This is a genomic window from Sphingomonas mali NBRC 15500, assembly GCF_001598415.1.
GTDB lineage: Bacteria > Pseudomonadota > Alphaproteobacteria > Sphingomonadales > Sphingomonadaceae > Sphingomonas > Sphingomonas mali.
Genome location: NZ_BCYX01000002.1, coordinates 115344 through 342654 on the forward strand (window position 1 = coordinate 115344; position 227311 = coordinate 342654).

At 64.1% G+C, this 227311-nt stretch carries 213 protein-coding genes, 6 tRNA genes and 1 riboswitch (2 of these 220 only partly in view); of the genes, 97 read left to right on the forward strand and 122 right to left on the reverse strand.

The features are described 5' to 3' along the window. Positions 1–21: the start of a thiamine pyrophosphate-binding protein gene (locus SMA01S_RS02640; RefSeq protein ID WP_066817012.1), read on the reverse strand. It extends 1602 nt beyond the left edge of the window; only the first 21 of its 1623 coding nucleotides appear in the window; it begins with the start codon at positions 19–21; its stop codon lies off the left edge, out of view. Between the two features lie 13 nt (positions 22–34). Further along, positions 35–1489, reverse strand: coding sequence for an NAD-dependent succinate-semialdehyde dehydrogenase (locus SMA01S_RS02645; RefSeq protein ID WP_218016822.1), 1455 nt, complete (start codon positions 1487–1489; stop codon positions 35–37). A 128-nt stretch (positions 1490–1617) separates the two neighbouring features. Between SMA01S_RS02645 and SMA01S_RS02650 the strand changes: the two genes are divergently transcribed. Then, a complete protein-coding gene (locus tag SMA01S_RS02650) occupies positions 1618–2469 on the forward strand; it encodes an aspartate dehydrogenase (RefSeq protein WP_245649125.1) in 852 nt (283 codons plus the stop codon). A gap of 304 nt (positions 2470–2773) precedes the next feature. Here the strand turns inward: SMA01S_RS02650 and SMA01S_RS02655 are convergent, their stop codons facing one another. After that, positions 2774–3160, reverse strand: coding sequence for a nuclear transport factor 2 family protein (locus SMA01S_RS02655; protein WP_066817015.1), 387 nt, complete (start codon positions 3158–3160; stop codon positions 2774–2776). 251 nt (positions 3161–3411) lie between these two features. Here SMA01S_RS02655 and SMA01S_RS02660 point away from each other — a divergent pair, with 251 nt between their 5' ends. Beyond that, positions 3412–4056, forward strand: a complete 645-nt coding sequence (locus SMA01S_RS02660; protein WP_066817016.1) for a TetR/AcrR family transcriptional regulator — start codon at positions 3412–3414, stop codon at positions 4054–4056. Positions 4057–4095: 39 nt separating this feature from the next. On the opposite strand, the gene SMA01S_RS02665 is transcribed toward SMA01S_RS02660, so the two are convergent. Next, positions 4096–4977, reverse strand: coding sequence for a LysR family transcriptional regulator (locus tag SMA01S_RS02665; protein WP_066817017.1), 882 nt, complete (start codon positions 4975–4977; stop codon positions 4096–4098). Between the two features lie 92 nt (positions 4978–5069). Between SMA01S_RS02665 and SMA01S_RS02670 the strand changes: the two genes are divergently transcribed. Continuing rightward, complete coding sequence (locus SMA01S_RS02670) at positions 5070–5492, forward strand: VOC family protein (RefSeq protein ID WP_066817018.1); 423 nt, start codon at positions 5070–5072, stop codon at positions 5490–5492. A 109-nt stretch (positions 5493–5601) separates the two neighbouring features. On the opposite strand, the gene SMA01S_RS02675 is transcribed toward SMA01S_RS02670, so the two are convergent. From SMA01S_RS02675 to SMA01S_RS02685, 3 genes are read right to left on the reverse strand one after another with little or no spacing between them, the layout of a single operon-like run. Continuing rightward, the gene (locus tag SMA01S_RS02675; RefSeq protein ID WP_084250002.1) at positions 5602–6288 is read right to left on the reverse strand and encodes a fumarylacetoacetate hydrolase family protein; all 687 of its coding nucleotides are present in this window, start codon (positions 6286–6288) and stop codon (positions 5602–5604) included. A 7-nt stretch (positions 6289–6295) separates the two neighbouring features. Continuing rightward, on the reverse strand, positions 6296–7081 hold the full coding sequence (locus SMA01S_RS02680; RefSeq protein WP_066817019.1) for an alpha/beta fold hydrolase: 786 nt from the start codon (positions 7079–7081) through the stop codon (positions 6296–6298). A 1-nt stretch (position 7082) separates the two neighbouring features. Then, a complete protein-coding gene (locus SMA01S_RS02685) occupies positions 7083–8069 on the reverse strand; it encodes a DODA-type extradiol aromatic ring-opening family dioxygenase (protein WP_066817021.1) in 987 nt (328 codons plus the stop codon). Positions 8070–8427: 358 nt separating this feature from the next. Between SMA01S_RS02685 and SMA01S_RS02695 the strand changes: the two genes are divergently transcribed. After that, complete coding sequence (locus tag SMA01S_RS02695) at positions 8428–9696, forward strand: Rieske 2Fe-2S domain-containing protein (protein ID WP_084250003.1); 1269 nt, start codon at positions 8428–8430, stop codon at positions 9694–9696. Positions 9697–9741: 45 nt separating this feature from the next. Here the strand turns inward: SMA01S_RS02695 and SMA01S_RS02700 are convergent, their stop codons facing one another. Next, complete coding sequence (locus SMA01S_RS02700; RefSeq protein WP_066817025.1) at positions 9742–10539, reverse strand: GntR family transcriptional regulator; 798 nt, start codon at positions 10537–10539, stop codon at positions 9742–9744. Positions 10540–10682: 143 nt separating this feature from the next. Here SMA01S_RS02700 and SMA01S_RS02705 point away from each other — a divergent pair, with 143 nt between their 5' ends. From SMA01S_RS02705 to SMA01S_RS02730, 6 genes are all read left to right on the forward strand, one after another. After that, the gene (locus SMA01S_RS02705) at positions 10683–11807 is read left to right on the forward strand and encodes a Rieske 2Fe-2S domain-containing protein (RefSeq protein ID WP_245649126.1); all 1125 of its coding nucleotides are present in this window, start codon (positions 10683–10685) and stop codon (positions 11805–11807) included. Next, complete coding sequence (locus SMA01S_RS02710; protein ID WP_066817029.1) at positions 11804–12646, forward strand: alpha/beta fold hydrolase; 843 nt, start codon at positions 11804–11806, stop codon at positions 12644–12646. Before SMA01S_RS02705 ends, SMA01S_RS02710 begins: the two co-directional genes overlap by 4 nt. Beyond that, positions 12643–12942, forward strand: a complete 300-nt coding sequence (locus SMA01S_RS02715) for a hypothetical protein (RefSeq protein WP_066817031.1) — start codon at positions 12643–12645, stop codon at positions 12940–12942. Before SMA01S_RS02710 ends, SMA01S_RS02715 begins: the two co-directional genes overlap by 4 nt. Then, positions 12942–13754 (forward strand): DODA-type extradiol aromatic ring-opening family dioxygenase, encoded by an 813-nt coding sequence (locus SMA01S_RS02720; protein ID WP_066817033.1) that lies wholly within the window; start codon positions 12942–12944, stop codon positions 13752–13754. The genes SMA01S_RS02715 and SMA01S_RS02720 overlap by 1 nt, the downstream gene beginning before the upstream one ends. Before the next feature lie 69 nt (positions 13755–13823). Continuing rightward, positions 13824–15068, forward strand: a complete 1245-nt coding sequence (locus SMA01S_RS02725) for an NAD(P)/FAD-dependent oxidoreductase (RefSeq protein ID WP_084250005.1) — start codon at positions 13824–13826, stop codon at positions 15066–15068. 10 nt (positions 15069–15078) lie between these two features. Further along, positions 15079–15873 (forward strand): 2-keto-4-pentenoate hydratase, encoded by a 795-nt coding sequence (locus SMA01S_RS02730; protein ID WP_066817037.1) that lies wholly within the window; start codon positions 15079–15081, stop codon positions 15871–15873. A gap of 242 nt (positions 15874–16115) precedes the next feature. On the opposite strand, the gene SMA01S_RS02735 is transcribed toward SMA01S_RS02730, so the two are convergent. From SMA01S_RS02735 to iolG, 7 genes are all read right to left on the reverse strand, one after another. Beyond that, complete coding sequence (locus tag SMA01S_RS02735; protein ID WP_066817039.1) at positions 16116–18215, reverse strand: glycoside hydrolase family 3 C-terminal domain-containing protein; 2100 nt, start codon at positions 18213–18215, stop codon at positions 16116–16118. 182 nt (positions 18216–18397) lie between these two features. Beyond that, on the reverse strand, positions 18398–19897 hold the full coding sequence (locus SMA01S_RS02740; protein WP_066817041.1) for an MFS transporter: 1500 nt from the start codon (positions 19895–19897) through the stop codon (positions 18398–18400). A gap of 93 nt (positions 19898–19990) precedes the next feature. Continuing rightward, positions 19991–21898, reverse strand: coding sequence for a CocE/NonD family hydrolase (locus SMA01S_RS02745; RefSeq protein WP_169804173.1), 1908 nt, complete (start codon positions 21896–21898; stop codon positions 19991–19993). 47 nt (positions 21899–21945) lie between these two features. After that, positions 21946–24330 carry a TonB-dependent receptor gene (locus SMA01S_RS02750; RefSeq protein ID WP_066817048.1) on the reverse strand — a complete coding sequence of 795 codons (2385 nt, stop codon included), beginning with the start codon at positions 24328–24330 and terminating at the stop codon, positions 21946–21948. Between the two features lie 893 nt (positions 24331–25223). Continuing rightward, positions 25224–26162 (reverse strand): alpha/beta hydrolase, encoded by a 939-nt coding sequence (locus SMA01S_RS02755; protein ID WP_218016807.1) that lies wholly within the window; start codon positions 26160–26162, stop codon positions 25224–25226. Further along, on the reverse strand, positions 26149–27345 hold the full coding sequence (locus SMA01S_RS02760) for a serine hydrolase domain-containing protein (protein WP_084250008.1): 1197 nt from the start codon (positions 27343–27345) through the stop codon (positions 26149–26151). The genes SMA01S_RS02755 and SMA01S_RS02760 overlap by 14 nt, the downstream gene beginning before the upstream one ends. 268 nt (positions 27346–27613) lie before the next feature. Continuing rightward, a complete protein-coding gene (iolG, locus tag SMA01S_RS02765; protein ID WP_066817059.1) occupies positions 27614–28597 on the reverse strand; it encodes an inositol 2-dehydrogenase in 984 nt (327 codons plus the stop codon). Between the two features lie 255 nt (positions 28598–28852). Here iolG and SMA01S_RS02770 point away from each other — a divergent pair, with 255 nt between their 5' ends. From SMA01S_RS02770 to SMA01S_RS24065, 8 genes are all read left to right on the forward strand, one after another. Continuing rightward, on the forward strand, positions 28853–30139 hold the full coding sequence (locus SMA01S_RS02770) for a serine hydrolase domain-containing protein (protein ID WP_066817061.1): 1287 nt from the start codon (positions 28853–28855) through the stop codon (positions 30137–30139). Between the two features lie 97 nt (positions 30140–30236). Next, a complete protein-coding gene (locus tag SMA01S_RS02775; RefSeq protein WP_066817063.1) occupies positions 30237–32168 on the forward strand; it encodes a bifunctional 5-dehydro-2-deoxygluconokinase/5-dehydro-2-deoxyphosphogluconate aldolase in 1932 nt (643 codons plus the stop codon). Further along, on the forward strand, positions 32135–34000 hold the full coding sequence (gene iolD, locus SMA01S_RS02780; protein ID WP_218016808.1) for a 3D-(3,5/4)-trihydroxycyclohexane-1,2-dione acylhydrolase (decyclizing): 1866 nt from the start codon (positions 32135–32137) through the stop codon (positions 33998–34000). The genes SMA01S_RS02775 and iolD overlap by 34 nt, the downstream gene beginning before the upstream one ends. After that, entirely contained in the window at positions 33997–34890 is an 894-nt protein-coding gene (gene iolE / locus SMA01S_RS02785) for a myo-inosose-2 dehydratase (RefSeq protein WP_066817065.1), read from the forward strand. The genes iolD and iolE overlap by 4 nt, the downstream gene beginning before the upstream one ends. Then, complete coding sequence (iolB, locus tag SMA01S_RS02790) at positions 34887–35714, forward strand: 5-deoxy-glucuronate isomerase (protein ID WP_066817067.1); 828 nt, start codon at positions 34887–34889, stop codon at positions 35712–35714. The genes iolE and iolB overlap by 4 nt, the downstream gene beginning before the upstream one ends. Then, a complete protein-coding gene (locus SMA01S_RS02795) occupies positions 35662–36666 on the forward strand; it encodes an alpha/beta hydrolase (RefSeq protein WP_084250009.1) in 1005 nt (334 codons plus the stop codon). The genes iolB and SMA01S_RS02795 overlap by 53 nt, the downstream gene beginning before the upstream one ends. Positions 36667–36685: 19 nt before the next feature. Continuing rightward, positions 36686–38341, forward strand: a complete 1656-nt coding sequence (locus SMA01S_RS02800) for an AMP-binding protein (RefSeq protein ID WP_066817070.1) — start codon at positions 36686–36688, stop codon at positions 38339–38341. A 262-nt stretch (positions 38342–38603) separates the two neighbouring features. After that, positions 38604–39509 (forward strand): MurR/RpiR family transcriptional regulator, encoded by a 906-nt coding sequence (locus SMA01S_RS24065; protein WP_084250010.1) that lies wholly within the window; start codon positions 38604–38606, stop codon positions 39507–39509. A gap of 70 nt (positions 39510–39579) precedes the next feature. Here SMA01S_RS24065 and SMA01S_RS02815 read toward each other — a convergent pair whose 3' ends face one another. Continuing rightward, positions 39580–40272 carry a nitroreductase family protein gene (locus tag SMA01S_RS02815; protein ID WP_066817078.1) on the reverse strand — a complete coding sequence of 231 codons (693 nt, stop codon included), beginning with the start codon at positions 40270–40272 and terminating at the stop codon, positions 39580–39582. After that, positions 40269–41942 (reverse strand): AMP-binding protein, encoded by a 1674-nt coding sequence (locus tag SMA01S_RS02820; protein WP_066817080.1) that lies wholly within the window; start codon positions 41940–41942, stop codon positions 40269–40271. Before SMA01S_RS02820 ends, SMA01S_RS02815 begins: the two co-directional genes overlap by 4 nt. A 464-nt stretch (positions 41943–42406) precedes the next feature. On the opposite strand from SMA01S_RS02820, the gene SMA01S_RS02825 reads away from it, so the two are divergent. After that, positions 42407–43090 (forward strand): TetR/AcrR family transcriptional regulator, encoded by a 684-nt coding sequence (locus SMA01S_RS02825; protein WP_084250011.1) that lies wholly within the window; start codon positions 42407–42409, stop codon positions 43088–43090. Positions 43091–43364: 274 nt separating this feature from the next. Here the strand turns inward: SMA01S_RS02825 and SMA01S_RS02830 are convergent, their stop codons facing one another. The 5 genes from SMA01S_RS02830 to SMA01S_RS02850 form a co-directional block, all read right to left on the reverse strand. Further along, a complete protein-coding gene (locus SMA01S_RS02830; protein WP_084250012.1) occupies positions 43365–44723 on the reverse strand; it encodes a tyrosine-type recombinase/integrase in 1359 nt (452 codons plus the stop codon). A 202-nt stretch (positions 44724–44925) separates the two neighbouring features. Then, a tRNA-Met gene (locus tag SMA01S_RS02835) sits at positions 44926–45002 on the reverse strand. 55 nt (positions 45003–45057) lie between these two features. Next, on the reverse strand, positions 45058–45531 hold the full coding sequence (locus SMA01S_RS02840) for a 2'-5' RNA ligase family protein (RefSeq protein ID WP_245649127.1): 474 nt from the start codon (positions 45529–45531) through the stop codon (positions 45058–45060). Positions 45532–45578: 47 nt separating this feature from the next. Further along, the gene (locus SMA01S_RS02845) at positions 45579–47516 is read right to left on the reverse strand and encodes a potassium transporter Kup (RefSeq protein ID WP_084250013.1); all 1938 of its coding nucleotides are present in this window, start codon (positions 47514–47516) and stop codon (positions 45579–45581) included. A gap of 139 nt (positions 47517–47655) precedes the next feature. Then, positions 47656–48099 carry an Lrp/AsnC family transcriptional regulator gene (locus tag SMA01S_RS02850; RefSeq protein ID WP_066803461.1) on the reverse strand — a complete coding sequence of 148 codons (444 nt, stop codon included), beginning with the start codon at positions 48097–48099 and terminating at the stop codon, positions 47656–47658. A 126-nt stretch (positions 48100–48225) separates the two neighbouring features. Here SMA01S_RS02850 and ald point away from each other — a divergent pair, with 126 nt between their 5' ends. Next, positions 48226–49332, forward strand: a complete 1107-nt coding sequence (gene ald / locus SMA01S_RS02855; protein ID WP_066817082.1) for an alanine dehydrogenase — start codon at positions 48226–48228, stop codon at positions 49330–49332. Between the two features lie 165 nt (positions 49333–49497). Here the strand turns inward: ald and SMA01S_RS02860 are convergent, their stop codons facing one another. The 6 genes from SMA01S_RS02860 to ccmC form a co-directional block, all read right to left on the reverse strand. Further along, positions 49498–50142 (reverse strand): tetratricopeptide repeat protein, encoded by a 645-nt coding sequence (locus SMA01S_RS02860; protein WP_066817085.1) that lies wholly within the window; start codon positions 50140–50142, stop codon positions 49498–49500. Then, positions 50142–50525, reverse strand: coding sequence for a cytochrome c-type biogenesis protein (locus SMA01S_RS02865; protein ID WP_066817087.1), 384 nt, complete (start codon positions 50523–50525; stop codon positions 50142–50144). The genes SMA01S_RS02860 and SMA01S_RS02865 overlap by 1 nt, the downstream gene beginning before the upstream one ends. A 113-nt stretch (positions 50526–50638) precedes the next feature. Further along, complete coding sequence (locus tag SMA01S_RS02870) at positions 50639–51166, reverse strand: redoxin family protein (RefSeq protein WP_066817089.1); 528 nt, start codon at positions 51164–51166, stop codon at positions 50639–50641. Beyond that, positions 51163–53097 carry a heme lyase CcmF/NrfE family subunit gene (locus SMA01S_RS02875; RefSeq protein WP_066817091.1) on the reverse strand — a complete coding sequence of 645 codons (1935 nt, stop codon included), beginning with the start codon at positions 53095–53097 and terminating at the stop codon, positions 51163–51165. Before SMA01S_RS02875 ends, SMA01S_RS02870 begins: the two co-directional genes overlap by 4 nt. After that, positions 53094–53528: a cytochrome c maturation protein CcmE gene (ccmE, locus tag SMA01S_RS02880; protein WP_066817093.1), complete on the reverse strand. Its 435-nt coding sequence runs from the start codon at positions 53526–53528 to the stop codon at positions 53094–53096. Before ccmE ends, SMA01S_RS02875 begins: the two co-directional genes overlap by 4 nt. A 106-nt stretch (positions 53529–53634) precedes the next feature. Next, positions 53635–54360 (reverse strand): heme ABC transporter permease CcmC, encoded by a 726-nt coding sequence (gene ccmC, locus SMA01S_RS02885; RefSeq protein WP_369405654.1) that lies wholly within the window; start codon positions 54358–54360, stop codon positions 53635–53637. A 232-nt stretch (positions 54361–54592) separates the two neighbouring features. Between ccmC and SMA01S_RS02890 the strand changes: the two genes are divergently transcribed. Further along, a complete protein-coding gene (locus SMA01S_RS02890) occupies positions 54593–55918 on the forward strand; it encodes a patatin-like phospholipase family protein (protein WP_066817096.1) in 1326 nt (441 codons plus the stop codon). 15 nt (positions 55919–55933) lie between these two features. Here SMA01S_RS02890 and SMA01S_RS02895 read toward each other — a convergent pair whose 3' ends face one another. Further along, complete coding sequence (locus tag SMA01S_RS02895; RefSeq protein ID WP_066817098.1) at positions 55934–56986, reverse strand: Leu/Phe/Val dehydrogenase; 1053 nt, start codon at positions 56984–56986, stop codon at positions 55934–55936. Between the two features lie 103 nt (positions 56987–57089). Continuing rightward, positions 57090–57166 (reverse strand) — tRNA-His (locus tag SMA01S_RS02900). 158 nt (positions 57167–57324) lie between these two features. On the opposite strand from SMA01S_RS02900, the gene SMA01S_RS02905 reads away from it, so the two are divergent. From SMA01S_RS02905 to SMA01S_RS02945, 9 genes are all read left to right on the forward strand, one after another. Beyond that, positions 57325–57930 (forward strand): prolyl hydroxylase family protein, encoded by a 606-nt coding sequence (locus SMA01S_RS02905; RefSeq protein WP_066817534.1) that lies wholly within the window; start codon positions 57325–57327, stop codon positions 57928–57930. 191 nt (positions 57931–58121) lie between these two features. Continuing rightward, positions 58122–60608: a TonB-dependent receptor gene (locus SMA01S_RS02910; RefSeq protein ID WP_066817101.1), complete on the forward strand. Its 2487-nt coding sequence runs from the start codon at positions 58122–58124 to the stop codon at positions 60606–60608. A gap of 214 nt (positions 60609–60822) precedes the next feature. Continuing rightward, complete coding sequence (locus SMA01S_RS02915) at positions 60823–61188, forward strand: hypothetical protein (protein WP_066817103.1); 366 nt, start codon at positions 60823–60825, stop codon at positions 61186–61188. Between the two features lie 63 nt (positions 61189–61251). Further along, positions 61252–61599 (forward strand): ArsR/SmtB family transcription factor, encoded by a 348-nt coding sequence (locus SMA01S_RS24415; protein WP_369405650.1) that lies wholly within the window; start codon positions 61252–61254, stop codon positions 61597–61599. A gap of 2 nt (positions 61600–61601) precedes the next feature. Then, entirely contained in the window at positions 61602–62135 is a 534-nt protein-coding gene (locus SMA01S_RS24420) for an arsenate reductase ArsC (RefSeq protein WP_066817107.1), read from the forward strand. Next, on the forward strand, positions 62132–62563 hold the full coding sequence (gene arsC, locus SMA01S_RS02930) for an arsenate reductase (glutaredoxin) (protein WP_066817109.1): 432 nt from the start codon (positions 62132–62134) through the stop codon (positions 62561–62563). Before SMA01S_RS24420 ends, arsC begins: the two co-directional genes overlap by 4 nt. Beyond that, the gene (locus SMA01S_RS02935; protein WP_066817111.1) at positions 62560–63228 is read left to right on the forward strand and encodes an aquaporin; all 669 of its coding nucleotides are present in this window, start codon (positions 62560–62562) and stop codon (positions 63226–63228) included. The genes arsC and SMA01S_RS02935 overlap by 4 nt, the downstream gene beginning before the upstream one ends. A 90-nt stretch (positions 63229–63318) precedes the next feature. Beyond that, positions 63319–64041, forward strand: a complete 723-nt coding sequence (gene arsH / locus SMA01S_RS02940; RefSeq protein WP_066817113.1) for an arsenical resistance protein ArsH — start codon at positions 63319–63321, stop codon at positions 64039–64041. A 156-nt stretch (positions 64042–64197) separates the two neighbouring features. Then, the gene (locus SMA01S_RS02945) at positions 64198–64911 is read left to right on the forward strand and encodes a cytochrome b/b6 domain-containing protein (RefSeq protein WP_245649128.1); all 714 of its coding nucleotides are present in this window, start codon (positions 64198–64200) and stop codon (positions 64909–64911) included. Positions 64912–65004: 93 nt separating this feature from the next. Here the strand turns inward: SMA01S_RS02945 and SMA01S_RS02950 are convergent, their stop codons facing one another. After that, the gene (locus SMA01S_RS02950) at positions 65005–65910 is read right to left on the reverse strand and encodes a LysR family transcriptional regulator (protein ID WP_066817115.1); all 906 of its coding nucleotides are present in this window, start codon (positions 65908–65910) and stop codon (positions 65005–65007) included. A gap of 112 nt (positions 65911–66022) precedes the next feature. Here SMA01S_RS02950 and SMA01S_RS02955 point away from each other — a divergent pair, with 112 nt between their 5' ends. Both SMA01S_RS02955 and SMA01S_RS02960 read left to right on the forward strand, forming a co-directional pair. Then, positions 66023–66775, forward strand: a complete 753-nt coding sequence (locus tag SMA01S_RS02955) for an SDR family NAD(P)-dependent oxidoreductase (RefSeq protein WP_066817117.1) — start codon at positions 66023–66025, stop codon at positions 66773–66775. 74 nt (positions 66776–66849) lie between these two features. Then, positions 66850–67266: a nuclear transport factor 2 family protein gene (locus tag SMA01S_RS02960; RefSeq protein WP_066817118.1), complete on the forward strand. Its 417-nt coding sequence runs from the start codon at positions 66850–66852 to the stop codon at positions 67264–67266. A 102-nt stretch (positions 67267–67368) separates the two neighbouring features. Here the strand turns inward: SMA01S_RS02960 and SMA01S_RS02965 are convergent. From SMA01S_RS02965 to lon, 3 genes are all read right to left on the reverse strand, one after another. Beyond that, positions 67369–67443 (reverse strand) — tRNA-Val (locus tag SMA01S_RS02965). A gap of 121 nt (positions 67444–67564) precedes the next feature. Then, a complete protein-coding gene (locus SMA01S_RS02970; RefSeq protein ID WP_066585106.1) occupies positions 67565–67837 on the reverse strand; it encodes an HU family DNA-binding protein in 273 nt (90 codons plus the stop codon). 243 nt (positions 67838–68080) lie between these two features. After that, positions 68081–70477, reverse strand: a complete 2397-nt coding sequence (gene lon / locus SMA01S_RS02975) for an endopeptidase La (protein WP_066817120.1) — start codon at positions 70475–70477, stop codon at positions 68081–68083. A 94-nt stretch (positions 70478–70571) separates the two neighbouring features. Here lon and SMA01S_RS02980 point away from each other — a divergent pair, with 94 nt between their 5' ends. Together SMA01S_RS02980 and SMA01S_RS02985 are read left to right on the forward strand one after the other, a co-directional pair. Further along, positions 70572–72269: a M1 family metallopeptidase gene (locus SMA01S_RS02980; protein ID WP_066817123.1), complete on the forward strand. Its 1698-nt coding sequence runs from the start codon at positions 70572–70574 to the stop codon at positions 72267–72269. Between the two features lie 41 nt (positions 72270–72310). Next, positions 72311–72916: a methyltransferase family protein gene (locus tag SMA01S_RS02985; protein WP_066817125.1), complete on the forward strand. Its 606-nt coding sequence runs from the start codon at positions 72311–72313 to the stop codon at positions 72914–72916. Positions 72917–73182: 266 nt separating this feature from the next. Here SMA01S_RS02985 and SMA01S_RS02990 read toward each other — a convergent pair whose 3' ends face one another. The 5 genes from SMA01S_RS02990 to clpP form a co-directional block, all read right to left on the reverse strand. Next, entirely contained in the window at positions 73183–73764 is a 582-nt protein-coding gene (locus tag SMA01S_RS02990) for a GNAT family N-acetyltransferase (RefSeq protein ID WP_066817127.1), read from the reverse strand. Then, positions 73761–74006, reverse strand: coding sequence for a DUF1272 domain-containing protein (locus tag SMA01S_RS02995; RefSeq protein WP_066817129.1), 246 nt, complete (start codon positions 74004–74006; stop codon positions 73761–73763). Before SMA01S_RS02995 ends, SMA01S_RS02990 begins: the two co-directional genes overlap by 4 nt. 74 nt (positions 74007–74080) lie before the next feature. Then, positions 74081–75352: an ATP-dependent Clp protease ATP-binding subunit ClpX gene (clpX, locus tag SMA01S_RS03000; protein WP_066585118.1), complete on the reverse strand. Its 1272-nt coding sequence runs from the start codon at positions 75350–75352 to the stop codon at positions 74081–74083. Between the two features lie 104 nt (positions 75353–75456). Beyond that, positions 75457–75777 (reverse strand): ribosomal protein L7/L12, encoded by a 321-nt coding sequence (locus SMA01S_RS03005; protein ID WP_066817131.1) that lies wholly within the window; start codon positions 75775–75777, stop codon positions 75457–75459. A gap of 21 nt (positions 75778–75798) precedes the next feature. Then, a complete protein-coding gene (gene clpP / locus SMA01S_RS03010) occupies positions 75799–76476 on the reverse strand; it encodes an ATP-dependent Clp endopeptidase proteolytic subunit ClpP (RefSeq protein ID WP_066817133.1) in 678 nt (225 codons plus the stop codon). Between the two features lie 180 nt (positions 76477–76656). On the opposite strand from clpP, the gene SMA01S_RS03015 reads away from it, so the two are divergent. From SMA01S_RS03015 to SMA01S_RS24425, 3 genes are all read left to right on the forward strand, one after another. After that, a complete protein-coding gene (locus SMA01S_RS03015; protein ID WP_066817135.1) occupies positions 76657–77682 on the forward strand; it encodes an SDR family oxidoreductase in 1026 nt (341 codons plus the stop codon). Then, entirely contained in the window at positions 77679–78068 is a 390-nt protein-coding gene (locus tag SMA01S_RS03020; RefSeq protein ID WP_066817137.1) for a DOPA 4,5-dioxygenase family protein, read from the forward strand. Before SMA01S_RS03015 ends, SMA01S_RS03020 begins: the two co-directional genes overlap by 4 nt. Positions 78069–78260: 192 nt before the next feature. Then, a complete protein-coding gene (locus tag SMA01S_RS24425) occupies positions 78261–78956 on the forward strand; it encodes a hypothetical protein (RefSeq protein ID WP_157093763.1) in 696 nt (231 codons plus the stop codon). 125 nt (positions 78957–79081) lie between these two features. On the opposite strand, the gene SMA01S_RS03030 is transcribed toward SMA01S_RS24425, so the two are convergent. The 3 genes from SMA01S_RS03030 to SMA01S_RS03040 form a co-directional block, all read right to left on the reverse strand. Then, positions 79082–80008 carry a glycosyltransferase family 2 protein gene (locus SMA01S_RS03030; RefSeq protein ID WP_066817145.1) on the reverse strand — a complete coding sequence of 309 codons (927 nt, stop codon included), beginning with the start codon at positions 80006–80008 and terminating at the stop codon, positions 79082–79084. 209 nt (positions 80009–80217) lie between these two features. Continuing rightward, complete coding sequence (tig, locus tag SMA01S_RS03035) at positions 80218–81867, reverse strand: trigger factor (protein WP_066817146.1); 1650 nt, start codon at positions 81865–81867, stop codon at positions 80218–80220. Between the two features lie 62 nt (positions 81868–81929). Further along, a tRNA-Leu gene (locus SMA01S_RS03040) sits at positions 81930–82014 on the reverse strand. Between the two features lie 107 nt (positions 82015–82121). Between SMA01S_RS03040 and SMA01S_RS24775 the strand changes: the two genes are divergently transcribed. Together SMA01S_RS24775 and SMA01S_RS03045 are read left to right on the forward strand one after the other, a co-directional pair. Further along, positions 82122–82289 carry a hypothetical protein gene (locus SMA01S_RS24775; RefSeq protein WP_169804174.1) on the forward strand — a complete coding sequence of 56 codons (168 nt, stop codon included), beginning with the start codon at positions 82122–82124 and terminating at the stop codon, positions 82287–82289. 5 nt (positions 82290–82294) lie between these two features. After that, positions 82295–82519, forward strand: a complete 225-nt coding sequence (locus SMA01S_RS03045; RefSeq protein WP_066817540.1) for a hypothetical protein — start codon at positions 82295–82297, stop codon at positions 82517–82519. Between the two features lie 22 nt (positions 82520–82541). Here SMA01S_RS03045 and SMA01S_RS03050 read toward each other — a convergent pair whose 3' ends face one another. The 5 genes from SMA01S_RS03050 to SMA01S_RS03070 form a co-directional block, all read right to left on the reverse strand. After that, positions 82542–83411 (reverse strand): hypothetical protein, encoded by an 870-nt coding sequence (locus SMA01S_RS03050; RefSeq protein ID WP_066817147.1) that lies wholly within the window; start codon positions 83409–83411, stop codon positions 82542–82544. Continuing rightward, positions 83408–84016, reverse strand: coding sequence for a hypothetical protein (locus SMA01S_RS03055; protein WP_245649129.1), 609 nt, complete (start codon positions 84014–84016; stop codon positions 83408–83410). Before SMA01S_RS03055 ends, SMA01S_RS03050 begins: the two co-directional genes overlap by 4 nt. 106 nt (positions 84017–84122) lie before the next feature. Next, on the reverse strand, positions 84123–84788 hold the full coding sequence (locus SMA01S_RS03060; protein WP_218016810.1) for a peptidylprolyl isomerase: 666 nt from the start codon (positions 84786–84788) through the stop codon (positions 84123–84125). Positions 84789–84879: 91 nt separating this feature from the next. Beyond that, positions 84880–86367: an Asp-tRNA(Asn)/Glu-tRNA(Gln) amidotransferase subunit GatB gene (gene gatB / locus SMA01S_RS03065; protein ID WP_066817151.1), complete on the reverse strand. Its 1488-nt coding sequence runs from the start codon at positions 86365–86367 to the stop codon at positions 84880–84882. A 45-nt stretch (positions 86368–86412) separates the two neighbouring features. Then, positions 86413–86853: a response regulator gene (locus SMA01S_RS03070; RefSeq protein ID WP_066817152.1), complete on the reverse strand. Its 441-nt coding sequence runs from the start codon at positions 86851–86853 to the stop codon at positions 86413–86415. 172 nt (positions 86854–87025) lie between these two features. On the opposite strand from SMA01S_RS03070, the gene SMA01S_RS03075 reads away from it, so the two are divergent. From SMA01S_RS03075 to SMA01S_RS03085, 3 genes are read left to right on the forward strand one after another with little or no spacing between them, the layout of a single operon-like run. Further along, positions 87026–88291, forward strand: coding sequence for a pseudouridine synthase (locus SMA01S_RS03075; protein WP_245649130.1), 1266 nt, complete (start codon positions 87026–87028; stop codon positions 88289–88291). Next, complete coding sequence (gene rsmD, locus SMA01S_RS03080; RefSeq protein ID WP_066817154.1) at positions 88292–88828, forward strand: 16S rRNA (guanine(966)-N(2))-methyltransferase RsmD; 537 nt, start codon at positions 88292–88294, stop codon at positions 88826–88828. 59 nt (positions 88829–88887) lie between these two features. After that, positions 88888–89157, forward strand: a complete 270-nt coding sequence (locus SMA01S_RS03085; RefSeq protein ID WP_157093764.1) for a hypothetical protein — start codon at positions 88888–88890, stop codon at positions 89155–89157. A gap of 9 nt (positions 89158–89166) precedes the next feature. Here the strand turns inward: SMA01S_RS03085 and SMA01S_RS03090 are convergent, their stop codons facing one another. From SMA01S_RS03090 to SMA01S_RS03105, 4 genes are all read right to left on the reverse strand, one after another. Then, positions 89167–90630, reverse strand: coding sequence for a flavin-containing monooxygenase (locus tag SMA01S_RS03090; protein ID WP_066817156.1), 1464 nt, complete (start codon positions 90628–90630; stop codon positions 89167–89169). A 214-nt stretch (positions 90631–90844) separates the two neighbouring features. Continuing rightward, positions 90845–95053, reverse strand: a complete 4209-nt coding sequence (locus SMA01S_RS03095) for a translocation/assembly module TamB domain-containing protein (protein ID WP_066817157.1) — start codon at positions 95051–95053, stop codon at positions 90845–90847. After that, complete coding sequence (locus SMA01S_RS03100) at positions 95053–97266, reverse strand: autotransporter assembly complex protein TamA (protein ID WP_245649131.1); 2214 nt, start codon at positions 97264–97266, stop codon at positions 95053–95055. The genes SMA01S_RS03095 and SMA01S_RS03100 overlap by 1 nt, the downstream gene beginning before the upstream one ends. A 74-nt stretch (positions 97267–97340) precedes the next feature. Beyond that, a complete protein-coding gene (locus tag SMA01S_RS03105) occupies positions 97341–97802 on the reverse strand; it encodes a MarR family winged helix-turn-helix transcriptional regulator (protein ID WP_066817158.1) in 462 nt (153 codons plus the stop codon). A gap of 130 nt (positions 97803–97932) precedes the next feature. Here SMA01S_RS03105 and hppD point away from each other — a divergent pair, with 130 nt between their 5' ends. After that, complete coding sequence (gene hppD, locus SMA01S_RS03110) at positions 97933–98997, forward strand: 4-hydroxyphenylpyruvate dioxygenase (RefSeq protein ID WP_066817160.1); 1065 nt, start codon at positions 97933–97935, stop codon at positions 98995–98997. A gap of 220 nt (positions 98998–99217) precedes the next feature. After that, on the forward strand, positions 99218–100501 hold the full coding sequence (gene hmgA, locus SMA01S_RS03115) for a homogentisate 1,2-dioxygenase (RefSeq protein WP_066817553.1): 1284 nt from the start codon (positions 99218–99220) through the stop codon (positions 100499–100501). A gap of 7 nt (positions 100502–100508) precedes the next feature. Here the strand turns inward: hmgA and SMA01S_RS03120 are convergent, their stop codons facing one another. The 6 genes from SMA01S_RS03120 to SMA01S_RS03145 form a co-directional block, all read right to left on the reverse strand. Next, positions 100509–100937: a hypothetical protein gene (locus SMA01S_RS03120; protein ID WP_157093765.1), complete on the reverse strand. Its 429-nt coding sequence runs from the start codon at positions 100935–100937 to the stop codon at positions 100509–100511. A gap of 71 nt (positions 100938–101008) precedes the next feature. Beyond that, on the reverse strand, positions 101009–101407 hold the full coding sequence (locus tag SMA01S_RS03125; protein WP_157093766.1) for a DUF1801 domain-containing protein: 399 nt from the start codon (positions 101405–101407) through the stop codon (positions 101009–101011). Between the two features lie 23 nt (positions 101408–101430). Further along, on the reverse strand, positions 101431–101658 hold the full coding sequence (locus SMA01S_RS03130) for a hypothetical protein (RefSeq protein WP_066817165.1): 228 nt from the start codon (positions 101656–101658) through the stop codon (positions 101431–101433). Between the two features lie 30 nt (positions 101659–101688). Beyond that, complete coding sequence (locus SMA01S_RS03135; RefSeq protein WP_066817167.1) at positions 101689–102099, reverse strand: SRPBCC family protein; 411 nt, start codon at positions 102097–102099, stop codon at positions 101689–101691. After that, positions 102096–102434, reverse strand: coding sequence for an ArsR/SmtB family transcription factor (locus tag SMA01S_RS03140; RefSeq protein ID WP_369405651.1), 339 nt, complete (start codon positions 102432–102434; stop codon positions 102096–102098). Before SMA01S_RS03140 ends, SMA01S_RS03135 begins: the two co-directional genes overlap by 4 nt. Positions 102435–102475: 41 nt before the next feature. Beyond that, positions 102476–103549: a winged helix-turn-helix domain-containing protein gene (locus SMA01S_RS03145; RefSeq protein ID WP_066817171.1), complete on the reverse strand. Its 1074-nt coding sequence runs from the start codon at positions 103547–103549 to the stop codon at positions 102476–102478. Between the two features lie 86 nt (positions 103550–103635). Here SMA01S_RS03145 and SMA01S_RS03150 point away from each other — a divergent pair, with 86 nt between their 5' ends. Together SMA01S_RS03150 and SMA01S_RS03160 are read left to right on the forward strand one after the other, a co-directional pair. After that, complete coding sequence (locus tag SMA01S_RS03150; RefSeq protein WP_066817173.1) at positions 103636–104193, forward strand: hypothetical protein; 558 nt, start codon at positions 103636–103638, stop codon at positions 104191–104193. A gap of 357 nt (positions 104194–104550) precedes the next feature. Then, complete coding sequence (locus SMA01S_RS03160; protein ID WP_066817177.1) at positions 104551–106008, forward strand: amidase; 1458 nt, start codon at positions 104551–104553, stop codon at positions 106006–106008. A 38-nt stretch (positions 106009–106046) separates the two neighbouring features. Here the strand turns inward: SMA01S_RS03160 and SMA01S_RS03165 are convergent, their stop codons facing one another. Both SMA01S_RS03165 and epsC read right to left on the reverse strand, forming a co-directional pair. Further along, a complete protein-coding gene (locus SMA01S_RS03165) occupies positions 106047–106391 on the reverse strand; it encodes a DUF2794 domain-containing protein (RefSeq protein ID WP_066817179.1) in 345 nt (114 codons plus the stop codon). Beyond that, positions 106391–107071, reverse strand: a complete 681-nt coding sequence (gene epsC / locus SMA01S_RS03170; protein ID WP_066817181.1) for a serine O-acetyltransferase EpsC — start codon at positions 107069–107071, stop codon at positions 106391–106393. The genes SMA01S_RS03165 and epsC overlap by 1 nt, the downstream gene beginning before the upstream one ends. A gap of 161 nt (positions 107072–107232) precedes the next feature. On the opposite strand from epsC, the gene SMA01S_RS03175 reads away from it, so the two are divergent. Beyond that, positions 107233–108003, forward strand: a complete 771-nt coding sequence (locus tag SMA01S_RS03175) for a sulfite exporter TauE/SafE family protein (protein ID WP_066817182.1) — start codon at positions 107233–107235, stop codon at positions 108001–108003. A 167-nt stretch (positions 108004–108170) separates the two neighbouring features. Here the strand turns inward: SMA01S_RS03175 and SMA01S_RS03180 are convergent, their stop codons facing one another. Further along, a complete protein-coding gene (locus SMA01S_RS03180; protein WP_066817184.1) occupies positions 108171–108683 on the reverse strand; it encodes a MarR family winged helix-turn-helix transcriptional regulator in 513 nt (170 codons plus the stop codon). A gap of 100 nt (positions 108684–108783) precedes the next feature. Here SMA01S_RS03180 and SMA01S_RS03185 point away from each other — a divergent pair, with 100 nt between their 5' ends. From SMA01S_RS03185 to SMA01S_RS03220, 8 genes are all read left to right on the forward strand, one after another. Beyond that, positions 108784–109266 (forward strand): DUF3237 family protein, encoded by a 483-nt coding sequence (locus SMA01S_RS03185; RefSeq protein ID WP_066817186.1) that lies wholly within the window; start codon positions 108784–108786, stop codon positions 109264–109266. A 9-nt stretch (positions 109267–109275) separates the two neighbouring features. Next, a complete protein-coding gene (locus SMA01S_RS03190) occupies positions 109276–110943 on the forward strand; it encodes a CocE/NonD family hydrolase (RefSeq protein WP_157093767.1) in 1668 nt (555 codons plus the stop codon). After that, positions 110940–111389, forward strand: coding sequence for a DUF3237 domain-containing protein (locus SMA01S_RS03195; RefSeq protein ID WP_066817188.1), 450 nt, complete (start codon positions 110940–110942; stop codon positions 111387–111389). The genes SMA01S_RS03190 and SMA01S_RS03195 overlap by 4 nt, the downstream gene beginning before the upstream one ends. Positions 111390–111431: 42 nt before the next feature. Continuing rightward, a complete protein-coding gene (locus SMA01S_RS03200) occupies positions 111432–112211 on the forward strand; it encodes an IclR family transcriptional regulator (protein ID WP_066817189.1) in 780 nt (259 codons plus the stop codon). 144 nt (positions 112212–112355) lie between these two features. Continuing rightward, positions 112356–114815 (forward strand): TonB-dependent receptor, encoded by a 2460-nt coding sequence (locus tag SMA01S_RS03205; protein ID WP_169804175.1) that lies wholly within the window; start codon positions 112356–112358, stop codon positions 114813–114815. A gap of 128 nt (positions 114816–114943) precedes the next feature. Beyond that, on the forward strand, positions 114944–115831 hold the full coding sequence (locus SMA01S_RS03210) for a TauD/TfdA dioxygenase family protein (RefSeq protein ID WP_066817196.1): 888 nt from the start codon (positions 114944–114946) through the stop codon (positions 115829–115831). Beyond that, entirely contained in the window at positions 115828–117456 is a 1629-nt protein-coding gene (locus tag SMA01S_RS03215) for a thiamine pyrophosphate-requiring protein (RefSeq protein WP_066817198.1), read from the forward strand. Before SMA01S_RS03210 ends, SMA01S_RS03215 begins: the two co-directional genes overlap by 4 nt. After that, on the forward strand, positions 117453–118748 hold the full coding sequence (locus SMA01S_RS03220; protein WP_066817200.1) for a spinster family MFS transporter: 1296 nt from the start codon (positions 117453–117455) through the stop codon (positions 118746–118748). Before SMA01S_RS03215 ends, SMA01S_RS03220 begins: the two co-directional genes overlap by 4 nt. A 4-nt stretch (positions 118749–118752) precedes the next feature. Here SMA01S_RS03220 and ahpD read toward each other — a convergent pair whose 3' ends face one another. Together ahpD and SMA01S_RS03230 are read right to left on the reverse strand one after the other, a co-directional pair. Beyond that, entirely contained in the window at positions 118753–119274 is a 522-nt protein-coding gene (gene ahpD, locus SMA01S_RS03225) for an alkylhydroperoxidase, AhpD family (protein WP_066817201.1), read from the reverse strand. Positions 119275–119434: 160 nt separating this feature from the next. Continuing rightward, entirely contained in the window at positions 119435–119980 is a 546-nt protein-coding gene (locus tag SMA01S_RS03230; RefSeq protein WP_066817203.1) for a peroxiredoxin, read from the reverse strand. Positions 119981–120135: 155 nt separating this feature from the next. Here SMA01S_RS03230 and SMA01S_RS03235 point away from each other — a divergent pair, with 155 nt between their 5' ends. Continuing rightward, positions 120136–121035 (forward strand): hydrogen peroxide-inducible genes activator, encoded by a 900-nt coding sequence (locus SMA01S_RS03235; RefSeq protein WP_066817205.1) that lies wholly within the window; start codon positions 120136–120138, stop codon positions 121033–121035. Between the two features lie 97 nt (positions 121036–121132). Continuing rightward, a complete protein-coding gene (locus SMA01S_RS03240; RefSeq protein WP_066817206.1) occupies positions 121133–121762 on the forward strand; it encodes a fasciclin domain-containing protein in 630 nt (209 codons plus the stop codon). Between the two features lie 21 nt (positions 121763–121783). Here the strand turns inward: SMA01S_RS03240 and SMA01S_RS03245 are convergent, their stop codons facing one another. The 3 genes from SMA01S_RS03245 to pgsA are packed head-to-tail and all read right to left on the reverse strand — an operon-like array spanning position 121784 to position 123032. Continuing rightward, positions 121784–122224 (reverse strand): molybdenum cofactor biosynthesis protein MoaE, encoded by a 441-nt coding sequence (locus SMA01S_RS03245; protein ID WP_066817208.1) that lies wholly within the window; start codon positions 122222–122224, stop codon positions 121784–121786. Beyond that, a complete protein-coding gene (moaD, locus tag SMA01S_RS03250) occupies positions 122221–122481 on the reverse strand; it encodes a molybdopterin converting factor subunit 1 (RefSeq protein WP_066817210.1) in 261 nt (86 codons plus the stop codon). Before moaD ends, SMA01S_RS03245 begins: the two co-directional genes overlap by 4 nt. After that, a complete protein-coding gene (gene pgsA / locus SMA01S_RS03255) occupies positions 122481–123032 on the reverse strand; it encodes a CDP-diacylglycerol--glycerol-3-phosphate 3-phosphatidyltransferase (protein WP_066812266.1) in 552 nt (183 codons plus the stop codon). The genes moaD and pgsA overlap by 1 nt, the downstream gene beginning before the upstream one ends. 152 nt (positions 123033–123184) lie before the next feature. Between pgsA and SMA01S_RS03260 the strand changes: the two genes are divergently transcribed. Further along, complete coding sequence (locus SMA01S_RS03260; RefSeq protein WP_066817213.1) at positions 123185–124471, forward strand: MFS transporter; 1287 nt, start codon at positions 123185–123187, stop codon at positions 124469–124471. Positions 124472–124493: 22 nt separating this feature from the next. Here the strand turns inward: SMA01S_RS03260 and SMA01S_RS24430 are convergent, their stop codons facing one another. Together SMA01S_RS24430 and ocd are read right to left on the reverse strand one after the other, a co-directional pair. Further along, positions 124494–124658 carry a hypothetical protein gene (locus SMA01S_RS24430; RefSeq protein WP_157093768.1) on the reverse strand — a complete coding sequence of 55 codons (165 nt, stop codon included), beginning with the start codon at positions 124656–124658 and terminating at the stop codon, positions 124494–124496. Positions 124659–124769: 111 nt separating this feature from the next. Next, positions 124770–125831: an ornithine cyclodeaminase gene (ocd, locus tag SMA01S_RS03265; protein ID WP_281179132.1), complete on the reverse strand. Its 1062-nt coding sequence runs from the start codon at positions 125829–125831 to the stop codon at positions 124770–124772. 119 nt (positions 125832–125950) lie between these two features. Here ocd and SMA01S_RS03270 point away from each other — a divergent pair, with 119 nt between their 5' ends. Further along, a complete protein-coding gene (locus SMA01S_RS03270) occupies positions 125951–126370 on the forward strand; it encodes an Lrp/AsnC family transcriptional regulator (protein WP_084250018.1) in 420 nt (139 codons plus the stop codon). Between the two features lie 163 nt (positions 126371–126533). Here SMA01S_RS03270 and SMA01S_RS03275 read toward each other — a convergent pair whose 3' ends face one another. Genes SMA01S_RS03275 through SMA01S_RS03290 form a run of 4 tightly spaced genes read right to left on the reverse strand, consistent with a single transcriptional unit; the run spans position 126534 to position 130454 of the window. Continuing rightward, complete coding sequence (locus SMA01S_RS03275) at positions 126534–126926, reverse strand: cupin domain-containing protein (RefSeq protein WP_066817216.1); 393 nt, start codon at positions 126924–126926, stop codon at positions 126534–126536. Beyond that, on the reverse strand, positions 126923–128284 hold the full coding sequence (locus SMA01S_RS03280; RefSeq protein WP_066817217.1) for an NAD-dependent succinate-semialdehyde dehydrogenase: 1362 nt from the start codon (positions 128282–128284) through the stop codon (positions 126923–126925). The genes SMA01S_RS03275 and SMA01S_RS03280 overlap by 4 nt, the downstream gene beginning before the upstream one ends. Further along, the gene (locus SMA01S_RS03285) at positions 128281–129321 is read right to left on the reverse strand and encodes an isocitrate/isopropylmalate dehydrogenase family protein (RefSeq protein ID WP_066817218.1); all 1041 of its coding nucleotides are present in this window, start codon (positions 129319–129321) and stop codon (positions 128281–128283) included. The genes SMA01S_RS03280 and SMA01S_RS03285 overlap by 4 nt, the downstream gene beginning before the upstream one ends. Beyond that, complete coding sequence (locus tag SMA01S_RS03290; protein ID WP_066817220.1) at positions 129318–130454, reverse strand: PepSY-associated TM helix domain-containing protein; 1137 nt, start codon at positions 130452–130454, stop codon at positions 129318–129320. Before SMA01S_RS03290 ends, SMA01S_RS03285 begins: the two co-directional genes overlap by 4 nt. Before the next feature lie 171 nt (positions 130455–130625). Between SMA01S_RS03290 and SMA01S_RS03295 the strand changes: the two genes are divergently transcribed. Continuing rightward, complete coding sequence (locus tag SMA01S_RS03295) at positions 130626–132077, forward strand: serine hydrolase domain-containing protein (protein WP_084250019.1); 1452 nt, start codon at positions 130626–130628, stop codon at positions 132075–132077. Between the two features lie 151 nt (positions 132078–132228). Then, on the forward strand, positions 132229–134160 hold the full coding sequence (locus SMA01S_RS03300; RefSeq protein WP_066817224.1) for a glycoside hydrolase family 127 protein: 1932 nt from the start codon (positions 132229–132231) through the stop codon (positions 134158–134160). 55 nt (positions 134161–134215) lie between these two features. Here the strand turns inward: SMA01S_RS03300 and SMA01S_RS03305 are convergent, their stop codons facing one another. From SMA01S_RS03305 to SMA01S_RS03340, 8 genes are all read right to left on the reverse strand, one after another. Then, the gene (locus SMA01S_RS03305; protein ID WP_066817226.1) at positions 134216–135007 is read right to left on the reverse strand and encodes a class I SAM-dependent methyltransferase; all 792 of its coding nucleotides are present in this window, start codon (positions 135005–135007) and stop codon (positions 134216–134218) included. Between the two features lie 176 nt (positions 135008–135183). Next, complete coding sequence (locus SMA01S_RS25345; protein ID WP_084250020.1) at positions 135184–135837, reverse strand: Ltp family lipoprotein; 654 nt, start codon at positions 135835–135837, stop codon at positions 135184–135186. Positions 135838–135929: 92 nt separating this feature from the next. Further along, on the reverse strand, positions 135930–136388 hold the full coding sequence (locus SMA01S_RS03315) for a DUF4429 domain-containing protein (RefSeq protein ID WP_066817228.1): 459 nt from the start codon (positions 136386–136388) through the stop codon (positions 135930–135932). 331 nt (positions 136389–136719) lie between these two features. After that, entirely contained in the window at positions 136720–137736 is a 1017-nt protein-coding gene (locus tag SMA01S_RS03320; RefSeq protein ID WP_066817230.1) for a hypothetical protein, read from the reverse strand. Positions 137737–137972: 236 nt separating this feature from the next. After that, entirely contained in the window at positions 137973–139664 is a 1692-nt protein-coding gene (locus SMA01S_RS03325) for an alpha/beta fold hydrolase (RefSeq protein WP_066817237.1), read from the reverse strand. A 24-nt stretch (positions 139665–139688) separates the two neighbouring features. Then, positions 139689–140732 (reverse strand): proline racemase family protein, encoded by a 1044-nt coding sequence (locus tag SMA01S_RS03330; protein ID WP_245649132.1) that lies wholly within the window; start codon positions 140730–140732, stop codon positions 139689–139691. Continuing rightward, on the reverse strand, positions 140725–141732 hold the full coding sequence (lhpI, locus tag SMA01S_RS03335) for a bifunctional Delta(1)-pyrroline-2-carboxylate/Delta(1)-piperideine-2-carboxylate reductase (protein WP_066817239.1): 1008 nt from the start codon (positions 141730–141732) through the stop codon (positions 140725–140727). Before lhpI ends, SMA01S_RS03330 begins: the two co-directional genes overlap by 8 nt. A gap of 236 nt (positions 141733–141968) precedes the next feature. Further along, a complete protein-coding gene (locus SMA01S_RS03340; protein WP_066817241.1) occupies positions 141969–142892 on the reverse strand; it encodes a GntR family transcriptional regulator in 924 nt (307 codons plus the stop codon). A 220-nt stretch (positions 142893–143112) separates the two neighbouring features. Between SMA01S_RS03340 and SMA01S_RS03345 the strand changes: the two genes are divergently transcribed. Next, complete coding sequence (locus tag SMA01S_RS03345; protein WP_066817243.1) at positions 143113–143577, forward strand: hypothetical protein; 465 nt, start codon at positions 143113–143115, stop codon at positions 143575–143577. A 99-nt stretch (positions 143578–143676) separates the two neighbouring features. Here SMA01S_RS03345 and SMA01S_RS03350 read toward each other — a convergent pair whose 3' ends face one another. From SMA01S_RS03350 to SMA01S_RS03380, 7 genes are all read right to left on the reverse strand, one after another. Next, positions 143677–145038 carry an amidohydrolase family protein gene (locus SMA01S_RS03350; RefSeq protein ID WP_066817245.1) on the reverse strand — a complete coding sequence of 454 codons (1362 nt, stop codon included), beginning with the start codon at positions 145036–145038 and terminating at the stop codon, positions 143677–143679. A gap of 94 nt (positions 145039–145132) precedes the next feature. Then, a complete protein-coding gene (locus SMA01S_RS03355; RefSeq protein WP_066817247.1) occupies positions 145133–147373 on the reverse strand; it encodes a TonB-dependent siderophore receptor in 2241 nt (746 codons plus the stop codon). Between the two features lie 124 nt (positions 147374–147497). Then, positions 147498–149111, reverse strand: a complete 1614-nt coding sequence (locus SMA01S_RS03360) for a dipeptide ABC transporter ATP-binding protein (protein ID WP_066817249.1) — start codon at positions 149109–149111, stop codon at positions 147498–147500. After that, positions 149111–149917: an ABC transporter permease gene (locus SMA01S_RS03365; protein WP_066817251.1), complete on the reverse strand. Its 807-nt coding sequence runs from the start codon at positions 149915–149917 to the stop codon at positions 149111–149113. Before SMA01S_RS03365 ends, SMA01S_RS03360 begins: the two co-directional genes overlap by 1 nt. Further along, positions 149914–150858 (reverse strand): ABC transporter permease, encoded by a 945-nt coding sequence (locus SMA01S_RS03370; protein ID WP_066817253.1) that lies wholly within the window; start codon positions 150856–150858, stop codon positions 149914–149916. Before SMA01S_RS03370 ends, SMA01S_RS03365 begins: the two co-directional genes overlap by 4 nt. Then, a complete protein-coding gene (locus SMA01S_RS03375; RefSeq protein WP_084250035.1) occupies positions 150855–152432 on the reverse strand; it encodes an ABC transporter substrate-binding protein in 1578 nt (525 codons plus the stop codon). Before SMA01S_RS03375 ends, SMA01S_RS03370 begins: the two co-directional genes overlap by 4 nt. After that, complete coding sequence (locus tag SMA01S_RS03380; RefSeq protein ID WP_066817255.1) at positions 152425–153576, reverse strand: C45 family autoproteolytic acyltransferase/hydrolase; 1152 nt, start codon at positions 153574–153576, stop codon at positions 152425–152427. The genes SMA01S_RS03375 and SMA01S_RS03380 overlap by 8 nt, the downstream gene beginning before the upstream one ends. A gap of 167 nt (positions 153577–153743) precedes the next feature. On the opposite strand from SMA01S_RS03380, the gene SMA01S_RS03385 reads away from it, so the two are divergent. The 3 genes from SMA01S_RS03385 to SMA01S_RS03395 all read left to right on the forward strand — a co-directional run bounded on the left by SMA01S_RS03385 (position 153744) and on the right by SMA01S_RS03395 (position 157579). After that, positions 153744–155030: an MFS transporter gene (locus SMA01S_RS03385; protein ID WP_084250021.1), complete on the forward strand. Its 1287-nt coding sequence runs from the start codon at positions 153744–153746 to the stop codon at positions 155028–155030. A 174-nt stretch (positions 155031–155204) separates the two neighbouring features. Then, on the forward strand, positions 155205–155912 hold the full coding sequence (locus SMA01S_RS03390; RefSeq protein ID WP_066817257.1) for a DUF3108 domain-containing protein: 708 nt from the start codon (positions 155205–155207) through the stop codon (positions 155910–155912). Positions 155913–156283: 371 nt separating this feature from the next. Then, on the forward strand, positions 156284–157579 hold the full coding sequence (locus SMA01S_RS03395) for a glycine zipper 2TM domain-containing protein (protein WP_066817259.1): 1296 nt from the start codon (positions 156284–156286) through the stop codon (positions 157577–157579). 130 nt (positions 157580–157709) lie between these two features. Here the strand turns inward: SMA01S_RS03395 and SMA01S_RS03400 are convergent, their stop codons facing one another. Continuing rightward, complete coding sequence (locus SMA01S_RS03400) at positions 157710–158630, reverse strand: Gfo/Idh/MocA family oxidoreductase (RefSeq protein WP_169804176.1); 921 nt, start codon at positions 158628–158630, stop codon at positions 157710–157712. 96 nt (positions 158631–158726) lie between these two features. On the opposite strand from SMA01S_RS03400, the gene SMA01S_RS03405 reads away from it, so the two are divergent. Then, positions 158727–160400, forward strand: a complete 1674-nt coding sequence (locus SMA01S_RS03405; protein WP_066817262.1) for a tannase/feruloyl esterase family alpha/beta hydrolase — start codon at positions 158727–158729, stop codon at positions 160398–160400. Positions 160401–160684: 284 nt separating this feature from the next. Here SMA01S_RS03405 and SMA01S_RS03410 read toward each other — a convergent pair whose 3' ends face one another. Further along, positions 160685–161866 (reverse strand): lactonase family protein, encoded by a 1182-nt coding sequence (locus SMA01S_RS03410; protein WP_218016814.1) that lies wholly within the window; start codon positions 161864–161866, stop codon positions 160685–160687. Positions 161867–161958: 92 nt separating this feature from the next. On the opposite strand from SMA01S_RS03410, the gene SMA01S_RS03415 reads away from it, so the two are divergent. Together SMA01S_RS03415 and acnA are read left to right on the forward strand one after the other, a co-directional pair. After that, a complete protein-coding gene (locus SMA01S_RS03415) occupies positions 161959–163242 on the forward strand; it encodes an MFS transporter (RefSeq protein WP_218016815.1) in 1284 nt (427 codons plus the stop codon). Then, positions 163239–165809: an aconitate hydratase AcnA gene (gene acnA / locus SMA01S_RS03420; RefSeq protein ID WP_066817272.1), complete on the forward strand. Its 2571-nt coding sequence runs from the start codon at positions 163239–163241 to the stop codon at positions 165807–165809. The genes SMA01S_RS03415 and acnA overlap by 4 nt, the downstream gene beginning before the upstream one ends. Here acnA and SMA01S_RS03425 read toward each other — a convergent pair whose 3' ends face one another. Beyond that, positions 165810–166826: an alpha/beta hydrolase gene (locus SMA01S_RS03425; RefSeq protein ID WP_157093771.1), complete on the reverse strand. Its 1017-nt coding sequence runs from the start codon at positions 166824–166826 to the stop codon at positions 165810–165812. A gap of 241 nt (positions 166827–167067) precedes the next feature. On the opposite strand from SMA01S_RS03425, the gene SMA01S_RS03430 reads away from it, so the two are divergent. Next, entirely contained in the window at positions 167068–167430 is a 363-nt protein-coding gene (locus SMA01S_RS03430) for a hypothetical protein (protein WP_157093772.1), read from the forward strand. A 40-nt stretch (positions 167431–167470) separates the two neighbouring features. Here the strand turns inward: SMA01S_RS03430 and SMA01S_RS03435 are convergent, their stop codons facing one another. From SMA01S_RS03435 to SMA01S_RS03450, 4 genes are all read right to left on the reverse strand, one after another. Next, positions 167471–168241, reverse strand: a complete 771-nt coding sequence (locus tag SMA01S_RS03435; RefSeq protein ID WP_157093773.1) for a hypothetical protein — start codon at positions 168239–168241, stop codon at positions 167471–167473. A gap of 65 nt (positions 168242–168306) precedes the next feature. Next, on the reverse strand, positions 168307–169041 hold the full coding sequence (locus SMA01S_RS03440) for a COG4705 family protein (RefSeq protein ID WP_066817279.1): 735 nt from the start codon (positions 169039–169041) through the stop codon (positions 168307–168309). Between the two features lie 33 nt (positions 169042–169074). Next, complete coding sequence (locus SMA01S_RS03445) at positions 169075–170442, reverse strand: sensor histidine kinase (protein WP_066817281.1); 1368 nt, start codon at positions 170440–170442, stop codon at positions 169075–169077. 2 nt (positions 170443–170444) lie between these two features. After that, positions 170445–171110 (reverse strand): response regulator transcription factor, encoded by a 666-nt coding sequence (locus SMA01S_RS03450; protein WP_066817283.1) that lies wholly within the window; start codon positions 171108–171110, stop codon positions 170445–170447. Between the two features lie 137 nt (positions 171111–171247). Between SMA01S_RS03450 and SMA01S_RS03455 the strand changes: the two genes are divergently transcribed. From SMA01S_RS03455 to SMA01S_RS03465, 3 genes are read left to right on the forward strand one after another with little or no spacing between them, the layout of a single operon-like run. Further along, positions 171248–172591 (forward strand): TolC family protein, encoded by a 1344-nt coding sequence (locus SMA01S_RS03455; protein ID WP_066817285.1) that lies wholly within the window; start codon positions 171248–171250, stop codon positions 172589–172591. Further along, positions 172588–173613: an efflux RND transporter periplasmic adaptor subunit gene (locus SMA01S_RS03460; RefSeq protein WP_066817287.1), complete on the forward strand. Its 1026-nt coding sequence runs from the start codon at positions 172588–172590 to the stop codon at positions 173611–173613. Before SMA01S_RS03455 ends, SMA01S_RS03460 begins: the two co-directional genes overlap by 4 nt. Next, a complete protein-coding gene (locus tag SMA01S_RS03465) occupies positions 173610–176660 on the forward strand; it encodes an efflux RND transporter permease subunit (RefSeq protein WP_066817289.1) in 3051 nt (1016 codons plus the stop codon). Before SMA01S_RS03460 ends, SMA01S_RS03465 begins: the two co-directional genes overlap by 4 nt. A 226-nt stretch (positions 176661–176886) precedes the next feature. On the opposite strand, the gene SMA01S_RS03470 is transcribed toward SMA01S_RS03465, so the two are convergent. Both SMA01S_RS03470 and SMA01S_RS03475 read right to left on the reverse strand, forming a co-directional pair. Next, positions 176887–177327 carry a VOC family protein gene (locus SMA01S_RS03470; RefSeq protein ID WP_066817291.1) on the reverse strand — a complete coding sequence of 147 codons (441 nt, stop codon included), beginning with the start codon at positions 177325–177327 and terminating at the stop codon, positions 176887–176889. 216 nt (positions 177328–177543) lie between these two features. Next, positions 177544–178299 carry a hypothetical protein gene (locus tag SMA01S_RS03475; RefSeq protein ID WP_066817293.1) on the reverse strand — a complete coding sequence of 252 codons (756 nt, stop codon included), beginning with the start codon at positions 178297–178299 and terminating at the stop codon, positions 177544–177546. Between the two features lie 140 nt (positions 178300–178439). On the opposite strand from SMA01S_RS03475, the gene SMA01S_RS03480 reads away from it, so the two are divergent. Then, entirely contained in the window at positions 178440–179237 is a 798-nt protein-coding gene (locus SMA01S_RS03480; RefSeq protein WP_066817295.1) for a HipA family kinase, read from the forward strand. Further along, positions 179231–180091, forward strand: a complete 861-nt coding sequence (locus tag SMA01S_RS03485) for a DUF3037 domain-containing protein (RefSeq protein ID WP_066817296.1) — start codon at positions 179231–179233, stop codon at positions 180089–180091. Before SMA01S_RS03480 ends, SMA01S_RS03485 begins: the two co-directional genes overlap by 7 nt. Before the next feature lie 335 nt (positions 180092–180426). On the opposite strand, the gene SMA01S_RS03490 is transcribed toward SMA01S_RS03485, so the two are convergent. The 5 genes from SMA01S_RS03490 to SMA01S_RS03510 all read right to left on the reverse strand — a co-directional run bounded on the left by SMA01S_RS03490 (position 180427) and on the right by SMA01S_RS03510 (position 184990). After that, entirely contained in the window at positions 180427–181389 is a 963-nt protein-coding gene (locus tag SMA01S_RS03490) for a threonine/serine dehydratase (protein ID WP_066817297.1), read from the reverse strand. A 21-nt stretch (positions 181390–181410) separates the two neighbouring features. Then, positions 181411–182511 carry a pyridoxal phosphate-dependent aminotransferase gene (locus SMA01S_RS03495; RefSeq protein ID WP_066817298.1) on the reverse strand — a complete coding sequence of 367 codons (1101 nt, stop codon included), beginning with the start codon at positions 182509–182511 and terminating at the stop codon, positions 181411–181413. A 331-nt stretch (positions 182512–182842) separates the two neighbouring features. Then, positions 182843–183568 (reverse strand): LuxR C-terminal-related transcriptional regulator, encoded by a 726-nt coding sequence (locus tag SMA01S_RS03500; protein WP_066817299.1) that lies wholly within the window; start codon positions 183566–183568, stop codon positions 182843–182845. Further along, positions 183568–184404, reverse strand: coding sequence for a pyrroline-5-carboxylate reductase (locus SMA01S_RS03505; RefSeq protein ID WP_218016816.1), 837 nt, complete (start codon positions 184402–184404; stop codon positions 183568–183570). Before SMA01S_RS03505 ends, SMA01S_RS03500 begins: the two co-directional genes overlap by 1 nt. Positions 184405–184489: 85 nt before the next feature. Beyond that, a complete protein-coding gene (locus tag SMA01S_RS03510; RefSeq protein ID WP_084250023.1) occupies positions 184490–184990 on the reverse strand; it encodes a proline racemase family protein in 501 nt (166 codons plus the stop codon). On the opposite strand from SMA01S_RS03510, the gene SMA01S_RS03515 reads away from it, so the two are divergent. Both SMA01S_RS03515 and SMA01S_RS03520 read left to right on the forward strand, forming a co-directional pair. Next, the gene (locus SMA01S_RS03515) at positions 184991–185152 is read left to right on the forward strand and encodes a hypothetical protein (protein WP_218016817.1); all 162 of its coding nucleotides are present in this window, start codon (positions 184991–184993) and stop codon (positions 185150–185152) included. Positions 185153–185178: 26 nt separating this feature from the next. Further along, positions 185179–185532, forward strand: coding sequence for a RidA family protein (locus tag SMA01S_RS03520; RefSeq protein WP_066817581.1), 354 nt, complete (start codon positions 185179–185181; stop codon positions 185530–185532). Positions 185533–185881: 349 nt separating this feature from the next. On the opposite strand, the gene SMA01S_RS03525 is transcribed toward SMA01S_RS03520, so the two are convergent. The 4 genes from SMA01S_RS03525 to SMA01S_RS03540 are packed head-to-tail and all read right to left on the reverse strand — an operon-like array spanning position 185882 to position 190168. Continuing rightward, positions 185882–186199 (reverse strand): DUF3325 family protein, encoded by a 318-nt coding sequence (locus SMA01S_RS03525; protein ID WP_066817302.1) that lies wholly within the window; start codon positions 186197–186199, stop codon positions 185882–185884. Beyond that, entirely contained in the window at positions 186196–187716 is a 1521-nt protein-coding gene (locus SMA01S_RS03530; RefSeq protein ID WP_066817304.1) for a PepSY-associated TM helix domain-containing protein, read from the reverse strand. The genes SMA01S_RS03525 and SMA01S_RS03530 overlap by 4 nt, the downstream gene beginning before the upstream one ends. Continuing rightward, the gene (locus tag SMA01S_RS03535) at positions 187713–188018 is read right to left on the reverse strand and encodes a DUF3649 domain-containing protein (RefSeq protein ID WP_066817306.1); all 306 of its coding nucleotides are present in this window, start codon (positions 188016–188018) and stop codon (positions 187713–187715) included. Before SMA01S_RS03535 ends, SMA01S_RS03530 begins: the two co-directional genes overlap by 4 nt. Next, entirely contained in the window at positions 188018–190168 is a 2151-nt protein-coding gene (locus tag SMA01S_RS03540) for a TonB-dependent siderophore receptor (protein WP_066817307.1), read from the reverse strand. The genes SMA01S_RS03535 and SMA01S_RS03540 overlap by 1 nt, the downstream gene beginning before the upstream one ends. A gap of 261 nt (positions 190169–190429) precedes the next feature. On the opposite strand from SMA01S_RS03540, the gene SMA01S_RS03545 reads away from it, so the two are divergent. Next, entirely contained in the window at positions 190430–191074 is a 645-nt protein-coding gene (locus tag SMA01S_RS03545; RefSeq protein WP_066817309.1) for a hypothetical protein, read from the forward strand. A 71-nt stretch (positions 191075–191145) separates the two neighbouring features. On the opposite strand, the gene SMA01S_RS03550 is transcribed toward SMA01S_RS03545, so the two are convergent. Further along, positions 191146–192273, reverse strand: coding sequence for a DUF3800 domain-containing protein (locus SMA01S_RS03550; protein WP_066817311.1), 1128 nt, complete (start codon positions 192271–192273; stop codon positions 191146–191148). A 265-nt stretch (positions 192274–192538) separates the two neighbouring features. Here SMA01S_RS03550 and SMA01S_RS24445 point away from each other — a divergent pair, with 265 nt between their 5' ends. Next, positions 192539–193417, forward strand: a complete 879-nt coding sequence (locus SMA01S_RS24445) for a hypothetical protein (protein ID WP_157093774.1) — start codon at positions 192539–192541, stop codon at positions 193415–193417. Positions 193418–193579: 162 nt separating this feature from the next. Here SMA01S_RS24445 and SMA01S_RS03555 read toward each other — a convergent pair whose 3' ends face one another. Next, positions 193580–194590: a hypothetical protein gene (locus SMA01S_RS03555; protein ID WP_066817313.1), complete on the reverse strand. Its 1011-nt coding sequence runs from the start codon at positions 194588–194590 to the stop codon at positions 193580–193582. A 153-nt stretch (positions 194591–194743) separates the two neighbouring features. Next, entirely contained in the window at positions 194744–195763 is a 1020-nt protein-coding gene (locus SMA01S_RS25350; protein ID WP_369405652.1) for a DUF6236 family protein, read from the reverse strand. 219 nt (positions 195764–195982) lie between these two features. Here SMA01S_RS25350 and SMA01S_RS03565 point away from each other — a divergent pair, with 219 nt between their 5' ends. Then, positions 195983–196858, forward strand: coding sequence for a S1C family serine protease (locus tag SMA01S_RS03565; protein WP_066817317.1), 876 nt, complete (start codon positions 195983–195985; stop codon positions 196856–196858). A gap of 2 nt (positions 196859–196860) precedes the next feature. Beyond that, positions 196861–197223, forward strand: a complete 363-nt coding sequence (locus tag SMA01S_RS03570) for a response regulator transcription factor (RefSeq protein WP_066817323.1) — start codon at positions 196861–196863, stop codon at positions 197221–197223. A gap of 98 nt (positions 197224–197321) precedes the next feature. Here SMA01S_RS03570 and SMA01S_RS03575 read toward each other — a convergent pair whose 3' ends face one another. Then, positions 197322–198002 carry a Crp/Fnr family transcriptional regulator gene (locus SMA01S_RS03575; RefSeq protein WP_218016818.1) on the reverse strand — a complete coding sequence of 227 codons (681 nt, stop codon included), beginning with the start codon at positions 198000–198002 and terminating at the stop codon, positions 197322–197324. 190 nt (positions 198003–198192) lie between these two features. Here SMA01S_RS03575 and SMA01S_RS03580 point away from each other — a divergent pair, with 190 nt between their 5' ends. Next, positions 198193–198438, forward strand: coding sequence for a DUF6894 family protein (locus SMA01S_RS03580; RefSeq protein ID WP_157093775.1), 246 nt, complete (start codon positions 198193–198195; stop codon positions 198436–198438). A gap of 283 nt (positions 198439–198721) precedes the next feature. On the opposite strand, the gene SMA01S_RS03585 is transcribed toward SMA01S_RS03580, so the two are convergent. The 3 genes from SMA01S_RS03585 to SMA01S_RS03595 form a co-directional block, all read right to left on the reverse strand. Continuing rightward, positions 198722–199606: a PAS domain-containing protein gene (locus SMA01S_RS03585; protein WP_066817325.1), complete on the reverse strand. Its 885-nt coding sequence runs from the start codon at positions 199604–199606 to the stop codon at positions 198722–198724. 330 nt (positions 199607–199936) lie between these two features. Then, a tRNA-Ala gene (locus tag SMA01S_RS03590) sits at positions 199937–200012 on the reverse strand. A 90-nt stretch (positions 200013–200102) separates the two neighbouring features. Continuing rightward, positions 200103–200423, reverse strand: coding sequence for a TIGR02300 family protein (locus tag SMA01S_RS03595; protein ID WP_066817326.1), 321 nt, complete (start codon positions 200421–200423; stop codon positions 200103–200105). Between the two features lie 100 nt (positions 200424–200523). On the opposite strand from SMA01S_RS03595, the gene aroA reads away from it, so the two are divergent. The 8 genes from aroA to SMA01S_RS03635 all read left to right on the forward strand — a co-directional run bounded on the left by aroA (position 200524) and on the right by SMA01S_RS03635 (position 209991). Next, positions 200524–201855: a 3-phosphoshikimate 1-carboxyvinyltransferase gene (aroA, locus tag SMA01S_RS03600; RefSeq protein WP_066817327.1), complete on the forward strand. Its 1332-nt coding sequence runs from the start codon at positions 200524–200526 to the stop codon at positions 201853–201855. Next, positions 201852–202844 carry a proline iminopeptidase-family hydrolase gene (locus tag SMA01S_RS03605; RefSeq protein ID WP_245649133.1) on the forward strand — a complete coding sequence of 331 codons (993 nt, stop codon included), beginning with the start codon at positions 201852–201854 and terminating at the stop codon, positions 202842–202844. Before aroA ends, SMA01S_RS03605 begins: the two co-directional genes overlap by 4 nt. A gap of 24 nt (positions 202845–202868) precedes the next feature. Then, entirely contained in the window at positions 202869–203507 is a 639-nt protein-coding gene (gene cmk / locus SMA01S_RS03610) for a (d)CMP kinase (protein ID WP_066817329.1), read from the forward strand. Between the two features lie 392 nt (positions 203508–203899). Beyond that, a riboswitch (cobalamin riboswitch) is annotated at positions 203900–204120 on the forward strand. A gap of 109 nt (positions 204121–204229) precedes the next feature. Further along, positions 204230–206533, forward strand: a complete 2304-nt coding sequence (gene metE, locus SMA01S_RS03615) for a 5-methyltetrahydropteroyltriglutamate--homocysteine S-methyltransferase (RefSeq protein WP_066817586.1) — start codon at positions 204230–204232, stop codon at positions 206531–206533. Beyond that, complete coding sequence (locus SMA01S_RS03620; RefSeq protein ID WP_066817331.1) at positions 206533–207285, forward strand: acyl-CoA thioesterase; 753 nt, start codon at positions 206533–206535, stop codon at positions 207283–207285. Before metE ends, SMA01S_RS03620 begins: the two co-directional genes overlap by 1 nt. A gap of 237 nt (positions 207286–207522) precedes the next feature. Continuing rightward, on the forward strand, positions 207523–209235 hold the full coding sequence (rpsA, locus tag SMA01S_RS03625; RefSeq protein WP_066817333.1) for a 30S ribosomal protein S1: 1713 nt from the start codon (positions 207523–207525) through the stop codon (positions 209233–209235). A 211-nt stretch (positions 209236–209446) separates the two neighbouring features. Next, positions 209447–209728 (forward strand): integration host factor subunit beta, encoded by a 282-nt coding sequence (ihfB, locus tag SMA01S_RS03630; RefSeq protein WP_066812710.1) that lies wholly within the window; start codon positions 209447–209449, stop codon positions 209726–209728. A 177-nt stretch (positions 209729–209905) separates the two neighbouring features. Then, positions 209906–209991, forward strand: a tRNA-Leu gene (locus SMA01S_RS03635). Between the two features lie 208 nt (positions 209992–210199). Here the strand turns inward: SMA01S_RS03635 and SMA01S_RS03640 are convergent. Beyond that, positions 210200–211417 (reverse strand): L,D-transpeptidase family protein, encoded by a 1218-nt coding sequence (locus SMA01S_RS03640; protein ID WP_369405653.1) that lies wholly within the window; start codon positions 211415–211417, stop codon positions 210200–210202. 61 nt (positions 211418–211478) lie between these two features. On the opposite strand from SMA01S_RS03640, the gene SMA01S_RS03645 reads away from it, so the two are divergent. Continuing rightward, positions 211479–212195: an alpha/beta hydrolase gene (locus SMA01S_RS03645; protein WP_066817340.1), complete on the forward strand. Its 717-nt coding sequence runs from the start codon at positions 211479–211481 to the stop codon at positions 212193–212195. A gap of 55 nt (positions 212196–212250) precedes the next feature. On the opposite strand, the gene SMA01S_RS03650 is transcribed toward SMA01S_RS03645, so the two are convergent. After that, positions 212251–213294: a rod shape-determining protein gene (locus tag SMA01S_RS03650; protein WP_084250038.1), complete on the reverse strand. Its 1044-nt coding sequence runs from the start codon at positions 213292–213294 to the stop codon at positions 212251–212253. Positions 213295–213715: 421 nt separating this feature from the next. Between SMA01S_RS03650 and SMA01S_RS03655 the strand changes: the two genes are divergently transcribed. Next, positions 213716–214105: a cupin domain-containing protein gene (locus tag SMA01S_RS03655; RefSeq protein WP_066817589.1), complete on the forward strand. Its 390-nt coding sequence runs from the start codon at positions 213716–213718 to the stop codon at positions 214103–214105. Positions 214106–214214: 109 nt separating this feature from the next. Here the strand turns inward: SMA01S_RS03655 and SMA01S_RS03660 are convergent, their stop codons facing one another. Next, positions 214215–215120 (reverse strand): OmpA family protein, encoded by a 906-nt coding sequence (locus SMA01S_RS03660; protein WP_066817347.1) that lies wholly within the window; start codon positions 215118–215120, stop codon positions 214215–214217. 594 nt (positions 215121–215714) lie between these two features. On the opposite strand from SMA01S_RS03660, the gene SMA01S_RS03665 reads away from it, so the two are divergent. Then, positions 215715–217178, forward strand: coding sequence for an ABC transporter substrate-binding protein (locus tag SMA01S_RS03665; protein WP_157093776.1), 1464 nt, complete (start codon positions 215715–215717; stop codon positions 217176–217178). An 8-nt stretch (positions 217179–217186) separates the two neighbouring features. Then, the gene (locus SMA01S_RS03670) at positions 217187–217609 is read left to right on the forward strand and encodes a DUF4112 domain-containing protein (protein WP_066817352.1); all 423 of its coding nucleotides are present in this window, start codon (positions 217187–217189) and stop codon (positions 217607–217609) included. Positions 217610–217756: 147 nt separating this feature from the next. Here the strand turns inward: SMA01S_RS03670 and SMA01S_RS03675 are convergent, their stop codons facing one another. The 4 genes from SMA01S_RS03675 to SMA01S_RS03690 are packed head-to-tail and all read right to left on the reverse strand — an operon-like array spanning position 217757 to position 220865. Next, positions 217757–218464: a ribonuclease T2 family protein gene (locus tag SMA01S_RS03675; protein ID WP_066817592.1), complete on the reverse strand. Its 708-nt coding sequence runs from the start codon at positions 218462–218464 to the stop codon at positions 217757–217759. Next, on the reverse strand, positions 218464–218874 hold the full coding sequence (locus tag SMA01S_RS03680; RefSeq protein ID WP_066817355.1) for a hypothetical protein: 411 nt from the start codon (positions 218872–218874) through the stop codon (positions 218464–218466). Before SMA01S_RS03680 ends, SMA01S_RS03675 begins: the two co-directional genes overlap by 1 nt. A 36-nt stretch (positions 218875–218910) precedes the next feature. Beyond that, on the reverse strand, positions 218911–219762 hold the full coding sequence (gene nadC / locus SMA01S_RS03685; RefSeq protein ID WP_066817358.1) for a carboxylating nicotinate-nucleotide diphosphorylase: 852 nt from the start codon (positions 219760–219762) through the stop codon (positions 218911–218913). Between the two features lie 41 nt (positions 219763–219803). Then, complete coding sequence (locus tag SMA01S_RS03690; RefSeq protein ID WP_066817361.1) at positions 219804–220865, reverse strand: acyltransferase family protein; 1062 nt, start codon at positions 220863–220865, stop codon at positions 219804–219806. A 221-nt stretch (positions 220866–221086) separates the two neighbouring features. On the opposite strand from SMA01S_RS03690, the gene SMA01S_RS03695 reads away from it, so the two are divergent. Then, entirely contained in the window at positions 221087–221602 is a 516-nt protein-coding gene (locus tag SMA01S_RS03695; RefSeq protein WP_066817365.1) for a DUF1697 domain-containing protein, read from the forward strand. A gap of 29 nt (positions 221603–221631) precedes the next feature. Further along, positions 221632–223416 (forward strand): DUF885 domain-containing protein, encoded by a 1785-nt coding sequence (locus tag SMA01S_RS03700; protein ID WP_066817368.1) that lies wholly within the window; start codon positions 221632–221634, stop codon positions 223414–223416. On the opposite strand, the gene SMA01S_RS03705 is transcribed toward SMA01S_RS03700, so the two are convergent. After that, the gene (locus tag SMA01S_RS03705; RefSeq protein WP_157093778.1) at positions 223397–223837 is read right to left on the reverse strand and encodes a hypothetical protein; all 441 of its coding nucleotides are present in this window, start codon (positions 223835–223837) and stop codon (positions 223397–223399) included. The two genes, SMA01S_RS03700 and SMA01S_RS03705, sit on opposite strands and share 20 nt — an antisense overlap. Before the next feature lie 86 nt (positions 223838–223923). Here SMA01S_RS03705 and ppk2 point away from each other — a divergent pair, with 86 nt between their 5' ends. Next, positions 223924–224676 (forward strand): polyphosphate kinase 2, encoded by a 753-nt coding sequence (gene ppk2 / locus SMA01S_RS03710; protein WP_066817377.1) that lies wholly within the window; start codon positions 223924–223926, stop codon positions 224674–224676. A gap of 178 nt (positions 224677–224854) precedes the next feature. Continuing rightward, complete coding sequence (locus tag SMA01S_RS03715; protein WP_157093779.1) at positions 224855–225109, forward strand: hypothetical protein; 255 nt, start codon at positions 224855–224857, stop codon at positions 225107–225109. 57 nt (positions 225110–225166) lie between these two features. Here SMA01S_RS03715 and SMA01S_RS03720 read toward each other — a convergent pair whose 3' ends face one another. The 3 genes in view from SMA01S_RS03720 to SMA01S_RS03730 are tightly spaced (at most 51 nt apart) and all read right to left on the reverse strand, a layout consistent with a single transcriptional unit that may run on beyond the window. After that, positions 225167–225655, reverse strand: a complete 489-nt coding sequence (locus tag SMA01S_RS03720) for a hypothetical protein (protein ID WP_245649134.1) — start codon at positions 225653–225655, stop codon at positions 225167–225169. 1 nt (position 225656) lies between these two features. Then, positions 225657–226655: a quinolinate synthase NadA gene (gene nadA, locus SMA01S_RS03725; protein ID WP_066817383.1), complete on the reverse strand. Its 999-nt coding sequence runs from the start codon at positions 226653–226655 to the stop codon at positions 225657–225659. A 51-nt stretch (positions 226656–226706) separates the two neighbouring features. After that, positions 226707–227311: the 3' portion of a hypothetical protein gene (locus SMA01S_RS03730; RefSeq protein WP_066817385.1), read on the reverse strand. It continues 115 nt past the right edge of the window; the window shows 605 of its 720 coding nt (coding positions 116–720); the start codon falls outside the window, past its right edge — the gene reads right to left on this strand; the stop codon is at positions 226707–226709.

Genomic DNA, 227311 nt, shown 5'->3' on the forward strand with positions numbered 1-227311 from the left:
CTTGGTTGCTACTTTAGCCATTTTCAGCCCTTCTTCATGATGTTGCGGGCGTGGCGGAACCAAGGTCCACGCACAGATATTTGAGTTCGGTGAATTCCTCGATGCCGTGGCGCGAACCCTCACGGCCCAGTCCGGACTGTTTGATGCCCCCGAAGGGAATCGGCGCGCCGGTCATGCTGACGGTGTTGATCCCGACCATTCCGTATTCGAGTGCATCGGCGACGCGGTGCGCGCGAGCCAGATCGCGCGTGAAGACATAGGCGGCGAGGCCATATTCGGTATCGTTTGCCGCCGCGACGACCTCGGCCTCGCCATCGAAGGGGATCAGCGCCGCTACCGGGCCAAACGTCTCTTCGCGGGTAATGAGCATGTCGAGGGTGACGTCGGCAAGAACGGTCGGCGCGAAGAACAAGCCGCCCAGTTCATGGCCGCCCCCTCCGGCCACAAGCCGCGCCCCTTTTCCGAGCGCATCGTTCACATGTGCCGCAGACTTGTCGAATGTCCGCTGGTTAATCAGCGGCCCGAGCTCGACGCCGCCATCAGTTCCCGCACCGACCCTAATACGCGCGGTGGCGACCGCGAATGCGTCGACGAACGGCGCATAAATATCGCGGTGGACGTAAATCCGATTGGCGGCGAGGCAATCCTGGCCGCTCGTCTGGAACTTGGCGGCGACCGCCGCTGCCGCGGTAGAGTGGATATCCGCATCGGGAAAGACGAGCAACGGCGCGTGCCCGCCCAGTTCCATCGATACCCTCTTGAGCGTCGGCGCGCATTGCGCCGCGAGAATTCGCCCGACCTCGGTTGATCCTGTGAAGGACAGCCCGCGCACGGCAGGATGCCGGCACAATTCTCCGACGAGGGTCGGCGCGTCGCCCGTCAATACGGAGAAGACCCCGGCCGGGATGCCGACATTTTGGGCGATCATCGCCAATGCCAACGCCGAGAACGGCGTTTCGCTCGATGGCACCGCAACGACCGTGCAGCCGGCAGCCAGCGCAGCAGCGGCCTTCCGGGTGAGCATCGCGGACGGAAAATTCCAGGGCGTCACTAAGCCGACGACCCCGAGCGCCTCACGCTGGGTCAGCAGCTTTCGATGCGGCAGATGGCTCGGGATGACCTCGCCATAGACGCGGCTCGCCTCTTCGGCGAACCAACGCACGAAGCTGGCGCCATACTCGACCTCGCTTAGCGCATCGGCCAGAGGTTTTCCCTGCTCGGCGGTCATGAGCGCGGCGAGTTCGCGCTTACCCTCCAGGATCGCGTCGGCCCATGCCAGCAAATGGTTGCCGCGCTCGCGCGGCAACAGGCTTTTCCAGGCACGCAAAGCTTGCACCGCGCCCGCGATCGCCTCCTTCATATCGTTCACGTCGAGATCCGGGACGGTGCCGACCAGCGCCCCGCTGGCCGGATCGAGAACCTCGATCTTGCGTTCGGCAAGAACCCATTTGCCGTTGATCAACGCGGCCTCCCGCAAGAAGCGCCGCATGGCGCGAGGACCGCGCTGCGACTGCAGATCGACGAGATTATCCACTGGCATCGCGTGCACCGTCCCCTTCATTCGCCGCTTCACGACAGCGCCAATTAATGTATACCGCATGCGCTATACGTCGTCCAGTGGTTGTTGGCGATGTTTCTTTTTTGAATCCAACCGACGAGGAAAATCGGATGAAGGTAGGCATTGCGGGCTTCGGGGTGATAGGAAAGGCGGTCGGCCGGGCGCTTGACCTGGGGATAGAAGGGGCGACGCTCGAGGCGGTAGTCAGCGGGAATGCGCAAAAGGCCCGAGACGCGATGCGCGACTATGGCAAGCCGGTGGATGTCGTATCGCCGGCGGAACTTGCTGCATGCTGCGACGTGATCATCGAGTGCGCTCCCACGGCAGCGTTTCTCGACATCGTTGAGCCGGCCCTCGCCGCAGGCCGCCAGGTCGTCACGGTGAGCGCGGCAGCCCTTATCGAGAACATGCATGTCGTCGATGCCGCGCGCCATGCGGGCGGCCGCATCATTCTCGCCACGGGCGCGCTGCTCGGCCTGGACGCCGTGCGGGCGGCAGCCGAAGGCGAGATTTACTCGGTGACGATGGTCACCCGCAAGCCGCCAAAATCCCTTATCGGCGCGCCCCATCTCGAACGGAACGGCATCGACGTGACAGACCTTACCGAACCCTTGCTGGTCTTCCGCGGCAGCGCGCGTGAAGGAGCCGCCGGATTTCCCGCGAACGTCAATGTCGCCGCATCGCTCGCTCTGGCCGGCATAGGGCCCGATCGCACCCAACTGGAAATCTGGGCCGATCCGACAAAGCAACGCAACACGCATACGATCAAGGTCGATGCAGACAGCGTGCGGTTCGAGATGACAATCGAAAATGTACCGACGCCGGAGAAGCCTGGCACGGGGAAGGTAACAGCGCTTTCGGTGATCGCCGCGCTCAAGAGTCTCACCTCGACGCTGCGCGTCGGGACTTGATAATCTCAAGCGATTGATGGCGGATGTCGGTCCGAAGGCGTTGTCCGCGTGGCGGACTATGCCGGGCCGGTTGCCTTTGGGATGCGACTGCCCGTCGCGAACGAGATGCCGAAGGAATTGGCGGCCTGGTTCGGTTTGCCTTGCTGAATCTGTTCTGGCGTTTCCCGTTCGGCCTCAAGGGGCACCGAGCATAACGCGGATGCGCGTGCCGCCGACGGAAATGGCGCGGTATTCTTTTGAACGGGTTCCGAGGGAAATGCCGGAGGCTGTCACAAGACGCCTCCGGCAATAACACGCCCGCGCCTTAGGCAACCGGCGCATCGTGGGTGTGATAGATCTTGCTGACCACGATCCACTTGCCGTCCGTCTTGAGAAGATTAAAATAGTCGGTGAAGCAGAAGCCAGACACGTCGTTCGTATCGATACGGGCGCTGGCTGCGGTCCCGCTGATGTCGATATAGGCGAACACCGCGCGGGCTTCCGGCGAGGGTCGGAAGGATGTGTCGATCCCCTTGAACAATGTATCGATTGCGCCGCCCGACAGTTTGCCATTCTCGATGCCGAAGATCGTTGCTTCTTCCGCGAACGCGGGCTTCATGATCGCGCTATCGGCCTGTTTACCGCCTTCAATGTACTTGTTCAGCACTTCGATGATAGCGGCGTAGTCGTCGACATAGGTCGGTTTCGTCATGATCAGTCCTTCCAGGTTGAAATTACCGGCCTGTCGCCGGATAGGGGGGGCGATCTTCAGACTGCATCTTCGAGCGCTATGGAGACCGAGACCCGCGAGGCGCTTGGCACGGTTACCGAGCCACCACCAGGAGAACCGCCCTCCCCCTGCGCTACTTAGAAAACTCGGCGCCTAAATTATTGTATCGTTCACTACGTAATGTAATTTGTAGTCTTCGTTACAGAACGTCAACCCTGTTATGGCTGAAAAAGATGCAACCGTTCGATCCCCCCGCGGCAGACCGCCTGGTGCCTCGCGCCAAGGGGCGCCCTCGCGCCTTCGATCGCGGCGCCGCGCTCGAAAAGGCGCTAGGCGTGTTCTGGCAAAAGGGTTTCGCGCCCGCTTCGATCGCGGAGCTGTGTGCCGCGATGGGGATCAATCCGCCGAGCCTGTACGGCGCGTTCGGCAACAAGGCGCAACTCTTCCTGGAGGCGGTCGACCATTATGAGCGTGTGTTCTGGGACGAGACCTGGGACGCGATGGACATCGAACCGGACGTGCACCTCGCGATTACCGCGTTTTTCGCCGAGGCCGCTGCGATTCTCACCACGCCCGAGGCTCCATGCGGTTGTGTCGTGGTGCTGGGAGCCATCAATGTGCCGGCCGAGTTCCAGAGCGTCGCCGATGCGCTGAAAGCGCTCCGTGAGGAAGGGCGCAGCCTGTTCATCGCACGACTCCGCCGGGGGGTCGCCGAGAGGCAGCTGCCTGCCGATACAAATCTCGAGGCGATTGCCAATACGCTGCACACGCTCCTGCAAGGCATGTCGATCGAGGCGAGCGACGGCGCGTCGCGCGCGCAGCTCGATCAGGTTGCCGAGTGCGCACGGGCGTTGATGCCCGCGCCCCAGAGCCGCTGAAAGCAGCCGCGGTGGGGATTTAGTGGGGCTGAAACGACGTCAGCCCTCCGCCGCGCTCCTTGACACTCTTAGCGCAGGTGTCAGCAGCGCGATTAGCTCCTGCCGCGGCGATAACCGGCGATAATAGAGACCGACACGCCGAACTGGTGCGTCCGGCAATCCGATCGTCATGACCGCGCTGCCGGTTGGGCGCGGACCGACCCAGTCCGGGATAACGGCGACGCCAAGCCCGGCCGATACCATTGCGACGATCCCGTCAAGCGCGTCGAGTTCGATGCGGTCGTGGACACGCAAGCCGTTCAGCTTCAGCCAATGATCGACGATCCGCCCACCCCAGTTACGACGATCGTAGCGGATGAACAGCTCACGAGCGACCAGCGCGAGGGGGTCCACGACCGTCGTGCCGGGCGGTACGATCAACACCAGTGGCTCCTCGATCCAGATCTCGAAGGTCTCGCCCTTGCGCGGCGCAAGCGGTGGCTCGACGACAATTGCCGCATCGATCGTGCCGGCGAGTACCATGTCGCACAGCTCCGCCGACGTGCCGGGCACGACGACGATGTCGAGGCCGGGGTTGCTCCGCAGCAAGCTGACGAGCAGCATCGGGAGCACGCCGGTGCTAGCCGTCGCGATCGTACCGATGCGCAATTCACCGGCCACGATGCTGTGCTCCGTCGCGAGATAGCGAAGGTCAGCGGTCCGGGCGACGATGTCACCGAGCGATTCAGCCAGACGCGACGCTGCGCCCGTGGGCACCACCATTCTGCCCGTGCGTTGAAGCAGGACGGTACCGATATCCGCCTCCAGCCTCTTGATCCTGAGCGCCACCGCACCTGGCGTGATCGCCATTCGACGCGCCGCACCGGCGATCGATCCCGTCTCGATGACCGCGAGCAACGTCTCGGCGAAAACGGTATCCATCGTCAGCTTTCCTCTTCTGTGAAGGCACAGAATATCAGCTTTCCTGACGATGCGCGACAGCGCATGGTCTGCTCTCGACAAGGAGTTTCGCCATGACGCTGCGTCCGTTTCACCTGGCCTTTCCCGTTCACGACATCGACGCCGCTCGCGCTTTTTGGGGCATGACGATGGGCTGCCCGGAGGGCCGCAGCTCGAACGGATGGATCGACTTCGACTTTTATGGCCACCAGATCGTGACGCATCTCGTCCCCGGCATGGAGGCTCCCGACGCGGGCGGCAACGCGGTCGACGGACACCACGTGCCGGTGCCGCATTTCGGCATCGTGCTGGAGATGAAGGACTGGCAGGCGCTCGCCGATCGCCTCGTCGCGGCGGGAACTAGGTTCGACATCGAACCCTATGTCCGCTTCAAGGGCGAGGCCGGCGAGCAAGCGACTATGTTCTTCCGCGACCCCAGTGGTAACGCGATCGAAATGAAGGCGTTCGAGGATCTTGCTCAGCTCTTTGCCAATTGAGGCAGGCGCGCGGCTGCTGACGCGCATCACGCCCGAGCTTGCATGTGGCACCCTCCTGCCCGGTCAGGACATCGTGCGATCAGCGCCGGCAAGGACCGGCACGGAGGTTTCAGACGATGACCGTCTCCAACGATCCAAGCCCGGCAATGCTGGCGGTTATCCTGTCGCCACGGACTACCGGGCCGACGCCCGCCGGCGTGCCCGTGTAGATCAGATCCCCCGGCTCCAGGCGCACGAGCGTCGACAGTTCGGCGATGATCTCGGAGACATTCCAGATCAACTCGCCGATATCCGCGCGTTGGCGCGCCTCACCGTTGACCTGAAGACTTATCTCGCCGGCATGCGGGTGACCGACCGACCCGACTGGGAAGAGCCGCCCGAGCGGGGCCGATGCGTCGAAACCCTTCGCCATGTCCCACGGGCGGCCGTGACTCTTGGCCTCGGCCTGGAGATCCCGTCGCGTCATATCGATTCCGACCGCATAGCCCCAGACATGGTCCAGCGCCGCTGCGACAGGAATCTCCGCACCGACAATGCCTATCGCCACAACCAGCTCGACCTCGTGGTGCAAGAGCCGCGTGCGGGCGGGATATGGCGTCGGCGCACCACCTACCACGACCGAGTCGGCAGGCTTGCAAAAGAAGAAGGGACTCTCGCGATCAGGGTCGGCGCCCATTTCGCGCGCATGCTCGGCATAATTGCGGCCGACGCAAAAGATGCGTCGCACAGGGAACCGGCGGTCATCGGCGGTCGGGACCAACACGGTCTTGGGCGCAGCGAATGTCAGGTCGGTCATCGAGTCTTCATCGCGAATTCGACGGCGCGTAGCCGATATCAAAAAGCCATGATTCCAGCACGGCATTGAACGCATCGGGGCGCTCGTAAAAAGCTGAATGGCCCGTTCGCGATAACTCGACATAGCGCGAGTCCGGAACACCGGCCTGGAACGCCCGCACGGCCCAGGGCGGAAACAGAATATCTTCGTCGCCGACGATGAAGAGTGAGGGAACGCCAGAGGCGGCCAACGCCTCCGCGCTATACGAAGGCATATTGCCGTGAAGGGTGCGCAGCGTAATGGCATTGAAGCCGGCAATTTGGGAATAGAGCGTTGCGGCCGTTGGATTTTCGCGTCGGATTGTCGCGCCCAACACTCTCTCGATCTGCGTCAGCCCTGCCGTAGCGGCGCCGTTCGCGGCGAACCTATCTGCCACTTCGGGAGGCAGGATCGCCTGCGCCAGGCTGTCCGCCATAACCAGACCACTGACTCGATCGGGATGGGTACAGGTCATCGCTAGGCACGTTCCGCCCCCCATCGATTGCCCCACAAGTACTGCCCGGTCGATCTCGGCAGCATCCAGCACGGCGATGAGGTCGTCGACGAAACCGGCGCGCCCCTGTCCCTCAACATCGCTCGACAGCCCGAACCCGCGGTGATCCCAGGTAACGATTCGAAAGCGTTCAGCCAAAGCGGCTACTTGCAGATACCAGCTGGCGTGATTGCCACCCACTCCGTGGCTCAGGACAAGCGGAGGGCCGTCGCCAGTCAGTTCATAATAGAAGCGGCTCTGGCCGCGGCGTGCAAAGGGCATGTCAGCGCCAAACTGCGAAGGTCATGCCGCAACCGGTCCCCGCAAGGCTCCGGTAACAGGGTATATAGTCGATGAGCTCCATCTCCATCCCGCTGACCGCGCCCGCGAGTGCGGACCAACAACGGAATTCGGAATTACCCGACTGCAGCTTCTCGAGCGGCAGGTTGGCATGGTCCTCCACGCTGCCGCTGCGCAGGATTTCGATGAACGCGCGATCGAATTCCTCGTCGACCACAAAGTGGCTGAGACCACCGGTTGCCAGGATCGCGACGCGAATATCCTCCGACCAGGTCTCGACCGCGCGTCGGATGGCTTCGCCGAGCCGATAGGCGCGCGCAGGTGGCATGTTGTTGGGCGGGTAATAGGTATTGATGCTGACCGGGATGGTCGGGACCGCAATGTCGGGCATCATCCGACGGAAGACATAGCCGAACGAGTGGCTCATCGCCTGCCCTTCCGGCATATATTTCTGGTGGGCCGGGTCGAAGCCGTCCGCGATCAGGTCGCCGATCAGCCGATGTGCTAGGTCGGACGCGACCGGGTAATCGATGTCTTCTTGTCCGTACCAAAGCTCCTGCTTCAAGGTCGGATCATATTTCCACTTCATGATTCCCTGAGGCTTGTAAGGCAGCGCCTCGCCCCAGAAGATAGATAAGGCCGGCATGTTGTCGTCCTTGAACACTTCCTTGTGGTCGTCCCCGATTATGATGACGACATCGGCCGCCGCTTCGGAAAGGAGGCGCTTCGTCTCGGCGATCGCACGTTGATTCGCCTCGTGCCGCTCCTGCATCTTCTCGTCGGTGATTTCGTCGGCGAGAGCGCGATCCGCGGCTGCCAGGAGATCGTCGAATTGGACGCGGGCGCCGCTGTGATCGTGTAGCGCAAACAGGGTGCGGTCGTCGGTCGCCGCGCGCGCGCGCCACGCGGGCGGCTCCATCAGCAACGCCGGACTGTGCGACGAGCCGATGCCGAGTACAATCTTCGCCATATTATTTCCTCGCCCGATTTAATGTATGCAGTATCCATAATTTCGCTTTGCGAGAGATGCAAGCGGCGGTATCGAAAAATGCATGGCGGCTTGCGCAAGCGATCGCCATTAACGTATGCTGTATCCATTATGGAGAACATGCCCTCCTCTAGAACGAGTATCGTCTCGCGTCTCGCGCGATGGGGCAACAGGCTCGGCAAACGCTGCTTGGCGGTGGGGCTTGTCATCGAGCGCGGCCGGCGAGGTAACGAACTGGCGAGCATGTCGGAGGCGCCGGACTTCGGTGCGGAGGGACCGTCGGCGGAGCGCAAGAACATCAACTCCATGAGCGACCGAGGATCTGCCGAAAGGGAATGATATGCTGAGCGTAGAAGAGAATGAACTGTTGACCCGTGTCGGCCCGGGAACCGCGATGGGAAATGCCTTTCGGCGGTTCTGGCTACCGTTCCTGCTTTCCGACGAGTTGCAAGTCGACGCCGCGCCGCGCCGCGTGAGGTTGCTGGGGGAAGATTTGATCGCCTTCCGCGACACGGAGGGGCGTCCCGGGCTGGTGGATCGCTATTGCCCGCATCGGCGCGCCGATCTCTACTTTGGTAGGGTCGAACAATGCGGCATCCGTTGCGCCTATCACGGCTGGAAATTCGACGTAAACGGCAACGCAATGGATATGCCAGCTGAGCCGGCGAACACCCCGCTGCTCAGCGAAGCAAAGATCAAGTCCTATCCGATGCGCGATTGGGGTGGCGTCTTGTGGGCCTATATGGGCGACCCCGCGACCATGCCGGCCGAGGTGCCGCAATTCGAATGGGGCACCGTTCCCGCGCATCGTCGCGTCGTCTCCAAGCGGCTCCAGCAGAACAATTATGCCCAGGCCGTGGAAGGCGGCATCGACTCATCGCATGTCGGCATCCTGCACAGCCTGCTCGAGCCCGAGCCCGAGGCGCCGTTCAAGCAGCGCCAGCTGCCGATCGTTCCCAACCTGCCGCTCATGGCGAAGGATACCGCGCCGCGACTGTTCGTGCGCGACACCGACTATGGTTTCATGATCGGAGCCCGGCGCAATGCGAGCGAAGCGGAATATTATTGGCGCGTCACGCAGTTTCTGCTGCCCTTCTACACCATGATCGCGCGCTGGGATGGCGAGCCGATCGTCGGCCATGCCTGGACGCCGATCGACGACTATAACACCTGGACGTTCACGATGACCTGGCATCCCGAGCGGGATTTCCGGGACGGAGAGCGGGATCCACACCAGATTCATGTCGCCGTCGAAGATGAGGTGGACTTTCTTCCGACCGCCAACATCAAGAATGACTATCTGATCGACCGCGAGCACCAGCGGCTGCACAGCATGACGGGGATCATGGGCATCGGCGCACAAGACGCCGCGATCCAGGAAAGCATGGGACCGATCGTCGATCGCTCACGTGAAACGCTCGGCTCTGCTGATGCTGCCATCGTCAATTTTCGCCGGCGGCTCCTGAAAATGGCGCGCGAAATGGAAGCAGGCGTCTCGCCGATCGCTCCGGCCCAACCCGATCTCTACCGCGTTCGCTCGGCAGGCATGGTGCTCGAGCGCGGCGTCGATTTTGCCGAGGGCCTTGCCGACAGAATGAAGGCGGGCTGATTTCATCGGGCGGCGGCGACACTCGACACCGAGCATCGCCGCCGATCAGGTGGCGGCGGCCTTGCGCGCCGTACGAGGTTTGCGCTGTTGTTTTGGAAGCTCGGCCTCGCCGGCCGCGGTCTGGTCAGTGGCGAGTTTTCCGACCGCGATCATATAGTCGCGGGTAGCATTCTCCGCCGCCTCTGCGTCGCCTCGCTCGATCGCCGCTAGTATGATGGCGTTATGATGGAGATCCATCTCCCGATACTTCTCGTTGCTGAACAACGCATTGCGCGCCGACAGAAACTGGTCCTCGATCAGCAATGAGCAGCGCCGCAGCGGCTCATTGTCGCACATCTGTCGAATATCGATCCGAAATTGGTGAACGGCATCCACATATGCGCCGAATCTGCCCGATGCATGTGCGCGTTGAGCGCGCTCGTATGATTTTCGAAGCGCCTTGACTCGTTCGGTGTCACCGCTGTTCGCCGCGTAAAAAGCAACGCGCGGATCGATCAGGATGTGAACCTCGATGCGGTCGGCAAATTTCTTCGGCGTATCCACCGGCAGGGTATAGCCACGCTCCTCGCTGACGATCAGTCCGTCGCGAAGCAACTGGAACAGCGCCTCCCGCACGGGCGTTCGCGACACGCCGTATTTTTCGGCGAGTTCGACTTCGTACAGGCGATGGCTAGCATTGAAACTGCCCGCCTTCAGGTCGTCCTTGATGAGGTCATAGACCTGGTCCCGGAGACGTTTTCCGTAAACCGCTTGCGCAGGTGCCTTGGCCAAATCCCACTCCATTTCGCCACCAAAAATTTGGTCGTTCGCCGCGCTATAGCCGGAAACCGGTGCGAGCGTCACCCCATAGCGTATACAAAGAACAGTTTTGACATGATAAGTCAGTTGTGTATACTGCATCCAGTAATATCGGCGGAACCGACGTTTAATAGGGCCAGAGGATGCTACGGAATCCGACTTTCGTTGAAGAATCGATTTTGAGGAAAGTGCCGCGGTGGCGCGATTATCTCGAAGCCAAGCTTGGGTTTCGCAATCATTGGTATCCGGCGAAACTCTCGCGCGAGCTCGACGAAGGGGCGGTCGCGAAGGTCACCATTTGCGGTGAAAACATCCTGCTTCGCCGAATCGACGGTCAGGTCCGCGCGATCCGCGATCGGTGCCTGCACCGTGGGGTGCCACTGTCCCACAAGATTGAGTGCTACACGAAGGATACCATCACCTGCTGGTATCACGGCTTCACGTACCGGTGGGACGACGGGGCGCTATGCGACATCCTGGCGTCCCCGGATAGTCGCGCGATCGGCCGGGCCTCGTTGCGGACCTATCCCGTCGAGGAGGCGAAAGGTCTCATCTTCCTGTTCATCGGTGACGATGGCATCGCACCGGCCCCGTTCAGCGAGGATGTTCCGCCGACCTTCCTCGACGACGACCTTGCGCTGGAGGGCGACTCGTACGTCGTTGCCTCCAACTGGCGCGTCGGTGCGGAAAACGGCTTCGACGGTCTTCACGTCTATATTCATCGCGATTCGCCGCTCGTGCCGGACACTGACCGCTCGCTGCCGATCGGACATACGGCCCAGTCGGGCGATGTCGAGGTCATCGAGGCCGAAGGCAGACCCAAGGGCATCTACGACAGCTTTGCCAATCACCACGTCCTGTGGGACGGGGCAATCGGCGGCGAGATAGTCGTCAAGGGCGTGCGCAGCTCCAGGACCGATGGATCGGCAACGCGAACGACAGCCGCGTCGCTATGGCTGCCTGGCGTGCTGCGTGTCGATGATTTTCCCGATCAGGATCGCTACCAGTTCGAATGGTACGTGCCGATCGACGAGGATCACCATTATTACGTCATCATGATCGGGCGCCGGGTTTCGTCCGAGGAGGAGGCCCGCGCGCACCGCGAAGAATTCTGGGCGCGTTGGAAGCCGGTCTCGCTCGATGGATTCAACAACCAGGACATCGAGGCGCGCCTCGCGCTCGAGACATTCTATCGGAATGACGATGCCTGGTTGTCCGAAATGCTGATCGAAGGCGATGCACCCATCGTCAAGTGGCGGGAACTGTGTCACGCGCATAATCGTGGTGTCCAGTCGCCGGAGAACCTGCGATGACGCTGCCACCGGTAGAGCATCACGGTTTCGCCTCGCGAACGATCGACGCGGATGGTCTGCGGACCCATTTCCTCGATGGAGGTACCGGTCCGACGCTGATCCTGATCCACGGCGGCGGCGCGGGTGCGGACGGATGGGGCAATTGGCGAAGCTGCCTGGACGCCTATGCCCGCGATTTCCGCGTACTCGTCCCCGATATGCCGGGCTTTGGACGCACCGCGAAGCCAGATCCGGCGGCCTATGAATACACCCAGCAGAATCGCACGCGCCACCTGCTGGCCTTCATGGACACGCTCGGTGTCGATCGCGCGCACCTGATCGGAAACTCCATGGGCGGCGCGACCGCACTCGGCGTTGCGATGGCGGAACCACACCGCGTGGACAAGCTGGTCCTGATGGGCAGCGCCGGGCTCGCGATCGCCAATCCCGATCCGTCGTACATGAAGAACCTCACCGGCTATGACTATACCGTCGAAGGCATGCGCCGGATCGTCAGCGCACTGACCGCGCCTGGGTTCGAGATCGACGAGAAGGCGGTGCACTATCGTCACGCACTGATGCAAGACACCGCCGCGCGCGTCGCGCTGAAAGCGATTGTCACTCAGAAACTGACGTACGACCGCGACGCCATCGCCGCCGTCAAGACGCCGACGCTGGTGGTCGGCGGCAAGGATGATCAGGTCGCGGTCCTCGCGCGAACCTATGGATATCTCGAACTGCTCGAGAACAGTTGGGGCTTCATACTGCCCCATGTCGGGCACTGGGCGATGATCGAAGCGCCCGGAGAGTTCCTGGCCGTTACCAGCGCGTTCCTCGACGCCGGACAGTTCCGCGCATGAGCGGTGGCGACTCCTATCGGATCAACCGCATGATCCAGGATCTGAACGGCGACCCCGTCGCTCGGGAGCACCATTGCGCGGACCCTGATTTCACCTATGCGGCGTACGCCATCGATGCCGAGGAAAAGGCCCTGCTCGCCGACGGGTCTGTCGAGGCCATGGCGCGGCTCAACGTGCACCCCAATCTTCAGATGAAGTGGGTCTTCATCAACGCCAAGGCTCCGCCGCGCGGTCCCGGACCGCTCGGCGCCTACCGCGATCGGCTGTTTGCCCATTCCGGGAAAGGCAAGGACTGATGGGCAGGATCGTCGGCGGCTTCGCGACCTCGCACGTGTTGTTCGATCCGGCTGGTGCCGAAGAACAAGCGGAGCGCGTCTTTGCGGGCATGATGGCCATACGCGACCAAATTCGACGGCTCGAACCCGATGTCCTGGTGGTCGCGTCGGGGGATCATCTCAACAACTTCACCCTCAAGCATCAGGTGACGCTGGCTGTCGGTATTGCCGACACCTTCATCCCGCTCGGCGACATGGGTATCCCCCAGGATTCGTTCCGAGGCCACCGCGCGTTCGCGGAAGCGTTCGCGCAGTCCGCGGTAACACAGGGGTTCGATCTGGTGCAGGTCGAGGAAGCGCGTCCCGATCATGGGCTGATGTTGACCAAGCTGATCGCCGACCCCGATGGGAATGTCCCGACCGTTCCCGTGTTCATCAACAGCGCCATGCCCATCCCGCCCAGTCCGGCTCGGGCGTTCGGACTTGGCGAAGCGCTGAAAACAATGGTCGAGCGCGACCGCCCCCGGGATGAGCGAGTCGTGGTCATCGGCGGCGGCGGGCTGTCGCACTGGCTGCGGGTGCCGAGCGAAATCAAAGTAGCTGAAACCTTCGATCGTCATATCCTGGCGGAATTGACGGAGGGCCGCGCCAGGCAGTTCGCGCGAATCGATAATCAAACTCTGCGTGCTGAAACCGGCAATGGCGGCCTCGAGGTCGCTTCCTGGCTCTTCATGACCGGAGCCTTGCCCGACCGCGCGACCGGCCAGATTGTCTATTACGAGCCGGTCGAAAAGTGGGAATCTGGCATGGGGGGCGTAGCCTTCCATGTTTGACTTCGGCGACCAGTATCCAGACCGCGCGATTATCGTCCAGCCGGCCGCCAAGACGGCGATCCATCGCGCATGCTACGGAGCGCTTGCGTGATCGGGGCCTCGCAACGGGCCGCGATCGTCGGCGCCGGGTTGGCAGGGGACCGGTGCGCCTTCGGTCTCCGCCAAGCAGGGTTCGAAGGAACAATCGCGTTGATAGGAGCAGAGGCTGTCCGGCCCTATGATCGGCCACCGCTATCGAAATCCGTGCTGAAAACGATCGGCGCCGAGGACGAGATTTTCTATCGGAGCGAATCGGACTACGCGGCAGCGGGCATCGACTTAATGCTTGGCCGCACGGTTGTAGACGCCTCCCTTCGCGAGCAAAGTCTGACCATATCGACAGGCGAGAACCTCGCTTATGACGTTCTGGTGCTCGCGACAGGCTCCCGGTTGCGAGAGGTCGACAGCTTGCCGCGTGGCACCGAAGGGGTCTTCTACCTTCGGGACCGCGCCGATGCGCTGGCGCTTCGGACCGCGCTTGACGCGGGTGGACGCGTTGCGGTCGTCGGCGGCGGGGTGATCGGCCTCGAAGCAGCCGCCGCAGCGGCGGCGCGTTCGTTGCCGGTCACGGTGATCGAGCCCGCTTCTCGCATCATGGGCCGCGCTTGCGGCCCGATCGTCGCCGCGTGGCTGACCGAGCGCCATCAAAACGCCGGCGTAATGATGCGCTGCGGAGTCGGGTTGGCAAGCGTGAGCCGCAAGGAAGCTGCATATCGCTTGGCATTGACGGACGGCTCGATCGTCGAGGCTGAAATTGTCATAGTCGGCGTGGGCGTCGTGCCCGAAACTAGCCTGGCCGAGAAGCTCGGTCTGCTAGTCGTCCCGGAAGGAATTGTCGTCGACGGGCACGGCCGAACGAGCGATTCATCGGTGTTCGCGGCCGGCGAGGTCGCGTTTCACTACAATTCCCGCATCGACAAACATGAGCGGCAGGAAAACTGGTTTCACGCCGCGGCCCATGGCGAGCATGTCGGTCGATCCATCGTCGAACGCGGGGCTAACTATTCGGAGCTATGCGGATTCTGGACCGACCAGTACGATGTCTCGCTGCAATCGACCGGCCGCGCGCTGGCTGAGCACGATGTCGTCCGCGGAAACATGCCGGACGGCCGCTTCGTCGTTTTTCATCTCGATGGTGACGTGATCGTTGGCGCCAGCGGCGTGAATGTCGCGAGCGAGCTTCGTCAGGCGAAGGCGCTGATCCGCAACGGCACGCGCATCGACGCGGCGAAACTCGCGGATCCGCTGGTCAAGATCGGCGCCGCAACCCTCTAGGAATTCGATCATGACGCCCCGGACAACATATGAGGATCTCGCCGAGCGGTTGCGGCGCGCTTATTCCGGCGGGCCCGTCGATCCGCTTCGCGATGGCCTCGACCCCACCGACGCAGCGGGCGCCTATGCGGTGCAGGCGATCAACGCGCGCATCTGGCAGGACGCCGGGCGGCGCATCGTCGGCCGAAAGGTCGGCCTGACCGCCAAGGCGGTGCAGGTCCAACTGGGCGTTACCCAGCCCGACTTCGGCGTGTTGATGGACGACATGGCGATCCCGGACGGCGGTACGCTTTTGACATCTCGCGTTATTCAACCGAAAGTAGAAGCCGAGGTCGCGCTGATCCTCGGTGCCGATATCCTCGGTCCGCATATTACTCGCGAAAGCGTAGAGGCGGCCGTCGAAGGGGTAGCCGCAGCAATCGAGATTGTCGATAGTCGGATTGCGGACTGGAGGATCACCTTTGCCGACACCGTGGCAGACAACGGTTCGTCAGCGTTTTTCGTCATTGGCGCGACCGTGAAGCCGCTGGCCGGGCTCGACCTCTGGACGTGCGGGATGGTCCTGGAAGTGAACGGCGCGGTCGCTTCGTTGGGAGCGGGCGCGGCGTGCCTTGGGCATCCGTTGGAAGCCGCCACCTGGCTCGCGAAAACACTCGCTTCACAGGGCGCTCCCTTGCGCAAAGGCGATATCATCCTGACAGGCGCGTTGGGCCCAATGGTGACGCTCGCCCGGGGAGATCAGGTTACCGCCGCGATCGGCGGACTTGGCACAGTAAGCTTCAGATTTGAAGAAGAGCGCCATTGATTGAAACGCGACGTCGGCGTTTATGGCACCCTGCCCCCGCACCAACCGATAGTGTCCGGAACCAACCCTGACACGTCAATGTACCGCTCCGACGGGATCATCGGCTTCCCTTTCTTCGACGGGGGCGGTCGCGTCTCCGTCCTTCACCGACGCCGGTCATCGAGCGCATCCTCGCCAATCTTGATCCTCTGACTTCTGGAGGCAAGCGATTGCCGCCCGCCGCACTCTCGCACGGGCCTCACCTATGGGTTCAGCCTGCTCTCCGTGAGCGTGACTACGGCTCTCGGTCCGAGCTCGCCCGCCGACTGGCCGAGTGCGAAGGCATATTCGCCCGAGGCAATTGTCCAGCCATCGCCGGTCCAATCTGCCAACAGTCGCCGATCCATGATGAGCCTCACCTCTCGCGTTTCGCCGGGCAGAAGGGTGATCTTCTGAAATCCGACAAGCCTCTGCACAGGCTTGCCTGCCGCGTTGACAAGATAGAGTTGCGCAACGTCGGCACCGGGACGCGCTCCGCTGTTGGTGACGACGAATTGCGCCACGACCATGTCGTCGCCGGTCAGCCGCAGCGAGCCATGATCGAAGCAAGTATAGGTGAGACCGTGGCCGAACGGAAACAGCGGCCTCTGGCCGTGCGCCGCGAACCAGCGGTAGCCGACATCGGACCCTTCGCTGTAATCGACGGTCACCATGGTTCCGTCCGGCTCGCCGAGGCCGGCGAGCAACGGCCGGGGATTCTGGCTCACATCGACCGGCCAGCTTAGCGGAAGGCGACCGCTCGGGTTGATCTTCCCGGTCAGCACGTCGGCGATCGCGTCGCCGCCCTTCTGGCCGGGATACCATGCCTCCATCACCGCCTTTACCCGGTCGAGCCAGGGCATGCTGACTGGATTTCCGGTTTCGAGTACGACCACGACGTTGGGATTTGCCCGGGACACCTCCTCGATCAAAATATCCTGTCCCTGAGGAAGCGCCATGCCGCCGTCATAGCCTTCGCATTGCCATTGCGTGGCGAAGACGATGGCAAGATCGGCCTTCGCCGCCCGAGCCGCGGCGGCCGGAATATTGTACCCGCTGTCGTAGGTGATATCGGCATGCGGTAGCTGTGCCCGAAGCGCCTCCAGCGGAGATGACGGCACGATCGACTGGCGGGCGTGCGTGTTCATGATGCCGGTCCCGCCGACCGGGATGATCGCCGCTGCCCCGCCGACAGGCGTCACCTGGCTCGATCCGGCGCCCGACATCACGCCGATATCAGCGTAGCCGCCAATGATAGCGATCGACCGAATCTTGTCGCCCAGCGGCAGGATACCGTCATTCTTGAGCAGGACGATCCCTTCGGCCGCGGTCTGCCGCGCCACCCGGGCGTTCGCGTCAAAGTCGATCGGTGCCTTTGTCAGCGGCCGGTCGGCCCCAACTGCATAGATCGATCGGAGGATACGGCATACCGCGTCGGACAGCCGCCTCCCGGATACTCGACCGGCCGCATATTCAGCCTTCAGCGGTTCATCGAACCAGATTTGCCGGTCGAGTTGCGCACCGGACTGTTGATCCAGCCCCGCGTTGAAATAGGTGACGTCGTGGACCGCCCCCCAATCGGACATCACCCAGCCAGGAAAGCCCCAATCGCGCTTGAGAACGGTATTGAGCAGATGGTCGTTGCCGCAAGCATAATGGCCGTTGACGAGATTGTACCCGCCCATGACCGAACCGGGCTGGCCGATCTCGATGGCAATCTCAAAGGCGAGTAGGTCGGATTCGCGATGCCCGGCCTCGTCGATCCGGGCGTCCAGGGTGTTGCGCAGCGTCTCCTGCGCATTCAGCGACAAGTGCTTTACGGTCGCAATGACGCCTTGCGACTGAATCCCGCGGATCGACTCCCCGCCCAGGATCCCGGCCAGCAGTGGATCCTCGCCAAGATACTCGAAGTTGCGGCCATTGCGGGGATCCCGGGCAAGGTTGATACCCCCGCTGAGCAGCACGTTATAACCGAACGCTCTCGTCTCCGAGCCGATCATCTTGCCGCCGGCGAACGCAAGTTCAGGATTGAAGGTGGAGGCGATTGCCAGGCCTGACGGAAGCGCCGTCGCCTGATCATGACGAAGTTGCGTCGGATTGGCCACGCCGAGGCTGGCATCAGTCTCCAGCAGGTCGGGAATGCCCAGCCGCGGGATTCCGCGGACATAGCCCGCGATCGCCGGTATGCCTCCGAACAGGGCCGGATCGATGTTCGACCCGGGCATTGGGATCGGCATGATTCCGTGCAGCAGCTGGAACCGCTCGTCGTCCGTCATTTTCGCTTCAGTCGCGCGCGCGCGCGCATCCGGATCGGTCGTGTTCATGTTGGCCCCTTGTTGATGCCTGAAGAGTGAGGTGCCCACGCAAAGAGGATGGGTTTGCCTCGCCGCTTTCTCGGGAAAGACGCCGCCTTCACGTGAAATCGATGGCGATCTCAGTCAGACGGTCGATTTCCGGCGTTCGGTGCTACGACTGGGGCCGAACGTCTCCGATGGGTCGGCGTTCATCACACCGCGCGTGCAATGGGTTTGCCAATCACTGGATCGGGTTCGCCCGAACCTGCTTTCCACGGCCTTTCCGCATGCGACTTTCTGCCAGCGAGGCTGGCGATGATCGCCGCGTGGTGTTGCCGATCGATCTTGTACCGCCACAAAAACGGTAGCGTTGCGAGAAGAAGCATTGCCGCCGCCGGCCCCCAAAGCAAGCCCACGCCCGCGACGGTAGCCGCCGAGGGAGCTGCCGCGTCCGTGGCCGAAAAACCCACGAGCTGAAGGCCCAGCCCGGCGAGAAAGGCGCCGAGTCCGGTCGCTGCCTTGGCCCCGAGCATCAAAGATGCGGCATAGAGTGCCTCGCAACGAACGCCGAACAGATAATCATGTTCGTCCACGGCATCGGCCATCATCGAGTAGAAGCAGACGAAGCAGACCGTACCACCAGCCCCCAGCACAAGGCCGTTCGCGATCAGCAGCGACAGGCAGATGAATGTGCCCGGTTGCAACAGCCCGGCCTCGACCAGGATCGGCAGCAGGATGGGACCGACGACAATGGTAATGATAGCAGCTGTGAGAACAGAGCGCTTTTCAAAGCGGGTCACAAGAAGAGCAGCGACCGCGGTGCCGACGATCATCCCGATGGGCATGACAAGTATAGGGAGTTGGAGCTGCTCTGGTGGCAGATGCCAGAAGAACCGATAGGCATGGAGGTTGAGCGAACTGGTCACACCCTGGCTTATGAGCACCAGTACGGCGACGATGAAGAGCGGGACGAACGACGGATTCTGAAAGAGACTGCCGATCTCCGCGATGAAGTGGCGGCCATCGTTGCGCGTCGTGGTCTGCGGGACAGGCAGGGCAAGGATTGCTCGTCCCGCGCCGAGCAAGCACCAAAGACCGAAGGCCAGGATCAGAATAGCCAACCATGCGCCGAACATTGGATAAGCGTCGCGAGACTGAAGGCCGCCCTTGCCGGCGAAGATCAGCAGGAAAGCCGGAACGAGGCAGGCCGCTGTTCCCACGACGGCAAACAAGCCCCTGAACCCACTGATGACCGACCGTTCGGCGTAATCGTCGGTCAGTTCCGCGGTCAACGCCGAGTGGGGCAGCGCGAACAACGACATTGACGCGCGGAGAACGATGCTGAAGCTAAGAGCATAGACGAAGAGCATTGTCCCGGAGAGGCCGCGGGGAATGCTGAATAGGGCTATTGCCGCTGCCATCATCGGCAGCAACGATACCATCATGAACGGCAAGCGCCGACCAAGGCGCGACCGCCAATTGTCCGACACCCGGCCGATCAGCGGGTCGAGCAGGCCATCGACGGCGAGTGATAGGAAGAACACCGTCCCGGCGGCCACTCCGGACAACCCGCAGACGGTGGTCAGATAGAAAAGAAGGAAGGTGTTCGACGTCGCGATCGCGTACTCGATGGCCTGGCCGCTTCCATAGCTCAGCTTCAATGAAAGGCCGAGCTTTCTGGCCGTGTCGCCTTTGAATCCAGCGGTGCTCATCCTCTGACCCTCCATGGCTGCAGCAAGCGGCGACCAGGGAACTTCGTCCGATCACACGCCGCCTTTTCATCGAATTGCGAATGGCCTGAGCGATCAATCATGGCCGGGCGGCGCCACTAGAGACCAAGTTCGCGTATAGATGGCCATGCCATCAATTGTGATGGCCGCATTGGCATGGCCCCCGAAGGCCGTGTGATGGGTCGTCACATGGACGTCGATGAGTTGGCCGCTATCGAGTGTGATCTTCGCCCGCGCTTCGGCGACAGCAGCCGCCGGCTGCGCCGGGTCCGGCGAAGATGTGGCGCGTGAGATCGACCTAAAGTCCACGCGGTGTTTCCCGTTCGTTGTCAGCGAGGTGACCTCTTGGCCGGCCTCCACCGTCACCATCCCTCGAATCAAGTCCCGCGAAATCGACCACTTAGGCTGACCGGAGATAAAGAAGGCCGGGCCTTGGGAAGGCTCGATCTGTGGCGACGGAAGGTCGACCACATTCCCCGATCCAGGATCGAGTTCATCGAGAGAGAGCTCGACGGCAACGAGCGCAGGTCGCGAGACCGAGTCCACCACTGGTTGGGGCCACAGCCGCGGGAAATCGGATTCGGACAGGATCAGCCTTAGGCTGTGGCCTTCACAGAGTCGGTAACACGTGGCGGTCAGGGCGAGTTCCTGTGCGTCGGCGCGCAGCATTCCTGAACTAATGAACGTAGATACCCCGTGCGGTGAAACGTCGCAGAGCCTTGCCACGACTCGCGCGGGCGGCGTGCCATCCCAGCGCAGCCTGACGGTCGGGCGGCCGATGATCGTCAAATCGGCCGGTAGCGGACCGGTCGTGAAATGAAGCGAGCGCATGTCGTCGTCATGCTGATCGAGCGGCAATCCAAAGCCGCTGGTCGGTATCAACGTCAGGCCGGACAACGCCCCAACGGTGCGATCCGACGACCACGCCACGCGCAGGTCCGGCGCAGCATCGTTCTGCCGATCGGCGACCGGGCGCAGAACCGAACCGTTCTCAGCGGAAAACTGGCGCAGCTGATGCGTGCCGTTCAAGTGATCCAATTGCCGCCATTCGGAATTCTTGCCCTGGACGAACATCGTTACGGGCGGCTCATTCATCATGCCCGTATCGACTCCCTTGAGCCAGTGATCCCACCAGCGAAGCGCAATGGGGTTGAAGTCGATCGCGCCGAACAGAGATCCGTGCGGCATGGTATGCATCCACGGCCCTGCCAACAGCTTTTTCGGCCCGTTCATCTGCTCGTACGCCCGAATGCTGGCGTCGCAGAAAAGATCGCGCCAGCCGGAGATGCAAAGCGCTGGAACGGTAATTCTAGATGCGTCGATGGCGCGGGTGCGCCAAATCGGATGCCCTGGCGGATGCTTCGCAAAATCGACCACCCAGGGTTCGGCCTGTTCACGCCGATCCTGCCACCGCCGCTGTTCGACGGTCGAAGCATATGTATGAAGCGGCGGAATAAGCTGGTTCAGCAGCGTCTGGCTGCCCCACATCGAGAGCGATCCCATGCACCCCATGTGTCCACCCGGATGCACGAAGTCACGTTCGGGATCGAGCATCCCTTCGAGCGCGATGATCGCGGTCAGATTGGCCGGCTGACGCGCAGCGGCCCGCATCGTCATGATCGATCCGTACGACATGCCCCACATGCCGACCTTGCCGGTACACCAAGGCTGGTGTTCCAACCAATTGATCACATCGATCGCGTCGTCGGCCTCACGAGCATCAAAAGGCCCGCGCTGCATTCCGTCGGACGAGCCGGTGCCGCGGAAATCGACGAGAATTAGCGCATATCCGCGGGATGCGAACCAGCGCATCTCCGCGTCGAGACCACCGCCGAACACGTCCTTGCGATAGGGAAGAATCATCAACAGCGCAGGAACACGATCAGGGGTTTCCGGCCGATACAGGTCCCCTGAAAGCGTCACGGCATCGTCGATCGTCGGAATACGGACATCCCGCTCAACGCGAACAGCATAGGTGGTCATCATCAACTCCAGAGGGTCCCCGCTCGATCGAGCGGGGACCCTGCCGATTACATCCGATAGCTTAGCGACAGCCCGATCGTACGGAACGAGTTCGGCCCGAAAGCCTGCCAGTAATTCCCGCCGAGGGCCGCATCGCTCTTCCCCGTCGGGCCGACGTAGACGCCGGCCGCCGGGTCGGCGAGGATGAAGCTCGGGATGCGCTTGTCCAAGAGGTTGCGCACGAACGCGGTGAGCGACACCTTGCCGTCAGCGGTGCGGACGCCCGCCGACAATCCCACGATCGCACTGGCGCCAACGCGGGTTTGCGGATCCAGCGTCTGGCTGAACTTGAATGAGCTGCGGTGATAGACGTCGCCTTGCATGAAGCCGACCAGAGTGCTCGAGACTGGATGCTCATAGCGAGCCGTGACAGCGGTCGTCCAACGCGGCGCGTTGGATAGCTGATTGCCGCTCACATCTGTCGTGCCGTCGGGAAGGCAGACGTTCGTCCCGCTGGTGCCGGTCGGTTGACCGTAATAGCAAGGAATACCGGGTAGGTTGACGTACTTGGTGTGATTGTAGGTCACGCCGCCACTGATGGTCAGCCCCTCGAACGGCAAGGCAGTGAACTCGACCTCGGCCCCGCGTGACTTCAGTTGGCCAGCGTTGAGCAGCATGAACCCGGAGGCGCTGCCCTGAATTTGCGCCTGCGTCTGGAAATTTTCGAACGTGGTGTCGAACAGCGCGACGTTGAGCCGCAGGCGGCGATCGAACAGCGTCGATTTCACGCCCAATTCGAAGCTTTTCGGGATTTCAGGCGCGACGCGCGTGCCACTGAACCCGTCAAAGGTAGGCGCCTTGTAGCCGCGCGTGTAGGTCGCATAGGCCAAAACGCCTGGCGCGATGTCATAGTCCAGACCGAACCGATATGAGATGTTGCCTTGGGTCGTCCTCTTTTCATAATCGAGCGCCGGGTACAGCGGCAGCGCGGCCGCCGGGTTCGTGAGCAGTGCCGCCACCCTGATAGCATCGTGCGTGTAGCGGGCTCCACCGGTCAGGCGGAACGAGTTGGTGATCTTGAACTGACCTTCGAAAAACCCTGCATAGCTCTTGGTGCCGAAGCCGCCTCCGAGGAAACCACCGATCAGCGACGTACCAGAGGGCATGGGAACACCGAGATTGGCGCCTTGCAACAGGCCGCTGGTGGAGCTCAAGTCCAGGTAGAAGAGCCCGAGCTGATAAGAAAATCGGCCCGTGGACGGCGAGGACAGTCGCAACTCCTCCGTCGTCTGCTTGAGACGACTGCCGCCGTGATTCACGTCGAAAAGGTCGGCGGTCGTCGTGTCGGTATCGAGCGAGGTATTGTTCTCGTAGACACGGTGGCCAACCACGTTCGTCAGGGTATATCCACCACCCAGATCGATTTCAGCCTTGAGCGACCCCCCGTACAGCTTCGAGCTGTTCGTATTCGGCACGTCGGTCGCAATCGTGGTGTTGGTAGGCGAGGCGAACACGCCGTTGCTGGCGTTAATGCTGGAAATCAGCCCGCCCGGCGCGGTGTAGCGGTGTACCAGAACGCTTTCGGCCGGACCGTTCGTGTCCTGGTAGTCTGCAGACGCCGTCAGGCGAACGGACGAGCTGGGCTCCCACAGATATTTGAGCCGACCACCGACCTTTACGATACCCAGGTCGTCAGAGAGCTTGAGATCGCGGACGAACCCATCCTGCCGGTTGACGAACAGCGCGACCCGCAGTGCCGAGTTCCCAGTGACCGGCGTATTGCCTGCGACCTGAAACATGACGCCATTACCCGAACCTGGTGCGGTCGAGTTGCCGTAGTCGACATTTGCCAGGAACTCCGAGCGACCCAGTTTCGGCTGCGCGGTCGTGATGTTGATAAGCCCGGCAGCAGCGTTCTTTCCGAACAACATGCCCTGAGGGCCACGCAGCACCTCGACACGGTCCAGATCAAAAAACTGGACGTTTCCGAATTGCGCCCGGCTCATCACCACGTCGTCAATGACAAGGCCGACGCTGGCCTCGGTTTGCGTCCCGAACACCGCGGTTCCGATTCCCCGGATCGTGAAGTTGACAGCACCCACCTCCTGAGCCGCCGACTGCACCTGCAGGCTCGGCGCGAGATTGACCAGTTGATACGCGTTCGTGACCTGGTGCTGCGCAAGGCTCTCTGCGCTGACCACGCTGACGGCGACGGGCACCGTTTGCGCGCTCTCGGCGCGCCGGCGCGCGGTGACAACAATATCTTCCAAGCGGCCGGTGCTGCTCTCGGTCGCCTGCGTGGGAACAGCCGGCACGGATCCAGTCGCGTCCGCATTTGGCGTGGCACTCGATCCCGCGGTCGGGACAGGCGTGGCCTGCGCCAGCGCCGGAGTAGCGATGACCGCCGCCGACAAGCCAGCCAGGGCAGCGCTGCTCAAGAGTAATGCCTTCATTTCAGTGCCTCCTAAAAATCATTTTTTTGTTTTATGTGGTCGGTGCGTTCTCCCCGAGCCGAGCAGGCCGCCCAGTCGAGACGAAAACCGCCGTCAGATCGAAGAGAAGGTTCCAGCGGCTGCCTGGAGGCTGGCGTTACGTGCCTGGCCACTACGGTGGCGCGGGTTCGATGCGCGCTCGATGCCACGTAACCTCTGACCTTGAAGCCTGTCGGCGGTCATCCTTCTCCCCATGCGTTCGCAACCTCGTCGCGGCGGCGTGAGGCAGGTTCGCCCCGATCGCCTGCCTCGTCGTTAATGTGAGTTGCCACTTCGTTCGGCGGCATTGGCGAGTTATGATGTTGCAATATGCATTCTGTCAAGACACTATTTAGAATGTAAGTTCGATTTGACATGGCATTAGCGATGGGTTCGGCCAATTCTGGCAAGATTCCGCGGCCGATCCGCGTTGTACCGGCCCGACACGCTGTCCCTGGGCGAGCCGGCAGCGAAATCGTTCCCGAGTCACGGGAAAGGCCGAATCGGCTTGAGGGGTTGACCCTCCGCACGTTCACTCTGACGCAGCAGCCCTGATCAAGGTTCGCGAGAAAACGCCCGGCAGCGCGATCTTCGTTGCTCCCTCGCAGGCATTATCATGGGGCCAACACAGCATCATGCCGAACCCGATGGCGAGAGTAGACATCAGCCGGGACGAATTCGAAGGCATTCCGGCGATCGCGGGCTATGTCCGCAGAATCTCACGGCTGGGTATTCCCGGCCTGCTGGAGACAAGCGATTGCCGCCCGCTGCACGTTCGAACGGACCTAGCCTATGGCTTCGGCGTGCTCTCGGTGAGTATGCCTTCAAGGCAGGTCGGCGGAGTCCAGCTGTCCGATGCTCTTGCGACCAAGCGGTCAGATCCCGATCATCGTGCGCAATCGCCCAAGAACCGCGGCCGTCGCTTCACCCGCCGCCGGTATCAGCCCGGCCAGATCGACGAAGCCGTGCGAGAGGTGGTCGAACTCGATGAGGCCAACGCTCACGCCGCTATCCTTCAGCCGCTCCGCGTAGACGACGGCTTCATCACGCAGCGGATCGATCGACAGTACCACGATGAGCGCTGGGGGCAGCGCACTCAGATCGGCCGCGGCGAGCGGCGAAACGTGTGGATTCGCCCGATCCTCCTTATCGCAATACGCGTCAATGAGCGCGTCGAGATCTTCGCCGCGAAATCCGGGATGAGCATCTCTGCGCCGTGACGGATACTGCGCCGCAATCGCGCGCAGATCGACAGCGGGATATAGCAGAAGCTGCGCGTCGTAGCTTTTGTCGCCCCGCACCATTCGATCGCGCAAGGTGAGGCAGATCGCGGCCGCGAGATTGCCGCCGGCGCTGTCACCTGAGATCACCAACGGTCCGGCGGCGAATTTGGGAGCCTCTGCCAAAAACCATTCCGCGGCGGCGAGACTGTCCTCGAAGGCGGCGGGAAAAGGATGCTCGGGCGCCAGCCGGTACGAACTGGTCACGACGACCATTCCAAGCGTCCGACAAATGCGGCGAGCAGTATGGTCAATCGTGCGAAGGCTACCAGCGTGCCAACCACCGCCATGGATATAGTGCAGAACACCCTTTGCCTGTTCGAGCGGACGGTAGATGCGGATCGGCACCGGGCCGATAGGGCCGTCGATCTCGCTTTCCTCGACACCGGCGACTTCGTCGAGCCCGCCTGGTCCCACCATCATAGAAATCATCGCCTCGCCTCGTTGCCGCTGTTTTGCGAAGTCGATGGGACCGGGCTCCGGCGGCGGGATTTGCGCGAGGAACTGTTCGGTCGCAGGATCAAGCGGCATCATGATTATCCATAAGCACCTTGGGTACCGGCAGCCCGGCGCATTCGGCGACGGCGCGGACAATGCGATAGACGCGAGGATCGACGATGCTGGTGTCCGCCATTCTATTGCGAACATAAGCAAAACCCAGTCCACTCGGCCGGTGCCCGGCCGCCATCGAGCCCCCTGCCCCATTGTGCCCGAACGAGCCGGGTCCGAGTAGCGGGTGGTTCCCGAACGGAAGCATCAGGCCCGCGCCGCAGGTCGCCCCGGGGATATCTCCGCCCCACATTGGCCCCTGCGAAGTGATCCGGCATGCGTCGTCCAATATGTCGGCCGGAATCAACTGCTCGCCGCCAGCGTCATTGCACACCGAGGCATAAAGCCGGGCAAGCGAGCGGGCGTCGGCGATTCCGTTCACGCCTGCCAGCTCGACGGCCTGGAGAGCTGGATCGTTCATCGCAGCGGCAAGGCCGCCGGCGGTCGGATGAATGAGGCCGCCCAACGAAATCGATCGGGCAGCGATGCTGTCCGGCTCGATGGTTGCCGCGTCAAGTTCGGGAGGGCACTCCACAAGCGCGACGGGCCCCGGGTGCTCCGGAGACCGGCCGATACATATGTTGAGTCCGAGTGGTTGCGCGATCTCGTCCCGTAGCCACTGCCCCAGGCTTCGTCCCGTCGTCTGCCGAACGAGTTCGGTCGTGATCCAGCCGACGGTGATAGCGTGATAGAAATATGCCGACCCTGGTTCAAACAACGGCGCCTCGGCCGCGAGCCGTGCCGCCATTCCGGGGAGATCCCGCAGTTGCCCGATCGTCATCGCGCCACTCAAAACCGGGACGCCAGCGCGGTGCGCCAACGCCTCGCGCACGGTCACCCGGTCCTTGCCGTGAGCTCCGAACTCCGGCCAATAGGCGGCGACCGGCTGATCCAGCTCGAGCCGCCCTTGTGCTACGAGCTGGAGGATACAAAGTGCCGCGATGCCCTTTGTCACGGAAAAGACCGGCACCATCGTATCCCGCTCCCACCGCCGGGCCGACCGCGGATCGGCGGTACCGCCCCACAGATCGACGACGGCTTGGCCGTTCCAGTAAACGGCGCAGGCGGCGCCAAGTTCTCCGCCTTCGGCGAGGACCGCCTGAAACGCGTCGAAGCAGGGTTCGAACCCGGGAGCCACGAGACCCTCAGCTATCGACCTGGGTTGCATGTAGTGTCTCCTTGATATTGAACGTCCGGGCGGGTCCGGAAGCAACGAAAGTCGCCCTTCCCGCGAACGCAGCGCTGCCAAACCGTGAGATTGACCTTCGCAATCTACAACATTCGTTCCACCCTATAATTCTATAGAATTTGCGTTGCAACAGGAGGGTTGCGGGGGATTTCGCGGTACGGCCGCTGAATGCGGAACGCGGGCGCACTGTCAGGCGATCAGAAGGTGCAGGCCGGTCTGACGGGGACACGGGGACGGGACGAACGGACTATAGCTTGACGACCGCGCCAGTCGCGAGCGATCGCTTCGCCGCGTCGGCGAGCGCCAGCGCCGCTACACCGTCGTTGAACGTTACCAGGGGAACGGCACGGCGCGCCAGAATATCCGCAAAGTGGTCGATCTCTGCGCGAAACGCCGCTGCGTAGCGATCAAGGAAGAAGTTCTCGAATGGGGCAGCAAGCGCGCCGCCCTCGCGCCAGACGGCTACCGTCGACTCGGTCTGGTTCCCCGCGGCGACGAGCCCGTCCGAACAGAATGCCTCCACGCGTTGATCGTAGCCGAAACCGCTACGCCGACTATTGGCGATGACTGCGAGCTTGCCGGAGGCCGTGCGCAGCAAAACCCGTGCGGTATCGACATCACCGGCCTGACCGATTCGAGGATCGACGAGGCAGCTTCCCCAGGCGAATATCTCTGCGGGTTCCTCGCCGAGCAGAAAGCGCGCCATATCAAAATCGTGGATCGCCATATCGACAAACAATCCGCCCGAGACCTTCACATAGTCGATCGGCGGAGGTGCCGGATCGTTGCTGGTGATCTGCAGCGACTCGAGGGACCCGACCTCCCCGGACACGAGCTTTGCTTTCAGGGCAGCGAAATTTGGATCAAATCTGCGGTTGAAGCCTATGAATACAGGAGTGGCGTCGAACGCCGCCGCAGCGTCGCGCGCCCGCGCAAGATCAAGATCGACCGGTTTTTCACAGAAGACCGTCTTGCCTGACCGGTGCGCGCGGAGCGTCAGGTCGAGATGCGTATTCGTGCTCGACGCGACCAGCACGCCATCGACCGCCGGGTCCGCAATCGCATCGTCGGCAGCGCCTGCTTTGGCACCAAAACGGGACGCAAGCACTTGGGCCGCGCCAACGTCCACATCCGCCACCCAGGCAAGCTTGAGCTCCGGGTGCGCCGCAATGTTTGCTGCATGGATCCTGCCGATCCTCCCCGCACCGATAAGCGCCACCGTGAGCGTCATACTCTCTCCTGCCAACTTGCAAGCTTCCCTACTCGGAAGCGTTTATAGAAATCACGTTCTATGCGCTTGGGCGGCGGAATTCCAGTGCCTGACTCGATTACACAGTTGCCGGTTGGACGGAACAACGCAGCCGAAACGGGGATGAGCCGTCTACAAAGCCTGTCGCAGCCGACCCAATACACCACTTGCATCCATAATTCTGTATGGATATATATTGGAAAATATATTCCATAACAGAAAGGCGGAGAGAGGGCGATGGCGAGCGAAAGCGCCGGTTTGACATCAGAACCAACTGCATCGCCCGAACGGGATTGGTCTGCGGTCGATGCGCTGGTCGGCGACGCGGTCGATCGCAAGCTGTTGAGCGGGGCAGTGACGATGGTGTGGCAAGGCGAAGCCGTTGCACATTCCTCCGCGATCGGTTGCCAGGACATCACCGTCGGCACGCCGATGACGGAAGACTGCATCTTCCGCCTCTTCTCAATGACCAAGCCGGTCACCGCCGCCGCCATGATGATCCTGTGGGATGAGGGCAAATGGTCGCCAGCAGATCCTATCGCCAAGCATCTTCCGGAACTTTCGGACCTGAAGGTGATGGCTTTGCGGGATAGCCGAGAAGTCGGCCCACTAAGCAATCCCGAAGCGCCGCCGACGATCGAGCATCTCATGACGCATCAGGTGGGCTTTTCGTACGGTTTTACTGACGAGCCGATCGATCACTCCTATCGCGCCGCTCGCATTCCGATCGTCCCGCATGACATCACCGCCGAAGAATATCTCGCACGGCTCGCCACGGTTCCGCTCGCGTTCGAGCCGGGCTCTGGCTGGCGATATAGTGTGGCGATGGACGTCCAGGGGATCATTATCGAGCGCCTGAGCGGCATGCCCCTGCGTGACTTCATGAAGAGGCGTATCTTCGACCCGCTAGGGATGAACGACACCGACTTCCTAGTGCCGGATTCCAAGCGCGAACGCTTCGCGACGCTTTACACACTGGCGGACGATTTGCTCGTCGAGATGACCGTCCAGGGTGAATTGTCATTCGACAATGAGAATACCATCGCACCGGCGGCCAGTGAACTCGTGCTGCCGTACAACGAAGCTCCCCTCCTCGCTTCCGGCGGCGCAGGCCTCGTGTCGACCGCGGCGGATTATCTTCGTTTCGGCCGCATGCTGCTGAGCCGCGGAGAACTCGAAGGAATGCGCATCCTCAGCGACGCCGCGGTCGACTTCATGACCCGCAGCCATACACCCGTCCAATTGCTGACGGGCACGTTTGGCACGCCACCGCACATGCTGCGCCGGGGTTATGAATACGCGTATAACGGCGTTGCCGTGACTGACCCGGCCGCTGCTGGCGTGAGACTCGGGCGCGGCACCTATCTTTGGGACGGTGCGGCCGGCTGCTGGTTCTGGGTCGACCCGGCGAACGATCTGGTGTTCGTCTGCATGGTTCAGTTGTTGACCGACGCGGACCGTCTCTCGCTTCAGTTCCGGAGCAGGGACATCGTCGCCGCCATCCTCGCCGGACGGCAGAAATGAGGCCGGGCGAGGCTCGCACCAGGAAGAACTCTGTTCGGGTTACGAGCCGGCCAGAGGAGGTCGTCGTGAGAACGCTCTGTGAGATGGGGGACATTCAGTGACTAGCGGCCAAGCCGGAAACCATGCGCTGGATCTCATCACGATCGGGCGATCGAGCGTCGACCTTTATGGCGAGCAAATTGGCGGGCGCCTGGAGGACATGCGCACCTTTGCAAAGTATATTGGTGGAAGCCCGACGAACACCGCGGTCGGCGCGTCACGCCTGGGGCTCAAGGTTGGAATCATCACGCGTGTGGGCGCTGATCACATGGGGCGCTTCATACGCGAGGAATTGATCAAGGAAGGTGTCGACGTCACGGGCGTGATCAGCGATCCCGAACGCCTTTCAGCGCTCGCCATGCTGGGTATCCGCAATCAGGACAGCTTTCCCCTCATCTTCTACCGCGAGAATTGTGCCGACATGGCGCTGTGCGAAGGGGATATCGATCCGGCATTCGTCGCGTCAGCCGGTGCATTGCTCATCAATGGCACGCACCTTTCGCGCCCCGACGTTTACGCGGCCAGCCTGAAGGCCGCGCAGACGATGAAGGCGGCGGGCGGCCGCGTCATTTTCGACATCGACTATCGACCGGTCTTGTGGGGACTTGCGTCAAGGGGGAACGGTGAGGATCGTTTCGTGGCAAGCGACCGCGTCACCGCAGAACTGCGGCGGGTCTTGCCGCTATGCGACCTAATCGTCGGCACCGAAGAGGAAATCCACATCCTCGGCGGCAACACCGACACGATCGCGGCGCTGCGTGCCATTCGAGGCGACAGCAGCGCGCTGCTGGTGTGCAAGCGTGGAGCCGAAGGCTGCGTGGCTTTTCCTGCGGATATACCCGACAACCTCGCCGACGGCATGGCCGCGCAAGGCTTTCCCATCGAGGTATTCAATGTCCTGGGGGCTGGCGACGCCTTCATGGCCGGGTTCCTGCGCGGCTGGCTCCGCGGCGAGGCGATCGATCGCTGCTGCACCTATGCCAATGCGTGTGGCGCGCTCGTCGTATCCCGGCACGGCTGCGCGCCGGCGGCGCCGAGTTGGGAGGAGCTTAGCCAGTTCCTCTCGCGCGACGATTGGCCCTGCCGGTTGCGCGAAAGCGCGGTTTTGGAGCACACCCATTGGGCAACCAACCGGCAGTCAACTTTTGAAGAATTGACGGTTCTGGCCATCGACCACCGCAGTCAGTTCGACGAACTCGTGGAGACGCTCGGCACGCGAAACCACGACCGGATCCCTCAGTTCAAGGAACTCGCTCTTCGGGCGCTCGCGCGTGTGGCGGCCAGCAATCCGGGCTTTGGTCTCCTCGCTGACGGGCGGTACGGAATGCGCGCGCTCGAAGCCGCCGCCGAAACATCCTATTGGGTCGGTCGCCCCATCGAGCTTCCCGGGTCCCGGCCTTTATTGTTCGAAGGCGGCCGGGAGGCTGCGACCGTCTTGGCTGACTGGCCGGTCGATCAGGTCGTGAAGTGCCTCATCTTCTATCACCCGAACGACCCCGTCGAGTTGCGCGATGCGCAGGACCGCCAGATCCTTCGACTGTTTGAGGCATGCCGCCATACGCGCCACGAACTGCTCCTCGAAATTATCGCATCTAAGTATGGACCAATCCTGGTGGACACGGTCGCTCGGATCGTGGAGCATGTCTACGACCTCGGAGTATATCCGGATTGGTGGAAGCTCGAGCCGACAGTCGAAGCGGCAGCGTGGACGGCGGTCGAGAACGTGATCCAGACACGTGACCCACATTGCCGCGGTATCGTCTTGCTCGGCCTGGCGGCGGCGCCCGACGAATTGCTGACGAGCTTCTCCGCGGCGGTAACGAGCCCGCTGGTCAAAGGTTTTGCGGTCGGGCGCACGATCTGGGCCGCGCCGGCCACACGATGGCTCAAGGATGAAATCGATGACGAGCAGGCCGTGACGGAAATGGCTACCAACTTCGCCGTCTTGGTCGACGGATGGCGAAGCTCGCGGCGGATGCAGGCGGCGTGATGGCGCAGACGACTCGACTGACCGCGGCGCAAGCGCTCGTCCGCTGGATGTCCGTTCAGAGAGTGGAACTCGACGGTGCGGACAAGCCGTTCTTCGCCGGAGTTTGGGCGATCTTCGGCCATGGCAACGTTGCCGGGATCGGTGAAGCCCTTGCCGATATCGGAGACGCCCTGCCGACGTACCGCGCGCATAACGAGCAGGCCATGGCACATGCCGCGATCGCGTTCGCGAAAGCCAATCGCCGCGAGCGGGCAATGGCATGCACGACATCGATCGGACCAGGCGCGACCAATTTGGTGACTGCCGCGGCGCTGGCACATGTCAACAGGCTTCCCGTACTGTTGCTGCCTGGCGACGTCTTTGCAAGTCGTCGGCCCGACCCCGTCCTTCAGCAGATCGAAGACTTTGGCGACGGCACGGTGAGCGCGAATGATTCCTTGCGCCCCGTGAGCCGGTATTTCGACCGCATAGCGCGACCCGAACAGATCCTCGACGCGGCGCCTCGCGCCATGGCAGTGCTGACCGACCCAGCGATGTGTGGCCCGGTAACGTTGGCATTCTGTCAGGATGTGCAAGCCGAAGCCTTCGACTATCCGGACGCGTTCTTTCAGCGGAGGGTCTGGCGGCAGCGTCGGACGCGGCCCGACGCGATGGAACTCGACGCGCTGGTCGAAGCGATACGTTGCGCGAAGCGGCCGCTGATCGTCGCCGGTGGCGGCGTCCTCTACTCGCGCGCCGAGGCCGCACTCGCATCGCTGGCCGCGGAGACGGGCATCCCGGTCGCGGAGACCCACGCCGGGAAAGGAGCGCTTGTTTGGGATCATGGCCAGGCGCTCGGTGCCATCGGCGTGACGGGAACGAGCGCCGCAAACCGCGCGGCCAAAGAGGCGGATCTCGTCATCGCGATCGGCACTCGGTTGCAGGATTTCACCACCGGCTCGCGGACGCTGTTCGCCGGAAAATTGGTTCAGGTGAACGTTGCGAGCGCTGACGCTATTAGGCACGGCGCGCTAGCGGTGGTCGGCGATGCCCGCGAGGTGATCGCCGCGCTCGCCGAGCAGCTTCGCGGCTGGCAAGCACCGGACAGATGGCAGGCGGCGAATGCTGCCGCCGTTGCTGATTGGAACCGGTCGTTCGACGCGGCCACGATGCCAACAGGCCGGCTTCCCTCCGATGCGGAGGTCATCGGCGCGGTATGGCGGCAGGCCGCGGACGACGCGATCGCGGTCTGCGCCGCCGGCGGATTGCCGGGAGAACTCCACAAGCTGTGGCGCACGAAGGCGCCGGGCGGTTATCACGGCGAATATGGCTTCTCGTGCATGGGCTATGAAATCGCTGGCGGTTTGGGTGTCAAGATGGCCGAGCCCGAGCGGGAGGTCTTCGTCATGGTTGGTGACGGAAGCTACCTGATGCTCAATTCCGAGCTCGCGACGTCGGTGATGCTCGGGCTCAAGATCACGGTCGTGCTACTCGATAACGGTGGCTTTGGCTGTATTAACCGGCTGCAGCAGTCGACCGGCGGACGTCCGTTCAACAATCTGCTCGCGGATACCCGGCACGTTACGCTGCCGCCGATTGACTTTGCCGCGCACGCGCGCAGCCTTGGCGCAGCGGCCGAAAAGGTGTCAGGCATCGCTGCGCTTGCCGAGGCGCTCACCCGGGCTGCCGCCGCGACGACGAGCTACGTCATCGTCATCGAAACCGATCCGGCCCTCACGACCGAGGCTGGTGGTCATTGGTGGGATGTTGCCGTGCCGGAGGTTTCCGCAAGCAGCGAGGTTGTCGCCGCACGCGCGCGGTACATGGCGTCCATAAAGGAACAGTCGCGATGACAATTCGCTGGGGTGTCAGCCCGATTGCCTGGGCCAATGACGATATGCCTGAACTAGGCAAAGATACGACGCTCGACATGCTCCTGAACGACGTCCGCGAAATCGGCTTCGAGGGCGTAGAATTGGGCCATAAGTTTCCGCGCGAAGCCTTTGCCCTGAAGCCGATCATGGCCAATTATGGCCTGGATATCGTCGGAGGCTGGTATTCCGCGAGCCTGCTCGTTCGCGATGCCGACGCCGAGATCGCCGCGCTAGCCGATCACCTCGCTCTGTTGGAAGCGATGGGATCGACCGTTTTCATCCTGGCCGAAACTTCGAACGCGGTGCATGGCGACCGTTCGAGCCAGCTCGACTCCCACCCACGGCTTTCTGAGGACGAGTGGCGGCGATTTGGCGCGCGCCTTGACGCAGTAGCGGCCCATGTCAATAAGCGCGGCCTGCGGTTCGCCTATCATCACCATCTTGGGACCGCGGTGGAAACCGACGCCGACCTGCGTCGCTTCTTCGATGTCACGGACAGCCAAGTCGGCCTGGTGCTCGATACCGGACACGCTTTCTATGGGGGCATCGATGCCGTCAAGATCGTCCAGGAGCGGCCGGAGCGCGTGAATCACGTCCACTGCAAGGATGTGCGCGTCGCCGAGCACGAACGTTTGCTTGCCGACGGTGCGAGCTTTCTGGATGGGGTCGTCGGCGGAATGTTTACAGTTCCTGGCGACGGCGACTACGATTACCGGCCGTTTCTGCATGCGCTGGCCTCGATCGACTATGCGGGCTGGATCGTCATCGAGGCGGAGCAGGATCCGGCCACTGCCGAGCCGCGCACCTATCAGCAGCTTGGACTCGACACGTTGAAGCGCTTGGCGCGAGAGGCGGGCATGACCGTATGAACCTCAAGGTCCGCAGCCAGGAACCCGACGCGCACGGCGTGGTGCTCGATATCACTCCCGAGAATGCTGGCTGGCGCTATGTCGGATTCAGAGTCATCCAGCTGGAGGCGTCCGCTGCCTACGAGGGGTTCGAGGCGCGCCGAGAGGCGTGTGTGGTGATCCTATCGGGCACGGTCGATATAGCGGTCGGCGGCGTCCAGTTCGACAATTTAGGTAATCGCGCGAACGTCTTCGCAGGCCCGCCTACGTCGGTCTATGTGCCCGCGGGCCTATCCTACCGGATCCGTGCTCAAAGCGCGGCCGAGATTGCCATCTGTACAGCACCCGGCAGCGGCAAGGGGCCGCCACGCGTGATTGCGCCAGGCGACGTCCGGCTCGAGACGAGGGGACAGGCGGCAAATACTCGTCACGTCCGCAACATCCTCGACGACGAGGCCGAGGCAGAAAGCCTGCTGGTGGTCGAAGTCATTACACCTGGCGGGCATTGGTCGAGCTACCCGCCGCACAAACATGATCGCGACGCCTATCCGGAAGAAACCTTCCTCGAGGAAACCTATTATCATCGACTGTCGCCGCCGCAGGGTTTCGCGTTTCAACGCGTTTATACCGACGACCGATCGATCGACGAAGCCGTGGCCGTTGAGGATGGAGACGTGGTCAAGGTGCCCCGCGGCTACCATCCGGTTGGGGCGCCATACGGCTACGATCTCTATTATCTGAACGTGATGGCAGGTCCACGGCGCCATTGGGTGTTCGTGAACGACCCGGATCATGACTGGATTGTCCGTTCGCCACCCCAAACCAATCAACCCTCAGGACAATAACGCCATGGCTCTCGACCCCGTACTTCAGCAGATGTTGGATCAGATTCCGCCGCCAGCCAGCGGCGAGCTCGATATCCCCGCACTGCGCACAATGACTGCCGGCATGGTCGCACTGGGATATGGGCCCGAAGGGCCGATACCCGTGGCAGCCGTCGAAAACGTCGAACTGACCGGCGCGGGTGGTGCCCTACCAGTTCGTATTTTCCGTCCGTCCGGCACGCCTCAAGGCACGCTTCATTATCTTTACGGCGGCGGGTGGTGCGTGGGCAATATCGACCTGATCGAACCCATAGCCCGACGCCTCACTCGCGACCTGTCGATGGTCGTGGTGACCAGTGGCTATCGCTTGGCACCGGAAGAGCCGTTTCCTGCCGGTTTCGACGACAGCATCGCAGCCTCGCATTGGGTGCTCGGTCATTTGGATGAACTCGGCGGGACCGATCGTCCGGCGGTGATAGGCGGCGAGAGTGCGGGAGCCAATTTGGCCGCCGCCATTGCCATGGCGTTGCGCGACGAGCATGCCGAGCGGACCTTTGACGCCCAGCTGCTTTTCTTCCCCGCCGTCGATCTGCGCGACGAAGCCGCCGACTATCCCTCACGGCATGCGAATGCCGACCCGACACTACGAAGCGAAGTACTTCCTGAACTTTACGGACTCTATGCGGGCGGGCACAATGTTGCCGACCCGCGCATCTCGCCGGCGGTCGCGCAAAGTCTCGACCGACTGCCGCCGGCGGTGATTGTCGTGTTGACAGTGGATCCGTTGCGCGATGAGGCGGTCGCCTATGCCCGCCGGATGCAGGACGACGGCGTTGCGGTAGACCTTATCGAGTTTGAGCATCTGGTCCACGGCTTCCCCGGATTTTCGGCGCTAGTGCCCGCTGCCGCAGAAGCGACCGCGACCGTTGTCGCCCATCTCAAGAGATTGCTCGAAAGCGTAACGACCAGGTGACGCCTTCGAAGGGATCAGTATGTCCGAGCAGCCTTCGACTAAGTTGAGCTACGTGAAGGGAACCACCGCCGTTCCCCTCATCGAGCACACGATCGGAAAAGCGCTGGACCGGGCGCGAGCCGAGTGGCCCGAAGAGCTAGCGATGGTATCACGACATCAGGGCATCCGATGGACTTGGCAAGAATTGGCTGATGAAGCTGACTCCGTGGCCTGTGGCCTGCTGTCACTTGGTGTCACCTGTGGGGACAGGGTCGCCATCTGGTCCCCAAACCGCGCCGAATGGGTGGTTTTGCAACTGGCGACGGCGCGCATCGGCGCCATCTTGGTGAATATCAATCCCGCCTACAGGGTCACGGAGCTTGAATATGCGCTCAACAAGGTGGGCTGCTCCGTCCTGGTTACTGCTCCCTCCTTCAAGACGACCGACTATGTTCGCACGATCCGCGAACTGCCCCCTGCCCGCCTTCCGCTGCTCCGGACCTGCATCTCCTTGGGTGACGAGGAGCACGATGGCTTCCTACCATGGTCGGCGCTCCGATCGCCCAAGGCCCCAGATCTTCTCGCGCAGACGGAGGCATGCCTCTGCCCCATCGATCCGATCAATATACAATTTACCAGTGGTACTACCGGGTCGCCCAAGGGCGCGACATTGTCGCATCGAAATATACTGAACAATGGCTACTTTGTCGGCCGGCAAATCGGGCTGCAGCCCCACGACCGTATCTGCATCCCCGTGCCATTGCACCATTGCTTCGGGATGGTCATGGGCAATCTTGCCTGCCTGACGCATGGCGCCGCCATGGTTTATCCCGACGAGAGCTTTGATCCGCTTTCGGTGCTGAGATCGGTAGAGGCTGAGCACTGCTCGGCTCTTTATGGTGTACCGACCATGTTCATCGCCATCCTCAACCACCCCGACTTCGACACGTTCGATCTCTCATCGTTGCGGACCGGCATCATGGCAGGCTCACCATGTCCCGAAAAAATCATGCGCCAAGTGATCGACAGCATGCATATGAGCGAAGTAACCATCGCTTACGGCATGACCGAGACGAGTCCGGTCAGTTCTCAGACCGACCGGGACGATCCGCTGCAGGAGCGGGTCACCACCGTCGGACGCATTCAGCCTCATCTCGAGATGAAGGTCGTCGACAGCCAGGGCGAAACGGTCCCGCGCGGGGTGCCCGGTGAATTGTGCACGCGCGGATATTCGGTCATGCGGGGCTATTGGGACGATCCCGAGCGGACGGCCGAGGCCATCGATCCGGAGGGCTGGATGCACACCGGGGACGTCGGCACGTTGGACTCCAACGGCTATTGCCGAGTTACGGGCCGGCTGAAGGATATGCTCATCCGCGGCGGAGAGAACATCTACCCACGCGAGATCGAAGAGTTTCTGATGCGCCATCCCGCCGTCATCGACGTCCAGGTGGTAGGGGTGCCCGACGAGAAATACGGTGAGGAAGTCTGCGCCTGCATCATCATGAAGGATGGATCGGAGGTTCTGCCAGAGGATATCCGAGCATTCTGCCGCGGTCAGATCGCGCACTACAAAGTGCCGAGACATGTCGTCTTCGTCGGGGAATTCCCGATGACGATCAGCGGGAAAGTACAGAAGTATGTGCTGCGCGAAGAGGCTGCGGCTCTGGTGACGGACGCGAACGCGGCGCGCTGAACTGATATCGATCTGACGATCGTTGCAAACCTCGTGACGGCGGGACAACCGATGAAACCTTCCACCGATCGTGCTCGCATCGCCCGCGTCGCGCCGCGTGAGACAAGTTGCGGCTGGGGTCGTTTTCAGCGTCGCTGAATCGGCGCCGGCCCGGTGCGGTGCGGCGCCAGGCCCGACTCTTGGAACGGCGGGCAGAACCAGTTACTCATATGGATATCCTTTGGAAAAATGTTTCCAGCCAAGCGCAAGGAATGGATGCCAGATGGAAGAAAAAGTTTCACCACCGCGAGACCTCGACGAATTTCTGAGTGCAATTCGCGATCGCTACGACGAGTTGAGCGATCGGCTGCAGCGGATCGCCCGCCACATCGTCGACGAACCCAATGATGTCGCTTTCGAGACGCTCGCGGTCATCGCGGAGCGGAGCAATGTTCAACCTTCGGCCATCGTCCGTTTTGCCCAAGCTTTTGGTTTTTCCGGCGCAAGTCCCATGCAGCGGCTGCTCCGGGAAGGCCTGTTGCGAGAAGACCGTTCCCTAGGTTACGCCGAGCGTGTCCGGCAACACCGTTATGCCGTTGCCGAAGAAGTTGAGGGTCCGCGGCAACTTCTCTCCGAGTTCGTCGAAGGCAACATCCTGGCGCTCGAAAACCTCAACCACGCACTTGGAATGCGCGAGCTTTCCGAAGCAGTCGATCTGCTGGAGAGCGCCGGCACGGTATTTATCGTCGGCTTTCGCCGGTCCTTCCCGGTCGCATCCTATCTTGCTTATCTGCTCGCCCAAACCGACAAACGCACGGTATTGGTAGACGGTCTCGCGGGTCTCCAGCTTCAGCAAACCCGCGGTCTCGATGCCAACGACGTCCTCGTCGCAATCAGTTTCGCGCCCTATAGTCCCGAAACCGTCAGTCTCGTTGAACATGCCAAGGGCCGCTGCCCGGTTATCGCGGTCACCGACAGTGTCATTGGTCCTGTCGCGAAGGAGGCGAGCCTTGTGCTGCAGGTCCGGGAGTCGGAAGTGCGAGGATTCCGGTCGTTGGCCGCATCTATGTGCCTTGCCCAATCGCTCGCCATCGGCCTCGCAGTGCGAAATGCGGAGCGCTTGCCCGCGGCCGACATGAAGACGGTCGACGCCGGTGGCGCTCAGCCGGCCCATATCGCTCATCCATAAGGCGAAAGAAGCATTCCAACGCGAAACATCGCGGGGCGCCAGTGGAGCGGCGCTTCGCAAGCGGTTGGCGTCACCCTGTGTGGAAAGTGGCGAATTCATCCACGGGCACGCGCTCGGTTACGAGTGAGTTTTCCGGTGCGTCGGGGTCGACGTAACCAAGCGCCATGCCGGACAGCAAAATGTGATTCTCCGGAATGCCGAGTTCTTTGTGCACCACCCCGCCAACGTCGCACCAGGCCTGCTGCGGGCAGGTTTCCAGCCCGACCGTGCGCGCGACAGTCATCACGTTCTGCATGAACATGCCCATGTCGAGCCATGACCCAAGCGTCATCTCGCGCTCCATCGTGAAGAAGAGGCCGACGGGCGCGCCGAAGAATTCGAAATTGCGCAGCATGGCGTTTTTTCGTGCGGCCCGGTCGTCACGTCCAATGCCGTATAGCGCATAGAGATCGTGCCCGAGTTTTCGCCGTCGCGACAAATAGGGCTCTTGCATGATTGCCGGTAGATATTGGTATTCGAGACCGATCTCACCCACTTGGGCGGCCTGCATGGCCGCGCAGGACAGCCGTTCGCTCGCGGCGCCCGTCACAACGTGCACCAGCCAGGGCTGGGCATTGACGCCCGACGGTGCGCGGGATGCAGCCGCGAGGACGGTGGTAATCTGTTCTTTGGCGACAGGTGTCGGCAGAAAGCGTCGAACCGACCGGCGCCCCACCACTGCGTCGAGGGCCGAAATGCGATTCTGGAGCATGTCGCCGCTCATATGGATGGCGCGACACGGCTCGATTCAAGTTCCGCACGTCGCTGTTGCTTCAACAGAAAACGCTGGATTTTCCCCGAAGGCGTCTTGGGCAGCGTTTCGACGAAATGCACCGCGCGCGGATAAGCGTGCGCTGCATAGTGCGTCTTGACCCATTGCTGGATCTCGAGCGCGAGTTCCGTCGAGGCGGCGTCCGGCTTGCGAAGCACGACATAAGCTTCGATGACCTCGCCGCGAATATCGTCGGGCACAGCAATTACGGCGGATTCGCTGACCGCCGGATGCGTGGCAATCACCGACTCTACTTCGAACGGACCGATGCGGTAGCCGGCCATGATGATCACGTCGTCATCGCGCGACGAGAAGTGAAAATATCCGTCCTCGTCCATCCGTCCGACGTCTCCGGTCAGATACCAGCGCCCGTTGCCCGCAAACCTTTCCGCGCTCTTGTCGGGCTCGTTGAGATAGCCATCGAACCATGCCAGCGGGCTTTGCGTGAGATCCATCGCGACACGCCCGATGTCCCCGCGAGGAGCGAGTGTATCGCTGTCGTCACGAAGGATGACCGCTGTCCAGCCCGGCATGGCCTGACCCATCGAACCTGGCTTCAGCGGCCGCCGCAGCACGGCGTTGTGGTGATTGTTGATCAACATGCCTGCTTCGGTCTGGCCGTAATGGTCGTAGACCGACACACCCAGGACGGACGCTGCCCAATCGTTTATTTCCGGCGTCAACGGTTCGCCCGCGCTCGATGCGCAGCGGAGGTGGATTGGAACGGCCGGGGCCGTGGACGATCGCAGCGCCCGGTAAACCGTCGGCGCCGCTGAGAAGTTGGTAACGCCCTGATCGGCCAACACCCTAAGCGTTACCTCAGGCGAGAAACCGCCCTCCTGCAGCAGGCTGGGCGTGCCGGTGGCGAGCGAGCCCAAAATTCCAAAATAGAGGCCGTAAGCCCAGCCTGGATCTGCCGCGCACCAGTAGAGGTCGGTGGGTTTGAGATCGAGCGCGAACTCCGCATACGCACGAAACGCGGCAAGGGCCCGCACAGGCACCACTACAGCTTTGGGCGTGCCGGTCGTGCCCGACGTGTAGATATGGATGAGCGGCGCATCACCACCAAGTGTCGCAGCTTCGAAGCCTGGCGGCGCCCTGTCGATCAAGGTGTGGAATTCGAGCGCCCGCGCATCCCCGTCGCCGGTGGTGATGACCCGCCACGGCGCATTATTCGGCATGGAATCGCCGGGCCGGAGCTTATTGCGCTGGGCGGCGTCGCAGACCACAATCCTGGCGCCACTCCCCACCAATCTCAGGGAAATTGCTGGTGGGGCAAGGGCTGTAAACAAAGGAACATGGACGGCACCCAGCCGCCAGATGCCCATAAGGGTGACGAGGTATTCGCGGCTTTTGCCCATTAAAGTTGCGACGCGGTCACCCCCTCGAACGCCCTGTGCGGCAAGGACCGCCGAGAATCGTTCGGACTCCATTCTAAGCGTGCCGTAGCTGATGTCGCGTGCGCCCAGATCGCGGCCGATGACACGATAGGCCAGCGACATCGGATCATGCCGATCGCACAGAAGCTCGGCAGCGGAGACCCGGGGATCGCCATAGAGCGCTATCAGCTGTTTAATTCGGTCGTCGAGCACAGAAGCTGGGGAACCAATATTCTCAGTCATGCCTAACCGCTCCCGGCGAGTGCCGTTACTTGACCATCGCACATATCGGGCCGGCTCCGCCGATGACCCGTCATTCGCGAACAATGCCGCCTCTTGCACGCACGGACGCTGCCATCGTGCGCCGAGGTTTTTTCCTATCCACAGGCTCAAAATGACGACGGCTTCGCTGAGCGGAGACCGCTTGCACGCTGATACCTAGAATCATGATTCACCCTAGTCAAGGAACGTATTTTGCACATAGCTAGTATTTAGAAGATGTATTCCGAATCACGCATGTCTCAAAATCGGCTGGCAGGGGTGAGCTAGCTCGCCGGCGGCCTCACTTCGTAACCGAGGCGGTGGCGCCATCGTAGGCGCACCGGCAATCCTGGATCTGCTCAGGCTGAATAAGAGTCGCTACCAAAGAGGAAGCTTGGTAGCAGGTATTCGCAGCAGCACGACGTGCAGGAGGATGCCGACGTACAATGGCTCGACCGACCCAACACAAGGCCAAAAAGCTCGACAGTCTGAACGTGAAGGATTCGACTGTCGCGACCGGCCGGCGACGGTCGGGCACCGATACCCGCCAGCTCCTGCTGTCGTCGGCGCGAGAGTTGGTCGCCGAGACAGGCTTTCGAGAAGCGCAAATGTCGGCAGTTGCAGCACGGGCAGGTATCGCGATCGGCACGGTCTATCGCTATTTTCCGGCAAAGACGGACCTCATGGCGGAGATCGTCGCGCTCGCCTCCCAACGGGAGGTCGATGTCGCCGCCGGAATCGCCATGGGGGAAGGAACGGGGTGTGAACGGCTGTCCTCTGCCATTTGGACCTTCGCGCTGCGGGCCTTGGCCGGCCGGCGCATGGCGCACGCACTGATCGCTGAGCCCGTGGAAGCCGAGATCGAAGCGGCACGATTGAAGTACCGGCGCAAGCTTGCGCGCGTGTTCGAGACGATCATCGAACAAGGCATCCGCGAGGGCAATTTTGTCAGTCAGAATGTCCAGGCAGCTGCAGCCTGCATCGTCGGCTCGATCTTCGAAGGGCTAATCGGGCCACTTGCCGCGGACGCAACAACCACCGACAGCGAACGCCGGGAAAATGCCGCTGCCATCACAGCCTTCTGTCTGAGGGGCGTTTCCGGAACACCAGCCACGTTCGCCGCGCCTTAATCGCCGCTCGCGGCGGTTTGTACGCCGACCTCCATCAGAGAACGGGTAAATCGCAATACTCAATCTGCAAAATACGATTCCAACGATCGCCGCGACGACAGTGAAATGAGTCCTCCCCAGCCCGTATGATGCCCTGGCTCACACCATTTGTTCCGTGGCTCCCCATATGACTCCCAGCAAAGCATCCACAACGCGGTCGACTAGGCCGGCAGGCCGGCATCGAACACGGGTTCGATTTCCATTCTCTCGCTCGCAACGGCTAATCCGATGCGATCTAAACCACGACCCCGTCCGATGCGGCCAACCTGAGCCCCGCCCGCGCCGGCGTCGCTGGGGCACTCGCGCTTCCTGAACCAGCCATGGGATGAAGCTCGGCAATTTCGCGATCCGAATCCGCCGGCGTGGGCACGGACGAAGCATCCTCGATCATGTCGGCCCAGTTCTGAAGCATGCGTCGCCGGGCGGAGAGATACTGGGCGCTGTTATAAGCCCCCCTCACCTCATCTTCATCAGCATGCGCCAAGGCCATTTCTATCCAGTCGGACTTGTAGCACTCGGCTTCGTTCGCCCAAGTCGACGCCAGCCCGCGAAAACCATGCACCGTCTGGCGGCTGCGATACCCCATCCGGTAGCACGCATAGATCATCGTGTTCTGGGAGATGGGCTCGCCGAACTTCGCGCCGGGAAAAACCAGGTCGCCGTTGGTCGACCGGAGACGCCTTCGCATAATAGCGGCAGCCGCAGCGGACAGCGGGACTAGATGCTCGCGCTCCATCTTCATCCGCTCGGGCGACAGGCGCCAGAGTGGCTCGGGACCGTCCAGATCCTCGAATTCGTTCCGAGTCGCAAAGCGCGTTTCGCTGGTGCGCGCCCAGGTGAGTAACGTGAACATGAGAGCGTCGCGGGTGACCGCACGGCGGTGGTCGTCCGCCTCGCCATCATAGGCGATAATGGCACGGACCAACGCCGGGACCTCTTTAAGCGGCACCTTGGGCATGTGCCTGACGCGCGGACGCGGCTTGAGCGCGCCTGCGAGATGGACTGTCGGATCGCTCGTCGCCCAGCCATTGGCGATGGCGAAGCGGAACACCTGTCCGATCGACTGTTTGAGGCGCCGGCTGACGTCGAGCGCCTGCCGCGCCTCGACCGTGCGGATCACCCCCAGGATCTGTGGCACGGTGATCTCGGTGATCGCTTTTTCGCCGAGATCGGGAAAGGCGTCGCGCTCCAGGCGCCTGAGCACGCGTCCGGCGTGGGCCGGGTCGAGTCCCGATTCGCGATTCTCGTGCCAAGCGCGGGCGATCTCCTCGAAACTCCCGGGTATCGGCGGCGGCTTGACTGGCACCGTCTCCCCTGCCCCTTCCGCCGCTTCGGCAACGACAACCGCACCGGGATCGATCCCGGCTGCAAGGAGCGCCTTGGCCGTGCGGCGCTTCTCGCGCGCGACGGCAAGGGAAATACCGGGATATTTGCCGAAGCTGAGCAGCTTTTCCTTGCCGTCGAATCGGTATTTGAGGCGCCAGAGCTTCGATCCATTGGGCTGGACGAGGAGGTGCAGGCCGCCGCCGTCGGACAGCTTGAAGGGCCGCTGCCGGCGCTGAGTATATTTTACCTCGAGTTCCTTCAAAGCCACTTGGGGGTATCGCCTGCTTGTCGAACAAGCGAAAAATACCCCCAACGATACCCCCAAATCAAATCGACGTGGCGGGATCGAGTGGGATTCACATGGACGGCGCCGATCGCGATCGGACGCCGAAAATAGTTGAATTCATTGCAGAAAAAAGCGCCGTTGGACACCGCGGGACAGAGTTGGACTCTGTCCCGCAAAACGGCGCTGGTAGCGGAGGAGGGACTTGAACCCCCGACCCCAGGATTATGATTCCCGTGCTCTAACCAGCTGAGCTACTCCGCCCCGAGAGGCCCGCGTTGCCGCGAGCGGCGGCCTATAAGTAGCGCTCCCGACGCGGTCAAGCGACCATGTGGCGGGAGAGCTTCTCCCAAGGGCCGCCACGATAATACCAGCTGGCAAAACCTGCGATATCGAGCGAGCGGGGCCGGAAGTCGAGCTTGAGCCGGTCGAGCAACGCCCTCGCCTCGCTCGGTTCGACCTTGTTCTGGATCGTGACGTGCGGGCGCCACGGCGCTCGGTCCTGCGGCGCCAGCACGTCGGCCCAGCAATCGGCGAGCCAGGCGCGGCGGTCCTCCAGCTCGGCGGAGTCGATGCGATAGGCCACGCCGCGGCCGAGCGATATCAGTCCGGCGATCCGCGCGGCCGGTGCCCCGTCCCGCGCCAGCTCGCCCAGCCGCTGCCGCACTTCGTCCGCCAGCGACGGCGGCAGATGGTGGAACATGGTCATATGCGCGGCGAGCAGATTGCGGCCGGGTGGAAAATGGGCGCGGCGCTGGGCGTCGAGCCACGCCTGGTTCTCGCGCCCAATCACCGCCGTGACGATGATCGGCGCGGGCGCCGGCGTGGTCGCCGCGTCGCTCAGATCTCGACCTGGCTCCCCACCTCGACCACGCGATTGGTCGGCAGGCGGAAGAATTCCATCGCGCTTTCGGCGTTGCGGAGCATCCAGGCGAATAGCTTTTCGCGCCAGATCGCCATGCCCGGCTTGCTCGACGGCAAGAGTGTCTGCCGCGCGAGGAAGAAGCTGGTGTCCATCATCTTGAACTTGTCGCCGCACCCGGTGACCAACGCCAAGGCCGCGGGTACGTCGGGCTCCTCCATGAAGCCATAACGCAGCACCAGGCGGTGGAAGCCATGCCCGAGATGCTCGAGCTTCACCCGCTCGGACTGTCGCACGAACGGCACATCGGCGATCTTGACCGTCAGCAGGATGATGCGCTCGTGCAGCACCTTGTTGTGCTTGAGGTTGTGGAGCAGCGCGTGCGGTACGCCGTCGGCCGTCGAGGTCATGAACACGGCGGTGCCGGGCACGCGCGTCGCCGAGGTGGCCGCCGACGAGATGAACACCTTGATCGGCATCGCCGCCTCGCGCAGCCGCGCCATCATCAGCTGCCGCCCCTTGGCCCAGGTCGTCAGGATGGTGAAGACGATCAGGCCGACCAGGAGCGGGAACCAGCCGCCGTCCGGTATCTTGGTGAGGTTGGCGGTCAGATAGGCGCCGTCGACCAGGAAGAAGAGCCCGAGCAGCGGGATCGCCGCCCATTTCGGCCAATGCCACAGCCGGAACAGCACCACCGCCAACAGACAGGTATCGATCGTCATCGCGCCGGTAACGGCGATGCCGTACGCGCTGGTCAAATTGGACGAGGTGCGGAAGAACAGCACCAGGATGATGACCATCGTCATCAGCATCCAGTTGATCAGCGGGATGTAGATCTGCCCGGCGGTCGCCGCGCTGGTATGCTCGATCCTGAGGCGGGGCACGAAGCCAAGCTGGATCGCCTGCTGCGTTACCGAAAAAGCGCCCGAGATCACCGCCTGCGACGCGATCACCGCAGCCGCGGTCGCCAGAATGACGAGGGGCAGCTGCAACCATACCGGCGCCAGCAGGTAGAATGGACTTTCCAGCGCGGGCGCTCCGTCGCGCGTCAGCAGCGCCGCCTGCCCCATATAATTGAGGATCAGCGCCGGGAGCACGAAGCACAGCCACGACATGCCGATCGGCTTGCGCCCGAAATGCCCCATATCGGCGTAGAGCGCCTCGGCGCCGGTCACCGCCAGCACTACCGATCCCAGCGCCAGGAACGCGCGGACGGGATCGAGCAGGAAGAATTCGACCGCATAAGTCGGCGAGAATGCCCACAACACTCCGGGCGTCTCGGCGATGCTGAGCGCGCCGAGCAGCGCGATCGTCAGGAAATAGAACAGCATGATCGGGCCGAAGAACAGGCCCACCTTGGCGGTGCCGCTCTGCTGGATCGCGAACAGGAAGATCAGGATCGCGATCGCGATCGGCAACACGAAATGCCCCATGCCGGGCTGCGCCACCGCGAGGCCCTCGACCGCAGACAGCACCGACACCGCCGGCGTGATCATCGAGTCGCCGTAGAAGAGCGACGTCGCGAACACGCCGAGCAGGACGATCCCCGCAGTCCATCTTTTGGTCTGCGCCTTGCTGGAGATGAGCGCGAGCAGCGCCAGGCTGCCACCCTCCCCCTTATTGTCGGCGCGCATGATGATCGCGACATACTTGATCGTCACCACCACCATCATCGACCAGAACATCAGGCTGGTGACGCCCATGATGTGCGCATGGTCGAGGCTGAGCTTGTGATGCCCGGCGAACGTCTCGCGAAAGGCGTAGAGCGGGCTGGTGCCGATATCGCCGAAGACGATGCCGATCGCACCAACGGCGAGCTTGATCAGCCCGTCATTGCCATGCGCATGCGCGTGGCCGGCGTGCGCGTCATCATCGTGCCCGTCGGTTACTGCGATCGAAGGAGTGGCTGCGCTCACGGCAGGCGCCGCGCGTTCGCACGAAAGGTCATGATGACCGTATGAAGCCCCTGTTTACGGTGGCGGCGCCCTAGCATCGCACAGGAACGCTCGCAACGGCGCATTGGATGCGCCGGCTCGTTATGGGTCAGCAAGCCGCTCACGGGCGACGGATGACCTCGCGGATGACGAAATGCGACGCCAGCCGCGTCACGCCCGGCAGGCGCGACAGCGTCTCGCGGTGGATCCGCTCGAAACTGTCGTCGCGCGTCACCTCGACATGAAGCATGTAGTCGGCCTCGCCGCTCATCAGGAAACAATCGCGTACTTCCGGACATTCGCTAATCTCTGCCTCGAATGCCGCCATCGTCTCCTGCCGCTGGTCGCGGAGCGTGACGTTGACCATGACCACCGCCGGATGCCCCCGCGCCTCATGCGACAGCACCGCGCGAAAACCCGCGATCAGCCCGCGATCACGCAGGCTGCCGACGCGGCGGTGCGCAGCGCTTCCCGACAGGCCTACCGCCTCGCCGAGTTCCGCACTTGTCAGGTCCGAATTGACGACGAGTTGTTTGAGGATCTTGCGATCGAGATGGTCGAGCATTTTTCTCTCACAGGGATATAATCACGCAAGCATATCCTGCCAGGGGCCTCTCCTGTCAAAAAACTTGCGAACCTCTCTCGCCTTTCCGGCGCTATTTGCATGGCAACCCCTTTCAGGAGAGTTCGCATGCGAGTCGGTGTCCCCAAGGAAATCAAGAATCACGAATATCGCGTCGGCCTGACCCCTTCGTCGGTCGCCGAGCTCCACGCCGCCGGCCATGAGGTCATCGTCGAGACCAAGGCGGGCATGGGCATCGATTTCGAGGACCAGGCCTATATCGACGCCGGTGCGCGGATCGTGCCCGACGCCAAGACCGTGTTCGCCGAATCGGACATGATCGTGAAGGTCAAGGAGCCGCAGCCGCAGGAAGTGGCGATGCTCGAACCGCGCCACGTGCTGTTCACCTATCTCCACCTCGCCGCCGACAAGCCGCAGGCCGAAGGGCTGATGAAGTCGGGCGCGACCTGCATCGCCTATGAGACGGTGACCGCCGCCCGCGGCGGCCTGCCGCTCTTGAAGCCGATGTCCGAAGTCGCCGGCCGCATGTCGGTCCAGGTCGGCGCGCATTATCTCGAAAAGGAACAGGGCGGCCGCGGCGTGCTGCTCGGCGGCGTTCCCGGCGTGGCCCCGGCCAAGGTCGCGATCCTTGGCGGCGGCGTGTCGGGCATCAACGCAGCGCAGATGGCGGTCGGCATGCGCGCCGACGTCACCATCTACGACATCAACAACGACCGCCTGGCCGAACTCGACATGTTCTTCTCGAGCCAGATCAAGACGCAGTACGCGTCGAAGCAGGCGATCGCGCAGGCGGTGCGCAACGCACATCTGGTGATCGGTGCGGTGCTGGTGCCCGGAGCAGCAGCACCCAAGCTGGTCACGCGCGAAATGGTCAAGACGATGAAGCGCGGCTCGGTGCTGGTCGACATCGCGATCGACCAGGGCGGCTGTTTCGAGACCAGCCATGCCACGACGCACGAGGATCCGGTGTTCGAGGTCGACGGCGTGATCCATTATTGCGTCGCCAACATGCCCGGAGCGGTGGCGCGGACCAGCGCGTTCGCGCTCAACAACGCCACCCTGCCCTTCGCGCTCAAGCTCGCGAATCTGGGTGCGGAGGCCGCGATGAAGGCCGATCCGCACCTCGCCAACGGGCTCAACGTCTATAAGGGCAAGATCACGCACGAAGCGGTCGCCGAAGCACTCGACCTCCCGTTCCAGGCCTGGCACGCCTGATCAAGCACGCTGACGATCCGCCCGACCGCTTGGAGTTTGTTTCAGCAAAGCTGAAACAGTGGCGGTGCCGGCCCGCTCCCCCACCCGGCCCCCCATAGAATATCCTGATTGGGAGGCCGGGTGGGGGAGCGGGCCGGCACCGTCACAGCGAAGCTGAAAACGAGTCTAGCGTTGGGCGGATTGTTCGCGGGCGATCTCGGCGAGCAGCATGTCGAGCAGAGTCAGCCGCCGCACGATCTCATCGCGATAGCTGGCATTCTTGGGGGTCAAATCCAGCGCGTGCTTCCACAGCGGCCGCGCCTTGGCGAATTCTCCGGCGCGAATATAGGCCAGGCCGAGGAACAAGGGCGGCCCAGGATTCTGCGGCGCCAGCATCATCGCCCGGCGATAGGCCAGCAGCGCCGCCGGCGACACCACGCCACGATCGTGCAGCGCGATCACGTTGCCGAGTTCGCTCCACATCGCCGCGTTCTGCGGGGCATAATCGACCCCGCCGGTCAGCGCGCGCGCAGCGAAGTCGGGATCGCCATTGGCCAGCGCGACGTCCGAAATCCCGAAATACATCGACTCGCCGCCGAAGCGGCCAAAGAAGGTGTCGCGCAGTTTCTTGTACGCTTCGCTCGGCGGCAGCTTGACCGCATCGGCCGCGACCGGCTGCGCCGCCAGGTCGGGCTGTCCCTGCCAGGCATAGCCGGCCGCGCCGAGCATCAACGCGGCGCCCGCGAGCGGCCAGAGCGGCCGCGGCAGGCGCAGCACGGCGAGCAACGCCGCCGTGGTCAGCCCGATCAGCGCGAGCATGATCCAGCCCATCAGCGCTTCCTCCTGAAGCTCGACCGCGCGATCGCGATTCCGATCACGAGCAGCACGAAAGGAGCCGCCCAGAGCGGCCAGGTCGCGCCGCCCAGCGGTGGGTCGTAACTGATATAGTCGCCATAACGCTGGATCAGCCAGGCGCGCACCTGCTCCGGACTCTCGCCGGCTTTAATCCTCTCGCGGATCAACGAACGCATGTTGCCGGCGATGTCGGCATTGCTGTCGGCGATCGCCTGGCCCTGGCATTCGACGCAGCGGATCGTCTCCATCAGCGCCTTGGCCTGCGCTTCCTGCGCGGGATCGCTGAGCTGGGTGTCGGCAAGCGGCGCTTTCTGGGCGAGCGCTGGGGCGGCGATTAGAAGAGCAAAGACTATCGTCATCCCGGCCCTGTGCCGGGGTCTACCCTGCCGCGAGCGCGGACCTCCCGACTCCACGCACCTCGCCCTCCTCACGGTGGATGCCTGGACAAGCCCGGCATGACGTTTGGAGAATCTCATCGCATCCCCCGCCACGTCTTCAGGATGTCGTCGACCTGATCCGACTGCAAATTGCTGACATATTGCCGCACGATCCGCCCGCGCCCGTCGATCAGGAATGTCTCCGGTACGCCCGACGAGCCCAGGGCGATCTGCACCTGGCTGGCCTTGTCGTTGCCGATCCGCTCATAGGGATCGCCGTTACGATCGAGAAATTTCTGGATCGCCTCAGGCGTGTCATTGATCGCCACGCCGTCGATCGGCACGCCGGCCGCTTTCAGCTTCATCAGTTCCGGCGCCTCGGCGATGCACGGCACGCACCAGCTGGCGAAGACGTTGATCAGGCGCGGCTTGCCGCCGCCGAAGCTGGTCCGCGCGACTCCCGGCTTGGTCGGCAGCATCGCCGGCAGCGCGAACTCGGGCAGCGGCTTGTCGACCATCGCCGAGCGAACGGTGCGGTCCGCCGGCTTGAACAGCCCAAGCGCGACCAGACCGAACAACGCCGCGAACAGCGCGAGCGGCAGCCAAAGCAGCACGCGCCTCACGCCACCGCTTCCTCATACTCATCGTACACCGCACGCTTGCGGCGGCGGATCCGGCCAAGGAATGACAAGGCGCCGCCCAGTCCGATCAGGCCGCCGCCCAGCCAGATCAACGTCACGAACGGTTTCCACCACAAGCGGACTTGCCACCCGCCCTTGCCGTCGGGCTGACCAAGCACGGTATAGAGCTGGCCGTCGAGCCGCGTCGCGATCGCGCTTTCGCTGGTCGTTGTCGTTGGACTGGCGAAGAAGCGCGACTCCGGCGACAGGATGAAGGGTGCGCCTCCCTCTCCGCGGCGGATGCTGAGATCGGCGGCGATCGCCGACCAATTGGGTCCGACCACCGGACGGATGCCGGTCATCGTCACCAGATAGGGCCCGACCGCGCGCGTTTCGCCCTGGCGCAATACCGCCAAGGTCTCCTTGGTGAAGGCGCTATCGCTCGCCATCCCGGTCAGGCTCACCGCGACGCCCAGATGCGCGACCACCATGCCCCAGGTGAAGAGCGGTGTGCGGCGCAAATTGCGGCCCCATAACGGCGCGACGCTCGCCACCGCGAGCCCTGCGGCCAGCACCAATGCCGCCAGCGGCAGGAATCCCACGCCCCAGGCGAACGGTACCAGCACGATCAGCGCCGCGCACGAAGCCGCGACCGGCCAGGTCATCCGCTTGAGCAGCGCCTGTATCTCGTCGCGCCGCCAGCGCAGCAGCGGCCCGATCGCGATGAACACGACCAGCGCCAGCGCCACCGGCCCGACGGTCTTGTCGAAGAACGGCTTGCCGACCGACAATTGCACGCCCCAGCCCGCCGCGGCGAGCGGGTAGAGCGTGCCGATCAGCACGATCCCCAGGATCACCGACAAGAGCAGGTTATTGACCACCAACGCGCCTTCGCGACTGACCAGCGCGAAGGTATTGCCTTGCCGGACGGTGCCGATCCGAGCGGCGAACAGCGCCAACGCGCCGCCGATATAGATCGCCAGCAGCGCCAGGAGGAAAGCACCGCGCTTCGGGTCGACGGCAAAGGCATGGACGCTGGTCAGGATGCCCGAGCGCACCAGGAACGTCCCGATCATGCTCATCGAAAAGGCGACCACCGCCAGCATGATCGTCCAGGCGCGCAAGCCGTCGCGCGTCGCCAGCACCGATACCGAATGGAGCAAGGCAGTCGCCGCCAGCCACGGCATCAGGCTGGCATTCTCGACCGGATCCCAGAACCACCAGCCGCCCCAGCCGAGCTCATAATAGGCCCAATAGCTCCCCGCGGTGATGCCGATCGTCAGGAAGATCCAGGCGCCGAGCACCCAGGGGCGCATCGCGCGGGCAAAGGCCGGCCCGACATCGCGGGTGACCAGCGCGCCGACCGCGAACGAGAACGCCACCGAGATGCCGACATAGCCGACGTACAAGGTCGGCGGATGGAACGCCAAGCCGGGATCCTGGAGCAACGGATTGAGGCCGTTGCCGTCGGGCGGCGACGGAAACAGCCGCGCGAACGGATTCGAGGCGAACAGCAGAAAGGCGTAGAACCCCATCGCGATCAGCGCCTGTGCGCCGATCGTCGCGTTGAGCGTCCGCGAATCGAGCCGCCGCTCGAAGATCGCGACCGCGCCGCCAGCCAGCCCCAGGATCGTCACCCAGAGCAGCATCGACCCTTCGTGATTCCCCCATGCACCGGCGATCTTGTACATCATCGGCTTGAGCGAATGGCTGTTCTCGGCGACCAGCAGCACCGACATGTCGGACTGGACGAACACCAGGATCAGGCACAGCATCGCCAGCGCGGTCAGCAACCCTTGCGCAATCGCCACCGGACGCACCGCCCGCGCCATTTCCGCGCGTCCGCCGATCACCGCGCTCGACGCGACGACCAGCTGCAACACCGCCATGACGGCGGCCAGCCACAACGCGGCTAGTCCCCCTTCCGCGATCATTGCTTGAGCGACCTCGTCTCGTGCAGCTTGCCGGCCATTTCTGGCGGTTGGTATTTCTCGTCATGCTTGGCGAGCAAATTGGTCGCGACGAAGCTGCCGTCGGGCTGGAATTGCCCCTCGGCGACGACGCCGGATTTCTCGCGAAACAGATCGGGCGCGATGCCCTTGAAGCTCACCGGCGTGCTGGCGGCGCCATCGGTGACGACGAAGTCGAGCGTCACGCCATCGGCAGCGCGTTTGATCGACCCTGCCTCGACCAGACCGCCGAGCCGCACCGCCTTACCCAGCGGCAGGCCTTGTTTCTTGACGTCGGACGGCGCGTAGAAGAACGACGCCTGGTCCTTCAAACCCGACAAAGCGAGTGCGCTTGCCCCTGCGATCGCAAGGATCGCCAGCCCCGCGAGCCACAATCGTTGATGTTTCGGCTTCACTTGTGGTCGCGCTCCGCCGTGCGCATCGCGACATAGCTCCACCCGATCAGCGCGATAGTCGCGCCGAGCGTGAGGCCGTAGGCCGCCGCGACGAACAGCCATTGGTTCATGCCGCCATCCTCCGCATCCGCGCCTCGCGCCGTTCGCGCGCCAGCATCGCCCGCATCCGCATCAGCACGATGCCGGCGAACAGGAATGTGAAACCCGACAGCGTGAACCAGAGCGGCCAGAGCATCGAGGAATCGATCGTCGAGCTGGTCAGCCCGATGCTCTCGCCCTGATGCAACGTATTCCACCACACCACCGAATAGCGGATGATCGGCAACAACACCGTCCCGGCGATCCCGTAAATTGCCGGCAACCGCCCGTCGCCGCCTCGATCGGCATCGGCCCGCGCCAGCGCCATATAAGCGAGATAGACGAAGAACAGCAGCAACATGCTGGTCAGCCGCCCGTCCCATTCCCACCAGGTGCCCCAGGTCGGCCGCCCCCAGATCGATCCGGTGGCAAGGCACAGAAAGGCGAACACCGCACCCGGCAAGGCGATCGCGCGCGCCGCGATGCGCGCCAGCGGATGCCGCCAGACGAGATAGGACAGGCTGGCGACCGCGATCCCGCTCCATCCCCCCATACCGAGCCAGGCGGTCGGCACATGGATGTAGAGAATCCGCACGCTGTCGCCCTGCAGATAATCGGGTGGCGTCTGGGTCAGCCCGGCCCAGCAGCCGAACAGGGTCAGCAACACGCCCGACACCAAAAAGGCCGGCGTCAGCGGACGCGCGAGGCGCAGGAAGCGCGCGGGATTCGCAAGGGCATGAAGGCTGGCCACGATGGTGGAGGCGAATAGGGCAAGATTCGCGCCGCGTCACCTGTCAGTTGGAATGACGGCATCCCTGGAGTCGCCTCCGCCGGCGACGCTGCGGCGACCAACATCCTTGACCATTCAATCCCCCCGGACTGAACCGCCGGAATATCCAGTTCGGTTGCGATTTGTCTGTCCCAGTCGCCCGGTGGCCATTGTTTCAACTGGCATTTGATCACATCATCTCAGTCGGGGGTGTTCGATGACCAAATTGGCCGCGCTCGTCATGTCGGTACTCTTGCTCGCGGGATGCGGGCAGATTCGTCCGATCGCGCCGCCGGGCTGCGCCGTCATCGCCTATCGCTTGTTGCCCAGCCCGCAGGACCCGCGCGCGTTCCTGACCGAGAATCGTGCGCCACGCGAATTCGGCGAGGTCCTGCTGAACCGGCTGAGAACAGCCCAGAGCCTGCGGAACGGCCCGCGTCAGGTGCTCGTGCTCAGCGGCGGCGGTCAGCATGGCGCGTTCGGCGCCGGCTTCTTCCTCGGCCTTCCCCATGTTCCCGACTATCAAGTAGTCACCGGCGTCAGTACCGGCTCGCTGCAAAGCACCTTGGTGTTCCTGGCGAACCAGCCGGAGCCGGCTGACCGGACCGCGTTGCCGGCCTATATGTCGCTCAACCCTGACCTGGGGAAACCGGGACAATCGAACCTTCAGGATCTCGCGCTGGCTTATGCCGTCCAGAAGGAAGGCGATCTGATGAAGGTCGGCTCGCCGCTTCGTGCGGTGAACAAGGGGTCGATCGCGACCTTCGGCCCGCTGCACGCCTTGTTGCAGGCGCTGATCACCCACGACACGATCGTCGCGGTGGCCGCCGAAGCAAGGAAGGGCCGCTCGCTGTTCGTCGGCATCACCGATCTCGATGACGGTTACGGCTATGCGGTCGATCTGACTGAAATGGCGAAGCAGGCGGTCGACCGGCAAGCCGTCGATGCCGGCGCCGTCGACAGAATGATCCCCTGTTATATCGATTCGCTGATTGCCTCGTCGACCGTACCGCCCGGCGTCCCGCCTGTGTCGCTCAACGTCGCAGGGGCGCCGCAGACCGACATGTTCATGGACGGTGGCGCGCGGTTCGGAGTCTTCTTCGACCAGCTTCGCAGCGTCGCCAAATCCGACGGCTCGACCGACATGACAGTGATCGTCAATGGCGGGCTCTATGGCGGGCCCTGGCTGGACGATAAGGGCCAGCGGATCAGCGAATGGTCGGTTGCGAGCTTCGGCCTGCGCGCGGTCGATATGATGGAGAACCAGGTCTATCGTCTGTCGGTCGGCGACGCTGAGCAATGGGCGGTCGACAACGGCACATTGCGCATGGCGTTCATCTCGAACGAGAAGCTACGCGTGATGACGGGCGATCCCGATCAATGGGTCTATGACGGCCGGACCTGCGCCGACGCCTCGGCCGCCGATGCGGCAAGCAAGCCGGTCCAGTTTCACCCACAATATATGCGATGCCTGATCGACTACGGGCAAAAGCGCGGCGCGCGCGATCCCTGGAACAAGGTATTGCCCCCGCCCGTCAAATAGAGCGGGCGGCGCGCCTTACCCCCGCCCGATCAGCCGCCGTGCAATCGCGTCCGCCACGTCCGAGGCAGGCTGGCCGGTACGGTCGCTTTCGTCCCACACTTCGATCAGGCGCTCGGGAATGCGGGCGATCCGCGCCTCGACCTCGGCGCGGTCGCCCTGGCCGAGATATTCGAGGCCGACATTGATGATACCGCCGGCGTTGATGACGTAATCGGGCGCGTAGAGCACGCCGCGCGCGTGGAGCCGCGAGCCGTCCTCCCGCGTCGCCAGCTGGTTATTGGCGCCGCCGGCGATCACCTTGGTGTTGAGCGCGGCGATCGTCTCGGCGGTCAAGATCGCGCCCAGCGCGTTGGGGCTGACCACATCAGCTTCCAGCGCCAGGATTTCTTCGGTCGGCACCGTCGCGGCGCCAAGCTCGGCGGCCAGCGCCTTCGCCTTGTCACCATTGACGTCCGCCAGGGTCAGCTTGGCGCCGTCCGCAGCCAGCAATCGCGCCAGCCCGCCGCCGACACTGCCGACGCCCTGGATCGCGACGTGCACGCCGGCCATCGAATCGACGCCCAACCCGCGCTTCGCCGCGGCTTTGACGCCCTGATAGACGCCGCTCGCCGTATACGGCCCCGGATCGCCACCGGCACCGCCCGCAGCCACCGGCAAGCCCGACACGTGCTTGGTGCGAGTCGCGATCACCTTCATGCTCGCCTCGGACATGCCGACATCTTCGGCCGTCACGTAGCGGCCGCCCAGCGACTCGACCGCGGCGCCGAACGCCTCGAGCTGGGCATGGCTGATTGCCTCGCCCGGCCTCGACGCCAGCACGACGCCCTTGCCGCCGCCCAGCGGAAGCCCGGCCATGGCATTCTTATAGCTCATCCCGCGCGACAGCCGGAGAGCGTCGGTGATCGCGCGATTGGAATCGGCATAATGCCAGAAGCGCACGCCGCCCGCCGCCGGGCCGAGATGGGTCGAATGCACCGCGATGATCGCGGTCAGCCCCGCTTCGGGGTTGCGAAACAGGTGGACGCCCTCATGGTCGTCGAAATCGGGAAGGTCCCAAACGGAAGTCATGCTGGCTCCGGCGTGGCAAAGAAAATTACGGTGCCGCGTAATATTCTTCTAGAGCGGCGATGGCCAGCCCGAATGCGCCGTGGGCGCGAAATGGCTGGAATAATGGGGCGACCGACGGGACTTGAACCCGCAACATCCGGCATCACAAGCCGACGCTCTAACCAATTGAACTACGATCGCCGTAGAACGCGCGCCCCTAGCGGCACCGACCGGTGCAGGTCAAGGCTGACGACGCACGATGATTTGGTTAGGCTCCGTGCCCTATGTCGTCGGCCGATATTTCTTCTCCGCTTAATCTCGGTTCGGGTCACCCGTCCGAGCCGGTGATCGCCCATATCATGGCACAGCCTGGCGTGCAGCGCACACCCAGCCCCAAGCTGACTTTGTTCCAGCGGCGCGGCTTCGTCACGCCCGATCTGTGCCAGGCATTGATCGCGCTGATCGATACGCAGCGGCGCCCCTCGACGGTCTCCGATTATAATGGTGACGCGGCTTTTCGGACGAGTGAAACCTGCGACCTCGACGCGGCGATCCCGATCGTCGCCGAACTGGAGCAGTTGATCACTCGATTCGTCGGCCTCGACCCCGCCCATGGCGAGCCGATCCAGGGACAGCGTTACGCGGTGGGCCAGGAGTTCAAGGCTCACACCGATTATTTCGAGCCCGGCGGTGTCGACTTCCACACCTACACGTCGGTCGCCGGCAACCGCACCTGGACCGCGATGATCTATCTGAACGAGCCCGACGCCGGCGGGGCGACGCGGTTCAAGACGATCGACAAGATCGTCCAGCCCGAAACGGGCAAATTGCTCTGCTGGAATAATCTGCGCCCCGACGGCAGCCCCAATCCGAGCACCATCCATCAGGGGATGAAAGTCCGCGCCGGCACCAAGTACGTCATTACCAAGTGGTTCCGCGAGCGCCCCTGGGGTTGGGCGTCGTGACATTTTAGGACCGTCACAAGACTTTCATCAAATCGCCATCGGTGAGTCACGCAAGTGCAACTGCACCGACGCAATCCACCCATAGGGGCCAACGCGACGATGTGGCGGGGGGAATCACCGACTCGCTGAACGATCGTCGTGAACGGACGGACGGCACACAGCCGTCGCCTTACCCAGTGGAGCTATTTAAAATGGGGATCTCGACCTTGCGGAGCACGCTGCTGGCCAGCGCGCTGATCGCGGTTACCGCTACGCCGGCTTTTGCCGCCGAAGACCCGAAGACGCCGGCGGCAACGCCGGCGCCGCAGGATCCGAGCGCGACGGCATCGGACCAGAATACCGGCAGCAGCGGCGTGCCGGACATCGTCGTTACCGCGACCAAGCGCGAAACCAACCTGCAGAAGACGCCGATCGCGATCTCGGTGCTGAGCACCGAAACGCTCAAGGATCGTCACGTCCAGAGCCTGATGGACCTGGCCGACGGCACCGTGCCGTCGCTGCGCGTCGCGACCTTCGAAGCCCGCCAGTCGGCGCTTACGGTGGGCATCCGCGGTATCGTGCCGTTCGACCAGAACCAGACCGCGCGTGAGCCGGGCGTCGGCGTCTATATCGACGGCGTCTATCTCGGTCGCTCGCAGGGCCTCAACGCCGCCTTGTTCGACGTCGAGCGGATCGAAGTGCTGCGCGGCCCGCAGGGCACGCTGTTCGGCCGCAACACCGAAGGCGGCGCGCTCAGCATCGTCACCAAGGCACCGACCGGCGAGTTCGGCGGGCGCATGAGCGCCGGCTTCGGCAATTACGGCAGCTATAATGGCGAGATGCACCTCGACCTGCCGTCCTTTGCGAACTTCGCGGTCAAGCTCGACGGTGTGATCCAGCACCAGGGTCCGACCGTGAAGGATCCGCTCGCCGGCCAGATCGGCTGGAACGCGTACAATCGCGTTGGCGGTCGCATCTCGGCGCGCTGGACGCCGTTCGAAGGCTTCACCGCCGATTTCTCGTACGACCAGGCGAAGGACGAGAATACGCCGTTCTACAGCCAGCTGGTGAACTATAACCCCAAGGGCCGTCCGGTCGGCGTGGTCGATACGACCACTGGCCGGATCATCCTTCCTGGCGCGCCCGCGGGGTCGCCGACCTGCATTTCGAACACCATCTCGCCCACCACCTGCATCGCGCCATTGCCGCCGCTGGTGAAAGTGCACACCGATCGCCAGGACGTCGCCGATGTCGGCGTGCCGCAGCAGTACAGCGTCGACAAGACCTCCGGTGCGATGATCAAGCTCGCCTATAAGGTCGCGCCTGAGCTAGAGCTGCGCTCGATCACCGCGTGGCGCAAGGTGTCGACCAACCAGTGGGATAACTCGGGTGGACCGGAGCGCGTACCGTTCGCGCCCAACGGTCTGTTCAGCCGCTACAGCCTGTCGGATCTCTATCAGAGCCAGTTCAGCCAGGAATTCCAGGCCGTCGGCAGCATCCCGCAATTCGATTACGTCGCCGGCCTGTATTATTTCCACGAACAGGCCCGTGAATCGGCGGCGACGCCGGCGTCGAACCGCTGGAACATGGACGGTACCGCCTACACCATCCTGCCCTCGCAAGTGTTCGGTCCGATCACCTCGAGCAACCAGGGCTGGGACTATAATTCGCGCTTCCTGCAGCGCGCCAGCTTCGCAAGGGCTCGCAGCTATGCGGCGTTCGGCCAGTTCACCTATACGCCGGACTTTGCGGGCGACATGCTGCACCTGACGGTCGGCGGTCGCTACACCAAGGACAAGCGCGACGGCGTCCTTTACCTCGTGTCGGGCGTGCCGACCAACTGGCTGTTCAAGTACGACAAGGGTCGGTTCGATCCGCTCGTCGTCCTGGCGCTGGATGCCGCGAAGGGCGTCAACCTCTACGCCAAATACTCGACCGGCTACCGCGCTGGCGGCGCGAACGATCGGTCGTCGACCTTCGCGGCGTTCGGGCCGGAGACCGTCAAGGCATATGAGATCGGCGCCAAGCTGGAGATGCTCGACCGTCGGGTTCGCCTGAACCTGGCCGGCTACATCATGAATCGTTCGGGTACGCAGATCGACTTCGACAATGTCGATACCAACCAGTTCCTGCCGGGAACCAATATCCCGAACCCAACCTTCAATCTGCACACCGAGAATACGCAGAATGCGCCGGGTACCTCGAAGATTCGCGGCATCGAAGTCGACTTCACCGCGCGGCCGTTCGACAGCCTGACGATCGGGGCATCCTATGCCTATACGTCGATCAAGGTGCCGGCGACGCCGAATCCAAACCCCGGCCCGACCTTCGGCGTCCTGACTCGGGTGTTCACTGTGTACACGCCGCCCAACGCCGCGTCGGGCTATATCGACTATGAAGTGCCGGTCGGCGACATGTCACTGCGTTTCCACATCGACGCGAGCTACGCCGATGCGCAGTACAGCTTTCAGTCCGAGAGCGTGAAGACCGACAGCTCGTTCATCGTCAACGGCCGCATCGCGCTGGCCGACATCAAGTTGAACGACACGACCAAGTTCACACTGTCGGCGTGGAGCCGTAACCTGTTCAATGAACAGCACATCTATCGCCGCTCGGCGGCCAACGCGGTGGTGTTGGGCGACTATGCGAACTTCAATACGCCGCGGACCTTCGGTTTCGAAGCGGCGGTAAAGTTCTGATCCCCGGATCAGATTAAAAGGGGAAAGGCGGCTTCCGAAAGGAGGCCGCCTTTTTTTTGCGCGGTTGCGGAAACGCCGATCGCCGCAGTCTGCTGTTCCTGCGTCCTCGCTGCACAACGCAAAATTTATCGCGCCAAACCATCTTTCGGCTTTCTTGATTCGTTATTTCCACTATCATGGAATAATAGAATCAATGGAGAACGGAGGAACCTGTATGACGAAATGGCTATTGCTTCTGGCGGCCGGATTGGGGGCAAGCCCGGTCAATGCTGCGGATGCCGTGGGCACCCCGCCCAGCATCTCGGCGCACGGTCCGGGCAATTGGGAAATGATCTGCCATATCGTCGCCGATGGCGATCAGCTGGTGCGTGTCCTGGGGCCAGACCACAATAGTTACTCCGACTCGAAGATGCAGCGGGCCTCCTGCGACTACAAGAACACCACGTCGGCTCCGCTCTCCATCACGATCGCCGGCGTGCCGGCCTGCCCGTTCAAGGACGGCAGTGCTGATGCCTGTGTCTTGAACGTACCCAAAGGCCGCGCGGGCTCTTTCGATCTGAAGGTCAAAGTTGCCCGTTAGGCCTTCGCCTCCCGAAGCGGGCGTTGCCGGTCGCATCATTTCCGCTACAGAGGAAATATGGAAATGAAGTCCGCCGTCACCGCCCTCTCCGCCCTCGCGCATCAAGGCCGTTTATCCGTGTTTCGCATGCTGGTGCAGGCGGGGCATGAGGGTATTCCGGCCGGCGAGATTGCACGCCGGCTGGACGTGCCGCCCAACACCCTTTCGTCCAATCTGACGATCCTCAGTCACGCCGGCCTGATCGACAGCGTGCGCGACGGACGGTCGGTCATCTACTCGGCGCGATATGAGACCATGACGGCGTTGCTGGAATATCTGATGGAAGATTGCTGCGGCGGATCGCCTGAAATCTGTGCGTCGCTGGCGGATATACTCGCGCGGAGCCGTTGCGGTGCGACGGGAGCAGCGTGAGCATGGAGACCACCAACATTCTCGTGCTCTGCACGGGTAACAGCGCCCGCTCGATCCTGGGCGAGGCGATCGTCAATCGCCTCGGCGGAGGACGGTTTCGGGGATTTTCCGCCGGTTCGTTCCCGAAGGGGCAGGTCCACCCGGGTGCGCTTCGCTTGCTGGAACGCCTCGGCTATCCGACCGATGGCCTGCGATCCAAAAGCTGGGACGAGTTCGCGGGTCCCGATGCTCCCAGAATAGATGTCGTCATTACCGTCTGCGACAATGCGGCAGGCGAAATATGCCCCATCTGGCCGGGTCATCCGGTCAAGGCCCATTGGGGCTTGGCCGATCCCGCCGCGGTCGACGGAGACAATGCGGCGGTGGATGCTGCCTTCGAAGCCGCGCATGGCGCCCTGACGGCACGTATCGCCAAGCTCATCGAGCTGCCGATCCGCGATCGCGACGTGCCGGCGCTCGCGATGCGGCAGCGCCTTCAGGCGATCCATGACGATCTCGTCGAGATCGAAACGTCGCGACATGGGGTGGAATCGTGACCGACATAATCATCTATCACAATCCCGACTGCGGCACGTCGCGCAATACGCTGGCGATGATCCGCAATGCCGGCATCGAGCCGCACGTCATCGAATATCTCAAGACGCCGCCCTCGCGCGCGATGCTGACGCGACTGATCGAGCGTGCGGGCCTGACGCCGCGCCAATTGCTGCGCGAGAAGGGTACGCCCTATGCCGAACTCGGCCTTGGCGACGAGAATTTGTCGGACGACGCCTTGATCGACGCGATGATGGACCATGCGATCCTGATCAACCGCCCGCTCGTGGTGTCGCCGCTTGGCGTGCGGCTGTGCCGGCCCTCCGAAGTCGTTCTCGACATCCTGCCGACGCCGCAGCGCGGCGCGTTCGCCAAGGAAGACGGCGAACTGGTTGTCAACGCCGCCGGCTACCGCATTCAATCGTCGTGACACGGCGGGCTATTCTTGCCGAGGCTCTCGGCAGCTTTCTCCTGTTCGCGACGGTCATTGGCTCAGGCATCATGGGCGAACGGCTCGCGGGCGGGAGCGTCGCGATCGCGCTACTCGGCAACACGATCGCGACCGGCGCCATCCTCTTCGTGCTCATCACGATGTTCGGGCCGGTTTCGGGTGCGCACTTCAATCCGGCCGTAACCTTGGTTATCCGATTGCGCGGCGAGATCAGTAGCCGTGTGGCAATAGCCTTTGTCGCGGCTCAACTTTGCGGCGGAATCCTGGGCGTGTGGGTCGCGCATCTGATGTTCGACCTGCCGATTCTCGAACTCTCGACGAAGGTCCGTGCCGGACCGGGCCAACTGACCAGCGAAGCAATCGCCACGTTCGGGCTCATCCTGACGATCCTGGGGACCGTGCGGATGCGGCCTGCTGCCGTTCCCGCAAGCGTCGCGCTCTATATTACCGCTGCTTACTGGTTCACTTCCTCGACCAGCTTCGCCAATCCGGCGATCACCATCGCCCGGTCGCTGAGTGACAGCTTCGCCGGAATTGCCCCGGCGTGTGTTCCGGGGTTCATCGTAGCGCAACTGGTCGGCGCGATCGCAGCCCTCCTCGTGGGCAGCGCGCTCTTCGCGAAGCCGTCGCTCGAGACTTCATGAGCGGCGTCACGTTTCGCGCCTTGCTCAAGGACACCAAGACTTCTTTCGTCTGTGCCCTTCGAGTGCGGCCTCTCTCGGCAAGGAGCTTAGATGAGCCACGTCCGCATTCTGCCTGATCCCCAACACCTCCCCGCGCTCGATCCGCTCTTCGCGATGCCACGACCTGGGCTCGGACTTGGCGACGATCAACCACCGCCGCGTATTCTCTTGCTCTACGGCTCGTTGCGAGAACGCTCATTTTCGCGCCTTGCGGTGGAAGAGGCGGCGCGGCTTCTCCAGTTTTTCGGCGCGGAAACCCGGATTTTCGATCCTTCCGATCTCCCCCTGCCCGATCAAATACCCGGCGACGATCATCCCGCGGTCAATGAACTCCGCGACTTATCGATGTGGTCGGAAGGCCATGTTTGGTGCAGCCCCGAACGCCACGGCCAGATCACTGGCTTGATGAAGGCTCAGATCGATCATCTGCCGTTGGAGTCCAAGGGAATGCGTCCCACCCAGGGGCGTACCCTCGCGGTGATGCAGGTGTCCGGCGGATCGCAATCGTTCAACGCCGTCAACACGATGCGGCTATTGGGGCGGTGGATGCGGATGTACACTATCCCCAACCAATCCTCGGTCGCGATGGCGTACAAGGAATTCGACGAGGCAGGTCGGATGAGGCCGTCCAGCTATTACGATCGCATTGTCGACGTGATGGAGGAACTGGTCCGCTTCACCATCCTGCTGCGTCCGCACGCGGCGCAGTTGGTCGATCGTTACTCGGAACGTAAGACCGCGGGCATCACCATCGATCCTGTCGCCGACATTTGATCAGATATAGCGAAAAAGCGGCCCCCTTCGGATCGCAGACGCTCGATGGGCGGCGCATATTAGGCCTATTACGTATTGGCACGCATCCATGCGTGACCCGAGACTTCGCCGAACATCCGATCGACGATCGGATTGGCATTGGCTCGGGAGGACATTGTGGCGATCGAAAAGGAGCACGTGAAGGTTTGGGACGCGCCGGTGCGTCTGTTTCACTGGGCCCTCGTAATCGCAGTCGCGCTCGCATTCCTTTCGTCCGAGGAGGATAGTGCGCTCAACCGGTGGCATGTCATGGCCGGCTGGGTCGCCGGCATTCTGATCGTGTTCCGCCTGATATGGGGGTTCGTCGGCGGAGAGCACAGCCGGTTTTCGGATTTCGTGCGGCCTTCACGCGTCGCGAGTCACATCGCCGGTTTGACCGGCGGTCGGGCGGAGCCATCCCTTGGGCACAATCCGCTCGGCGCCGTTTCGGTCGTAGTTCTGCTCGCGCTCGTGGCGGCGACGGTCTGGACCGGTGCATTCGGCGGTGAGTGGGCCGAGGAGCTGCACGAAACCATCGCCTGGACGCTGCTGGCCATGGTCGGACTGCATGTTGCCGCCGTGATCCTCATGTCGGTTCTCGAACGGGAGAACCTTGCCCGCGCGATGGTCACCGGGAGGAAGAACGGGCATCGCCACCCTGACGCGGCCGACGCACGGCCGCCGACGGTTGCAGGCATCGTTATCGCAATTGCCGCGATTGCGGCCACAGTCCTCGGCATCCTGCGTTACGATCCCCAGGCGTTCACGCCCCGAAGCACCGAAGCCTTCGAGCATCGGGGAGGCACGGTCGGCAGTTCACTCGAGGAAAACGAAGGCGTGCGCGGCGATTGACCGCTCCGTCACTTGGCGAGCTCACCGCCCAAGTGCCTTTTCGCAAGAACCAGCGCACGTGCCGGCGCCGGCGCGGTGAGGACAACATCGAACTCAAGCCTGCTTGCCCAGCCCCTCCCGCGGAAATCCGTCCGCTAGATGGTCGATCAGCGCACGCACGGCGGGCGGCAGGCCACGTCTCGTCGTAAAGACGAGGTGCACGACCCCCTGCAGGCCGCGCCACGCGGGCAGCACACGCACGAGCTGTCCAGCGTCCAGTGCTTCCCGGCACACGTGATCCGGCAGTATCGCTATCCCGAGGCCCTCAATCGCCATGTCGCGCACGGTCGCCATGTCCTCGCATCCCAGGCGGGGCTGCACGCGGACGATGTGCTTGCGACCGTCATCCCCTTCCAGATGCCATTCGAGGTCGTCTGCTGCATCGTTGGTCGCAAGCACCGACAGCGTGGCGAGTTGCTCGACGCCTGCCACCTGGCTGGCGACCTGCGGGCTGGCGACGAGGATCCGGGTTGATATACCGAGCGAACGCATCGTCAGGGCGGCGTCGGACGTGAAACTGCTTCGCACGCGCAGCGCCAGGTCGATGCGCTCCTCGATCAGGTCCACTGCGCGATCCGTGGCGACGAGCTGAAGCCGCACCTTCGGGAAGCGCCGCAGGAAGGACGAGATCAGGTCCGAGATCGGACCGAGCATTCCCGTCGGGCAGCTGAATCGGATGCGTCCGTGAGGCTCGGCCTGCGCCTGCGCGACCAGCGCTTCTGCCTGTTCCGCTTCCGCAAGCATGGCGCGGCATCGCTCGTAGAATGCCTGGCCCGTGTCGGTCACCCGGAAACGCCTGCTCGACCGCTCGATCAGCCGCAGGCCGAGCCTCTCCTCCAGGCCGGCGATCCGCCTGCTGAGCTTGGATTTCGGTTCGCGCAACGCACGCCCAGCAGCGGCAAAGCCGCCGTGCGCAACCACCTCGGCGAAATAGGCATAGTCGTTGAGATCGATTCGCATCAGCGTTCTCCTAGTGGAACGCTAGGTGCCAATTTTGCTCACTACAAGGGTCATCGTTCCTCCTCCAACTAAGCGGGGCACCGGCATTTCGCCGACCATGAGGAGACAGACAATGACGAACAGGTTCAACCAGAAGGTTGTGGTGGTAACCGGCGGCTCGAGCGGCATCGGCTTGGCCGCAGCGAAGGCCTTCGCGGCCGAAGGCGCCTCGGTCTTCATCACCGGGCGTCGCCAAGACGCGCTGGATGCCGCAGTGAAGCAGATCGGTGGTCGGGTCTTTGCGGTTCGCGGCGACATGGCGAACCTGGCCGACATCGACCGGCTCTACGACGCGGTTCAGCAGGAGCATGCACAGATCGACGTCCTGTTTGCCAATGCCGGCGGCGGTGAGATGGTCCCGCTCGGCGCGATCTCCGAGGAGCATTACGAGCGCACGTTCGACACGAACGTCAAGGGCGTGCTGTTCACGGTGCAGAAAGCGCTACCGCTCATGAAGGACGGCGCGTCCGTCATCCTGACGAGCTCGACCACCAGCATCTCCGGAACGCCGGCGTTCAGCGTCTACTCGGCGACCAAGGCGGCCGTGCGCAACTTCGCCCGCAACTGGATGCTCGATCTCAAGGATCGGCACATCCGCGTCAACGCGGTGAGCCCGGGTGTCACGGAGACGGCCGGACTGGACGAACTGTTCGGCGGCGGCGCGCAAGCCGAGGGCACGAAGGACTATCTGGCGGGGCTGATCCCGGCCGGGCGCGTCGGTCAGCCCGAAGAGATCGCCAAGGCGGTGCTGTTCCTCGCCTCCGACGACGCGAGCTTCGTCAACGGCATCGAGCTCTTCGTCGACGGCGGCCAGGCGCAGATTTGAGGACTCCCCTCTTGTTCACGGGCCTCGGCGCGCTCCCGCCGCCGAGGTTCGGGCTTACCCGAAGGAGAAATGTCATGAAACAGTCCACCGAATCCGCGAACCGCATCCGCGAACTGCTCGACCGGAACCTGCAGGAGGTCTTTGGCGAGAGCGACGACGAGCGCCGCCGTGCGGCGATCGACGAACTCTGGGCGGAGGACGGTGTCCTCTACGTCCCGCCGGGCATGATCGTCGGGCGCAAGGCCATCGACAAGTTCGCGGGCGAACTCCGCGCGACTCATCCGAACTTCGTCTACACACCCCACGGCACGCCACAGGTGCTCCACGATGCAGGCCGGTTGGCCTGGGGTTCGGGACCGCGCGGCGAAACCCCCGAATATACGGGATGGGATGTCATCACCGTCCGCGATGGCAGGATCAGCGCCCTATACGTCTTCCTCGACGAGAATTCGGAAGAGCTTCGTCGCAGCGGCAGCGAGGCCGCGAACTGATGCATCCGTCCGGACCGCTCAGGACCACGCAACCTGAGAACAAGGGGCAACGACATGTTTTTCATGTGCCACGCCATGTTTCAAGCCAAGTGCTTGAAAACATGGTGGGCGCGACAGGGATTGAACCTGTGACCCCACCCGTGTGAAGGGTGTGCTCTACCGCTGAGCTACGCGCCCGATCGCGACACCGACACCGGCGCCGCAAAAGGAATGGGGCGACGTTTAGCGCCGCCCCGTTGTCATCGCCTTAAGACGATCACCGCGATCTTGTCCAGCCCCCGAAAGGACTGGCGAGCGATCAGTTGACCGAATCCTTCAGGCCCTTGCCAGCCTTGAACTTGGGCTGGGTCGATGCCTTGATGGTCATCGGCTCGCCGGTCCGCGGATTGCGGCCAGTCGACGCCTTGCGCTTCGAAACCGAGAAAGTGCCGAAACCGACCAGGCGAACCTCGTCGCCTTTCTTGAGCGCGCCGCCGATCACGTCGAACACGGCCTCAACGGCCTTGCTGGCATCGCCTTTGCTGAGGCCTGCCGTATCGGCAACGGCGCTGATCAGCTCCTGCTTGTTCATCGTCCTCGAAACCCCCGTTTAGAGTGCGTTACACGTTTGCTACTGGAATAAGACTCGCGGCCCCAGGCCGGGCGCGCAGTAACGCTGCTCCGGGCGAACGAGTCAAAACAAATCCGCCGCAACCCCGATCGTAACGATCGAATTTGCGGCGGATCGTTTCGTCGCGTCCCGTTTCAGCACGCGTCATTTGGTTTCAGCAGGGCTGAAACGGTCGCGGTGCCGGCCCAGCGAAGCTGCAAACGATTAGTGCGGTAGCTCCCCTGCCTGGGCGATACTCGCTGGCGGCTGCGCCGCCAGTTCGTCGGCCTCGGTCCAGTCGATTGCCTCGAGCGGCTGGGTCAGTGCGAGCCGCAACACTTCGTCGACATGCTCGACCGGGATGATCTTGAGCCCCTTGCGGATATTGGCCGGAATCTCGACGAGATCCTTCTCATTGTCCTTGGGGATCAGCACCGTCTCGATGCCGCCGCGGAGCGCCGCGAGCAGCTTTTCCTTCAAGCCCCCGATCGGCAGCACACGGCCGCGCAAGGTGACCTCGCCGGTCATCGCAATCTCCCGCCGCACCGGCACGCCGGTCATCGTCGAGACGATCGAAGTGACCAGACCAATGCCCGCCGACGGACCGTCCTTGGGCACGGCACCTTCGGGCAGATGGATGTGGATGTCCTTGCGCGCGAACAGGCTGGGCTTGATCCCATAAGACGGCGCCCGCGCCTGGACGAAGCTCATCGCGGCCTGGACGCTTTCCTTCATCACGTCGCCCAGCGTGCCGGTCGTCTTGACCATGCCCTTACCCTGCACGGTGACGCTCTCGATGGTCAGCAACTCGCCGCCGACCTCGGTCCAGGCGAGCCCGGTGACCGCACCGATCTGGTTTTCGGTCTCGGAGAGGCCATGGCGATATTTGAGCACGCCCGCGAATTCGTGGAGGTTGTCGGGCGTGATCGTCACGCTTTCGACCTTGCCTTCGAGAATCTGGCGCAATGCCTTCCTCGCCAGCTTGGCGATTTCGCGTTCCAGCGTGCGAACGCCGGCTTCCCGCGTGTAGCGCTGAATCAGCGCGCGCAGGCCTTCATGGGTCAGCGTGAACTCGCCTTCCTTCAGCCCATGCGCTTCGACCTGCTTGGCGATCAGGTGACGCTCGGCGATCTCGACCTTCTCGTCCTCGGTGTAGCCTTCGAGCCGGATGATCTCCATGCGGTCGAGCAACGGCTGCGGCAGGTTCAAGGTGTTCGCGGTGGTCACGAACATGACATCCGACAGGTCGATGTCGATCTCGAGATAATGGTCGTTGAACTTGCTGTTCTGTTCGGGATCGAGCACCTCGAGCAGCGCCGACGCCGGGTCGCCGCGGAAATCCTGGCCGAGCTTGTCGATCTCGTCGAGCAGGAACAGCGGGTTGGACGTACCGGCCTTTTTCAGGTTCGACACGATCTTGCCCGGCAGCGAGCCGATATAGGTACGGCGATGGCCGCGGATTTCGGCCTCGTCACGCACGCCGCCCAGCGACTGGCGAATGAACTCGCGCCCGGTCGCCTTGGCGATCGACTTGCCCAGGCTGGTCTTGCCGACGCCGGGAGGGCCGACCAGACACAGGATCGGGCCCTTGAGCTTGTTGGTGCGCGCCTGGACCGCGAGATATTCGATGATCCGGTCCTTGACCTTCTCGAGCGCATAATGGTCCTCGTCGAGCACCGCCTGCGCCGCCGCGATATCCTTCTTGAGCTTGGATTTCTTGCCCCAGGGCAGACCCAGCAGCACATCGAGATAGTTGCGCACGACGGTCGCTTCGGCCGACATCGGCGCCATCGTCTTCAACTTCTTGAGCTCGGCGGTCGCCTTGGTGCGCGCTTCCTTGCTCAGCTTGAGCGTCGCGATCTTCTGGGTCAGTTCGGCGATCTCGTCGCCATCGCCTTCATCAGCCTCATTGCCCAGCTCGCGCTGGATCGCCTTCAGCTGCTCGTTCAGATAATATTCGCGCTGGGTCTTCTCCATCTGGCGCTTGACCCGCGACTTGATCTTCTTCTCGACCTGCAGAACGCCGAGTTCGCCTTCCATGAAGGCATAGACCATCTCCAGCCGCTTCGACTGGTCGAGCTCGACCAGCAACGCCTGCTTCTCGGCGACCTTGATCGCGATATTGCCGGCGATCGAATCGGCCAGCCGCGACGGCTCCTCGATCTCGCTCAGCTGCACCGCGGTCTCCGCCGGCAGCTTGCGGTTGAGCTTCGAATAGGATTCGAACTGATCGACCACCGAACGCATCAGCGCCTGGATCTCCACGCCCTTCTCGGCGTCTTCCTCGATCCGCTCGATCTCGGCGGTGAGGTGATCGCCGCCGCCCGACAATGTCTTCAGCGTGGCGCGCGCCTTGCCCTCGACCAGCACGCGTACGGTGCCGTCGGGAAGCTTCAGGAGTTGCAGGATCGTCGCAACGACGCCCATGTCGTACAGATCGTCGCGCTGCGGATCGTCCTGCGCGGGGTCGAGCTGCGCGACCAGGAAAATCTCCTTGTCGGCGGTCATCGCGCTTTCCAGCGCGGCAACCGACTTGTCGCGGCCGACGAACAGCGGCACGATCATGTGGGGAAACACCACGATGTCGCGCAGCGGCAATACGGGGAAGGATTGGGTAGTCATGGATACTCCGGGGGCGCCCAACCGGGGCGCTTTTGTCTTTCTATATGGGAAGCGTGAGCGTTCCATCAATCTCCCACGCCTTTTCGCCTCCGGATTGGTGGGGATAAGCCTGATCGGCGCAGGCGCGGCCGGCGCCGCGACCTTGCCCAAAAAAGGCGAGCCGCCGCTGACAGCGCAGACTCAGCGATCGGGCGGGCCGGTCGATCCCGGCCAGGCCAAATTGCGATTCGACACCGCCGATCTGTCGTTCGAGGTGCTTCCGGACACCGAACAGCTCAAGGCTGTGGCGGTGGAGAGTTTCACGCCCAAGGTGCCGACCGACACATTGGTGATCGACCTCGACAAGAATCTGGGGCCGAGCGCAGTCGCGATCGATGGCCAGAAACTGCCAGCGAGCGCCTGGTCGAACCCGGAGGGCCGGCTGACGATCAAGCTTCCGCGCACCTATGCGGCCGGCGAGCGCATCACCGCGACGATCGTTTATGGCGGCGTGCCGCACGTCGCGGTCAATGCGCCGTGGGACGACGGCGTGGTCTGGTCGAAAACCAAGGACGGCCGGTTATGGTTCGCCACGACGAGCGAAGGCTATGGCTGCGACATATTGTGGCCGTGCCTCGACTTTCCCGAAGGCGAACCGGGCAAGGTCGCGCTGCACATCACCGTCCCCAAGGGACTGAAGGCGCCATCCAACGGCGTGTTCAAGGGCATCGACACCGGGGCCGACGGCCGCGAGACGTGGAACTGGGAAATCAAGCATCCCAACACCTATGCGATCGCGCTCAACGTCGCGCCCTACGAAGTGATCTCCGCCGACTATAAGAGCCGTTTCGGCAACACTATTCCGATGTTCTACTGGTACCTGCCGGGCGAGGAGGAACAGGCGAAGACGCTGTTCGCGGAGTTTGCCCCCACGCTCGATTTCTTCGAGAGCAATGTCGGCCCCTACCCGTTCGGTGACGAAAAGGTCGGCGTGGTCGAGACGCCCCATCTCGGCATGGAGCATCAGACGATCAACGCGTACGGCAACGGCTACAAAAAAGCACCCGAGGGCTTCGACTGGCTGTTCCAGCACGAATTCAGCCATGAATGGTTCGGCAATCAGGTGACCGCCGCCAATTGGGACGATTACTGGATCCACGAAGGCTATGGCGAATATATGCAGCCCGCCTACGGCCTGTGGCGCGAGGGCTATGCCCGCTACGCGACGATGATGGACGAGCAGCGCAACAAGATCGTCAATGCCGTGCCGATCACGCGCGGCCGCTGGATCACCGAGGAAGAGGTGTACGAGCCGAGCAAGGGCGGCCCTGCCGGCGACATCTATTACAAGGGCGCGTGGATGCTCCACACCTTGCGCTGGCTGATCGGCGACAAGCAATTCTGGGATGTGACGCGGCTCGAAGTCTATGGCCGCCCCGACCCCAAGCCGGGCAATTTCACCCCGCGCTTCGGGTCGACCCGCGACTATGAGGACAATGTCAGGAAGGTCACCGGCAAGGACCTCGACTGGTTCTTCGACATCTATCTGCGCAAGGCCGACCTGCCCGAACTGGTCGAGGCGCGCAGCGGCGACAAGCTCAACCTGTTCTGGCTGACTCCCGACAACCTCCCCTTCCCGATGCCGATCGAAGTCCTGGTCGACGACAGGCTGATGAAGGTCGAGATGCCCGACGGCACCGCGACCATCGACGTGCCCACCGGCGCACATGTCGTGGTCGATCCCTATGCGCGCGTGCTCAAACGATCGCGCGCGGTCGAGGAGTATCGGGCCGGGCTCAAACTGAAGCAGTAAGCGTGTTGTAGGGGCAATACGGCAGGAGCATAAGGCGCCCGATGCTGCACGCTTTCCCAAACGACGCGGTCGCCCTGCCCGGGCTTGCCGCGATCATGCTCGGTTTCTTTGCGTTCTTCATCGCGCTGATGGCGGCGCGGCACCGGGCGACAAAGGTCGGTACCACGCCCTTGTCGCAACGCGCCTCGATCACCTGGCTCTGGATCGTTGTCCAGGGAATCGGCATTGGCATTTCGGGCTTCGGCCCGGTCCGCGTCGAACTCGATCCGCTATCGGCCAAGGCGATCGTCGAGGCGCTCGTCGTCCTCGCGTTGATGCTGGGCGCCGTATGGCTGTTCCATGCGTCCTCGCGCGCGATGGGCAAGAACTGGGCATTGGTTGCCCGCACGCTGACCGACCATACGCTCGTTCAGACCGGGCCGTTCGCCATCGTTCGAAACCCGATCTACGTCGCCTTGTTCGCCTTCATGATCGCGATGGCGATCGCGTTCGGGCACACGCGCAACCTGATCATTGGCGTGCCGCTCTACGCGCTGGGGACATGGATGCGCGTCGCGCATGAGGAACGGCTGCTGAGGACGCAGTTCGGGGCGGCGTATGATGATTATGCGGCGAGCGTGAAAAGGTTCGTGCCGGGGGTTTTCTAACCTGATCCCCCTCTCCCCTTGTGGGAAGGGAGGGAGCCAACACAGTCGGCGGAAGGGTGAGGGGGAGTCGCAGGCGATGACGCTCGTGAGGTCCTCCCCCACCCTTCCCACCCACCCTAGTCGAAGCTGGTGAGGGGTAAGCGGTCGCCTTGGGCGACCGCGCGAAGCTGCGCTTTGCTTCCCCTCATCCAACTACGACTAGCGAGCAAGCTCGCAAGTCTCCGTATCCTTCTCCCACAAGGGGAGAAGGGTTTGGGGGCGCTATCTTACGGCGCCGGATTCAGCATGGACCAGAATTTGGGCCCGCCCTTGGGCACGTGCCATTCGTCGATCACTTCGAACCCGAGCGACTGGTAGAGACTGACATTGCGCGGTGTCGCGGTTTCGAGGAACGCCGGCATGCCGTCCTCGCGCGCCTTGGCGAGCCCCTGACGAATTGAAGCGGAGCCCAGCCCCTTGCCCTGATGCGCGGGATCGACGCCGGCGATGTGCAGATACCAATAAGTCCCGGACGGATGATGCGCGTCGATCGCGTCGCCGACGCGCATCGCGCGCACCAGCGACGACCCGAACGCGCCGATCAGGGGGAACAATTGCTTGAGCATTTCGAGCTTGCCGATCTCGGCCTGTCCGGGCCGCCGCCACAAAGTCGCCGCTTCGCCGCTCCCGGTCACCAGCGGCATACCGCCCGCATCCTCGTCGAAGATCAGCCGGAACATCCGAGGCAGGCGCTTCACGCGGTCGGCGCGATCGGGAAAGATGTACGACGTCGCCGGATCGTCGGCGAAGGCGCGCGCGAGCGTCGCGGCAACCGCGTCGCGATCGATCCGGGTCGCCACGCGGATCATGCCGCCTTGCAGCCTTCGGGCTTGAGCACGCGCCGGGTCGACGGGGGGTAGCGATCGAGCATCGCCGCCGGGCGGATCGGCCGCGGCACGAAGTTACCGCCGCAATTGGGACAGACGCCGCCCAGCACGCCATCGACGCACTCCGCGCAGAAAGTGCATTCGAACGTACAGATGCGTGCGTCAGGACTGTCGGCCGGCAGATCGCGGTCGCAGCATTCGCAATTCGGTCTCAGGTCGAGCATCGCCCCTCCAACGAAAACGGGCGCCGGTCGAAACGATCGGCGCCCGTGTCTCATATCATGCTTGGAAAGCCAGATCAGGCGGCGTCGCCGGCCTTTTCCTTTTCCTTCTTGGCATAGACGCGGATTGGGTCCTTGCGGCCCTCGACCACGTCCTTGTCGATCATCACCTCGTCGACGCCGTCCATGCCGGGCAGGTCGAACATCGTGTCGAGCAATATGCCTTCCAGGATCGAGCGCAACCCACGTGCGCCGGTCTTGCGGTCGATCGCCTTGCGCGCAACCGTCGACAGCGCGTCGTCGGTGAAGCCCAGCTTCACGTCCTCCATGTCGAACAGCTTCTGATACTGTTTGACCAACGCGTTCTTCGGCTCGGACAGGATCTTGACCAACGCCGGCTCGTCGAGATCCTCGAGCGTCGCGATCACCGGCAGGCGGCCGACGAATTCGGGGATCAGGCCGAACTTCAACAGATCCTCGGGCTCGACAGACTTCAACACCTCGCCGGTGCGGCGCTCGTCGGGTGCGGCGACATGCGCGCCGAACCCGATCGACTTGCCCTGCAGGCGATCGCCAATGATCTTTTCCAGCCCAGAGAAGGCGCCGCCGCAGATGAACAGGATGTTGGTCGTGTCGACCTGGAGGAATTCCTGCTGCGGATGCTTGCGGCCGCCCTGCGGCGGAACGCTCGCGGTCGTGCCTTCCATCAGCTTGAGCAACGCCTGCTGCACGCCTTCGCCCGACACGTCGCGGGTGATCGAGGGATTCTCCGCCTTGCGGCTGATCTTGTCGATCTCGTCGATATAGACGATCCCGCGCTGCGCGCGCTCGACATTGTAATCGGACGCCTGGAGCAGCTTGAGGATGATATTCTCGACATCCTCACCGACATAGCCAGCCTCGGTCAGCGTGGTCGCATCGGCCATCGTGAACGGCACGTCGAGGATGCGCGCCAGCGTTTGCGCAAGCAGCGTCTTGCCGCAGCCGGTCGGGCCGACCAGCAGGATGTTCGACTTGGCCAGCTCGACATCGGCGCCCTTGGCGCCATGGTTGAGCCGCTTGTAATGGTTGTGCACCGCGACCGAGAGTACGCGCTTGGCCTGTTTCTGGCCGATCACATAGTCATCGAGCACATCGCAGATTTCCTGCGGCGTAGGGACGCCACCGTCCTTCTTCGAGACCAGCGCCGACTTCGTTTCCTCGCGGATGATGTCGTTGCACAGCTCAACGCATTCGTCGCAGATAAACACGGTCGGGCCGGCGATGAGCTTCCTCACCTCGTGCTGCGACTTCCCGCAGAACGAGCAATAAAGTGTGCTCTTCGAATCGCCGCCATCTAACTTTGGCATTCAATCACCTCGTCACGCGCGGATACGGGCGCGTACCGTTTGCGGGCGCATATGTTAGCGCACCACCGTAAACCCACAATAAAAATCACGCGCTCTTAACCGCGTTACCGTGATGGCAGGACGGATCGCCGCATTTCGTCGACCGCGTCCTTGGCCTCTTTCAATCCCGATCCAGTCGCTTCGCGGACCAGCTTGACCGCATTGATCACTTGGCCGTTGGCCAATAGTCGTTCGACTTCTATACGTGTTTCGGCCGACAATTCCAGCTTTCGCCCGGATTGGATGGTGAGGCCAGACGCGCGCGTTACGCGTGCGCGCGGCACACCGATCAAATCGTCCGAGCGACCGCGTGGCCGCATCGCCAACACGAGCAGGACCAGAAAAACCAGTCCCGCCAGGATCAGCAGGGGCAGTGGAACGAACATTCCCTAGCCCCTGCCGCAACCTCAAGCCGCCTGCGCCTGATCGTCGGCGGGCGCCGGACGCTTGTCGAACACTTCGTCGACCAGGCCGAATTCCTTGGCCTCGTCGGCTTCCAGGAACTTGTCGCGGTCCATCGAACGCTCGATCACATCGATCGGCTGGCCGGTATATTTCGAATAGAGGTCGTTCATCCGCTGACGGATGCGCAGAATCTCCTTGGCCTGGATCTCGATGTCCGAGGCCATGCCCTGGGCGCCGCCCGATGGCTGGTGGATCATGATCCGCGCGTTGGTCAGCGCGACCCGCATGCCGGGCTCACCCGCCGCCAGAAGGAAGCTGCCCATCGACGCTGCCTGGCCGATGCACACCGTGCCGACGCGCGGACGGATGTACTGCATCGTGTCGTGGATCGCCATGCCCGCCGTGACGACGCCGCCCGGCGAGTTGATGTACATGTAGATGTCCTTCTTCGGATTTTCCGATTCGAGGAACAGCAACTGCGCGGTGATCAGCGAGGCCATATGATCCTCGACCGGGCCGACCAGGAAGATGATCCGCTCACGCAACAGCCGCGAATAGATGTCGAAGCTGCGCTCGCCGCGGTTCGACTGCTCGATGACGATCGGCACGAGGCCGCCGGTCACGGGGTCGACGCGGAAGCCCGGAGGAGCGAACTGGCCGGAATCAAACGGGTTGTGCATGTGAAGTCTCTCAGGTCCTTATGCCTTGCAAGGCCCTACATCGGCGCTCGTCCAGCGGGGCGCAAGGGGGCGGAATGATGAACGGTGTCGCCGCGCGCCTTTCCGAGCGCAGCCGCCCGAGACTTGCATCGGCGGGATCGCGGCCCCACGTCCCGATGACAAAGGCGAGAGGGGGCCGAGATGGGCAACATTCTGGTCACGGGCGGGTCCGGCTTCGTCGGCGGGCACGTCATCCTGCAATTGCTCGACGCCGGGCATGACGTGCGAACGACGGTGCGGTCGCTCGCCAAGGAACAGGCAGTGCGCGACACGCTCGCGCACGCTGGCGCAAAAAACCTCGACCGGCTGAGCTTCGTCGCCGCCGATCTCAACCAGGATGAAGGTTGGGCTCAGGCAGTCGCGGGTTGCGACTATGTCCAGCACGTCGCCTCCCCCTTCCCGCTCGCCCAGCCCAAGGACGAGAACGACCTGATCCGCCCGGCGGTCGACGGCACGCTCCGCGTCCTGCGCGCCGCGCGCGACGCAGGGGTCAAGCGCGTCGTCCTGACCTCGTCGTTCGCGGCGATCGGCTATGGCCATGGCGATCAGGCCACCCCGTATACCGAGGCGGACTGGACGAACGTCGATGGCCCGGCGGTCCAGCCCTATATGAAATCCAAGACGCTGGCCGAGCGCGCGGCGTGGGATTTCATCGAGCGCGAGGGCAACGGCCTCGAACTCGCGGTGGTCAACCCGGTCGGCATCTTCGGCCCGGTGCTCAACGAGGATCTGTCGACCTCTATCGAGATCATCAAGCACATGCTCGAAGGCGGATTGCCCGGCGCGCCGCGGCTCTATTTCGGCGTGGTCGACGTGCGCGACGTGGCGGGCATGCAGATCAAGGCGATGACCGCGCCGGAGGCGAAAGGCGAACGCTTCCTCGCCGTCGCGGGCAATCCGGTGTCGATCTACGACATGTCGGTGATCCTGCAACAGGGGATGGGCGAGAAGGCGGCGAAGGCCAAGCTGCGCCAGGTTCCCGACTGGCTGATGCGGATAATGGCGCTGTTCAATCCGCTCGCACGCGAGGCAGGTCCGCGCCTCGGCATCCGCGCAGCCGCGAGCAACGCCAAGGCCCGCGAACTTCTGGGCTGGCAATTCCGGTCCAACGAGGAAGCCATCGTGGCGTCGGGCGAAAGCCTGATCCGGCTGGGGATCGTGCGATGAACGACAATGCGCCGTGGCATGCGCATATCTATTACGACGCGTCCGAGCGCGCCGCCGCGGAAGCGTTACGCGCGACATTCGCCGACATGATGGTCGACGACGTCGCGCCGATCCTGTTCATCGGACGGATGACCGACGGTCCGGTCGGGCCCCATCCGATCGCGCAGTTCGAGATCCATTTCTCCGCCAGCGCTGGGGCTGTGGTTTCGCGCGCGATCGAAACCACCGGGCTGCGCGCCCTGGTCCATCCGCTGACCGACGACGACGTTGCCGATCATACCACACTCGCGCACTGGATCGGCCAGCCGCTCGATCTCGACATCAGCGTGCTCGATCCGCCGGGGCATAACCAGGGCGTCGCGCGGTTCGGGATCAGTGATTTCTGAGAATTGGATTAACGTCAGCTAGCGGTCAGCCGTCGTCGTTTATCGCTCAGGGGGCGACCAAAATTGGCCGCTCATCGATCGTTACGAAATCACTGCCAGCGATCACGCCGCGCGACGATGAACATTTACCTGCATTCAATCTTGCCGATTTTAAATCAAGCAACGACGGACCGGTAAGTTTGGGGAATATCAATGGACCCGTGGCAAATTCTCGTCCTGGCTGGCGGACTCACCGGAGCCGGTCCCGTCGCGCCGATCCAGCAAGGCACACCGCCGACCCCTATGACAACATGGGATTGTACCGCGAGGTCGCCGGATGGAACCATCAGCGCCCGGGTTGAAGTGGATGTTCAGGGTAAGAGTTCTGTTGGCAACGTGACATGGAACGCGAACGTCGGCGATGGCTTGCCTATCCGCGCCACTCTTTTCGCATCCTTCTCCGAAAGCACGCCAGGGGTCCTGCGTAGCAATATGTTGTTCCTTGCTCCTGATCTGTCGGACAAGGTTTCGGGCGACGCGCTACGTGGACGCCGATTTCAATGGGTGGTCTCGACCCATTCGGGCTCGGATGACCAATACCCGTTTTGGTCTTCCGGGACATCCGCTTTCGTGAGCGATTTCATCAAGATGGATTCACATGGTAATATCGACCAGCCTCAGTTTAATTTCGATCCAGAAGATTTCTTTGCCATGGCCCGCGGCAGTGACCAACTGTTCCTCATGGCTCGCGACAAGAAAGGCACAATTCTGCTTCGCCGACGCTTCTTGCTCGGCGCCCTGCGAGCTTGGCCAATTTCGGCGCAAGATATTGCACGGAAAGCGCGCGACCTGACAACAGACTACCTCAAGTCATGTGAGCGCGACGATCATGATCAAATCGTTCTCTGAACGCGACCCTCGCCAAGTCGAGATTGGCGCAGCACTTACTAAAACGCCGGCACGGCGTCGCTCGAGCGACCGCTCCGCTGAGTGAGGGACCAAAGCTGTCGGACCCCAAACACCCAATAGCCGACTCACCCGCCCGACGCGCGGTGCCCCAGATACGCCAACCGCCTCACCTCGCGCCGGCCGCGCACCACGGTGTCGAGGATCAACCCGGCGAAGAAACACAAGGCCGCCAGGATAATCAGCCCCGTCGCCATGATCGCGGTCGGCAAACGCGGCACCAAATGCGTGTGGTAGTATGTGATCGCCAGCGGAATGCCGAGCATCAGCGCCAGTAGCGCGAGCAGCCCACCGATGGCGCCGAAGAACAGCAGCGGCCGCTCGATCCGGTACAGTGTGACGATCGTGTTGAGGATGCGGAAGCCGTCCGAATAGGTCGACAGTTTCGACGCCGATCCCTCGGGGCGCGCGAAATAGCGTGTCTCGACCTCGCCGACCGGCATGCGCAGTTCGAGCGCGTGGACGCTGATCTCGGTCTCGATCTCGAACCCGCCCGACAACACCGGGAAGCTCTTCACGAAGCGTCGCGAGAACACGCGGTAACCCGATAGAATGTCGGTGAAACTCCGCCCGAACAATTTGGCGAGCATGCCGGTCAGCAGCTTGTTGCCCATAACGTGACCGCGGCGATAGGCGGCATCGTGCTGCGTCACACGGCTGCCGACCACCATGTCGAGTTGCTCGTCGACCAACCGCTGCACGAGCTGCGGCGCGGCCTCCGCATCGTAAGTCGCGTCACCATCGGCCATCACATAGATGTCGGCATCGACATCGGCGAACATGCGGCGGACGACATTGCCCTTACCCTGCATCCGCTCGGATCGCACGACGGCACCGGCCGCACGCGCGACCTCGATGGTGCGATCCTTGGAATTGTTGTCGTAGACATAGATCGTCGCGGTCGGCAGCGCCGCGCGGAACCCCGCGATCGTCTGCGCGATCGCGGCTTCCTCGTTATAGCAGGGGAGCAGGACTGCGATACGTGGTTCGGTCATTCGCGCCCTCAAACCTTCTCCCCTTGTGGGAGAAGGATACGAAGACTTGCGAGCTTGCTCGCTAGTCGTAGTTGGATGAGGGAAAGCGAAGCGCAGCTTCGCGCTGTCGCTAGGGCGACCGCCTACCCCTCACCCAGCTTCGACTAAGGCCGGCTTCGCCGACCTAAGTCTGCGCAACCCTCTCCCACAAGGGGAGAGGGATAACAATGTCACTTCTTCGCCGGGGCCTTCTTCGCCACCGGCTTCTTGGCGGGCGCTTCCTCGACGGGCTCGACCTTGGCGGCGGGAGCCTTCTTGGTCGCGGCCTTCTTGACCGGTTCCTCGGCCTTCAGCTCGTCGGCGGGCGCCTCGACCTTTTCGTCGGACTTTGACGGCGCCTTCTTCGTCGCCGCCTTCTTCACCGGCTCCTCGGCCTTGGCTGCATCAGCCTTATCCGCCTTGGCGGCCGGCGCCTTCTTGGCTGCGGCCTTCTTCGCCTTGGGCTTGTGATTGTCGTGGTCGTGATGATGCGTGCCGGTCGCGAAGCCGTCTTCCGACTCGATCGCTTCCTCGAGCTCGGCGCGAGTCACTTCACGATCGGTGACGTCCGCGGTCGAGAACAGGAAGTCGACGACCTTGTCCTCATAGAGCGGCGCACGTAGCTGGGCGGCGGCCATCGGCTCGTTGCGGATATATTCGACGAAGCGCTGCTGGTCCTGCGGCGAATATTGCATCGCCGCCTGGCTGATCAGCCGGCTCATTTCCTGGTTGGTGACCTCGATGCCATTGGCCTGGCCGATTTCCGACAACAGCAGACCGAGGCGCACGCGGCGCTCGGCGATCGCCTGGTAATCGTCCCGCTCGGCTTCCATCTCGGCCAGCGCGGCCTCGGGGTCAGGCTCGTGCGTCGCTTCGTGCTTGAGCTGCTCCCAGATCTGGTCGAACTCGGCGGCGACCATCGACGGCGGCACCGGGAAGTCATGGCCCGCGGCGAGCTGGTCGAGCAGCTTGCGCTTCATGTGGGTGCGGGTCAGGCCGTTGAGCTCCTGCTCGATCTGGCCCTTGAGCAAGCCCTTGAGCTGCTCGAGATCGTTGAGGCCGAGCGACTTGGCCAGGCTGTCGTTGATCTTGGTCTCGCCCGCAGTCTTCACCGACTTGACGGTGAGGTCGAACGTCGCCGGCTGGCCCTTCAGCTCCTCGGCGGGATAATCGTCGGGGAAGGTGACCTTGATGGTCTTCTCATCGCCTGCCTTCACGCCGACGACCTGATCCTCGAAACCGGGAATCAGACGGCCCGAGCCGATCTCGACCGCCATGTCGGTGCCGGTGCCGCCCTCGAACGCGACGCCGTTCTTGTCCTTGCCGACGAAATCGAGCGTGACGAGGTCGCCGGTCTTGGCCTTGTAGCCGTCCTTGGTGTCTTCCCAATTCTTCTGCTGCGCGGCGAACTTCTCGAGCTGCGCCTGAATCTCTTCCTCGCCGGCCGGAACCGTCAGGCGGTCGAGCTTGAGCGCGTCGATCGCCGGCGCGGGCACGTCGGGCAGGATTTCGAGTTCGACCTTGAGTTCGGCATCCTTGCCCTTCTCATAGTCATTCTCGAGCTTGACCGAGGGCTGCATCGCCGGACGCAGCTTTTCCTTGCCGATCAGGGTCTGGATGCCTTCCTGGATCGCGGCGTTGAGCGCGTCCTGGGCCAGCGCATCGCCGTGCATCTTGCGCACCAGGTTGGCGGGCACCTTGCCCGGGCGGAACCCCGGCATGCGGACCTGCGGGGCCACGCGCTTCACCTCGGCGTCGACCTTGGCATCGATCTCCTTGGCGGTGATCGTCAGCGTGTAGGCGCGCTTGAGCCCTTCGTTCAACGTCTCGACAGTCTGCATTTCAGGCCTTCATCTTTCCGGAAAATCATTTGGTGGCCACCCCGCCCCAAAGGCGCGGGGACTGGTGCGGGCGAAGGGACTCGAACCCCCACATCTTGCGATACTGGAACCTAAATCCAGCGCGTCTACCAGTTCCGCCACGCCCGCGAGAGGACCGCCGGTCGGCGGCGTCTATAGCAACTGCCCCACCGGGAGCAACCCGCTTGGCAACTGACGGGGCTATAAAGACGTTAATCGCGCGAAAGGAACCTCCCATGGCCACCAATCCCCCGCCCGAGACGCCTCCCCCCGAAATGCCGCCGGAGCCTAGCCAACCGGGGCAACCGACGCCCGCTCCGCCCGAGATCGCACCGCCGATGCCCGATATCGACATTCCCTCACCTGGCGAACAACCGACCGGCCCCGCCAACCCGCAAGGATGACCCCGATGACCGATCAAAATAGGCAGCCCGATGTCGCGGGCCAACGCGAACGCGATGTCCGCAAAGGTGACACCCGCAGCGACCTCCAACAGGAAGTCGAGGCGCGCAAGGACGCAGTCGAACGCGGCGAAGGCGGCCCAGAGCCCGAGACCATGACCGCGCCCGGCCTGTTCTCCGGCAATGCCGGCACCGGCGGCGAGACCAAGAACCAGGATGACGACGCGCAGTAGAGAGCGTCGCCTTCCTTGCCGGTCAGCTCCCCGCGGTCAGATCGACGATGCGATCGCGGTCATAGCGCATCACGCCCGGAATCGCCTGAATCCGATTGATCGTCACGCCGAAATAATTGGGCAGCTTGCCGATCGGCCGAAAACGCGCCGGCACGACGTGCGCGCGGCTTAGCCGCGGATCGATTGCGACGCTGGCGCCGGCGGGCACCAGAAATGGCACGTCCAGGATCATCGGTGCCGACGAATCGCCCTCCGGACGCTTGACCGTCAGATTGGCCTTGGCCGCGATCACGCCGAGATCGACGATCTCGCCAGCCTTCGCCGCGAAGGCCACGCTGCCCATGCAGAAGCAACTGCCCATCGCGCCGCCATTCGGCGCCATGGCGAGCGGTCCGTAGATGCGATATTCGCCGGGCGTCAGCTCCTGAAGATAGGTCGACAGGCCGCCATCGGCCTTGGCGAAACGATTGATCGGCCCGATCGCGACGCCGGCCAGCAACGGGAACGGCGTGAACTGGAAGTTCGCCTCGGTGGGTTCGATCGGTTTGTCGGGTAACGGCGGCAGTGCCGCGCCCTTGGGCGCGCCGGCTCTATCCTTCACCGCCGCATTATATTCCGCCTGCTTCTTGACGTATTTTCCATGCGCCTTGGCCAGCGCATCGGCGCGGAACTTGTCGTAGGTGGCCTGGTCGTCGGCGGTGGGTACCTTCATCAAATAGAGCGGCACCGCGATGTCCGACCGCAGCATGACATAAGCCTTGGCCGAATTCAGTGCGATGGCGGGCTTGTCCTTGACTGCGGCGGTTTCGACGAAGACCGGCGCCTTCTCCTTGGCGATAGCGGGACCGGCGAGCGAGAGCGCGATCAGCGCGCTGGGCAATAATTTCTTCATAGCCCCAGTACCTTTCCCTGCAGCTTGCCCGACGAAGCGACCAGCGCCTGTTGCTTGAGGTAATGCTGGCGCTTCTCCTCGTTGACGCCCGACAGACCTTCCTCGAAATTGAACTCGTCCCACAGCGCCTTGGGCAAGCCGTAGCGATCATAGCCCTTGAAGTTCATGCACGTGCGCATGTTGACCCGACGAAGGCGGCGCTTTTCGGCCGAGCCGAAGATTGCCATCGCCACCGCGCTGCCGATCGCACCACCGAGCGCGCCGGCCATCGTCCCGGCATAGGGATAGGGCACCTGCACGTCGCTGACCCCGCTCTGCAGGCCGCGTGCATAATTGTCGCATTCAGCGATGTCGCCATAGGCCGTGGCGAAGTCCGTATCGGCGCGATGGAAGGCGTAATATTTGTCGAAATCCGCGGCCTCGGTACCGTTGGACGTATAATCCAGCTTCGGCATCGTTACCGATTGCGCATCGGCATTGGTGACGGCCGAAACGCCGAATGGCGACGCGCTATCGACCAGATAAACGGTTTTCTCCTGCGCCGCCGCCGGCGTTCCGCCGAACGGCAGCGCGACCATGGCCGCGACGGCGGCCAAATCATGCATTTTCATGCGATCCCCCATTTTGGATACGGCGAATCGCCGCGTCCCCCAGGGGCACCATAACCGGCGGTAAAGGGCCGACAAGTAGTGTCAGGCCCGCTGTGGCACGTCAGCCCTTGGGCAGCCTGCGCGCACTCAGCACGCGCACCGGCGCCACGGGCACTTCGCCCTTGAACGACCCGCGCACGGTCGCATTGGGGTCGATCGGCGCGTCGAAGATCTTGAGCACGACGTCCATGCCGTCGACCACACTGCCGAACGCTGCGTAGCCGAGGTTGGTCTTGGTCGCGTCCTCGGGCCGGGTCGGGTCGGCATCGAATGACGGCTGGTCGCCGACGCTGATCGTGAAGTCGCCGCGCGCCGATCCCGGCGCCAGCCGGGCGGTCGACAGCGTGCCGTTGAGATGCTTGAGCCCGGTGATCGTCGTAGGCTCATGCTTGATCGGCGGCAGCGTCCGCTTGGGGTCGCCATTCGTACCGAATTGCACGAATCCGAATTTATCGGCCACCTTGCAGGTGCGGTAGAAGGTGATGCCGTCGAGCTTCTTCTGGTCGACATAATGCAGGAAATTGGCCGCGGTGACCGGCGCCTTCGCCGTCTCGACCTCGACCGTGAAACTGCCGACCGTCGTGTCGATCTTTACGCGCGGTAGTGCAGCCACCGGTGTCGGCGCGACCGCAGGCGTCGGTGCGGGCTGCGGCGCGGGTGCCGGGCTCGTCTGCGCCAGCACCGGCGTCGCCAACAGCCCCAGTGTCATGGTGATCAGTCGCCGCATCGTCGTCACTCCTTTATGGAGCGAGCCTATTTCGCCGGGCACGCGACGGCAACCGCCCTCGGCGGCAAGCACCGCCGGCTCAACCAAGCGCTCAGGAAAGTGCCTTCTTCAGCAATTCGTTGACCACGCCGGGATTGGCCTTGCCCTGCATCGCCTTCATCGTCTGACCGACGAAGAAGCCGAACAGCGCCTCCTTGCCACCGCGATACTGTTCCAGCTGGTTGGGATTCTTCGCCAGCACCTCGGCGATCACGGCCTCGATAGCGCCGGTGTCGCTGGTCTGCTTGAGCCCGCGTTCCTCGACGATCTTGCCGGGGGCATCGCCAGTTTCGAGCATCACCTCGAACACCTGCTTGGCGAGGCTGCCGGACAAGGTGCCGTTGTCGACCAAGGCCAGCAATTCAGCCGCCTGGCCCGGCGTGACCGGCGATTCGGTGATGTCCTTGCCGAGCCGGTTGAGCGCGCCGAACAATTCGGACGACACCCAGTTCGCCGCCGCCACCGGCTTGGCGCCCTCATCCAGCAAGGCATCGAACCAGCGCGCAGTCTCGACCTCGGCGGTCAGCACGTTGGCCTGATAAGGCGTGATCCCCAGCGCTTCGTACCGCGCGCGCTTGGCGCCGGGCAGTTCGGGCAGGCTCGCGCGGCACGCTTCGAGAAACGCGTCATCGAGTTCGAGCGGCAGCAGATCGGGATCGGGGAAATAGCGGTAATCGTGCGCGTCTTCCTTCGACCGCATCGACCGCGTCGTGCCGGTGTCGGGATTGAACAGCCGCGTCTCCTGGACGATCTTGCCGCCCGATTCGAGCACATCGACCTGGCGCGACGCCTCATGTTCGATCGCCTGCATCACGAAGCGGATCGAGTTGACGTTCTTGGTCTCGGTCCGCGTACCGAAATCATCGCCGGGCTTGCGGACCGACACGTTGACGTCGGCGCGCATCGATCCCTGGTCCATATTGCCGTCGCACGAGCCGACATAGCGCAGGATCGAGCGCAGCTTGGTCAGATAGGCTCCAGCTTCGGCCGGCGAGCGCATGTCGGGCTTGCTGACGATCTCCATCAGTGCGACGCCCGAGCGGTTGAGGTCGACGTACGACCGCGTCGGATGCTGGTCGTGCATCAGCTTGCCGGCGTCCTGCTCGACATGGATGCGCTCGACGCCGATCCGCTTGGTCGCCTCGGCCTCGCCTTCCAGCTCGATCTCGACCGCGCCCTCCCCCACCAGCGGGTGGTAAAGCTGGCTGATCTGATAGCCCTGCGGCAGATCGGCGTAGAAATAATTCTTGCGGTCGAACCGCGACCATTTGTTGATCTTGGCATCGATCGCCATGCCGGTGCGCACCGCCTGGCGGATGCATTCGCGGTTGGGCACGGGCAGCATGCCCGGCATCGCCGCGTCGACCAGCGACACTTGCGTATTGGGCTCCGCGCCGAATTCGGTCGCCGCGCCAGAGAACAATTTGGCCTGCGAGGTGACCTGGGCGTGCACCTCGAGCCCGATGATCACTTCCCAGTCGCCGGTGGCGCCATGGATGCGGTAGGTCGAGGAAGCGGCGGTGCTGAGCGGTTCGGTCATGCCGGCGCGAATAGCCTTAGCGGACGGCAGGCTGCAAGACTCACCTCAGGCGGCCGCTTCCTGATCGAACAGCGAGAAGCCGCGCGGCAGGCGCCGCGGCCGCGGACGTCCCTGGATCTGCCCGTCGATCGCGGCGATCGCGGCGATCAGATCGGTCGGGCGATAGGGTTTGGCGAGGCAGCCGCGAGCAAAGGCGCGGCCACCTTCGGGGCATTCGCCGGTCACGAAGACCACCTCGACTCCGCGGGCATGCGCCGCCCGCGCAACCTCGATGCCGCTGCCATCGGCCAGGGTGATATCGACAAGGACGAGATGGACGACGGCACCGGACGTCAGCACCGCGATCGCATCGGCGACGCGGTCGACCGTGGCGACGACCTCGAATCCCTGTTCGATCAGCGCATGCTCATTCTCGAACGCGATCAACGGCTCGTCCTCGCAGACGAGGAGGCGCGTAATGACTCTTTTTGCGTGTCCGAACACCATAATCGTTCAACCCAGTCGCGCGCAGATCGTTTCGTCAGCGCGTCGTTACGTGTGCGTCGCTTAACGCCCGGCAACGGGTCCGGTGTAAATTTTCCCCCGCTCCCCGGCCAATCGGTATATTGGCGCGACAATGCCTCCCTCCAAGACTCCCGACGATCAACGGATCGCAAAAATGTTGGCGCGCGCCGGAATCGCCTCGCGGCGCGAAGTCGAACGCATGATCGCCGAAGGGCGCATCGCGATCGACGGCGTCGTCGTCGAAACGCCCGCGACGCTGCTGCCCTCGCTCGCCGGCGTCACGGTCGACGGCAATCCGGTACGCGAGGCGGAAGCCGCGCGGCTGTTCCTCTATCACAAGCCCAAGGGCCTGCTGGTCACCGAGCGCGATCCGGCGGGCCGACCGACGATCTACGATCGGTTGCCCAAAGGGCTGCCGCGCTTAGTCCCGGTCGGCCGGCTCGACCTCGCGACCGAAGGGCTGTTGCTACTGACCACCGATGGCGGGCTCAAGCGCCAGCTCGAATTGCCTGCGACCGGCGTCGAGCGGGTCTACCGTGCCCGCGCTTACGGCAATGTGACGCAGGCGCAGCTCGAGGAGTTGATCGATGGGGTCGAGATCGAGGGCGTCCGCTACGGCGCGATCGACGCCAATATGGAGCGCCGCACCGGCGCCAATGTCTGGATCGAGCTCAAGCTGACCGAAGGCAAGAATCGCGAGGTGCGGCGCGTGCTCGAATATCTCGGGCTCGAGGTCAGCCGGCTGATTCGGACGCGATATGGGCCGTTCGTGCTCGGCGACCTACCGGTCGGTGCGATCGGCGAAGTCCGCGCGCACGATATCGATTCGTTCCGCAAGGACCCGACCCGACTCGATCTGCCGCAACCGGCGCGCAAACAGACCAGCGCGCTTGCAAGCCCCTCGCCTTCATCGCCTTCAGCCGCGCCACGCCCCGCCCGCACCGAGCCCGAGCAGCGACGCTGGCAGACCGCGGCGCCCCGCACCACCGCTCGCCCGGCCCTTTCGACGCATCGGCGACCGCCGCAGGATGCTTCTAATCGTTCGGAGCACGTGCGCGACGCGGCCGACCGGGAGCCGTTCAAGGGACGCAGCGCGCGGAATTCCTCGCCCGAAGATGCGCCGCGGTCGACGGCCGGCAAGCGCCCGCCCAAAGTCAAAGCCGGACCGCGCCAGCGCGCCGACGGAACGCTGGCGACGCGCTCGACCGGCGCGCGGAGCGATCGCTCTCGCAATTTTCGCAACGAGCGCGGCGATCGTGACACGGCCGAACGGCCAGAGCGTCCGGCTCGCCCTTCTGGGGCGGCTTCCCCGCGGGGTCCCGCGCGCCCTTTAGCGCCGGCGCGTCCCGCCGGTCCGCCGGGCTCGCGCGGACCTTCCCGCCCCCGCGGCGGACCGCGCCCGCCGCGAAAGCCGCGATAGATGCGGATCATCGCCGGTCAGTGGCGCGGCCGCCCGCTCATCGCGCCCAAGGGTGATACGACTCGCCCCACTGCGGATCGCACGCGCGAAGCCTTGTTCTCGATGCTCACCAGCCGGCTCGGCAGTTTCGAGGACTTGGCCGTCGCCGATCTGTTCGCCGGGTCGGGCGCGTTGGGGCTCGAAGCTCTGTCGCGCGGCGCGGCTTCCTGCCTGTTCGTCGAGCAGGACAAGCCCGCACTCGACGCGTTGCGCACCAACATTGCCAAGCTCGGCGCCAAGGCCGATGTCCGCGCACAATCGGTCATGGCACTCGGTCCCGCGCGTGCGCCGCTCGACCTGATCCTGATGGACCCGCCTTACGGCACTGGGGCCGGGATAGTGGCACTCGACAAGCTCGCACGGCTCGGCTGGGTTGGTCCAGCGACCTGGATCAGCATCGAAACGGCTCGGAACGAAAAGGTCGAGTTGGCGGGGTTCACGGTCGATGCCGATCGCGTGCACGGCAAAGCGCGGATAATTCTGCTCAGAATGGACTGATCGGGTCGTCGAGTGTGCCTGGTCGCGCTATGATCGGTACCTACAGCCGGGAGAATCCCATGCGCATGGTTGTGATCGCTTTGTCCCTTCCTCTCGTCGTCGCGGCGACCGCGCCGCTCAAGCAGCCGCAAGCCAAACCGCAAATCGCACGCAAGATGTGCGCGCCGAACGGGACGACACTAGCCAAGGAAGGCCTTGCCGGTGGCGGGCGGATGCTCCGGGCTCGCCCGCTTTCCGACATGCCCCCGGCAAAGCAGGTCCTAACCGTGATCCGCACGGTCGACGGCTGCGACGTGCCAGTCATCGTCCGCGAAAATATCGGCGGCTAGGCTCAGCCCTCAAGCCGCCTTCTTTGCCGGCTTCGGCACCGGGTTGGAGAATTTCATCTCGTCGTCGACCGATCCGAATTTCAGCGCCATCAAATCGCGGACGTAATTCTGATGCACGCGCCACGGCTTGCGGTCGCCCTGGCGCGGGAATTTGTCGATCGAGCGCTGGACATAACCCGAGGTGAAATCGAGGAACGGCTCCTCCCCCACCGGCGCGCTCGGTTGCGGTGTCGCCTGACGCAGCCCGCGCTTCCGCATCGTGTTGAGCAACCGGCAGACATAGGCGCAGGTCAGATCGGCCTTCAGCGTCCACGACGCATTGGTATAGCCGAAGGACGACGCCATGTTCGGAATGCCCGAATACATCATGCCCTTGTAATTGATCGTCCGCGACAGATCCTTGGCCTCGCCGTCGACCGAGAATTGGACGTCGCTCAGCAGTTGCAGTTCCAGGCCCGTCGCGGTGACGACGACGTCCGCGGGCAGCGTCTTGCCCGATTTGAGCAATATTCCCTCGGGCACGAACCGTTCGATCGTGTCGGTCACGACATCGGCCTTGCCCTCACGGATCGCACGGAACAGGTCGCCGTCGGGCACCAGGCAGAGGCGCTGGTCCCAAGGATTATAACGCGGCGTGAAATGCTTCTCGATGTCTTGCCCCGGCAGTTCGGCGCGCACCATGTCGATGATCCGCTCCTTCGCCTTGGCCGGATATTTTCGCGCCTGATTGAAGAAGAACAGCCCGAACAGGACATTGCGCCAGCGCACCAGCCCATAGGCAAGCTTGCCGGGCAGCTTGGCGCGCAGCCAATTGGCCAACTTATCCTCGGCCGGCCGCGCGACGATATAGGTCGGCGATCGCTGCAGCATGGTGATGTGCTCGGCCTGGTCAGCCATGGCCGGAACCAGCGTCACCGCGGTCGCGCCCGAGCCGATCACCACCACCTTCTTGCCCGTATAATCGAGGTCCTGCGGCCAGAATTGCGGATGGACGATGCGTCCCTTGAAATCCTCCGCACCGGCGAAGTCGGGCGAATGGCCCTTGGCGTAATTGTAATAGCCCGAGCACATGAAGAGGAAATTGCAGGTCAGCGTCACCGGCCCCTCGGCCGTGTCGGCTTCGACGGTCCAGCGCGCCTCCTCGGTCGACCAGGCCGCTTTCTTGACGTGGTGGTTATAGCGGATGTGCTTGTCGATCCCGTATTGGGCGGCCGTTTCCTTGAGGTAACTCAGGATCGCCGGTCCGTCGGCGATCGCCTTGGCATCGGTCCACGGCTTGAACGAATAGCCCAGCGTGTACATGTCCGAATCCGAGCGGATGCCCGGATAGCGGAACAGGTCCCACGTCCCGCCCATTTGCGGCCGTCCCTCCAGGATCGCATAGCTGCGATCGGGACTCTGCGACTGCAGATAATAGCCCGCACCGATCCCCGAAATGCCCGCGCCGACGACCAGGACGTCGAAATGCTCCATATGCCTCACCTCTCCGCCATACCGGATATTCGATTCCGCGCGGATTGCAAAGAGGCTGTTTACACTGGTGTCAGTTAGGAAGCACGTCGCGTCCATGCTCCGTTCGTCACCCCGGACTTGTTCCGGGGTCCAACATGCAGCAACGGCCGCACTCGCTTGTGGCTGGTTGGATGCCAGGACAAGCCCGGCATGACGGCGGAATTAGCAAACGCGCCTAAAAATCCTTCTGATACTTCACGCTCGCGCCAGTCCCGGAAAACGATCCGGTTTGTGACAAGATGCTGAGGCTCTTGGTCAGCGCGATCTCCAGCTGGGTCGCGGTGAAGCCTTTCGCGTCGGTGATGATCTCCACATAGATATTGTCGGTGATATATTTGCCGGCCGCGAGCGCCGTACCGCGGCCGGTCGCCTGGTCGGCGCCCAGAATCCGCAGGCGATCGATACCGGCCGCGCCGCGCAGCTTGCCGAGCGGATTGAGCCCCCCGCCCCCGCCGCGCAGCGAGTTCAGCGCGGCGGCAAGCTGCAGCGCTTCGATCGCCGACAGATTCTGCGGGCTCGATCCGAACAACAGGCGGCTCAGCACTTCGTCCTGCGGCAAGGCGGGCGACGAGGTGAAGGCGACCTGCGGGCGCTGGCCGGTGCCGGTGATGTTGATGATCGCATTGATGCCGTTGGTCGTGGTCGAGGCGGAGATGTCGAGCGTCGGATCGGACAGCACGCCGCCGCTGAAGCGGACGTTACCGCGATTGATGTCGAACCGCTTGCCCGCGAAATTATACGTCCCGCGCACGATCGTCGCGCTGCCATTGACCTTCGGCGTCGTCGCGGTGCCGGTCACGCGCATCGCCAGACTCCATTCGGATTCGAGGCCCATGCCCTCGACGAAGACCTGGTCGTTGGCGCGGATGCGAATTTCGAGCGCGAAATTGCTCGGCGGCTTGGGCGCGATGTGCGGCCGCGGCGGGTCGCTCTTGCGGCGGATGCCCTTGAGTTCCTCGACTTCGGCTTGTCCCTGATAGACGACCTGGTAGCGGGCGTTGGGAATGGTCAGGTCGCCCTTGACCAGTCCGCCGTCCTTGCCGTTGGTCACGGTCAACGTCCCGGTGGCGGTTGCCCCCAACGAATCCCCGCTCGCCAGCGTGGCCTTGTTGAGTTTCGCGGTCAGGCTCATCGGGAAATTCTGGTCGGCCGACAGGCCGACCCAGCCGCTCGCTTCGACCGTGCCGTCGCCCGCTTTCGCGTTGAGCTGGCTGATGTCGAACCGGTCGTTCGTGAAGCGACCCGCGAGCTTCATCTGCGTGAGTTTGGTGCCGTAATTCGAATTGACATAGGTCAGATTGTCGCCGCGCACGATGCCGTTGAGCTGCGGCGATCCCAGCCGGCCGGAGAAATCGGCCGCGACGACGACACCGCCGGCGACCTGCTGGCCCGACAGACCCGAGAGCGAGAACAGCACGCCCGACGGGCCGTTATACCGGATCCCACCCGACAGCGGGGCGGCATAGAGCCGGTCCATCCAGCTTGCGCCGCCGCCCAATGGCGCCAGCCGTGCCTGCAACCTGCCGACAGTCGTCGCGCCGCGCTTGACCAACGCCCGCACATCTCCGCCCGCCTCGGTCAGCCGGCCGAGTATCTGCATGTCGACCGGCTCGGACACGATCACCGCGCTCGACCGCGTGAAACCCGTGATCGCCAGCCGGGTATCGATATTGGGCACGGTCGCACCGGCCGCCTGGACGTAGTCGATGCTGCCGGTCGCGCTGCCGTCGATGCTCAGGTTGGGCATGAGCGCGTTGGCTACCGACAGGTCGAGTTTGTCGAGCCGCGCTTGCAGCGTCAGTCCCTTGCCATAGGAGCCCGCGATCCGCGCGCTGCCCTTGTCGAAATCGACCTGGCTCGGGAGCAGTCGGTATTCGCCGTCCAGCGGCTCGATCTGCGCCGCGCGCGGTGTTCGGAAGCCGATACCGTTGGCTTTGCCCGATACCGCCACCAGCCACAATTTCGGCTGCAGTCGGGCGTTGATGCCCATGCTGAACGGCACGCCCGATGATCCCGCCAGCACAGCCTGCGCGGTACCGCTGCCGTTCGAATAGTCGATCTTGGCGCGTGCTGCCTGGAACACTGTCGCGCCGTAGCGCATGTTGCCGACCTGGATGTCGGCAAGGACGCGCGGCGCATTCGGGTAGAGAACGACGCTGGCGCTGACGATCGCGCGGCCGATAGTGAAATCCAGATTGCCCGGAATCGTGGCGTTATAAGCGCGCGCGGCGATGTCAGCGCGCTGCACCTTGCCCTCTGCACCCAGCGTGGCGGTGCCGTTGATCCCCGATCCGGCGAATTGCAGCTTGCCCGCGAATGGCCCCGCCGCGGTTTGTTGCAGCGCGCCGGTCAGGTTCATGCCCGCGAAGGTACTGCCCTGGTTGACCTGGATCGTCAGCGTCTTGGCACTCCTGACCAACACGTTGGCGGCGAACGGTCCGTAATTGGTCGTGCCCTTGGCGACGATGGCATAGCCGTCGCCCTTGCCGCGAATGGTGGCTTCGAGCGCGGCAAGACCGACGCCGACGCCCGGGCGCGGCGCGTGGATCACGATCACCGGTGCGGCGGCGGTGCCGGTCACGCGCGCATTGATCGGGCCGTAATCCTTCGAATGCGCATCGCCGGCGAAGGTGATCTGCCCGTCGGGGCGATAGCTGCCCGAGCCGCGATAAATGCTGAGGCGTGGCGCGGCGAGCTTGACGTTGGAGAAAGTGAAGACACCGTCGGTACCGTAACCGATGTCGCTGGTGACGATCGCCTGGCCGCCGAGGAAACTTTCCGCGCCCGAATTGAAAATGCGCCGCGTCTTCGCCGCGATCCGCCCGGTGATGCCGAACCCACCCTTGGGCATCGACACCAATTTGGCGTCGGTGGTCAGGTCGACGATACCGATCCCGTCGATCGTATAGTTGTTGACTCGCCCCTTCAGCGCGCCGGTATAGTGCCCGCTCGGCAGATCGGCGACGACGATCGCCGTGGCGTCGATCTTGTCGGACCTGATCTTCAGATTGTCCGAAAGAAGCTTGCCGTTGGAATAAGCGAAGTCGCCGACCGCGGTGACATTGGTCAGCAGCATGCCGGCAGCCGCGTTCAATCCGGTGACGCGGCGGGCCCGCGCATTGACCGGGATCAGGACATGCTTGGCATCGACCGTCGCCTTGCCAGAGGCGGTCAGTCCTTCGAGCCCGGTACCGCCGAACGCGATCGCCGCAGCGCTGAGATTATAGCCGATCGTCGGGGTCGCGAACGGCCCGTCGAGCGTCCAATGCGTCATCACGTCGCGCCCGGACAGATTGGGCAGCATCGCGCCCGGCGTCAGCAGCCGCGCATCGATCACGAAATTGCCGAACTTGTTCTCGCCGAGATCGAGCAGGCCGTGCGCCGCCACCGCCAGCGCGTCCGACTTGAGCACCATCCGCGTCGTCGCCTTGCGCTTCTCCAGCGTCGAGACAATGTCGACGTTCAGCCCCGGCGCGGTCAGCCGTTCGACCGGCCCTTTCAAGTAGAGGCCGGGATGCGTCACGCCCTTGATCGAGAAGGTGCCGTTCTGCGCGCCGAGATCGAGATCGGCGAGCGACTGGCCAGCGAGCGCGGCGACGCCCTTCCCCTTCCACGATTTCCAGTCGCCGGCACCGCCGATGCGGATCGCCAACGGCGCCTTGACCCCGGTCATGCTCGCGGCGAGGCCGTCGGCCGGCGCATCGAACCGGACTCGGATAGCCAGCTTGTTCGCGTCGGGCTGCGCGTCGAGCACCAGCCGCAAGCGATCGCCACCGGCAACTCCCGGCCCGCGCACCGCATCGGCATTGGCGATCAGCTGGGCGCGGCGATCGGCGATATGTGCGACGCCGTCGAGCCGGATGATGTGTTGCTGGCCGGTCACCGGCGCCTTGAGCAGCAGCCGGTCGACCTTCAGGCTGCCGATATCGATATCGACATCGGGCAGGATCGGCGTGTTGGGCGCGCTGGGCAGCAACGACGGCGATCGGTGCATCACCACGGTCGGCGCGGCCATCGAATTGACGTCGATATGGTTCCACAGGAATTGGAACGGATTCCAGTCCATCGTCGCGGTCGGCGCGGTCAGGAAAATACCCTGGGGATCGCTCACCCTGAGGTCGAGCAACTCCATCTTGCCGTAGATCGAGCCGCGGATCCGCCCGACCTTGATGTTGAGGCCGGTCTCGGTCCTGTAGCTTTCGAGCCGCGAGACGATGAAGCGGTGCCCGGGCGCGGTGTCGAGGCCGAAATAGACCATCGCCAGCAACGCCAGGATCGCGACGCACAGGATGACGATACCGCGCGCGAGCCGCAGCCACCATGGCCGCTTCACCACGATGACGTCGTTCTCGGATTTCTCGATCGGGGCGGTTTCGTCGACCATCAGAAGGCCTGGCCGATCGAGATGTACAGCGCGATCCGCGAGTCACCCTTGCGCTTGTTGAGCGGCGTCGCGACGTCGACGCGGATCGGCCCGAAATTGGTGTAGAAGCGGCCGCCAATGCCCGCGCCGAATTTCCAGTCGGTGAATTTGGGCATCGAGCTTTCGTAGGAATTGCCGGCATCGATGAACGGCACGATGCCGTAATTGCCGAACCGATAGCGTGCCTCCAGCGCGAATTCGTTGACGCTGCGCCCGCCGACCGGATCGCCATTGGGATCGAACGGCCCCAGCCGCTGATAGCCATAGCCGCGCACCGATCCGCCGCCGCCGCCATAATAGCGCCGCGACGGCGCGAGGTCGTCGCGGGCGATGCCGAGGATCGATCCGACCCGGCCGCGCCCGGCGATCACGAGGCTGCTCGTCACCGGATAATAGACGCTCGCGTCGATCTGCGTGCGGGCATAGGGGCGGATCGGCCCGCGCACCGACGTTTCCGGGCTCAGCGTCAATTTCACGCGATAGCCCTTGGTCGGATCGAGCAGATCGTCCGACGTATCCCACTGAATGTTCAGCGGCAGCGCGGCGATGAAATAGGTGCCCCGTTCGCGTTTGCCGGCATTGAAATCATAGACGCTCTCGTTGGTCCCGGTCAGTTCGAAGCCATAGGCATAGGTGATCCGCTTCTGCCAGATCGGCGTCGAATCGTACGAGACGCGGCCGAACAGCGACAGGGTCGCGGCGTCGAACGCGTCGTAATTGTTATGCCCCGCGCTGAGCCCGAAGGAGAGCGTGCGATCGCGCTGATTCCAGTTCGAGCGTCGGAAGGTGACCGTACCGCTCTGTTCCTGCGTGCCCGCGACCGCGCCGACGATGAACGCACCTTCGGGCGGGAAGGCGTTGCGCGCGGTGAACGTGCCTTCGACCTTGATCCCCTCACCGGTGCTGTAGCCGCCGGTTGCCGCGATGGAGCGCGTCCGCCCGACGCGCTGGGTCACCGCGAGATCGACGATCCGCGTGCCATCGGTCGCGGTGTTGCCGGTATCGACCGGCTCGACCGTCACGGTCGAGAACAGCCCCGTCGCGACCAGCGCTTTTCTCAGATCGTCGACCTTTTCGGTGTCATAGAGCTGGCCCGGCTTGAACCGGCGCAAGAGGCGGATGTGATCCGGTCCGAAGGCGAGCCGGCCGCTGGTGCTGACATCGCCGAAGCTCGACCGCGGCCCGGTATCGACCGGCAAAGTGTAATCCCCGGTAAAGGCAGCGTCGTCGAGCAGGATGTCGCGCGTCCCCAGACGCACGAACGGATAACCGTTGCGTCCCATTTGCAGCGTGACATTGGCCTCGGCGCCCTGGACGCGGACGGTGTCGATCGGCTCGCCGACCTTGAGCGGCAAATTCCTGGTGATCAGATCGCCCGGCACCACCGGCTGCGAATCGACGTTGATCGATGCGAACGTATATTGCTTGCCTGGCACCGCGTTGATCACCACGCGGACGCGGCCAGGCTGGTTGGGAATGCTCTCCACCGACGACAAGGCAGTCGCGTCGTAATAGCCGCGCGAGTGCATCAGCCTGACCGCCAGCGCCTCATCCTCGCGCCCGCGCGCCGCAACCATCGCCGCATTGGCCGCCTTGCCATCGCCCTTCTTCAACGACGAGAAGGTCTTGAAGTCGCTGTCGAGGTCGAGGTCGCTGAGACCGTTGACGACGGTGTCGTAGCGTATCTCCGCGCCTTTGCCGCCCGGCACGTCGGCGACTTCGGTCACCGGCGTCGTATTGTAGCTGTCGAGCGTCGGCAGCGGCGCGGCGAGTTCGGGCGCCGGTTCGGGTGCCGGCGGCAGGGTCCCGGGCGGTACCTCAGGCGCGGGCGCCGCTGGCGGCGTGACGCTGGGCGGTGCCTTGTCCGCGGTCTGTGGAGTGAATGGCGCTTCCTGCGGGATCGGCTCGAGCGGTGCGTTGATGTCGTTCGACAACGGGGGCAGCGACTTGTCGAACTGGTCGTCGGGCACGATCGGCTTGTCGCCGAGCGGATCGCTGGTCGGGGTCGGTACCGGCTTGGGCTCGCCCGATTGCCGCGCTTGGTCCTGGCTCGATGGATCGGCTGGCGCATTATCGGTGCGGGTGGATGGCGGCACCTGTTGCGCAACCAACGCGCCGGGAACCACGGCGCACGCAGCAATGGCCAGACAACAATGCGATACAAGACGCGACACGACTGCCCCTTTTCGGGGGTCGTCCTTCGCCCCCTTCGCGCCTGCCAACGCGCCGCGACCCGTTCGGTTCACCCTCAATCGGCCCCGACGCCCTCGGGCGCGACTTCGTTCGCCGCCGCCTCGATGCGATCGAGCATCGCCGACAAGGCGCGGCGTTCGTCGGCATCGAGCTGTTCGAGCATCTTGGCCTCGAGCTCCAGTGCCTTGGGCGCAACCTGATCGTAGAGCAGGCGCCCGGTCGCGGTCAGCGCGAGCAGGTGCGATCGCCGGTCGCCTTCGTTCGGCGTCCGCGCGACCAGTCCACGCTCGACCAGAGCCTGCGCCGCGCGGCTCACCGTCACCTTGTCCATCCGCGTCGCCACACCCAATGCCTGCTGGGTGATCCCGGGCCCTTCCGCAATAACCGCGATCAGGCGCCACTCCGGAATCCGTAGGCCAAACAGCCGGTCATAAGCGGTCGCGATCGCCGCCGACACACGGTTGGACACGACCGAAAGCCGGTAGGGCAGGAACTGATCGAGCTTCAAATCGGCCATTTCCGGGCACTTTGCGGTGCATTGCCGCGCGAAACAAGCATTGCGTGATGCGCGTTGGACCAGTGGACGGGGACGAGCAAAGCCGATATAGTTTCAGCTGAAACGACTTTTCCCCCTGGAGCATGTTCCGATGACCGACACGCACGACAATCCGATGGGCCTGGACGGCTTCGAATTCGTCGAATTCACTTCGCCCGAGCCGGAAAAGATGGCCGATCTGTTCGAGAAAATGGGCTTCACCCATGTCGGCACGCACAAGTCGAAGAACGTGCGCCGCTATGCCCAGGGCGACATCAACTTCCTGCTCAACATGGACGATGCCGGCCAGGTGGCGGGTTTCCGCAATGCGCACGGCCCGAGCGCCAACGCCATGGCGTTCCGCGTCGCCGACGGCGAGAAGGCGCGCGACCTCGCGCTCGAACGCGGCGCGACCGAAGTGAAGGGCGAGCACGGCCCGGGCGAACTCGACATCCCGGCGATCGAGGGGATTGGCGGCGCCAACCTGTACCTCGTCGACAAGAAGTCGAAGATCTACGAGACCGATTTCGTCCCGACCGGCGCGGGCGTCGACGACCATTCGGTCGGGCTGCACACGCTCGATCACCTGACCCACAATCTCAACCGCGGGCGGATGGATTATTGGGCGAATTATTACGAGCGGATCTTCAACTTCCGCCAGATCCGCTATTTCGACATCGAAGGCCAGGCGACCGGGCTGTTCTCCAAGGCGATGACCGCGCCCGACGACAAGATCCGCATCCCGCTCAACGAAAGCCAGGACGAGCATTCGCAGATCGAGGAATTCATCAAGGATTATAAGGGCGAGGGCATCCAGCATCTGGCGCTGGCGACCGACGACATCTTCTCGACGATCGACCAGCTGCGCGCCAACGGCATCCGCTTCCAGACCGCGCCCGACACTTATTTCGACCTGATCGACAAGCGCCTGCCCGGCCATGGCCACGACGTCGCCGAGATGCGCAAGCGCCACATCCTGATCGACGGATCGCCGGAGACCGGCGGCGGCCTGCTGCTGCAGATCTTCACCGAGAATATGGTCGGCCCGATCTTCTTCGAGATCATCCAGCGCAAGGGCAATGACGGCTTCGGCGAAGGCAATTTCAAGGCGTTGTTCGAGAGCATCGAGCTCGACCAGATCCGTCGCGGCGTCGTGCCGGCGAAGGCGGAGGCTTGACACTTTAACGCCCTCGCCCCTGGAAAGGGGAGAGGGATACCGAAGCTTGGCAGCTCGCTGCCTAGCGTAGGTTGGGAGAGGGGTTGAGCGAGCCGCAGGCTCGCGCCGAGCTGCGCTCGGCACACCCCTCTCCCAGCTCCGACTAGGGCCCGCGCAAAAGCGCGACCCAAGTCTGCGCAACCCTCTCCCCTCGTCCCGAGGGGCGAGGGAGGAGATGGTGATGACAAACTACCTAACCGGCTTCGGCAACCATTTCGCGACCGAGGCGATTCCCGGGGCGCTGCCGGTCGGCCGCAACTCGCCGCAAAAGCCCGCTTTCGGCCTCTACGCCGAACAGCTCAGCGGCACCGCGTTCACCGCGCCGCGCCATGAGAACCGCCGTACCTGGCTCTATCGCCTGCGCCCCTCGGCCGCGCATCCCGCCTTCACGCGTTACGATGGCGCCAAGCGATTCGCGCCGGGCCTGAGCAAATCCCCCCTCGCCCCCAATCGCCTGCGCTGGCGGCCGCTCGAAGAAGCGACCGACGCCGACTGGCTCGACAGCCTGACGACGATGGTCGTCGCCGGCGACGGCCCGCGTACCCAGGCGGGCGTGGCGATGCACCTCTACCACGCCACACGCGACATGACCGACCGCGCCTTCGCCTCGGCCGATGGCGAGTTGCTGATCCTGCCCGAACAAGGCGCGCTGCTCCTGCTCACGGAAATGGGCCGGATCGATCTGACTCCCGGCCAGGTCGCGGTGATCCCGCGCGGCGTGCGCTTCCGCGTCGAACTGCCCGGCGGGCCGGCGCGCGGTTATGTCGCCGAAAATCACGGCCAGCCGTTCCGCCTGCCCGATCTCGGCCCGATAGGCTCGAATGGCCTCGCCAATCCGCGAGATTTCGAGACACCGATCGCCTGGTTCGAGGACCGCGAAGGCGACTTCGCGCTGATCCAGAAATTCGAGGGCGCCTTATGGCAAACCCAACTCGGCCGCAGCCCGCTCGATGTCGTCGCCTGGCACGGCAATTACGTGCCCTATCGCTACGACCTGAAGCATTTCAACACGATCGGCACGGTCAGCTTCGACCATCCCGACCCGTCGATCTTCACCGTCCTGACCTCGCCGAGCGACGTGCCCGGCACCGCCAACGCCGATTTCGTCATCTTCCCGCCGCGCTGGATGGTCGCCGAGGACACGTTCCGTCCGCCCTGGTTCCATCGCAACACGATGAGCGAGTGCATGGGGCTGCTCTACGGCGCCTATGATGCCAAGGCCGACGGCTTCCGCCCCGGTGCGATGTCGCTCCACAATCAGATGTCGGGCCACGGCCCCGATCTCGCATCGTGGAAAGGCGCGAGCGAGGCCGAGCTCAAGCCGCACAAGATCGACGGCACGATGGCGTTCATGATCGAGAGCCGCTGGGTGTTCCACTGCACCGATTACGCCCTGGAAACGAGCGCGCTCGACGAGGATTACGATCAGGTGTGGTCGGGATTTCCGAAGGCGGAGTTATCCTGACGGGCCTTTAGCCCGGCAATACCGCCATCGCTCGCCAGCTTATCGCGATCAACACCGCGGCGAGGACCAGTACGCCGATCATCATGGCGATGCTGCGTCGCCCGGTGACGATCAGCCATAAGCCATAGCCGATCGATCCCAGTCCGAACACGAGCACCGCCCCGAATACGGTCAGGATCGTCCGTGCCTGCTCTGCGGTGCCGGTGAAGGTGGTGCCGCCCGTCAGATCGCCGGGATGCGCCATCGCCGGGGCGAGCACGACCCAGAGATAGCTCATCAACCCGACGAGAAAGACGCCGCAGGCAAGCAGCAACCAGCCCATCGCGCGGACCGTGCGCGGCGTCCGCATCTTCCCGCCGCAATTGGGACAAGGGTCGACTGTTCCCTCGACCTTGGTGCCGCATGACGGCGCAAGACAAGTGCTGACGGCTGGCATCGATTTCCCCTTTTTCGATCGAGCGACTGGACGATCGCACGAGGGAGCGAGGAGTCAATGCATAGAACGGATTAGCGCTTCTGGCCGCCCCCGTTAGCGGCCGACGCCGCGCGGACCAGCGCCTTGAACGCTTCCTCGTCGATCGCGTCGCCCTCGCGAAAGTCGATCGCGCGGCGGACATTCCCGTCCAGGCTCGAGTTGAACAATCCCTTCGGATCGTCGAGCGTCGCGCCCTTGGCAAAGGTGGTCTTGATCGCGTTCTTGTAGCTTTCGCCGGTGCAGATGATCTTGCCATTAACGTACCAGGTCGGCACCCCGCGCCATTTCCATTCCTCGACGACATCGGGCTCGGCGTCGCGGATCAAGGCACGAATCTGCGCCAGAGTCGCACCGCGCCAGTCGTCCAGCGAAGCGATCCGTTGATCGATCAGTTCTGACGGCGATTTGGTGTCGGCTTCGGTCGTGGTCATCATTCTTCCTTCGTCTCGATCGCTCAGGCGGCGTCGCGTGCGGGCGACGGCGTGCGACTCTTCGCCAGATAGGGCAGCGCGAACAAATAGAGGCCGGTTATCATCAACAGAATCAGCGGAAAAAGTGCCGTCAGTCCGACCCATGTCGCCTGGCGGTTCAGCATGAGCATGACCGTATTGAAGATCACCGCCACCACGAAGACGATCGACGTCCAGCGGTGAAACTGCCGGATACCCGAATTCCCGTTCATCTCTTCCTCCCTAAATGTTCGAACATGCGATCAGTCGATCCGCGCCACGACTTCGTCCAGATTGGCGAGGAACTTCTGCCAGCCGAATTTGGCGCCGGCGAAGGCCTGCTGCTGATCGGGGCGGAAGCCGGCCTGCTCCATGCGCACATGCGTGCCGGTGGCCGAGGGCGTCAGCGTCCAGGTGACCACGCTCTCCAGCCCCATCGCGTCCCAGCTATAAGCGAGCGCCCGCTGCGGCTCGATCTCGAGCACCTTGCAATCGACCGATCCCCAATCGCCGGTAAGCGTGAAGCGATGGTCGACCGTCGGCACGAAATCGTTCTTCATCAGCCATTCCGCGATCAGATGCGGCTGGGTCAGCGCGCGCCAGATCTTGTCCGGAGCATGCGCGAAGTCGCGCTCGATCACGACGGAACGCGTTTCGGTCGATGTCATAGTCATTGGTCCATCCTCTTGAGCAAATCATCGAGATCGTCGAACCGGCTTTCCCAGAATTCGGTCATCTGGCTGGTCCAGTCGAGCAATGGCGCGAGCGCCTGCCGCCGCGCGGTATAATGGGTCTGGCGCCCCTCGTGCCGATCGAGCACGAGGCCGGCTTTTTTCAGCACGCCGAGATGTTTCGATACCGCTGGCTGCGAGACGCCAGCCGCCGCAGTCAGTCCGCCGACCGTCTGCTCGCCACCACGGCACAGGCGCTCGAAAATCCCACGTCGCGTCGGATCCGCCAAGGCGCTGAAAATGATGTCATGTGGGGTCGGCATGAACGTATAACTCACGGGCTATGGATCTAACCCATAACCACGCAGTTATATATCGGTCAAGTAGCGATACGCAGCCGACCGCGCGCCCTTAGCAGCGCGCCCACAATGCACGCGGCGAACAACGCGCCCTCCACGCCCCCGGTCACGAGTTGGGTGACCAACCCGAAGTCCTGATCGCCCACCAGCGTGCCCATCTGACCAAGCCGCAGATGCGAGCCGGGAAAGGTTCGCGCCAGCAAGTCGAGGCTGCCGCCCATCAACCTCCCACCCGACAGCGTTACCAATACGCCACCCACCGCTCCGACCAGGCCGGCGATAGCGACCCTGCGCCGCGCTGAAGCCGATCGCGATCGAGCTGCCAGCCATGCGCCGAGTCCCACCGCGCCACCGAGCAATAGTCCTTCTGGCGCACCGGTAATGCCGCCCGGCGATCGGCCAAGCAGCAAGCTGAACGCATCAAGGCCAAGCAGCTTGACGATTCCGCCGATCGCCATGCCGCCAAGCGCGCCGCCAACGATGGCCCACCAACCGCGCCGGGCAAAACTGGCCGCGGCAATCCCGAAGCTCACGCCGGCACCGCCGACCAGGGCCACCACGACCGTCAGCCACAGCAGAACGAACAGCACCGACGCCCCGCCCCCGGACGCTGGCGGCTGCGACGCGGCGACAAAGCCGTAGAACAGTCCGCCGATAGCACCGGCGATGCCCGCGCCGATCGTTCCCGCGCCGCCGAGCAACATGACATCGCGCCAGGAATAGGATGGGACTGGCAGTGTCAGAGTCGCCGCGGTCGGCTCGGTACTCTCCGGCGGGATACAGTCGACCGGTGCGACGAAGCGATAGCCGTGCTTGGGGACCGTTTCGATGAACCGCGGATTGGCCGCGTCGTCGCCGAGTTGCCGCCGCAGCGTCTTGATGCATTGGGTCAAGGCTTCGTCGGTGATCGGCACGCCGCGCCACACCTCATCCAGAAAGCGATCCTTGGTGACGAGCTTGCCGCTTTCCCGCAGCAACAGGACGAGCGCATCGAAATAGCGTGCGTTGAGCTCGACCACGGCGCCGTCGCGCATCAACCGGCGCTGGGCCGGGTCGAGCACGAAACCGTCGAAGCGAAAGCTGCCGGACGCCATTTTTCAGCGAAACCTCAGGAGTTGCTCATGCCGCTCACCGGCGAGTCCGTCAGGATGACGCTTTATTCAAGCATGGAGGCGACGCGATGGCAAAGGTGATTGAGCGGGGACATGGACCGAACCCGTGGAGAGTCGCGGGTTGGAGTCTTGCCGCGCTGCTGCTGCTGTTGCCGCTGGTGGCGATGCAGTTCACGCGCGAAGTGAACTGGACAATGTTCGACTTCGCGTTTGCGGCGGTGATGATCGGCGCCGTCGGCATCGCGTTCGAGGTGACGGTAAGGGCGACGCGCAACAATGCCTATCGCGGCGCGCTGGCGATCGCCTTGGCCGCCGCGTTCCTGCTCATCTGGATCAACGGCGCGGTCGGCATCATCGGGGACGAGGATAACCCGCTCAACCTGCTCTATATCGGCGTCATCGCCATCGCCTTCGGCGGCATGGCCTGGACGCGCTTCCGGGCGAGAGGCGCGTCGCGCGCGATGACGGCGGCGGCGATCGCGAATGCCGCGGTCGGCATCGTCGCGGTCGTGGCGGGCCGCAACGAACCGCCCGGCATTGTCGGGTTGATCGGGCTGAACGGCTTCTTCGTCCTGCTGTTCCTGGGTGCAGCGCGGTTGTTCGGCATAGCGGCGGAGAAGCCATGATTGCGTGCCGGCACCCACCGCACTGTTCAGGAAAACACGTTTCCGTCACGGTGAGGGCATCTTAGCCAGCGCTCATGTTTGAATGGGTGCTAATCTCGATGGTGCTGCTGGTAGTCAGCACCGTCTATTGCGCTCGGAACATGATCGCTGACTTCAGGAACATGAAGGCGTCCGCTGGCATATGGGGTGCAGTGGCACTCGCCGGCACACTGTCGCCTCTAACGCTCGGAGTTACCGTGTTTTTGTTATCAATGTACTACCACTAGCGAGGGAGCCTCCGCGCGCACCTTCGCGGCAAGAGCGTCACTTCCAACGGTTCTCCCTTGAGGACGCACCGTAATCGGGCAAAGTGGGGCGATGAAGTTCACTGAATATGCGGCCCATGATGCCGTCGGCCTGGCGGAGCTGATCCGGCATGGCGAGGTCTCGCCACTCGAGGTCGTGGACGCCGCGATCGAGGGCATCGAGCAGTACGATGGCGAGATCAACGCCGTCGTCTACCGCGCATTCGATGAGGCGCGGGCGGCGGCTGCCGGGCCGTTGCCGGAAGGTCCGTTCACGGGTGTTCCATTCCTGGTGAAAGATTTGCTGCTGCAGGTGGAGGGTTGGCCGCGTACGTCGGGCAGCCGCTATGCCGCAAACGCGGGCCTCACGGACGCTGAAGACAGTGGCCTGATGCGCCGCTACCGGGCGAGCGGGGTCGTCCCCCTGGGAAAGACCAACCTTTCGGAGTTCGGAATCGCCGGCACAACCGAAGGGGCGCTGTTCGGGCCGTGTCGAAACCCATGGAACCTCGGACACATCGTCGGCGGATCGTCGGGCGGTTCGGCGGCAGCGGTGGCGTGCGGCATGGTGCCGATGGCGCATGGCGGCGATGGCCTTGGCTCGATCCGGATTCCCGCATCCTGCTGCGGCCTGGTCGGGCTGAAGGTGACGCGCGACCGCAACCCGGATCTGCCCGACGGCTACGATTTCGCGCAAGGCAATGTCGTCGAGCACGTGATCACCCGCACTGTCCGCGATACCGCGGTGATGCTCGACGTGACCGGCAATCCGGAGCCGGGGTCACCCTATGCCATCCCGCCGAAGGAACGGTCCTATACGGACGAAGTCGGGCGCGATCCGGGACGGCTCCGCATCGCGTGGTCGGGCGGGACGCCGCTCGGGCGCGCGATTCATCCCGACGTGCAAGCAGTGCTCGAGGATATTGCGCGATTGCTTGACGGGCTCGGCCATCACGTGGAGGAGCGCGCGCTCGGCACCAATACGCTGAGCGACTATGTCGCCAATCTACCGCTTGCCGGAGCGAATTTCGCTGCCGGCATGAAGCGGATGGTCGAGGCGATTGGGCGCGAGCCGGCGGCGGACGAGCTGGAACCGCTGACCTGGGCAGTGCTCAACGGCGCGCGCTCGGTATCGGGTGTCGACGCGCTCTACAGCGCGCAGGAACGCCGGATGCGAGCCCGAGCGACGCTTCGCTTTTTCGAGGATTGGGATGTGTTCCTATGCCCGGTGATGGGAACCCCACCGCCCAGGATCGGCTATCTCGATCCGATCAACGTGTCGGCGGCAGATATCCAGACGCGAAATGGCGAGGTCTATCCCTTCGCCGCCCCGTTCAACTTCACCGGTCAGCCGTCAATTTCGCTGCCGCTCGGTCAATCGCGTGAGGGTTTGCCGATCGGAATGATGTTCTCGGCGCGCTACGCCGACGAAGCGACACTGATCCGCCTCGCAGCCCAGCTCGAACAAGCCTGCCCCTGGCATGATCAACGACCGAAGCTCGACGGGTGGGTGAACGATCCGCAAACTTGACCGCCCATTCTCAGGAGCGCCGTTTATAGGTCGGCGAGCTAATCCTCGATCAGCTTCATCAGCCGTCGTTCGATCGGCGCCAGCACCGGGCCGAGTTCATGGCCGCGTTTCACTACTTGGCCGTGTTCGGCGATCAGCGCCCACATGCCCTGGCGGTTGCGCAAATCGGGGCGCTTCTCGATTCTGAATTCGGGGCGCTCGGCGGTGCGGCGGAACGCGGCGAACACCGCGGCCGCTTGGCCGAGCTCGATCGCATAATCACGCCAATGCCCGGCGGCGACCATGCGGCCGTACAGATCGAGGATGCGCGTGAGCTCGATCCGCTCGAAGCCGATCTGGCTGGGCCGATGCCCGGACGAAGGAAACGGAGTGACCGTTCCCATCAGGCGCGATCACGCTCCGGGGTTTCGTGTTCGGCGAGCAACGCGTCGAGCCGCTTGCGCAATGTCTCGATCTCGCAACGAAGCAACTCGACCTTTTGCGTCTGCGGATCGAACATCTCACTGCAGGGCGTGCCGTAAGCGAGGAACGGCTTTTCGCCCTTCCCTTCGACCATCGTCGGTCGCGCCGGGATGCCGACCATCACCGCGCCTTCGGGCACGTCGCGCGTGACGACCGCATTGGCGCCGATCCGCGCACCGACTCCGACCGTTACCGGCCCGAGCACCTGGGCGCCCGATCCGATGATGACATTGTCCTGGATCGTCGGGTGGCGCTTGCCGGCGACGCCGTCGGCCGGATTAGTCCCGCCAAGCGTGACGCATTGATAGATCGTGACATTGTCGCCGATCACCGCGGTCTCGCCGATCACGGTAAAGCCATGGTCGATGAAGAAGAACTTCCCGATCGTGGCCCCTGGATGGATGTCGATCGCGGTGAAGAAGCGCGCGATATGGTTCACCCATCGCGCCAGGAAAAACAGCCGCGCATTGTACAAAGCATGCGCGATGCGATGATAGCCGAGCGCCCAGACGCCCGGATAAAGCAGGATTTCCATGTTCGACCGTGGCGCTGGGTCGCGCGCCCGAATCGAGTCGAGATAAGCCTTGAGGCCAGCAAGCATTGGCGCGTCCCCTTCGCCGATTTCGACATATCTAGGACGCCATGCTGCCGATTTCCATAACCGCCCTGTCGCAACTTTGCCGGAGAAAAGCCCATCTTTGTTGTAGGAATTAAGCCCGCGCGTCATGCAATGGACGGGATCACGGGGAGTTTGCGCTGTTGATGCTCGATGTTTCGCTGGTCTCGATCGAGGCGATCCTGCCCTTCATCGCGATCGGGTTCGCCGCGCAATTGGTCGACGGCGCACTGGGCATGGCGTTCGGCCTGATCAACTCGACATTGTTGATCAGCGTGATGGGCCTGCCGCCACGCGTTGCCTCGGCGAGCGTCCATGCGGTCGAGACCTTCACCACCGCGGCGTCGGGCATCAGCCATGTCCTCCACCGCAACGTGAACTGGCGGCTGTTCGCGCGGCTGGTCATCCCCGGCATGATCGGCGGCATACTCGGCGCCTATGTGCTGTCGTCGGTCGACGCCTCGGTCGCGCGGCCGTTCGTGATGACCTATCTGAGCGCGATCGGTCTCTATTTGCTCTTTCGCGCCTGGCGCGGCCGGGTCGAACCGCGGACGCCCAAGGTGATCGAGCCGCTCGGGCTGGTCGGCGGCTTTCTCGACGCGGCAGGCGGCGGCGGCTGGGGCCCGGTAGTGACGAGCAACCTGCTGGTGCAGGGCGCCTCGCCCCGCGAGACGATCGGCACCGTCAACACCGCCGAATTCTTCCTGACCACGACCATCTCGGCGACGTTCATCTTCACGTTGGGCTTCGCCGCTTTTACCTTGCAGACGCTCGGCATTCTGATCGGCGGACTGCTCGCGGCGCCCCTTGGCGGGTGGCTCGCCAAGAAGGTACCGGCGCGCCCGCTGATGGCGATGGTCGGCGTGTTGCTGACGCTGACCAGCGCGTTCTCGATCTATCAGGCGTTGATGCGGTAGGTTGGGACATATTCCTGGCGTCATGCCGGCCGAATCCTCCCGTCACCCCAGCGAAAGCTGGGGTCTCTGGCGGTGACGCGATGCCGCTTGATATCCCAGCTTTCGCTGGGATGACGAGTTTCGGAAATGGATCGCTTTAAGAACAACGGCTTATTTGGGTTCTCAACCTAAACGTCGAACATCTGCGGTGCGCTGTCGATGACGCGGCGCGTGACCTTTTCCAGCGCGGCATTGAGCGCCACCCGCTCCGCATCGTTCAGATCGGTGAGCCATTGCTCGTAGAATTTGCCCCGCGCTCCGCGGATGGCCGCGTGGACCGACTTGCCCGCCTCGGTCAGCGAAACGAGGCTGCTCCTGCGGTTGCGCGGGTTGGCCTCGCGCTGAACGAAGCCGCGCGTCTCGAGCGATGCAAGGGCCCTGCTCACTTCCGCCCGGTCCGAATAGGCGACGCTCGCCACTTCCGCAGCGCTGCACTTTCCGATCATTTCGACATGCGTCAGCACCCGCCATTCAGCGAGGGAAAGCTGTGCCGTATCCCGGACGTGCTGCGCCGTAACCCGGTCGATCATCTTGCTGAGCAAAAGGATACGATAGGGAATGTGCGAGGGGCCGAATTCGAATGACGGCCGGCTGGACCTGGCCTCGGTCGGTGGGTCGGCGCGGATGGTCTTCTGCTGCATCGCGATTTTGTAGCCGCCAGAATCGATATTGTCTTCTCGGCGTGAGGACCTCGCGCAGTATCGTTGACAAATCAACAAATACCGCCTTTACCCACTATCCATGAACGGACACCATCCTTTCGCGCCGGGGCTCGACTACGCCTTCACCATCTCGATCACGCTGTCGAAGCCCTATTGGATCAAACCGGGCGCGCGCGGCGACACGCGCGCGGCAATCTATGCGGCGCAGGGGACGGTTGAGGGCCCGCGCCTCAATGGCCGCGTGGTTCCCATGTCAGGCGGCGATTTCCCGTTATCGAGGCCGAACGGGGTGATCGATTTCGACGCCCGTTACCTGCTCGAGGCGGACGATGGCGCGATCATCTACCTCGAAAATCGAGGGTTTCGCTGGGCGCGAAGCCCCGAGATCGCCGAGAAGATGCGCCGCAACGAACCGGTGTCGTTCGACGATTATTATATGCGTGTCACGCCGCGCTTCGATGCCCCGGCCGGTCCGCATGAATGGATGTCGCAGCATGTGTTCGTCGGCGTGGCGGAAAAGGTGCCGAACGCCAATCGGATCCATTATTTCGTCGTCTTATAGGGAGGCAATGTGCGTTTTCGGCCGCTCATGCGCGCGGGGAGCGACCCCTTCGGTCACCCCACCAAGCCGCCGCTGCCGCCGGCCGATTTCTCCTGCCGCACCGAACACGGACTGACGATCGAGCGCAATTGCCGCATCCCCTTGCGCGACGGGGTGGAAATCTTCGCCGATCTCTATCGCCCCGAGGGCGCGACGGCGAACGTGCCGCTGCTCTTGGCCTGGGGTCCTTACGGCAAGCATGCGCTGACCAACCGCGTCTTCTGGCCGCGCTCCGGCGTTGACCCGGAATGGCTGTCGGAGCTGACCCCGTTCGAGGGGCCCGACCCGGTCTGGTGGGGTCGGCACGGTTACGGGGTGGCGGTGGTCGACCCGCGCGGCGCCTGGCTGTCTGGCGGCGACTTCCACCACAATGGCATCCAGGAGGCGGAGGATTGCGCCGACGCGATCGAGTGGCTCGGCCGATTGCCCTGGTCGAACGGGCGGGTCGGGATGACCGGCGTGTCCTACCTTGCCAACATCCAATATCTGGTCGCGCCGCTACGTCCCGGACCGCTCGCCGCGCTCAATCCGTGGGAAGGCTTTTCGGACTGGTATCGCGAGTTCGCCTATCATGGCGGCATATTGGAAACGAGCTTCCTGCCGCGCGCCTGCGACAATATCCAATGGTCGCGCAATCGCACCGAGGACAGCTGGGCCAACATCGTCGCCCACCCGCTGATCGACGATTATTGGCATTCGAAGGACCTCGATCTGGAGGCGATAGGCCAGCCCGCTTATGTCGTCGCGAGCTGGTCAGATCAGGGGCTGCACTTGCGCGGCACGATCGAGGCGTGGCGCCGGATGGGATCGGCCGAGAAATGGCTCGACATCCACGGCCAGAAGAAATGGGCGCATTATTACCGGCCCGAAAGCCGCGCGCGCCAGCTCGCCTTTTTCGACCATTATATGCGCGACCGGCCCACTGCCCTCGCCGCCTGGCCGCGGGTACGGATCGAGGTGCGCGAACGGCATGGCGTGGCCGAGGAGCGCGCGGAGAATGAATGGCCGCTCGCGCGTGCCGACTATCGCCGCCTCGCGCTCGACGCCGCGAGCGGCACGATGGGCGGCGACCCGCCCAGCGAAAGCGAGGTCCGTTATCCGGCGTCCGACGGGCGCATCTGCTTCGACCATCTTTTCGCCGAAGCGGCCGAGATCACCGGCCATGCCAGCGTGAAGCTCTGGGTCGAAGCGGACGGAAGCGACGACATGGACCTGTTCGTCGCTCTGCAGAAGATCGACACAGCGGGCGAGCCCGTTGGCTTCACCTTCTATGCCTTCTACGAAAGCGGACCGGTAGCGCTTGGCTGGCTGCGCGCCAGCCACCGGGCGCTCGACCCCGAGCGTTCGCGCCCGGAACGGCCGATCCATCGACACACCAGCGAAGATCGGCTCATGCCCGGCCAATGCGTGCCGGTGGAGATCGAGATCTGGCCCTTCTCGGCTCGCTTCGCGGCGGGCGAGACCTTGCGGCTGATCGTCGCGGGATCGGACATCTATCGCAGGGAAGACGGCGCGATGCTGCCTTTCCCGCTGCATCAGCAGACACGGAATGCCGGCACGCACATCATCCGCACCGGCGGCGCCTTCGATTCCGCCATCCTGCTTCCCGTCATCCCATCAAAGGACTTGTCGCAATGACCGCCGCGGACTGCACGCTGGAGCACGTTTTCGATATCGAAGTCTTGTTCGGCGCCGACCGGCACATCTTCGGTCCGCTCCCCGGCGGCGGCAGCCAGGGCTATACGCCCGCGATCGGCGGCACGATCAGCGGGCCGCGTCTTTCGGGCCGCGTGGTTCCGCATAGCGGCGCCGATTACGCCCTGGTTCGCGACGACGGCACGATCGAGCTCAGCGCGCATTACATGCTGGAGGCGGACGACGGCACGAGCATCTATATCCAGAATCGCGGTTACCTGGTGCGCGCTGCAGCCGGCAACACCCAGCCATCCTATTTCCGCCTGACTCCCTATTTCCGGGTGCCGGAAGGGCCGCACGATTGGCTGTCGCGCACCGTGATTGTGGGCGGCGGCGAACGGCGGACAGATCCCGATCGCTCGCTGTTCCGCTATTACGCACTGGTGTGACGAGATGAGGCGGCGCGATCGGTTCTGGGCTATCTTCCGCCGATGAGCTCGACTGGACCCAGGGCACCGCGCGGCGCGGCCGACAGGCTTGCCTATCTCCTCAAGCTCATCGCCGCGGGACCACCCCAGTTTACGCTCGGCGAGCTAGCGGCGGGCGCCGGTCTGCCGACCAGCTCGGTGCATCGCCTGCTTCAGGCGCTGGTGCGATCGGGACTGGTCGAGCGCGGTCATGGCCAGACATACCGCCCCGGGCGTGAACTACATCGTCTTGCCTCGCAGCTCGTGGCACGGTTCGACCTCGTCCGCTGCGCGACGCCGCTGCTGGAGGAGCTGGTGACCCAATGGCACGAGACGGCGGTCTTGTGCACTTACAGCCCGTCGATGCGGGCCGCGATCATCGCGGATGTGGTGATGACCCCTCACCCGCTTCGCTTCGCGGTCGAGCGCGGCGGTGAGGTCCAGTTGCCATGGGGATCGCTTGGCCGTGCCATTCTCGCCTTCCTGCCGCAGGGCGATACGGAAGCGATCATGCGCGAGGCCAAAGTCGGGCCGTTAAGCGGCCGCCCACGGTCGTCGCGCCCGGAGATGGAGGCGGAGCTGCAGCAGATCCGCGAGCGGGGTTTCGCCCGCTACTTCGATCCACGCTACGATATCGCCGGTATCGCGGCGCCCGTGTTCGGCGCCTTTGGCGAGATTTTGGGGTGTCTCGGCGTGACCATGCCGTCGAAGCGATACCAGCTCCATCTCGAAGACGATCTTGCCACGGCGGTGCGCGCATCCGCCGAGACGCTGAGCGGAATGGCCGCGATCTCGCACAGCTGATCACCCACTTTCCGTATTCCGGAATTGAACTTCCGGAATTTGGAATTGCCTTGACAGTTGATTGTTCAACATGTCCATCTCCGCTCCGGCGATGCCGCAAAGGCACGCGACGAACCCTAGGGGGGATGCACTATGGCAATTCGATTGACTGCGCTCCGTGCGGCTACTTCGATCCTCGCGCTTGCCGGCTCCATGTCCGTCGCCGCGCCCGCGCTGGCCCAAGACATGCAGGACACCAGCGCGCAGGATCAAAAGGACGAGCAAGCACCGTCCAAGGACGACATTGTCGTGACCGCGCAGTTCCGGTCGCAGAGGCTGCAGGACGCGCCGCTGGCGATCACCGCGGTGTCGGGAAGCATGCTCGAAGCACGCGGCCAGACCAGCATTGCCGATATCGGCAACCAAGCTCCCAACGTCACGCTGCGCCAGGCGCCCGCGACCTATGGCCCCGCGGTCGTCGCCTATATCCGCGGCGTCGGACAGCGCGACACCAGCTTTGCGCTCGAACCCGGCGTCGGCCTCTATATCGATGACGTCTATCTGCCGACGCTGCACGGTTCGTTGCTCGACCTGATCGATCTCGATCGGGTCGAGATCCTGCGCGGGCCGCAGGGCACGCTCGCCGGGCAGAATTCGATCGGCGGGGCGATCAAGCTCTATTCGAAGAAACCGGACGGCAAGGGCGGCGGCTATGTCCAGGCGACCTATGGCGCCTATAACCGGGTCGAATTGCGCGGCGCCGCCAACTTCACCATCCTGCCGGATCTCTTCGCACGCATCTCGGGCACGGCTGTCCACAAGGACGGCTATATCACGCGCTACGACTATGCCTGCACGCACCCAGGCACGGCGATCCCGTCGACTTTGGTCAATTCGCAATCGTGCAAGCTCGGAACCGAAGGCGGCAAGGACTATGTCGCGGGTCGCCTGGCCCTGCGGTATGAGCCGAGCAGCAACGTGACGCTCGATGTCGTGGCCGACATCACGCGGGACGACAGCGAGGCGGGGCCGACGACCCTGCTCTATGTCGGGCAGAACGCCAATCCCGGCGTCGCCAACACCGGATCGGCAACAACGGGGACCTCGGTTCCCGCCTATACGCTCAATGGCGTGCGATACGGCACCTCCACCGGATCGCAGTTCATCAGCTATTCGCCGTTCGGCAATTATGCGCAGGATACATTCAGCTCCAGCCCGTACGTAAGTTACGAAAATTACATGGAACTCAAGCCGCGCGACGGATCGGCGCCTTGGTCCGCCCCGATCAAATCGGCGATCAATTCCTGGGGCGTGTCAGGAAATCTGAAAGTCGATCTGTCGCCCGATTTCAGCATCACGTCGATCACCGCCTACCGTAAGTTCGATGGCGTCTACTCTTCGGCCGATGGGTCGCCCTTCTCGCCGACGCTGCAGGCGAGCCAGATCTACAATCGCCAGTTCAGCCAGGAGCTCAGGCTCAACGGCAATATCGGCTCGGCGTTCAACTTCACCGTCGGCGGCTATTATCTGCACAAGCGCAGCCAGAACATCACGCGGGTTACGCTCACGACGCTCAACTTCATCGAGAACAACAAGATTCCGGCGACCACCAAAGCCGTGTTCGCCAATGGCGATTGGGAGCCGCTCAAGAACCTCCATCTGGTCGGCGGCATCCGATATACCGACATGACCAAGAGCTTCATTTACGGGCGCAAGGGGATTCCCGGATCCTCGACGGGAGGGGCGACGCCGCCATCGATCGCCTCGCTCGACGGCCTGGTCGGGACATTCAAAGGCAATCGCGTCGATTGGCGCGCCGTCCTCCAATATCGCTGGTCGGACGAGATCATGACCTACGCCCAGGTCTCGACCGGCTTCAAGAGTGGCGGCGTCAATCCGCGGCCCTTCTTCCCGGCTCAGGCGCTGGCGTTCGGACCCGAGACGCTGACCGCGTATGAGGCGGGGTTCAAGAGCGATCTTTTCGACCGTCACATGCGGCTGAACGTCAGCGCGTTTCTCAACAAGTACAATGACATCCTTGTTACCGTGGCGAGTTGCCCGCTACCGGGCGTACCCGCGGCGCCTTGCGCGCTTCCGCTCAACGCCGGCAAGGCGGATGTGAAGGGCGCGGAAGCCGAATTGAGTTTGCACCCGGTCGATGGCTTCACCATCGACGCCTCGCTTGCCTACCTCTACTTCAAATACACCTCGATCTCGGCGGCCGCCGCGAGCTCCGGCATCGGCGTGGAAGACAAGGGCCAATATATCTCGCCCTGGCAGTGGAGCCTGGGTGCGCAATATGATTTCGAGTTCGCCAGCGGCGCAAAACTGACGCCGCGGATCGATATCGATCACCAGGACTCGTTCAATCGTAACGCGAACAATGTCGACGCCGTGACTGGCGGCAAGGACATCTTCGGCGAGGTGAAAGGACGGACGCTCGTCAATGCGAGACTCACCTTCCGGACGCCAAAGGACGATTGGTCGCTGGCGATCGAGGGCCGCAACCTTACCAACAAACTCTATTATACCGACATTTTCGACAATCGCGGGTCCACCAATTCGATCCAGGGCTCACCGGGCGAACCCCGGACCTGGGCTGTCACCCTCAAGCGGAAATTCTGAGCGAAGGCGAAAAAGCGCCGCCCCCCGGCTCTCGCCTCAATTCGAATCCAGTGGAGTTTGTCATGGTCTCTCAACCCAACCCCGTCACAACCGAAAGGGGAAGCGGGCCGATCGTCGCCGGGCTGCCGATGCCCGAATTTCATCGGATCGGCGTAAAGCCCATTTCGGGCGCCTGCGGATGCGAGATCAGCGGCGTCGACCTGCGCCGACCGCTCGATGACGAAACACTCGCCGAGGTCATGAAGGCGTTCGAACATTTTCTGGTGATCCTGTTCCGCGACCAGGATCTGACGCCGGAGCAGCACAAGCATTTTTCCCGCTATTTCGGCGAGATCACCGAACTGCCGCAGGCCCCGATCTATGACGGCCATCGCGACATGCAGGAGGTGCGCCGCGAAGCGCACGAGCCCGAGAATGTCGTGCCCTCGTTCGAGCATTTCCACACCGACAGCCCATTCCTCCTTCAACCGCCCAAATGCGTCGTCATGCGCGCGCTCGAGGTGCCGCAATGGGGCGGCGATACGGCGTTTTCGAACGCTTATCTCGTCTACGAACATATGTCCGACGGGCTGAAGGCGCTGCTCGACGGACTTCAGGTGGTGTATTCGGGCAAGGACATCTGGGCAAAGAATGCCAAGCTCGCACCCGAAAAGCGGCTGCGCCTGCGCGAGAGCCATGACTTTACCGAGGACGAACTCGAAAATATCCATCCCGCGGTGCGCGTCCATCCCGTGACGGGGCGCAAGGCGCTGTTCGCGACGACCGCTTACTTCAAGCGCTTCGTCGGATGGAGCGAGGAAGAAAGCCGCGCCTTGCTCGCCTATCTGCAGAGCCTGGCCCAGCACCTCCATTATCATTGCCGCGTGAAATGGAAGAAGGACACGCTGATCGTGTGGGACAACCGCTTCACGCTCCACCGCGGCGTGCATGATTTCCAATATGAGCGGCGGCATCTGGTCCGCACCACCGTGATCGGCGAGCGGCCACTGGGTCCATCGGACCTCATGCGATCATGAAGGTCAGCGCGGCGATCGCGGAAATACTCGCGCGCGAGGGGATCGACGTCATCTTCGGCTACCCGCGCAATGCAGTGCTCGAACAGGCAGCGGCGATCGGCATCCGCCCGATCATCGTCCGCCAGGAGCGCACCGGCGTGCACATGGCCGATGCGCTATCGCGGCTCACGCGCGGACGGCGGATGGGCGTGTTCGCGATGCAGCACGGCCCCGGCACCGAAAACGCCTATGGCGGCGTCGCCCAGGCCTATTCGGAAAGCGTACCGGTGCTGGTGCTGCCGCAGGGCTATGCCCGGCGGCTGGCGCACGTCCCCGACAATTACAACGCCAGCATTTCGATGCGCGACATCACCAAGACGTGCGAGCCGATCCTGCGCGCCGAGGATACGCCCGCCATCCTGCGCCGCGCGTTCAGCGCGCTGCGCAACGGGCGGCTTCGTCCCGCGCTCGTCGAAATGCCGTGGGACGTGCTCGACGAGGAACTCTCCGAACCGCTCGATTACACGCCCGTCGTCACTACCCGCAGCGCCCCCGACCCGGAGGCAATTGCCCGGGTGGCGGATCGTCTGGTCGCGGCGAAGCGGCTGGTCATCCATGCCGGGCAAGGCGTGCATTGGGCCGAAGCCTATGCCGAATTGCGCATACTCGCCGAATTGCTGGGCGCGCCGGTTTCGACGAGCCTCGAAGGCAAAAGCGCGTTCGACGAGACGCATCCGCTCGCGCTCGGCTCCGGCGGCGCGGCGATTCCGGGCCAGCTTCGCCATTTCCTCGACCGCGCCGACCTGATTCTCGGTATCGGCTGCAGCCTGTCCGAAACCGCGTTCGGGGTGGCGATGCCGGCAGGTGCGGCAATCGTTCACGCCACGCTCGATCCCGCCGACATCAACAAGAGCGTGCCCTGTATCGATGCGCTCATCGGCGATGCGAAGCTGACCCTCGCGATGCTGGTCGCGGCCTGTCGCGACCGGCTGGACGGCCCGCGCGATCCCGGCCCGGCTGCCCGCGAGATCGCCGAGGTCGAAGCCCAATGGCTCGCCGAATGGCTGCCGCTGCTCGAAAGCGATGACGCGCCGCTCAGCCCCTATCGCGTCTTGTGGGACCTGCAGCGCACTGTCGACGTCGCCAACACGATCATCACGCACGATGCGGGGTCGCCGCGCGACCAGCTCTCGCCTTACTGGAAGACGAGGTCGCCGCTCAGTTATATCGGTTGGGGCAAGACCACCCAGCTCGGCTATGGCCTCGGATTGGCGATGGGCGCCAAGCTCGCCTGTCCGGACAAGCTATGCATCAACGTCTGGGGCGACGCTGCGATCGGCTTCACCGGCATGGATTTCGAGACGGCGGCACGCGAGCGGCTGCCGATCCTGTCCATCCTGCTCAACAATTCGGCCATGGCGATCGAATTGCCGATCATGCCCGTGGCGACCGAACGTTTCCGCGCGACCGACATTTCGGGGAATTATGCCGACTTCGCGCGCGCGCTCGGCGGATATGGCGAGCGTGTCACCTCGCCCGACGAGATCATCCCCGCCATCCGGCGAGGGATCGCGGCGACCGAAGCCGGGCAACCGGCGCTGCTCGAATTCATCACCGCACAGGAAACACGGGCATCGCGCTTATGAGCAATTCCGGCGAAACGCGGCGCTGGCCGTGGTCGGCGACATGGCCGCTATTTGTCCTGACCCTGGTTTCGGTGTCGAACTATCTCGACCGTTCGCTGCTCGGCCTGGCGCTTCCCGCGATAAAGCGCGAGCTGGGGTCGTCCGACACCGTACTGGGATTGGTCTCGGGGCTGGCGTTCATTCTTTTCTACTCGTTGCTCGGCATTCCGATCGCCTGGGCAGCCGATCGCACCAACCGGCGCAACATCATCGCCGCGGGCCTCGCTTTCTGGAGCTTGATGACGGCGTGCACGGGATTGATCGGCGGCATCTGGCAATTGGCGGTGGTGCGGCTGCTGATGGGAGCCGGCGAAGCCTGCGGAACCGCCCCGTCCAATTCGCTGATCGCGGATCGCTTCCCGGCCGAACGGCGGCCCCTCGCGCTGGCTCTGTTCGGAACAGCCTCGCCTCTGGCCTTCATCCTGTTCTTCCCGCTCGCCGGGTGGATAGCGCAGACCTATGGCTGGCGGGCGATGTTCATCGCCATGGGGCTGCCGGGACTGTTGCTCGCGCTGCTGGTGATCTTCACGGTTCGCGAACCGGAACGGACCGTGCCGCCCCCCGCCCGCCTGCCGATCGCGCGTTCGTTGGCAACCGACCTGCGCGCACTCTTCGCCAACCGCTGCTTCACCTGGATCTTCGCCGGCGTGACCTTGATGGGGGCGAACATCTGGGCATCGGGGGCATGGGTGCCCTCCTTTTTCATGCGCGTGCACCATCTGAGCGTTGGCGACGTCGCGAATATCATCGGCCCGACGCGCGGGTTCATCGGCCTGTTGGGTATCTTGATCGGTGGCGTGCTGATCGATCGCTTGCCCAAGGAGCGTATCGCCTGGCGGGTAGGCCTTCCCGCGATCGCCTGCTTGCTGGCCGGCCCGGCCGAAGCGCTGTTCCTGCTCGGCAATTCGCATTCGGCCTGGCTGGGCGGCTTCGCGCTCAGCAGTTTCTTCATGCTGATCCATCAGGCGCCGATCTACGCCGCGGTGGTGAACATCGTCGGCGAGCGGCGCCGTGCGCTCGCCACGGCGGTCATCCTGCTCGGCGCGAGCCTGATCGGCGACGCGGCCGGCCCGACCGCCGTGGGCGTGCTCAACGATCTGCTTGCCCCGCGGTTCGGCGACGAAGCTATCCGTTATTCGATGCTGATCGTCGCCGTCACGCCCGTCTTCGCCGGGCTCTGCTTCTTGCGGGCGGCGACCCTCTATGCCGCGGCGGCAGGCGTCGGACCGGAGAGATCTGGCGCGAGGACCTAACGACTCACGCTATCGCGGCGTGAACCGTCGCGACTGCCTTCATCACCGCCGCCCAGCGCACCGCGTCCTGGATCGCCTGCGCCGTCACGCCGGCCTTCTTCAGCACATTCTCATGCGCGTCGATGCACAGGCCGCAGCCGTTCATCGCGCTGATCGCCAGACTGAACAGCTCGAAATCGTCCTTTTCGATGCCCGGCGCGCCGATCACGTTCATGCGCAGCTTGGCCGGCATGTTGGCATATTCCTTGTTCCCGGCGAGATGCGTGAAGCGGTAATAGACGTTGTTCATCGCCATCACCGCGGCCGCCGCACGCGCCGCGTTGGCGGCTTCGGGCGACAGCTTGCCGGCGACTTCCGCTTCGGCTGCTTCCACCAGCGGCTTGTGACCGGAGGCATGCGCACAGGCCAGGACCAGGCCGTATTTGCGCTGATCGCCGAGCGACGTCTCGTTGAGCAACGAACCGACATTGAGCCGGATGTCCTTGGCGAAATCGGGCAGCGACTGGGCGAAATCCTTGAGCGACATGCGATATGCTCCTCGCGGCGGTGATCGCCGGCGTTGGGAAGGCCCCGGCCGAAGCCGGGGCGAAAGGTCAGGAAGAAGGTGGCGCGGGGCCGAGGGGGGGAAAGACCCCGCGCCGGGGGATACGGCCCTGATCCAAGGCCGCATCTGTTAGACGAAGACGTTAGGCGGCAACCTTGAGGACGTCGTCGCCTTTATTCCAGTTGCACGGGCAAAGCTCGTCGGTCTGGAGCGCGTCGAGCACGCGCAGCGTCTCTTGCGGGTTGCGGCCGACGTTGAGGCCGTTGACCTGCACCGCCTGGATCACGCCATCGGGATCGACCGTGAAGGTGGCGCGATAAGCGACATTCTCATCGGCATCGAGGATGCCCAGCGCCGAGGCCAGCTTGCCGCCATTGTCGGCGATCCACGGGAAATCGGCCGCGGCGAGGTCGGGGTCCGACTTGCGCCACGCCAGGTGGACATGGCTGGTGTCGGTCGAGGCGCCGATCAGCACCGCGTCGCGATCCTCGAAATCGCCCTTGAGCCCGGCATAGCCGACAATCTCGGTCGGGCAGACGAAGGTGAAGTCCTTCGGCCAGTAGAACACGATCTTCCACTTGCCGGGAGCGGCGGTGGTGACGTCGATCGTCTCTCCGGCGGGCAAGGCGTCGACGCCCTGCTGGACGGGAACGGTGATAGCGGGGAACTTGTCTCCGACGGTCAACATGATTCTGGGCCTCCTGCCTGAATTGGGGTCGGCCTTCTTGGACATCCTCTCGAGGATCGGCGGGCCTTCAGGCCTCTTCCTGCGGGTCGCATATAGGCTGGCTTTTAAACGATCCAATAGGTTATTTACGGATCCTTGATCGAGTGAGACGATAAATGACGACCTACCTCCCTACCCTGAAACAGCTGCAATATCTCGTCGCGCTCAAGGACCACGGCCATTTCGGCCGCGCGGCCGAAGCCTGTTTCGTCACCCAATCGACCATGTCGGCGGGGATCCGCGAGCTCGAGACACTGATCGGCGTGACCCTGGTCGAGCGGACGCGGCGCGTCGTGCGCTTCACGCCGCTCGGCGACCGCATCGCCGACAAGGCTAGGCGCGTGATCCGAGAAGCGGAAGAGCTGGGCGACATGGCACGCGCTGCCGGCCGGCCGTTATCGGGGGAGATGCGCATGAGCGTCATCCCGACGATCGCGCCGTTCATGCTCCCCCACATCCTGCCGGTGCTGCGCCGCGACTATCCGGACCTGAAGCTGTTTCTGCGCGAGGAAACCACGGGCACGGCGTGCGAAGGCCTGCACAATGGCCGCACCGACTGCGTGTTGCTCGCGCTGCCTTATGCTTGCGGCGAGGTGACCGCGGCGCGGTTGTTCGACGACCGCCTGTTCGTCGCCTTTCCCGATAGCGAGCTACCCAATCCCCCCGCCAAGATTGCGGCGGCCGATATCGACGAGAATCGACTGCTTCTGCTCGAAGACGGACATTGCCTGAAGGATCACGCACTAGCGGCCTGCAACCGCCCCGAGCTGGGCGCGCACGCGATGATGATGGGAACGTCGCTCCACACTATCGTGCAGATGGTCGACAATGGATTGGGCGTGACGATGCTGCCCGAAATGGCGGTGCAATCGGGCATATTGGACAATACCGCGATTTCCGCGCGGCCGCTGGCGGGAGATCATGCCACGCGCACCATCGCGCTGGTGTGGCGGCGCGCATCGCCGCGCGAACGCGACTTTCGGCTGCTGGCCGACATCCTCAAGGCGGCGGCCTGACGCTTTTTCGCGTCGGGCGATGGGAAACCTAAGGGCCATCCGAGCGTATCCTGAAGGACACCCGGCACGGGTGCACCCATGAAAGGATGCTCATAGAATGAAGCTGTTGCGTATCCCGGCGCTCGTCCTCGCGCCGGTCCTTGCCCTTCCCGCTCTCGCCCAGACCACGCCCGCCGCACCGCCGGCCGGATCCGCACCGCAGGCGGCGACCCCTGCCCCCGCCGCCACCGCCGCTCCCAATCCTTCGGTCGGTGGCGCGCCGATGGACGCTACCAAGACCATCGTCGCCAACGCTTCCGCCGCGCCCAACCTCTCGACATTGGTCAAGGCGATTACCGCCGCGGATCTGACCGCCACCTTGTCGGGTCCAGGGCCGTACACCGTGTTCGCGCCGACCGACGACGCCTTCACGCGTCTACCGCCCGACACGCTCGCGCAGTTGATGAAGCCCGAGAACAAGGCGCTGCTGGCGAAGGTGCTGACCTATCACGTCGTGCCCGGCACGATCGATTTCGCCCAATTGAAGGCGCAGATCGCCGCCGGCAACGGCACCGCCACGCTGACCACCGTCGCCGGCCAGCCGCTCAAGGTGACGATCACCGGCAACAATGTCGTCACGCTGACCAGCGTCAACGGCAATGTCAGCTATCTGGAGACGCCCGACGTCCACCAGTCGAACGGCATCGTCCATGTCGTCAACGGCGTGCTGCTGCCCAAGCTGAACTGATCTCCGTCCGCGGCGCCGCGGTTACCGCTTCCAGCGGTCAGCGGCGTCGCGATCGCTGTCGCGCTCGCCGACCCAGCGCGCGTCCTGCCCACGCGTCTCTCGCTTCCAGAATGGCGCATCGGTCTTGAGGCGGTCGATCAGAAAGGCGCACGCCTCCAACGCCGCGGCGCGATGGGCCGCGGCGGTACCGACAAAGACGATGCGCTCGCCCGGCGTCATTGCGCCGACGCGATGGATCACGGTCGCCGCGGCCAGCGACCAGCGTTGGATCGCCTCCGCCGCCAGGTCGCTCAGCGCCTTTTCGGTGGCGACGGGATAATGTTCGAGGAACAGTTCTTCCACGCCATTATCGTCGCGCACCAGCCCGGTGAAGCTTGCCACCGCGCCGCCGCCGGCGCGCTCGAGCGCGCCCAGCTCCGCGGCGACGTCGATCGCCGCGTCGGTGACCCGGATCCGGATCATCCGCCGGTCACCGGCGGAAACAGCGCGATCTCGCGCGCTCCCGCAATCGACGCATCGAGCGGCACGAACAGCTGATCGACCGCCGCCCTCAGCCTGGTCTTGTCGCCCAGCGCCTCGGCATAGCCGCCGCCGCGCGCCGCGAGCCAATCGATCAGCCCGGCGACGTCGGCGATCTCGGCCGGCGGCGTCGCGCGTTCGTGGCCGATCCCGATGCTTTCGCGCACCCAGGCGAAATAGAGCAGGTCGATCGCCGCCATCAGTCCATGTGCTTCAGGCCGACGCGCAGATAGTCCCACCCGGTGACCAGGGTGAGCGCGGCGGCGCCCCACAAAGCGACCAGTCCGATGCTATGGACGATCGGCCAGGCAGGCAGCGCGCCCGCCAGGATCATCGCGCCGAGCGCGACGAGCTGGAGCGTCGTCTTCCATTTGGCGAGCTGCGACACCGGGACCGAGACCTGGAGACCGCCGAGGAATTCGCGCAACCCCGACACCATGATCTCGCGCGCCAGGATGATGATTGCCGCGATCACATGCCAACCGCCAATGTCGCGAGTCGCGACCAGCATCAGGACGACGGCGGCCACCATGATCTTGTCGGCGATCGGATCGAGGAAGATGCCGAGCTTCGACACCGTCCCCTGGGCACGGGCGAGATAGCCGTCGAGATAGTCGGTCAGCGCGATCACCGCATAGAGGACGAAGGCGAACGCATAGCCGAGCGCCCAGCCCGGCCACCACAAGAAGGCGACGAGCAAGGGCACGCCGAGGATGCGCGACAGGGTCAGGATGTTGGGGAGAGTCCACATGATCGCACTTCCTAAGGTGTGTACCCTCAACCGGCAATGTCGGCGGAAGTGCCCCGCGCCAAACCACATTTACCAATTGAACGATTGTCGCTGCCTATGCCGCTCGGCTAAGGGACCGGCTTCTTTCGCCACGACGGGGCCCCAAACTCGTAATGCATAGTGCGCTCGGCTTGTTGAAGGAGCGCCGATTCCTGCCGCTGTTCGTCACGCAGTTCCTCGGTGCCTTCAACGATAATCTGTTCAAACAGGCGATGGTCATCGTCGTGGTTTATCAGATTTACAACAACCCCCAGTACGAACAGAGCTTCACCGCGCTTGCCACCGCGATCAGCATCATACCCTTCTTCCTGCTGTCCGCGCTTGCCGGACAGCTCGCTGACGCCAACGACAAGAGCAAGATCATCCGCATCGTCAAGACCGCGGAAATCGTGATCATGGTGGTCGGCGGCAGCGGGCTGCTGCTCGCCAAAGCAGGCCATACCGTCATCGGCATGGCATTCATGCTGACCGCGGTGCTGGCGCTCGGCATCCACTCGACCTTTTTCGGCCCGATCAAATACGCGATCCTGCCGCAGCATCTGGAAGAGGATGAAGTGCTGGGCGGTACCGGGCTAGTCGAATCGGCGACCTATCTGGCGATCCTGCTCGGAACCGTGCTCGCCGGCTTCATGAAGGTCGAACACGCGGTGATCGGCACGTTGGTCGTCGCGGCAATCGGCTGGTTCGCGGGACGCCGGGTGCCGCCGGCGCCGCGCGTCGGCCCCGAGCTCAAGATCAACTACAATCCCTTCACCTCGTCCTGGCGCCTGATCAGCGGGACGATGCACATTCCGCGCCTGTTCCTGGCGATCTGCGCGATCAGCTTTTTCTGGACGATGGGCGCGGTGCTGATCATCATCTTCACGCCGCTGGCCAAGAACGTGCTGACCGCCGACAAGCATGTCGCGACCCTGCTGACCGCTTTATTCTCGATCGGCATCGCGATCGGATCGGTCGCGATCAACTCGCTGCTCAAGGGCCATACCTCGGCCAAATACGGCCCCGCCTCGGTCCTGATCATGGGCGGGTTCGTCGTCCTGTTCTCGATCCTCTGCAAGACGTGGCCGCCCGCGGTCGGCCATTATTACGGCTGGCTGGAATTCATCGCGATGCCCCGCGCGCTGCTGGTGATCGGCGCCTTGATGGGGATCGCGATCTTCGGCGGGATGTTCGTCGTGCCGCTCTACGCCTTCCTGACGACGACGGTGACCAAGGACGAGACGTCGCGGACGGTCGCGGCCAACAATGTCGTCAATTCGGGCTCGATGGCGATCGGCGCGGCCATGGTCACCGCGCTGTCGCATGTCGGCGTGACCCCGACCAACATGCTGTTCGTCGTCGCCGCGATGTGTCCGGTCTCGGCCTGGCTCGCGCAGAAGCTGCACAAGGCCTGCGACTAGCCGAAGCCGGCGGCGCAGCGCGTCAAAGGATGAGCGTGTAGATACAGATGAAGAAGGCGGTGAAGCTCAATACGAAGAGCTTCAGGTCGCCATCGTCATTACGTCGCCGCGTCTCGCCGCCAAGCCCGAGCCGACGGCGGAAGGAATGGCTGGCCCCGCGCGGGGCGAGTTGGAGATACCCTGGCATAGCCAGTAGTTAACGCGCCATTTACGATTCCGGCCATCGTTAAGATTGGTTAACCACTGTCCTTAGATGGGACGACCGCGAAGGAACTTTTTGGCGGGCCTTCGGCGATACTCAAGCTTGGCGCGCAAGCAGGGTTTCGGCGCCACCCGCCACTGTCGATCCAGCTCCGGTAAGCACGCCGAACAGGTCGCGCGGATCGCTCGGCCGAGCGAGCAGGTCTATATTGCTGTAGAGCCCCGCTTCGCCCACCACGTCGTCGAGATAGCGCAGTGCCGAGAAATCCTCGATCGCGAAGCCGACCGAATCGAACAAGGTGATCTCGTCGCGATGCGCGCGACCCGGGGTCTCGCCGGCAATCACGCGCCACAATTCCGTTGCCGGAAAGTCGGCCGGTTTCTGCTGGATCTCGCCCTCGATCCGCGTTTGGGGCAAATATTCGACGAACACGCTGGCGCGGTCGAGGATCGCATCCTGGAGCTCGGTCTTGCCCGGACAATCGCCGCCGACCGCGTTGATGTGCACGCCCGAGCCGATCATGTTGTCTGACAGGATCGTCGCGCGCTTCTTGTCCGCGGTCACCGTGGTGACGATGTCGGCGCCTTCGACCGCTTCCTGCGCGGACGGCGCGACGGTGATCGCGAAATCGCGATCGGCCATGTTGGCGCGGAATTTCGCGGTCGCGGCGGGATCGACGTCGTAGATGCGCAGGCGGTCGATGCCGAGCAACGCGCGGAACGCCTCCGCCTGGAATTCGGCCTGCGCCCCCAGCCCGATGATCGCCATCGTCCGCGCGCCGGGCCGGGCGAGATAGGTCGCGGCCAGCGCCGACATTGCCGCGGTGCGCAGCGCAGTCATGATCGTCATCTCCGCGATCAATCGCGGATAGCCGGTCGCGACGTCCGCCAGCACGCCGAACCCGGTCACCGTCTGCAGCCCCGCCGCCTGATTGGCGGGATGGCCGTTGACATATTTGAACCCGAAATCCTGCTTGTCGGCGATCGGCATCAGCTCGATCACGCCGCCGGGCGAATGGCTGGCGTAGCGCGGCGATTTGTCGAATTCGGGCCAGCGGCCATAATCCGCCGCGATATAATCGGCCAGCTCGCGGAGCAGATTGCCCAGCCCCTTGCGCCGGACCAGTTCAACGACGTGAGCTACCTCGACTAAGCGCATGACCATCATCCTTTCGAGCGAGGATGCTAGGACGGCGAAACGCTCCACATAATTGCATTACTGCTGGATAAAAATACAACGGCGGTGCAGAATGCTCAGCCGCAAGGAGCATTTCGATCATGCAGGAGCTCGACTCGACCGACCGGCGGCTGATCGCCGAATTGCGCAAGGACGGCCGGGCGCCGATGGCGCAACTCGCGACGCGCATCGGCATCTCGCGCGCGACCGCCGAGAAGCGCGTGGCGCGGATGGTCGAGAATGGCACGATCCTGGGCTTCACCGTTCGTGCGCGCGACGAGACGTCGAGCATCCGCGCGGTGATGATGATCGAAGTGGCGGGCCGCGCGACCAGCGCGGTGATCCGCAATCTGAAGGAAATCCCCGAGCTCCACACGCTCCACACTACCAATGGCGGCTGGGACCTGATCGCCGAATTGCGCGCGGACAGCCTGGGCGATTTCGACCGCGTGCTGCGCGAGGTGCGGCTGATCGATGGGGTGTTGAACAGCGAGACGAGTTTGCTGCTGAGTTCGGCGTGAGGGGAGGGACAGCCCGTCCCCACACACCGTCATCCCCGCGAAAGCGGGGACCCATCTCCGGCACTCGAGTGCATTACGGCCGTCAGTTGTTGTTGCCCGTCCATGAGATGGGCCCCCGCTTTCGCGGGGGTGACGAACGGATTTGCGGCACCGCGGAGCAGCCCTACCGTTCCTCGTCGATCCGCGTCGTCACCCCGGTTGCGACGATCGTCCGCGTCGCGTCGATCGAGGCATAGGTCCAGAAGATCGCCATTTCCTCGCTGTCCGACATATTGCGGAAGCAATGCGGGATTTCCGCCGGGATCCAGCTGGTGTCGTTGGGCGAGACGGGATGATCGGTGCCGTCGATATGCGCGACGCCGCTGCCCGACAGCACGACGACGCATTCCTCGCAATTGTGCGTGTGGAGCGGTACCGCGGCGCCCGGCGCGATCCGCGTAATGCCCGTCAGCATCGCACGCGACCCGCGCCCGGCGGTGACGAGCGGCGTGGTGACGATGCCGCCGCCGCGATCCTTGACCGGCAGACCCTGGGGGGTGAGGACGATCGGGGTCATGCGGCGCTCCGGATGGTCTTGGCGTTGGTGAATTCGCGCAGGCCCAGGTCGCCGAGCTCGCGGCCATAGCCCGATGCCTTGATCCCGCCGAACGGGACGCGCGGATCGGACGCGACCATGGCGTTGACGAACACCGCCCCGGCGTCGATCCGACGCGCGAGCTCGATCCCGCGCCGGGTGTCGCGCGTCCAGATCGAGGCGCCGAGCCCGAACGCGGTACGGTTGGCGAGCGCCACCGCCTCCTCGGTATCGCGCGCACGGATGATCGCGGCGGCGGGGCCGAACGTCTCCTCGTCGAACGCCGCCATGCCCGGTGCGACATGGTCGAGGATGGTCGGCCGGTAGAAGAACCCCGCCCCCTCGCCCATCGATCCACCGATCACGGGCCGCGCGCCGGCGGCAATGCTCCGCTCTACCTGATCGGCGATTGTGGCACGCAAATTGGCGCGGGCGAGCGGCCCGAGCGTGGTGCCTTCGGCCATTGGATCGCCGAGAATCAGCGCACTCGACTTTGCCGCAAAGGCCTCGACGAACGCATCGGCCACGGCGGCATCGACGATGAAGCGCTTGGCATTGACGCAGCTTTGCCCGGCATTGGTGAAGCGCGCCGTCACCGCCATCGTCGCCGCGCGATCGATATCGGCATCGGCGAGCACGACGAACGGATCCGATCCGCCGAGTTCGAGCACCTGCTTCTTGAGCGCATTGCCCGCCTGCCCCGCGACGATCATCCCGACCTGGGTCGACCCGGTCAGCGTGACCGCGGCGATGCGCGGATCGGCGATCAGCCGGCCGACCGTCTCGGGCTCGACGCGCAGACTGGCGAACAGCCCCTCAGGCGCACCCGCCTCGGCGACGATCCGCTCGATCGAGATCGCGCATTGCGGGACGTTGGCGGCGTGCTTGAGGATCGCGCCATTGCCTGCGGCGAAGGCGGGTGCGAGGAAGCGCACGACCTGCCAGATCGGATAATTCCACGGCATGATCGCCAGCACCACGCCGAGCGGCTCATAGGCGACGAAGGCGCCCGGCGCGTCCTTGACCGGCGCGTCGGCGAGCATGCCGGCGGCGGCATCGGCGTAGAAATCGCAATTGAGCGCGCATTTCGCGACCTCGGCGCGCGCCTCCGCAATCGGCTTGCCCATTTCCTCGGTGACGATGGCGGCAAGCGCGTCACGCTCGCGGCGGAACCCGACGGCAAGCCGCTTCAGCAAGGTGCGGCGCTCGTCATGCGACGTCCAGCGCCACGCGCGCTGCGCGGCGACGGCGCGGTCGAGCGCGGCATCGACCGCGCGGTCATCGTGCAGCTCGAACTCGGCGATCGCCTCGCCCGTCGCGGGATTGATCGTCACGTTCATAGCGCGCCGACTACCGCCTGGGCGAAGGCATCGGTGCCGAGCGGTCCACCGACATCGCGCGTCCGCATCTGCGGATCGTCGAGAACCCGGTCGACCGCGCGCTCGATCCGCGTGGCGGCATCGGCCAGTGCGGCGTCCGACTTCCGCCGCCCGAGCCAGTCGAGCAGCATCGCCGCCGACAGGATGAGCGAGGTCGGGTTGGCGACACCCTTGCCGGCGATATCGGGCGCCGAACCATGCTGCGCTTGCGCGACGCAGATGTCATCGCCGGCGTTGATCGATCCGCCCAGCCCCAGGCTGCCGCTGAGTTCCGAGGCTTCGTCAGACAGAATATCGCCGAACATGTTGGTCGTGACGATGACATCGAACCGCGCCGGATCGCGCACTAGCAACGCCGCAGCGGCGTCGACGATCACTTCGTCGAGCGTCACCGTCGGGAACTCGGCGGCGACGGCGCGCACTTCGCGCAGGAACAGGCCGTCGGTCAGCTTGAGCACGTTCGCCTTGTGCACGACGGTCAGCTTGCCGCTCCGCGCCGCGGCGATCTCGCATGCGGCGCGTGCCACCCGGCGCGACGCCAAGGCGGTGATCTTGCGGATCGAGAAGGCGCTGTCGGCGTCGGGCATGAATTCTCCCGGCCCGGCATACATGCTGCGGTCGGCATAGAAGCCTTCGGTATTCTCGCGCACGATCACCAGGTCCATCGGTTGGCGCAGGATGCTGAGCCCTTCGCGCGACCGGCACGGCCGGACGTTGGCGTAGAGCTGGAACCCGGTGCGCAACGCCGCCGACGGATTGGGCTGGCCGGCGGGATAGGTGTAGTGCGACACCGGCCCCAGGATCACGCCATCGGCTTGCGGCACGGCCGCCATCACCGCGTCCGGCAGGGTCGATCCCGATGCCGCCAGGCTCGCCTCACCGATCGCCATTTCGTCGAAGGTCACGCTGCCGCCCGTCGCCGCACGCACGACCGCGGTCGTCGAGGCGGTGATCTCGGGCCCGATCCCATCGCCGGGCAGCACCAGCAACCGCGTCATTGGCCGACAACCTTCATCGCAACTTTCTCCCCTTGATCCTTGGCGCGCGCGGCTTTGCGCGCTCGCTCCCGCCGCGTGCGCGTGAACCACAGCCACAAACCGCTGAGTGCCATGCCGAACAAAGTGAGGCCGGTGAGCAGCATGATCGCCTGGGTCACTGCCCCGCCCCACAATCCGGTATGGACGGTGTAGACCCAGTCGAGGAACTCGGCCCCGCCCGATTGCCTGCCCGCGACATAGTGCGCGAGCTCGCTGCCGTCATAGCGGTTGAAATAGACCTGGTTGGTACCGTCGGCGCGGATCGTGTGATTGCTGCCAAGGAACACCGCGACGACGCGGCCGCCGCTCGAAAAACGCAATTGGCGCAGCGGGGTGTCGCCATAGACCGCCTTGGCCCGGGCGATCAGCGGATCGACGGGAACCATCGCCGGGCCATCGCTCTTGGCGACCTTGGGTGACGGGCGGCTCTCGGTTGTCGCCACCAGGTTCATGCCCGTACGGACCTGTTCCTTCCACACCATCAGCACGCCGGTAGTCGCCGACATCAACAGGATGAGCGCGACCCCGCCGCCGACCGCGCGGTGCAAGGTCCGCCAGCGCAGATCATTGCTGCCGTCGAGCTTGACGCGGAACCCCTGCTTCAGCCGCTTCCGGCCAGGCCACCAATAGGAAAACCCCATGATCGTCAGGAACAGCAGCGAGACCCCTTCGATTCCGATCAGCGTTTCGCCGACCGGTCCCGACAGCAATTGCTCGTGGATGTTGAAGATGAACTCGAGCGGCCAGGCGGTGGCGGTGCCGTCATGAATGACATGACCATCGAATGGATCGATAGCGGTCAGCCAGCGTGCCTTCGTGATGGTCGATTTGACGATCACCGCCTGGTTGGCGGCATCGGGAAATTCGACGCGCGTCAGCTCGGCATCGGGGTGTGCGCGATGGAACGCATCGAGCAGGCCCTGCACCGGCAATCGCGCCGGACGCTCCGGCACGATCAGCGACGGGACGACGACCGGCTCGAGCGCATCGCGAAACGCCATGATCGCGCCGGTCAGCCCCTGGACCATCAGAAACAGCCCGACCGTGAGGCCCAGCCAGCGATGCCATTTCAGATAGGTTGGTTTTCGGATCACGCCGCACCGGGAAAGTCAGAGAGTCGGAACAAGCACGAGACAGCGCCCGAGCCCGTTCGCGGTCGATAGGCAAATTTTGAACTATTGACAAGAATAATACAAAATCATTGACGCTGGATCGGGCGGGCAGTAACCGTCCGGGACCCTTCAGCCCCTGTTCGGGACCCCTTCGTGGCATCTTCTCCTCCGTCTGTTGCATCCCCTTCCCCGGACGGCCTGCGCCGCGGCTCGCCGTCGAGCGCGGGCGTCGATTCGCGCGAAATCCTGGGGTTTATCGACGATGTCGAGGCGGCCGGGTTGGAGCTCCACAATCTGATGCTGTGGCGCGACGGCCTGGTCGTCGCGGAGGGCTGGCATTGGCCGTATAGCGGCGACCGGCTGCGCATGACGCATTCGATGACCAAGAGCGTCACTGCCTGCGCGATCGGCATGCTGGTCGATGCCGGGCGGCTAACGCTCGACCAGAAAGTCGCGCCGCTCTTTCCCGAAGTCGCGATCGATCCGGACAGCCGCGCGGCGCGGATGACGGTCGAGGATTTGCTGACGATGCGCTCGGGCCAGGGCACCGAAGTATCGGGATCGATCTGGCGCGGTATCGCGACGAGCTGGATCGCCGAATTCTTCCGCATCCCGTTCGATCACGAGCCGGGCACCACCTATGTCTATTCGAGCGCGGCGAGCTACATGCTGTCGGCGATCGTCACGCGCGTTACCGGACAGACGATCCACGACTTCCTGAAACCGCGGCTGTTCGATCCCCTCGGCATCACCAACATCCGCTGGGATGTCGGGCCCGACGGCATCAATCCCGGCGGCAACGGGATCAGCTTCACGACCGCCGACGGCCTGAAGCTCGGCGTCCTGCATGCACAGCGCGGTTTGTGGCAGGGCCAGCGCATCCTGTCCGAACGCTGGGTCGCCGAGGCAACGCGGATCCATGCCGGCGAACCGGGCGACCAATATGGCTATCACTGGGTAGTCGGCGACGGTCACTTCGCCATGCTCGGCGTGTTCGTGCAGATGGTCCGGGTGTTTCCGGGCTCGAACGCCGTCCTCGCCTTCAACGCCGCGATGGACGAGAGCAAGGTCGTGACGCCGCATCTCGACCGCCACTTTCCCGCCGCCTTCGGGAACGGCACCGATGCCGCCACCGATGTCGCGCTGGCGGAACGCCTCAAAAGGTGGAGCGAGCCCGCGTCCTTCGTCTCGACCGCACCCTCCGACCCCGCCGCGTTCGCCGGCCGCTGGATCATGACGTCGAACGACAAGGGGCTGACCGAGCTGGCATTCGAGTTCGACCAGGACGAAGCCCGCATCGTCCTGGTCGATGGCGAAGGCGAGCATCGCCTGATTGCCGGGCGCGACGGCTGGGCGATCGCGCCCGCGTACCTGCCCGGCGCCGACCTTCACCACGGCTACCGCATGGACGGCATGCCCACCGCGGCCGGGCTTCGCTGGATCGCGGAGAACCGGATCGAGCTGGTCGTCCATTTCCTCGAATCGGCGTTCCGCGACACGTTCGTTTTCAGCGTCGCTGGCGACCGGCTGGTGATGGACCGCTCGGTCAACATCAATTCCGGCGCGCGCGCCTGGCCGACAATGACGGCCGCGCGCGAGGCGTAGTCCAAACGGCCCTTCAGACGTCCTGCCGGCGGCAGACGCGCATCGACGACTCCCTCATTGCAGATCGACCGACCGGAACGACGGTATTGGACCGGAAGCTTGCGTTCGCCTTCCCCTGGAATTACTCAGACAAAATCCAGGAGAGACTCCGATGCTTGATACCCCGCTTACCCGTCGCCGATTTGCCCGCTGGCTGGCGGCGTCGCCGGTCGCGCTCGGATGGGCCGGGCGAGCCGCGGCAGAGTGGAACAACGTCGCAACTCCGCCGGTGTTTGCGAAAATCGCGCCTGCTCCGATCAAGCCGGTGCCGACGGCCGCTCAGCTGTTCGCGCCGAGCGAAGTGGTGTTGCTCGACAGTCCGTATGCGCAGGCGCAGGCGGCGAATATCGCCTATCTGAAGCGGCTCGACCCGGAACGATTGCTCCACGTCTTCCGCATCAATGCGGGGCTGCCGAGCAGCGCGCGCCCGCTCGGCGGCTGGGAGGATCCGACCTGTGAATTGCGCGGTCATTTCGTCGGTCATTACCTGTCCGGTTGCGCGCTTGCGTATGCGGCGACGGGTGATACCGAGCTCAAGCGACGTGGCGATCGCATCGTCGCCGGCCTCCTGGAGTGTCAGCGCAAGATCGACAAGAAAGGCTATCTCAGCGCCTTTCCGACCTCCTATTTCGATCGGCTCGCGGTCGGCGCCGACGTGTGGGCGCCCTTCTACACCTTTCACAAGATCTTCGCCGGCCTGCTCGACATGCACGAGCTTGCCGGGAGCGGCGAGGCGCTCGTTATGGTCACCGATATGGCACGCTGGACCGATGCCTGGACCGCGGCACGTGCCGAGCAGGACATGCAGAAGATCCTCGAGGTCGAGTTTGGCGGCATGAATGACGCGCTGTACCGCCTTGCCGCCATGACCGGCGACGCACAGTGGATCGCGGTGGGCGACCGCTTCACCAAGAAGCGGGTGTTCGAGCCGCTGGCGGGCAGCAAGGACGCCTTGCGCGGGCTGCACATGAACACGCACGTGCCGCAGGTGATCGGCGCCGACCGCCGCTTCGCGCTGACCGGCGACCGTCGCTTCGGCGAGGTATCAGACTTCTTCTGGGACACCGTTACCGGCGTGCGCACTTATGCCACCGGCGGCAGCAGCAACAACGAACATTGGTGCACCGAACCCCACCATCTCGCCGCCGAGTGGGAGAATGGCACCAATCATCAGGAAAGCTGCTGCTCGTACAATATGCTCAAACTCGGCACCCAGCGCTTCCTGCGCAAGCCGAGCGCCGGTATCGCCGATTATTACGAGCGCATCCTGATCAACCAGCGGCTGGCCACGATCCAGCCGGACACCGGGCTCACCGCCTATTTCCTGTCGCTCACGCCCGGCGCGTGGAAGACCTGGGGCACGGAGGAGACCAGCTTCTGGTGCTGCAATGGGTCGGGGCTGGAGGATTTCGCGACGCTCAATCGGATGATCTATGCCCGCGACGCGCAGGGTATCTGGGTCAATCTGTTCATTCCGTCGCGCGTGTCCGGACCCGATGGTGTGCGGCTGCGCCAGGAGACCAGCTTTCCCAACGCACCCTCCACCACGATCCATGTAGAGGCCACGAACGGGCGGGCATGGACATTGCGCCTGCGCATCCCGGGCTGGACGAGCGAGGCGGCGCGCGTGACGGTGAACGGCCGCCCGGTCGAAGCGATGGCGGCGCCAGGTACTTATCTCTCGATCACTCGCATTTGGCGCGCCGGCGACAAGGTTACGCTCAACCTGCCCATGACCACCCGCTGGGAGGCGTTCGACGATCGGCCGAACGTCGCCGCCTTGGTCCACGGGCCGGTGGTGCTGGCGCAGCAATTGCCGCTTGGCGACGTTCCGGCCGCGCTCATGCACGATCAAGGCCCGGCCATGGCCAAGGCACCGCCCCCAGTACCACCCCTGCGCCTGCCCGCCGACCTGCCTGCCAGAATGCGGCCGATCGTCGGCAAGCCGTTGCACTTTGTCGCCGATCTCGGCGCCCAAACGGTAGAACTGCGCCCGCTGGCTGACAGTAACGCGCGGTTCGCAGTATATTCGGAAGTCGTTTAGTCGAGACGCCGGGCTGGGCGGTGTCGGAAGGCAGAGCGGCCCGCGCCCTATGCCATCAGGCTGGTGCGCGGCCCGTCACGGCGTTTGCCCGCGAAGAATAAGCAATGCGACCCGCGCTATCCGATCGTACCCGCGTGCGCATGCGCGCCTTCAGCGCCGCTTTGTCGCCATCGCTCATCTCGCGGGTGGCCGAGGCCATGGCGATCGCGATCTCGACCGAGCCCCAGAAGTCGTCGAAATCCTCGAAAGTGCGCGACACGGTAATCTCTCGCGTCGCGACATCGGCAAGGCCAGCATCGAGCCATAGCGAACGAAGCGCGTCCATTCGCGACACTTCGGCGCTCGGCGGGAGCAAGGGCTGGATGCCCGACGCGCGCAGCTCTTCCTGAAGCGGAGCCATCGGGAATCCGTTGGGCTCGAGCAGATCCCAGACATAGGCCGAAATCGTGCCGCCGGGTTTCACGACCCGCACCATCTCGGCCAGGCCCTTTGCCGGATCGGGCACGAAGAAGATGACCAGCGCCATGACCGCGGCGTCGAAACTGCGGTCGCCAACCGGCAGCGCGGTGGCATCGCCCTGCAGGAACTTGGCAATGCCGGCCCGATGGCGAGAGCGTGCGAAAGCGAGCTGCCCTTCCGAGGGATCGACGCCGACAATCTCTGATGGCGCACAACGCTCGACCAGCAACTCGGTGAAGGCACCGTTGCCGCAACCGACGTCTATCCAGCGTAGGCCGGCGGCGGGCGCCAGCCAATCGATGAATTCCTCACCGACCAAGCGACTCCACACGCCCATCATGCGCTCGTAGGCCGCACCATCGTCGAAACGTATTTGGTTGTCGCCCATCGGGCTTGCCTCCACCACCGCAAGGGATCGCTCATATCCATCTGGAGAGCAACTGGGGTCGACAGCTTTGCGCCCCAATAGCGGTCATTTGAAATCATGTTAGAAAACCCCGAAAGCCGCCATTCGTTCAGACAGAGTCTCCGCCGCTGCTGTTGGCGGGAGGAGCCGGTCCGTTTTTAGCAGGCTCCCGCCTGTTCGGCGCCGTAGCGTGCCTGCGCTTCGGTGTACTTGGACCCAGCATCAGACGAGAGCTGATCGATCAGCCCGCTGCAGGAAAAGCCGGACATACTCAAATACTGTTTGGCTGAGCGCACCGCCTGCTCATTCCAGTCCACGTTTAGGCTATCAACCGCTGCCGTGGCATCCGCCACATCATACCCGTTGCCAGCGTCGGATGAGAGCTGTTCAATTAAACCTCGACGTGAGAATCCGGTCATGTCGAGATACTGACGCGCGCTGCGCGCCGCATTCGCCCGGGGACCGAAGAGGCCTACGCCTGCGAGGCTCGCCGATTCTTCGCCGGTTATCGGGGCTGGATCTGCACCTGCGGGCGCGCTTGATGCTTTGCTCGGAGTTTCTCTAGTCACCACGTTTGGCGAAGGCGCGGTTTGAACACTTGGCCTCGCAAGCAACCCGATAGTTCCGAGCGCGACTAGGACACCCAAACTTATCAGGCAACCGGTTCCGCGTCCCTTCCCATTATCTGAGGAAGAGGAACTGCCGAGACCGGACAACTCATTCCCGAAGGAATGACCGCAAAAGCGACAGATCTTCGCTTCAGCCTTAACGATTTCGGCACACTGCGGGCACTTCTTCTCGTCTGCTTCCAATGTTCTTCCCCTTATCCGGGCGTCACATGAGCTTGCGGCAACGTTTGAGTCAGCGTCGCGAGCTTAGAGTAAAGAACGCAAGGAAATGGTGATCACCCACCAAGTAACTTCACTTTCTCCGCCATGAATTCGGCTTGGGTGAGTAATCCTTTTTCGAGCAATTCAGCCAGCTTAGATAGTTGCTCCGCTGTGGACACCGCTCCAGCCACCGGTGCGGTGGGTGCTTTCGCCGCGGCAACGCGTCTCTCAATCTCATCCCTCAGGCGGGCGAAGTCTGCGTTTTGCGACGATCGAAACATGATGCTGTTTTCATCGGTCGCCGCGTCAAAGGCGCCGCCTCGCGCCTCAATACCGCCCAGAATTGAGAATTGAATATAGCCATTCAAAAGCCCAGCCTTTTTGAACTGCACGGCTGAAATGCTGACATATGGAATGCGCTTTTCGCCCTTAAGGCCTTGGGTGAGAAGGCCGAGAACGCCTCTGCGATGAATCGTAAGCGAGTCGGCCGTTAGCTCCACCTGCCCATTATGGCCTTTGAACGTCTCTGACATTTGCCCCCGCGCGAATAAAAGCGCTAAATTTCCTACGCATCCAGTAACGACAAAACATTAGCACATTTGCAAGTGCTGTAATTGAATCCACCCTTCGAAAGGGGACGGCTCGAAGCCCGAGCGCCCAACGTATCCGCTCTGTGGTAGAGCGCGATGCGACGGCAGCAACGCGCCCCAATCCCGGACGTCCGACGGCAGGTTCAATAGCCAGAAAGCGCCGCAAGAATTCGATGCGTAATCATCCGCCTACGCCGCGGTCTTGCGACAATCTCCCGGCTGCTTTTTGCGACGACGTTGCCGCGCCAACGTACGGGCGAACATTAAAACCGTTTCAGTCTGGGCGCGCGATGATGGACACGACGGCAACCGTCGAAGCCGACGCTTCGACACACAAAGCGGCCAACTGCCGCGTTGCAGTTCGACGGTGTTGCAGATTGAGCGCCAGCGCCAGCGACGCCCGGTGGTGCGCCCGAACTTCCTTGTAACTTTCGCCGGGAAAGACGTGCGCGATATAGGCTTCCAGCATTCGATTGGCGTCAGTTTTGCTCGCCTCAACGCCGTCAATCGTCTTGTGAATTCCCGGATCAAAAACCGCTTGCGCCAGCGAGATAATAACTTCGCGACACAGCAGCCCAATAGCCTGATAGTCTTCTTCGGCGGACGCTAGTTCGAATTGCGAACGTGCCTTCGACAGCGTTCGGTCAACGCGTTCCCATCCTGTTGCGTCGCGTTGCGGGGACGGAAGCGTTGATCGCTTCGCCATTGCGGTAACCGCCGGGCCAAACAGTTGGTTAATGTAGTGGCGCCGCTCTGCCCATCGCCCAAAATGTTCGCTCCAATAATGATACCATGCCCACAGATCGTCATGCGGGTTTTCGTATTTCGCATCGACGGGCAGCGCTTCACGAAGTCGGGCTTCGCGAGCGATGTAATAGTCGTTCACGTCTTGAATGCGGACACCACCGCCCGTCGCGACCGCAATCATCATATCGCGGTGAATAATCAGTTCGGCCAGCATCGCGACGCCACCTTCGACCGTTGCGTTGCGGATGGTTTCGACGCGTATATCGTCAAAGGTCGAGTTGCTTTGGTATCCGGCGGATATTGCTTCCGCGACACGCTTGCGATCAGCGGGGGGTAGCGCTTTCAACGCTGCATCAACGGGCGCGGGCGCCACGACAACCGCCGCATCGGGTGGAAGGTCGTCGTCGCCGTACCACTTTCCATCGGACGTCCATTCGTCCTCGACACGCCAAATCGCGATCGAACATACGCTCAACAACGTCGAAAGATCGAAGCGGTGAAGGCTTTCGAGAAACTTGCGCGCGAAGTCGATTGCGTCAGTCATGTTCGCTTGTTGATCGACGCACTGTTTGTTGCAAGCGCGAGCGCGGTAGCGACGATCCTTGAGAGTAGCATCATCGGCGGATCAACTATCCGCTTAACTCTCTGCGCGAAGACGGCCGCTTTCTCGAATTTCGCCGCAAAAGCCGCCAGTCCACAATCGGCCCAATTCCAGCCATTCCAGCTAGCCCAGCCAACTAGGCTAGGCTTATCCATCAATCGTTCGAGCCGCCGTTCGCCCTACGGCACCAAAGTCGGCTTGGTCGACGGCTCCCACACATCGCTGCTGGTTGCGACCAACTCCTTCATGTTGGTCCACGTCCGCCGCCCCGGGATCGACGGCGCCCCCAGCACGACGGCGCGGGCATAAGCGATGATCCGGTCCTGCACGCGAAGCTTCTCCTCGGTCGGCCACGTCTCCCAGGCATGCGGGCCGCGCACCACGACCAGGTCCTTCAACCCCTTCACCCGCTCATACGACGCGATCTCGCCTTCCAGACCGTCCGCATAACACCACAGCCCCCGCGCGAAGAACGCGCTCGGCCATTTGCTCATGCCCGCGAGGATCGCCGAACTGGGGAAGAACACGATATTGTTCTCTTCCTCGATCCCGCCGATGAACAACCCGCGATCGCGGCCCGGCCCGCGTCCGTCGTCCTTGGGGCTGGTTTCGGATTCGAGATAGCCGACGCCGCTCGAGAAATCGGCGACCAGGATCGCGCCCTTGATGTGCGGGTCGCGGCGCGGCGCGGTGCAGGCGATCTTGGGCAGGTCGTAGCTGCAATCCTTGTCGAAATTTATCGTCATCGCCCAGCCGCTGGCCATCGTGCCGCGCGAGCTGCCCATGAAGAAGACCGGCAGGCCCCCGCTCGGATCGCCGCCATAGGCCGCCGCGGCGGCGTCCGCGCCCTGGGTCAGCCGGCCGTCGGGACCGAGCGCGCGCATCCCCTTCCCGCTCCGCAGCGCGGCGACGATGTCGAGCAGATCATGCCCCTGCTGCAGCGTGTTGGTGTCGCTATAGCCACCCGAAATGCCCACGCCGCGGCGGTCCATCGCCAGCACGTCGAATCCCGCCTGATGCAGGCGATACCAGGCCTGGCGCCAGAAGCGCTCGCCCTGCACGCCGGTGCCGCCCTTCGGCCAGTCGTCGTCGGGAATGGTCACGCCGGTCCTGGGGTCGATCGTATAGGCGACGTCCTTGGGGTCATCGAGCGCGGTGACGCGGTCGCCGCCGCCGCCGTTCATGACGATCAGCGCGCGTTTGCGGCCGCCTTTTCCGTCATCGATCCCGGCGCCGCGGATGTACCAGCCGCGCAGCCGGATATCGCCGGTCATCTTCATGTGGATGCGTTCATACGCCTCCACCGGCGCGGTGAATTCGACGATTTGCGTGTCGCCATCGGCCGCCGCGATCGGCTCGTTATAGGGCGCCCTCGCGAAGAAGCCGGGCCGGCGGATCTGGCTGAGGTCGGTATCCCCGCCCTTCTCGTCGATCTTGCCGAGCAGGTACCGCGCGTGAGCGTCCTTCAGCGCATATTCCTTGTTCGGCGGGTGCCGCTTGAGCACCTGCTCATAGACGCGCTTGTGGCACTTCTTGTCCTCCTTGCACTTCTTCCAGCGCTTGCGGAGCTTATCGTCGGTGAAGTTGGTGACGTAGAAGTCGCCGCGATAGCCCTTGGGCTTGTGCGCCGCGACGCTGGTGAAGGGAATGCACGTCCGGGGCCCCGCCTTGGTCGGCAGGATATAGCCCGGCAGCTTCATGTCGCGGTCATAGGCGACATAGGCCTCGCACTCGGCCGGCGGGAACATCGCCGCCGGAACCGCCAGCGGCTTGGCACGCTTGGCGTGCTTGCCATGGTCCTTGGCCTCGGCGGCCGTCGCGCAGGTCACCGCTCCCACTAAGGCGAGCAAGACGGCGGTCCACTTCTTCATGTCGCTCTCCAGGTCGGATGTTGTCTATCGGGGCAGATCGGCGAACCGCGCCGGCAGCTCGAAACCATGGGCGAAACGGTCGCCGGGTTCGGCGACGAACTCGCTGCGCGCGGCATAATAGGAACGGCCGGCGACGCGGATGCGCGAGACGGCGCCATCGTCGCGTTGCTCGTGCCGGGCCAGCGTGCCGGCAAAGCCTTCGCCCGACACGCCGCGGATCTCGCATTGCTGGCCGACCGTCATCTCGCCGCGCGCGGCCGCCAGCGCGATCCGTGCCGTCACCCCGCTGCCGGTCGGCGAGCGATCGATCTGCCCCTCGGCAAAGATGCAGAGATTGTAGCTCGGCCGCCCGCCATGATCGCCGAGCGCCACATCGTCGGTCAGGATCGTGCCGTACAGGAACGACAGATCGCGCTCGGTCGGGTGCTCGATCGCGATGGCCGCGCGCACCGCATTGGTGATTGCCACGCCCGCCGCGACGAGGTCGGCGAGCGGCGTATCGATCAGCGACAGGCCGAGCCGCGAGGCGGGCAGGATCGCATAATAGGCGCCGCCGAATGCGATATCGAAGCCGACCGGCCCAAACCCCGGCACGTCGACCGATTGATCGAGATGGCTGGCGAACGAGTCGACGCTTTCGAATGCGACCAGCGGGGCGCCGCCATCGCCCGCCGCCTCGACCTCGACCCGAACGACGCCGCACGGCGCCTCGAGTCCGAAGCTGGCGCGCCCGTCGACCATCGCAACGCGGCCGGTATCGACCGCCCAGCGGCCGATCGCGATCGTCGCGTGGCCGCACATCGTGCTATAGCCTTCCTGGTGCGTGAACAGCACCGCAAGGTCGGCGTCGGGATGGCACGGCGCGGTCGGAATGACGCCGTACATGCCGGCATGACCGCGCGGTTCGAGCATCAGCATGCGCCTCAAATCGTCGAACCGCTCCAGCGCGTCGCGCCGCTTCTCCAGGATCGTCGCGCCGCGAAGCTCGGGATAACCACGCTCAACGATCCGCACGGGCTCGGCCGCGGTATGCAGATCGACGACATGAAGGATTCGAGGGTCAGCCAAGATCGGAATCTCCCAGTCCGCCGCGCCGCGCGTGGACCAGCGCCGCTGCGGCGAGATCGGCGAGCGCGGTGCCGACCGATTTGAAGATGGTGATGTCGTCGTCCGACGTCCGGCCGGCGATGCGCCCGGCACTCAGATCCGCGAGGGTCCCCCGGATGTCATCCGGCGTGATGACACCCGCCGCGATCGGGCCGGTCAGGTCCCCCGCCTCGACCAGCGCGTCGCGCGTATCGATATAGATCTGCCCCCGGGCGAAGCAGGTGTCGTCGGCTTCGCGCATCGCGGGCGTGAAGCTCCCGATCAGGTCGAGATGCGTGCCGGGCCGCAGCCAGTCCCCGAGGATGATCGGCGCGGTGGAGGGCGTGGCGCACGTGATGATGTCGGCGCGGCGCGCCGCCTCTTCCAGCGACGATGCCGCCGACGCGTCGAAACCTTCGGTCCGCAATTCAGCCGCCAGCAGTTGCGCCTTCGCCGGATCACGATTCCACACCGTCACCGTCCGGATCGGGCGCACTACTGCAAATGCTTCGGCGGCGAGCGCCGCGATCCGCCCTGCCCCGACGATAAGCAAATCGGCCGCGTCTTCGCGGGCGAGGAAAGAAGCGGCGAGCGCCGACACCGCGATGGTCCGGCGGGTCGTGATCTCGTTGCCGTCGAGCAACGCCAGCGGCACGCCCGTTGCGGCATTGGCGAGCAGGTACGTGCTGTGGACACTCGGCAATCCGCGCGCATTATTGGCGGGATGGATGGTGGCGACCTTGGTCCCGAGCAGGCCGCCACTCCAGGCGGGCATCAACAACAGGACGCCGTCGCCATCGGGATGAGGAATATGGTGATGATGCCGCTCGGGCACCGTCGCGCCGGCGGCAAAGGCGCTCTTCAGCGCCGGGATCAATGCATCGAACGGCAGCGCGTCGCGGGTTTCCGCCGCTCCGATCACCTTGATCGTCGCGTCTATCGCGCCATTCCCCGGCTCAGCCGTCGGATCGTCCAATCGCATCGTTGCCGTCGCTCCCGATCGAGCGGCAACTTTGTCCTATTGAACTTAAAAATACAACATCTTTATACGACTGGGAAAGCCATGGCTTGTGTCTGGATCGTCATGCCGGACTTGTTCCGGCATCCAATCAACCGCAGCGGAAACCGTCGAGCCTCGATCGTTTCCATCGCCTCCCGTTGGACCCCGGAACAAGTCCGGGGTGACGCTCACCGCGCGCCGCGATGGGTTTGCACTCGCTAAACCGTCGCCTCGACGTCGCGCGCCAGCACCAGATGCGCCTTCATCAGATCGTGCGCCTTCTGGTTATCGCCGGCTTCCATCGCGTCCATGATCTCGAGATGCTCGTCGATCGAATCGATCACGCGTTCGGCGCCGTTGATCCACTGGATGTTCATGAACGAGCGCAGCTTGTTCTGCCGCTGCACCGCATCGAGGAAATAGCGATTGCCCGAACAGCGCGCGATGCCTTCGTGGAAATCGGCGTTGATCGCGAACAGTTCGACCGCCAGCGTATCGCGCCATTTGCGCTTGCGAAAGGCGAGATGCTGGGCACGGATGCGGTCGAGCCATTCGCGATCGAGTTCGAAGGTGGATTCGAGCAGCCCGGCGGGCTCGATCACGGCGCGAAAGGCATAGCTCTCCGCACGCGCGCGCGCCGAGTTGATCGGCAGGGTGAACGACCAGCCATTGCCGGGCTTGCGCTCGACCAAGCCGAGTTCCGCGAGTTGGCGCAACACCCGCACGACGGTCGGCAATTTGGCGCCGAACAGCCGCGCGACCTCCAGCTGGCTGCACTGATCGGGCATGCGGCCCTGGTTGCGCGCCTCGGCGATCGCGATGAACAGGCGCTGGTCCTCTTCATCCTCCGGATTGGTGACATCGAGATCGGGCGCCTCGGTGACCGGCCCGCGCAGCACGTACCCCCGATTGGCGCGCGCTTCGACCGCGCCTTGTTCGGCAAGCAGCTTGAGCGCACCGCGTACCGGCGTGCGCGACACATCGAAGTGACGGCAGAGATCGAGTTCGACGAGGTGATGGCCGGGTCCGGCGCCCTGATCCTTGAGCATCCGCAAGATCCTCGCGGCAAGATCAGCCTGTAGCCGGCTGGCGCGCGGCGGCGCCTTGTCCATGTCCATCTTGCGCGCAGCCGCTCCCGCCATTTTCTCTCTATCTTTCACCAGGTCAGTCAGGTCTCCGGATTACACTTTCGCGCGCAAGGATGCAAAGTCCGCGATTGGTTCGCTCGCGTTTGAGTTGGGGCGTGGGCTCATAAAGCTGCCCGTCGGTTTAGGACCCAATCCAAGCCGTTCAAGTTGGCGTCGCTCGGCCTTGATAGCAGACATTGCGCTTGCCAGTGCATCCCGCTCATAAGGTAGTTAAATGATCGGACTGGCGGATTCTGCGATGCGTGCGAAGGACGATTGCAATCAGCTTCTCGACGCAACCGTGCCACGTGCCGAGAGGATGCTGAGGGAACACGGCGAGTTTTTCCCTTTCGGCGCGCAAATGCTGTCGAGTGGTGAGATCGTTGCGGTTGTAGCACATGGCGGCGATGAGCGTCCGCCGTCTCAGCATCTAATCGATCTTCTTAAGAAGTCCTTCAAGGCGGGTGCACATGAGGGCGAGTTGGTAGCGACTGCGTTAGTCTACGATGCTCTGGTGACGCTGCCTAAAATGGATCGCAAGTCTGATGCAATCGCGGTGAGACTGGACTATCACGACAACTACTCCGTTATCGTGTTCTTCCCATATATAATCGCGGACGGTGGCCCGCTCATTGGGGAGGCATTCTCGACTATAGGTGAACACGCCATCTTTCCGTCGCCTAGTCCGATACGCATCTGACTCTGAAACGTCCGCAACCGACCTTTCTCGCGGCAAATCAGTCTGACCGCTGACCATCTCCCATTTTCAGCCGCTCAGCCGTCGTGCTTATGCGGGCGTCTATGGGTTCACGGCCTGGCTTGCACCCACCTCGCGGCGCAGAAGCTCTTTCGTTCCCGCGACCGGCAGCCTTCCAAGATCGACGACAAGGCCGTCGTGCATCACCATCGCGATATCCTCGGTCGCGTCGATATCGGCGGTCGGGTCGCGGTTGAGCAGGACCAGATCGGCGATCTTTCCCGGCGCAATGCTGCCGAGGTCGCGATCCCGCCCGAGAAAGACCGCCGCATTAAGAGTCGCGATCCGGATGACCTCGAGCGGAGACAATCCCGCCTGACGCAGCAACTGCATCTCGCGATGCGACGACGCGCCCGAGACCAAATCGGTGCCGAGCGCGGCGATACCGCCCGCGCGGACGATGCGGACCACATTGCGCATCTCGGTCGACAGGGTCTGTTCGCGCCAGGCGGCGACCGGTTGGAGCAGGAATTGCGCGCGCTGCTCGGTCCGCATCCGGTTGCGTTCAGCTTCGCTGAGCACGAGCGAATAATCGGGGCGATCGAGATAGTCGGGGTGCCGCATCAGCCGGCCATATTGATCGGCGATCGCCAAAGTCGTCGCGAAAGGAATGCGTCGCCGCGCCATCAGCTGGACGAGATCCTCGGACTCGGCCTCCGCCCAGACAGGATGCGCCAGGCCATCCGCGCCCGCAGCGATAGCGGCACGGGCATCCGCCTCGCGCGCGATATGCACGACGACCCGCAAACCATGGCGGTGCGACTCCTCGACGATCGCCCGCATCAATTCGGGCGACAGCGCGGTGGCGGCGGATTGTCCGCCGAACCCACCTTTATCCTCGACCATCTTGATCAGGTCGGGATGTTCATCCTCGCGATGACGCGCCAGCACCGCCGGATCGGCGGACGTGAGCGCGATACCGATATCCTCGTTGCGCCCGCCGGGCGAGGTGAACACGCGGCCGGCAATCAGCAGCCGCGCCGAGATGCGCGGATCCGCGCCGCGCATAACCTGGACGGTGCCCGGCAGATTGCCGAGATCGGCGACGGTCGTGAATCCGAGCGCCAGAAACCCCGCCAGCGTCGCCTGCGCGGCAGCGATATCCATGCTGCGCTTCTTGCCGTCCGGGCCGGTATCCCGGAGATGGATATGCGTATCGATCATCCCCGGGATCAGATATTTGCCGCGGCCATCGATGACCCTCGCCTTGCCGATCGGCAGCCGCACCCCACCCAATGCGACGATGCGCTCGTTATCGATCAGGACCGTCCGATGCCGAACCGCGGGACGCCCCGTGCCGTCGATCAAGGTGACGTCGCGGATCGCATATCGAGCGGCGATGGCCGGTGCGCAGGGCTGTGACAGCGTTGCCAGCGCGGCGATCCATTTACGTTTCCAGTTCATTGGCTGCGTCTCCGATTGGGCGGCCAGCTGCGATGCGCACAAAAAAACCGGGAGCGCCTGGCGCTCCCGGTCTCATGCTTCGCGATCGCCGCTCTCAGTAGTTGAAGGCGAGCGAGAATTTGACCGTGCTCGGCAGCGATTCCGCCAGCGTGCCGCCACCGACAGCCGCCCAATAGCGCTTATTGGTGATATTCTGGCCATTGACCCGTGCGACCAGCTTGTGGCCGCCCAGGTTGAACTCGTACGACGCGCCGATATCGAAGGTCGTATAAGGGTCGGTGAAGGCCTTGTTGGTATCGTCTACCGCCTGCTTGCCGGTGTGGAACGCGCCCGCCGACACCTTCAGGCTCGGCGTCAGCCACGACAATGTATATTCGCCCGACAGCGACCAGCTGACATCCGGCGTCCCGCCCGGGATGGTATGAAGCGACGCCGCGTTGGCGGCCTGGAAGGTTCGGGCCTTGAGCAGCATCAGCGTGGCGTTGATCGCCAGATCCTTGATCACATAGCCGCTGACGCTACCCTCGAACCCGCGATAGGTCTGGGTCGCGTCGCCGAAGCCGTGCAGCAGATTGGTGGCGGGATCGATGCGCTCGTTATACGCGCCCTCTCGCTTGATATCGAAATAGGCGAGCTGGATCAGCAGGTTCTTGCGCGGCTGCAGCTTAAGCCCGGCTTCGTAGAGCGTGCTGGAAATCGGCGGGAAGACCGATTGCGCATTATCGACGTTGTTCGACGCGATCGCATTCTCTTCCAGGCCCTGGATATAGGTGCCGTAAAGGCTCGCCCATTCCATCGGCTTGACGATCACGCCGCCCGACCAGGCAGTCGGCTTCACGTTATAGGGCTGCTTGGTGTTGAGGTTGGTCGAACCGTCATTGGTGTAATCGGTGACGCGCACGCCGCCGGTCAGGTGGATGATGTTCTTGAAGCTCAGATCGTCGAACGCATACAGGCCCTTGTCGTCGATCGTCGACGGGATCGGCGGCTTGGCGACCAGCGCATAGGGGTTCGGGACGATGATCGGGTTGAGGAAATTGTCCCCCGTGATCAGCGTGCGCGGCGTCGCCGGCGATCCTCCCAGGCTGCGCAGCGACCGTGACGCGCCGAGCAGGATGCTGTTGGTGATGTCCCCGGTCGTGATCTTGCCATGCACTTCGACCGCGTAGCTGATATTCTCGTACCCGGCGTTCTGGATATTGGTGCCGAACCGGACGGCGCCCGCCCCGAAGGTGGGACTGCCGGGTGTCACCGCGGCATTGTAGGTCGCGATCTGCGCAGGGGTCTGCAGCAACGTCACGTTGCCCGGCACGAAACCGGGATTGTAGCGCAGGCGGGTCAGATGCGACCGACCCCAATAAGCGGTGACGTCCCAATCCTTGGCGACTTTCCACACGCCCTTGAACAGCATGTTGAGTTCTTCGGTCCGGTTGGTGTCCCAGGCGAGGCCGCCGATATTCTTGCTGGGATCGAGATAGGCGAGCGGCGGCAGCTTGGTCGCGCCGTTCGGGATGATGAACGTCGCCGGCTCGACGATGCCACGCTTGAACCATTCGACATCGGCCGACAGCGTCAGGTTCGAGGTCGGTTTCAGGTCGAACGTGCCCGACGCCAGATAGCGGTCGCCCTTGGCAAAGGTGATGCCGGTATCCTGGCGCGCGGCGACCGCATTGATCCGGAAGCCGAAAATGCCGACCGTGTCGCCAAGGTCGAGATGGCCGCCATAGCCGCCATTGCTGTCGCCGAACGCGCGCAGGCCCACATAGAGCTCCGGCGTCGCCCGCTTCATCACGAAATTGACGATGCCCGACGGCGGCGAGAAGCCGTAATAGATCGCCGAGGCGCCCTTCAGGATCTCGACGCGATCCTTGTCCTCGAGCGGGAACGCGGTCGACGACAGGATGTTGAGCGTCCCGTCCAGCTTGTAGCTCGACCGCGTGTCGACGGTAATGCCGCGGATCGTGATGTTGTTGTACGATGCCGGACCAACGCCCGACGACGAGACGCCGGCGGTGTTGCGCACCGCGTCGATCAGGTCGACCGCCTGCTGCGACTTCAGCAAGGCGTCGGGGATGACCGACACGGTCATCGGAATGTCGAGGATCTTGGCGTTACGGAAGCTGCCCGACTGCGCCGTATCGGTGCCGAACTGGTTGTTGCGTTCGCCGGTAACGATGATGTCTTCGGCGGGCGGGCTGTCCTTATCGGCACTGGCGGACTGGTCGGCGGGGGCCGCTTGGGGCGGTGCGTCGGCCGACTGGGCGTGAGCCAGCCCCGGCATCGCGCCGGAAACCAGAACCGATGTGCCCAACAGCAAAACACGCGAAAGCTTCATGTTCGTCTCACTCCCCTAGTCAGGCGCCGAAGCACCCACCGCAACCCCGACCTCTCCGTGTCAGATTCGTGTATTTTTAATAGCAATAATGTTTAATTGTATTTTGTAAACCGGAAAATACACATTATTGCTGCGCGGCGAGCGTTTCCGTCAGCGCGAGCGCCGGCGAGGCGGCCAGCAAGCGGCGGGTATAATCATGACTGGGGGCGGCGAACACCGCGTCGGTCGGCCCCTGTTCGACGATCCGGCCCTTCTCGAGCACGATGACGCGGTCGGCGATCTGCTCGACCACCGCGAGGTCGTGGGTGATGAACAGGCAGGCAAAGCCGCGGTCGCGCTGGATCCGCTGGAGCAAGGTCAGCACCTGGAGCTGGATCGTGACGTCGAGCGCGGAAACCGGCTCGTCGGCGACGACCAGCCGCGGTTCCGAGGCGATGGCGCGCGCGATCGCCACGCGCTGACGCTGCCCGCCCGACATCTGGTGCGGACGGCGGTCCTCGAACCCGGCGAGGCCGACATCGTCCAGCGTGGCGCGGATACGATCCCGCCGCTCGGCCGCGCTCAATCCCGGCACGTGACGCAACGCCGCGCCGACGATCTCGCCGATGCGCAAATGCGGCGGCAGCGACGAGAAGGGATCCTGGAAGACGAGTTGGGCGTCACGGCGGAACGCGCGCTCGCCGGCGCGATCAAGCCTGGCAATATCGTTGCCGTCGAACAGGATACGTCCGCCGGCGAGCGGTTTCAGTCCCAGCGCGGCGCGCCCGAGGGTGGTCTTGCCCGACCCGCTCGCCCCGACCAAAGCGACGATCTCCCCGGCGCGAACGTCGAGCGTGACGTCGTCGATCACTCGGATCGGCGCACCCGCACGAAACAGCCCGGCCTTGCCCGGATAGTCGACCCGCACATGCTCGATACGGAGGATCGCCGGCGCATCGGGTGCGATCGGCGCGCGATCGCCGTCCTTGCGCGGCAGTGAGCCGACCAGCTTGGCGGTATAGGGATGTTTGGGCCGCGCGAGTACCTCTGCGGTCTCGCCCTCCTCCACCATCACGCCCTTTTCGAGCACGATCACGCGATCTGTATATTCGGCGACCAGGCCCAGATCGTGCGTGATCAGCAGCAATGCCGTGCCCATTTCGCGGGTCAGCGCGACCATCAATTGCAGCACTTCGCGCTGGCTCAGCGTATCGAGCGCGGTGGTCGGCTCGTCGGCGATCAGCAGCCGCGGTTCGAGCAGCAGGACCGACGCGAGCATGATCCGTTGGCGCATTCCGCCGGAGAATTCGTGCGGGTAGCGCGACAGGCAGGCTTCGGGATTAGCGATCTGGACGCGCGCGAGCATGTCGATGCTGCGCCGCCTGACTTCGGCATCGTCGAGTCCGCGATGGAGCTTGAGCCCCTCGGCGAGCTGGACTCCGATTGGCAGCGCCGGGTTGAGCGATGTCATCGGCTCCTGGAACACCAGCCCAATCCCGGCGCCGCGCACCGACCGCAACCCGCGTTCGCCGAGCGCCGTCAGCTCGCGGCCCTCAAAGCGGATCGTGCCCGACACGCGCTCCAGCCCCGGGGCGAGCAGCCCGGGTATGGCACGCGTCGCCAGCGTCTTCCCGCTGCCCGATTCGCCGACGATCGCCAGCCGCTCGCCGGCGGCGACGGCGAAGCTCAAGCCTTCGAGCAGGACCCGATCGCCCGCCTTGATCCTGAGATTGTCGATGGTGAGAAGCTGCTCCGACATCAATTGTCTCGCGGATCGAGGCGGTCGCGCAGCGCGTCGCCCAGCATGTTGATGCCGAGCAGGGTCGCGACGATGCACAGACCGGGCGCGATGCTCAGCCAGCTCGCGGCGTACATGTACGGCCGCGCCGACGACAGCATATTGCCCCAGGTCGGCAGTGGCGGCGGCACGCCGACGCCGAGGAAGCTCAGCGCACTCTCGGACAAGATCACCCAGCCGAACAGGCTGGTCGCCAGCACCAGGATCGGCGGCAGCGCGTTGGGCAGGACGATCCGCCACATCGTATAGAGCGCGCTGTCCCCGGCGACGCGCGACGCCTCAACATATTCGCGCTCGCGGATCGAGATGACCGAGCCGCGCACGACGCGGACCGTGGCGGGCAGATAGGCGATCGCCAGCGCGATGACGATGCTGTGCCGGCTCGACCCCATCACCGCGACCAACGCAAGCGCGAGCAGGATGCCTGGAAAGGCGAGCAGCGCATCGCTGAAGGTCATGATCACGCGTTCGGTCCAGCCGCGCAGGAATCCGACGACAAGGCCAAGCGCGGTCCCCAACACGATCGAGATGACGACGGTCTGGATCGCGATCAGCATGCTGATCCTGGCCCCGAGCATCGCGCGCGACGCGACATCGCGGCCAAACTCGTCGGTGCCGAGCCAGTGCGCGAGCGACGGCGACGCCAGCGTATGGTCGAGATCGATCGCCAGCGGATCATAGGGCAGCCAGACCAGGCCGAGCAGCACCACGACGAGCAAGGCGCCGACCAGCCCGAACCCGAGCAGCGAGTGGATCGGGCGCTTCATTCGACCGTCACTCGCGGATCGAACAGCGGATAGAGCAGGTCGACGACCAGATTGACGACGACATAGATTACCGCGGTGAACAACAGGCAGCCCTGCACCACCGGATAGTCGCGGCTGAGCACGCCGGTCACCATCAGCCGGCCGAGGCCGGGCAGCGTGAACACCGTCTCGATCACCGCGATTCCGCCGAACAGCCGGCCGAGCGTGAGGCCGACCAGGGTCAAGGTGGGCGCGAAGGCATTGGGGAAGACGTGGCGCGACAAGACGGTGCGCTCGGCCAGCCCCTTGGCGCGGGCATGCGTGACGTAATCGAGCCGCAGCACATCGATCGCGCTCGACCGCATCATGCGGATCAGCACGCCGCTTTCCGAAATCGTCAGCGTCGCGATCGGCAGGATCAGGAACAGCATCGCGCTCCAGGGATCCTCGGAGAACGGAATATAGCCGACCACCGGCAACCAATGCAGCCAGACGCCGAACACCAGCAGCAGCAGCAGCCCGAGCCAGAAGCTCGGCACCGCCAGGATCAGGCTCGCGCCGCTCATCACCGCGAGATCGAGCTTGCCACCGCGACGCCAAGCCGCGACCGTGCCCGCCGCGATCGCGATCAATGTCGCCAGACCGACCGAGATCAGCACCACGACGCCGGTCGTTTCGGCGCGCGTGATCAACAGGGTCGATACCGGCTCGCCGGTGGTGATCGACGTGCCGAGATCGCCGCTGACGACATGCCTCAGCCAGGTCGCGAACTGGACATAGACCGGTTTGTCGAGCCCGAGCTCGGCGTGGAGCGCGGCGACGGCGGACGGATCGGCGCCTTCGCCGAGCATGATCTGCGCGGGATCGCCGGGGATCAGCCGGACGAGGAAGAATACCATCAGCGCAACGATGATCAGCGTGGGGACCGCCAGGAGCAGGCGGCGGATGACGTACGAGATCATCGCGAATTCCCCAGCCCGACGTTCCACAGCCGCTGGGTCTGCGCCGACCAGCTGCGATAGCCGGTGACCGGCGTGCGCAACGCCGTCACGCGCCGCGTGTTGTAGAGGACGATCGCCGGCACCTCGCTGCGGAAGTGCGCGTCGAGCTGGTCGAATATCTGCTGCCGCTGGGCGCGGTCGCCAGTCACCACCGACTGGTGGAGCAGGTCGATCGCTTGCGGGGAATTCCACACCTTGCGCGGATCGGTCGCACGGTCGCCGATTAGCACGCCGAACATCTGCGACGCGTCCATCCGCGCCGAAAAGCCGAACATCGTCGCCTGGTAATCGCCGCTCGAATAGCGCGCGAACTGGGTCGCCCAGTCGAGGCTGACGATCTGGATATTGATCCCGGCATCGCGCGCCATCGCCTGGACCAGGATCGCGGCGTCGTACATTTCGGGCGGGCTGTGGCTGGTCATCAGCTCGATCGGCTCACCGCGATAGCCCGACGCTTTCACCAGCGCGCGCGCGGTGGCGAGGTCGCGCTTGACCAGCACGCGCTCGGCCGCGCCGTAAAAGGCGTTGGCGGCCGGGATCGGCGAACTGTCGGGGACGCCGGTGCCGTGGGTCACCACCCGGGTCAATGCCGCCACGTCGAGGCTGAGCGACAACGCGCGCCGCAACCGGACGTCGCGCAGCACTGGCGCGCCGGTCTGCAGCAGGATACCGTAGAAATCCGCGGACATCGCCGAATCCTGCATGATCCCGGGCGCTCCTGCGATCGTACCGAGCTCATTGGGCGCCAGCGCATCGAGCACGTCGAGGCTGCCGCGCAGCAGCGCCGCGCTCGCCGCCGAACCATCGGGGATCACCGAGAAGCGTACCCGCTCGACCAGCGCGTGCTTGCCGCCGGCATTGCCGTCGGTGCCGCCCGGCAGGGGCCGATAGCCGTCATATTTGACCAGATCCACATATTGGTTGTGCCGCCATTCGCCCCAGCGGAACGGCCCGGTCCCGATCGGATACAGCCATGTGCCGTCGGGGCCGACCGAGGCGCGATGGGTGATCCCGGTGCCCCCGCAATCGAGCCGGGCCAGCGTCGCGAGGAACAGCGGCGCCGGGCGATCGAGCACGATGTCGACCGTGTCGGGATCGGGCGTGTTGATCACGGTCACCGCCGCGATCCCCTTGGCGCTCAGGTCCGACTTGCAGCGCCAATGGCTATCGGGCGCGAGATAGCGGTCGAGCGACCATTTGACGTCCGCCGAGCTCAGCGGCGCTCCATTGTGGAAGCGGATGCCGCGGCGAAGCGCGAAGCGATAGGTGCGGCCATCGGGCGATACCGTCCAGCCGCTCGCCAGCATCGGGCCGACCGAACCGTCCTCGCGCAATGCGACGAGCCCTTCGACGACATGGAGCAGCACGGCGTCGGTATTGGCGTCGCGTTTCATGCCGGGATCGGACGAGGCGATGTCGGCATTGAGCCGCGCGCGCAGCATCGATCCGGTCGGCGGTGCCTTGGGGTGCACCAACGCGAGGCCAAGTCCGACGCCGGCCGCGATCAGGATCAGGCCGGCGATCGTCTTACGCATCGGCGGTCGGTCGCTCCGCAGTGGCCGACGCGTCGGCGGCAAGCGTGTAGTGGACATAATCGGCGCCGGCGTGCGGCATCATCGCCACCTGCATCTCACCCAGGCCTGGCCGCATCAGGAACGATGCGACGGTAGCGGTGTGGCCGGTGACGGACGACGCGCGCGGCGGGACGCAGATCGACAGCGGGGTACCCGCGGTATCGAGCAGCACGCCCCTCACCTCATCCAGTCCGATCTTCGCATGCGGCGCGAGCAGTCGTTCGGCGCGCTGTTGCCGCCAGAAACTGCAGGGCGAATCCGGTATGCCGGTTTCGCGCAGTTTCGCGAGCGCGGCGGGACTGAGCCAATGGTTGCTGTGGACGAGCAGGCCATCGCGCGGCTCTACCACGAAAGTCTCGTCGGGCGCGCATTCCAGGTCGTGGACGATGCCCGTCGGCGCATGGCTGATCGCGATATTGTTCGACGCCGATTTGGGCGTGGCATAGGCCGCGCCAAACGCCAGCGACGGATTGTCCTGCTGCAACACCTTGCGCCGGATCAGCGCCAGCGGAACGCCGAGATTGCGATAGTCGCGCTCGCATTCCAGGTAATTGCCGGTGATCGCGATGCCGATGCTGTTGAATCCGAACCGCGCCAGCCCGCCCGCTTCGGTGAAGGTCAGCATGTCGGGGCCGTCGTCGTTCCTGATGCGCAGGATGATGCACGCATCGGCGCAGGAGGATTTCCAGTCCCAATTGTGCGCGTGGATCAAATTGCCGTCGGGCGTTCGCTCGGGCTGGACGATGATCGTCGTGCACCCTTCCGACGACCGCTCGGCGAGAAGTCCGGCGCGCAACACCGGTTCCTTGGCCAGCTTCAACAGCTCGGTCCGCGCGTTCATCAACACGATGTGCGACATCGGCAGGTCGGCGCCCTCGGCGATGCCGCGCATTTCCTCGACATGGTCGGCGTCGAAGTCGGCGATGATCGGCAGATAGGCCTCGACCAGCTCGCCGAGCGCCGCTTCGGACAGGCCGAGGCTTCCCATCTGGCTGATATAATGCGAGGTTCCGCGCCGGATCTCGGCCGACGCGCCTTCCCCATAGCGAATGCCGCGGTCCCGTGGGCTTCCCCAGATCTCCAGAAGACGGCAAGCGCTTGTCATCGATCGGCATCCCCCGATTGTTGTTTGACGATCGGTAGCACTGTCTTGCTGAGTTTAAAAAGACAAAAATGCATTATACCTAAATCGGCGTGCATTTTGGCGACAATCGGGCTAGGCGACGACCAGGACGTGCGCGATAGACGGCGCCGCCGAGGAAGGGGAATGCGATGGCGACCAAGGAAGACCAGGCCGAGATCGATATCGCTCACCGCTCCGGCCGCGCGATGGACGTGCTGCGCGTCGCCAGCGGCAATTTCATCGAGATGTACGATTTCATGGTGTTCGGCTATTTCGCCGCCGCCATCGGATCGGCCTATTTCCCCGGCAACTCGGAACTGGGCACGCTGCTCAAGGCGCTCGCGACGTTCGGCGTCGGTTTCCTGATGCGGCCGTTGGGCGCGATCGTGCTCGGCGCCTATACGGACCATCACGGCCGCCGCGCCGGACTGATCGTCACGCTGGCGCTGATGAGCGTCGGCATCGCGACGATCGCCTTCACCCCCGGTTACGCCGCGATCGGCATCGCGGCGCCGATCTTCGTCCTCCTCGGCCGCCTGCTCCAGGGCTTCTCTGCCGGCGCCGAACTCGGCAACGTGTCGGTCTATCTGGCCGAGATCGCACCGCCGGGCAAAAAGGGTTTCTACGTGTCGTGGCAATCGGCCTCGCAACAAGTCGCGGTCGTCTTTGCCGCGATGATCGGCGTGGTGTTGGGCATGACGTTGAGCGTCGATCAGCTCGCCGACTGGGGCTGGCGAATCCCGCTCGGGCTGGGCTGCCTGATCATCCCGCTGCTGTTCCTGATGCGTCGCCACCTGCGCGAGACCGACCTGTTCGCCGCGCGCACCACGCGGCCGACAATGCGCGAGATCATGCGCCATTTGTGGGTGGCACGCGCGCGCGTGCTGACCGGCATGGCGCTGGTGCTGATGACGACGGTCAGCTTCTACATGATCACCGCCTACACCCCGACCTTCGGCAAGCTGCTCCATCTGCCCGAGCGCGCGAACCTGCTGATCACCGCCGGGGTCGGGCTGTCCAACCTGATCTGGCTGCCGTTGATGGGCGCCTTGTCCGATCGCATCGGGCGCACGCCGATCCTGCTCGCCTGCACCATCCTGGCGATCCTGACCGCCTATCCCGCCATGGCCTGGCTGGCGGCCGATCCCAGCGTGACCAAATTGCTGATCGTCGAGCTATGGCTCTCGGCGATCTACGCCAGCTACAATTCGGCGATGGTCGTCCACCTGACCGAGATCGTGCCCGAAGAGGCCGGCGCCTCGGGGTTCAGCCTGGCCTATAGCCTGGCCACCGCGATCGGCGGGTTCACCCCGTTCGTGGTGACCGCCCTGATCTCGGCGACGGGCAACCTGGCGATGCCGGGCGTCTGGCTGACCGCGATCGCGGCGATCAGCTTGGCCGCGGCGTTGTTCAGCCGTCGCTATTCGACGGCTTGATCGACCCGGCACTGGCTGATGAAGCTCTGCCGATCCACGCCCGCAGAACGGGACATTGCTGATGCAGGCTAGCGGATGTGAAGACGCGATCGCTCATCTCGCCAGCAATTGACGGTGCTATATTTGACCAATACACCGAGCGTTTGATCGAACGGAGTCAGCACTGTGAAAGCGATGGTCTTACTGGTTGCGCTGCTCGGCTCCGGCGCGGCGACGCCGAAGATGGAAGGGGCGCGGCTGCGGCCAGGCTCGGCCTGCTATACGATCGTCGCCGGGGACAAGGTGGTCGGCACCACCTGGCAGACGATCACCGCCTCCACCGCACAAAACAAGCCGGTGTGGGACGTGGTGGTGCATCAAAAGCTCGCCGGCGGGAAGTTCGACATGCGCGATCACTTCGTGCTCGATCGCACCACGCTCCTGCCGATCCGCATGGACAGCAAGCGCGGCATTGAGCGCTCCGAGCGCGGATGGCACCGCATCGACCTTTCTTATGCCCAGGGTCGCATCACCGGGACGCAGGAGAGCGCCAGTGGCTCCAAAGCTGTCGATGTGCCGCTGACCGGCGCCACCTGGGATGGTAACCTTTGGGGAGTGACATTCGCTGCGCTGCCTCTGCGTGACGGCGCAAGCTTCCAGCTACCGTTCTGGCAGTATGACAAGGGTTTTGGGACATTCACCGTCAAGGTCGTCGGCCGCCAGGATGTCGATACGCCGGCGGGACGGGTTGGGGCATGGCTGCTCGACGCCGGCCCCGATGCCGCACATCCCTATCGCTATCTGATCAGCCGGCGCACGCGGCAGGAACTCGGCTACAGCGCGGAGGGGGGCAGTCAGCGTCTGACCGGCACATGCCCCTCGGAAGCCGCACCGCCTTCATAGGCGAGCATGAGAACGCCCACCGGTTTAGCGGTCCATCAGCGCGGAACGGCCGTGCATTGCCAAACGGCAGCTATCGTCGTCAGCCCCTAACCCGGTCCGTCGGCTTCCGCTCAATCGCGGATGTAGCGGTCTATCAATTCACGACCTAGCCGATATGGCGGTTTTTCGCCTTACCCTAGTATAAATTTATAAATACCCCCAATTTATCCGCAAGAAATCCTCCATTATTTCTTGATAATATTCTAGTGTACATAACACTTTATCTTACTTCTGAAATTAACCTACATATTTTATTTGATACATGGAACATAATTCTCGACAGATCGTTGGCCGTATCGAGAACAGAACCATTCGGTTCCAGGAGCTCCTTCATGCGTAAACATCTGTTCGTGGCGAGCATCGCCGCGGTCACCCTTATTCCTTCAATCGCCAGTGCGCGGACCCGGTCCGAAGCGACCTGCGAGCAGCAAAGCACGACGCAAGTCGTCGCTACCGTCGCCGGCGCCGGGGTCGGCGGAGTCCTCGGCAACGTCGTCGCGGGCCGTGGAGACAAGACGTTGGGCACCGTGATCGGCGCCGCAGCCGGCGCTCTCGCCGGCAACCAACTCGCCAAGCCGAACCGCGAGTGCAAGCATGCCTATGGCTATTACGACGAGCGTAATCGCTGGCACGCCACCGGTATCAGCTCGGCGGACGCGCGCGGCTATTATGACCGCAATGGCGGCTGGGTCGATGGCGCGCCCAATGGCCGTTATGGCGACGACAACCGTTGGATCAGCAGCAACGCATCGGCCGGCGGGTACGGCAATTATCTTGCGGGCGGCGAATGGGTTCCAGCCTCGGCCGAGGGCTATTACGACCGCGACGACCAGTGGGTGAGCGTTTCTCCCGGCGCTGTCGGCACCCGGTCCGCCCGCCGCGCGGACGCTTATGGCTATTACGACACGCAGGGCCAGTGGCACGCCAGCTCGATCGCGCAGGGTCGCGCGACCGGCTATTACGACCGCAACAACACCTGGGTCTCCGGCGCGCCGAACGGCTATTATGACGAGCGTCGCAACTGGGTCCCGCAGCGTGCGGACGGCTCGGCGAGCGGCAGCTACGACAGCCAGAACCGCTGGATTCCGGCCTCGTCGAACGGCTATTATGACGAGCGCGACCAGTGGGTCGCGGGCACGGCGAGCGGGCATTACGATGCCAACGGGCGCTGGACCGCCGGTGTCACGATCGGTCATTACGACACACGCGGCCGCTGGGTCGCCGGCCAGGCCAGTGGCCATCGCGACGCCACGGGAATGTGGGTCGCCGACCCCCAGCCGGGCCATTACGACAATCGCCGCCGCTGGCATGCGGGCGAAACCTCGGGCTATTACGACAGCCGCGGACGTTGGATCGCAACCGGGGCCGGGACGAGCGACTATGGGCGCGAGCGTCCGGCGATTCTCTCGCAGATCGCCACGCTCGACCAGTTGCTCGACACCGCGCGGTCGCAGCGCTCGCTGAGCAATCGCCAGGCCTCTGGTTATCAGCGCGAGCTCTACGCCCTTCGCACCAGTGAGCGATCGATGACCCATGATCGCAGGGGCCACGTGTCCGCTCGCGACGAAGCCAGGCTGCAAGTGCGGATCGATAGTCTGAACAGCCGACTGCGGAACGCAGCTCGGTAAGCGACGAGACGCGGATTGACAGTCACCAGGGAACCGGCGGAGCGATCCGCCGGTTCCTGACTTGCGTCCGCTCGCAAAGGATCGCGAAAGGCCCTTTGCCGATGCCGCCTCGATTTCGATGAGCCACGGCCTAGCCGGGAGCGAGCACGCCCCACACCGCGCCCGCAATCGCCGCATCCTGAACCGGCAATCCAGTCAGGTCGGCAACCACGATCTCATCACTGGCAAAAGCGCGCGGGTTGGCGAGCAACTCGCCCAGCGGAATGATCGCCTCCGCTACGAGCAGGCCATCGCGCACTGCCCAGCCCGCCTCGCCATTCTCCAGGCATTTGTCGATCGAATCCGCAATCACCGTCGCACGGCCCAGGATGCGCGGGTCGAGCTCGCGCTTGCCGCCGCCGTCCGATCCGACCGCGACGATCCGCGCGCCGGGACGCACCCACGCGTCATCGATCAGCCATTCGGTGGCGGGCGTCGTCGTGACCACCAGGTCGGATGCGCGCACGAGATCGGCGAGGTCATCGCACGCCTCGCCGCCAATCCCGGCCGCCAATGCCTGCGCCTTGGCTGGATCGCGGCCCCAGATCAGCACGCGATCGGCACCGATATGGCGGCGGATCATCTCCGCCTGCATCCGCGCCTGGATGCCGGCGCCGACGATCCCCAGCGTCCCGCCTTTATAGCCAATCGCCCGCGCGGCGATCGCGCCCGCCATCGCGGTACGCACATCGGTCAGCCAGCCGCCGTCGGCGAATAGCGCCAACGCCTCGCCGGTCGTCGCGCTCATCACTGCCGAAAATCCCTGGCTCGACGACAGTCCCTTGGCGGGATTGCCGTAGAAGCTCGCCGACACCTTGAGCGCGAACACGTCCTCGCCCGCGAGATGCGCAACCTTCACATGCGCGTCGCCTGGCGCCGGAAAGCTGAAATGTCCGGCATCGCCGCTTTGCGCGCGGCCCGCCGCGAAGGCGATGATCGCGCGCTCGACCGCGGCCATCGCGGCGCTCTCATCAAGCGCCGCGACAATCTCCTCGCGCGTGAAAATTCGCATTCCGCTGCCTCCGCCCATAGTCGATCTCATATTTGATATTGTTTTTTCGATCATAAAGAGACATTCTGATGATTGCCAGCCTCAAGGGAGACAATCATGGTCGCACGTCGGACGCTTCAACGCTTGGCGGCAGCCCTGTCGGCATCGGCGGCGACCATCGCACTGGCGCCCGCCGCCCAGGCCGCGCCCGATTCCTGCGGCGCGCTCAAGAAGCTTGCCATCCCCCATGTCCAGATTCTGATCGCGACTCCGGTCAATGGGACCTTCACCGAGGACATGGTCGTCGAGCGCGGGCCGCGCACGTACACCGGGCTCAAGCCCTTTTGCCGCGTGCGCGGGATCAGCCGCCCGGTCAGAGGGTCGGAGATCGGGTTCGAAATCTGGCTGCCCGCACGCAGCAGCTGGTCGGGCCGCCTGCATATGATCGGCAACGGCGCCTACGTGTCGAACATGCAATACAAGCAGATGATCCCGCGGCTCGACGACGGCGACGTCGCGGTCGGGACCGATACCGGGCATATCGGTACCGACCTCAAATTCGGCTGGAAGCACCCCGAAAAGATCAAGGATTTCGGCTATCGCGCGGTCCATGAATCGGTGGTCGCGGCCAAGGCTGTCACCCGCGCTTATTACAGCCGCCCGGCGCGCTGGTCTTATTTCAGCGGATGTTCGACCGGCGGCTATCAGGGCCTCGCCTCGGCGCAACGCTATCCGCGCGATTTCGACGGCATCATCGCCGGCGCGCCGGGCAACAACCGCACCAGCCTGACCATGGCGTTCCTGTGGAACTATCTCGCCAACCATCGGCCCGGCGACGACCGCCGTCCGATCCTGGCGGCGAGCGACCTGCTGCTGATCAACCGCTCCGCGGTCGCCGCCTGCGACAAGCTCGACGGCGTCGAGGACGGGGTGATTTCCGACCCCCGGCAGTGCGCGTTCAGACCGGCGCAATTGCTGTGCCGCCCCGGTGCGCAACCCGGCACCTGCCTGAGCCAGGAACAGGTCACAGCCGCCGACAAGATTTATGCCGGCCCGCGCGATGCCCGCACCGGCAAGGCGATCTATCCGGGCTATCCAGTCGGCACCGAGGGCGTGATGTCGGGCCCCAACGACAAGCATCCCGGCTGGACCGGCTATTGGTCCGAATCCGACAATCCGGCCGAACCGTCGCGCGCCGACATGTTCAAATATTGGGTGTTCGATAACCCCGAGTGGAATTGGTGGAGCTTCAACTGGGGCAGCGACGTCGACACGATGCGCGCGCGGCTCGGCCCGATCTTCGACGCCAACGATTCCAACCTGTCGCCGTTCGCCCGCGCCGGCGGCAAATTGATCATGTTCATGGGCTGGCAGGATCCGGTCGGCACGCCGCTCGAGGCGATCAATTATTATCGCGCGGTCGAGGGCCATGCCGGCGGACTTGCCGCGACCCAGGCATTCGCGCGGCTGTTCATGGTGCCCGGCATGGATCATTGCGCGGGCGGCCCAGGCGCGACCAATTTCTCGACCGCGACGCGCGATTCGACGCCGCCGGTGCGCGATGCCGAGCACGACATGACGCTCGCGCTTTATGCCTGGGTCGAGAAAGCGCGCGCGCCGCAGAGCCTGATCGCGACTCGTTATGCCTCGGGGAACGAAGACACCCCGCCCGCCAGGCGCGCGATCGACTTCCAGCGCCCGATCTGCGCCTGGCCGAAACAGCCGGTCTATCGCGCTGGGGATACCAAGCTGGCGTCGAGTTTCGTCTGCGCGGTGCCGGAAAAGCCCTGACCGCAGCCCCCGCTCCCAACCGTCATCCCCCGCGCCAAGGCAGGTCTATCGCGCATGGAACTCGGGCTACGAACCGGGCCATTCGCTTTCGTTTCATCCTTCGTCACCCCGGCCTTGTGCCGGGGTCCAACCCTCCACAACGGAATCCGTACGTGGTTGCTCGTTGGATGCCGGAACAAGTCCGGCATGACGGTTGAACTCGATTATGCGGCTATATCCTCAGCCCAATTCATAGGCGATTGCCCTGGCGCAAGCGGCCTCACTCCAACGCCCTCCCTGGTATCCTACCCGCTGAACACGATCGAGGTCGGACTGCCGGTCTCGGCGACGACGACCGGGTCACGCGGCATGCCGTCGACGCCGATCGCGAAGCGGACGATATTGTGCCCCTCTTCATTGGCGACGGCCATGGCGCGGCCATTGTCGATCAGCGCGAAGAAGCGCGGCGTCTTTCCCCCGGCAGGAACCGAACCCCTCCACTCCAGCCGGCCGTTCGCGCGGTCGATCGCGAAGACGGCGACGGTATCGGCGCCACGGTTGGAGGCATAGAGGTAGCGCCCGTCGAGCGACACCGCGATCTCCGAGCCGCGGCTGTTGCCGGTGAATTCCTCCGACAGCGCGGACAGGACCTGGAACGGTTTGAGCGCGCCCGACTGGCGATCGAAAAGATAGGCGACGACGGTCGAATCGAGTTCGTTGACGACATAAGCGTACGGGACGGTCGGGTGAAAGGCGACGTGGCGCGGCCCCGACGTCTCGCGCGCCGGCGTCGCTGCCGCCTCGTGCAGCTTGCCAGCGGCGTCGATGGTGAAGACCAGCACACGGTCGCAGCCTTTGTCCGGCACGACGATGAACCGGCCGCTCGGATCGAACTCGACCTGGTGTGGCTTGGGAAAGGGTTGCTCGATGCGATGCGGACCGATCTTGCCGTCGAACGACACGACATCGACCGGCGCGCCCAGGCTTCCGTCTTCGTGGATCGGCAAGCTGGCGATGCCCGACTTCACGCCATCGGCAACGACATGGTTGGCAACCACCATGAAGCGATTGGTCGGATCGGGCGTCAGATGCACCGGATTACGGCCGCCGGTGGTGACCCGGTTGAGGAAGGTCAGCTGGCCCGATGCCGGGTCGATCCGAAATGCGCTCGCCTCGCTACCGTCGCCGTGGACGGTGTAGAGGAAGCGGCGAGTTCGATCGAAGGCGAGATAGGATGGGTTGACCAGGTCGCCGACCAATTGGACGCGCGTCCAGGCACCGTCCGCGCCGATCCGATAGACCGAGATGCCGTCGCCCCGGGCATTGCGCTCACGGCTGGTGCGGCACCCGACATAAGCAAAACCCGGCATCGATCCTCCCCCGACCGCCCATGCGGCCTCGCTTCCCATTGCAATCCCAGCGGCCAGTCCGGCCACCACCGTCCGTCGCGATGCGCGCCAGGCGGGCGGTGCGGACTTGGATTGCATCGACGTACCTCCGTCTCGAGATAGGTAATCCTTGCTCTTTGTATTTCTGAATGTCAAAGAACATATTTATGGAGAGCAGCGCACCCCCGCCCGTGACCGAGACCGACGACCGCAGGATCATGCGCCGGGTGTTCTGGCGGATCGTGCCGCTGTGTTTCGTGCTCTACATCGTGTCCTATATCGACCGCGCGAACATCGGCTACGCCGCGCTCCAGATGAATGCCGAACTGCGGATTTCGGACGAGGCGTTCGGCTTCGCCGCGGGCATCTTCTTCATCGGCTATTTCCTGTTCGAAGTGCCGAGCAACATGCTGATGGCCCGCTACGGCCCGCGCATCTGGATCGCGCGCATCCTGATCGGCATGGGTGTGGTGTCGATGGCCACCGCCTTCGTGCAATCGACCTCGCAGCTCTATGGCCTCCGCTTCCTGCTCGGTGTCGCCGAAGCGGGCTATTTCCCCGCGATCATCATCTATCTGACCGCCTGGTTCCGCGCCCGCGAACAGGCGACGGTAGTGGCGATGTTCACCGCGGCGATCCCGGTATCCTACATCATCGGCACCCCGGTCAGCACCTGGATCATCGATCACGTCCAGGGGCTGGGCCTGACCGGGTGGCGCTGGATGTTCCTGATCGAGGGGCTCCCTGCGGTGATCGGCGGGCTGTTCACCTATCGCTTGCTGGTCGACCGCCCGGCCAATGCGCGTTGGCTTACTCCCGCCGAGCGCGACTGGCTGGAAGCGGAAATCGCGCGCGAGCATGCGGCAACCGGGGTGCGCCATCTCAATACCTGGCGCGCGATTACCGAACCGCGCGTATTGTATCTAGCGGCGATCTATTTCGTCTATCAGGCGGGCAGCCTCGGCGTCGGCTATTGGCTGCCCCAGATCGTCAAGCATTCGGGCAAGTCGCTCAGCAATGTCGAGACCGGGCTGATCGCCACCCTGCCCTATATCGTCGCGACGATCGGCATGGTGCTGTGGTCGCGGCGGTCGGACCGCACCGGCGAGCGGCGTTTTCATACCGCCTGGCCGCTGCTGCTGGCGGGCGCGACCCTGGGCGGCGTCGCCTGGGTTGCGGGTCCGATACCGGCGACCATCCTGCTCGCGGCGGCGCTGACCGGTTTCTATGCGTTCAAGGCGCCGTTCTGGACCCTGCCCGGCATGTTCCTGTCGCGCGCCAGCGCCGCGGTATCGATCGCCGCGATCAACTCGATCGGCAATCTCGGCGGGTTCGTCGGGCCCTATGTCGTCGGCGTCGTCGCCAAGGCCAGCGGCAAGCCCGCGACCGGGCTGGTGTTCCTGGCCGGGCTCACCTTGGTCGCGTTCGTGATGGTGCTCGCCGCGCCGCTGGCCTCGCGCAAGGAGTCCGCATGACCGTCCCGACACGCGCGCTGGCCAGCAACGGCGCCAGCTACACGATCGTCGATCTCGCCGCGCTCGACCTGGCCAAACTGCCGGTCGTCCATCGTATCCTGATCGAGAATTTGCTGCGGCGAAGCGGTGACGATCCGGCGACGATCGCGCTGGTCGAGCAGTGGATCGCGCAAGGCACGAGCGATGCCGAAATCGCCTTCTGGCCCGGCCGGGTGATGATGCACGACACGACCTGCGGCCCTGCTTTGGTCGACATCGCCGCCGCGCGCCAGGCGCTGGCCGATGCCGGCGGCGACCCCAATGCGCTCAACCCCGTGCTTCCCGTCAACGTCTCGACCGATCACAGCCTGGCGGTCGATTTTTACGGACACGGCGACGCCGCGGCGCGCAACATGGCGCGCGAATTGGAGCGCAATGCCGAGCGCTACAGCTTCATGAAATGGGCCTCAGCGACGCTCGGCAATTTCACGGTGCATCCGCCCGGCACCGGCATCATGCACACGATCAACCTCGAGCAACTGGCGACCATCGCCACCAGCGAGGAGCGCGACGGCACGTGCTGGGCGATGCCCGACACGCTGATCGGCACTGACAGCCATACGCCGATGATCAACGGAATCGGCGTGCTCGGCTGGGGCGTCGGCGGGCTCGAAGCCGAGAGCGTGATGTTCGGCATGCCGGTGATGATGCGCGTCCCCGAAGTGGTCGGAGTACGGCTGACCGGACGGCTGCGAGAGGGCGTGACCGCGACCGATTTGGCCTTGGTCGTCACGCATCGCCTGCGCCGGATCGAGCTGGCCGGCCGCTTCGTTGAGTTCTTCGGCCCCGGCGTCGCGACCTTGTCGGCGGGGGACCGTTCGGTCGTCGCCAATATGGCGCCCGAATATGGATCGTCGACCGGCTATTTCCCGATCGACGATGCGACCCTCGATTACCTCCGCCAGACCGGACGGAGCGAGGCGCAGATCGCGCTGGTTGGCGATTATGCGCGCGCGACCGGATTGTGGTTCGAACCGGACGCCTGGCCGACTTATGCCGAGACGGTTGAGATCGATCTGTCCGCGATCGGCATCTCGCTCGCCGGTCCGCGTCGTCCGCAGGATCTCGTCGCGACCGCCGACGTGCCTGACTTGCTCGGCGCGGGCCCGGCGACGGACATGCCCGAACGGCCGGTGGCGATCGCGGCGATCACCAGTTGCACCAACACCTCCGATCCGCGCCAATTGCTCGCTGCGGGCCTGGTCGCACGCAAGGCCCGCGCGCTGGGGCTGACGCCGCCCGATTGGGTCAAGACCAGCCTGGCGCCGGGATCGCCGAGTGCCGAGCGGTTGCTCGCCCGCGCGGGCCTGCTCGACGATCTCGAGGCGATCGGCTTCGCGATCGTCGGCTATGGCTGCACGGTATGTATCGGCAATTCGGGCAGACTGGCCGAACCGATGCTGCGGGCGATCGAGGCCGGCAGCGCACGTCCGGTCGGCATCCTGTCGGGCAACCGCAATTTCCCCGGGCGAGTCCACCCGCAGATCGAGGATGCCTTTCTCGCCTCGCCGGCGCTCACCGTCGCCTACGCTATGGCCGGCGACGCCGCGATCGACATCGCCCACGACGCGATCGGCTACGATGCCGACGGCGCCCCAGTCACGCTCGACCGGCTGTGGCCGAGCGGCGCCGAGATCGATGCCGCCGCGGCGATCGCGATCCGGCCGGAAGATTATGCCGCAGCGTTCGCGGCCGCCGAGGCGAGCGAAGCCTGGGCGGCACTGCCCGCTCCCGACACCGCGCTCTATCCCTGGCATCCCGGCTCGACCTATCTGCGCCCGCCGCCCTTTGCGCGGATCGAGCGCGACGATCGGCTGGGTCATTATTCGGCAGCACCCTTGATCGTGCTTGGCGACGACGTGACCACCGATCACATCTCCCCCGCCGGCGCGATCCCGGTGGATAGCGACGCGGCGCGCTGGCTGATCGACCATGGCGCCGACCCGGCCGATCTCAACGTCTTCTCGTCGCGGCGCGGCAATTGGGAAGTGATGCTGCGCGGACTGTTCACCAACCGCACCGTCCGCAACCTGCTCGGCGAAGCAATCCCGCCGGGCAGCACCATCATGGCGATAGGCGGCACGCCGCTGCCGTTGTGGCGCGCGGCGGCGCGTTATGCCGAGACCGGCCAGGCGGTGGTGATCGTCGCCGGCGAGCGATACGGCATGGGGTCGTCGCGCGATTGGGCGGCGAAGGGCGCGAGCCTGCTCGGCGCGCGCGCGGTGCTGGCGGCAAGCTTCGAGCGGATCCATCGCTCGAACCTGGTCAATATGGGCATCCTGCCGCTGCGCCTCCCCGCCGACCGCCATCCCTCGACACTGGCATTGGCGCCTGAAGACCGGATCGAGATCGAGGCGCCCGCGGACACGCTCACCCCGCGCGCGATCGTGCCGGTCGCGATCCATCGCCGCGACGGCGGCGTCGAGCGGTTCGACGCCGCGGCCCAGGTCGAGACCGCGCTCGAATTGTCGGTGCTCCGCGCCGGCGGCATCATCCCGCTGATCCTGCAGGCGACGCATCGCCGCTGATCAGCGCTTCGACAGCCGATCGAAAAAGGCGAAGGTGCGATCGAGCGCCATCAGGCTGTCGCGCTTCGTCGCCTCAGGCGTGGCATCGACGAAGCCATGATTGGCGCCGGCCACCGGCACGAATTCGACCGAGGCGCCCGCCGCTTTCATCTTCCCCGCCATGGCTTCGCTCTGCCCGAACGCGACTTCTTCATCGGCAGTACCGTGGATCAGCAGCAGCGGCGGCGTCTCGCGCTTGACGTAGCTGATCGGGCTCGCGGCGGCGGCCGTATCGCGGCACGCCGCCGGATCGCACCCCAGCAAGCCGGTCAGCGTCTTCGCATTGAGCGCCGTCCCGCCGCCCAGCGGAAAATCGAAAGCGCCGTACCAGAGCGCCGCGCCCTGCACGCAATCCGACTGCGGCAAGGGCTTCGCGGTCTTGGCTTGTGATCCAGGCAACCGCCCGGTCGATGCCGGCGGATCGAACGCAGCCACCCCGCACGTCACCGTCGCCAGCCCGGCCAGATGTCCGCCCGCCGACCCTCCCCACAGATAGACGCGCGCCGGATCGATCCCATAATCGCCCGCCCGGCTGCGCAGGAACCGGATCGCCGCTTTCACGTCCTGAACCGGCGCCGGAAATTTCGCCTCGCCGCTCAACCGGTAATCGACCGACGCGACGACATAGCCGCGCGCCGCCAGCATCGCGAGCACGCCCGGCCAGTCGGCAAACGCCCCCGACTGCCGCGCATCGCCCCGGCTCCAGCCACCGCCGTGCACCCAGATGACGAGCGGGCGCGGCCTCGCCGTTGCATGATCGGTATGGAGATAGAGGTCGAGCTGAAGCGGCCGATACCCGACATAATTGGCATATTCGACATGCCCCCGCGCGACGATCCCGCCAGGATAAGGGGCTTCGACCGTCGGGAAGGTATCGTCGCGCACCGACTTGGCAGAGATCGCCGGCACTTTCGCCGCATCCGCCGCCGCGACGCCGGCGCTAGCCGTTAAAGCCAATGCCAGGAGCCACCGCCGCATATCGATCACCTCGCCCTCAATCCTACATTGCACTAATACGAGCAATAATACGATCTGCAAACATGTCGTCAGCGCAGGGTTCGTTCGGCAGCGAAAACGATCACGGTAGCGGCTCGTAGCGTTAAACGACCTAGGACGTAGACGTATAAAGCGGCCGGTTGGCTATCGACCCAATTGCGAACACGCCACTATTGCGTAGACGTGCGGAATGCGAACTCACCCGACCAACATCATTTCTGCGATGCTTGAGATGCTCGCAGTCTTCCAAAATGTGTGCAGGGACACGAGCACCCTACGGCGGCTAAGCGAGATGGCTTCAGATCGAGGGAAGTGGGAGCGGGGGAAGGCGCTTTTCGACGACATCCGGCAAAAAACCTTGAAAGCGGAAAAGCGCGGCGATCAGTTGGCTCTGGCGCAATATGCATTCGAGGAAGTGTGCGCCAAGACGCTCTACAATCTCAGGCATCCTCCCGCACCGTTTGATCCTGATTCAGCATTTTGGATCATCCCGCTTGCCATCGTTTTAGGACGTGGAGTGGGACTGACGGAGCCGTCGCAGGTTAGTTCGCTGCTGAAAATGCCGACATCGGATAATGGCAGCTAACCACCCGATCCCAGCCGCCCCGCGCCCATGGACCCAAGACTCAATGCGCGATCAGTTCGGCGATGCTGTTCTCGCTTTCGCTGCGGATGCCGGCCTTCTTGTCGCTCCACGCCTTCCACACCGGGTCGTTGCGCAATTTGTCGCGAACGCTCGCGGTGATCTGCTGGCGTTTCCCGAAGGCCGCCAGCCCACGATAATGCTGGATGAACAGCGAATCCCACGGCGATCCGGTGCCATAGCGGTTCATGTAGATCTCGTACCCGCGCAGCGCGCCGGTCTCGATCCAGCCGTCGAATTGCGGCAGCACATAGCCCTTTACATAATCGCGATATTCGCCCTCGTTCCGATATTCATACGGGATGACGTAATAGACCTCGCCGTCCTTGAGGTCGTCGGGGTTGCGCGACCAGGCAAGGTCACTCGAATAGCTCGCGACCGGATCGGCCAGCGCCAGTCCCGGGGCGTCGAGCCCGCCCGGTTCGCTGCGCTCGAGCGCGTTCCACCCGCTCACCGCGGCGAAGGTCGGGAAGCGCAGGATGACCAGCCCGTCCCACACCGCCGGCTGGCGATACCAGCTGTAGAAGATGCGGAAATCGGCGATCTGTCCCTTGGCTTTCATCGCCCGCAGCCGCGGCGCGAGATTGGTCGCTAGATAGCGGCGAAAGGCTACGCGATGCTCGGCGCTGGCGCGATAGCTGATCACCAGCGACTTGGGCCCATCATTGAGCTCGTCCTGCGCGGCGGCCGGCGCAGCGAGCGGCAGGAAAGCCAAAGCGACGAAGAGCGTCTTGAGAAGGAAGCGACCGGACATGCTCGTGACCCCTTTGGTGGGAAGAGGCCGGCCCCGCAGGAGCCGGCCGAGAGAGACGTTGAAAGTCACACGCGGATCGGAACGGGCGCCCCGCCCCTGCGCGGCCACAGCAGCAGGATCAGCACGAAGATCGATCCGGTGATCAAGGTCGACAGCGGCAGCCCGATGCCGAGCGACGGGGTCTCGGCGAGCCAGTCACCCATTGCGGTGCCCGCCGTGCGCGCGACCGCGAGCGCGATCCAGTAGAACCAGAAACGGTTGCCGCTGTCGCGCCGCCACGCGACCAGGGCGACGATCAGCAATGCGCCGAGGCTGAGCGAGGCGAACCCCTTGCCGATCAGCTTCGAGCAGACATCGCCGATGAAGGTGCCGAACACGCCCGCGCTCAGCATCGCCAGCCAGTACGCCGTGCCGGTCGCGGGCATGCCCCGCGCCTCGGATTCGGTTTCGCGCTTGGCATCGCTGCGCGAGGAGAGCCAGGCGAACCCGGCGAGCAACGCGGTCAGGATCGCGGCGAACAGCGGCCAGTAGATGATCTTCTTGAAATAGTCGGCGATGTTGGTCGCGCCGGTGCGGATGATGATGATCACCAGCCAGTAGAAGACTTCGCGCGGACCATGGTCGCGCCGCTCGACCACGAATACGCCGGCGGCAAGCAGCGCGAGGAGCGAGGTGCCGAGCAGAATCCCGAACTTGAGCTCGTGTGAGTAGAGATCGCCCATGTTCGTGCCGAACAGGCTGGCGAAGGTGATTGCCGACCAATAGCGCGCGTTGACCTTCGGAATATGGGCAATCTGCATGGGAGCTCCTTGAGGGGGAAAGGCGCGTGCCGATCAGCTCGGTTCGGCGCGGGTGAGGAGAGTGTCGGGCCAGCTGAGCGTGACGCGCAGGCCGCGTTCGGGCGCATCGCCGAGCACGATCGTGCCCCCGGTCGCCTCGACCAGGTCGGCGACGATCGACAGGCCAAGCCCATGCCCGGCGCCGGTTTCGTCGAGCCGAACGCCGCGGCGAAGCACGCCGTCGCGCTGGTCGGCGGGAATGCCGGGGCCGTCATCGTCGACCGTGAAGCTCAATCGCCCGGCGTCGTGCACGGCATCGACGCGAACGACACGGCGGGCATGGCGCGCGGCATTGTCGAGCAGATTGCCGAAAATCTCCGCGAAACTGGCGGCGTCGATGCCGATTTCCCAGTCGGCGGGAATATCAGCGTCGAACACCAGGCTCATGCCGCGATCGGTGCGTTCGAGCACCGCGAACAGGCCCTCGATCAGCGCCGCCGGCCGCGTCGCGGCCACCCCCTCGCCTACCCGGCTGGCGGCGGCGCGTGCGCGCGCGAGTTCGGATTCCAGCACCGCGGCGGTGGCGCTCAACGTCTGGTCGATCGCGTCGGCGGCGGCGATGGCACCGGCCGCGCGCGCCACCCGGCTCTGCGCGGCGAGCGCGGCGAGCGGGGTCTTGAGCGCATGGGCAAGGTCAGCCGCGCGGCGACGCGCGCGCCCGAGATCGTCGCTGCGCGCATCGGCGAGCGCGTTGATCGCCTGCACCAGGCCGTGGATCTCGCGCGGGTGATCCTCCGATAGGCGTTGCGCGGGATTGCGCTCCATCGCCGCGAGTTCGCGGCGGACGCGACGCAACGGCCACAAGCCGAGTTCGACCTGGGCCCAGGCCGCCAGCCCCAGCGCAGCGCCGAGCGCGAGCAGGAACATCCCCATTTCTTGCGCGAACGCGGCGCCCGCGCGATCGATCGGCTCGTCATCCTCTCCGACACGCACGATCACCGGCGTCCCGCCGACCGACACGCGCCGCTCGACGAGGATGAGATCCTGTTCATAGGGCCCGGGGATTTCGGTTTCCCGCCAGCCAGTACCGGCCGGTTTGCCCACAGCTTTGCCCTCGGCCAAGAACTTGCCCGCTAGCGACGCCGATCCGGCGATGCTGGCGGGTGCGCGGATCTCCCAATAGAGCCCGCTCGCGCGGCGCCGGAACCGCGCGTCGAGATCGACCGAATTGACCGTCGGCCGGCCTGCCGCATCGACCTGCACCGCCGCGGCGACGACATTGCCTTCGCGCACCAAGGCGTCGGCCATGCGTCGTTCGGTATAATGTTCGAACAACAGGCCCATGGCGTGCCAGGCCGCCCATAGAGCGACGGCGATCGCCAGCGCGGCGAACGCGATCAGGCGCAGACGGAGCGAGCGCATGCTCAGCTCGCCCCGCCGGTCAGGCGATAGCCGAAGCCGCGCCGCGTCTCGATACTGTCGCTGCCGATCTTGCGCCTCAGCCGCATGATCAAGGCCTCGATCGCATTGACGTCGCCAATCTCCGACGTGCCGTAGAGATGGTCGGCGATTTCCCCCACCGCGATCGTGCGGTCGGCTTGGTGGGCGAGGAAATTGATCAGGCGAAATTCGAGCGGCGAGACGCGCGTCTCGACATCGCGCACCAGCAGGCGGCGATTGCGCGTATCGACCTTGAGCCGCCCGATTTCGAGCACTGGCGCGGCATGGCCGCCGGCTCGGCGCAACAGCGCGCGCGCGCGCGTCACCAATTCGCCGAGCTGGAACGGCTTGGCGAGATAATCGTCCGCCCCCGCCTCGATCCCCTCGACCTTCTCGGTCCAGTCGCCGCGCGCCGACAGGATCAGCACCGGCATGGTCCGCCCCGACGCGCGCCAGCGGCGCAGCACCGTCAGTCCGTCGAGCCCCGGCAAGCCGAGGTCGAGCACGACGATGGCATAATCCTCGGTATCGCCGGCGAACCAGGCGTCGGGGCCATTGGTGATGCGGTCGACCACCAAACCGGCATCGGCCAGGCCGTTTTCGACGTCGATCCCGATATCGGGATCGTCCTCGACCACCAGCGCGCGCATCAGCGCCGCTCCTCAGGATGATGCCCTTCGATCGTCATCAAGGCCTCCTATGCGCCCGGTTCGCTGACACTCGGCTGACAGATTGTATTTTCGCGTTCGTCAGGACCGTGTCAGTAGAGATTTGCTAGGGAGGAGTCATGTTGCAATCGCTCGCCCCCCGTTCCGGCCCGGCGCTCGCCCTGCTTCTTCTGGCCGGATGCGCTTCCTATACGCCGCGGCCGCTCGCGACGACGCCGTCGGACAGCGACATCGCTGCGCTGAGTCGCGACGCCGCGACGATCGACCGGCCCTATCTCAAGCCGGCCAATGTCGATCTCGCGGCACCGCTCGACGACAATGCCCTTGCGGTGATCGCGGTGCTCAACAACCCCGATCTCAAGGCGATGCGCACCAAGGCCGGCGTCGCCGACGCCCAGGTGTTCTCCGCGCGCCTGTTGCCCGATCCGACCTTCAGCCTGGGCCTGGGCGGTATCCTGTCGGGGCCGGATCCGTTCAGCGAGATCGCCAGCGGGCTGGGCCTGGACCTCAATGCCCTGCGTACCGGCAAGGTTCGCCGTCAGGCGGCCGAGGCGCAAGCCAAGCAGGTGCGGCTCGATCTCGCCTGGGCCGAATGGCAGACCGCGGGGCAAGCGCGGCTGCAGGCGGTGCGCATCCGCCGACTCCAGGGCGCGATCGATCTGCTCCGGATCGACGATGCCGAAGCTCAATCATTGCTCGCGCGCAATCTGCGCGCGGCGGCGCGCGGCGATGTCGCCTCGACCAGCGTCGAGGCGGTGCGGACTGACGCGGTCGCCACCGCCGACAAATTGCGCACCGCCGAGCACGATCTCGACGCCGCGCGGCTCGAGCTGGTCAAGTTGCTCGGCCTGCCGCCCGAAACCCAGTTGCGGCTAGCCCCCAGCGTCGACGACGCCCCCGCGCTCGATCCCGCCAGGCTGACGCAGATCGCGCTCAACAATCGCCTCGATCTGCAGGCGTTGCGCGCCGGCTATGACGCACAGGAAGCCGCGGTGCACAAGGCGATCCTCGATCAATTCCCCAGCCTCGCGCTCAACCTCAATTTCACTCGCGACACCGGCGGCAACAACATCCTGGGGCCGACGGTCGACTTCACCTTGCCGGTATGGAACCGCAATCGTGGCGGGATCGCGGTCGAGCGCGCGACGCGCGAGCAGCTCAAGGCCGAATATGATGCCCGCCTGTTCCAGACCCGCGCCGACATCGCCGCCGCGGCGAGCGCGGTGAGCTTGGCGCGGCGCCAGCGCGACGCGGTGCGAGCACAGCTGCCCGAGCTCGACCGGCTCGCGCGCGTCAGTCGCGCCGCCGCCGCGCGTGGTGATGTGTCGCGCGCCACCGCCGAAACCGCCGAGGGCGCGTTGCGCGACAAAAGGGTCGAGCTGGCGACCGCGGACCAGACGATCGACGAAGCGATGATTGCGCTCGAATTGCTGACGGGCGTGCCCAGGGAGGATTGGAAATGAAGGCCGGACTGGCATTGACCCTGGCGATCCTGCTCGCCGCCTGCGGTGCGGGCGAGGATGCCGCCGATGGCGAGGCCAAGCCCGTCGCTTTGGTCGCGCTCGCGCCCGCGCAACAGGGCACGGTCGACGAGACGCTGACCGTCTATGGCGCGGTCGAAGCCGGCGCGATGGGCAAGCATGTGCTGGCGGCCCCGGCCGAAGCGACCGTCGTCGCGATCGAAGCGCCGGTCGGCACCAAGGTTGGTGCTGGGCAAGTGATCGTCCGCCTCGCCCCCAGTCCGACCAGCAAGCTCGACTACGCCAAGGCGGCGACCGACGCTGCGACGGCGCAAGCCGCTTACGCCCGCGCGCAACGCCTCCGCGCCGATGGTTTGGTCAGCGACGCCGATGTCGAGACCGCCCGCGCCGCGGCACAGAGCGCGAGCACGACCCGCGCCAGCCTGGGTGCCCGCAATGGCGCGCTGACCTTGCGCGCGCCGACCGCCGGTTTCGTCGAGAGCGTTGCTTCTGCCCCCGGCGATCTCGTCGCGGCCGGCACCGCGGTCGCCTCGATCGCCGGCTCGGGCAATCTGCGCGCGCGCTTCGGCCTCGACCCGTCACAGGCGTCACGGATCAGGCCCGGTATGGTGATCCGCGTGACTCCGCCGAGCGGCGTGCCATTCTCCGCACCGGTGCTGTCTGTCGATCCGGTGGTCGACCCGACCACACGGCTCGCCTCGCTGTTCATCAACGTGCCGCCGGGCTCCGGAATCGGCACCAATTCCGCGCTCAACGGCCAGCTCGATCTGGGCAGCAATGGCGGCGGCGCGGCGCTGACCATTCCCTATGGCGCGCTGCTCGACGATGCCGGCCAGCCTTTTGTCTTCGTCGTCAGCAAGGGCGTCGCGCATCGCCGCGATGTCGAGACCGGCCCGGTCAGCGGCGACCGCGTGGTCATCGTCAATGGCGTGAAGCCCGGCGATCAGGTCGTGACCGAGGGCGGCACCGCGCTGGAAGACGGCATGCAGGTGCGGACCAAATGAGCGCCGCACTCTCGCGCCACGCGCGGTCGATCTGGCTCGCGGTCGCGCTGCTGACTCTCGGTGGCCTGCTCGCCGCGACCAAGCTGCCGGTCAGCCTGTTCCCGCATATCGATTATCCGCGCGTCGTCGTCGCGGTCGATGCCGGCGATCGCGACGCTGCGCAGATGGCGGCGGAGATTACCCGCCCGATCGAGGTCGCGTTGCGCGCCGTCCCCGGCGTGACGCGCATCCGCTCGACCACCAGCCGGGGATCGGCCGAAGTCGCGCTCAATTTCGACTGGGGCGACGACATGGCCCAGGCTACGCTCGCGACGCAGGGTGCGATCGCGACGATCCTGCCCGATCTGCCCGCGGGTACGCGGTTCGAGGTCCGCCGTTCGGACCCGACGATTTTCCCGGTGCTCGGTATCGCGTTGACCTCGGACAATCTCGACCAGCAGGCGCTGCGTCAGATCGCCGAACTCAAGGTGCTGCCAGCGCTGTCGACCGTCCCCGGAGTCGCCGGCGTCGATGTGCTCGGCGGATCCCCGCGCGAATTCGCGGTCGATGTGGATCCCGGCCGCCTCCAGGCGCTCGGCCTGACCTTGCCCGATGTCGCCACCGCAATCGGCAAGGCCAATAGCGTGCGCGGCGTCGGCAAGATGGAGGACCGCCACCGGCTCTACCTCGTGCTGGTCGAGAACCGCGTCGCCTCGGCCGCCGATATCGCCGCGATCCCGGTCAAGTCGGGCCAGACCAGCGGTGCCGGCCTCGTCACGCTCGGCCAGGTCGCGCACATCCATCCCGCCGCGGCGCCCGATTTCACCAAGGTCACCTCGAACGGCCGCAACGCCGTGTTGGTCAATGTCCGCCAGGCGCTGACTGGCGACACCGTCACGATCGTCAAGGCGGTCGACGCGCGACTGAAACAGGCCGGCCTGCCGCCCAGCGTCAAGGCGACTCCCTTCTACGACCAGTCCGAACTCGTCACCGGCGCCGCCGATGCGGTGCGCGACGCGATCATCCTGGGCGCGATCCTCGCCGGCCTCGTCTTGTTCCTGTTCCTGCGCTCGGGTCGGTTGATGCTGATCACCGGACTGATGCTGCCCGCCGTGCTCGCCGCAACCTGCCTCGCCTTGTTCGCGCTCCACATGAGCTTCAACATGATGACCCTGGGCGGCATGGCTGCCGCGGTCGGGCTCGTCGTCGACGACGCGGTGGTGATGCTCGAACATGTCATGCGCCGGATGCAGGAAGGCCGCGCGACGACGCCGCCGACGCTGCTCGAGGCCGCCGCCGAAATGGGCCGTCCGCTGGTCGGGTCGACCATGGCGACGATCATCGTGTTCCTACCATTGGCCTTCGTCAGTGGAGTTACCGGCGGCTTCTTCCAGGCGCTCGCGGTGACGATGGTCGCAGCGCTCGCCGTGTCGCTGCTCTACGCCCGCTACGTCATCCCGCTGATCGCCGCGCACTGGCTGCGCGACAAGGACGCCGAGGCAGCCGAGCGTGCCGACGGGTTCATGGCGCGGCTGAGCAAATGGTACGCTGCTGCCGGCGACGGCGCCTTCAAGCGCCCGGCGCTGTTCGCCGGGATCGTCGCCGCCGCGCTCGTCGTGCTTGGCGTCCTGGCCTGGAGCCATGTCCCGTCGGGCTTCATGCCGGCGATGGACGAAGGCGGCTTCGTGCTCGACTACAAGGCGCAATCGGGCGCCAGCCTGGAGGATACCGACCGTCTGCTCCGCCAGGTCGAGGACATCATCCGCGCCACCCCCGAAGTCGCCAGCTATTCGCGCCGCACCGGCCTCCAGCTCGGCGGCGGCCTGACCGAGGCCGACGAAGGCGATTACTTCATCCGATTGAAGGGCGGATCGCGCCGGCCGATCGAAGACGTGATGGCCGATATCCGCCAGCAGGTCGCGGCCAAGGTGCCGGGGCTCGAGGTCGAACTGATCCAGTTGATGGAGGACCTGATCGGCGACCTCACCGCGGTGCCCGAGCCGATCGAGGTCAAATTGTTCGGCGACGATCCCAAGCAGCTCGCCGATGCCGCCGCCAAGGTCGGCGGGGCGATCGGCAAGATCGACGGCGTGGTCGAAGTGGTCGACGGCCTGCGCGTCGCCGGCGATGCCGTCAGCGTGCGCGTCGATCCCGGCGCCGCCGCGCAACAAGGCCTCGACCCTGATGCGGTGGCGAGCCAGGTCGAGGCTTTGGTCGGCGGGTCGGCCGCGACCAATGTCCGCGCCGGGGAGCAACTGGTCGGCGTCCGCGTCCGCGCGCCCGAGGAATTGCGCCGCCGCACCGACCAGATCGCCGCGCTGGTGCTGACCGCGCCCGACGGCCATGCCGTCCGGCTGGGCGCGATCGCGAAAGTCTCGATCGACCCCGGCCAGCAGCAATTGACCCGAGAGGATCTCGCGCCGTTCATCGCCGTGACCGCGCGGCTCGAAGGACGCGACCTCGGCTCCGGCATGCGCGACGTGAAGGCGACCGTCGACGGCCTCCACCTGCCCGCCTCGGTCCGCGTCGATTATGGCGGCCTCTATGCCGAACAGCAGAAGAGCTTCGCCGACCTCAGCCTGGTCTTCGCAGCCGCCGTCCTGCTCACCGCCTTGCTGCTGACCTTGTTGTTCGAGCGCCTCGCCTGGACCGGCGCGGCGCTGGCGACGGTCCTGCTGTCCGCCGCCGCGGTGCTCGCCGGATTGTGGGCGACCGGGATCGAGCTCAACATCTCGGCGCTGATGGGCCTGACCATGGTGGTCGGGATGGTCACCGAACTCGTCATCTTCTTCCTGGCGGAAATCGATCGCGACGCCGCGCTGACGCTGGAGGCGTTGCGCGAGGCCGGGGCCAAAAGGCTGCGGCCGATCCTGATGTCAGCGCTCATCGCCGTGCTGACCCTGGCGCCACTGGCGATGGGCGTGAGCCGCGGCGCGGGGCTGCAACAGCCGCTGGCGACGGCGATCATCTTCGGGCTGGTCGCCGCCGTGCCGCTGGTGCTGCTGTTCCTGCCGGCCGCCTTGTGGTCGATCGCGAACGTGCGGCGGCGGGATGTCCGGGCGGCGTGATCGATAGCGGTGCCCTCACCTCGTCATGCCGGGCTTGTCCCGGCATCCAACGTTCCGCAACGGCTGGAGTCCGTTTGGGAGGCTTGGACCCCAGACCAAGTCCAGAGTGACCGGGGAAGTTGGGAGCGATCTAGGCGGTGAAGCCATAAACGCCCGCATAAGTACAAGGGCTGAGCGGCTGAAAATGAGTGGAAAGCGGTAGGACCGCTCCTACGGTGCAGCCTTCCTAAACCGCCACTGGGTTCGCCCCATCGCGTCGCACGGCTTGATGGAATGTAAGGCCATAGCCGTCCGGGTCGGTCATCGAAAAACCGAGCATTCCGTACCTGGTTATCTCGGGCGGGTCTGCCTTTACGCCCCGAGCCGTGAACTCTTCGTGCAAGGCGCGCGCATCGTCACAATCGAAATAAAGGCGCGTGTGCCGGGTTCCTTGCCACCGCGGCTCATGCCGATCGGGCGGCCGCTCATTGGAGTCATATGCCGTATTGAGCATAATTTCCGCCCGACCCCGGCCAAGTCGTACGAAATGCGAAAAACGGCCTTCGTTCGTGTCCACCTCTGGGGAAGCGAAGAGCACTGTGAAGCCAAGTTGATCGCGGTAAAATGAAACCGACGAGATCATGTCGAAGACCTCGAAATAAGGCGCAACACCATTCAGCTCGGGCATCGTCCCAATCTCCAGCCTGCTCCTTACAAGCAGCTCTGTCGGTTATGATAGTCGAGCCTAAGCGTCGGCAGCTCGAACGGCAAGGATTGGGTCGGGAGCCGCCATGCGAGCCGCTTTGGATGGTTCGTCAGCAAGGCGCCCTATATCCGGTCGTTCAATGTGGGCAGCGGAAGTCCCACAAGCGGATGTTCCCGCTGTCGTTCGCCGGACCGTAGCCTACATACCGCCGACGCCCTTGCCAGGCTCAACAACGTCGAAAGCTAGCATTTTGTCGTCCTTGAAGTAACCTCGCATGGCGTCGCGATAACGAGGCAGCAAGCCCTTTGCCATCTCGTCATTTCTAGCGAGATGTTCGCGCAGCTGCTGCGCCGCGGACTCGAGCTCAACCGCCCGGGGCGTATATTTCGCCATCTGTTCACCGGTCAGTATTGTAGTGCCAATCGAACCGTCCATTTGCGCGCCCAATTGATCGCCCAGATCCCGGCGACGGCTCGAATAGTCTTTTAGAGAACCTTCGCTCGCCGCAAGTCGCTCGGCTAGCAACATCATCTCGTTCCCCAACCCGACATCTCCGGTCGCGAAAACGAGCGCGATTTCACCCGATTCGAACTTGGTCGGCGCGTCACTAAACCCGGTCATAGGCAGCAGTTTTTGCCACAGGGCGGCTTTTTTAAGGCCGCGCGCTTCAGCGCTGCCGATGGTTTCCTCCACTTGGTGATGCAGCGTCGCCGCCCCATTCAGAATTTGGACGAGCTTGACCATACCGCGGAAGGCGGTGGCCCGCTCCTCGGCCGTTCGAGCGGCGGTGTCTCGGGCCAACGTATCTTTGGCGCTGCGTCTTGCTAGAATGAAGGCGGGGATCGCGGCTCCAGCGGCACCCAAAACCGCGCCTAGGGCGGCGGGCACCAGCTCCCACCAGCGATCGCTGGTGGCCTCCTGGATAACTCGAATTACCAGCTGTTCTTTCGACATTTGTGCCCCGCCACGCTTCTCGCAGGCAAGCTGCCCGGTTGATAGCCTACGCGCAACTTGGCCTGCTAACGGTCCTTTGTCGCTCTCGTTGGCGCTCGAGTAAATTGGACAGGACCACGATCGGCAGGTAAGCACGGCCGGTGCTTGGCCAGCTGACCCCGCTCGAATTCATTCAGCAGGCGCCGACCGGAAAGACGCAGCCGGCCTTCGTTTTGTGCGAAGACGAAAATGACGTCGAGATTGAGGTCGTACTCAAACTGCCGGCGGGCTCGGAGCGCGGTGCCGCGGGTCTGGCGATGGAAGGCTTCGTGGCGTGCGTCGCGGCCGATCTCGGACTGCGCGTCCCGCAACCTTATCTCGTCCATCTCGACCCTGACTGGATCAGCGCGGTCGCGGTAGCGAACCCGGGCTGGGCGGCAAGGGCCAATGCCGGACCAGCCACGGCATTCGGCTCGCGCCGCTTACCGGACGGCTATACGACCTGGATCGCCAGCGCGCCGCTGACCGGTGGGATACCCGATCTTGCCGCGGCAATCCTCGTTTTCGATGCTATCGCGAAGAATGCCGATCGCCGCCCGGAAAATCCGAATTGCCTTCGAGCCGGCGACGAGCTGCGGATCATCGATCACGAATTGTGCTTTCCAGAGTTCCTGCTCGGATTGGGCGATGCGTGGGTCGTTGGCGGTCTTCAGTCTCTAGCAACGCCTGGATGGCATATTTTTCGCGATGCGCTGCGCGGAAAGGACATGAATTGGGAGCCAGTGGTGACGGCGTGGGGACACCTTTCCGATGAGGCGCTCGCCCAATATGGCGACAGCGTCACGGCGCCCTGGCCGGCCGGGGCGGCGGCGATCGCGAGCGCTATCGACAGGCTGCGCACGGCGCGCGATAACATTGCTGCTTGCGTCGCAGAGGTGCAAAGGGTGCTGAAATGCTGAAGCGCCAATATTCTTGTACGGTGTTGCGATACCTTCACGACCCCTCGACTTTCGAGTTCGTGAACGTTGGCGTCGTCATGCTATGCCCGGCTACCTCCAACGAGAATGCAGTGCTGCTGGGGAGAACGCGGACCACCGTCGGCCGCATTCACGATTTCTTCCCGCTGGATCACAATGCATTTCGCGAAACGATGCGGACCGTGAATCGGCTCTTACAGCGGGTGGCGAAAACTGTCTCCGAAGAACGGCTGTTTAGGACGTCCGAGACAGCGCTGGACGTGGCGCGCTCGGTCATTCCCTCAGATTCAAGTTCGCTCCAGTGGTCGCCCCAGATTACGGGCTTGACCGACAATCCCGAAAAGACCTTCGAGAGCGTCTTTCGAAGGATGGTGACCAAATACGACGCCAAGGCGCAGCCGCGTCGCTCCGACGAGGAGATATGGAAGCCGGTCCGCCTGGAGCTGGAGCAGCGGCAACTGCCGGTGACGCTGGAGCCCAAGGTAGTCGTCGGCGGCGACGATCGCATCGAGTTTCAGCACGGATGGAAAAACGGCGCGTGGCATGTCTACGAACCCGTGTCGCTTGATCTGGCCGACGCGGAAGGGATTTACCGCAAGGCCCACCGGTGGCTCGGGCAACTCGCCTCGGTGCTCCCGGAAGCGGCCGAAGCGGTGCATCCTTATTTTATCGTCGGCGCGCCCTCCGACACAAGTCTCGATGGTGCTTATCGCCGTGCGTTGAAAATCCTGAAAAAGTCGCCCGGACCAATCGAAATCTTCGAAGAGTCGGATGTCGGCGCGCTGGTCGACCGCATCGAAACCGATATGCGTTTCCATTCGTCGGGCCGGTCCTGAACATTCTGCTATTGTGATTCCCGGCGCTGCCGGGTCGCAACTCTGGAGTGCCGCGGCGGCCCGAAAGAATGTCGTTTTCGATAACTACGAGCGCGCCAATCTGACAGAGAACGTCCTAACCCCGCACGATCCGTGGTCGTGAGATCACGAACCGGCTGAATGAATGTCTGCCTCGCACCTCAGGCCGTCCAAAACCTGCCAGGCTGCTTACGGCCCATTTCCTGCCATTCTTTTTACCGGCGATCGAACGCCCGCAACTGGGTCGCTCGCCAACAGACCGCTTTACGAGTCCACGCCCCAGCTAGCGATCAGGCGAACGCACCCGCCGACCCCAATCACCCCCGCTCCATCTCCAGCGCCCCCAGATACGTGTCGAGCGCGACGTTCCGCCCGCACAGCACCACCGCGACCTTCTTGCCGCAATAGCGATCAGCAACCTGCACCAATCCGGCCAGCGCCGCACCGGCCGCGCCCTCGACCATCCAGCGGTCGCTCTCGGCGAGCCGCCGCATCGCCCGAGCGATCTCGAGCTCGCTGACCCGGACCGTTTCGTCGATCACTTGCTGGCAGACTGCGAAGGTCACCGATCCCGGCTCGATCGCGCCCGCCGATCCGTCGGACAAGGTCGGGCTTTCGGGCGTCTCGACGATCTCGCCGGCCTCGAGCGAGTCGAGCATGCAGGTCGAGGCCGCGGGCGAAACCGCAACGATCCGCGTCCTGGGCGACAGCGCCTTGAACACCGTCCCCACGCCGCCAGTCAGGCCACCCCCACCGGTGCAGATGAACACCGCGTCGAGATCGTCAGCCTGCTCGATCAGTTCGAGCCCCATCGTCCCCTGCCCGCTTATCGTGTCGTAATCGTTATACGGCGGGATGTACGGCACGCCGCGCCGCTCGGCCTCGGCGCGCGCCTGCAGTTCGCCGTTGAGCGAATTGCCCTCGACCGTCACCAATTTGGCGCCCAGCGCGCGGATCGCGTCCAGCTTCATCTGCGGCGCGCTGTCGTTGACATAGACGGTGGCGCCGATCCCGAACGCGGCGGCGGCATGCGCGACCGCGCGGCCGTGATTGCCGGTCGAGGCAGTGAACACCTCAGTGTGATCGGGCGCGAGCAGCCGCACCTTGTTGGTTGCCCCACGCAGCTTGAACGATCCGGTCGGCTGGAGATGGTCGCATTTCAGCCAGAGATCGCAGCCGAGCGCATCCGATAGCGCGTCGCTACGCTGGAGCGGTGAAACCATGACGTGCGGGCGGATCGCGACATGGGCGTCACGGATGCGGTCGATCAGGGCGGTCATGTCGATCCTTGGATTTGGAGGTCAGCCGCGCAGCGCGGCGGAAATGCCGACGAGCCCGGCGTCGAGCTGGCCGGCGGTCGGCCACGCATAGCCGACGCGGAAATAGCGGTCGGACATCTCGAACCAATGGCCCGGCCCGACATAGGTGCCGTGGTCCTGGAGCAGGCGGCGATAGAAGGCGTCCGTCCCGCCCGGCGGGTCGGCCTTCATCCGTGGGAAGCACACCACGCCGCCCGACGGGCGCACCCATTCGAGCAATTCCTCGCCCGCCATCCACTCGGCGACGCGGTCGAGGCGGCGGCGCCATTCGGCGAGCGTCGGGGCCAGGAAAGCGTCGCGCTTTGCCAGGATTTCCTCGGCGACCCATTCGTTGATCACGCTGCCGCAGATGCTGATCTGTTCCTTGGCGGCGAGGAATATTTCCATCAGCGCGGGGTCGCTGTTGATCATCCAGCCGACGCGGATGCCGGGCACGCCGAACGCTTTGGACAAGGACGCCACGCTGATCACGTGCTTGCCAAGCGACGCGGCGATCGGCAGTTTGGTGGTGATGGCGAGGTCGCGATAGGTCTCGTCGACCAGCAACAGGCACTTGCGCTCCGCCGCCAGCGCGACCAGCGCGGTGAGGTCGGCCTCGCTCATCATCACGCCGGTCGGATTGTGCGGACAGGTGACGCTGATCAGCTTGGTCGCCGGGGTGATCGCCGCCGCGACCTTGTCGAGATCGAGCGCGAACCCGGTCTCGAACTCGAGATCGATGAAGCCGATCTGGCAGCCGATCGCGCGCGGCGTTTCGATATTGGTCGCGTAATTGGGACGCACGACGACGAGATGGTCGTCCCTGCTCAGCAAGGCGGTGGCGATAATGAACAGCGCGCCGGCGGCGCCGCCACAGATCAGGACGTCGTCGACGGCGAGGCTCGGCGCTTCATCGATGATCAGCGACCGCAACCGCTCGCTGCCGCGATGCTCGCCGTACAGCAAGGTGAGATCGGGGACGGTCAGGCCAAGGCTGCCGATCGACTGATCGACGATCGAGCTCTCGGACAGATTGTTGCGAATATTACCGTACCCATATTCCTCGGGCGATTCGACCTCGATCGGCATCCGGACGTAGCGCATCGTCTTCCCTTTCCTGGCCCCGTTCGGGCACGCGCGATTGTGCCGGATCGCGGTGGCGATACCATCCCTCTCGGGAGGGGGTTATCGACTCCACACCAATCTCCCCTGGCGGGCAGGGTCATCGCATATGAATTAGGGGCAGCGATCCGGCCCGTTCGCTTTCGCCTTCAGCCCTCGTCACCCCGGACTTGTTCCGGGGTCCAACCCTCCACAACGGAATCAGTCCGTTGTTGCTCATTGGATGCCGGAACAAGTCCGGCATGACGGCTAAACGAGAAGATGCCCATCCCATCCATATGCGATGGTCCTGCCCTGACCGGGGAAGAATTGTTCAATGCACCGACGCGAACAGCTCCGCCAGCGATGCGATGCCGAGCTTGCGGAAGATCTGCTTGCGATGATCCTTGACCGTGTGGCGGCTGATCCCGAGCCGCAGCGCGATGGCATCGCTCGAACAGCCGAGCAGCAGCAAGTCGCACACCTGGTTCTCGCGCGGCGACAGACAGGCGCGCAGCGCGGCGCCTTCGCCGGTCAGCGCGCGATGGCGCTCGAACGCCGCGGCGATCGGCGTGGTGGCGGCGTCGAGTGCGCGCAGCATCGCGGCCGGCGCGGCATGGCGGCCGCGCTCGCGATAGAGGCCGAGCTCGATCGTCCCACCCCAGCCGCGCAGATGAAGGCCGAGTTCCTCCTGCCGCTCGGGCCAGCCGGCGGTGCGGAACCCCAGTTCCTCCTCCGGCGCGGGGACCAGCCAGGGGCGCAGCGCCGCGATGCGATCGGGCGCGGTGCCGGCGAAGTCGCGCGCGCGGACCACGCCGGGCCGCGCCAGCATCGGGTTGATGCGATGCGTCACGCGCGCATAGGTCTCGATCGCCTCGCGCCGCCCGATCCGGTCGAAATCGTCGAACAGAACGCGCGGCCGATCGGCATCGGGATGGAGGACGATCGCGGCGAGGTCGAAGCCGGCAAAGCGCCGTACGCTGTCCGCCGCCATGGCCAGGAAATCGGGCGCACCGATTGCCCCGATCAGGTCGCCGATCAGGGTATGCACCGCGCGCATCAGTCCGTGATCCCGCGGCCCGCGCGCAGCCGCGCCAGCACGCCGTCGAGCGCGGCATCGAGATCGGGCAGCACGCCGTCGCGGGTGATCGCGCGGAACACCTGTTCGTTGATCCCGCCGCGCGTCTGATATTCGTCGGCGAGTTGCGCGAAACTCCGCTCGGGGGCGGCGGGCGAGGCACTGCCGAGACCTTCCAGCATCTGGGCCATGAAGGCGTGCGCCTTGGCGGCATCGACGCCGTTTGCTTCCATCCAGGCGGTCACGGTCCGCGCGAAGGCGAAATAGCTGCTCATCGTCGCGGTCGCGGCGCTGAACACGTCGAACTCGCTTTCGTCGCCAAGCTCGATCGCGACGCCGAGCCGGTCGTACAGCGCCTTCACCCGCGCGTTGGGCGGAAAGACCGCGGTCGGCCCCTGCCCGCGCGCGACCGGCGGCAGCGGCACGGCGCGGGTTACGGTCGCGGCGGGCGCGGTGACCTCGTGGAGATACTCGAGCGAGATCGTCGCGATCAGGCTCAGGACATGCTGGTCGGGACGGAAATTGAGCGGCCGCAGCACTTCATCGGCGATCTGCGGGCGGACCGACAGGACGACCATGTCGCTGGCATCGACCACTGCCTGATTGTCGGCAGCGATCGTGACATTGGCAAAGCGCGCCGCGAGGTCGGCGGCGATATCGGCATTGCGCGGCGAGACGATGATCGGCTCGCTGCCCGACAGCGCCAGCCCCTCGATCATCGCAGCGGCGATCGTGCCCGTACCGACGAATCCCAATGTCCCGACCGAAGATCCCACCTGCACCTCGCTATAATTGTTCTTCAGAATCTTACAGTACAATTATCGCCTTGTCGATCCATCGCGGAACGGCCCTACAGATTCCCCCTCCCTGCAAGGGAGAGGAGTTGTTGTTTGCCGACCTGCCTCAGCACGCCAGCCAGGTGTCGTTGAGGCGGTACCCATGCGGGAACGGATCGTCGGGGTCAGCGCCGTAATAGGAAACGCCCGTCAGCCATGCCCTCCCCGCAACCCGCGTCATCACGCCCGGCTCGCCGCCCACTTTGGTCTCCTCCTCGATCCCACAGACGAATTCGGTATCGAGGATCGAGGTATGGACGAACCGCTCACCCACCGCGAGGTCGCCGCGCGCGTGCATCAGCGCCATTCGCGCCGAACTGCCGGTGCCGCACGGGCTGCGGTCGATCCGGCCCGGCGAGACGACCACGGCGTTCTTTGCAGTCTTGACCCCGTCGCGCTCGGTCAGCGGCCCGGCGAACAAGGTCTGGTTAATCGTATGGATGCCCGGATTTTCGGGATGGACCGAGGGCAATTGTTCGGCGGCGGCAAGCTTGATCCGCTCGCCCATCTCGCCAAGGCGCGAGAACTCTACCGGATGCTCACGCCGAGCTTCCATCTCGATACGCATGTGAAGCTGGTCCAGTACATCAAGCTGGCCGAGAACCTGGTCTATGGCGCGCCCGAATGGACGCGATCGCCGCGGCTGCCGCTGATCGACGAAGAGCGGGCGTTCGTCATTGACACCGTTCGCGGTGCCATCGATCAGCTCGCCGACTCCGCTTGGGCCTGAGCCTGCTTTTCAAAAGGGACAATCGCATGACCGAGATCAAACGCTGGCACCCGACCGCCCGCATGAACCAGATGGTGGCGTATAACGGCCTGATCTTCACCGCCGGCCAGGTCGCCGAGGAAAATGCCGGCAAGAGCGTCGCGGAGCAGACCGCGGAGATCCTGCGCACGATCGACAGCCTGCTCGCCGAAGCCGGCAGCGACAAGGGCCGCATCCTGAGCGCGACCATCTATCTGGCCGACATCGCCAGCTTCGCCGAGATGAACACTGTGTGGGACGCCTGGGTCTCGCCCGACGGAATGCCGGCGCGCGCAACGGTCGAGGCGCGCCTTACCGGGCCGGAATATGCGGTGGAGATCAGCGTGATCGCGGCGGGGTGACAGAACTCGTCATCCCGGCGAAAGCGGTAGGGTCATCGCATATGGACTTTGGGGTGGGGTAGAGCCGTTCAATCGAGCTCAACCGTCATGCCGGACTTGTTCCGGCATCCAAGGCGCAACAAAGGCTGTATTCCGGTGTGGAGGGTTGGACCCCGGCACAAGGCCGGGGTGACGAAGGATGAAACTGCTCGAGTCGGATATGTGATAGCCCCCGCGCAAGCCGGGACCCATCTCCTGCTCGCTCCAGCTTTCCAAACAGCCGTGGTGTGCGTGACTTCTCTCCGAGATGGGTCCCCGCTTTCGCGGGGATGACGACGGGAATATGAGTCCCCGCCCCGGTTGCCCATCCTCAGTGCAGAACCATCGCGGCCAGTCCGCCGGCCAGGCCGGCGACGACGAACGCCCGCACCAGATGCGGTGCGAAGCTCAAGCCCAGCAGGATCGCGCCGGACGCCAGCGGGAGCAGGCCGAACCAGGTGACGATATCGGTCGGCGCAGGCCCAGCGACGGCGAGGCCGAGCGACAGCGCGACGAGCGACCAGCCGGCGATCACGGTCGCGCGTGGCGTGGCGATGCTCCGCCAGCCGCCCAGCAGGATGCCGCGATGCGGCTGCATCGACGCGGCGAGCAGATAGAGGCCGAGGAACTCCAACATCGCGAAGGTCATGCGATCGCCCTCGCCCGCGCGGGCCTGCGGATTTCGGGGCGCTTGCGGGTGACGGCCCGCATGCAGGCCAGCGCGGTCAAGGCGACGCCGATGAGCAGCGCATCGGCCATGGGCAGCATCGCATCGCCGCGGGCCAATGCCTGCGACAGATAGGATAGCCCGCCGCCGACGACCGGCGCGGCGAAACAGAGCAAAGCGAGGACTCCCAGCAGCAGCGGCCAACCCAGCCGCGGCGGCACGGCGATCGCAGCGAGAAGCGCGATGCCAGCGGCATCGAGCGCGATGGTCACTTCCTGTTGCGCGCGATCGATCAGGCCGATCGGCAGCAACCGGTTCACGCAGAGATAGGCCGCAAAACCGATCGGCACCCCGGCGATGATTCCGACGTTGAGCCGCTCGACGATCCGGTTGGCGAGCGACAAGGGCGCGCGCTCGCGGCGTTTGACGACCCACAGGATCATCCCGCTCGCCACCGCCAGCGTGAGCATCGCGCCGCCGAGAAAATAGAGCCAGCGCAGCAATCCGCCCGCGAACCGGCCCATGTGCAGGCCATAGATCACGGCATAGGTGCCGACCGCCGGGCGCGCTTCGCTCCAGGCGCCGATCACCCGGCCGCTCGGCCCGTCGAAACTGACCTCGGCCACGGTCGCGCCGATCTGCGCGGCGTCGCTGCGATAGACGGTGACGACCGACGCGACGTCGCCGGGATTGGCGATCGACACCCGTGAGAATGGCGCGCCGCCGAACCGCCGCTCGGCCTCGCGCAGCATCGGCGCGATCGGTGCCAGCGTCGCGGGACGCCCCGCCGCCGGCCGGTCGACCGCGCCTGGCGCGAGGTCGTGAAACGCCGCCGCCAGGTCGTTGCCGTAATTGGCGACGATCCCCCAGGGCATGTTCAATGACGCGAGCGTGACCAGCCCGCTGAAGGTGATCATCAGATGGAACGGCAAGGCCAGCACGCCCAGCGCATTGTGCCCGTCGAGCCAGGACCGTTGTCCCTTGCGCGGGCGAAAGGTGAAGAAATCGCGGAAGATGCGGCGATGCGCGATGATCCCGGTGACGAGCGCGGTCAGCATCGCCAGCGCGGCGATCGAGGCGAGCCAGCGCCCCCAGGGATAGGGCAGTTCGAGCTCGAAATGGAGCCGGTAGAAGAACTCCCCGCCCAAAGTCTCGCGCGCGACCGGCGCGCCGCTGACCGGGTCGAGCGCGCGTGCGACATAGTCGCCGCCTTTATCGTAGGTCGCCTCGACAACGTTGGCGCGATCGTCGGGCGCGGTCAGGTACCAGCCGGTCGAGCCGCGCGCGCTGCTCGCCAGCCAGTTGGTCGCCGCGGCGATCGCCTCGATCCGCCCCGCGCTGGCGGTCGCTTCGGGGCGCATCCAGCGGCTGATCTCGGGCTTGAACACGCTCATCGTGCCGGCCAGGCACATCACGAACAGCACCCAGCCGAGCGCCAGCCCGGTCCAGCCGTGCAGCCAGGCCATGACCTGCCGCATCCCCTCGCGGATCGCGCTCATCGCGCCGGCGGCCCGATCATCCAGGCCAGCCCGCCGAACAGGGCGGCCAGCACGACCACCCCGCCCCAGGCTCGCCACGGTCCGCGCGCGACGAACGCCCAGATCGCGACCGCCGGCACCGCCAGATAGGCGCACAAGGTCCCCGCAATCACCGCGTCGATCCGCCCGCCCGCGCCCAGTCGCGCGACCGCCATCGCCAGGCACGAGGCGACGCCATAAGCGCCGACCGTCGCCGCTAGCACGCGCACGGCGACGTTGCCGCGATAGCGCCAGCCGCGCCGATCGACCGCACGCACCGCCATCAGAAATCGAGCCCGATCGTCACCGCCACGCTGCGCGGTGCGGCGTAATAAGCCTGCCCCCACATCAGGCTGGCGAGATATTTGGTGTCGGTGACGTTGCGCACATTGACCGTCGCGCGGACGTGATCGAGCAGCCGCATGCCCGCCATCAGGTCGAGCACCGCATAGCTATTCTGGCGCAGCAGGACGTCGCCGGTCACCACACCCATATTCTGCACCGTGGCATCGGCGTAGCGGATCGCGTTCTGCCAGCGCAGTTGCGCGCCGAGCTTGAGGTCGTTGAGCCGCGGCACCGTATAAGTGGTCGACAGCTTGAGCGATTTGGTCGGCAGGAAAGTACGGGTCGGGTTGCCGGCCTGATCCTCGATCTCCAGCCCGCTATAGCCGCCACTGACTTGCCAAGTGTCGGTGACCTTGCCCGCAATCTCGATCTCGAACCCGCGCGAGCTGGTGTCGACCCCGGCATAACAGGTCCCGCCGACCGGCCCGTTGACGCACGGCCCGTTGGGATCGCCGAACGCGCCGATCGCCGATGCCAGCCCCTTCTGCTTGGCGCGGAACAAGGACGCGGTGGCATAGAGCTTGCCGCCGAACCACTCGCTCTTGATCCCGCCCTCGATGCTGCTGCCCCGCGCCGGATCGAGCTTGCGGTTGTTGATGTCGACTTCGGTCTGCGGATTGAAGATGTCGGTATAGCTCGCATAGAGCGAGACGTTCCCGGTCAGGTCATAGACCGCGCCGGCATAGGGGCTGACCGCATGCGCGTCGCGCGACTGGTCGGTGCCATAGGAAATGCCGGTCGACTTGAGCCACATCGCGCTGGCGCCGACCACCGCCTTCAACCGATCGGTGATATTGAGGTGCGCCGCGCCGTACGCACGGGTCAGCCGGTCGGTATAGTCGGCGGCGAGATAGGCGCCGGGATAGCTCGGTTCGGGGACGATCGTCTTGCCCCAATCGCCGACCGCCGGAAAGACGATCGCGTCGCTCGAGAAATTCTCCCACTCGCGGCCATGCGAGCGCGCGGTCGAGACGCCGAACGCCAGTTGGTGCTGGCGACCGAACAGCTTGAACGGGCCGGACGCGTAGAAATCGCCGAGATACTGATTATAGGCCGAGGGATAGATGCCCGACATGCCCGCGACGCCCAGCCCGGTCGCGCGGTCGGGAAAATTATAGGCGTAGAGCAGCTTCGCTTCTTCCTCGAAGCGCTTGTAGGTGAACACGCCCTTCGCCGACCAGCCGCCGCCGAGATCGTAAGCGAGCTCGCCGAACGCGCTCTGATCAGTGACATTCCAATAGGTCCAGGGCGCCGAGGTCGAGGCCGAGACCGGATAATCGATCCGCGTCCCGTCGCTATAGGTCAGCGGCAATGCGCCCCACATGACGCCGTCGGCATGGTTTTCCTGACGCGTATAGCCCGCCGTCGCGGTCAGCCGCGGCGTGACCTTCCACGAGACGATGCCGCCATAGACGTTGCGGTTGACGTGGTTGAAGTCGAGCCAGGAATCGCGATTGTCGTGCGCATAGATCAGCCGCGCGGCGACATTGCCCGAGGCGTCGAGCGGCCCCGACACGTCGCCTTCGAAGCGCAACTGGTTCCACGACCCCGCCATGACCGAGGCCGAGGCCCGGAAGTTCTCGGTCGGCCGCTTGCGGACATAATTGATCGTCGCCGACGGATTGCCGATCCCGGTCATGATCGCATTGGCGCCGCGCACCGTCTCGACCCGATCCCACAAAGCCGTGTCGAGCGCGCCGAATTGCAGCCCCCAGAGCAACGGCATGCCGATCCCGTCGACCTGGAAATTGGTGATGCCGAAGCCGCGCGCGTTGAAATAGGTGCGGTCGGTCTCGACCCGCTCGACATTGATCCCGACCGCCTGGTCGAGCAGGTCGTTGATGTTGGTCAGCGCGAAATCGTCGATCCGGCTGCGGTCGATGATGGTGACCGATTGCGGCGTCTCGCGCAGCGTCAGCGGCAAGCCGGTCGACGACGCGCTCTGGTTCGCCGCCAGCGTGCCGGTGATAACGATCTCCGGCTTCGCCTGATCGTCGGTTTCGTCCTCAGGCCCCGCCGCCCAGGCCGGATGGCTCCAGGCAAGCGCCAACACAGCGGAGAGAGCGAGGTGCCTGCGGGCAATGGTCATCGACGAGCCTTCCAAGATGCGATCGGGAAGCGCGGCTCGTATGATTGTCGCTATTGCGAGTCAATGTCATTATCAATAATTGGCGAGAGATGCACAATCGCGGCGTCGCTCGGAACTCAATGGAGCGTGAATGAGAGTGCGGACGCAGTGGGCGGCTGTCGGCGAGGGCCATCAGCCTTGGCGTGGGAACGCTCAGTGATATGCCGTCACCACCGGAAGCGGCCCCGCCTGTGCAGCGCAGTCCGTCAGCGATATGTTAGGATGGCCGAACAGGCCAACCAGTTGGGGGAATGGATGACCGACCAAGAGCTTTTCTGGACCAAGCTATCAGCTATTGGGCAACTGCTCGGAGCGGCGGCAACATTCGCTGCGGTTGCCGTGTCCCTTTGGATTGCCCTTTCTGAGCGCAGCCCGAAGCTCAAGGTCAAGGCTGGCGAGCGTCTGACCATCGGCGGCGGTTTGCCCGAACAGCGTCTATTGATGATTTCTATTACCAACGTTGGGCAGCGCGTGGCCCACATCCGTACAGTTGGCTGGCGAAGCGGGACTTGGCCTTGGCAGTGGCCGGCATTCCTGCGCCGCCAATACGCCGTCCAAATGCCGGGGGACACCGGGCTAGGGCGAGACCCTCCGTTTACTATCGAACCCGGCCAAGAAATCTCTGTGTATCTGAATCTAGACCATTACCTAGCGCGCATCAGAGAACTCGATCGGGATCCTATGTTCTCGCGCGCGTGGCCGGTACTCGGACTCAGACGAACAAGAACATGGGTTTGGGCAGGCACTGCTGAAGGCATGACCGCTCGAGGTTCTGTCGAGGAGCCGCTAATTCGGCTTTTGGTCGATGCCGAGCGTGATGCCCAGCAGCGGATTGCGGCGGCAGCAGAACAGATGGCAGCTCCATAGTTTGGGTTATCCGTGCCGGTTTTAGACAGGCACGGGTAACCCTGTCACTGCGAGAGCGCCCTTCAGGCCGCCTAAATTCGATAACGCAGGATATCGCCTTCGAGCAGAAAACTCGCTCGTCGGCGGTCTTCATCCGCGATGATGTGTTGGGCGAACCCGGGGCATTCGTCTGTCGATGCGTCCAGGAGACGCGCCAGCAACGCCAATGAGCGACGTTGCTGTGGACTCAGGGCTTCCAGCTCAGCTTCGAGATCGCCCAACGGCGTACGATTTATGTGGCTGAAGAGCTTGCCAAGCAGGCCTGCCAGCGGATCCGATATCTGGATGCCCGGTTCGCTCTGAGAATTAGCGAACCGGAAATGGCGCAGCGGGGCGCCCTTCTCGGTGAAAGGTAGAGCCTCAAGATAGGCCTCGATCACCTTTTCGTCATCTAGGATGTGTTGCGAGTTCTTGAACAGGCAAAGGCGATTCCGGAAAAACTCACCAAATCCCTCGATCAGCACGTTCGGCGTCTCGTCTTCGAGATACGGCAGGGAGGTAAGCTTCCGTGCCATCTGCAACAGGCCTTTTAGCATGTAGAATGCGAAATGATCGAGCATATCTTCGCGATTCTCGACCAACTCGAGCAGTTCGGCCACAAACGCAGGTCGGCGTTGGCGCCCGACATCAGGATAGCCATACCGGCCAAGGAATTCAGCGGTGCCGTCGACGTCGTCACGCAGCACAGAATAGAGGCCATCTTTGAGAAGCATGTGCGCCATGTACAATTGCGGCTCGCGGGCTTCGGCGAGGATCGAATCCACGATGTCGACGATCGACCAATAAAGCAGACCGGTGACCTGATAATGGACAAGGAAACCTTGTTCGGTCACCCATTTTAGGAAGGCTTCGACCTTGGCCGACTTGAGCAATTGCAAGAAGTCGCCTTGGCCGAGATGCTTGAGCTTGATCTCCTTTGCGTTCGGTTGAAGACGTAAGGACGCGCGAAGCGGGGTAAGATCGATAGCGTTGGGGCGCCCCCGATGGACAATCCCTCCCAGCACGAAACTTTCGGGCCGACGAATATTCATTCCGCCCCCGGTCAGGTGAAGCTTCCTGACGTTGTTCGTCTCATCGTAGTAGAAGGTGTAGCGCCCATCCACGTTCGGCAGATGGTTGGCTGTAAGGATCATGTTTCGATATTCGTCGACGTCAATCATGGTCTCACAATAGCGCAACGGTGGTGATCAATAGAGTCACATCCAATCCGAAGCTCAAATCCGCCCTCGGCTTGAGATCTTCGCCAGTTTAACAGGCTCGAAAAATCTCCGTTGAATCTACACGAGATCGCTCTCTAATCTGACGCCTCGCTCTTATCTCCGGCCTAGGGCGACGACGAATCTACTTGTCCATAATGGACTAATGTCCATTTTACTGACCTTGAGAGAGCGACTAACCCTACGTTATGAAGGGTAGATCGCAAGAATGACGCCGGATATATCAGAGTTTACGTACGGCTTCGCGCTGACCAACGAGCTAGTTGGTTGGATGGCGCTATCAGCGGTCCCAATTTTTCCGAGCCTGATTGAAGAGGGGAAAGAAACGGGTGGATATGACGTGAAGCTCGATGCTCCGGGGCTACCTCTCTATCTTCAATTCAAACGCTCTCATGTGATGCAACGTAGAAGCGCCAATGAGATAAAAAATCTCGGTTTACCTCTAGCTGTTCCCTTCTATCGCTTTACGATTACCGAGCGCAATCGCTCGCTGCAGCACACGTCGTTGGTCGCGCTCGACGATGGCACCAACGAAGTGTTCTACGTTGCCCCGCGATTTCATACCTTGGAGGGCATCAACGCGGCTTGGGCCACCAACCGAGTGGCACAACGATCAATCTTTGTGTCTCCTTCCGATATTGGGATCATCGCCGATGACTTTCGCCACACGGTGTCTTTTGACGGCGCTAGCGCATATTTCTGCTCTGAACCGCGCCAGATCGAGTCCCTGACGATTGACCAAGTGCGCTCACGCCTGACGGAAAAGCTACAATCGGATGCTCGCCCGGTAAGAGAAAAATTGCGAGATTGGCTTGACCGAAATCGGGCAGCTGCGACGCGGGCGCAAGAAATCCAACTAGAGATTGATCGGTCTAAAGGAATAGCACCAATGCTTGACCTTCGATCGACGGCTCGATCTCCTCTAGCGCCGCCTGCAGGTATCCGTCGAATTGGAGAGAGAGCTCCGCCGATGCCTGTCAGAGCGCCCAAACAGATGACACCAGAGCAGGAAGCTTTGCGCACATTGAGCGACGAAGCGCGAGGCCAATTCAACGCCCAACTGATAGTCGTCCAACCCGCAGTGTGAAACTAGGTATCCGTGCTAGTTTAAACGGGCACGAAAAGCAGATCGACATCCTCGCGGACCCGGACGATCCTCGCGATCTCTTCGAAATATTGCGGCGAGCTGCTTACCCTGCGGCCGCCGGACCTCGACAGTTCCCGCCTCTCTGAATTCAGCTATTCAACGTCATTCGTCGCGAGGCTCAGGCAAGTTCGGAAGGGCAATCCCGAGGCTTAGGCCGGGCGGTAGCTTTTCGACGGCGATCAGCGTGGCGACGTCGGACACAAGGCGGCCATCGCTAAGTTCAGCGTAGGAAGGATACCAGAGGTCATCGGTTGCGTGGAATTCATAGACAAGCCGAACCGGCGCTAGGCTTGCCGCACGCATCCGCGCGATAAGTTGGGCCGCACGAGCGGCCGCTCCATCTAGAGCGTCGTGTGCCTTGTAATGTCGCGCGACGTCGTGCCCCCGTAACATGAACGAGATGTGACAGTCGCCGTGAAACGATTGCAGTTCGACTACAGGATTGCTGCACTTCGCCATGTGCGAAGACAGCTTCCTGAGCCACTTTCGCACGGCGACGTAGACGTCCTTACTGGCCTCGTTGGCAAACGTCGTGACAAATGGATTCCAAACTAACGCCAGAAACAGCACCGAAATGCCGAGGAAGGTCTGCGAAGTATCAGCAGCGTTATTCGAGCGTCCCCGGAAATCGATTGGGAACGGTGCGTCGCGGGTGACCTCGTTCACCAATGAGGGATCAATCTCTCGCGGATCGACCGCCAACTGGAATCTAAAGTCTGTCGGAAGAGCCGGTAAAGTGTCCGGCGACGGCGCGTCAGCGAGCGGATCCATGCCGAGCTCACCAAAACTTAGCTTCGGAGCACCCTCATAAAACCCCAGCACCGCCGCGACGAAGACGTTGCCGGTCTGGTTTTCGAAGACCTTCGCCGCAATCACCTTCCCTAGCGGCCGTCCCGGATCGTGACCGAGCAGCAATGGAAAGTGATCGGCATTGATCTCAGCTGCAAGTTGGCGAGGATCCAGCGGCACGAGTAAGTTTCCGTCCGCGTCAGTGTCATTCGACCAGATCACCGACTTGGCGAGCCGACCAAAGACGGCGCCGCCAGCGTTGGCGATCAAGGCTTCCGCCATCCAGGCGGTGGCCTCTGGGCTGCTCTCAATAAGGTCCGCCATTGCCGCCCCCAGAGTAGAGAAAAATTGCTAGAAAGCAGAGCTAGTGCCCGGATGCACCCTGTCCCGCCCGCCATTCCGCGCCGCCAATAAACATGCAAGAGCTTCCGAAATCCGCGCTAGTTTAAACAGGCACGAAAAGCTCCTAAGAGCAGCTCACGGCCATTCTCTCTCAATCTGAACTAAGTATGCAAACGGACCGTCAGCCGTCCGACTTTTAAGGCCAGGCGCCCCGGCGACACTAAGGCAAGCGCCGCCGGTAGCTGCCCCTGCCAGGACGGCCCCAGATAAGGGCAACCCTGCAAGTAACGACGCCGTAGCAGTTCCGGCGAACGAAAGCGCACTACCCAACCAGTTCGAAGATACAGAAAGATTAGCAAGTACCTTTCTGGTGTTCGATTGCCTTGCAGCCTCAAGATAATGAGCCAAAGACGCATCAAATCGTTCTATCGCCAAGCGCGTATCCTGAGAGTCCCAACCATGTCGGCGGAGGTCTTGTGCTACCTCGTCAATATGCTGCCTGAGAGCGACAAGCTTGTCGTGGTGGCGGTGGCGAAAAGCCAGCACATCCTCGAAGGGTACGTCGTTAGCCGGCAGCAACAAAGCCTTTTGAATTGTCAGCCTGAACCCCAATTCGGATGACGCTTCCTCGTCAGGCACGGGGCTATCGCGGTCTGCGTGCCATATTGACCACATTCCGGGCTCACGAACCTCATGCTCTTTGAACGCCGCATACGGCAACTCGCTCATCCGTTCTGCGACGATTTGGCCCTGGATGGCAAAGTGAGACCGCACTAAGTTTCCGCCAAGCGCAGACACCAGAAGATCATCGTCCGGAGAGCGCCAGAGATTAGATTGAGGCCAATCCACAACGTCCGCGAACAGCAGAGCAGCCCGCATAACGGAGCTATCGTCCGCCACAGTATCTAACGCAGCAAGATAGTCGGCTCCCCCCTCCCACCGCTGACCGTACTGCACGACTGCGCCCCGCTGCCCTCTTGTGAGCGTAGTGCCAATGTCCACAAGTGACGTGCCTTCGCCCGGCCCGATAGACAACGAGCCGCCTCTGACGAGGTACCTTCCATTAGGCGCAGTTCCAAAAGAGCCCTGCGCTGGCGGAGCGGGAACCGTCCATTGCCCGGTTCGCAAGTCAAACATGGCCCCTTTTGGTAACATCGTTAGATCCTGTCGGAGGCTAGCTGCCTAGTTTGTTGGGACACAAGTTCTTGACGCTCCCAAATCGAGATCCGTACCAGTCCAAGAGATCCGTGCCAGTTTAAACGCGCACGAAAAAGCTTTTGGACAAACCGGCAATCGCGACGACGACCCTACCCGACCGGGCAGTAGCAAAACATCGCGGCGGCACCCTATCTCCGATGCTCAGGAGATTTTCCCATGACAACCGCATCGCCCCTCGCCGAGCTTTCCGCATCGCTCGCCGACCTCGCCGCCGCCACCACGCCCTCGATCGTCGAAGTCCAGTCGCGCCATTCGCTGGCGAGTGGCTTCGTCTGGCGCGACGGGTTGGTCATCACCCCCGATGAGACGCTCGCCGACGAAGGGTCGATCGAGATCGAGGAGTCCGACGGCACGGTGCGCAGTGCGACCCTGATCGGGCGCGACGCGGCAACCGATATTGCCCTGCTTCGGGTCGAGGGTTTGAAAGCTCCGGTGGCGGCCCTCACCGACATGGCCGTGCGGCCCGGCGCGCTCGCCTTGATCGTCGCGGCGGCCGATAGCGCGCCGTTGATCGCGTTCGGCGGCATCACCGCGGCCGGCGCGGCCTGGCAGTCGATGCGCGGCGGCACGATCGATGCCCGGATCGAGTTGGACCTGCGGCTGCGGCGTCGCGCCGAGGGTGGCCTTGCCACGGATGGCGCCGGCAGCGCTTTCGGTATGGCCGTGCGCGGCCCGCGTGGCCGGACATTGGTCATCCCGGCGGCGACGATCGATCGTGTCGCCCGGCAATTGCTCGCGCACGGTCGGGTCCAGATCGCCTATCTCGGCGTCGGTCTCAAGCAGGTCCCGCTCGATGACGGTGGCCATGGCGCCATGGTGATGGCGATCGAGCGTGAGAGCCCGGCGGCGCGCGCCGGCCTGCATCAGGGAGACATCATCCTGTCCTGGGCCGGCCAGCGCATGCCGCATGTCGGCGCGCTGCTGCGGACGCTGCGGGCGACACCGATCGGCACCGAAATCGTGCTTGGCGTTCGGCGCGGGGGAGCGCCGCTGGAGGTGGCGGTGACGATCGGGGATCGGCCGGAACATTGAGCATGCGCGATCCCGCGGCGGGCCTGCGTCTCGCGATCCGCGTCGACGACCCGACGCTCGCCGCCCGGCTCGCCGACATCCTGGGCCGGATCCCGGAATTGCGGATCGCGAGCGCCGACGAAGCGTCGGATCTGGTCCTCAGCGCGTCCGACGCGAGCGAGCACGGGTTCGACCTGACGCCGCGCGAGCGCGACGTGATCGCGTTGCTTGCCGAAGGCCTGTCCAACAAGGCGATCGGCCAGCGGCTCGGCATTTCACCCGACACCGCCAAATTCCATGTCGGCCGGCTGATCGACAAGCTCGACGCGACCGGGCGCACGGATGCCGTGGCGCATGCGGCGCGGCGGGGGATTATCCATCTGTAGAATGACGGCGCGGGACCCGTGCCAGGTTAAATAGGCACGAAAAAGCGAAACGGTTGAGCGCGACGGACCGGCATCGTTACTTGCGCGGGCTGGCATCGTCATTCGACGAGATGCAGGTAGCGCCCGTCGAAACCGCCCACCGCTTTCAGCGCCTCCAGGTCGGGTATCGCCACCAGCCCGCCAGCGAGCCGCTCGATACATCCCTCGGCGCGCAACGTTTTCAGCGTCCGGTTGACATGCACCGGCGTCAGGCCGGTGGCGTCGGCGATATGGTCCTGTGTCAGCGGCAGAGGCACGCGCGTGAGATCATAGCCCTGTGCGTTCAAGCGTACGGCGATTTCCGAAAACAGGTGGGCGATGCGTGCGCGGGCATCTCGACGGCCGATATTTAGCGTCCATTCGCGAAAGATCGACGAATCCACCAACAGCGACCGGATCACCGCCTCGGCGATCGCCGGTCGGCGCGCCATCAGGTTGCGAAGGTCCGACTGATAGATGCGCGCGACAACGGTTTCGCGGATGGTCTGCAGACTATCATCGGCGACCGGCAGATAGAGGCGGTCGAAGTCGATCGGGTCGCCCGGTATGTATATCGCCATGATCTGGCGGTCACCGCTTTCGGTCAGGCGAAAGCGGTGCATGTAGCCCGATACCAGGACCATGCAGCTCGTCGTAGGGTCTCCTTCACGAACGGGCTGCGAATTCGGCGACTGTTTCGACAGTTTGAAGGGCAAGGCCTTGAACAACTCGGCGTCGCCTTCGGACAGCGAAGAATGCAACCGAAGGCGCCGGACGCACGTTTCGAGCGGAGATGTATCGCAAGCTCGTTTGGTCATCGTCATCCGTTCGACCTAATGACGCAAGTTGCCGGGGCCACGCTTTGAGTTAGACAGTTTTCGGCTATCATAGATCAACATGCACATAGATCAGCATGCGCCGAAAATGCCGGGGCGCCATTCGGAAAGGTACGTGGTGAGATACTATTTCCACCTACGCGACGGCGGCGAACGCCTCCTCGATCCACAGGGCACCGACATCGACGATCCGGCGCAGCTCGAACGCATGGCACTGAAGGAGGCGCGTGCCGTGATCTCGCAGGAAGCGCTGGAGGGCGAGATCAACCTGGGGCAACGGATCGAGATCGAAGACGAAGCGGGCAACCTCGCCCATTCGCTGAGCTTCGCGGATGCCGTTCGAATAATAGTGACGGAATAAGCCCGATAGGTCCCGACAGTTGCGATAACGGTCGCGATCGATCGAGGGCAGCCGATCCAGCGAGATGCCGCGGCCAGGCGGGGGGAATGCCCGGCCGCGACGGATGAGCGATGGTCCGGAAACGGTGCTGCCGCATTAGCTTGGGTTAGCATTCGCATGGCCACCATAGGTTGACACGGGGCGAACCGAACGAGCGGAGGGGGGACACCGTCAGACCCTGAGGTGACGAACGATGACGATCGCCACCCACGCGACTGTCGCAAACACCTTTTTGCCGGGCGACTTATTTGCGGGTCACCACGATGACGGCGCCCTCGCAGCCGTAAACGCTGCGCAAATCCTTGATTGCCCCAACAGCGTGGATCGTGCTCCCGTCGTTGCGCAGGAATTCGGTTTCGAAGCGTTGCGCGCTGCCATGAGACAGCACGTCCTCAATTATTTCCCTGAACGTAACTCGGCGGCTGATCGGGACGAGGTCGGCGACGGCAATGTTGTTGAGCCGTTCGCGCGGCAGTTGGAGCAATTCGCTCATCGCCGGATCGACCTCTGCGATGCGGCCGCGGACGTTGATCCAGATATGGCCAATCCCGCCATGCGCCAGCATCGCTTCGATCAGCGTTTTCTTGGTGTCGGCCAGGCGAAACGCCTTGACCTCCTCGGTGACGTCACGCGCCAGGAGCACGATGCCCTGATTAACGCGAACAATCTCGACCCGATGCCATGTGTCCGTGCCGAACAGGCCGGGCAATTCGAACGAGCATGGCTCACCAGTCCGCGCGGTACGGTTGTAATAGCTCTGAAACATCGTTTCCTGCAGCGCGGGCAATGCCTCGAGCAAGTCGCATCCGGGTAGCGACCTGTCGGCCCTTCGCGCCATTGCGTGAGCAGTGCGGTTAGCCATCACGATCATTCCCGAGTCGTCGACGACGACCAGCATCAACGGCAGCCAGTCGGCGAGATCCTGATCGGAGACGGCCGCATCCGGTTCCTCGCTTTTTGTCGTGGCGATGAACGCGTTGTAATCGGCGATAGGAAGAAGCGCGTGCGTTTCGCGGCCGTGATGGGTGACGAATACTGCCCTGCCCGTCTGGCTCAAATGACCAAATTGGCGCGGAAATTCGGACGCTCTGATGAAAATCCCCTGCACCGTGCCTTCCCCTTCGGTCACGTGAGCGCGCAAACCAGACAGCTTTCACCCAGGCTTGAACCCTTGTGGGCAAGGCTTGAGCTATCAAGGCGCTCTTGCGCCCATCGTTCCGATGTCGAAATAACATGTGTTTGGAATCACATGACGCAGCGCAAATCTGCGCCGGGCCGCCCGCCGGAGGCTGTCAGTGGAAGCGATTTGCCGGCCGCGGATCCTTGTGCGCGCGCACGACATCGGCTGTCGGCATCTTCACCGACGCCCGCAATTGATGGTGGGCGACCGCGCAGCAATCAGGGCACATTGCCTGACGGCGCTGGAACGTACGGAAAATACCGCGATTCCAGAAAGGGTTGGTGGAGCCGAGGGGGATCGAACCCCTGACCTCTGCAATGCCATTGCAGCGCTCTCCCAGCTGAGCTACGGCCCCACACTTTCCGGGAAGGAAGGCGCCCCTAACCGGACTGCGCCCCTTTGACAAGCGGGTGGTTAGCCCGCTTGCCTTAAAAAATTGCGTCGATCAGTTTTCGTCTTCGTTGCCGCCGGTCTCGACACCGAGATCGTCGTCGCCGCCCAGATCGACTTCATCGTCGGCCGAAGGCTCGCCTTCGTCCTCGATGCCGATCTCCAGATCGTCACCCTCGAGGTCCGAATCGTCCTTTTCGGGCTTCTCGGCCTTGACCACCTCGAACGGCAGCGGCTGCTTCGATTTCAGGATCGGCTCGGGCGCCCAGGCGGTGTTGCAATTGATGCAGGTCACCGGGTCGTCCTTGCCTAGATCGTAAAAGCGCGTTGCGCATTTCGGACACGTACGCTTCGTGCCCCATTCCGGCTTGACCATGCCGATTTGTACCTTTCGATTTATGTAAATTTCGGGGATCGACCCCTAAAGTGGCGCGCGCCTTGCCATAGCGCAAGGTGGCTGTCAAAGCCCGCGACCGATGTCGCATGCTGCTCCCAAACCCCTCCGGATCGAATCCTCTGTTGGCCTGACCGGCCGCGTCACCGTACCCGGCGACAAGTCGATCAGCCATCGTTCGCTGATGCTGTCGAGCCTGGCGGTCGGCGAAAGCCGGATCGAAGGGCTGCTGGAAGGCGAAGACGTGCTGGCGACGGCCGCGGCGATGCAGGCGATGGGCGCGACCATAGAACGTGGCGACGACGGCATCTGGCGCGTCTGGGGTGTCGGAGTCGGCGGATTGCTGCAGCCGGCGGGCGCGCTCGACATGGGCAATTCGGGGACGTCGACGCGGCTGCTCGCCGGGTTGGTCGCGAGCCACGCGATCACGGCGACCTTTATCGGCGACGCCTCGCTCAGCAAAAGGCCGATGGGCCGCGTGATCGATCCGCTGTCGCTGATGGGGGCGGAATTCACGTCCAGCCCCGGGGGCCGCCTGCCGATGATGGTGCGCGGCATCTGCCCGGCGGTGCCGATCGAATACACGCTCCCGGTCGCCTCTGCCCAGGTCAAGTCGGCGGTGATCCTGGCCGGGCTCAACACGCCGGGCATCACCCGCGTGATCGAGCCGGTGCCGACGCGCGATCATAGCGAGCGGATGCTGGCCGGGTTCGGCGCCAATCTGACGGTCGAGGCGACCAATCGCGGGCGCGTCATCTCGATCCATGGCGAGGCCGAATTGAAGCCGCAGCAGATCGTCGTGCCGGGCGATCCCAGCTCGGCGGCATTCTGGGCGGTGGCGGCATCGATCGTGCCGGGCAGCGAAGTGACGATCGCCAATGTCGGGCTCAATCCGACGCGCGCGGGCATCTTCACCGCGCTCCGCATGATGGGCGCCGACATCACCGAGGTCGATCCGCGGACCGTCGGCGGTGAACCCGTTGCCGATCTGATCGTGCGCCACGCGGCGCTGACCGCGATCGAAGTGCCGCCCGACCTCGCGCCGAGCATGATCGACGAATATCCGGTGCTGTTCGTCGCCGCGGCGCTGGCCGCCGGCCGCACCGTCGCGCGCGGCGCGCACGAATTGCGCGTCAAGGAATCGGACCGGATCGTGGCGATGGCGGCGGCGCTCCAGGCCTGCGGCGTGACCGTCGAGGAATTCGACGACGGGCTGGCAATCACCGGCAGCGGTGGCGAGCTGATCCCGGGCGGCGCGACGATCGCCTCGTTGCTCGATCATCGCATCGCGATGGCGATGACGGTGGCGGGGCTGGTCGCGCGCCAGCCGATCACGATCGACGACGTCGCCCCGGTCGCGACGAGCTATCCGGTGTTCTTCGAGACGCTGGAGCAATTGGCGGGCCGCGCATGAGCCGCATGGTCGGCCGCCGCGAGCTGCTCGCCGGCGGGCTCGCGCTCGGCGCCACCTTCGCCCTCCCCCGCCCGCTGTTCGCGCGCAAGGCCGACGGCTATCCGGCCCCCGATCTCGAGAAGATGGTCCCGGTCGAAGGCGGCCGCGTCTATGTCCGCGTCAACGGCAAGCTGAACGGCGCGAAGCCGCCGATCGTCATGCTGCATGGCGGCCCGGGCGGCGATCACGAACATTTCATGCCCGCGGTCGCTTTGGCCGACGAGCGCGCGGTGATTCTCTACGACCAACTCGACAGCGGACAGTCGGACCGGCCCAACGACCCGAAGAATTGGCGCGTCGAGCGATTCGTCGACGAGATCGAGCTGGTCAGGAAGGCGCTTGGCGTGGATCGCTGGCATCTGCTCGGGCACAGCTGGGGCGGCACGCTGGCGCTCGAATATGGCGCGCGGCGGCCGGCGGCGTTGCGCGGCTTGGCGATGGCCAGCCCGCTGGTTTCGACCAAAAGCTGGATCGCCGATGCCAATGCCTTGCGAGCGACCTTGCCGGCGGCGGTACAGGCGCAGATCGCCAGCTGCGACAAAAGCCCCAGCCGGGGCTGCGACGACGGCGTCAATGCCTTTTACCGCGCGTTCAACGGTCGCGAGCCGGCCAAGCCCGCCGCGATCGCCTATGCCGGCGCGCATCCCAACGGTTTCAATCCCAAGCTCTACAATGCGATGTGGGGGCCGAGCGAATTCGCCTGCACCGGCAGCCTCAAGGATTATGACGGCGAGCCGCTGCTCGCCAAGCTCGACGGCCGGCGCACGATCTTCCTGGGCGGCCAATATGACGAAGCGCGCCCGACCACGCTTGCCGGATTCGCCGCGCGCGTGCCCGGCGCCGAATATGCCACGATCCCGGGCTCGGCGCATGGCATCTTCGCCGACCGGATGCTGGAAACGGTCGCATTGATCCGCGGCTGGCTGGCGCGACAGGACGGACGCGCCTAGGACGCGCCTCATGGAGTTTAGCGTATGATCATCGCCGTGGACGGTCCCGCCGCCAGCGGCAAGGGCACCGTCGCCCGCGCCCTGGCAAAACATTATCGCCTGCCGCACCTAGATACCGGCCTGCTGTACCGCGCGGTCGCGGAGAATGTGCATCGCCTCGACCTCGACCCGACCAAGGAGGCCGATGCGGTCGCAGCGAGTAATTTCGACGACAGCCTGCTCGACGACCCCGTGCTGCGCAGCGACGAGGCGGGGCAACGCGCCTCGATCGTCTCGGCGCACCCGCTGATCCGTGCAGCATTGCTGCAACGCCAGCGCAAGTTCGCGCACCAGGAAGGCGGCGCGGTCCTCGACGGACGTGATATCGGCACGGTGATCGCGCCCGAAGCCGACGCCAAATTGTTCGTCAAGGCGACGCCTCAGATCCGCGCGCGGCGCCGCCATGCCGAGCTCAAAGCACAAGGCAGCACGCTCAGCTTCGACAAGGTCCTGGCCGACATCCGCGCGCGCGATCAGCGCGACATGGGTCGAGACGCGGCGCCGCTGGTGATGGCGGCCGATGCCGGCATCCTCGACACCAGCTTCCTGTCGATCGAGGCCGCGGTGAAGCGCGCGATCGAACTGGTCGAGCGGCAATTGCGGCTGAAGGCGGCGAACGGGTAACTCGACCAACGTAGCAGAATAGTTGCGCGCGGCCATCTTACGCCCAAGCCGAGCGATCCGAATGCTGGACGCTGGGGAGATGAGTTTTTCACGCGAAGGCGCGAAGGCGCTAAGATTTTTTATGCGCGCAGAGGCGCAGAGGGCGCTGAGATGATTCGCCGGCTGCGCCAGCAACCTTTCAATGCTTGCGCCCAAGGAAGCCAGCGCGCTGTCGCGCGCAATCCCTCTGCGATCTCTGCGCCTCTGCGCGAACTCTTTTCCTTCGCGCCTTTGCGCCTTCGCGTGAACAAATTCTGCCTGACCTCCGTCCATGCGAGCCCACCGAGAATCCGAGGCGGAACTGTCATATAAAGAATTCTTTATATCTCGCTTGACCCGGGGCGTTCGCGGCGGGATAAGGCCCTTGTCGAGGTTCTTCGGACGGGTTCGCCCGCGCCGAAGCTAAGACGGGAAGCCGGTGCGGTCCTTCGGGGTCAAGGCCGGCGCTGCCCCCGCAACTGTAAGCGGCGAGCGGCGGTCGACGAGTGTCACTGGGGGCGTCCAATCCCCTGGGAAGGCCGGACCGACGTGTTGACCCGTGAGCCAGGAGACCTGCCTCCGACGCGATAACGTCCACCGGCGGGGTGTCCGGGCTGGCCGCTTGCATCCTGCGGTCGGCCCCGTGTCGTCCGTGCGTGCTCGTGTCTGGTCCCTACCCAGCCTTTCATCGGGGTATGAAGACCATGACCGTCACTGTTGCTACTCTCGGATTCCCGCGCATCGGGCCGCGCCGCGAATTGAAATTCGCGCTCGAGAAATTCTGGTCGGGCCAGTCGTCCGAAAGCGAGTTGCTCGAAGCCGCCGCCGGACTGCGCACCGCCGCCTGGGCGCGGCAAAGGGCGCTCGGCGCCGACTGGCTGCCGTCGAACGACTTCTCGCTCTACGACCATGTGCTCGACACCAGCCTGATGCTGGGCGCGATCCCTGAGCGCTATGGCAAGGCGGCGGGCGATTCCGATCTCGCCACCTATTTCGCGATGGCGCGGGGCACGACGGGTGACGACGCCGATTGCGGGCACGGGCACGGCAGCCTGACCGCGTGCGAGATGACCAAATGGTTCGACACCAATTACCATTATATGGTCCCCGAACTGGTCGCCGGGCAGAAACTGGCATTGAGCTCGGCCAAGATCGTCGACGAATATCGCGAGGCCAAGGCGCAGGGGTTCGAGACGCGTCCCGTCCTGCTCGGCCCGGTCACCTGGCTGAGCCTCGCCAAGGGACGTGGGGTCGATCCGTTCGACTATCTTGACGAGGTGCTGGGGCTCTACACCGCCATATTGACCCAGCTTGGCCAGGCCGGCGCCGACTGGGTGCAGATCGACGAACCGGTGCTGGTGCTCGACCTGAGCGAGCGCCAGCGCAACGCGATCACTCGCTCTTATGCCAAGTTGCCGCGCGCGGGCGTGAAGCTGATGCTCGCGACCTATTTCGGCGGGCTCGAGGACAATCTCGACCTCGCGATCCATTTGCCGGTGGCCGGGCTGCATATCGATCTGGTTCGCGCGCCGCAGCAGCTCGACGCGGTGCTGGCCAAGGCGCCCAAGTCGCTGCTGCTCTCGCTCGGCGTGATCGATGGGCGCAACGTGTGGCGCGCCGATCTCGCCGCGCTGCTCGATCGGCTCGAGCCGATCGCCGCGAAGCGCGATATCGTGCTCGCGCCGTCATGCTCGCTGCTGCACTCGCCGGTCGACCTGGCGCTGGAACGCAAGATCGATCCGGAAATCGCGCAATGGCTCGCCTTCGCGGTGCAGAAGGTGGGGGAACTCGCGACCCTGAAGCGTGCGCTCAATGAAGGCCGGGGCAGCGTCGCCGACGACCTGGCCGCGTCGAGCGCGGCGGCGGCGGCGCGCAAGACCTCGCCGCGGATCCATGATGACGCGGTGGCGGCGCGGCTCGCGGCGATCACGCCGGCCGATCGCGAGCGGCGATCTCCCTACCCTGTCCGCGCCACAGCACAGGCGGATGCGCTTGCCCTCCCCGCTTTCCCGACCACCACGATCGGCTCGTTCCCGCAGACCGCCGAGGTGCGCCGCGCGCGTGCCGATCATAATCGCGGGACGCTCGACGCCGTGGCCTATGAACAGTTCCTCCGCGAGGAAACCGAGCGTGCGGTTCGCTGGCAGGAGGACGCCGGGCTCGACATGCTCGTCCATGGCGAATTCGAGCGCAACGACATGGTGCAATATTTCGGCGAGCAATTGTCGGGCTTCGCCTTCACCGTGAGCGGCTGGGTGCAATCCTATGGCTCGCGCTGCGTGCGTCCGCCGATCCTGTTCGGCGACGTGTCGCGGCCCAGGGCGATGACGGTCGAATGGTGGCAATATGCGCAGAGCCTGACCGACAAACCGATGAAGGGCATGCTGACGGGACCGGTGACGATCCTCAACTGGTCGTTCGTCCGCGACGACCAGCCGCGCGAGGCATCGTGCCGCCAGATCGCGCTGGCGATCCGCGACGAAGTGGTCGATTTGGAGAAAGCTGGCGCCAAGGCGATCCAGATCGACGAGGCGGCGTTGCGCGAAGGCCTGCCGCTGCGCCGGCGCGACTGGCAGCCCTATCTCGACTGGGCGGTCGATTGCTTCCGGCTCTCGGCGGCAGGCGTGGCCGATGCGACGCAGATCCACACGCATATGTGCTATTCGGAGTTCAACGACATCCTGCCGTCGATCGGCGCGATGGACACCGACGTGATCTCGATCGAGACCGCGCGCTCGCAGATGGAGCTGCTCGAAGGGTTCGCGCGCTATCGCTATCCGAGCGCGATCGGACCCGGCGTCTATGACATCCACGCGCCGCGCGTGCCGACGGTCGAGGAGATGGTCGCGCTGATGCGGCTGGCGCAGGACCACCTCCGCCCCGAGCAATTGTGGGTGAACCCCGATTGCGGGCTGAAGACGCGCAAATGGGAGGAAGTGAAGCCGGCGATCGACGCGATGGTCGCCGCCGCCCGCGAATTGCGCGTCCGCGTGGCGGAGCCGGCCTGATGTCGGGTGTCGTCCGCCTCATCGACATGGTGTTCCCGGGCGACACCAACCACCATGGCACGCTGTTCGGCGGGGTGGCGCTCGCGCACATGGACAAGGTGGCGTTCCTCGCCGCCTCGCGCCATGGCCGGGCGCCCTTCGTCACCGCCGCCTCCGAACGGATCGACTTCGCCGCACCGGCGCTGAAGGGCGAGCTGATCGAGGCGACGGGGCGGATCACCCGCGCCGGCACGCGATCGGTCGATGTCGAGATCGAGCTGACCGCCGAGGCGCTGCTGAGCGGCGAGCGACGGCTCTGCACGCGCGGGCTGTTCACCCTGGTCGCGGCCAAGGGACCCGAAACGCGCCTGCCGCTGCCGCCGCTCGACCGCATGGCAGCCGAACCGGAGGATGATGGCCGGCTGCACATGGCCGATATGGTGTTCCCGCCGCAGACCAATCACTATGGCACCTTGTTCGGTGGCGATGCGCTGAGGATGCTGGGCAAGGCTGCCTTCATCGCCTCGACCCGCCACGCCCGCGCGGTGATGGTAATGGCGGCATCCGATCGGATCGACTTCCGCTCGCCGGTGCGCGAGGGCGAGATGGTCGAGCTGATCGCGCGGGTGATGATGAGCGGCAGGAGTTCGGTGCGCGTCGGGGTCGAGCTCTGGGCCGAAAACCTGCTGAGCGGCGATCGCCGCCGCGCCGCGACCGCCGAGTTCGTGATGGTCGCGGTCGATCCTGCCGGGCGCCCCGCACCGATCGGCTGACAAGCTTGCCTCCGCGCCCTGGAATCGCTATGAGCCCGCCCGTCCGGCGAGCAGGTTCTCGCGGAGGAAGGCGCGGAGGCACACTCTAGCGCCCTTTTCGCATTTTAGCGTTGAGCCCGTCCTCCGCAGCTCCTGCCCAGCGGATGCCGCGTCGGCGTTCGGCCGCCGTGGCGTTTTGGCCAAGACCACCGGAGACAACCGGTTGGCCGGAAACAGTTGATTAGGAATAATATTTTTATGGCCACTACGGCAAACCCGACACGCGACGATTTCGCGAAACTGCTCGAACTGACTCTCGGCGATGCCGACGGCTTCGAGGGCCGCGTGGTGCACGGCACCGTGACCGGCATCGAAAACGACATGGCCGTCATCGACGTCGGTCTGAAGAGCGAAGGCCGCGTGCCGCTGCGTGAATTCGCCGCGCCGGGCCAGAAGGCCGACCTCAAGGTTGGCGACGAAGTCGAAGTGTTCGTCGACCGCGTCGAGAATGCCAATGGCGAAGCGATGCTGTCGCGCGACCGCGCGCGCCGCGAAGCCGCCTGGGACAAGCTCGAAGCCGAATTCGTTCAGTCGGCCCGCGTCGAGGGCGTCATCTTCGGCCGCGTCAAGGGTGGCTTCACCGTCGACCTCGACGGCGCCGTGGCGTTCCTGCCCGGCTCGCAGGTCGATATCCGTCCGGTCCGCGACGTCCAGCCGCTGATGGACATTCCGCAGCCCTTCCAGATCCTGAAGATGGACCGCAAGCGCGGTAACATCGTCGTGTCGCGTCGCGCGGTGCTCGAGGAAACCCGCGCCGAGCAGCGTTCGGGCCTCATCCAGAGCCTGGCCGAGGGTCAGATCATCGACGGCGTGGTCAAGAACATCACCGATTACGGTGCGTTCGTCGACCTGGGCGGCATCGACGGCCTGCTGCACGTTACCGACCTCAGCTACAAGCGCGTCCAGCACCCGAGCGAGGTCCTGAACATCGGCGACACCGTCAAGGTTCAGATCATCCGCATCAACAAGGACACGCAGCGCATCTCGCTCGGCATGAAGCAGCTCGAGAGCGATCCGTGGGACGGCGCCGCCGCCAAGTACCATGTCGGTGCCAAGATGACCGGCCGCGTGACCAACATCACCGAGTACGGCGCGTTCGTCGAGCTCGAAGCGGGCATCGAAGGCCTGGTCCACGTCTCCGAGATGAGCTGGACCAAGAAGAACGTCCATCCGGGCAAGATCGTCTCGACCTCGCAGGAAGTCGAAGTCGTCGTGCTCGAGGTCGACGAGGACAAGCGTCGCATCTCGCTGGGTCTCAAGCAGGCCCAGGCCAATCCGTGGGAAGCGTTCGCCGCTGCCCATCCGGTCGGCTCGACGGTCGAAGGCGAAGTCAAGAACGCCACCGAATTCGGCCTGTTCATCGGCCTCGACAACGATGTCGACGGCATGGTCCACATGTCGGACATCGCCTGGGGTATTTCGGGCGAGGACGCGCTCAACCTGCACCGCAAGGGTGAGATGGTGACCGCGATCGTGCTCGACATCGACGCCGAGAAGGAGCGCATCTCGCTCGGCATGAAGCAGCTCGAGCGTGGCGGCCCGTCGGCCGCGGTCGTCTCGGGCGCCGGCGACAAGCTCAACAAGAACTCGGTCGTCACCGTGTCGGTTCTCGAAGTCCGCGACGCGGGCCTCGAGGTTCAGGTCGGCGAGGATGGCGCCACCGGCTTCATCAAGCGCACCGATCTCGGCCGCGACCGCGACGAGCAGCGTCCGGAGCGTTTCCAGGTCGGTCAGAAGTTCGACGCCATGGTCACCGGCTTCGACCGTTCGAAGAAGCCGACCTTCTCGGTCAAGGCGATGCAGATCGCCGAAGAGAAGCAGGCCGTCGCACAATATGGTTCGTCCGATTCGGGCGCATCGCTCGGCGACATCCTGGGCGAAGCGCTCAAGGCCCGCGACACCAAGAAGTAAGCTCAGAATGGGTAGCGTCCTGAAGACGCTACCCTTTTTGTTACACTTTGACTGTCGAATCGGTCCTATTGCGTTCGACGTATTTTCTTTATGATATATGTCGGTGGGGGCCCTTTTTCCGTGAGGGGGAAATTCTCGGAAGACGGGTAGTCGATGGAGAAGACCGGGACGTGCCCCGGTGGTCCTTCGACTTTGGGGAGACCGTGTTCGTATGATCCGTTCGGAATTGATTCAAAAGTTAGCAGAAGCCAATCCAGACCTTGCGCTCCGCGACGTCGAAGCGATCGTGACAACGTTCTTCGATGAGATTTCGCGGCGTTTGGCGGCCGATGGCCGCGTCGAACTGAGGGGTTTCGGCGCTTTTTCAACGCGTGCGCGCGGTGCGCGCACTGGTCGCAACCCGCGGACGGGCGAGGTAGTGGAAGTCGACGCCAAGCGCGTTCCCTATTTCAAGCCCGGCAAGGAAATGCGCGTCCGGCTCAACGTTTCCTGAGCCAAGGTGGCCTGGTTCAAGCGAAAGCAAAGCGCCGCTTGAACCAGGACTCGCCGAAGGCCAGCCGGCAGGCGCGCGGCGCCTGACCGACATCGCGCGATTTACGCGCGTGACGGCCCCTTCTCTTTCAACTCCCGGCTTGACCAGGACGCGCGCCTGCGCGACCTGTGCCGTCACGCGGACGTGGCGAAATTGGTAGACGCACGGGACTTAAAATCCCTCGCCCTATGGGTGTGCGGGTTCGAGTCCCGCCGTCCGCACCAGCATCATGATATGATTGGATGTTGCTTTAGTCATGGCGGGCCGTGGCCAAAATGAAGTCCAATCTTCGCTCATCGGCAGACAGCCACTAGGCTAGGGCCACAGGAGCGAGGGCTAACCACCTATATATCCTGTCGCCCACGGTGGCGCGGCCGGCGTCGCGGAAAAGAAAATAGGTCTATCGCGGCAACGGGCCCGCCGGACTGACGGTCATTCGCGGAAGACGGCGGGGGTTCCCGGCTTTATCATGAGCGCCAGGCGTGCGACGTCCCAATTGGTCAGGCGGATGCAGCCGTGACTTTCCGCGCGGCCGATCGTGCTCGGCTCCGCGGTGCCGTGGATGCCGTAATGGGGGATGTTGAGATCCAGCCAGGCTACCCCGACCGGTCCGTTCGGCCCAGGCGGGAGGGTGGCTTTTGCCTGGCCGGGCTTGGCGTCCCAGAAAAGGGCTGGGTTGTAGCGAAAGGGCGGGTTGTAGCTGAACGCCTGCACTTTCCACGCCCCGATCGGCAGCGGATCATGCTCGCTCCCCATGGTCGCCTGAAATTGCGCGACAAGCTTGCCCTTGGCGTCGAGGACACGCAGCAACTGCTCCGATTTGTCGACCACGATAGATGCGCCCTGCGGCTGATTGGCATCGACATTGAGGCTGTTGAGTGTTGCGCGCCACGTCGCGGGCAGCTTCGCGCTATAGGCCCTGGACGTCGGGAGTGCGTTCGGAAACACGACCGGCGTTCCGGGCGCCAGCCTCGTCTGCGGACTGTTCAGCGCGAGCAGCACCTGCGGCGTGGTGTGGAACATCTCGGCGAGCTTTTCCATCGGCGAACGATAACCCAAAGCGGGCAATGCCGCTTGCCGCATCGGATCCGTCGGCAGCGGGTCGACATAGGGACCCGCAAGCGCGTCGGCGGTAAGACGCAAGGTTTTCGTTGCCCGCCATCCCGCATAGGTCTGCAGGACCGCCAGCGTCGCGCGATCGACGTGGCCGGTCCGGGGCAGGCCGCGGGACTCCTGGAATCCGCGCAGCGCGGCGGATAGCGATTTGCCCGGCTTCCCATCGAGAACACCAGGCGAGAAGCCCAGATGATCAAGGATCACCTGAACGTGGAGCAGGCCGAGATTGACCTTGGGCGCCTGCGCTGCCTGCATCGGCGTGGCCGCGGCACCAGAGAGACATTGGGGGGCGACCGCGAAACAGGCGGCGGCAAACGCAGTTTTTCGGATCAATTCAAGCTCCCGTGAAGGCACCCATCCCCAACGATGCTGGGTCGACTTGTGTCCGGCGCCTCTTCTCCGAGGCAAGTCCCCGCTGGCCCGAAGGCACTCCCGGTCGCGAGGAGCGAATCTTAGCTTCCAGGAGGGCTGCAAGCTGCCCCGCACGTCAGCAAAGGACGCAACGCTGCCATCGACAAACCCGAGCTTGCGCATCCGAATTGCTCATGGGCTTATCCGTGTTATCAAGAAGCGGGGAAACGGGGGGAGATAGAGGATGGCGACTTTTGTCCTGGTGCATGGCGCCTGGCACGGCAGTTGGTGTTGGGCACGGGTAAGGCGGGCTCTCCTCGACCAGGGACATCAGGTGTTTACGCCGACGCTCTCAGGCGTGGCGGAACGAAGCCACGTGCTGTCGCGCGACATCGACCTCCAGCGGCACGTGGATGATGTCGCCAACCTGATCCGTTGGGAGGAACTCGATTCCGTGATCCTCTGCGGGCACTCCTATGGCGGATGCGTGGTCAGCGGCGTCGCGGACGTGCTGCCGGATCGGATCGCTGCCCTGGTCTATCTGGACGCCTTCCTGCTGGACGATGGCGAATGTCTCCATGACCTTCTCCCCGCCGAACAGCGGGAGATGCAACTCAGTCTCGCGAATGAATTTGGGGAAGGCTGGCGCGTGCCGCCGATTCCGGCCGCGATCTTCAACGTCAATGCGCAGGATCGCGATTGGGTGGACCGGCAGTGCACGCCCCAACCGCTGGCAACCTTTCAGCAGCCAATCCGGCTGAATGATGGGCTGTCGCAAATTTCGCGGAACCATTTCATCTATGCGTCGGATTGGGAGGGGACACCGTTCACCACCTCTTATGATCGCGCGAAGGCTCGTGGCTGGATGACGAGCGAGATCGCGTGCGGCCACGACGTCATGCTCGACCGCCCCGAGGCGCTCACGTCGGAGTTGATTGGTATCGCGAGCGTTGCCGACTGACCGTGATGACCTGAAACACGCCCCTCGAAGCCGCAGCTGCGAACAAACACAACACCTAGCTGTCGATCATCACACCCGCATAGGCCTCGTTCTCGAGCGCCATGCCCGCCCCCATCGCCACGCTCGTCAAGGGATCTTCGGCGATGATGACCGGCACACCCGTCGCCTCGGCCAGCGCATCGCTGATGCCGGCCAACAGCGACCCGCCCCCCGTCATGACGATACCGTGCTCATGGATGTCGGCCGCAAGTTCGGGCTCGGTGGCGGCGAGGGTGCGCAACACGGTCTCGACCACCTGATCGACGAGGTCGCTCAGCGGCGCAGCGATGTCCGCCTGGCAGATGTCGATCTCGCGCGGCACGCCGTTGACCTGGTCGCGGCCGCGTACGGGCATGACGAGACCGCGCCCGTCCTCCGGCATGCGCGCAATGCCGATCTCCAGCTTGATCCGCTCCGCGGTCGTCTCGCCAATGACCAGATTGTGGTTGCGCCGAATGCTCGACGCGATGGCATCGTCCATCTTGTCGCCGCCGACGCGGGCCGACGCGTGATGCACGAGGTTGCCGAGCGAGAGCACCGCAACCTCGGTCGTGCCGCCGCCGATGTCGACGATCATCGTCCCGATCGGCTCGTTGATCGACAGTCCCGCACCGATCGCCGCCGCCATCGGCTCCTCGATCAGGCGAACCCTGCGCGCGCCGGCATTGGTTCCGGCTTGCCGTATCGCCCGCCGCTCGACCTGGGTAGCACCCGAGGGAATGCAGACCAGGATATCCGGCCGACGCGGGAGCCGCGAGGGGCCGCCATGCGCCTTGTCGATAAACGCCTTGATCATCTGCTCGGCGATATCGACATCGGCGATGACGCCGTCGCGCATCGGGCGCACGGTCGAGGTGCCCTGCGGCGTCCGCCCGATCATCAGTTTGGCTTCCATTCCGAAGGCCCGCAATCGGGGCAAGCCCTGGATCAACTCGATCGCGACGACCGATGGTTCGTTGAGCACGATGCCCCGCCCCCGCAGGTAAACGATGGTGTTCACCGTGCCGAGGTCGATTGCCATGTCGTTGGACGTCGTAGAAAAAAAGCGGGGTACGCGCATCATTACTCGATCTCAGGAGGTGCGAGAACATCCCCGCATCATTGTCTGGCGTTCAGCTCGTCATACAGGGCGACCGCCGGTCGACGTCCTCAATGACCTTTAGTTGCCCATTAAGCCACCGCTGAGTTGCATCGTGCATCGGCTTGCCGGCACGCCCTGTCGCGCAACGTGGCGCGCTCGATGAGCCAGACCGCGCCGCACGCCCGCGCCCGCCGCAGCCGAAGGCGCGTCATCCACTGCTCGGCAACGTCCCACGGTATCGTCCGGTCCAAATCAGGTCTCCCGGAACCTATATGGGAGGCGCGACGCCAAATGCGACGAATCGTAAGGGTCCGATGGCGATCGGGTCTGTGGGACTGCTGAAGGATGCGCGTTACGGCGCTATGGCCCCTTCGAAATGCCAACCGAGATGGAGGTGAGAATGGCTCGCGAGGATTTTGACCCGGCCAGCGTTCAGCCGGACGGACGTCCGGCGTCACGAGCAACGTTGTTCGATCCCAGTCGAGAAGGACCGTGGAGAGGATCGGTTGCCGGGCTGGACCTCGACGGGCCGATCACGGTGCTTGCTTATGGAACCGACGAGCTCGGCGTTGGTCCGCGCCTTCATGTCCATCCGTACGACGAGACATTCATCGTGATACAAGGCCGCGCCCGCTTCTTCGTGGGCGACGCCGTGCTTGACGCATCCGCCGGAGAGGTCGTGCTCGGTCCGGCGGGTGTACCCCACAAGTTCGAGAATCTGGGGCCGGGCCGCCTCCAGACGATCGACATCCATCACTCGCCGCAATGGATTCAGACCGATCTGGAGTAAGCCGGCATCGAGTTGCGTGCGGGCGTTCGCGCCGGCCGCTTTTGGCATCATGCGGATCTGCTCAGGCCAAAGCGGAACTCGGGGTGGGCACTGCCCACCCCGAAGCGCCTTACATGCCGTCGAGGCCCTTGCTGACCATGATATTCACCGCGACGCGGCGGTTCTGTGCCTTGCCGCTGGCGGTGTCGTTGGGGGCGGCCGGGTCCGCTTCGGACATTCCGGTCGGGGTCAGCATGCGATAGGGCTTCCAGTGGCATGCCTGCTGCAGATAATTGACGACGCGGCTGGCGCGCTTCTCGCTGAGCGTCTGGTTCAGTTCCTGGCTTCCGGTGGAGTCGGTGTAGCCGACGACGAGGAGCAAAGCGTTGTTCATCCCTTCGGCTTGCTGTGCCGCGGCGCAGAGATCGGCCTTCGCCTGCGGGGACAGGACCGCCTTGCCGGTATCGAAGGTCACGTTCGTCGTGCCCTTGACGTTATACTGATCGATATCGGCCACGCGGCCGCGCAGCGCCTCCGTAGCCGCGGCCTGTTCGCCGAACCGCTGGTCAGTGCCGTTACGGATCATCGACGCGGTCTTGAGATCCTTGGTCTTGAGCGCGATCTGGTTCGCCACCAGGCCGCCGCCCCATTGCACGGTCTTGATGTTGACCGGCAGGCCGTTGAGCAGTTGGTCCGCGGCAAGCTTATTGCTGCGGATGCCCAGCAGGCCGCCCTTGGACTTGATCCGGGTTCCATCGCTGATCAAGACCACCGTCTTGGTTCCGCCCGCGGTCGTCACCTGCATCTTCTGGTCATTGCGCGCCGAAATGAAGCCTTCGACATCCGGACCGTCCGGCATTCCGGACAGATCGGCGGGCACGGCGCCGTTCACGGTGATGTCCGGGTTGGCCGGCGCGGCGGCCGGTGCCGGCGCCGCATCCTGCGGGGTCTGCTGCGCATGCACACCAGCCGACATCGTGCCGGTAAGCAGGGCGAGCATGAAAAGCATTTTGGGGTTTTTGGAAATAGCAGTCATCGAATTGCTCCTTGAAATCTGACCAGCCGGGCTTTCGTGGTCGCACTCATTGTCCGGCCGTCCTCTCCGTGTTGCCCATCGGGCAGTTTGAACACACCACACCAGCTCCCCTCGGGATGTGCGGCGCGTAGCCGTACGCGAACATCAGGGACTTGCTGGGTGTTCGGCCCAACCTTTCGCTCACATGAACGCCGCGGGTGTTGCTGGTGGTTGCAGGGATAATTGGAGCGCATTGCGCGGCGAGCCGATGAAATCGCGCGGCGCAGAAGCTCAATAGTTAACGCTCGGCCGTCGACCGCGATTGCGGGAAGAGCGGGCGGCGACAGTCGAATGCCGGCTTTCATGGTAAATCACCGACACGCCCAACGAACGAAATCGGGGCGCGAAGCTATGGCTGCAGAGCAATTGCGGCCATCGACTGTTTTGGCCGATTGCATGACCAAATCGGAAGACCGGAGGGGCTTCCAGCAACTGTAAAATGATAAAGAACTTGAAGGCGTTATGCCTGGGAGCTCTGCGCTCCTTTCCTGGCGGGTTTCGGGTCCCGTCGTCCGCACCATGGCGCCACGCCGCGGAGTTTGGCACAACGCACCCATGACCGTGCAACGCCGCATCCCTGCCCTGCTCCTCCTGCTGCTCGCGTCGTGCAATCCGCGCCCCGACACCGGGCCGGTCGTGGTGAGCGCGATCGGCGGGCGGCCGTCCTATCCCGACGTCAACAAGCGTCCCGCCGACACCACGCAGCGCCTGCTGCTCGACTCTACCGCGCAGGGCCTGGTCCGCTTCGACGCGACCGGCCAGATCGAACCGGGACTCGCCGAGCGCTGGATCGTGATCGATCAGGGTCGCACCTATATCTTCCGCCTGCGCGAAGCCGAATGGAGCGACGGCGGCAAGGTCACCGCGGCGGATGTCGCGATCATCCTGAAACGCGCCATCGCACCGCCCTCGCGCAATCCGCTCAAGCCGTTCCTGACCGCGATCGAAGACATCGTGTCGATGACCGACCAGGTGATCGAGGTGCGGCTCAGCCGGCCGCGCCCGGATCTGCTCAAGCTGTTCGCGCAGCCCGAACTGGCAGTCCGGCACGAGAATCCGCCAGGCGGGAGCGGACCGTTCCGGGTTTCCGCGACCGCCGCCAATTCGGTGATGCTGCGCCCCGCCTTCGACCCCGCGCGATCACCCGACGACGAGGTCAGCGAGCCCGGCCCCGAGCAGAATGTCCAGCTGATCGGCGAAAACGCCGCACGCGCGCTGCTGCGCTTCGTGCACAAGGATTCTGACCTCGTGGTCGGCGGGTCGGCCAGCGACTGGCCATTGGTCACGATGACCAAGGTCGCGCCGGCGAACATTCGGCTGGACCCCGCCGCCGGCATGTTCGGGCTGGCAATCGTCAAGCGCGACGGCTTCCTTGCCTCGGCCGCCGGGCGCGCCGCGATCGCCGAGGCGATCGATCGCCCGGCATTGATCGCCGCCTTCACGCCCGATTGGGGACAACCGGTCGAACGCCTGTTGCCCGACAAGCTCGATTCGGCGAGCGCGCCCTCGGTCTCGGCCTGGGCGACGCTCACGCCCGACGCTCGCCTCGCCGATGCCCGTCAGCAGGTCGCCACGTATCGCCTCGCCAATCCGGGAGAGATCAGCCTGCGGATGGCCCTGCCCGCCACGCCGGGCGGTAATGTATTGTGGGGCCAGATCGGCGCGCGATTGGCGACGATCGGCATTCGGCCGATCCGCGTCGCGATGAATGCCGAGGCGGACCTGCGATTGGTCGACGAGGTCGCGCCCTATGACAGCGCGCGCTGGTATCTCGCGACCGCTTGCGTGCTGTGCAGCGACGATGCGCAAACCGCGCTGACCGCCGCGCGCGATGCCCCGACCATGGCGGAGCGCGCCACGCACATCGCCGAAGCGGACGCGGCGTTGGCTGCCGATGTCGCCTTCATCCCGATCGCAACCCCGTTGCGCTGGTCGCTCGTGTCGCTGCGGCTGCAGCAATGGCAGGGGAACCCGCGCGCTTGGCACCCGTTGAATCGACTACGGAACGACACCAACTAGATCGGACCATGGCCAACACAACCCGTATCCCGCGTCCCGATATCAGCCAGATCGTCCCGATGGGGCGTGATCCCGCCTCGGTGCGCAAGCGTATCGAGGGGATGGAGCATCTGCTCGAAGGATTGATCAAGATCCCCGGCACCAACCAGAAACTGGGGCTGGACGTGATCCTAGACCTGATCCCCGGTATCGGCGACCTGGTCGGCGCGGCCCTCGGATCGTACATGGTGTGGGAAGCGCGCAATCTCGGCATGTCGAAAGCGCAGATGGCGCGGATGTTCGGCAATGTCGGCGTCGACTTCGCGCTGGGGCTGATCCCCTGGGTCGGCGCGGTGCCCGACTTCTTCTTCCGGTCGAACAGCCGCAATCTGAAGATCATCCGCAAGCATCTCGACAAGCATCACCCGTCGACCGCGGTGGTCGAGGGCTAAAGTTGAATCGTCACCCCGGCCTTGTGCCGGGGTCCAACTCTCCCCCACGGAATTCAGCCGACGTTGCACGTTGGATGCCGGAACAAGTCCGGCATGACGGACTAAGCTGAGCGCGAACGATACTAACGCTAGCGTGGACGTTGCGGTCTAGCGCCGGCCGCGCCAGATCTTGAGGCGCGCGTTGCCGGGAAGCCCGCCCGTATTGGGCTTGCAACGCTCATAAGCGAAGCGCCGATCGAGACACAGCCATAGCTCGTCGAGCCAGCCGCTCTTCGCGGTCACGCGGATCGCGCTCGCGGGGATGCCCGGGTTGGACGCGGCGAATGCCGCCGCGAACTGGCCGACGGTCAGCGGCCGCCGCGACAGCGCGTCCATGTCGGGATAGCGGAGCCTGGCATACATCGCGCTCGATCGCGCGAAATAGGCAGCCGGGGTAGTCCCCATGCAGGTGCCGTGCTTGGCCCATTCGTGCTGGATCAATTGCGCCGACGGGGTCGAACACAGCATTCCCTTGATTACCGCCGGCGGCACGAGATCGGTTGTCGTGCAATATTGCGGCCAGTCCTTGCCGACGCCATCGGGCCACAGGCCGTGAAGCGTGAAGCCGAACCGGTTGCCGCTGCCGCACTGGAAGCGCGCCGAGGGCGTGAACCCGCCGTTGCGGCAGAATTGCGGTCCCCAGGTGATCGCCAGCGTATAGCCGCCAATCGGCAGCACGCGCTGCGGCTGGTCGGCGGTCGGCAATTCCGGGTTGGGCCGCGGCGGATTGGCGCTCGGGGTGCAGACCAATGCCTGGGCATTGGCGATCCCGGGCAACGCGGCAAGCATCGCCGCGACGAACGACAGACGCAGCATCATGCCGACGCTCCGAACCAGGCCGACGCGTCCCGTCGGAACAGACAGACAACCGCCAGCGTGGTCAATATCAGCGACACCACCGACAGGCCGAGCGGTATCGCCGATTGTGGCCCGCTAACGGTGAGCGAGAAGACGAACCCGATCAAGCCGAGCACGTAGAGGATGGCGATCGCCCAACGTGCGATATTGCTGCGCGCCCGCGCGGCGAAATACCACAGCAACAGCCACAAGCTGAAGGTGAACACGGTGAGGAGCGCGGGGAACCAGGGGCCCAGCATCTGCTTGACCTGCATCGTCTGCGGGTTGGTATTGGTCTCCGCCCAGGTCATGGCAGTATTCACCGCCTCCACCAGCACCGATCCCAAATAGAACAACTCGAATAGCCGGATCGACTTCGGTCTTACCATGGAAATCCCCCTAAACCCCTGATATCTTTATAATGGTCAGCCGATCGCGGCGAAATCAAGACCGATATCCGCCGCCGGCGCCGACTGGGTCAGCCGACCGACGCTGATATAGGTCACGCCGGTTTCCGCGATCGCGCGGATTGTGTCGAGCCGCACCCCGCCCGATGCCTCGGTCGGCACGCGCCCGCCGACCAGGGTCACCGCCCCGCGCAGGGTTGGCACGTCCATATTATCGAGCAGCAGATGCGTCGCGCCTGCCGCGAGCGCCGGTTCGATCTGGTCGACACGATCGACCTCGACGATGATCCGTTTGATCCCCGCCGCGACGGCACGGCGCACCGCCTCGGCAACCGAACCGGCCACCGCGACATGATTGTCCTTGATCATCGCGGCATCCCACAGGCCCATGCGATGGTTGGTCGCCCCGCCCATCCGTGTGGCGTATTTCTCGAGCAGCCTGAGCCCGGGAATGGTCTTGCGGGTATCGAGCAGGATGGCGCCGGTCCCGGCGATCTTGTCGACATAAGCGCGCGTCATCGTGGCGATGCCCGACAGATGCTGAATGGTATTGAGCGCCGAGCGTTCGGCGGTGAGCATCGCGCGGCCCATGCCTTCGAGGCGCATCAGGTCGGTACCGGCGGCGACCCGCTGGCCATCGGAGACCAGCCGCTCGATCGCCACGCCGGGGTCGAGCGCACGAAAGAAGGCGTCGGCGATCGGCAGGCCGGCGACGACGATCGCGTCGCGGCTGTCCATCACGCCGGTGAAGCGCGCTTCGGCCGGGATGACAGCTTCGGAGGTGATGTCCCCACCATCGCCCAGATCCTCGGCGAGCGTGGCGCGAACGAAAGCGGAGAGGTCGAAACCGGGCAGGTCGAACATGGCCATGCTGGTAGCGCGCCGCGATCGGGCGCGCGACCCCATAATGATCAGAAGGTCGCTGCCGAGACTGCCGAGACCGCCGGCATCGCATCATTCTGACGTCTCTTTCCGATAATGGCGAACCGCGCGTTGATCCATTTCCGCGCCGGGGTCTCGACCAGGAACAGGATGGCGATCGAGAGCGCGAGATCGATCGGATATTGCAGCATGAGCAGCGACCGGCCGCTGGCGATCGCGCGCAGGGCGAAATTGACCGGTTCGTGGATGATGTAGAGGGCATAGCTCGCCGCCCCCAACAGCATGAACGCGCGCGTGTTCATCAATCGCGTGAACGGCGCGCGCGGCGCGTTGACCAGCCCCAGGATGACCAGGGTCGCGAGGATGACGGCGCAAGCGGCTTGCAAGCCGAACGAATCGCGGCCGAGCACGATGACGAACACCAACAACGAAAGCTCGGGCGGAATCGGCAGCGCCCGAATGCCGCGGCGCGCCTGCCATTCGGCCAGCAACATGCCGGCGAAGAATTCGGGCAGGCGCAGCACCGGCAGCGGAAGGTAGTTCATCCAGGGGAAACGCTGCATCTCCGTCGGCGGGTCGACGCTGCCGGTGACGATGGCGAACAGCGCCACCATGGCGACGCCGGCGAACAGCAGGTATCGCGGCGCGCGTTCAACGAGACCGCACAGCAGCGGAAAGCACAGATAGAAGAAGAATTCGACCGACAGCATCCACGCCGGTGGATTCCAATTCTGCCATTCCCAGGTGTTGCCGAGCGTCGCCCAGCACTGAACCAGCACGAATTGCGGCAGGGCACCCCATGCCACCACTGCATAGGCAGGCGCCATCAGCAACACGCCGATCAGGTAAACGGGATAGATCCGCGCGACTCGCGAGACGCCATAGCCCCGCCACGCCCCGTTCTCACTCAGTCGCCCGCGATACAGCGTCTGCAGGATGAAACCGGAGAGCACGAAGAAGAAGCCCAGCGCCATCTGGGCGTGCAGGGCGGAATTGGCGAGTATTTTGGGCGCCCAGGGCTGAGAGGAAAGCCAGTTCGCGCCCGAATGATGGAAGACCGTCGCCCCGACCGCGATGAACCTGATTCCCACCAGCGGCCGCAATACGGCCGTGCGCGCTTCCCGATCATCCACTCGTGGTTCCCCCCGGCCCCGACTAGCGTCACTCCGTGCAGCGTGCATCGATCCAGGTCAATCGGCTCGCGCGGAAGTTGAATTTACCGCCAAAAACCTTTGTTGCCGGGCATATTCCGCGCAAGATCGCATTAGGCCGGGGAGCGGCCGAGCCAGTCGCGAGAGGGAGAGAGACCGAGATGACCGCCTATATCGCCCTGCTTCGTGCGGTGAATGTCGGGGGGACCGGCAAGCTGCCGATGACCGAATTGGCGGCGATGTGCGAAGCGGCCGGGTTCGACAAGGTGAAGACCTATATCGCCAGCGGCAACGTCGTCTTCACCTCGAGCAAGAGCGAAGCGGCGGTGAAGGCCGCGCTCGAACAGGCGATGCAGGCTTATGCCGGCAAACCGGTCGGCGTGATGGTGCGCACCGCCGCCGAAATGGCCGCGGTGCGCGACGCCAATCCGTTCGCGGATGCGCCGGGCAACCGCGTCGTCGCCACTTTCCTGGACGAGGCGCCGCCCAAGGACGCGATCGCCCAGGCGAGCAACATCAACGGCGAGGAAATGGCGCTCGGCAAGCGCGAGATTTACATCCGCTACACCGATCACGGCATGGCGGATTCGAAGCTCAAAATCCCGGCCGCCAGGACCGGCACCGCGCGCAACATGAACACGGTCGCAAAGCTGGCGGAGATGGCCAGCAATCTTTAGACACCCTCTCAATAACAGAGGGGATCATCATGCGCCGCACCGCTTTCCTGCTGCTTGCCGCTACCGCGACGCTCGGCGCTTCAGTGCCGGCCGCGACGCCCGCCATATCCAAGGCGGTCAGCGCCAATGCGCAATTCGCGGCGCTGTCGAAACGCTATGTCGACAGCCTGGCGCGCTTCTCGCCGGTCAGCGGGACGCAACTCGGCGATCATCGCTTCGACGACAAGTTGTCCGACATCACCGCGCGCGGTCGCGGCAACCAGGTGGCGTTCGACCAGGCGATGCTGGGCAACATGGCCCGGATCGATTTCAAGGCGCTGAGCCGGGACAACCAGGTCGACTTCCTGCTGCTCAAGAATGCGCTCGATTACGAGCTTTGGGATATCCAAATGCTCAAGAGCTGGTCGTGGAACGCGCAGAATTACAACGATGCCGCGGCCGGCGCGCTCTACACGCTCGCCGCGCGCGACTTCGCGCCCTGGCCGAGGCGCCTCAAGGCGGCGACCGCGCGAATGGAGGCGCTCCCCGCCTTCCTGCTCGAAACCCGACGCCAGCTCGTCGCGGCGAAAGTGCCGCAAATCTATGCCAGCACGGTCGCGAAGCAGAATTCGGGAATCGTCGAGATCGCCGAGGGAATGCTTGCCCCGCACGCCAGCGAGCTTGCGCCCGCCGACAAGGCGCGGTTCGATGCCGCGCTGGGCAAATTGAAAGCCGCGGTGGCCGATCAACAGGTCTGGCTCGACAAAACGTTGGTGCCGGCGGCCAAGGGCGATTTTCGTCTGGGAGCAAAGCTTTACGACCAGAAGATGAAGTTCGCGCTGATGTCGACGATGACGCGGCCCGAGCTCAAGGCCAAGGCGACCATGGCCGCCGCGGCGATCCGCGCCGAGATGTATCGGCTGGCGCAACAGGTGCTCGAGGGCAAGGCGAACGCCCCCGCCCTCCCCGCCAGTCCATCCGGCGACCAGCAGCAAAAGGCGATCGAAGCCGCGCTCGACCTGACCTATGCGCAGCGTCCGGCGCGCGACGGGGTCGAAGCTGCGGCCAAGGCGACCTTGGCCAGCGCGAGCGATTTCGTCCGCGCCCGGCAGCTGGTCACGATGCCGACCGCGCCGGTCAAGATCATCACCATGCCCAAGTTCCAGCAGGGCAATTCGGTCGCCTATTGCGACTCCCCCGGTCCGCTCGACAAAGGTCAGGATACGTTCTTCGCGATCTCGCCGATCCCGGACGATTGGAGCGACGCGCAGGCGACCTCGTTCCTGCGCGAATATAACAGCTATATGATCCACGACCTCAGCATCCATGAGGCGATGCCGGGGCATTGGCTGCAGATCGATCACTCGAACCAGGACAAATCGGTGCTGCGCGCGGTGCTGTCGTCGGGGCCGTTCGTCGAAGGCTGGGCCGTCTATGCCGAGGGGATGATGGCCGATCAGAATTATCTGAACGGCGATCCCTTGTTCAAGCTGACCGTGCTCAAGATGCGTCTCAGGTCGATCACCAACACCCTGCTCGACATCGGTATCCAGACCGAAGGCATGACGCGCGACCAGGCGATGGAGCTGATGATGAAGGGCGCGTTTCAGCAAGAGCGCGAAGCCGCGGGCAAATGGGTCCGCGCGCAACTCTCCTCGACCCAGCTTCTCAGCTATTTCTCGGGCTATGAGGAGCATATGGCGATGCGCGAGGAAGCCAGGCGCCGCTGGGGCGCGAAGTTCGACCTCAAGACCTATAACGACGCGGTCCTCGCCCACGGCTCGCCGCCGGGGCGGTTCGTGCGGGAATTGGTGTTCAACCTGCCGATCGAGTGAAGGGACCAAAATTCGCGGAACAGATAGAACGGCCTCTTGCTACATGGTCGAACAGGCGTAGGCGATCCGTCCGCGACCAGAACAGCTTGTAAATGTAGCCAAGGCGATTGGAGTCGCGATCGATCCGGCGCGTCGTTTCGATCATGCCTTCAATCCATCCTGAATCGCGATGTTCCGCCTCGGACTTTTCTGCGCCCAGTATAGCGGTCCTGACCACTATTTCGTCGCGGCGCGATTCAGAGGTTGCCGCCCGCGCCTTGGCCGCCGCGTCCTGCCAGCACCAGACAGCGCTATCGAGCACCGCCGGGCGAAGGTTGGCGCTCAGGAAACTATGGCTGTCGTTCACCGCACCAGCAATGGCTGCACCCGCCGCGAGCAGTACCGCTACGCCGCCGCCCACCATCCACAACGACCTCCTCATCGCCGCAACTCCCTCCCCTCATGCGCTGAGCGCAACTTGTACAAAGCGACAGGGTCCGACAAGCTCGCGCGCAGCGGAGGGCGATCATGGCGAGAAAGATTGACGGCGGCGATGCGCTCCAGCTCGGGCTGGTCCAGCTGCAGATGGCGATGGTCGCGAGCGGCGAGCGCGCGGTGATCGTGCTCGAGGGGCGCGATGCGGCGGGCAAGGACGGGACGATCAAGGCGATCACCGAGCATCTGTCGGTGCGCAACACGCGCGTCGTGGCACTGCCCAAGCCGAGCGACCGCGAGCGCACGCAATGGTACTTCCAGCGCTATGTCGCGCATTTGCCGGCGGCCGGCGAACTCGTGATCTTCAACCGCAGCTGGTACAATCGCGCGGGCGTCGAAGTGGTCAACGGCTTCTCGACGCCCGAGGAACAGGCGCAATTCCTGAAAGACGTGCCCGGGTTCGAGCGGATGCTGGTCGAGAGCGGCATCCGCCTGATCAAACTGTGGCTCGATATCTCGAAAGACGAACAGGCGAAGCGCCTCGACGATCGCCGCACCGATCCGCTGAAGGCGCTCAAGACGTCTCCGCTGGATGCGGTCGCGCAGACGAAATGGGATGACTATACCGAGGCGCGCGACACGATGTTGGCGGCGACCCATACGGCGGTCGCGCCCTGGACCTGCGTCCGAGCGAACGGGAAGAAGAAGGCGCACAAGGCGGTGATCCGGCATTTGTTGCGGGCGCTTGGGACGGCGGAGGCGGAGAAGGATGTCGGCGCACCGGACGCGAAGGTGCTGTTCGTCTATGAAGAGGCGGCGGTGAGAGACGGACGGCTTGAAAGGTGATGCTATCCAGTCGGCGTCTTTGTGGTGTTTGCCATTGCTCGCTGCACTTGGTGGCTGCGAAGGACGACATCCACCACAACCATCAACTCAGCCAGGCATGATCGTAGGCACCTACGCGAAGGACTGCCCAACAGCGCCGTCCGCCTGGCGAAGATCCGGCAAGCTAGCCGACCCAATAATGATGAACGTTATCAGGGTGGATACAGCGGGCAACGCCAGCTGGAACGGAAGCCCCGCTACGATCGAGATTCTTCGCGGCTATCTGCACGAAGTCGACGCCGCGCCCGCCAGCAAACTCATATTCATTGCGAAGGGCGACGCGCAATGCCGCGACGTGCAGGCAATTCGACGTATAATGTCGAAGTCCGCGACCTGCCGCGGCCAGGGCGAATGTGCTGAGGGTGAGAAGAACCTGCCTCCGCCAGTATTCTGAGGGCACATGCGCAGCGGACCTGCTCGGCAAGCAGACAGGAAGCGTCGCATTCCCGCGTCAACCGGCTAGGTCAGACCAAAATCGGATGTGGCGATAGGCGGAATCTTCCAGCGACGACCAGCTGCCGAATTCGTTCCGGAAGTAGTGCTCAAGATTCGCCCCGTAGTGAATGATATCGGTCTGATAGATCGAGAAAACCGGGTTCCCCGGTTCATTCGGTTCTGCGGGAAGATAGCGATGCGAGACGAGCGGGATCAGCTTGGGCGCTTTGCCAACCTCGACCGTTGCGATCTCCCGGCGCTCCTCTTCCACCTCCGAACGCGATCCCCATTCGGATAACCAGAAGCCATTCTGCTCTATGTCGAAAAGGATGCCTTCGAGCGGCCAAGCAAGCATCTCTCGAATTTTCTCGTGATCGATTCGCCAATCGTAACCCTCGGCCGGACGCCGATCACGCAACAGATCGACGAGATCGGACGGAAAGATCAGATCAAATTCTTCCTGGGCGCGGTCGAGCTCCTCTCTCGAATATCCCGCCGTCCACACATCAATCCCCCGTCACCTTCGCCGGCCCGAGATCGCCCATCCCGACCGTCGCCGAGGCCATGCTGAGCATCGCGTCGAGGCTCTTCTTGGCCTTGAGGCGCAGCTCTTCGTCCATCTCGATCCGCGGCTCGAGGTCGCGGAGCGCGACGTAGAGTTTCTCCATCGTATTGAGCGCCATGTAGGGGCAGATGTTGCAATTGCAGTTCCCGTCCGCGCCGGGCGCGCCGATGAAGGTTTTGTTCGGCAGCGCCTTTTCCATCTGGTGAATGATATGCGGCTCGGTCGCGACGATCAGCGTGTCGCCTTCGAATTCCTGCGCATATTTCAGGATGCCGCTGGTCGAGCCGACATAATCGGCATGATCGAGGATCACCGCCGGGCATTCGGGGTGCGCCGCGACCGGGGCGCCAGGATGCTGTGCCTTGAGCTTGAGCAACTCAGTCTCGCTGAACGCCTCATGCACGATGCACACGCCCGGCCAGACGATCAGGTCGCGACCGGTCTTGCGCGCGAGATAGCCGCCCAGGTTGCGGTCGGGGCCGAAGATGATCTTCTGGTCCTTGGGGATCTGGCTGAGGATCTTTTCCGCCGACGAGCTGGTGACGATAACGTCGCTGAGCGCCTTCACCGCCGCCGAGCAATTGATATAGGTCAGCGCGATCGCGTCGGGATGCTGCGCGCGGAACGCCGCAAATTGTTCGGGCGGACAGCTGTCCTCCAGGCTGCACCCGGCATTCATGTCGGGCAGCACGACGATCTTTTCGGGCGACAGGATCTTCGCCGTCTCGGCCATGAAGCGCACGCCGCAAAAGGCGATGACGTCGGCGTCGGTCGCCTGTGCCTTGCGGCTCAGGTCGAGGCTGTCGCCGACGAAATCGGCGATGTCTTGGATTTCGGGCTTTTGGTAATAATGCGCCAGAATGACGGCGTTGCGCTCCTTGCGCAGCCGATTGATCTCGGCGCGCAAATCGAGGCCCGTGAGGTTGGTGCGCTGTTCCATGATGTGCTCCGCCAAGTGTCGGCGCCCACATGGCCCCGCGCGGGGGGCGGATCAACCCATCAGGTAATGTGTCAGGCTCAGCATTGGCGGCGAAAAGGCGATCGGGCGCATCAACGCCACCGATAAGGTGATCGCGCCGAATCCCCAGAAATAGGCCGGGTGAACCTTGCCGCGCGTGCGCAGGTCATAGATCATCGCCACCGCGACATAGACCAGCACCACTGCCCAGATGCCCCACAGGATCCACGTGCCCATCAACGGCAGCGGCAACAGGCGGCCAACGCCGGGCGTCATCACCTGGATCGCTCCGCACAGCATGAGCCGGCGATGCCAATCGGTCCTGCCGCGCATCGCGACGCCCGCCAGGGTCAGTCCGGCGAAGGTCAGCACGGTCAGCCAGTCCATGATCAGGAAGACGTTGGGCTCGAAGAACGGCGGAATGCGGTGGTGGATCGCCGTCAGCGTATTCACGCTGAGCCCTACCAGCACCATCCAGCCGACATAGAATGCGGCAATGCGGCCGAGCCGGCGGTGGCGCATCGTTTCCCCGCGCCAGATCAGGAAGTTCTGTGTCAGGTAGATGCCGATCCAGCCCATGAAGGTCACGCCATGGACATGCACCCACCATGGCGACGCGAAAGTCGAGCGGCCCATGG

Excerpts from the sequence above, each read along its gene's own strand:
- SMA01S_RS03705 (WP_157093778.1), bottom strand. The coding sequence starts at position 223,837 with ATGAGGAGGTCGTTGTGGATGGTGGGCGGCGGCGTAGCGGTACTGCTC.
- SMA01S_RS03445 (WP_066817281.1), bottom strand. The coding sequence starts at position 170,442 with ATGCGCTCGCTCCGTCTGCGCCTGATCGCGTTCGCCGCGCTGGCGATC.
- SMA01S_RS03215 (WP_066817198.1), top strand. The coding sequence starts at position 115,828 with ATGAAGGTCAGCGCGGCGATCGCGGAAATACTCGCGCGCGAGGGGATC.
- SMA01S_RS02665 (WP_066817017.1), bottom strand. The coding sequence starts at position 4,977 with ATGGATACCGTTTTCGCCGAGACGTTGCTCGCGGTCATCGAGACGGGA.
- SMA01S_RS24445 (WP_157093774.1), top strand. The coding sequence starts at position 192,539 with ATGACGCCGGATATATCAGAGTTTACGTACGGCTTCGCGCTGACCAAC.
- SMA01S_RS03200 (WP_066817189.1), top strand. The coding sequence starts at position 111,432 with ATGAGCTCGACTGGACCCAGGGCACCGCGCGGCGCGGCCGACAGGCTT.
- SMA01S_RS02730 (WP_066817037.1), top strand. The coding sequence starts at position 15,079 with ATGACGCCCCGGACAACATATGAGGATCTCGCCGAGCGGTTGCGGCGC.
- ahpD (WP_066817201.1), bottom strand. The coding sequence starts at position 119,274 with ATGTCGCTCAAGGATTTCGCCCAGTCGCTGCCCGATTTCGCCAAGGAC.
- SMA01S_RS03715 (WP_157093779.1), top strand. The coding sequence starts at position 224,855 with ATGATGAACGTTATCAGGGTGGATACAGCGGGCAACGCCAGCTGGAAC.
- SMA01S_RS03180 (WP_066817184.1), bottom strand. The coding sequence starts at position 108,683 with ATGCAGCAGAAGACCATCCGCGCCGACCCACCGACCGAGGCCAGGTCC.
- SMA01S_RS02825 (WP_084250011.1), top strand. The coding sequence starts at position 42,407 with ATGGCTCGACCGACCCAACACAAGGCCAAAAAGCTCGACAGTCTGAAC.
- SMA01S_RS03020 (WP_066817137.1), top strand. The coding sequence starts at position 77,679 with ATGAACGACAATGCGCCGTGGCATGCGCATATCTATTACGACGCGTCC.
- SMA01S_RS03660 (WP_066817347.1), bottom strand. The coding sequence starts at position 215,120 with ATGACTGCTATTTCCAAAAACCCCAAAATGCTTTTCATGCTCGCCCTG.
- SMA01S_RS03595 (WP_066817326.1), bottom strand. The coding sequence starts at position 200,423 with ATGGTCAAGCCGGAATGGGGCACGAAGCGTACGTGTCCGAAATGCGCA.
- SMA01S_RS03085 (WP_157093764.1), top strand. The coding sequence starts at position 88,888 with ATGCGCATGGTTGTGATCGCTTTGTCCCTTCCTCTCGTCGTCGCGGCG.
- SMA01S_RS03235 (WP_066817205.1), top strand. The coding sequence starts at position 120,136 with ATGACGACCTACCTCCCTACCCTGAAACAGCTGCAATATCTCGTCGCG.
- SMA01S_RS03525 (WP_066817302.1), bottom strand. The coding sequence starts at position 186,199 with ATGACCTTCGCGATGTTGGAGTTCCTCGGCCTCTATCTGCTCGCCGCG.
- SMA01S_RS02955 (WP_066817117.1), top strand. The coding sequence starts at position 66,023 with ATGACGAACAGGTTCAACCAGAAGGTTGTGGTGGTAACCGGCGGCTCG.
- SMA01S_RS03510 (WP_084250023.1), bottom strand. The coding sequence starts at position 184,990 with ATGCGTATCGAGATGGAAGCTCGGCGTGAGCATCCGGTAGAGTTCTCG.
- SMA01S_RS03535 (WP_066817306.1), bottom strand. The coding sequence starts at position 188,018 with ATGGCGGTGCGTGCGGTCGATCGGCGCGGCTGGCGCTATCGCGGCAAC.
- iolE (WP_066817065.1), top strand. The coding sequence starts at position 33,997 with ATGACAATTCGCTGGGGTGTCAGCCCGATTGCCTGGGCCAATGACGAT.
- SMA01S_RS03425 (WP_157093771.1), bottom strand. The coding sequence starts at position 166,826 with ATGCGGCGGTGGCTCCTGGCATTGGCTTTAACGGCTAGCGCCGGCGTC.
- SMA01S_RS03550 (WP_066817311.1), bottom strand. The coding sequence starts at position 192,273 with ATGATTGACGTCGACGAATATCGAAACATGATCCTTACAGCCAACCAT.
- clpP (WP_066817133.1), bottom strand. The coding sequence starts at position 76,476 with ATGCACAACCCGTTTGATTCCGGCCAGTTCGCTCCTCCGGGCTTCCGC.
- SMA01S_RS03460 (WP_066817287.1), top strand. The coding sequence starts at position 172,588 with ATGAAGGCCGGACTGGCATTGACCCTGGCGATCCTGCTCGCCGCCTGC.
- SMA01S_RS02820 (WP_066817080.1), bottom strand. The coding sequence starts at position 41,942 with ATGACTGAGAATATTGGTTCCCCAGCTTCTGTGCTCGACGACCGAATT.
- SMA01S_RS03620 (WP_066817331.1), top strand. The coding sequence starts at position 206,533 with ATGTCGGGTGTCGTCCGCCTCATCGACATGGTGTTCCCGGGCGACACC.
- arsH (WP_066817113.1), top strand. The coding sequence starts at position 63,319 with ATGAGCCACGTCCGCATTCTGCCTGATCCCCAACACCTCCCCGCGCTC.
- metE (WP_066817586.1), top strand. The coding sequence starts at position 204,230 with ATGACCGTCACTGTTGCTACTCTCGGATTCCCGCGCATCGGGCCGCGC.
- SMA01S_RS02740 (WP_066817041.1), bottom strand. The coding sequence starts at position 19,897 with ATGAGCACCGCTGGATTCAAAGGCGACACGGCCAGAAAGCTCGGCCTT.
- SMA01S_RS03015 (WP_066817135.1), top strand. The coding sequence starts at position 76,657 with ATGGGCAACATTCTGGTCACGGGCGGGTCCGGCTTCGTCGGCGGGCAC.
- SMA01S_RS02995 (WP_066817129.1), bottom strand. The coding sequence starts at position 74,006 with ATGCTCGACCTGAGACCGAATTGCGAATGCTGCGACCGCGATCTGCCG.
- SMA01S_RS03405 (WP_066817262.1), top strand. The coding sequence starts at position 158,727 with ATGGTCGCACGTCGGACGCTTCAACGCTTGGCGGCAGCCCTGTCGGCA.
- iolG (WP_066817059.1), bottom strand. The coding sequence starts at position 28,597 with ATGACGCTCACGGTGGCGCTTATCGGTGCGGGGAGGATCGGCAGGATC.
- SMA01S_RS03075 (WP_245649130.1), top strand. The coding sequence starts at position 87,026 with ATGTTGGCGCGCGCCGGAATCGCCTCGCGGCGCGAAGTCGAACGCATG.
- SMA01S_RS02720 (WP_066817033.1), top strand. The coding sequence starts at position 12,942 with ATGGGCAGGATCGTCGGCGGCTTCGCGACCTCGCACGTGTTGTTCGAT.
- SMA01S_RS02905 (WP_066817534.1), top strand. The coding sequence starts at position 57,325 with ATGGCACAGCCTGGCGTGCAGCGCACACCCAGCCCCAAGCTGACTTTG.
- SMA01S_RS03070 (WP_066817152.1), bottom strand. The coding sequence starts at position 86,853 with ATGGTGTTCGGACACGCAAAAAGAGTCATTACGCGCCTCCTCGTCTGC.
- SMA01S_RS03055 (WP_245649129.1), bottom strand. The coding sequence starts at position 84,016 with ATGCATGATTTGGCCGCCGTCGCGGCCATGGTCGCGCTGCCGTTCGGC.
- SMA01S_RS03375 (WP_084250035.1), bottom strand. The coding sequence starts at position 152,432 with ATGCGTAAGACGATCGCCGGCCTGATCCTGATCGCGGCCGGCGTCGGA.
- lon (WP_066817120.1), bottom strand. The coding sequence starts at position 70,477 with ATGACTACCCAATCCTTCCCCGTATTGCCGCTGCGCGACATCGTGGTG.
- SMA01S_RS02915 (WP_066817103.1), top strand. The coding sequence starts at position 60,823 with ATGACGAAATGGCTATTGCTTCTGGCGGCCGGATTGGGGGCAAGCCCG.
- SMA01S_RS25350 (WP_369405652.1), bottom strand. The coding sequence starts at position 195,763 with ATGTTACCAAAAGGGGCCATGTTTGACTTGCGAACCGGGCAATGGACG.
- SMA01S_RS02750 (WP_066817048.1), bottom strand. The coding sequence starts at position 24,330 with ATGAAGGCATTACTCTTGAGCAGCGCTGCCCTGGCTGGCTTGTCGGCG.
- SMA01S_RS03640 (WP_369405653.1), bottom strand. The coding sequence starts at position 211,417 with ATGCGCAAGCTCGGGTTTGTCGATGGCAGCGTTGCGTCCTTTGCTGAC.
- SMA01S_RS02715 (WP_066817031.1), top strand. The coding sequence starts at position 12,643 with ATGAGCGGTGGCGACTCCTATCGGATCAACCGCATGATCCAGGATCTG.
- SMA01S_RS02950 (WP_066817115.1), bottom strand. The coding sequence starts at position 65,910 with ATGCGAATCGATCTCAACGACTATGCCTATTTCGCCGAGGTGGTTGCG.
- SMA01S_RS03220 (WP_066817200.1), top strand. The coding sequence starts at position 117,453 with ATGAGCAATTCCGGCGAAACGCGGCGCTGGCCGTGGTCGGCGACATGG.
- SMA01S_RS02865 (WP_066817087.1), bottom strand. The coding sequence starts at position 50,525 with ATGACGATAGTCTTTGCTCTTCTAATCGCCGCCCCAGCGCTCGCCCAG.
- SMA01S_RS24775 (WP_169804174.1), top strand. The coding sequence starts at position 82,122 with ATGGCCACCAATCCCCCGCCCGAGACGCCTCCCCCCGAAATGCCGCCG.
- SMA01S_RS02670 (WP_066817018.1), top strand. The coding sequence starts at position 5,070 with ATGACGCTGCGTCCGTTTCACCTGGCCTTTCCCGTTCACGACATCGAC.
- SMA01S_RS03245 (WP_066817208.1), bottom strand. The coding sequence starts at position 122,224 with ATGATCCGGATCCGGGTCACCGACGCGGCGATCGACGTCGCCGCGGAG.
- SMA01S_RS02815 (WP_066817078.1), bottom strand. The coding sequence starts at position 40,272 with ATGAGCGGCGACATGCTCCAGAATCGCATTTCGGCCCTCGACGCAGTG.
- SMA01S_RS03030 (WP_066817145.1), bottom strand. The coding sequence starts at position 80,008 with ATGACCGAACCACGTATCGCAGTCCTGCTCCCCTGCTATAACGAGGAA.
- SMA01S_RS03270 (WP_084250018.1), top strand. The coding sequence starts at position 125,951 with ATGCAGGAGCTCGACTCGACCGACCGGCGGCTGATCGCCGAATTGCGC.
- SMA01S_RS03060 (WP_218016810.1), bottom strand. The coding sequence starts at position 84,788 with ATGCGGCGACTGATCACCATGACACTGGGGCTGTTGGCGACGCCGGTG.
- SMA01S_RS02680 (WP_066817019.1), bottom strand. The coding sequence starts at position 7,081 with ATGCCCTTTGCACGCCGCGGCCAGAGCCGCTTCTATTATGAACTGACT.
- SMA01S_RS03465 (WP_066817289.1), top strand. The coding sequence starts at position 173,610 with ATGAGCGCCGCACTCTCGCGCCACGCGCGGTCGATCTGGCTCGCGGTC.
- nadC (WP_066817358.1), bottom strand. The coding sequence starts at position 219,762 with ATGGCCATGTTCGACCTGCCCGGTTTCGACCTCTCCGCTTTCGTTCGC.
- SMA01S_RS03280 (WP_066817217.1), bottom strand. The coding sequence starts at position 128,284 with ATGAACGTGACGATCAATCCCGCGACGGGCGAGGCGATCGCCGAGTTC.
- SMA01S_RS03120 (WP_157093765.1), bottom strand. The coding sequence starts at position 100,937 with ATGCCAGCCGTCAGCACTTGTCTTGCGCCGTCATGCGGCACCAAGGTC.
- SMA01S_RS03650 (WP_084250038.1), bottom strand. The coding sequence starts at position 213,294 with ATGCGCGTACCCCGCTTTTTTTCTACGACGTCCAACGACATGGCAATC.
- SMA01S_RS02725 (WP_084250005.1), top strand. The coding sequence starts at position 13,824 with ATGCTACGGAGCGCTTGCGTGATCGGGGCCTCGCAACGGGCCGCGATC.
- SMA01S_RS03230 (WP_066817203.1), bottom strand. The coding sequence starts at position 119,980 with ATGTTGACCGTCGGAGACAAGTTCCCCGCTATCACCGTTCCCGTCCAG.
- SMA01S_RS03325 (WP_066817237.1), bottom strand. The coding sequence starts at position 139,664 with ATGAAGAAGTGGACCGCCGTCTTGCTCGCCTTAGTGGGAGCGGTGACC.
- SMA01S_RS02875 (WP_066817091.1), bottom strand. The coding sequence starts at position 53,097 with ATGATCGCGGAAGGGGGACTAGCCGCGTTGTGGCTGGCCGCCGTCATG.
- SMA01S_RS03500 (WP_066817299.1), bottom strand. The coding sequence starts at position 183,568 with ATGCGCGCGGTGCATACCCTGATCGGCGACCTGATCGGGGCAATCGGT.
- acnA (WP_066817272.1), top strand. The coding sequence starts at position 163,239 with ATGACCGTCCCGACACGCGCGCTGGCCAGCAACGGCGCCAGCTACACG.
- ald (WP_066817082.1), top strand. The coding sequence starts at position 48,226 with ATGCGAGTCGGTGTCCCCAAGGAAATCAAGAATCACGAATATCGCGTC.
- ppk2 (WP_066817377.1), top strand. The coding sequence starts at position 223,924 with ATGGCGAGAAAGATTGACGGCGGCGATGCGCTCCAGCTCGGGCTGGTC.
- SMA01S_RS03485 (WP_066817296.1), top strand. The coding sequence starts at position 179,231 with ATGCTGAAGCGCCAATATTCTTGTACGGTGTTGCGATACCTTCACGAC.
- SMA01S_RS02960 (WP_066817118.1), top strand. The coding sequence starts at position 66,850 with ATGAAACAGTCCACCGAATCCGCGAACCGCATCCGCGAACTGCTCGAC.
- SMA01S_RS03275 (WP_066817216.1), bottom strand. The coding sequence starts at position 126,926 with ATGACCCCGATCGTCCTCACCCCCCAGGGTCTGCCGGTCAAGGATCGC.
- SMA01S_RS02675 (WP_084250002.1), bottom strand. The coding sequence starts at position 6,288 with ATGACCGACCTGACATTCGCTGCGCCCAAGACCGTGTTGGTCCCGACC.
- SMA01S_RS03050 (WP_066817147.1), bottom strand. The coding sequence starts at position 83,411 with ATGAAGAAATTATTGCCCAGCGCGCTGATCGCGCTCTCGCTCGCCGGT.
- SMA01S_RS24065 (WP_084250010.1), top strand. The coding sequence starts at position 38,604 with ATGGAAGAAAAAGTTTCACCACCGCGAGACCTCGACGAATTTCTGAGT.
- SMA01S_RS03675 (WP_066817592.1), bottom strand. The coding sequence starts at position 218,464 with ATGCTGCGTCTGTCGTTCGTCGCGGCGATGCTTGCCGCGTTGCCCGGG.
- SMA01S_RS24425 (WP_157093763.1), top strand. The coding sequence starts at position 78,261 with ATGGACCCGTGGCAAATTCTCGTCCTGGCTGGCGGACTCACCGGAGCC.
- SMA01S_RS02990 (WP_066817127.1), bottom strand. The coding sequence starts at position 73,764 with ATGATCCGCGTGGCGACCCGGATCGATCGCGACGCGGTTGCCGCGACG.
- SMA01S_RS03160 (WP_066817177.1), top strand. The coding sequence starts at position 104,551 with ATGAAGTTCACTGAATATGCGGCCCATGATGCCGTCGGCCTGGCGGAG.
- SMA01S_RS02655 (WP_066817015.1), bottom strand. The coding sequence starts at position 3,160 with ATGACGAAACCGACCTATGTCGACGACTACGCCGCTATCATCGAAGTG.
- SMA01S_RS03305 (WP_066817226.1), bottom strand. The coding sequence starts at position 135,007 with ATGGGCGACAACCAAATACGTTTCGACGATGGTGCGGCCTACGAGCGC.
- cmk (WP_066817329.1), top strand. The coding sequence starts at position 202,869 with ATGATCATCGCCGTGGACGGTCCCGCCGCCAGCGGCAAGGGCACCGTC.
- SMA01S_RS03680 (WP_066817355.1), bottom strand. The coding sequence starts at position 218,874 with ATGGTAAGACCGAAGTCGATCCGGCTATTCGAGTTGTTCTATTTGGGA.
- SMA01S_RS02970 (WP_066585106.1), bottom strand. The coding sequence starts at position 67,837 with ATGAACAAGCAGGAGCTGATCAGCGCCGTTGCCGATACGGCAGGCCTC.
- SMA01S_RS03665 (WP_157093776.1), top strand. The coding sequence starts at position 215,715 with ATGACCGTGCAACGCCGCATCCCTGCCCTGCTCCTCCTGCTGCTCGCG.
- SMA01S_RS03320 (WP_066817230.1), bottom strand. The coding sequence starts at position 137,736 with ATGACTGACGCAATCGACTTCGCGCGCAAGTTTCTCGAAAGCCTTCAC.
- hppD (WP_066817160.1), top strand. The coding sequence starts at position 97,933 with ATGACCGACACGCACGACAATCCGATGGGCCTGGACGGCTTCGAATTC.
- SMA01S_RS03195 (WP_066817188.1), top strand. The coding sequence starts at position 110,940 with ATGACCGCCGCGGACTGCACGCTGGAGCACGTTTTCGATATCGAAGTC.
- SMA01S_RS03095 (WP_066817157.1), bottom strand. The coding sequence starts at position 95,053 with ATGGTCGACGAAACCGCCCCGATCGAGAAATCCGAGAACGACGTCATC.
- SMA01S_RS03360 (WP_066817249.1), bottom strand. The coding sequence starts at position 149,111 with ATGTCGGAGCAGCTTCTCACCATCGACAATCTCAGGATCAAGGCGGGC.
- SMA01S_RS03440 (WP_066817279.1), bottom strand. The coding sequence starts at position 169,041 with ATGCAGATTGCCCATATTCCGAAGGTCAACGCGCGCTATTGGTCGGCA.
- SMA01S_RS03395 (WP_066817259.1), top strand. The coding sequence starts at position 156,284 with ATGCGTAAACATCTGTTCGTGGCGAGCATCGCCGCGGTCACCCTTATT.
- SMA01S_RS03645 (WP_066817340.1), top strand. The coding sequence starts at position 211,479 with ATGGCGACTTTTGTCCTGGTGCATGGCGCCTGGCACGGCAGTTGGTGT.
- SMA01S_RS03450 (WP_066817283.1), bottom strand. The coding sequence starts at position 171,110 with ATGCGCGCGCTGGTGGTCGAGGACGATCCCGATATCGGGATCGACGTC.
- SMA01S_RS03370 (WP_066817253.1), bottom strand. The coding sequence starts at position 150,858 with ATGATCTCGTACGTCATCCGCCGCCTGCTCCTGGCGGTCCCCACGCTG.
- SMA01S_RS03520 (WP_066817581.1), top strand. The coding sequence starts at position 185,179 with ATGACCGAGATCAAACGCTGGCACCCGACCGCCCGCATGAACCAGATG.
- SMA01S_RS02695 (WP_084250003.1), top strand. The coding sequence starts at position 8,428 with ATGCTGAGCGTAGAAGAGAATGAACTGTTGACCCGTGTCGGCCCGGGA.
- SMA01S_RS03435 (WP_157093773.1), bottom strand. The coding sequence starts at position 168,241 with ATGTCCGGTCGCTTCCTTCTCAAGACGCTCTTCGTCGCTTTGGCTTTC.
- SMA01S_RS02745 (WP_169804173.1), bottom strand. The coding sequence starts at position 21,898 with ATGACCACCTATGCTGTTCGCGTTGAGCGGGATGTCCGTATTCCGACG.
- pgsA (WP_066812266.1), bottom strand. The coding sequence starts at position 123,032 with ATGTGGACTCTCCCCAACATCCTGACCCTGTCGCGCATCCTCGGCGTG.
- SMA01S_RS03695 (WP_066817365.1), top strand. The coding sequence starts at position 221,087 with ATGACCGCCTATATCGCCCTGCTTCGTGCGGTGAATGTCGGGGGGACC.
- SMA01S_RS03530 (WP_066817304.1), bottom strand. The coding sequence starts at position 187,716 with ATGAGCGCGATCCGCGAGGGGATGCGGCAGGTCATGGCCTGGCTGCAC.
- SMA01S_RS03385 (WP_084250021.1), top strand. The coding sequence starts at position 153,744 with ATGGCGACCAAGGAAGACCAGGCCGAGATCGATATCGCTCACCGCTCC.
- gatB (WP_066817151.1), bottom strand. The coding sequence starts at position 86,367 with ATGACCGAACCGCTCAGCACCGCCGCTTCCTCGACCTACCGCATCCAT.
- SMA01S_RS03300 (WP_066817224.1), top strand. The coding sequence starts at position 132,229 with ATGCTTGATACCCCGCTTACCCGTCGCCGATTTGCCCGCTGGCTGGCG.
- SMA01S_RS03470 (WP_066817291.1), bottom strand. The coding sequence starts at position 177,327 with ATGCCCGAGCTGAATGGTGTTGCGCCTTATTTCGAGGTCTTCGACATG.
- SMA01S_RS02895 (WP_066817098.1), bottom strand. The coding sequence starts at position 56,986 with ATGACTTCCGTTTGGGACCTTCCCGATTTCGACGACCATGAGGGCGTC.
- tig (WP_066817146.1), bottom strand. The coding sequence starts at position 81,867 with ATGCAGACTGTCGAGACGTTGAACGAAGGGCTCAAGCGCGCCTACACG.
- SMA01S_RS03655 (WP_066817589.1), top strand. The coding sequence starts at position 213,716 with ATGGCTCGCGAGGATTTTGACCCGGCCAGCGTTCAGCCGGACGGACGT.
- SMA01S_RS03495 (WP_066817298.1), bottom strand. The coding sequence starts at position 182,511 with ATGCGCTACGTCCGGATGCCGATCGAGGTCGAATCGCCCGAGGAATAT.
- nadA (WP_066817383.1), bottom strand. The coding sequence starts at position 226,655 with ATGGAACAGCGCACCAACCTCACGGGCCTCGATTTGCGCGCCGAGATC.
- SMA01S_RS03165 (WP_066817179.1), bottom strand. The coding sequence starts at position 106,391 with ATGGGAACGGTCACTCCGTTTCCTTCGTCCGGGCATCGGCCCAGCCAG.
- SMA01S_RS03490 (WP_066817297.1), bottom strand. The coding sequence starts at position 181,389 with ATGACCGCCCTGATCGACCGCATCCGTGACGCCCATGTCGCGATCCGC.
- SMA01S_RS02890 (WP_066817096.1), top strand. The coding sequence starts at position 54,593 with ATGACCAAATTGGCCGCGCTCGTCATGTCGGTACTCTTGCTCGCGGGA.
- SMA01S_RS03240 (WP_066817206.1), top strand. The coding sequence starts at position 121,133 with ATGAAGCTGTTGCGTATCCCGGCGCTCGTCCTCGCGCCGGTCCTTGCC.
- SMA01S_RS03340 (WP_066817241.1), bottom strand. The coding sequence starts at position 142,892 with ATGGCGGGAGCGGCTGCGCGCAAGATGGACATGGACAAGGCGCCGCCG.
- SMA01S_RS03430 (WP_157093772.1), top strand. The coding sequence starts at position 167,068 with ATGCTTGAGATGCTCGCAGTCTTCCAAAATGTGTGCAGGGACACGAGC.
- SMA01S_RS02795 (WP_084250009.1), top strand. The coding sequence starts at position 35,662 with ATGACTGGATTGTCCGTTCGCCACCCCAAACCAATCAACCCTCAGGAC.
- aroA (WP_066817327.1), top strand. The coding sequence starts at position 200,524 with ATGTCGCATGCTGCTCCCAAACCCCTCCGGATCGAATCCTCTGTTGGC.
- SMA01S_RS03315 (WP_066817228.1), bottom strand. The coding sequence starts at position 136,388 with ATGTCAGAGACGTTCAAAGGCCATAATGGGCAGGTGGAGCTAACGGCC.
- SMA01S_RS02710 (WP_066817029.1), top strand. The coding sequence starts at position 11,804 with ATGACGCTGCCACCGGTAGAGCATCACGGTTTCGCCTCGCGAACGATC.
- SMA01S_RS03210 (WP_066817196.1), top strand. The coding sequence starts at position 114,944 with ATGCCCGAATTTCATCGGATCGGCGTAAAGCCCATTTCGGGCGCCTGC.
- rpsA (WP_066817333.1), top strand. The coding sequence starts at position 207,523 with ATGGCCACTACGGCAAACCCGACACGCGACGATTTCGCGAAACTGCTC.
- ocd (WP_281179132.1), bottom strand. The coding sequence starts at position 125,831 with ATGCGCTTAGTCGAGGTAGCTCACGTCGTTGAACTGGTCCGGCGCAAG.
- SMA01S_RS03175 (WP_066817182.1), top strand. The coding sequence starts at position 107,233 with ATGCTCGATGTTTCGCTGGTCTCGATCGAGGCGATCCTGCCCTTCATC.
- SMA01S_RS03260 (WP_066817213.1), top strand. The coding sequence starts at position 123,185 with ATGCATAGTGCGCTCGGCTTGTTGAAGGAGCGCCGATTCCTGCCGCTG.
- SMA01S_RS24420 (WP_066817107.1), top strand. The coding sequence starts at position 61,602 with ATGGAGACCACCAACATTCTCGTGCTCTGCACGGGTAACAGCGCCCGC.
- iolD (WP_218016808.1), top strand. The coding sequence starts at position 32,135 with ATGGCGAAGCTCGCGGCGGATGCAGGCGGCGTGATGGCGCAGACGACT.
- clpX (WP_066585118.1), bottom strand. The coding sequence starts at position 75,352 with ATGCCAAAGTTAGATGGCGGCGATTCGAAGAGCACACTTTATTGCTCG.
- SMA01S_RS03105 (WP_066817158.1), bottom strand. The coding sequence starts at position 97,802 with ATGGCCGATTTGAAGCTCGATCAGTTCCTGCCCTACCGGCTTTCGGTC.
- SMA01S_RS03125 (WP_157093766.1), bottom strand. The coding sequence starts at position 101,407 with ATGACCACGACCGAAGCCGACACCAAATCGCCGTCAGAACTGATCGAT.
- SMA01S_RS03285 (WP_066817218.1), bottom strand. The coding sequence starts at position 129,321 with ATGACGCGGTTGCTGGTGCTGCCCGGCGATGGGATCGGGCCCGAGATC.
- SMA01S_RS03545 (WP_066817309.1), top strand. The coding sequence starts at position 190,430 with ATGGCCGAACAGGCCAACCAGTTGGGGGAATGGATGACCGACCAAGAG.
- SMA01S_RS02910 (WP_066817101.1), top strand. The coding sequence starts at position 58,122 with ATGGGGATCTCGACCTTGCGGAGCACGCTGCTGGCCAGCGCGCTGATC.
- SMA01S_RS02660 (WP_066817016.1), top strand. The coding sequence starts at position 3,412 with ATGCAACCGTTCGATCCCCCCGCGGCAGACCGCCTGGTGCCTCGCGCC.
- rsmD (WP_066817154.1), top strand. The coding sequence starts at position 88,292 with ATGCGGATCATCGCCGGTCAGTGGCGCGGCCGCCCGCTCATCGCGCCC.
- SMA01S_RS03670 (WP_066817352.1), top strand. The coding sequence starts at position 217,187 with ATGGCCAACACAACCCGTATCCCGCGTCCCGATATCAGCCAGATCGTC.
- SMA01S_RS02755 (WP_218016807.1), bottom strand. The coding sequence starts at position 26,162 with ATGATGCCGCTTGATCCTGCGACCGAACAGTTCCTCGCGCAAATCCCG.
- moaD (WP_066817210.1), bottom strand. The coding sequence starts at position 122,481 with ATGGCGGCGATCGACCTGCTCTATTTCGCCTGGGTGCGCGAAAGCATC.
- SMA01S_RS24415 (WP_369405650.1), top strand. The coding sequence starts at position 61,252 with ATGAAGTCCGCCGTCACCGCCCTCTCCGCCCTCGCGCATCAAGGCCGT.
- SMA01S_RS02735 (WP_066817039.1), bottom strand. The coding sequence starts at position 18,215 with ATGAACACGACCGATCCGGATGCGCGCGCGCGCGCGACTGAAGCGAAA.
- SMA01S_RS03130 (WP_066817165.1), bottom strand. The coding sequence starts at position 101,658 with ATGAACGGGAATTCGGGTATCCGGCAGTTTCACCGCTGGACGTCGATC.
- SMA01S_RS03475 (WP_066817293.1), bottom strand. The coding sequence starts at position 178,299 with ATGTCGAAAGAACAGCTGGTAATTCGAGTTATCCAGGAGGCCACCAGC.
- SMA01S_RS02760 (WP_084250008.1), bottom strand. The coding sequence starts at position 27,345 with ATGCAACCCAGGTCGATAGCTGAGGGTCTCGTGGCTCCCGGGTTCGAA.
- SMA01S_RS02645 (WP_218016822.1), bottom strand. The coding sequence starts at position 1,489 with ATGCGGCGCTTCTTGCGGGAGGCCGCGTTGATCAACGGCAAATGGGTT.
- SMA01S_RS03350 (WP_066817245.1), bottom strand. The coding sequence starts at position 145,038 with ATGAACTGGAAACGTAAATGGATCGCCGCGCTGGCAACGCTGTCACAG.
- SMA01S_RS02770 (WP_066817061.1), top strand. The coding sequence starts at position 28,853 with ATGGCGAGCGAAAGCGCCGGTTTGACATCAGAACCAACTGCATCGCCC.
- SMA01S_RS03565 (WP_066817317.1), top strand. The coding sequence starts at position 195,983 with ATGACAACCGCATCGCCCCTCGCCGAGCTTTCCGCATCGCTCGCCGAC.
- SMA01S_RS03045 (WP_066817540.1), top strand. The coding sequence starts at position 82,295 with ATGACCGATCAAAATAGGCAGCCCGATGTCGCGGGCCAACGCGAACGC.
- SMA01S_RS02850 (WP_066803461.1), bottom strand. The coding sequence starts at position 48,099 with ATGCTCGACCATCTCGATCGCAAGATCCTCAAACAACTCGTCGTCAAT.
- SMA01S_RS03410 (WP_218016814.1), bottom strand. The coding sequence starts at position 161,866 with ATGCAATCCAAGTCCGCACCGCCCGCCTGGCGCGCATCGCGACGGACG.
- SMA01S_RS03135 (WP_066817167.1), bottom strand. The coding sequence starts at position 102,099 with ATGACTATGACATCGACCGAAACGCGTTCCGTCGTGATCGAGCGCGAC.
- SMA01S_RS03345 (WP_066817243.1), top strand. The coding sequence starts at position 143,113 with ATGATCGGACTGGCGGATTCTGCGATGCGTGCGAAGGACGATTGCAAT.
- SMA01S_RS03355 (WP_066817247.1), bottom strand. The coding sequence starts at position 147,373 with ATGAAGCTTTCGCGTGTTTTGCTGTTGGGCACATCGGTTCTGGTTTCC.
- SMA01S_RS03090 (WP_066817156.1), bottom strand. The coding sequence starts at position 90,630 with ATGGAGCATTTCGACGTCCTGGTCGTCGGCGCGGGCATTTCGGGGATC.
- SMA01S_RS03005 (WP_066817131.1), bottom strand. The coding sequence starts at position 75,777 with ATGTTCGTTCCACTGCCCCTGCTGATCCTGGCGGGACTGGTTTTTCTG.
- SMA01S_RS03145 (WP_066817171.1), bottom strand. The coding sequence starts at position 103,549 with ATGGCGTCCGGCAGCTTTCGCTTCGACGGTTTCGTGCTCGACCCGGCC.
- SMA01S_RS02985 (WP_066817125.1), top strand. The coding sequence starts at position 72,311 with ATGCTGCACGCTTTCCCAAACGACGCGGTCGCCCTGCCCGGGCTTGCC.
- hmgA (WP_066817553.1), top strand. The coding sequence starts at position 99,218 with ATGACAAACTACCTAACCGGCTTCGGCAACCATTTCGCGACCGAGGCG.
- SMA01S_RS02860 (WP_066817085.1), bottom strand. The coding sequence starts at position 50,142 with ATGGGCTGGATCATGCTCGCGCTGATCGGGCTGACCACGGCGGCGTTG.
- SMA01S_RS03390 (WP_066817257.1), top strand. The coding sequence starts at position 155,205 with ATGGTCTTACTGGTTGCGCTGCTCGGCTCCGGCGCGGCGACGCCGAAG.
- SMA01S_RS03185 (WP_066817186.1), top strand. The coding sequence starts at position 108,784 with ATGAACGGACACCATCCTTTCGCGCCGGGGCTCGACTACGCCTTCACC.
- SMA01S_RS03380 (WP_066817255.1), bottom strand. The coding sequence starts at position 153,576 with ATGACAAGCGCTTGCCGTCTTCTGGAGATCTGGGGAAGCCCACGGGAC.
- SMA01S_RS03700 (WP_066817368.1), top strand. The coding sequence starts at position 221,632 with ATGCGCCGCACCGCTTTCCTGCTGCTTGCCGCTACCGCGACGCTCGGC.
- SMA01S_RS03570 (WP_066817323.1), top strand. The coding sequence starts at position 196,861 with ATGCGCGATCCCGCGGCGGGCCTGCGTCTCGCGATCCGCGTCGACGAC.
- ihfB (WP_066812710.1), top strand. The coding sequence starts at position 209,447 with ATGATCCGTTCGGAATTGATTCAAAAGTTAGCAGAAGCCAATCCAGAC.
- SMA01S_RS03555 (WP_066817313.1), bottom strand. The coding sequence starts at position 194,590 with ATGGCGGACCTTATTGAGAGCAGCCCAGAGGCCACCGCCTGGATGGCG.
- iolB (WP_066817067.1), top strand. The coding sequence starts at position 34,887 with ATGAACCTCAAGGTCCGCAGCCAGGAACCCGACGCGCACGGCGTGGTG.
- SMA01S_RS03365 (WP_066817251.1), bottom strand. The coding sequence starts at position 149,917 with ATGAAGCGCCCGATCCACTCGCTGCTCGGGTTCGGGCTGGTCGGCGCC.
- SMA01S_RS24430 (WP_157093768.1), bottom strand. The coding sequence starts at position 124,658 with ATGCCAGGGTATCTCCAACTCGCCCCGCGCGGGGCCAGCCATTCCTTC.
- epsC (WP_066817181.1), bottom strand. The coding sequence starts at position 107,071 with ATGCTTGCTGGCCTCAAGGCTTATCTCGACTCGATTCGGGCGCGCGAC.
- SMA01S_RS03455 (WP_066817285.1), top strand. The coding sequence starts at position 171,248 with ATGTTGCAATCGCTCGCCCCCCGTTCCGGCCCGGCGCTCGCCCTGCTT.
- lhpI (WP_066817239.1), bottom strand. The coding sequence starts at position 141,732 with ATGCGATTGGACGATCCGACGGCTGAGCCGGGGAATGGCGCGATAGAC.
- SMA01S_RS03540 (WP_066817307.1), bottom strand. The coding sequence starts at position 190,168 with ATGACCATTGCCCGCAGGCACCTCGCTCTCTCCGCTGTGTTGGCGCTT.
- SMA01S_RS03150 (WP_066817173.1), top strand. The coding sequence starts at position 103,636 with ATGGCAAAGGTGATTGAGCGGGGACATGGACCGAACCCGTGGAGAGTC.
- SMA01S_RS03605 (WP_245649133.1), top strand. The coding sequence starts at position 201,852 with ATGAGCCGCATGGTCGGCCGCCGCGAGCTGCTCGCCGGCGGGCTCGCG.
- SMA01S_RS02685 (WP_066817021.1), bottom strand. The coding sequence starts at position 8,069 with ATGGCGAAGATTGTACTCGGCATCGGCTCGTCGCACAGTCCGGCGTTG.
- SMA01S_RS03400 (WP_169804176.1), bottom strand. The coding sequence starts at position 158,630 with ATGCGAATTTTCACGCGCGAGGAGATTGTCGCGGCGCTTGATGAGAGC.
- SMA01S_RS02800 (WP_066817070.1), top strand. The coding sequence starts at position 36,686 with ATGTCCGAGCAGCCTTCGACTAAGTTGAGCTACGTGAAGGGAACCACC.